Origin of the sequence: Verrucosispora sp. WMMA2121, from assembly GCF_027460185.1 — a bacterium.
Classification (GTDB): domain Bacteria; phylum Actinomycetota; class Actinomycetes; order Mycobacteriales; family Micromonosporaceae; genus Micromonospora; species Micromonospora palythoicola.
Window position 1 is genome coordinate 4,880,106 of record NZ_JAPZBH010000006.1, and the last position, 204,553, is coordinate 5,084,658.

Below are 204,553 nucleotides of genomic sequence, written 5' to 3' on the forward strand. Positions count from 1 at the left end.
CCGTGGCGGCGGCGCGCAGCTCACCGAGGGCCTGGGGGCGCGTGCCGCCCGGCACCGGCGTACGCGGTAGGCGGCCCAGCGTCGTGATCGACACGATCAGCAACACCGCCAGCGCCCCGAGGAGGATCCGGTACTCGGTCCGCTCGACCACGGCACCGGCCAGCAGGCCGAAGCCGAGCAGCAGCAGCACGTTCAGGATCTGGGTGGCGAACTGCATCCGGGCGACGAACCGGGGTCGGCGATCCGCGGACACCAGCGCCCGCATCCAGGGGTGCCACGCCACACCCCAGCTCACCGAGACCGCCACCTCGATGGCGAGCAGCACCGCCACGAACGCCACGAACACGGCCGTGGTCCCCCACCGGTCCAGCTCCGGCACCGCAGCCAGCAGCACCAGCAGGAGCAGCACGCCCGCGTACCCGAGTCGCATGGTGCGCCGGAAACCGAGACGCCGGGGCAGGCGCACCGCGAGCAGTTGCGCGGGCACGCTGAGCACCAGCAACCCCAGTGCCGTGCCGACCTGCGCCGGGGTGAGGCCGAGCGTCTGTACGCCGTACAACTGGACGAGGTCCGCGCTGAGCCGGCCGGTGGCGAAACAGAGCGGCACGATGACCATGTTCGCGACGATGGCGAGGCGTTCGACGCGCGGCCCAGCCGGCGGTGCGACGGCGGCCGGGGCGGGGGTGCCGCCGGTCAGTTCCGTCCGAGAACCGACGGCAGGTAGCTTCGCGTCAACCATGTGTGGAGTTCCAGATCCCGGGTGTTCGCGGCGCGGAAGATGTCGACGGCCTCGGGCGGCAGCAGCCGATGGTCGCCACGGTCGCCGCTGTTCAGATGGAACGTCGCCGGTCGTTTCCAGGACAACAGCTCGCCGAGCCGGGCCTGGCACTCGGCGAACCGCTCGACCGTGCCGACGAAGGCGAAGTGCTCCTCGACGGCCTTCATCGCCGAGGCCAGGTCGTCGTCGGTGGTCTCGACGTTCGTCGTACCGGACAGGAAGCGCACCTGGTCGTCGCGGAACTGCAGCGGCAGTCCGGCCACGCCGTCGGGCAACCCGGCCTGCAGGGCGGCCCAGAGATTACCGGTGTCACGCTTGCGGTACGCCCAGTACCAGTACGAGACGCACCGGTCGACCGGCTCGCGCAGCATGGTGACGTAGCGGACCGGTCGATCGATCCTGCGGTGGATACCGACCGGCAGGTTGAGTGCGATGGCGTCGTGACGGTGCTGGTTCTCGGCGATCTCCGAGACGATCCGCCGCACGTCCTCATCGGGGCTGTCGACGGTCTTGGCCCCCGGACCCCCGCTGCTTCTGCGGCCGGAGACGAGGTACTGCCGGAACCGGTCGGGGTAGTTGTTCAGCAACGCCTCGATGATGCTGTTGCCGGCGTTCTTGTTGATGTGGACGTAGCACAACAGCGGGTCGGACGTCACCGTCTACTCCACGAAGTCGTAGATGTACTCGCCGAATTCGGCGTGGTACCGGTCCTGGGTCTGCTGCCACGCGTTCGACAGGTTCGTCCGGTCGGCCGGTCCACGGGTGCCGAAGTAGGGAAAGTGGTGGAAGTAGTAACCGAAGATCCGGTCACAGTGGGCGAAGTACGCGTGCGTGTCGAGGATGTGGCCGTGCCAGAACTCGTCGATGTCGATGTGCGGCGGCAACAGCTCGCCCTCGTACCGACGACGCAGGTACAGCCAGTTCTTGTAGAGCCGTTCGTAGTAGTCCGCGCGTGCCGGGCTCCACTCGCTGCCCAGCACGTCGCGGCCCTGGGTGAGCCGGTGCTTGAGCGGCCCGAAGTCGATGGCGTCGATGTACCGCCGCACCTCGGCGAGGTCGGTGATCCGGTTGGCGGAGGTGTCGTGGGGAACCTCCCAGCGAAGGTCCGCGGCGGGTTTGACGACGATCTCGGTCATGTCGCAGCCAATCTCGATCTGTCCAGCGGATCGTGCGGTGGTGGTCCGGGCCGGCGATCGCCGGCCCGGACCACCGGTCCACGTCAGACGGCCTGGTCGCAGCACATCACGCGGGTCGACGGCTGACGGACGTCGGCGGCCTCGGCCGTGTCCTCGATCTCGGGGGTGGCCTGCTCGGTGATTTCGGTCTCCACGACCTCATTGATCTCCGACATTGCGCTCTCCCTTCCTGGTGCCCGCGCCGAGGTCACGAAACGCTCGGCACGAGCAGGTTTGGCATGACCCGCTGCGGGAGGGTCCCGTTGACAGAAATGTCACCCGCAGCGGTTGCCAGGAACGCTATTCCCGCGCAGTGGGGCCATCCAGGAGATTGACCGGCAGTTGACCGGCAGGTGCCGGCCGGCCCACCGCACGCCGCGCCGGGTCGGCCGGCGCGACCCGGAGCGGCGACTACGACGACCGGGACCGGGTGGTCCGCAGGCCCAGCCAGGCGGCGAGAGCCTCGATCTCGGCGTCGACCTCGGCGGTCATCGCCGGGGTGAAGGGGACGTCCTCGTGCAGGGCGTTGACGACGAGGACACCCGCCTTGCGGTCGGCGGTCGCGTCCAGCTTGCCGACGAGCCGGTCATGATGAAGTACCGGTAGGGCGAAGTAGCCCCAGCGGCGTTTCTCCCGGGGCTTGTACATCTCCAGGAGATACTCGTAGCCGAACAACTGCTCGGTGCGTACCCGGTCGTGGATCAGCCGGTCGAACGGCGACAGCAGCGCGGTGCGCCCCTCGAACGGCAACCCGAGGTACGCCGGGTCGACCCGCCAGGTCCCGGGTACCCCCTCGACCACGGCCTCCTCCCCGGCGGAGCCGACGAACGGCGACTCGCCCGGGGTCAACGTGCCACCGGACCGGGCGATGCCCAACGCGGCGAGCCGACGCTCGTCGCGCAGCCGGGCCGCCTCGCCCGGATCGAGGTCGGGCAGGTCGACCAGGTAGACCCGCTCGGGGAGATCCCAGTAGCGCTGCCGTCCCTTCCGGCCGGCGATCGCCACCTCGCCGTGTCGAGCCAGCAGTTCGAGCATCTTGGTGACGTTGCGGTTGTTGGTCCAGCCGCTCGACGGCCAGGGCACCACGCTGGTGTCGGGGATGTCCCGGGACAGCAACGGGCCCTTCGCCGCCAGCACCGCCAGGATGTCCCGGCGAAACGACGCGTTCTGTTCCAGCCAGGCCCGGGCGGACGGATGGGTCGCGGCGCGGGCCTCGGCGATCACAGCGGGCAGATCGCCCGGCGTCCGGATGTAGGCGACGGTCTCGACCAGGCGGCGCTCGACCTCGATCGCCCTGGTCAGCTGCGCGGGATCGTAGGTCGGACCGAGTCGGCTGAACAGCACGAGATCGGCGCTCGGCGCGATGGCCGCCGTGGGATCGAGTTGCAGGACCGTGAGCCGCTCGACGGCCTCCACCAGGTCACTCGGGCGCGGCACGGCGAGCAGCTGGGCCCGGACCGCGATCCGCCGGGCCTCGTCCCGCGTCAGTCGATGGGCGACCATGACGCGACCCTACCCGGCGGCCGGCTCTGCAAGATCCGCGCACTTTCGGGGATATCGCTGCCTCCGGCGCCTGCGACGCCGCACCATCAGGGAAGTTGCGGCGCAGTGCCGGTCGTCCGACCCGAAAGGCGTACCCGATGAGCGCAGATCACGTCGGCACGTACGTGCCGGCCGACCCGTGGCCGTTGCCCCGTGACGCCAGCGTCGCGGACCACCTCGTGCAGCGGCTCGCCTGCTGGGGCGTACGCCGCTACTTCGGCTTCCCCGGCGACGGCATCAACGGGATGACCTCCGCCCTGCAACGCACCGACGAGCAGGTGCAGTTCGTCCAGGTGCGGCACGAGGAGACCGCCGGGTTAGCCGCCTCGGCACACGTCAAGTACGGCGGCGGGCCGCTCGGCGCGGTGCTGGTCACCAGCGGTCCGGGCGCCATCCACGCCCTCAACGGGCTCTACGATGCGAAGCTGGACCACCAGCCGGTGATCGCCCTGGTCGGACACACCGCGCTCACCGCCGAGGGCGGCGGCTACTACCAGGAGGTGGACCTGCTCGCCCTCTACAAGGACGTGGCGGCGGCGTTCCTGGCCCAGCTCGACCACCCGTCCCAGGTACGCCACCTGGTGGACCGGGCATGCCGGACCGCGCTTGCCCGGCGTACCGTCACCGCCCTGGTGCTGCCGCTCGACGTGCAGGACCTGCCGGCGGTGCCCAACCCACCGCACGCGCACGGCTTCTACCACACCAGCAGCGTGCCGAGCAGCGGTCCGACGACGCCCCCGGAGGCCGACATCCGGCACGCCGCGCAGGTGCTGGGCAGCGGCGAGCGGGTGGCCATGCTGGTCGGCCAGGGTGCGCTCGGCGCCGAGAACGAGGTCCGCGAAATCGCCCACCGGCTCGGCGCGGGCGTGGCGACGGCGCTGCTCGGGTTCACCGCCGTGGACCACCGGGAACCGTGGGTGACCGGCGCTATCGGTCTGCTCGGCACCCGGCCCAGCTGGCAGTTGATGAACCAGTGCGACCGGCTGCTCATCGTCGGCAGCAACATGCCGTACTCGGAGTTCTACCCGCCGCCCGGCCAGGCGCGCGCGGTGCAGATCGACCACGACGGCACCCAGCTCGGGTTGCGTTACCCGACCGAGGTGAACCTGACCGGAGACGCCGCGCCGACCCTGCGGGCGCTGCTGGCCGCCCTCGGTCCCGGCCCCGGACCGACCCGTTGGCGGGAGACCGTCGCCGGCGCCACCGCCGCGTGGCGGCAGTCGCAGCGGGAACTGGCCGAGCAGGCCGCCGACCCGGTCAACCCGCAGTTGCTCTTCGCCACCCTCAGCGAACGCCTGCCCGACGACGTGATGCTCGCCGTGGACTGCGGCACCACCACCGCCTGGTACGCCCGGCACGTCAAGGTGCGTCCGGGGATGCTGGCCAGCCTGTCGGGCACCCTGCTGTCCATGGGCGGCGCCATGCCGTACGCCCTGGCGGCCAAGTTCGCCCACCCGGATCGTCCGCTGGTGGCCCTGATCGGTGACGGCGCGATGCAGATGAACGGGGTCAACGAGCTGATCACGGTGGCGAAGTACTGGCGGGGCTGGGCCGACCCACGGTTCGTGGTGCTGGTGCTCAACAACCGGGACCTGGCCTTCGTCAGCTGGGAGCAGCGCTCCGACGAGGGCACCCCGATGTTCCCGGACAGCCAGCAGCTGCCCGACATCGCGTACCACCGGTGGGGTGAGGTGCTGGGGCTGCGCGGCGAACTGGTCGACCACCCGGACCAGGTGACCGACGTGTGGGACCGGGCACTGCGCGCCGACCGCCCGACGGTGATCAACGCCCTGGTCGACCCCGCCGAGCTGATGATGCCGCCACACTTCACCGTCGACCAGGCCCGCAAGACCGCCGCCGCGGTGCTGCGCGGCGACACCGACTGGGCCGGCATCCTCCGCCGCGGCATCCCCAGCGTCGTCACCACCTACCGCCCCCGCCGCCCCTGACCCCCTCCCCTCCCACCCCCTGGGGTGGGTGGGGGGTCAGCCGCGGGTGCGGTTCTGGAACCAGCGGCGGAGGTCGGAGAGGGGGTCGTCGTCGGTGCGGCGGGGCTCGGTGGGCGGGTCGCGGTCGACCGGGCGGCGGGGATCGCCGACGAGTTCGCGGGTGGGCGGGGTGAAGGACTGCTCCGGCTGACCCTCGACGGCCGTGGCGATGATCCGGGCGACCGCGTCGATCACCCGGGCCTGTACGGCGGCGCCGACGTGGTCGGTCGGGTCGTCCGGGTTGGCGGCGATGCCGGCGACCGCGACCTGCGGGGTGTACCCGACGAAGCTCTCCGTGGCGGCCTGGTCGGAGCTGCCGGTCTTGCCGGCCACCGGGCGGCCGTCGAGAATCCGGTTCACCGCGGTGGCGGTGCCACCGTTGCACTGCCCGAAGGCGGACTGCTGACCCACCGGGCAGCGCGCGGCGTCGGTGGCGGCGCGGGCCACGTCGGCGTCGAGCACCTCGCGGCAGTCCGGGTCGCCGACGGGCAGCCGCTGACCGTCCGGCCCGGTCACCGACACCACCGGCAGCGGCGCGCAGTACGTCCCCTCCGCCGCCACCGTGGCGTACGCGTTGGCCAGGTCGAGTGGCGTGGTGGCGGCCACGCCGAGGGTGAACGCGCCCCAGTCGGCCGCGTCGTTCTCGGCGAAGTCGGCATCGGACTCGGCGCGGAAGGTGATGCCCAGGCGCTGGGCCATCTCGACCACCTTCTCCGGGCCGACCTGCTCGGCCAGCCAGACGAAGTAGGTGTTCACCGAGCGACCGAAGCCGTCCCACATCATCCGGTACCCGTCCATCCACTCCGGGTTGGCGTTGGCCGGGCACCAGCGGCCGTCGCAGCTGCCCTCCCCCTCGGCGGCGTACCGGGTGGGCAGCCGGCTGGGCGCGTCGAAGCCGGTGGACAGGGTCCGGCCGGACTCCAGCGCGGCGAGCATGGTGAACAGCTTGAAGGTGGAACCGGCCTGGTAGCCGGCGACACCGGCACCGCCGGAGATCAACGGGTTGACGGTGTTCGGGTAGTTGACCTGACCGTCGGGGTTGCCGTCGAGGCTGTAGTGCCGGTTGACCGCCATCGCCAGGACCCGACCGGTGCCCGGCTCGACGGCGGCGATCGGTACGGCGCGCGGGTTGTCGTACCCGTAGATGCCGGTGGCCTGGCGCTGCGCGGTGGCCTGGATCTGCGGATCCAGCGTCGTCACCACGGTGTAGCCACCGCGTCGTAGTGCCTGCTCCCGCTCCTGCACGGTGTCGCCGAACTCCGGCTGGGCGACCCACCAGCGGCGCAGGTAGTCGCAGAAGAAGCCCCACTCGTCGTCGCGCCCGCCGGCGGTGGCGGCGCAGCCGTTGGCCTGCTCGCTCGGGTCCAGCGTCAGCTTCTCGGCGCGGGCCTCGGCGGCCTGCTCGGCGGTGATCGCCCCGGTCTCGACCATCGAGTCCAGCACGTAACCTCGGCGTTCCAGCGCCGCGTCGGCGTCGCCGTCGATCGGGCTGTACGCCTCCGGCGACTGCACCAGGCCGGCGAGCAGCGCCGCCTCGGCGAGGGTCAGGTCGGCCGCCGCCTTGGAGAAGTAGCGCTGACTCGCGGCCGCCACCCCGTACGCCCCGGACCCGAAGTACGCGATGTTGAGGTAGCGGTTGAGGATCTCGTCCTTGCCGAGGCGCTGCTCCAACGCGTTGGCGTACCGGATCTCCTGGAGCTTGCGGCCGATCGTCGGTTCGGTGGCCGCGGCCCGCTCCGCCGCGGTGCGGTTCGGGTCGGTCTTGAGCACGTTGCGGACGTACTGCATGGTCAGCGTCGAGCCGCCCTGTCCGCTGCCCTCGGTGACGTTGCTGACCACCGCCCGCATCATGCCGCGCAGGTCGACCCCGCCGTGGTCGTAGAACCGCCGGTCCTCGGCGGCCACGATCGCCTGGCGCATCACCGGTGCGATCTCCGTGAGCGCCACGTCGGTGCGGTTGACGTCGTAGAACGTGGTGATCAACGTCTTGCCGTCGTTGGCGTAGAGGTAGGACCGCTGCGGGGTGGCCGGGGTCCGCAGCGCGTCGGGCAACGCGGCGTAGTTCCCGAGTGCCGCCTTCGCGGCGAAACCGAGCAGCAGGTTGCCCGGTAGCGCGGCGACCGCCAGGACCAGGCCGGCGAGTACGCCGGTCAGCACGACGGTGAACAGCCGCGACAGCGGCGTAGGGGTGGCCATGGTCACCAGGATTGCCGCGAAAGCCATCTTCCGGCCACAACAATCGGCCAATTGTCAGGCAATTCACCGCCATTTGCCAGCCGCTACTGCCGCACCGGAGCAGGATCGCCTCGTCATGGTCGACACCCGACAACCGGTACATCGGCCGCAGCCCGGACGACGGCCCTCAGTTGGGACGAGAACCATCGTGGGCATGGCGGGCGGCCCTCAGGCGGTTCCGAGTGGGCCCGCGCCACCGGGGCCCATCGGCGCGGCGGGACCGGCCGTGGCGACGCTGGCGCTGGTGGCGTCGCGGAGGATCTCCCGGGGCAGCAGGCGGCCAGAGCGGTAGCAGATGCCGATACCGGAGATCAGCACGAAGATCGCCCCGAACGTCTGCAACGAGCCGATCAACGCGCCACCGAGACCGAGCAGCGGGCTGGCGATCATCAGCATCACCCCGTCCCCGATGCTGAACATCCCCGATCGGGCCACCGCCCACCCGGTGAGCAGCCAGCCGGCGCTGTAGCAGGTGGCACCGACCAGCACCAGCGATCGGGCGGTGGTGCCGAAGACCGGAGTCTGCTCGGACAGTCCGGCGAAGGGCAGCATGAGCACCGTACCGGCGATGCTGACCAGCAGGCCGGCCACGGCGGCGTGCCGGCTGCGGGTGGCGGCGAGCAGCCCGGTCAGCCCGAGCAGGGCCAGCAGGCCCAGCCAGACGGCGGCCACCCAGCCGATCAGGTACAACGCCCGGCCGTCGGCCGGATACGGGTCGTTGCCCACCCCGCCGTCGCTGGCCATCGCCACCGCGCCGTAGAGGATCGCGTACGCCGGCAGCAGCCAGACCGCGGCCCGGGCCAGCCGCCGCAGCGACCAGGCCCAGCTCGCGTTGGTGGCCGCCCGGGGTGGCCCCGGTTCGTCGACGAAGGGCAGGACGCCGAACCCCCCGCCGGTACGTCGGGTGCCGATCGGTCCCTTCGGGTCGTGCGCCCCGGGCACCTCCGGCGTGGACCACAGCCGCCGTACCGGCTCCATGCGTCACCTCGCTCACCCGCGACTGGTGCCGGGGCACGCCGAGGCGCCCCGATGCCTGGTCACCACCCGCGCTAGGACCGATGGTGGCAGGCGCCGGGACACTTCATGAGGCTTTCTCGCATTTGCCGCCGAACCGGCCCGGACCGCCGAAGCGGTTCGGGCCGGCAGCGGATCGGGTCAGCCGCGCTCGCGCTGCTCCGATGAGTCGTTGAGCAGGCTCGTCGGCGAGACCGGCTCCGGCGCGGGCAACCCCTGCGGGCTGTTGCCGCCGGTGGCCTGCGCCTCGGCCACGCGTACCTCGTCGTGGATCTCCTGGGCCGCCGCGGCGGCGGCCTGCGCGGCCTCCGCCGCCTCCCGCTCGACCGCGCTGGCGTCGTCGGAGGCCTCCTTGCTCGGCGCGTCACCGACCATCTGGCCCAGACCGCCGAGTGCGCCGCCCATCCCCTCCAGGGCCTTGGTCAGCTCGGTCGGCACGATCCACACCTTGTTGGCCGTGCCGTTGGCGATCTGCGGCAGTGCCTGGAGGTACTGGTACGCGAGCACCTTCTGGCTCGGGTTGGCCTGGTGGATGGCGTCGAACACGGTCCGGATCGCCTTGGCCTGCCCCTCGGCCTGCAGGATCCGGGCCTGCCGGTCACCGTCGGCGCGCAGCACCGCCGCCTGCTTCTCACCCTCGGCGGACAGGATCTGCGACTGCTTGTGCCCCTCGGCGTTCAGGATCGCCGCCCGACGGTCCCGCTCGGCGCGCATCTGCTTCTCCATCGAGTCGCGGATGCTCGGCGGCGGCTCGATCGCCTTGATCTCCACCCGGGTCACCTTGATGCCCCAGCGGCCGGTGGTCTCGTCCAGCACGCCGGAGAGGTGCCGGTTGATCTCCTCCCGGCTGGTCAGCGCCCGTTCCAGGTCCAGCGAGCCGATGACGTTCCGCAGCGTGGTGACGGTCAACTGCTCGATCGCCTGGAGGAAGTTGGAGATCTCGTAGGTGGCCCGGACGGAGTCCACCACCTTGAAGTAGAGGACGGTGTCGATCGACACGACCAGGTTGTCCGAGGTGATCACCGGCTGCGGCGGGAAGCTGACCACCTGCTCACGCATGTCGACCTTGGTACGCACCGCGTCGATGAACGGCACGAGGATGTTCAGGCCAGGGTTCAGCGTGCGCTTGTAGCGGCCGAGCCGCTCGACGACGTCCTGCCGCTGCTGCGGCACGATCCGCACCGACTTGGCCAGGGTGACCACCGCGATCAGCGCCACTGCTATCAATAGGGCGGGAACTACGAACTCCATCCGTTCACCTTTCCGCTTCGGGTAGCTCGCCGGGAGTGGTGACGTCCCGCCAGACCAGGGCTACCGCTCCCTTGACCTGGATAACCTGCACCCGCTCGCCGGGTGCGAAAACCTGGGTGGCGTCGTAGGCGCGAGCGCTCCACACCTCGCCGTCGATCTTCACCATGCCCCGGTCGGCGTCCACCTGCTCGAGCACCAGGGCGGTGGAGCCCTCGATCGCCTCGACCCCGAAGGTGGTGTCGCCGCTGTCGGAGCTGGTCTGTTTGTGTCGTTGGATGACCGGCCGCGCGGCGAAGACGGTGAGCGCGGAGACCACCGCGAAGACCACCGCCTGCACGGCCACCGGTGCGCCGAGCGCGGCGGCACCGGCGGCGGCGAACGCGCCGACCGCGAACATGATCAGGAACAGGGTCGCGGTGAAGATCTCAGCGACCGCCAGCACCACACCCAGCACGATCCACAGCACGGCATCCACGTAACGATCGTGACATGTCCGTGCACGTGTCATCGAACTGTCATGATCTCAGAGCGACCCCCACCGACCTTGAGGGAGACTTCGTGCCACTGCGTCCCGAAACCGCCCGGCAGGTCGACGCTCTGGTGGCCGACGCTCAGTGCGCCGGTCGCGCCCCATCGCTGATCATCGGCGTGGTCCGCGACGGTGCGCTGGCCCACCTGGCCGCCGCCGGCACGCAGCCGCCGCCCGACGCCGATCTCCAGTACCGCATCGGCTCGATCACCAAGACGATGACCGCCGTACTGGTCATGCAGGAACGCGACGCCGGCCGGCTGGCACTTGACGACCCGCTGCGTCGGCACCTGCCCGAGGCCGCCGCGGCCGGGCAGGTCACCCTGCGGCAGTTGCTCGGCCATGCCGGCGGCCTGCAACGCGAACCCGACGGCCCGTGGTGGGAACGCAACGAGGGCGTCGACCTGACCACCCTGCTGACCGGGTTCACCGACGCGAAGCTCGCGTACCCGCCGTACCGGTTCTGGCACTACTCAAACCTGGCGTTCGGGCTGCTCGGCGGGGTGCTGGAGCGGACCACCGGGACGCCCTGGTCGCAGCTGGTGCGCCAGCGGATCCTGGAGCCGCTCGGACTGCGCCGCACCACCTACGCGGCCGCCGAACCGTTCGCCCGCGGCTACGTGCTGCACCCCTGGCACGACACGCTGCGGGATGAGCCGCGAACCGACAGCCGGGCGATGGCGCCGGCCGGTCAGCTCTGGTCCACCGTCACCGATCTCGCCCGCTGGGCGGCTTTCCTGGCCGACCCGGATCCGGCCGTCCTCAGTCCCGCCACCGTCGAGGAGATGTGCGCTCCGGTGATCCTCAGTGACCTGGACGCCTGGCGCGGCGGGTACGGCCTCGGCATCCAGCTCACCCGCGACGGCGACCGGGTACACGTCGGGCACGGCGGTTCGATGCCCGGCTACGTCGCCACGCTGGCCGTGCACCGCCCCAGCCGAACCGGCGTCGTCGGCTTCGCCAACTCGTACGGGTTCCGTACCGGCGGGATCGGGCCGCTCGGTCACCGGGTCCTCACCCACGTACTCGACGTCGAGCCCGGGCCGGCCCGGCCGTGGACGCCGGCCGACGCCCCGCCGCCGGCCGACCTGGCTGCGCTGACCGGCCGCTGGTGGTGGATGGGTACGGCGCTCGACGTCAGCTGGGACCGGGCGACCGGCGAACTGGTCGGCACGGTGCGCGGCGACCGGGTCAGCCGCTACGCCCCGGAGGGCCCGGACCGGTGGCGGGGCGTCAGCGGCGTCGAGAACGGCGAGGTGCTCGCGGTGCTGCGGGACGAGGCGGGCCGCCCGGTCGCCCTGGACATCGCCACCTTCGTCTTCACCCGGGATCCGGACCGCGAACCCTGACGGCCAGCCCGGTCGCCGAACCGGGAGGGCCGGTCACCCGAGCGGCTCGCCCGGTCGACGGCCGGCGACCGGTCCCGCCGGCGCCGTCACGGCGGGGTGGAGCGGACCACCACCGCCTCGGGCGCCGGTGGCGTCGGTGCCGGGGACACGGGGGTCGACGGCGTCGGCGCCGGTGGCGCGGGCCGGTGCCGGGACAACCGGCGCACCGCGGTGTTGAGCACCGCGATCAGCGGTACCGCGACGAGCGCGCCGACGATGCCCTCCAGCACCACTCCGGCGGTCACCGCCAGCACCACGGGCAACGGGTGCAGCGCCACCGCCCGGCCCATGATCCACGGTTGCAGGACGTTGCCCTCCACCTGCTGCACCACGACGACCGCACCGAGAATGATCAACGCGGTGACCCAGCCACCGTCGACCAGAGCCACCAGCACCGCGACCGCGCCGGACAACGTCGCGCCGACGATCGGGATGAACGCGCCGAGGAACACCAGCGCCGTCAGTGGAAAGGCGAACGGCACGTCGAACAGCACCAGCGCGATGCCGATGCCCACCGCGTCGATGAACGCCACGAGCACCGTGGCGCGTACGTAGGCGACCAGGGTCAGCCAGGAGGCACGCCCGGCGTCGTCGACCCGCCAGCGGGCCGCGACCGGGAACATCCCGACCAGGAAGCGCCAGATCCGGTCGCCGTCCCGCAGGAAGAAGAAGGTGGCGAAGAGCACCAGCAGCGCGCCGGTGAACACCTCGACCACAGTGCCGGCGGTCGAGATCGCGTTGCTGGTCAACGCCTGCGAATTCTCGTTGATCCAGTTCTGTCCGGACTCGATGTACCTGTCGAGCTGGGTGTCGGAGAGGTTCAGCGGTCCGTCGCGCAGCCAGTCCTGGATCTGCCCGATGCCGGCGGCGGCGCTGGAACTCAGCTCGGGCAGCCCGGCGATGAACTCGTTGACCACGAGCGTCAACGTGCCGATCACCGCGGCCAGCCCGCCGATGAGCACCACGGCCGTGGCGAGCGTACGCGGGAACCGGGCGCGCAGCAGCCAGCCGACGGCCGGCGCCAGCAGGGCGGCGAGCAGCAACGCCACGAGCAACGGCACGATGACGACGCGGACGGCGCCGAGGATGCGCAGCAGTCCCCAGCCGACGATCCCGATGACGATGAGCCGCCACGACCAGGCGGCGGCGATCCGCAGCCCTCTCGGCACGTCCGCGTCGTCCCGGCTCGCCGTGGAGACGGCACCGTCGTCGGTCGGCGGCACCGGTTCGGCGAGGAACCGGTCCCGCTCGGCGCGTCGGGCGTTCTCCCGCTCCCGAGCCGTACGCACCGACTCGCGTCCCGTCGCGTACGCCTGACGCAACCGCTGCCGCAGCTGCTCTGTCCGGCTCACGTGGACACCCCCGGGGGTGGTAGGGATCAGGCCGTTCACGGTAACGGTCGACGACCGTGCCGGTGGGGCCGGTTGGTCAGTCCGGTTCGGTCACGAAGTCGATCAGTCGCTCCATCGCGTTGATCAGCGGGGTCTCCACGTCGGCGAAGTTGTTCACCCTGGAAAGGATGTGTCGCCACATGTCGGCCGGTTCGGCGACGCCGAGCGCGGCGCAGACACCTTCCTTCCACGGCCGTCCCGGCGGCACCACCGGCCACGCCGCGATGCCCAGTGCGGCGGGTTTCACCGCCTGCCACACGTCGACGTAGGGGTGACCGGTGACCAGGACGTGCGGCGAGTTGACCCGGGCCACGATGCGGCTCTCCTTGGAGCCGGGTACGAGGTGGTCCACCAGCACGCCGAGCCGGCGGCCCGGGCCGGGGCCGAAGTCGCGTACCTCGGCGTCGAGGGCGTCGATGCCGGACAGCGGTTGCACCACCACACCCTCGATGCGCAGATCGTCGCCCCAGATCCGCTCGACGAGGGCGGCGTCGTGCAGGCCCTCGACCCAGATCCGACTGGCCCGGGCGACCCGGGCGCGCACCCCGTCCACCGCCACCGAGCCCGAGGCGGTGCGCCGCCGGGCCGCCGGCACCGCCGGCCGGGTGGGACGGCGCAGGGTGACCGGGCTGCCGTCGAGCAGGAACGCCGCCGGCAGCAGCGGGAAGTTGCGCCGCCTACCGTGCCGGTCCTCCAACACGACCGCACCGGCCTCGAAGCCGACGACCGCGCCGCAGAAGCCGGATTCGGCGTCCTCGACCACGAGGTCCGGTTCGGCGTCGACCTCCGGGGTCACCCTCCGCCGCCGCCAGTCCCCCGCCAACACGTCCTCGCCGTAGCGCCGCCCCATCCCGCCACGCTAGTCCCGCCGCCACCACCCCCCAACCCCGACACACCCCACCCCCGGCCGACGTACGCGATCATGCAGGTGTGGCACGTGACAAAAGCCGTGAAGAACAATCAATCGCGCGCCACAACTGCATGATCGGCGCGACGGGGAGGCGGCGGCGCGGCAGTCGAGACACGGACGGGCGTCACCACGTACTCTTTCGGCATGTCCACCCCCGCTGCGGGTGCGGCCATCCTGGCGCCGCGCCGGTCGAGCCGGTTCGTCGCCTGGGTGCGCGCGTGGCGCGCCGGGCTGGTGCCCTTCGACGAGGTCGCCGACGCGGTCGCCGGCACCGAGGAGCACCTGGTCGCCGACGCGCCCGGCACCTGGACCGACGTACCGCTGCGGGAAGCGCTGCCCACCCTGGCCAAGCTCTCGCCGGACGAGATCCGGCTGGTGCTGCCGGCGCCGGGTGACCCGCGTGGCCTGCCCGGCCCGGGTGACTTCGCCGGTGCCGCGCTGCTCGCCGGCGAGGCCGTGATCGCCGGCGCGCTTGGGCTGATCCCCGAGGTACGCGTACACACCTCCGGTTCCGGCGACACCTTCGAGACGGTGCTCTGGCGGGTGCACCCGCTGCCGGCGGACGCGCCCGCCGCCAGCCTCACCCTGCCCGGTGCCGCCGAGGCGGAGGCGGAGCTGGCCGCCGCACTGGCCGACACCACCGCCGCGCTCACCCGCCTCGACGTGGCGCAGTGGCGGCCGGAGCTGGCCGGCGCCCTGGAGGCGTTGCGCCGCCCCGACGGCACCACCGACCTGCCACCCGGGTTCGACCCGCGCTCGCGTCGGCTGTTCGCCCGCGCCGCGGTGCTCGACCGGGTGCTCGCCCTGGCCGGGCACGCGGCCCCCGGCGGCGCGGTCAACAACTACGAGGCCCAGCAGCGCGACGCCGCCCTGCGCCCGCTCACCGCCGCCTGCCGCCAGGCCCTCGTCGCCGCCTGCAACGCCCCCCTCCGCCCCTAACCCCACCCCCACCCCGGCCCCGGCCCCGGCCCCGGCCCCGGCCCCGGCCCCGGCCCCGGCCCCGGCCCCGGCCCCGGCAATCTTGCACTTTGGTCGCCGTATTGTGGCTTTCGTCAGCTTCTGCCCCGACCAAAAGTGCAAGATCGCGGAGAGCGCGGCGGGCGGGAGCCGTGAGAAGCGGGGCCGGTCAGGGGGTGTGAGCGGCGAGGAAGATGCGGACGGCCTCGTCGGCCCAGCGGTGCAGCTCCGTCTCGGGGAACGACTCGCGGACGGCGAACATCGCCTCGTTCAGCGGGATCGACAGGATCAGATAGTTCAGGTACTGCGCGGCGAGCAGCGGGTCCGACACCCGTAGCAGGCCCCGCTCGGCGAGGCGGGTGATGGCCCTGGCGAGGGTGGCGTGGCCGCGTTCCGGCGCGGCGTGGTGCCACGCGCGGGCCAGCTCCGGAAAACGACCCGCCTCCCCGATCAGCATCCGACGCAGCTGGAGCAGGTGCGGGGCGGTGACCGTGGTGATGTGTTCGCGGGCGAAGGCCCGCAGGTCACCCGGGAGGTCGTCAGTGTCGGCCAGGGCCTCGACGTAGGCCGAGCCGGGCCGCTCGGCCTCGGCGATCGCGCCGGTGAACACCGCCTCGAAAAGGCCGTGCTTGTCGGTGAAGTGGGCGTACACGGTCACCTTGGAGACACCGGCGCGGGCGGCGATCCGGTCCATCCCGGCGGCCAGGTAGCCGTGTTCGAGGAACTCGGTCAGGGCCGCGTCGAGGATCCCGCGCCGGTTGACATCCTTTCGCATCCCTGAACTGTACTGTACGGTTCAGTTCATGTCAGTGGTCACCTCACGGGACGGCACCCGCATCGGGTACCAACGCGACGGCGTCGGACCGGCGCTGATCCTCATCGACGCCGCCGGGCACTTCCGCGCCAACAGCCCGCTCGGCGAACTCGCCGACCTGCTCACGCCCCGCTTCACCGTCTACCGCTACGACCGGCGCGGGCGCGGGGACAGCGACGACACCCCGCCCTACGCCCCGGAGCGCGAGGTCGAGGACCTCGCCGCGCTGATCGCCGAGGCCGGCGAGCCGGCCGCGTTGTACGGGTACTCCTCGGGGTGCCTGCTCGCGTTGCACGCGGCCGCCGCCGACCTCGACGTGCGGCGGCTGGTCCTGTTGGAGCCGCCGCTGGACAGCGACGGTGACGAAGCCGGCCAACAGGCGTTCACCGCACAGCTGGGCCGGCTGACCGGCGCCGAGGCGGTGACGTTCTTCCTGACCGAGATCGGCGTGCCCGAGCCCATGATCAGCGGGATGCGCGACACGCCACACTGGAACGCCATGGTCTCGGTGGCGCACACCCTGGCCTACGACAGCCTGCTCAGTGCGGCCACCGGACCGGCGGTGCTCGCCCGCGTACGCGCTCCGACGCTCGTCCTGCACAGCGCCGGCAGCAGCGACGACCTGACCGGAATGGCCGCCACCACCGCCGGCCTGCTGCCCGCCGCCGAGCGGCGCGGCCTGCCCGGCGAGTGGCACGGCGTGCCGGCGGCGACCCTCGCCCCCGTGCTCACCGAGTTCCTGCTCCGCGACACGGCACCGCACTGATCGGGCGCGACCCCGACCAGGTGCCGGGTCAGACCTCGTCGATCAGGTCGGCGACCGAGTCGACGATGCGGGAGGGGCGGTACGGGTAGCGTTCCGCCTCCGCCCGGGAACTGATCCCGGTCAACACCAGGATGGTCTCCAGCCCGGCTTCCAGACCGCAGAGGATGTCGGTGTCCATCCGGTCACCGATCATCGCGGTGCTCTCCGAGTGCGCGTTTATCGTGTTCAGGGCCGACCGCATCATCATCGGATTGGGCTTGCCGACGAAGTACGGCTCGACACCGGTGGCCTTGGAGATCATCGCGGCCACCGAGCCGGCGGCCGGCAGGGCACCCTCCACCGACGGCCCGGTGGCGTCGGGGTTGGTGCAGATGAACCGGGCCCCGTCGTTGATCAGCCGGACCGCCTTGGTGATCGCCTCGAAGCTGTAGGTGCGGGTCTCCCCCAGCACCACGTAGTCGGGGGCGAAGTCGCTGAGCACGTAACCCACCGCGTGCAGGGCGGTGGTCAGCCCGGCCTCACCGATGACGTACGCGGTGCCGCCCGGCCGTTGGTCGGCCAGGAACTGGGCGGTGGCCAGGGCGGACGACCAGATCGCCGACTCCGGCACGTCCAGGCCCATCCGGGCCAACCGGGCCTGGAGGTCGCGCGGGGTGTAGATGGAGTTGTTCGTCAGCACCAGGAAGGGCTTGCCCGAGGTACGCAGCCGCTTGACGAACTCCGGCGCGCCCGGCACCGGCTGGCCCTCGTGCACCAGCACCCCGTCCATGTCGGTGAGCCAACTCTCGACGGGCTTACGGTCCTGCATGATCATCCCCAGGGGTGTCGTCGGGTGCGCCGCGGCGGTCAGGACGGACGGCGGGCCGGGACGCAGCAGACCGTGGGACAGGTGTCCCACATCGGCAGCTGGCCCAGTCGACGGCGCGACTGCGCCCCGTCCGGGTCGATGCGTTCCCGAACCAGCTCGCGCACCATGGTCACGTAGCGCGGGTCGGTGCCGGGGGTACCAGCGCGGACGAAGTCCACACCGAGCCGCTTGGCCGTGTCCAACGCCTCGGTGTCCAGGTCCCACACCACCTCGAGGTGGTCGGAGACGAAGCCGATCGGGCTGACCACCACGCCGGTCACGCCCTGCTCGGCGAGCGATTCCAGGTGGTCGTTGATGTCCGGCTCCAGCCACGGCACGTGGGGCGGACCGGACCGGCTCTGCCAGACCAGGTCGTACGGCAGGTCTGGGGCCGCCGCCGCATGCACCAGCCGGGCCGTCTCGGCGAGCTGGGCGGTGTACCGGCCGCCGTGCGGACCGGCGCTGTCGGCCGCCGAGACCGGCACCGAGTGCGCGGTGAACACGAGCCGGGTGCTGTCCCGCCGCGCCGGATCGAGCTGGGCCAACGCGGCGCGCACCGCGTCGGCGTGCGGCTCGACGAAGCCGGGGTGGTCCCAGAACTGGCGCAGCTTCTCGATCACCGGTGCGTCCGGCCCGACCGCCGCCCGCGCGGCGGTGATGTCCTCCTGGTACTGCCGGCACGAGGAGTACCCGCCGAATGCGCTGGTGACGAACGCCAACGCCCGGCGTACGCCGTCGTCGCGCATCTGGGCCACCGTGTCGGCGAGCATCGGGTCCCAGTTCCGGTTGCCCCAGTAGACCGGCAGGTCGAGCCCGTTGGCGGCGAAGTCGGCGCGGACCGCCGCCAACAGCTCCCGGCACTGCTGGTTGATCGGGGAGACTCCACCGAAGTGCTGGTAGTGCTCGGCGACCTCGGCCAGCCGCTCCGGCGGTACGCCCCGCCCCCGGGTCACGTTCCGCAGGAACGGCAGCACGTCGTCGGGCCCCTCCGGGCCACCGAAGGACACCAGCACCACCGCGTCGTACGCCATGGTCCCATTCTTGCCGGTGGCCTGCGGCGTCCCGGCAACGCCCCCGGGTCCCGGTCGTAAACAGACCGCGGGACGGTCGGCGTCAGGCGCCGACCGCGTGGTAGCCGCCGTCGACGTGCACGATCTCGCCGGTGGTCGCCGGGAACCAGTCCGACAGCAGGGCGAGACAGGCCCGGGCGGCCGGCTCCTGGTCGGTGAGATCCCAGCCCAGCGGGGCACGCCCGGCCCAGGCGTCCTCGAACTGCTCGAAGCCGGGGATGGACTTCGCGGCCATGGTGCGCAGCGGACCGGCGGCCACCAGGTTGCTGCGGATGCCCTGCTTGCCCAGGTGCAGCGCGAGGTAGCGGGAAGCCGACTCCAGCCCGGCCTTGGCCACGCCCATCCAGTCGTACACCGGCCACGCCTGGCTGGCGTCGAAGGTCAGGCCGACCACCGAGCCGCCCGGCGACATCAGCGGCAGCGCCGCGACCGCCAGGGACTTGTAGGAGTACGTCGAGACGTGCAGCGCCGTCGACACGTCCGCCCAGGAGGCGTCGAGGAACCCGCCACCGAGGCAGCTCTGCGGGGCGAACCCGATCGAGTGAACCAGCCCGTCGAGCCCGTCGACGTGCTCGCGGACCTTGTCGGCCAGCCCGGCGAGGTGCTCGGGGTCGGTCACATCCAGCTCGATCACGGGCGCCGGCTCGGGCAGCCGCTTGGCGATCCGCTCCACCAGCGACAGTCGGCCGTAGCCGGTGAGCACGACCTGGGCGCCGTTCTCCTGGGCGAGCTTGGCCACCGAGAAGGCGATCGAGGCGTCGGTGATGACGCCGGTGACGAGCAGCCGCTTACCGGCCAGCAGTCCGGACATTACGCTCTTTCCTCCGTACTCGGGATTCAGTGGCCCATGCCCAGGCCACCGTCGACCGGGACGACCGCGCCGGAGACGTACCCGGCGCTGTCCCCCGCCAGCCAGGTGACCACCGCCGCCACCTCGTCCGGAGTGGCCATCCGGCCCGCCGGGATCGACTTGAGGATCTCGGCCTTGCGCTGGTCGGTCAGCCCGGCGGTCATGTCGGTCTCGATGAAGCCCGGCGCGACCACGTTCGCGGTGATGTTGCGGCCGCCCAGCTCTCGGGTGATCGAGCGGGCCACCCCGACCAGGCCGGCCTTGCTGGCCGCGTAGTTGACCTGGCCGGCACCGCCGGAGAGGCCGACCACCGAGGACACGAAGATCATGCGCCCCCACCGGGCCCGCAGCATCTTCCCCGAGGCCCGCTTGGCGCAGCGGTACGCGCCGGTCAGGTTGGTGTCCAGCACCCGGGTGAACTGCTCCTCCGACATGCGCAGCAGCAGCGTGTCGTCGGTGATGCCGGCGTTGGCGACCAGCACCTCCACCGGCCCCAGCTCGGCCTCGACCGCCGCGAAGGCCGCGTCGACGGACTCACCGTCGGTGATGTCGCACCGCACGCCGAACAGCCCCTCCGGCGCCCCGCTGCCCCGGTGGGTGATCGCCACCCGGTCGCCCTGCTTGGCGAAAGCCTGGGCGATGGCCAGACCGATCCCCCGGTTGCCCCCGGTAACCAGCACAGTTCGCGACACGGTGCGTCCCCTCCCAAAGATCGCTGCGGCTTGGAGACTAGGCGTTACCGCACGGTAATCACTAACCCGCCGCACGTCGTACCCGGGTACCACCTGGCGGATCACCCCGTGGTCGCACGACGCGGCGCGCCAATCGAACTACCCTGCCGGGATATGGACCGCAGTACCGTCGGTGCCGCCGTGGCGGGGCTGCGCCGTACCGTGGCGGGGCCGGACTATCCGGCGAGGCGCCGACCGCTGGAGCGGTTGCGACACCGGCCACGCACCGTCGCCGTGCTGCGCACGCTCGGGCTGCTGGCGCTGCTCGGGCTGGTCCTGATCACCGCGCAGTTCCTGCTGGACACCCGGCGCCTGCCGGTCGCCACCGCGTGGGTCATCGCGCTGCTCACCGTCGCACCGCTGCCCCTGCTGCCCACCCGACCACTGCTGGCCTGGCGGATCATGTTCGTCGGGCAGTTGTTCGGCACCTTCAACCGACGCACGACGGACGACGCCGTGGTGCTCGGCCCCGCCACGTACGAGTTCTGGCCGTGGAGCCCGACGCAGCTCCTGGTCATCATCGTCGTGCTGGTCACCGTGGCCGCCCGGGTCGACCGGGCCGTGCTCGCCTGGACGGGACTGTTCAGCCTGATCCCGGTCTGGATGTTCGTGCCGCCGGGCAACCAGGTGGCCGTCACCCTGCTGTTCGTGGTGCTGCTCATCGTCGGCGACCTGCTGCGGCACAACCTGCTCACCCGGCGGGCCCTGGCCGAGCAGGCCGAGCTGAGCGAGTTGGAGAAGGCCCGGCGGGCGGTGCTGGAGGAACGCACCCGCATCGCCCGGGAGATGCACGACGTGGTCGCGCACCACATGTCGCTGATCGCCGTCCAGGCCGAGACCGCGCCGTACCGACTCGCCGTGCCCGAGCCCACCCGCGCCGAGTTCACCGCCATCGCCGAGGCCGCCCGCGCGGCGCTCACCGACATGCGGCGGCTGCTGCGCGTGCTGCGCAGCGAGACGGAGGACCCCCGGACCGCCCCGCAGCCGACGCTTGCCGAACTACCGGCGCTGGTGGCCGCCGCGCGGCGGGCCGGCATGACCGTGGAACTGGACACCGACGTCACGGTCGAGCCACCGGCCCCGGTCGGGCTGGCCGCGTACCGGATCGTGCAGGAGGGACTGGCCAACGCGGCCCGCCACGCGGCCGGCGCCGAGGTGCGTGTCACGGTCCGCGAACGCCCCGGCGCCCTGGCGGTACGCGTCCAGAACGCCGCCGGGGGAACCCCGGCCGGCCCCGACGCACGCGGCGGCGGGCAGGGACTGACCGGCATGCGGGAGCGGGTCCTCGCCCTCGGCGGCAGCTTCACCGCCTGTCCCACCGCCGACGACGGCTACGCGATCGACGCGCTACTGCCGGCCGACCCGCCACCATCCGACGAGCCGGAGGACGGAACATCATGATCCGGGTGCTGATCGCCGACGACCAGGCGATGGTCCGGCAGGGCTTCGGCGCCCTGCTGGCCGCCCAGCCGGACCTGCTGGTGGTCGGCGACGCCGCCGACGGCGCCCAGGCGGTCGCCCAGGCCCGCCGACTCGACCCGGACGTGGTGCTGATGGACGTGCGGATGCCGGTGCTCGACGGGCTCGCCGCGACCCGCAAACTGCTCGGCGACAGGCCGACCGACCGGCCCCGCGTGCTCATCCTCACCACCTTCGACCTGGACGACTACGTCTACGAGGCGCTGCGCGCCGGTGCCAGTGGCTTCCTGCTCAAGGACGCCCCCGCCGCCGACCTGATCCACGCGGTACGCGTCGTCGCCGGCGGTGACGCGCTGCTCGCCCCGACCGTCACCCGCCGCCTGATCGCCGAATTCGCGGCCCGGCCACACCGGCAGCGGCCCCGACCCACCGCCCTCGCCGCCCTCACCCCGCGCGAGACCGAGGTGCTGCGGCTGATCGCCCAGGGACGCTCCAACGGCGAGATCGCCGCGGAGCTGGTCGTCGCGGAGCAGACCGTCAAGACCCACGTCGGCCGGATCCTGGCCAAACTCCAGTTGCGCGACCGCGCCCAGGCCGTCGTGCTCGCCTACGAGACCGGTCTGGTCGCCGCCGGGGAGTAGCTCCACCGTGGTAGCCGCGAACGGCTCTCCGGGGTGACGACCGGCACCACACCGCCGACACATCCTGCACTCCACGACCGGGTGGAGGGAGCACGTGATGGTGGGCAGCAGGATGTTCCGGCTCGGCCTCGCGGCGATGCTGGCGGCCGGACTGGTACGGCCGGCCACGGTGCCGCCCGACCCCGCGCCGGCCGGCTTCGTCGAGGCGTACCCGGCGACCGCCGCCGCGCTGGGCGCCGCTGGCCCGCCGTACACCCACTGGGCCGCGCAGGGTCGGCAGTTCCTGGCCTTCGACCCGCGCGGTGACGGTCGGGCCGTCGAGGTCCTCGGTGACCTGGCCACCGCCGATCGGATCGCGGTGCTGGTGCCCGGCGTCGGAACCCGGCTGGCCGACTTCGATCGAGGGCTGGGCGGCGTTCCACGGCGCGCCCCGGCCCGGCAGGCCCGAGACCTGCGTGCCGCGTTGCAGACCGCCGATCCGCACGCCCGGGTGGCCGTGCTGGCCTGGCTCGGCTACGACGCGCCCGACGGTCTCGTCACGGCAGCCACCCCGGCCGCCGCCCGTCGCGGTGCCGACCAGCTAAGCCACCACCTGCGGACACTGGCCGGGCGGCTACCGGCCAGCCGGATCACCCTGGTGGGTCACAGCTACGGCGCGCTGGTCGTCGGGCTGGCCGCCATGGACGCCCCGCCGCAGGTCACCGACGTGGTCACCCTCGGCGGTGTGGGCGTCGGCGCGGAACACGCCGACCGTTTCGGGCCGATCCGCGTCTGGGCGGCCGAGGCACCGGACGACTGGATCCGGCGCCTGCCGCGGCTTCGCCTGCCCGAGTTGGGACACGGGATCCGGCCGGCCGACGCCGCCTTCGGTGCACGGCCGCTGCCGGCCGCCTCGACCGGCCACGACGGATACCTGCTGCCCGGCGGGCCGACCCTCGCGGCGGTCGCCGAGGTGGTGCTGGGTGGTGCGATCGGCACGGGCCAGGTCCGTCCGGACGTCACGGTCACCCCGGGAGCGGCCCGATGAGCGGCCCGCACACCGCCCACCGGCCGGTTCGGGATCCCCTCGTCGACGGGCTGCGCGCCTTCGCCGTCGCCGCGGTGGTGCTCGGGCACTGGCTGGTCACCGGCCTGGTGCTCGACGAGGCGGGCGCGTTGAACCTGGCCAGCCCGCTGACCGCGATGCCGGCCCTGGCCCCGGCCAGCTGGGTCTTGCAGACTCTCGGGCTGTTCTTCTTCGCCGCCGGTCACGCCTCCGCCCGTTCGGCGGGCCGGCATCCGGGACCCGGTTGGCTGGGACACCGGCTGCGGCGGCTGCTCCTGCCGGCGGTCGCCCTGCTCGGCACCGGGTCGGCCGTACTGCTGGCCGCCGCCGTCGCCGGCGTCGCCGACGACACCCTGTCGGTGGCGCTGACCCTGGCGATCAGTCCCCTGTGGTTCCTGGCACCCCTGCTGACCCTGGTGGTGCTCACCAGCCCGCTGCGCGCCGCCGTACGCCGCTGGGGCACGCCGCGCTGCGCGGTCACCGCGGCGGCCGTGGTGGCCGGCGCCGACCTGGCCGTACGGCTGCTGCCCGCCGGCGTCTGGCTGCCACCGGTGACGGTGCTGGTCGCCTGGGCCGTGCCGTACCTGCTGGGACTGGCCCACGCCGACGGCCGGCTGAGCCGACGGCGCGACGCCCGCTGGCTGGCCGCCACGGGGGCGGTCGGACTGGCCGCCGTACTCGCCCTCGGCTACCCGGTCAGCGCGGTCGGGATCCCCGGCGACGGCCGGTCCAATCTCGATCCGCCATCGCTGCTCGTGGTGGCGCTCGCGGTCACCCAGACAGGTCTCGCCCTGCTGTCCCGGCCGACACTGGTCCGACTGCTGTCCCGGCCGTTGCCTCGCCGGCTGACCAACGGGATCAACCGGCATGCGGTACGCGTCTACCTCTGGCACCAACCGGTGCTGGTCGCGGTGGTGGTGCTCGCCGCGCATGGCGGTACCGCGCTGCCGGGACTGCACACCGCGCCGGACGATCCGACCTGGCTGCTGGCCCGGATCGGTTGGCTGCCGGTGCTCACCGCCGTGCTGGTGCTGCTTGTCCGACGCCGGGAGCCCCGCCGGACGACGGCACCCGTCAACGCCGGCCGGGCCACCGGCGACCGCTGAACGGGCGCGCTCCGTCGGCCGGTCGACCGAGTGGGACGGGCGCGCACGCCGGGTGTACGATGATCGACGTTTGCGGGTCGCTCGGCGGCCCGCGTCGCCCCGGAACCGACCCCAGGAGGTGATCGCTGTGCGAGATAGCGATCCTCCCAGTCGTGGCCGGGCCGACCGCCAGCCACGCTGAGCCCCGCTCCGCCTGAGCTGGCCCGCTCCCCCGCGCACCCGTCCCACCGCCCGGCGATTCTGTCGGGGCGGCCGATCGGACGGGCGCCGCCGGAAAGCAGCCCGGTCACGACTTCGCGTGTGCGCGTCCCGATCCACCCCTCCCGCGGTCCGCCCTGCCCGGGCCGCCGAGCCGCCACGTCGGAGCTGTCATGAGCCGCTACGTCGCCCCGCTGGGCTTCACCCTCGCCGCCGTCTGGGTAGCCGTCCTCTTCTTCCTGGCCAGCGCCACCCACTAACCCACCCGCCCACCTCCGGTGGTGGTCAGATCATGCGGGAGGACCAGAGGAGGCTGAAGGCGCCGGCGCAGAGGGCCAGCAGCAGGGCGATGCCGGCGTACCACTGGGTGATCTCGCGGGGTTCGGTGCGGAAGCCGATCGAACTGCCCATGTCCTGGTAGACCTGCTTGAGTTCGTTGACCGTCGCGGCCTCGTAGAAGAAGCCCTCAGTGGTCTCCGCCAACTCGGCCAGGGCGAGCCGGTCCACCGGCACCCGCTGCAACTGACCACCGATGTCCACGTGTCCGGAGTCGGTGCCGAAGGCGATCGTGGAGACCGGCACGTTCGCCGCCTGCGCCGCGGCGGCCGCCTCCTCCACCGACCGTCCGGCCGTCCGGAAGCCGTCGGAGAGCAGCACGATCCGGGCCGGCGGGATGCCGGCCGCCCCGTCGGCCGGCACCGACCGGATCGCCTCCAGACAGGTGAAGACCGCCTCGCCGGTGGCCGTCGCCTCGGCCAGCACCAGGCCCTCGATGGCACTGGTCACCACCGGGCGGTCCTTGGTCGGCGGCACCAGCACGTTCGCCGACTTGGCGAACGAGACCAACCCCAGGTTGTACGTCTCCGGCAGCTCCGCCACGAACTGCATGGCCGCCTCCTGGGCCGCCTCCAGCCGGTTCGGCGGCACGTCGTCGGCCTGCATGGACAGTGACACGTCGATGGCCAGCATGATGGTGGCGCGTTCCAGCGGCTCCCGCGTGTCGACCGCGGGCCGGGCCAGCGCACCGGCCAGCACCAGCAGGGCCAGCAGGAACGCGGTGGCCGGCACGTGCCGGCGCCAGCCGAGACCCTTCGGCGCCACGGTACGCAGCAGGTCCACGTTGGTGAACCGCAGCGCGTAGTCGCGCCGGCGCAGCTGCCGCCAGACGTACAGCGCGGCGAGGGCGAGCACCGGCAGCACGGCCAGCAGCCACCACGGTTGCAGCAGTCGAATCATCGTGTCGTCCCCCGGGTGCGGGCGTGCCGCTGGGCGGCCACGAAGCGCACCATGTCCAGCAGCCAGTCTCGGTCGGTACGCAGTCGCAGGTGGGCGGCGCCGGCGGCGCGCAGGGCGGCGGAGATCTCCGCCCGCTGGGCAGCGGCGGCTGCCGCGTAACGATGCCGCAGGCTCGGGTCGGCGGTCTGCACCTCGTGCAGTTCGCCGGTCTCCGGGTCGACCACCGGGAGCACCCCGACGTCGGGCAGTTCCAGCTCCCGCGGATCGACCACCTCGATGGCGAGCAGATCCTGTCGTACCCGCAGCTTGCGCAGCGGGCGCGCCCACTGGGCCGGCGGGGCGAGGAAGTCGGAGATGACCACGGCGACACCGCGCCGCCGGGGTGGCCGGTTGAGCATGTCGATGAGCGCGCCGAGGTCACCGCGGCCGGGCCGGATCTCGGTGCCGGCGATGGCCCGCAGCATGCCCTGGGCCTCCTTGCGGCCGGACCGGGCCGGCAGCCGGACCAGTCGCCCCGGGCCGGCCGGGGGCGCCTGCCGCCGACCACGGCGGGGCACCGGCACGTCGCCGCCGCTGCCGACGACCGCACCGATCCGGTTGCCGCCCCGCACGGTCAGGTGCGTGATCGCCGCGGCCGCCGCGATCACGACGTCCCGCTTGAGCCACCGGCCGGTGCCGAAGTCCAGGCTCGCCGACAGGTCCACCGCCAGCCACGTCTCCAGCTCACGGTCGGCCACGGTACGCCGCACGTGCGGGGTGGTGGTCCGGGCGGTCACCGGCCAGTCCATCCGGCGCACGTCGTCGCCGGGACGGTACTCGCGCGACTCACCCGCCTCGCTGCCCGGCCCGGGCAGCAGGCCCGCGTAGTCACCCTGGAGAAGTCCGTCGAGTTTGCGGGTCACCAGCAGTTGCAGCCGGGACAGCACGGCACCGGAACGGTCGCTGGCCGCCATCCGGTCCGGCTCACCGGGTCGAGGGGTGGTGGAGGTCACGGCCGCTGCCCGGGCCACCCTGAGGTAGGTGCCACCGCCACCGCCCCGGCGGGCGGGGTGGCCTGCTGCCGGGGTGCCACCGACGGCAGCGGGATGGTCGACATCACCCGGTGCACCACGTGGTCGGCCGGTACGTCGTCGGCGAGCGCGTCGTAGCTGAGCACCAGCCGGTGCCGCAGGATGTCCGGTGCGATGTCCTGCACGTCCTGCGGCAGGGCGTAGTCCCGGCCGCGGAGCAGGGCCAGCGCCCGGGTCGCCCGGACCAGCCCGAGCGAGGCCCGCGGGCTGGCACCGTACTGGATCAGTTGCGCGACGTCGGGCATGCCGTGTTCCGCCGGCGTACGGGTGGCCAGCACCAGCCGGACCGCGTAGTCGACCAGGGCGTTGTGCACGAACACCTGGTCGGCCTTGTGCTGGAGGGCGACCAGATCGTCGGTGTCGAACACCGCGGTGGGCTCGGGCGGCGCGACGCCCATCCGGTAGACGATCTCCCGCTCCTCGGCGTCAGTCGGGTACCCCACGATGATCTTCATCAGGAAGCGGTCCCGCTGCGCCTCCGGCAGCGGGTACACCCCTTCCTGTTCGATCGGGTTCTGCGTCGCCATCACCAGGAACGGGTTCGGCACCCGGTGACTCTCGCCACCGATCGACACCTGCCGCTCGCTCATCACCTCCAGCAGCGCGGACTGCACCTTCGCCGGCGCCCGGTTGATCTCGTCGGCGAGCAGGAAGTTGACGAAGACCGGGCCCAGCTCGACGTCGAACTTCTCGCTGGACTGCCGGTAGATCCTGGTACCCATGATGTCGGCCGGCACCAGATCCGGGGTGAACTGCACCCGGGCGAACGATCCGCCGACCACCTTGGCGAGGGTCTCCACCGCGAGGGTCTTGGCCACCCCCGGTACGCCTTCCAGCAGGCAGTGGCCCCGGGCGAGCAGCGCGACGAACATCCGCTCGACCATCCGGTCCTGCCCGACGATCACGCGCTTGATCTCGAACAGCGCCCGCTCCAGCAGGGTGGCGTCCTGCGCCGGGGTGGTCGGCGGCGCGGGCGCCTGCGGTTGGGCCCCGTTCGGCGGCGGGGCGTCGGGCGTGGTCGGCTGGGCCACTGGTCCTCCACAGCGTGAGCGGTCGTCGCGGCGTGTGCGGTACCAAGCCTCGCATGCCCGACTGAGTGCCGACTGGGGGAGCGACCGATTTCCGCCACGCCGTTCCGGGACGGAAAAATCGCCGATCACCAGTGGACAAAAGCCGTCCCGGCGTGTGTACCATTCATCCGTCGCCGGGCGGCTTCCCCCGTGGCCGCCCGGCGCTCACTCTTCCCCGCCGTCCTAGACTGAGCGGGATGACCCACCCCGACAGCCCCGCCGAGGCGCTGCCCTGTTCGGCCCGTGGGTGTCGCACCCCGGCCCGATGGGCACTGCGCTGGAACAATCCCCGCCTGCACCGGCCCGAGCGGCGCAAGACCTGGCTCGCCTGTGACACGCACCGGCCCTCGCTCGGCGACTTCCTCGGCGCACGAGGCTTTCTGCGTGAGGTCGCCCCGATGGGGGAATCGCCTACGCTCGAAGGGTGAACGCGTACAACGGAAGGCTGGCCCCGTGAGCGATGACGCGCCTGAGGTTTCGCCGTCGGCCGCGCCGACCAGCCCCCTGGAACCGTGGCCGGACACCGTGCGGTGGCAGTCGATATCGACCGACCTGATCTGGGTCGAGCTGCTGCGCCTGGCAGCCGGTGTGGCCGTCGTGGCGGCGGTGCTCGGGGTCGGCTGGGCGCTCACCGGTTCCTGGCCGTTCGGGTTGGCGCTCGGTGCGGTCGTGCTGTTCGCTCTCTGGCGGGTGGTGACCATCGTGCGGGCGGTACGCGCCTGGGGCTACGCCGAACGTGAGGACGACCTGCTGGTCCGGCACGGTCTGCTGGTCCGCCGGCTGTCCATCGTCCCGTACTCGCGGATGCAGTTCGTCGACGTCAGCGCCGGCCCGCTGGAGCGGGCGTTCGACCTGGCGACCGTCCAGTTGCACACCGCGGCCGCGGCCAGCGACGCCCGGGTGCCGGGGCTGCGTCCGGCGGAGGCGTCCCGGCTGCGGGACCGCCTGACCGCGCTCGGCGAGGACCGGGCGGAAGGACTGTGAGCGGCTCGGCCGCTCCGGGTCCGGACCGGACCCCGACCGGCGCGGACGAGCGGGATCACGCCGGAGAGGCGATGGGCGGCGAACCCGCCGACGCCGTGCCGGCAGTTCCCGCCGAAACACCACCGCCCGACCAAGTCGTGCCGGCGGTGCCGGCTGAGGCACCGGCGCCGGGCGAGGGCCGGCCGCCGGGCTCGTACCAGGTGGCGGGGCCGTCATCACCGGTCGGCGCGTCGCAGCCGCCCGGCGGGTGGGTCGGTCCACGCCCGCCGGATCCGTCGGCGCGGCAGCGGCTGCATCCGCTGAGTCCCGTGCTGCACGGTGCCAAGTCACTGGCCGTGGTCATCGCCGGACTGTCCTGGTCGACCCTGTCGCGGGTGGGGATCGGCTGGTTCGCCACGATGGTGATCGTGCTCGCACTCGGCGCGAGCGTGCTGGCCGTGGTCAGCTGGTACAACACCGGCTACCAGGTGGTCGGCCGGGAGTTGCGCATCCACGAGGGGTTGCTCTGGCGCCGCAGCCGGGCCATTCCGTTGGAACGGCTCCAGGCCGTCGAGGTGGTCCGACCGTTGCTCGCCCAGCTCACCGGGCTGGCCGAGCTGCGGCTGGAGGTGGTCGGCGGCGGCAAGACCGAGGCGCCGCTGGCGTACCTCAGCCTCGCCGAGGCCGGGGCGCTGCGGCAGCGGCTGCTGACCCTGGCCGGCAACTCCTCCGGCACGGTGCCGGCGGCCCAGGCGCAGCCGGTGCCGGCCGGTGCCGAGCCGCCCGCGCAACCCGGGCGACCGTTGCACGCGGTGAGCAACCGGGACCTGCTGATCAGCCAGCTGCTGACCCCGCAGGCGTTCCTGCTGCCCTTCGGTGTGGCCTTCGTGGCGACGCAGTTCCTGTCCGAGGGGTCCTGGTCGTTCATCGCGGTGGCGAGCACGCTCACCGCGATGGCCGGTGTCCTGCTGCAACCGGTCCGCCGGGTGCTCGACGACTGGCGGTTCCAGTTGGCCCGCGACGGCGACCGGCTGCGCATCCGCAACGGCCTGCTGGAGACCAGGTCGCAGACCGTACCGTTGCACCGGGTGCAGACCGTGCGGGTGACCTGGCCACTGCTCTGGCGGATGAAGGGCTGGCTGCGGCTGCGGCTGGAGGTGGCCGGCTACGCGGCCGGCGAGGCCGACGAGCGCAACCGGCCGGACCGGCTGCTGCCCGTCGGTGACCAGCCGACGGGCGAGATGATCGTGGGCGAGGTGCTGCCCGGGGTGGCGCTGGCGGCGCTGCCGTTGCGGCCCCCACCGGCCCGGGCCCGCTGGGTGCACCCGTTGAGTCGCCAGGTGCTCGGTGCCGGTCTGACCGAGCAGGTCTTCGCGGTCCGCTCGGGCCTGCTCACCCGTCAACTGACGGTCGTGCCGTACGCCCGGTTGCAGAGCGTACGGGTGGTGCAGGGGCCGGTGCAGCGGCTGCTCGGGTTGGCCACCGTGCACGCCGACACCGCCGGTGGAGCCGGCGCGGCGGCGGTCGACCGGGACCTCGCCGACGCCTGGGCTTTGGCGGCGGAGCTCACCGCCCGGGGTCAGGTCGCCCGCCGCGCTGGCTGACCTGACCCGCCGACGGGGTCAGCGGCGGCTGGGCAGGGCGGACGGCGCCACGGGTACGGGTTCGGCGGTGGAGGTGTCGGGCGGGGTGCGGCGGGCCTTCCGGCGGGCCCACCAGCGTTCGGCCCAGCCGACCGCCAGGAAGGTCATGGCGACGTACGCCCAGCCGACCAGCACGTCGATCACGTAGTGCTCGCCGCTGTAGACCAGGGTGAAGGTCATCGCCAGCGGGTAGGCCAGCAACAGCGGCCACCAGCGACGCCGGACGTCACGCAGGAAGAACAGCACCACGAACAGGGCGAAGGCGGTGTGCAGCGACGGCATCGCGGCCACCGGGTTGGAGGCCAACTGTCCGGCGTTGAGCAGGTTGCCCGCCCCGTGCATGCCGAACGCCTTCCAGCCTCGGGTGGAGATCCGCGCGACCTCCTCGATCAGCCCGTTCTGGGCTGCCCACCACGGCGGGGCGGCCGGGTAGAGGAAGTAGGTGATCAGGCCGGTGGCGCAGAGGAAGAACCAGCGGCGCATGAACGCCGCCCACCGGCTGCGCTTGACCATCCACAGCACCGCGGCGGCGGCCAGCGCCGCCACGAAGTGCGAGAAGTACACCCAGCTGACCAGGACGTCCCACCAGCGCACCTCCGGCTGGTACAGGTGCTGCTGCAACCAGACGGTCGGCACCTGGCCGTCCATCGCCCAGCCGAACATCAGGCGGTCGGCCAGGATCAGTTCGTAGGCGTGCGGCACGGTGCCGTCGTGGTAGGCGAACCCACGGGAGAGGTTGTAGGCCACCAGCAGCAGGACCACCGGCACCCAGTCCCGGGCGAACTGCAGGTGGCTGCGCCACGGTCGGGTGGAGTACCAGGCGATGGTGCCGGCCCAGATCCAGAAGAACGCGTACACCGGGTCGGTGGGCAGGCCGATGACGAGCCAGCCCGCCACGAAGGCGACGGCCCAGACCGACATCGCGATCACACGGCGGCGTCCGCCGTCGCGGGCGGCGGGCGGCTCGGTCGAGGCTGGGGGCTGGGGATGGGTCTCGGCAGACATCGCGGACAAGGTTAGCGGCGACCTGCGCCGGACCGGACGCAGGAGCACCTGCGTGGCGCATCTGCCCGGCCGCGTGGCCCGGGCCCCGCCGACCACCTACGCTGTGTCCATGCGGGAGCTGACGGAGCAAACCCTGGCCCCGGGTCTGACCGGCCGGGTCGAGTTGACCGTCACCGAGGGCGACACCGCTCAGGCGGTCGGTTCCGGTGACGTCCCGGTGCTCGGCACGCCACGGGTGCTCGCCCTGGCCGAGGCGGCGACCGTGGCCGCGACCGCCCGTCACCTGCCGAGTGGCTCGACCACCGTGGGGACCCGGGTGGAGCTGGAGCACCTGGCCGCCACGCCGGTGGGCCGCACGGTCGTGGCGCAGGCCCGGCTGACCGAGGTCGACCGACGCCGGCTGGTGTTCGAGATCACCGTCACCGAGGGCGGGCGGACCGTCGCCGAGGGGCGGGTGGAGCGGGCCCTGGTCGACCGGCACCGGTTCCTGGAACGAGCCGGCGGGGCCGCATGACGACGACCGGCCGCTTCGTCGAGGTCGCCGACCGGGTGCTGGTGCTACGCGAGCCGGTGCTCGCGGTGAACGTCACGCTGGTGCTGGGCGACGGCGCGGCGCTGCTGGTCGACACCCTCTCCACCGCTGGGCAGGCGGCCGAACTGGCCGCCGCCGTACGGGCGGTCACCACCGACCCGCTGACGCTTGTCAACACCCACCATCACTTCGACCACTGCTTCGGCAACGCCACGATCGCCGGTGACCCGCCGCGCCCGGTGTGGGCGCACGAACTGGCCGCCGTGGCGATCCGCGACGAGGGGGACCGGCTGCGCCGGGAGGCGTACGCGGAGTTGCGCGCCGGGCATCCGGACCTCGCGGCCGAACTTGCCGACACCGCGCTGCTGGCCCCCACCCACACCGTGCGCACCGAGGCGGTCCTCGACGTCGGCGGCCGAGAGGTGGTGCTGCGCCACCCCGGACGTGGTCACACCGACGCCGACCTCGTCGTGCGGGTGCCCGACGCCGACCTGCTGATCGCGGGTGATCTTGTCGAGCAGGCCGGTCCACCGGCGTTCGAGGACTCGTACCCGTTGCAGTGGCCCGACGCGCTGGCCGAGCTGGCCCGGTCGATCTCACCGGCGACGGTGGTCGTGCCCGGGCACGGCGATCCGGTCGACGCGGAGTTCGTCCGGGCCCAGCACGCCCAGCTGGTGGAGCTGGCCTGGCTGATCCGGGCCGGGCACACCGGCGGCGCACCACCGGAGCGGGTCGCCGCCGACGCTCCGTTCCCGGCCCGCCACGCCCTGGCCGCCGCCCGGCGCGGGTACGCCGAACTCGACGGCACCGCCTGACCGGGACCGCTGTCGGCGACGGCGGGCCGGTTCGTCGTCAATCACCGAAACGCTGGCGCACCTCGGCGCGGGTGGGCATGGCGACCGCGCCACCGGGACGTTCGCAGACCAGACCGGCGACCCGCAGGGCGTACCCGACGCGCTCGTGCCAGCCGGACGGCTCGACCGGCTCGCCGCCGGTCAGCAGGTCGGCGACGAGGGCGGCCATCACCGAGTCACCTCCCCCGGTGGCGTCGACGGCGTCGACCTTCGGGGCGGGTACGCGTACCGGGTCGACATCGGCGGCGGCGACCACCGCGCCGGCGGCGCCGAGGGTGACCACCACCGTGGCCGCGCCCAGTTCGCGCAGGTAGACCGCCACCGACTCGACCGGCTCACCTGGATAGAGCAGTTCCGCGTCGGCCGCACTGAGCTTGACCAGGTGCGCTCCACCGGCGAACTCGGCGACCACCTCCCGTAGTCCGGCCAACGCCTGCGGGCCGGCCAGCAGCCGGGGACGGACGTTCGGATCGAACACCCGCAGCCCCGGGGCGGCCGCCCAGGCCCGGCGGGCGGCGGCCAGGGTCGCCGGCGCCAGCAGCACGATCGAGCCGCAGTAGAGCACGTCGGCGCCCTCGACCAGCGCGACGTCGAGTTCGTCGGGACCGAGCAGCGCGTACGAGGGCGGCTCGCCGTAGAAGCGGAAGTCCGGCTCCGCGCCGGAGAAGGTGGCCACGGCCAGCGTGGTCGGCACCGCGGCGGTCACCGCCCCGGCCAGCCCCACCTGTTCGGCGGTGAGGAAGTCACGGATCCGACCGGCGAGCACGTCGTCGCCGAGCGACCCGACGAACTGCACCGCGCCACCGAGCCGGGCGACACCGACCGCGACGTTCAGCGGTCCACCACCGATGGCCTGTCGGTAGACCGGCGCGCCGTCGCACTCGCTGTCCAGCAGGTCGACGAGCGCCTCGCCGAGCACGACCGCGTATCCCATCGTCAGGTCCTTCCGTCTGCCGTACGTGATGCCCAGGCTGGCACAGCGGATGTGTGCCGGGCGTGGAAGCCACCGTATTGGCGCGACCTGGGTGTCGCGCAGCGGGTCGGTTACACGCATCGAGGAGCGACTATTGCGCCGAGCGGTCCGGCATGGTGGGATGGTGGTGCCGGGTGGCGCGGGGGCTGCGCGTCCACCGGCGCCGGGCTTCATATCGCGCGAGGGCATTCACGCGTCGACACTCCGCTGGCGGCAGCGTGCCGGCTGGGCCATCCGTCCCCATCCGCACGGTCGCCACGTAGTCGCATTTCGCCCGCAGCGGGGCGGCACCATATCCGCCACCCGCTCGTTCGGCGGGGCGCACCCACGCAATGCGCTCCGCGAGTCAGGAGAACCCGTGCACCGTCCACGCTTGGCCGCGCTGCTAACCGCGGCCTTCACTCTTCTCGCGGGTGCGGTCGTCGTGACCGCCAGCCCCGAACCGGCCGCCGCGCACGGCGCGGCGATGACGCCGGGTGCCCGCACCTTCCTGTGCTGGCGCGACGGCCTCACCCAGACCGGTGAGATCAGGCCGAACAACCCGGCCTGCGCCGCCGCCGTCGCGCAGAGCGGGACGAACTCGCTCTACAACTGGTTCAGTGTGCTGCGTTCGGACGCCGGCGGTCGGACCACCGGCTTCATCCCGGACGGCCAGCTGTGCAGCGGCGGGGCCACCGGCTTCCGTGGCTTCGACCTGGCCCGCAACGACTGGCCGCTGACGCACCTGACGGCCGGCCGATCGATCGAGTTCAAGTACAGCAACTGGGCCCACCACCCGGGCACGTTCTACTTCTACGTGACCCGGGACAGCTGGAGCCCGACCCGGGCGCTGGCCTGGAGCGACCTGGAGGCCCAGCCGTTCCTGACGGTGACCAACCCGCCGCAGCGCGGTGCGGTCGGCACCAACGACGGCCACTACTACTTCACTGGGAACCTGCCGTCGAACAAGAGCGGCCGGCACATCATCTACTCCCGGTGGGTGCGCTCGGACAGCCAGGAGAACTTCTTCGGCTGCTCCGACGTGACCTTCGACGGTGGCAACGGTGAGGTGACCGGTATCGGTGGCAACAACCCGCCGCCGAACCCGACCACCCCGCCGCCGAACCCCACCACTCCGCCGCCGAACCCGACCACTCCGCCGCCGAACCCGACCACCCCGCCGCCGGGCCCCGGTGGCTGCACCGCCACGGTCAAGGTGACCAGCAGCTGGTCCGGTGGGTTCCAGGGTGAGGTCGAGATCCGCAACACCGGCACCTCCGCGCTGAGCGGTTGGACCGCCAACTGGAGCTGGCCCGGTGGTCAGCAGATCAGCCAGGTCTGGAACGCCACCCAGACCACGTCCGGATCGTCGGTGACGGCCCGTAACGTGTCGTACAACGGCACCGTGGCGGCCAACGGCAGTACGAGCTTCGGCTTCCTCGCCAGCGGCAGTGGCGCGACGCCAACGGCGACCTGCTCCAGCAGCTGACCGTCAGCAGCACGAAGGGGGCCCCGCGAGGGGCCCCCTTTCCGTTTGTCCGCCCGTCGGTCAGCGCACCATGGAGCCGACGACGGGCTTGGTGAGCAGGGCCGACTGGTTGCGTTGGATACCCGGGTCGAGGGTCTTCGCGACGAAGATCGCGTGCCAGATGCAGAAGATCAGCACCGTCCACACCTTGCGGGAGTGGTCGAACTCCTCCCGCTTGTGCTCCTCGAGCAGGCGTAACGCGTACGACAGGTCGAGCAGCTCACCGGCGCCGGAGGTGGACAGCACGTGCCGGGCCCACTCGTACATCTCGCCGCGCAGCCAGACCCGGGTCGGGGTGGGGAAGCCCAGCTTCTTGCGGTTGACGATGGCCGGCGGCACGACACCCTGCAACGCCTGACGCATGGCGTACTTGGTGGCGTCGGAACGCGGCGGCAACTTCAGCTCCACCGGGATCTTCGCCGCCACCTCGAACACCGCCCGGTCGAGGAAGGGCACCCGCACCTCCAGCGAGTGCGCCATGGAGATCCGGTCCGCCTTGACCAGGATGTCGCCGCGCAGCCAGGTGTAGAGGTCGACGTACTGCATCTTGGTCACGTCGTCCAGCTCGGTGCACTCGGCGTAGATCGGCGCGGTCACGTCCGTGTAGCGCACCGACGGGTCGTAGCGGCGCAGCAGGTGCTGCTTCTCCTCCTCGGTGAACATCCGGGCGTTGCCGTAGTAGCGCTGCTCGATCGGCGTGGTGCCGCGCTCCAGGAAGCTCTTGCCCTTGACCCCCTGCGGGATCGCCTTGGAGACCGCCCGCAGGCCCTTCTGCACCCCGTCGGGCAGCCCGTTGACGCCGCTCAACGACAGCGGCTCCCGGTAGATCGTGTAACCGCCGAAGAACTCGTCGGCGCCCTCGCCGGAGAGCACCACGGTGACGTGCTCGGCGGCCTTCTTGGCGACGAAGTAGAGCGGCACCAGCGCCGGGTCGGCGACCGGGTCGTCCAGATGCCAGACGATCTTCGGCAACGCCTCGATCATGTCCTGCGGCCCGATCTTGGTCGGGATGGTGGTCACGTCGAGGTGGCGGGCCGAGTCCTGGGCGACGTCGATCTCGGAGTAGCCCGGCACGTCGTAGCCGACGGTGAAGGTGAGGATGTTCGGGTTGAACTCCCGGGCCAGGGCGACCACCGCCGTGGAGTCGATCCCGCTGGACAGGAACGAACCGACCGGCACGTCGGAGCGCATGTGCATGCGTACGCTCTCGCGCAGCGTCTCGCGGATCTCGTGGTAGAGCTTCTGCTCGTCGGAGACCGGCGCCGGCCGGAACACCGGCCGGTACCAGCGCCGCACGTCGATCCGGCCGCCCGGGGTCCAGGTGAGGTACTCCCCCGAGCCGATCCGGCTGATCCCCCGGTGCAGGGTGCCGGGCTCGGGCACGTACTGCAGGGTGAGGTAGTGGCTGAGGTTGGCCGGGTCGACCCCGGCGTCCCCGGCGTACGCCGACTGGGCGAAGGGCAGCAGGGCCTTCTTCTCCGAGGCGAGGTAGAGCCCGTCGGCGGTCTCCAGGTAGTGCAGCGGTTTGATGCCGTAGTAGTCGCGGGCACCGAACGCGCGACGCTGCTGCCGGTCCCAGATGACGAAGGCGAACATGCCCCGCAACCGGGTGAGCACCTGCTCGCCCCAGTAGTGGTAGCCGGCGACGATGACCTCGCCGTCGCCGTTGGTGGCGAACCGGGCACCGAAGTCGCGGATCAACTCCTCGCGCAGCTCGATGTAGTTGTAGATCTCGCCGTTGAAGGTCAGCAGGTAACGCCCGTCGGCATAGGGCAGCGGCTCGTGACTCAGCGCGACGTCGATGATCGCCAACCGTTTGTGGGCGAACACCCCGTCCGCGTACCGGCCGGAGGCGTCGCCGACCACCTCGACCCCGGTCTCGTCCGGGCCGCGGTGGTGCAGGCATTCCAACGCCCCGGCGATGTTGTCGCGGTGGGCGGCGGCATCGCCGCGCGCACTGAAGAAAGCCAGGAGTCCGCACATGTCCGTCATCTTTCCACGCGCGTTTGTCGGCCGTCGCGGCACTGCCGGGCCCGCCGGGACGACCACCGGCGGGTCGGCCCGGGACCGGGTTCGCGGTACCGTCGGGACCAGCAACGAGGCGAAGGGAGCGGGGCATGACCGAGGAACGCACCGACGGCGAGCCGACCGACGGCACCGAGTCGCACGACCCGGACTTCCCACCGGCGTTCCTGTCGTTCATGCGGCAGGGCTGGCGGGACACCACCCTGCCGGTCGGTCCACGGCCGGAGGTGCCGAACTACGCCAAGCGTCGGGCCGCTCTCTCGGCGGCCTTCCCGGGCGAGACGCTCGTGATCCCCACCGGTGGCGAGAAGGTACGCGCCAACGACACCGAGTACCGGTTCCGGCCGGGCAGCGACTTCGCGTACCTCACCGGCGACCACGACCCGGACAGCGTGCTGGTGCTGCGGCCGACCGGCTCCGGCCACGACGCCACGCTGTACATGCGCCCCCGCTCGTCCCGGGAGAACGACGAGTTCTTCCGCAGCCGGCACGGCGAGCTGTGGGTGGGCCGGCGCCACACCCTGAGCGAGAAGTCGACCGAGCTGGGCCTGCCCACCGCCGACCTGACCGAGCTGGACGCGGCGCTGGCGGAGCTGTCCCCGGCGCGTACCCGGGTGCTGCGTGGCTTCGACACCCGGGTGGACGCCGCGGTGCGGCCCTGGGACGGCCCGCGCGAGGAGGGGCAACCGGCCCGCGACCGCGAGCTGGCCATCGCCATCTCGGAGCAGAAGCTGGTCAAGGACGAGTGGGAGATCGCCCAGCTCCAGGAGGCGGTCGACGCCACCGTACGCGGCTTCGAGGACGTGGCCCGGGCGCTGCCGGCCGACCGGGGTGTCTCCGAGCGGCTGCTGGAGGGCATCTTCGCGCTGCGGGCCCGGCACGACGGCAACGACGTCGGCTACGGCTCGATCGTCGGCGCCGGCGAGCACGCCACGATCCTGCACTGGGTGCACAACCACGGCACCACCCGTCCGGGCGAGCTGCTGCTGATGGACATGGGCGTGGAGGGCCGCCACCTCTACACCGCGGACGTGACCCGGGTGCTGCCGGTCAACGGACGGTTCAGCCCGTTGCAGCGCCAGGTCTACGACGTGGTGTACGCCTCGCAGCAGGCCGGGATCGATTTCATCAAGCCGGGCGTGACCTTCAAGGACGTCCACCTGACCTGCATGCGGGTGCTCGCCGAGGGGCTGGCCGACCTGGGGCTGCTGCCGGTCAGCGTGGACGAGGCGATGGACGAGAACTCCATGGTCTACCGCCGCTGGACGCTGCACGGCTTCGGGCACATGCTCGGCATCGACGTGCACGACTGCTCGAACGCCCGCAAGGAGATGTACCGCGACGGCACCCTGGGTGAGGGGTACGTGCTCACCGTCGAGCCGGGGCTGTACTTCCAGCCGGAGGACGAGCTGGTGCCGGCGGAGTTGCGTGGCATCGGCATCCGGATCGAGGACGACGTCCTGGTCACCACCTCGGGCGCGGTGAACCTGTCGGCCGGCCTGCCGCGCCGGGCCGACGAGGTGGAGACCTGGTTGGCCGAGCAGCGCGAAGCCGGGCCGCGACTGCCTGGCTGATCGGACGCCCGACTGATCGGGCGAGACGCGTAACCGCGTTGCCCAGGGCTCGTCCGAGCCGTGGCACCGGCTACCGAGGGCGGACCCCCGCCGGAGCGATGCTCCTGGTACGGGGTCCGCCCTCGTCTGTCCTGCGGATCGGGCGTTCGTCCTGGTCAACCGCTTTCAACCAGATCTTGCAAGATGGTCGGCTGATGCCCGATCAGGTGCCAATGCGGGGTTGTTTCGGATTCATCCCTCTCGCGAGGAACATTCTCATACGGTGGTCATCAGAGGCTGCAACCCATTTGTAGCTGCTCGCGCCTATTCGCTCGGTGCGGGCCAGTCTGGTAGCAGGAAAGGGCGGAAGGCTCTGATGTCTGATGACGTGACCACTTCCTACGGTGGGCCGCCCCCGGCGCCACCGCCGGCGGCACCGCCGGGACTTCGACGACGAAAATTGTGGCTGACAGCGGGTGTGGCCGGCCTGACCGGCGTCGTCGGTCTGGCCGCGCTGGGCGGGGTGGCCGCCCGGGACGACCGATCCGGCACGTCCGGTAGGTCGGACGCGCAGTCGAACGCCCGGCAGAACGTCAGCGACGCCGGGACGGCAGACGCGGCCGACAGCGGCGGCGAGCACGAGGCGACCGGTGAGCACACCGGCCGCAAGGGCGCTGGTCGCAAGGACGCCACCGGCGGCAAGGACCGGGCCCACGAGGTGCCCTGCGACACCGACAAGCTGATCCAGGCGATCGTGCACGCCAACCAGAACCACGGTGGCGTACTCACCCTGGCCCGGCACTGCACGTACGAACTGACCCGCAGCGACGACGGCAACGGGCTTCCGGTGATCACCAAGCCGATCACGTTGACGGGTGACGACAGCAAGATCGTCCGAGCCGCGAACGTCGAGCGGTTCCGCATCCTCAACGTCGGTCGAGGGGGGCACCTGACGCTGAAGGGCGTCACGGTCAAGGGCGGCCAGACCGCTCCGGGCATCACGCCCCCGGCGCCGCTCGCGGGACTCGAAGGTGGCACCGGGAAGCCCGCCAGGACCGGCCCGAAGGCCGCGGCCAAGCCCGGGGCGGACCGGGCGAAGGCCACGGCCGACGGAGCCAAAGCGGCCGGAGCCAAGGCCACCGGAGCCAAAGCGGCCGGAGCCAAGGCCACCGGAGCCAAGGCGGCCGAGGTCAAGGCGGCACCGACGGTGCGGCCCGCACCGGCGGCCAGGGCCACCATCGGAGTGGACGTCGCTCCGCCGAGCATCGCCGCCGACGGCGTCGACGGGGGCGGAATCCTGGTGCAGCGGGGCGGTACCGCCGACCTGGAGCACAGCCGGATCGTGCAGAACCAGGCGACCCGTAACGGAGGTGGCGTCGCCAACTACGGCACCACCACGATTCGCAGCAGCACCGTGGAACAGAACAGCGCCGGCAGCTTCGGCGGCGGCGTGTTCAACGCGGGCACGTTGCGGGTCGAGGAGTCGAAGATCGTCTACAACACCTCGGGCGCCGGGGGCGGCGGCATCGCCAACGGCTCCACACCCAACGGCTTCGCCGGCACGGGTGGCACGGTCTGGATCTGGAAGAGCACGATCAGCCACAACCGGACCGGGGTGCTCGGCGGCGGCGTCTTCGTCAACGGTGGTGACACGACCGCCGTCCAGAGCCAGCTCACGGACAACACCAGCAGCCTCGACGGCGGCGGTCTGGTCGCCCTCGGCGACAGCCGGGTGAGCCTGGAACACCTGCTGGTCGTCCGGAACTACGCCAGCGACGACGCCGGCGGCCTCGGGATCGCCGAGGACTCCACCGCCGTCGTCGACCACAGCGTCGTCAAGGAGAACGTGGCCGCCAACGGCGCCGCCGGCGGGCTGTTCAACGACGGTGCCTCGGTGACCCTGCGCGACTCCGAGCTGTGGGGCAACCAGGCGTCGGGTACGGCCGGCTTCGCGGGTGGCATCGCCAACCAGGACGGCGTGACCACGCTCATCCGGACCAGGGTCGCCGACAACGTGGCCACCAACCAACCCGGCGGCATCTACACCGACAACAACCGGGTGGAGATCGACCGCAAGTCCGCGGTCACCGGCAACCGACCGACCAACTGCCTCGGCAGCCCGGTCATCCCCGAACGCTGCTTCGGCTGAGCCATCGCCGAGGCGAGCGACGAGCAACCAGGACAGCACCACCACATAGCGGGGCTCCTCCGTGCCGCTCGGCGTCACGGAGGAGCCCCACCTTCGTCCCGCTTCCGGGTCATCCAGGGCCGTCCGAGCAGGTCAGAGCAGGTCCGGGGGGAAGCCGCCCGAGCGTGCCGATCAGCACGGCCCTGGGCCTCGCTGATCCCCGGCGTACCCAATGTGTGGTTATTTCGGATAAGTGCCTGAGGCGAGGAACATTCTCATACGTTGGTTCTGGGAGCTACAACCGATTTGTAGCAGGGGACGCTCGCCTGTGCGTGACGACCCTGTCTGGTACGACGAGAGGGCAGAGAGCTCCGATGTCCAACTATGTAGCTAAGAACAACGCCAGCGAGCCGGAGGCGACGCCCAAGCGGCGTCGCAAGCTCTGGCTCGCCAGTGGCGTCGCCGGGCTCACCGGCGTGGTCAGCATCGCCGCCGTCGGGGTCGCCACCGGCGCCGGTGCGGTTGGTACCGATGGTCTGCGCTGGTCCACCGCCCAGCAGGTCAGCAGGGACGGCGACCAGAACGCGGTAGCGCCCGAGGAGCACAAGGGCAAGAAGGAGGATCGTGCCGACAACGCCGCCGACGAGCGTGCCCGGCACGACCAGAAGCGGGACGGCGACAAGCGGGACCACGGCAAGGAGGTGCCCTGCGACAGCGACAAGCTGATCCAGGCCCTGGTCTACGCCAACGAGAACCACGGCGGTGTGCTCAACCTCGCCAAGGGGTGCACCTACAGCCTCACCCGTTCCGACGCGGGCGACGGGACCGGCCCGAACGGCCTTCCGGTGATCACGGAGAACGTGGTGCTCAAGGGCCACGACACCAAGATCGTCCGGGACGCCACGGCCGAGGAGTTCCGGATCCTCAACGTCGGACGCGGCGGAAACCTGACCGTCAAGGGCCTGACCATCAAGAACGGCCAGACCCGGGCACTGCCGGTCAACGGCGACACGCCGGAAGCGGTCTGGTCACGGTTCTCCAACTCGGTCGAGGCGACGAAGGCCGCCGAGGCGAAGCAGGAGTATCTGCCGTTGCTCCAGGCCAAGCCGAAGGGCATCGCGCTCAAGGCGAAGGCCGCGAGCGCGCCGTCGGTGCTCGTCGACCCGGAGTCGAACGACGGTGGTGGCGTGCTCGTGCAGCCCGGCGGCACCGCCTCCTTCGAGGAGACGCACATCGTCGCCAACCAGGCCGGCGGCGTCGGAGGTGGCCTGGCCAACTTCGGCAAGGCGAGCCTGTACCACACCACGGTCGCCGACAACACCGCCTTCCTCTACGGCGGTGGCATCTTCAACGCGGGCGTGCTGCGGGTGGCCGAGTCGACCGTGAAGAACAACGACGCGATCATCGGCGGTGGCGGCATCGCCAACGGCGCGGCGTTCATCTTCCGTGACGACATCGACGGCGGCACCGCCTGGATCGAGAAGACCGAGGTCGTCAGCAACGAGGTGCTCGGCTTCGGCGGTGGCGTGCTCGACATCGAGGGCAACACGACCATCCGGTACTCGAAGGTCACCGGGAACACCGCGGTCCTGGCCGGCGGCGGGGTCACCGCGGCCGGCGACGACAGCACCCTCGAACTGGCCCACGTGGAGGTCGCCAAGAACACCACGGTCGGTGTCGGTGGTGGGTTGGCCCTCGGCTTCGGTGCGATCGCCAACGTCGAGGAAAGCAAGATCGTCGAGAACAAGGCCGGTTTCTTCGGCGGTGGCGTGTTCAACGGCACCGGTGAGGCGACCTTCCGGCACAGCGAGATCAGCGGCAACCGGGCCGTCGGTCCGCTGGGCATCGGCGGCGGCATCTTCACCGTCTCCGGTGTGATCGACCTCGAGAAGACCAAGGTGGCGCACAACTTCGCCACTCTCACCGCTGGCGGGGTCTTCAGCTTCATCGGTGTGGTGAACGTGGACGACAAGTCGGCCATCACGGCCAACAAGCCGACCAACTGCGCCGGCACCGTCACCGCGATCCCGAACTGCTTCGGCTGATCAACGCGGTGCCGGCACCCGCCGGACCGAGGTGACCGGACTTCGGCCCCGCCGGGACGATCCAGCAGGATCGGACCGGCGGGGCCGAGGCGTGTCACCGGCAGGGGACTACCACTGGACGAAGACCGCCACGCTGCGCGCCGATACGGTGAACGTGCCGCTGGACCGGTCGAAGGCCGCGGTACGCAGCACCGGGTCGGCCGAGGAGCGCAGCACCGGGTGCAGCGTCACGTCCGCCCCGCGCAGCCCGGTCACCCGCTGGGTGGCGGCCTGCGGGGTGGCGTTGAAGACGACCGTCATGGACTTCCACTTCCCGCCGAGCCCACGGGCGTCGAGGGTCATGGTGAGCACCCCCGGGGTCTCGTCCGCACCGGACAGCGGGAAGGCGACCCGCTGCTGCACCTGCTTAGCGGTGGGCAGCCCGAAGACCGGCGACGAGGCCCGGATCCGCAGCAGCTCGGCGTAGCGGGCGTCGGTCAGCTCGACCGCCGCGCAGTCCGGCACCAACTTCGGGTCGGCCAGCAACGGCTTCGCGTACGGCCACTTGTCCCGGTTGTCCTCGGCCGGCGGCAACCCGATGCCGAAGCCGTTGCCGTCGGCGCAGTCCCACCGGATCTGGTTGAACCAGTCCCCCGAGTTGTACGAGTTGCGGTCCAGCGACTTCGACCGCAGCCGCTCCGTGCCGGTGGTGACGAAGCCGGTGCCCTGACCCATCACCACGGTGCTCAGCGCCAGCACCTGCATCCGGACCCGATCCGTCGCCGAGGTGGTCTGCGGCAGCTTGTACGCCAGCGCGTCGTACAGGATCTCGTTGTCGTGCGCGTCGACGTAGGTGACCGCCTCCCCGGGCGCGTCGGTGTAGCCGGCCGGCGAGCCGTTGTAGTCCACGTCGGCGCCGGTGACCGCCCGACCCGCCGAGTCGACGAACCGGTAGCCGCGCAGGTTGCCGGTCAGCCCCACCTTCACCAGGTCGTGCTGGAGCAGCAGCCGGGCCCGCTGCTCGGCGGTCGAGCCGTTGACCGGGTCGCCGTTGGGGTCGGTGAACAGCCCGGAGGCGAAGCCCTGCCGGCGTGGGTTGTCGTCGAACGGGCCGCCGCCGCGTACCGCGTCGCGCAGCCGGTCGTTGAAGGTGCCGATCCCGGTACCGGCCATGTTGGCCTGGGTGGCCTGCACGAATCGGGCGTCGTCGGCCACCTCGCCGAAGTTCCAACCCTCGCCGTAGAGCAGGATGTTCTTTCCGTCCACCCCGTCGCGGGCCACCGTCAGCTTGTCCAGTGCGGCGCGTACGGCCAGGATGTTCGCCTTCGGGTGGTGGCCCATCAGGTCGAAGCGGAACCCGTCGACCTTGTACGCCTTCGCCCAGGTGACCAGCGAGTCCACCACCAGCTTGCCCATCATGGCGTGCTCCGGTGCGGTGTTCGCGCAGCAGGTGGAGGTGGCCACCGTGCCGTCGTCGAGCAGCCGGTGGTAGTAGCCGGGCACGATCTGGTCCAGCACCGACTTCGGGTCGGTGCCGGCGGCCGAGGTGTGGTTGTAGACCACGTCCATGACCACCCGCAGGCCGGCGTCGTTGACCCCGGCCACCATCTGCCGGAACTCGGTGGTGCGCCGGGCGCCCTGCGGGTCGACCGCGTACCCGCCTTCGGGGACGGTGTAGTGCAGCGGGTCGTACCCCCAGTTGTAGCCGTCGGTCTCCCGCACCGCGGCGACGCACTCCTGCTGCCGCTCCGAGTCCGGTGGCAGGGCGGCCAGGTCACAGTCCGGCTGTCGCTGGTCGGCCCGGCGTTCGGGAATGGTGGCGAAGTCGAACGCCGGCAGCAGGTGCAGGTGGGTCACCCCGGCGTCGCTCATCGCCTTCAGGTGGCGCATGCCGGCGGTGGCCGGGTCGGTGAAGGCGAGGAAGGTGCCCCGCCGCTGCGGCGGCACGGTGTCGTCGGCGACGGAGAAGTCCCGCACCGACAGCTCGGAGATCTGCACCTTGGCCGGGGGCACCGCGGCCGGCTTGCGCAGCCGCGCCCAACCTGCCGGGGCAAGCGTCGGGTCGGTCAGGTCGACGATCTGGCTGTGCGTGGAGTCCGCCGCCAGCGCCACCGAGTACGGGTCGGTGACCGAGACGGTGACCAGCTGCTGGGTCGCCGGTTGCCACGCCTGCACCCGGTAGCGGTAGTACTTGCCGCTCCAGGACCGCTGCCCGCGTACCGACCAGACGCCGGTGCGGTCGTCGCGGCGCATCGCCACCGGCCGCGCGGTCGCCGTCGGCGAGTCGTACAGCTCCAGCGACACCGTCCGGGCCGTGGGTGCCCAGACCGACAGGGTCGGTACGCCACCGGCGAACGTGGCACCGAGTCGGGCGGCGGTGGCCGACGCGTACACGTCGTCGAGCGCACCCGGGATCTGCACGCCGGTGGCACCGAGCAGGGTGCCGTCGGCGGCCCGCTCGGTCACCAGCAACTGCCCGCGCAGCGCCGCCGGCACCTTGGCCAGGTCCCGCCGGTCCAGAGTGAAGGCCCGGTGGTCCCACAGGTGCGGGAAGGCCGCGCGCTGGGCCTCGGTGAGCCCGTTGGGCCGCGCGGTCAACGGTAGCGACCGGTACGTCCCGACCAGCTCGCCGTCCACCACGCTCACTCCGCCGGCCGGTGCGGTCACCAGGGCGTACGCCCGACCGTCGGTGGGGCCGGTGCGCCAGGCGACGGTGGACCGGTCGATCCAGTGCGCCCGCTGCCTGGTGATGTCGGTGTCCGTGCTGCCGCCGGTGGCCGTCGCCGGCAGTAGCCGGCCCGGTGTCGCGGCGAGCAACCAGACCTCGCGGCCGGCGTCGGCGAAGTCGAGCCGCTGGTCCTGCGGCAGATCCTTCTCGTCGCCGCGATGGACGATGTAGCTGAGCCCGGTCGCGCCCTCGGCCAGCGGCACCCGGAACTCCGCGCCGAAGGAGTCGACCCGGGTCGGCGGCATCGGCTTCGCCCAGTCGGTCGGGGTGGCGGCCCCGTCCCACAGGTGCAGGCCCCAGCCGTCGTAGTCGCCGTCGGGGCGGTGGTAGTGGATGACCGCCACGCCCTCCTCGACCGGCGGGGCGGGTTCGCCCGCGGCCTCCTCCCGGGTCTGGTACGTCGCCGGGTCGCCCTGCTTGACCCAGACCTCGCCGGTCCGCGTCACGTCGACGGTCCGGTCGTTGTCGACGTCCTTGTTGCCGTCGGCGTCGACCACCAGGAAACCGACGGTCTTCGCGCCGGGCTTGAGCTTCACCCAGGCGAACCGTCCGTACGCGTCGGTGCCCGCGAACGGCTGTCCCTGCGGCCATTCGGTGGCGTACTCCGGGTCGATGTCACCCCAGGCGTACAGTCCCCAGTCGGCGTAGTCGCCGTCGGGGCGCTGGTGGTGGACCACCAGCCAGTCCCGGGACGAGCCGGGCAGGTCCGGGGTGCCGACGGTGGTGGTGGAGCGGGCGGCGGCGGTGCGGCCCCGACCGTCGCGGACCACCGCCTTGTACTCGATCCTGGTGCCGGCGGCCAGCCCGGTCAGGTCGTGGTGCACGGTGTAGGGCGCGCGCTGGGCGGAGCCGAGCAGCGTCCACTTGCCGCCGGCCACCCGGGCGGCCATCGCGACGCGCGCCAGCGGGTCGCCGGTCACCTGGGCGGTCACCTCGGCCCGGGTGGCCGGTGCCCCGGCGGGAGCGGTGATGGTGATACCGGGCCTGGCGTCGGGCAGCGCGACCGGCGTGCCGGCCCGGTGCACCACCGCCGACAGGGGCGGCACGGTCAGGGTCAGCTTCCCGTCGCCCGCGGCCACCGGTCGGGCGGTGGCGCCGTGGATGCCGGTGAAGGTGGCACCGGCCGACCAGGTGTCCACGGTGACGGTCTGCGCGCTGGTGGCGTTGTTGACCGCGACCAGGTACTCGGTGCGGTCGTCCGGGTCGAACCGGGAGAAGGCGAAGACGCCGGGTCCGTCGGCCGCGTACCGGGTGACCTGCACGCCGTCGCGCAGGGCCGGGTGGGCCTGGCGCAACCGGCCCAGCTCGGCGATGGTGCGGTAGAGCGGGTGCGTCGGGTCGAACTGGTCGACCGCGTGGGTGCGGTCGGTGCCGAGCAGGTCGTCGTCGAGGTAGTCCGGGGTGCGCGAGGCGAACATCGGTTGCCGGGCGTCCTTGTCCCCGCCGGCGCCGGTGAAGCCCTGCTCGTCACCGGAGTAGATCACCGGCTGGCCCCGGGTGAGGAACATCAGCTCGTGGGCGAGCTGGTCCCGCCGGAGGTGGCTGGCCGGGTCGGTGGGACCGTTGGCGATGAACGAGCCGATCCGGCCCATGTCGTGGTTGCCGAGGAAGGTGGTGAGTCGCCCGGCGTGGGTGTCCCGGGCGGCGTAGAGGTCGTCGCGGGCGTACAGGTCGGCCAGCGTCCGGGCCGATCCGTCGTTCGCGGTGTAGCCGCGCGCGGCCTCCTGGAAGCCGAAGTCCAACGTGGCGGGCAGCCCGCCCTGTCGCACGTAGCTGGAGGCGATCTCCGGGTCCGCGCTGTACACCTCGCCGAACATGAAGAAGTCCCGCTTGCCGGCGCGGGCCGCCGCCTGCTGCACCCCCTGGCTGAACTGTGGCCAGAAGTCCATGTTGACGTGCTTGACCGTGTCCAGCCGGAAGCCGTCGACACCGGTGGCCCGCACCCAGTCAGCGTAGATCTTCGTCATGCCACGGACCACCTCGGGCCGCTCGGTCCACAGGTCGTCGAGGCCGAAGAAGTCGCCGTACTCGCTGTTCTCTCCGGCGAAGGTGGAGTCACCACGGTTGTGGTACATGGTGGGGTCGTTCAACCATGACGGGACCTTGACCTTCGCGTCGGCCCGGGTCTCGAAGGTCGGGGTGTACGGGAACGAGTCGCCGTCGACCTTCGGGAAGTCGCGGCTGCCGTCGGCGTAGTTGCGGTCCTCGAACGGTCGGCCCTGCGCGTCGCGGTAGGGTGCGGTCGCCTTGTCGACGTAGGTGTACGTGTCCTCCTCGTAGGCGATGACGTCGGCGGTGTGGTTGACGATGACGTCGAGGTAGACCTTGATGCCGCGCCGGTGCGCGAGCTGGACCAGCTTCTTCAGGTCCGCGGGGCTGCCGAAGTGCGGGTCGACCTGGGTGAAGTCGGTGATCCAGTAGCCGTGGTAGCCGGCCGACACGTCGTCGCCCTCGCCCTGCACCGGTCGGTTCTTGAAGACCGGGGCGAGCCAGATGGCGGTGGTGCCCAGCCCGTCGATGTAGTCGAGTCGCTCGGTGAGTCCCTTGAGGTCGCCGCCCTGGTAGAACCCCTTGTCCGTGGGGTCGTACCCGGTGCGCAGCCGGTCGCCGGCCAGGCCGCCGCGGTCGTTGCGCGGGTCGCCGTTGGCGAACCGGTCCGGCAGTACGAAGTAGAACTGCTCGGCCTTCGCCTGGTTGCGGCCGGCCGCGAGCAGGGCCGTGGCGGAGGGTTCCCGGTGCCAGGTGACGGCGCCGGTGGCGCTCGGTGCCCCGATGCCGGCGGACCGTCCGGTCGCGGCGGCGGGGGTCACCGCGACGGGCGTGCCGACCAGGGTGACGGTGAGCAGGAAGACGAGGGCGAGCAGGATTTTTCGCGGTGTCGGCGGGGGTTTCATCGACGGCCTTCCTCTGGTCGCTGATTGGCCCGCACGCTAGCCCTTGCCGAAAGATTCTGCAATACCTTGCAAACAGACCCGCAACAAAGCAGACACTTGCGCAAGACGGGAACGTGACCCGTGCGCGTGGGCTAACGACGGCTGCGGCAGGTGCGCCCGGAGACGCTGCAGCTCGCCGGACGGAAATCGGCCGACTCGATGTGGAAGCGCAGGTACACCGACGACCAGGCGTCCAGGTCCGGCCCGCTGCGGTAGGTCAACGTCCCGCCGGTACCGCTGAACGTCCCCTGCGGCACGCCTTCCAGCCAGGCGGTCACCACCCGCCCGCCCGGATAGTCCACCCGCGCCACCCAGCCCAGGTCGCGGGGAGAGGTGTTGCGGATCGACACCTCGGCGATGAAGCCGCCATGGAACGTGTGCAAGACCCGGTAGCGGGCGTCGATCGGCGCGGGCGGCGGTGCCGGTGACACCGTCGTACGGGAGGGTGCCACCGATGGCGGTGCGGAGGTCGTACGGGAGGCGCTGGGGGTCGGGCTCGGTGGATCGGTCCGGCGCGGGGACAGCCCCGGCACCGCGAGCGACGGTGGTGTCGACACCTCCCGACCTGACGAGGAGGCCCGTTCGGGTATCGGCGCGGCGGCGACCGGTGGCTGTCCCGGTGGCCCCGGCTGGAAGTCCGGCCCGGGACCCCGGTACGCGCCGACCGCGATGACGAGCAGCACCACCATGATGACGACCCCGACCGACACCAGGATCCACGGCGAGGAAGCCACGGCGGCGGAGCCGTGCGGCGGGAACTGACGGGGAGCGCGACGCGTACCGGACATGTCTCTCCTCAGCGGGCAGCCCGGCAAGCGTAACGATCTTCAGCCGCGCCGGAAAGTGCCCGACGAATCATGAACTGTCCTAACCCATCCCACAGCCGGAACCATTAACCGTGCACTGTGTCGGGTACTCCCCGCCCCCGGTACGGGTGAACCGCAGTTGCACCGACTGCTGGGCGCCGGCGGCGAGCTGACCGGTGCCGCTGAGCAGGTACCAGCCGCTGCCCCTGATGGTGACCGAGACCCCCGGGCCGCTGGAGGCGCGGACGCCGGTGACGCCGCCGGCGAAGCGCAACTCCACCTGCCAGTCGTCCGACCGGCTGGTGCCGTTGCGGACCATCAACTGCGCCTCGAAGTGGTCCGCGTCGCTGTCCTGCACCAGGTAGCTGGCGGTGACCGTCCCGCCCTCGTCGGCCGGCACCGCCGGCGCCGACGCACTCGGCGACCGGCTGGCGTCCGGCCGGGTGGCCGCTCCGGTACGCGACGGGGCGGTCGACGGCTCCGGCGACCCGGACCGGGTGGGTGAGCCGGTCGGGCCCGCCGAGGCCGTCGCCGGGGCCGAGGCGGACGGACCGGTCGAGGCGGTCGACGGTGCCGTGGCCGTCGACTCGCCGCCCGGCCCGGCTGTCGGCAGGCTCATCGGCGGGCCCGGCGACCAGGCCGACGGACGTTCGGGGCCACGGAACGCCAACAGCGCCACCACCAGCAGCACCGCCAGGACCGCGACGCCGACCAGCACCACCACCCAGGGCGCGGAGGCGATCATCCTGGACAGTGCGTTTCCACCGGGCGCGTCACCATCGCCGGTGGCGTCGCCGTGCCGGTCACCGGTGCCGTCGTCGTGCCGGTCACCGGTGCCGTCGTCGTGCCGGTCACCGGTGCCGGCACGGCTGTCGTCGCCGTACCCGTCACCGGTGGCATCGTCGTTGGCGTCATCACCGGACGGCCGCACTGACATTGAGGTCCCCACTCGTCGTCGCCGACGGGCCAGCCTAGTCACGCCGACCCGGGGCGCGGAACGGGCAGGCGCCGAAGCCGTCCGACCCGGCCGACGGACCGGACGCATCGACGTCGCGTACCTGGCCGGTCGGGGGGCGGCCACGGTCGTCCCGGCGGCTCAGCCCGTCCGCACGACGGTGCAGATGGCCAACCCCTGCTCGGTGCTGCGCAGCAGGTAGCGGTACCGTTCGCCGGGCACCTGCCGGCCCTGACTGTCCAGGAACTCCCACCGCACCGCCACCTCCACGAGCAGCGCGGAAATCTGCTGCACCTGCTCGATGTCGGCGTGCGCGGCGACCAGTTCGCGCTCGGTGTAGTCCGGCGCGGCACCCACGAAGGACAGCGCCACGGCGGCCGGGGAGTTGAACGAGAAGCTGTAGGTGTCGGCCACCACCAGCCCGGGCAGGGCGTAACAGCCGGCGATCGCCGGCACGTCACCGACGGTCAGCGCCACCCCGTACCGGTCGAAGAAGTCGGTGAGCAGGTCGAGATCGGTGGAAGCAGTCACGTCGCAAGCAATTGCCGCAGCGCGGCTCGCCGAAACCTCAACGCGGCGGGATCCGCACCTCGATCTCGCTGCCCAGCCGGGCACCACCGTGCAGGCCCAGGTCGTCCCCGCTCCAGAACCGGCCCGGGTCGTACCAGCTCGGTCGCCGCCCGACCGGCAGCAGACCCATCGCCTCGTAGGTGACCGCGACGACCTCGGCACAGTACGCGGTCTCCAGCGCCAGGTCCCGCGCCGCCGGGCCGCGCCGCCGCGTCGCCGGCAGCGGCAACCGCGGTGACGGCACCCGGCCCCGCAACCACCGCCAGGCCAACTGGGCGGTGGACGGAAACGGTGTGCCGTCCAGCCGGGCGATGGTCCGCAGCACCGACCGCTCCATCTCCGCGTCCGCCGGCGGCTCGAGCTGGCGCAGCCAGCCACGCTGGCCGTACCGGTTGCCCCAGACGCAGACCGCGTCGCGCAGGTCGTGCAGCTGCACACCACGTTGGTGGGTGCCGGTCCACAGGTCCGGCAGCGACCGGCCCAGCTCGGCATGCCACATCAGTGGCGGCATGTCGTCCAGCACCACCGCCATGCCGACGTGGTTGACCGGGCTGTTGGTGGTCAACTGGATGGCTCGGTCGGGCACGCTGCGGCCACGGAAGACCCACAGATCGCCGGTACGGGTCAGCTCCACCGCCTCGTCCAGGCTGATGCTCATAGGGGACTACCCTAAGCCGATGCGGCAACGGATGCGGTGGTGGAAGGTCCTCGGGTTGGCCGGACTGGCCGGTGTCGCGGCCTCCGGCGTGGTGATCGCCCGGGCGGAACGACGGCGGCGCGCGTACACCCCGGAGGAGATCCGGGCCCGGCTGCGCGACCGGCACGCGGAGGCCAGCTCGGCCGCCCCGGCCGACGAGGACGGCTGAGGCGTCCCTCAGTCCACGTCGACGTGGTTGCGGTCCCAGCGACCGCCGACCGGTTGGGTGTCCAGCCGCAGCGCTCCCTCGGTGTTGCCGGCGAGGTCGTTGTCCTCGACCCGGCAGGAGACACACGAGCCCTGATCGCTGATCCAGATGCCGTAACTCTGCGTCGGGTCGTCGCGGTTGTCCCAGATCCGGTTGCCGCGCAGCGTTGCGGACTCGAGGTGGGCGTTCACGGTGATACCGGCCCGTACCGGTGCCGCCGCCGGCAGTTCGTAGCGCGCACCGGGTGGCGGCACGTCCTCGTTCCAGGCGATCGCCGCGTCCGGTCGCAGGTCGGCCAGTTCCAGCTCCATCTCGGTGTTGCCGACCACGAGGGCCAGTCGAGACCCCACCCGGAGCAGCTTGCCGCGGTGCCCGTCGATCGACCACGCCGCCGCCCGGTCGGACACGGCACGCCGGCCGTACCGCACCGACTCCCCGGAGCCGGTGGCCGCCGGGGCGCACTGCCGCCCGTTGCTCCGGATCCGGTTGTTCGTCACCGTCGCGTCGACCATCGGCCGGTCCACCCGGATCCCGTCCAGACCGTTGTCCCAGAACTCGTTGTTGTCGATCACCACGTCCGAGGCCGGGCCCTCGTAGCCGTTGCCCAGGCTGTGCTGGTGGTATCCGTACCAGCCGTTGCCGCTGATCCGATTGCCCCGGATCGTGTACGACCCCGGGGTGTTGCCCATGCTGATCCCGTCGCGGACATTGCGGTCGATCACGCAGTCGGTGAGAATGCCACCCCGACCGGCGATGCCGGCCGTGCCGTTGGCGGAGATGTCGAAGCCGGCCTCCAGGTTCCCGGTGATCGTGCACGCCGAGACGATCAGGCCGTCGGCGCCCCAGTCCGAGATGCCGAACCGGTTGGCCTGGCTGTGACAGCCGATGATGCGGTAGCCGCGCGGCGGCGTCCAGTACGGCTTCTGCAGTTCGAGGAAGATCCCGTTGGTGCCGTTGCCCAGGGTGGTGCAGTTGCTGATGGTGCAACGCTCCACCGCACCCCAGCCGCCGATGCCGATGCCGATGCCCGCGCCGCCCATCTCCTCACCGGTGTCCAACCGTCCGCACCCGACCACCACCACGCCGTCGATCAGGCTGTCCTGCAGGAAGTCGCAACCGAGGCCGGTGGCGCCGGTGTGGTGGATGTAGAGATTGCGGAAGACACCCCGCACCACGTACTGCAGGCCGAGCCCCTTGGCCAGATAGCTGTACTCGGCCATGGCCACGCCGGAGCCGTCGATCTCGAAGTCGGCGAAGGTGCAGTCGGCGATGTGCCGGTCCCGGTCGGCACCGTGCTGCACGGTGGTCCAGAAGGCCAGTGGTGTCGGGTCTGCCCGGTTGCCTTCGTTGCTGAGCACGAACCGGGTGGCACCGGGCCCCGCACCGATCAGTGACACCCCGCTGCGCCAGATCGTGCCCGCGTCCCGGATCGAGTAGATCCCGGGCGGGCAGTAGATGACCCGCGCCCGGGAGTCGGCGGCATATCCCTCACCCAGGCGGTCGACCAGGGCAGACAGCGCCGGCTGGTCGTTGGTGACCCCGTCGCCCCGAAGTCCGAAATCAAGCGCGTCGCACCACAGCGGCGCACCGGCGACCGGTGACAGGCGCTCACGGATGGCGGTGGACCGATCCTGCTGCCGCACGGCCTCTCCCCTCGGTCGTGACCTGCTGCCCGGCCGCCGCTTCCCCCTTCCCCCGCCCGAGAAACGCCCCACCACCCCTGCCCTGCCCACCGCGAGCCTCGGCTCGCGCAGGCGGGGCCCGCCGACGGGGCGACAATCGACCCGATGTCCGGTATAGCATACTTTGCGGTGACCCGGCTCACGTCCCCGGCGGAATCGGGGGCCCGGTCCGGTGGTTGTACATGGCGTAACCACGAGCGCCCCCGAGCGCCACCCCCGGCGGGTCGGAATGACCCCCCACCGTCGGGCGTTACATCCCCCGGGCACCGCCAGGGCAGCCGGCCTCCCCGCGAGGTCCCGGAATGCACCCGGCCCACCCGGCGTTACATCCCCCGGGACACCGCCAGGGCAGCCGCCTCCCCCGCGAGGATCCCCCGGAATGGCCCCGGCCCACCCGGCGTTACACCCCGGCGGACATCACGTCCCCGGCATCCACGCCGAACCCAGCGCGTAGCAAGCGTTCTCCCCTTTCCGCGCGGCCCACCCGCATCCCCCCTCGCGGGCACCGCCGCGCGTACCCCCGACCGAAAGGTGCGAATCATGGCTACCACCATCCTGCGCAAGACCGCCCTGACCATCGCCGCCGCCGCCGCCACCGCCGGTGGCATCGCCGGCCCCGCCGTCGCCGCCCACGCCACCCCGGGTGTCCAGGCGAGCGCCGTGGTGGCCGACCGCAAGCCCGGTGGCGAGCGCGAACTGGGCGTCCGCTACGAGGCACAGCCCAACTTCTACTACTGCGGTCCCGCCGCCGCCCGGAACGCGCTGAGCGTGCAGGGCAAGAACATCGACGTGGACACCATGGCCAAGGAGATGCGCACCACCGAGGCCGGCACCAACTCGATCAACGACATCACTCCGGTGCTGAACAAGGAGACCGGCAAGGACGTCTACAAGTCGGTCGAAATCGCCGACCCCAAGGCTGACGACAAGCAGACCGACAAGCTGCGCGACGACATCGTCCGCACCGTCGACGACGGCCGTGCGGTGGTCGCCAACATCGCCGGCACCGCCACCGACACCGACGGCACCCCGCACAGCTTCGAGGGCGGCCACTACATCAGCGTCGTGGGCTACCGCGACGGCGGCGAGACGGTCACCATCGCCGACTCCGCCGACCCCGCCCAGGCCTCGTACCGGATGAGCATCGACGCCCTCGCCGACTGGATCGCCACCCGCGGCTACAGCGCCACCTCCTGACCACAACGCACCACCACGAAGGGCCGACCCCACCCGGGGCCGGCCCTTCGTCGTCTCTCCCCGAACCACCCCGGGGTCCGACAACATCGGGGATGTTGCTCCCTCGCCGTGGCGTGACACAGCAACATCCCCGATGTTGTCGCCTCCGGTTGCCCGGGGTGCCAGCCCGCGGCTCTCAGCCAGGCGGCGAGGGTGTCGAGGTCGGGCCGCAGCAGGCACCTCCCGTCCACCCAGTGACACCGGGTTGCACGAATAGCAAGACGGACGTACGGTTTTGTTGACGGCAGGAATCGGCGGTAAGTGTTGCCTAAGCACGGCAGCGCTCCGGCCGGTGCGAAAGACTGCTCAGGACTACTCACGGTCGCTGGTGTGAAGGAGTACGACGTGGCGAGCCTCGACACCTTCGGTGCGAAGACCCAGCTACGCGTCGGAGACGCGAGCTACGAGATTTTCAAGATCAGTAAGGTGGAGGGCCAGGAACGGCTCCCCTACAGCCTGAAGATCCTGCTGGAGAACCTGCTGCGGACCGAGGACGGCGCGAACATCACCGCCGAGCACATCCGTCAGCTCGGTGCGTGGGACCCGAGCGCGGACCCGAACGTCGAGATCCAGTTCACCCCGGCCCGGGTGCTGATGCAGGACTTCACCGGCGTACCGTGCGTGGTCGACCTGGCCACCATGCGTGAGGCCGTCCGCGAGCTGGGTGGTGACCCGACCAAGGTGAACCCGCTCGCCCCCGCCGAGCTGGTCATCGACCACTCGGTCATCGCCGACCTGTTCGGCCGCGAGGACGCCTTCGAGCGCAACGTCGAGCTGGAGTACGCGCGCAACAAGGAGCGCTACCAGTTCCTGCGCTGGGGCCAGAGCGCGTTCAACGAGTTCAAGGTGGTCCCGCCGGGCACCGGCATCGTGCACCAGGTCAACATCGAGTACCTGGCCCGCACCGTGATGGAGCGCGGTGGCCAGGCGTACCCGGACACGGTCGTCGGCACCGACTCGCACACCACCATGGTCAACGGCCTGGGTGTGCTGGGCTGGGGCGTCGGCGGCATCGAGGCCGAGGCCGCCATGCTCGGCCAGCCGGTCAGCATGCTGATCCCGCGGGTCGTCGGTTTCAAGCTCTCCGGCGAGATGCCGGCCGGCACCACCGCCACCGACCTGGTGCTGACCATCACCGAGATGCTGCGCAAGCACGGCGTGGTCGGCAAGTTCGTCGAGTTCTACGGCCCCGGCGTGGGCGCGGTGCCGCTGGCCAACCGGGCCACCATCGGCAACATGTCCCCGGAGTACGGCTCCACCGTCGCGATCTTCCCGATCGACGCCGAGACCGTCCGCTACCTGGAGTTGACCGGCCGTGACCCGCAGCAGGTCGCCCTGGTCGAGGCGTACGCCAAGGAGCAGGGCCTCTGGCACGACCCGGACCACGAGCCGGTCTACTCCGAGCAGTTGGAACTCGACCTGGGCACCATCGAGCCCTCGCTCGCCGGACCGAAGCGCCCGCAGGACCGGGTGCCGCTCGGCAACGCCAAGACCCTGTTCCGCTCGGCGCTCACCGACTACGTGTCCGCCGACGAGACCGGCGGCGACCCGGGCCGCAAGCCGGGCGTCCCGCAGCAGGAGCAGCCGTACGGCGTGACCGGCCACGCCGACGAGGCCAGCGCCGAGTCCTTTCCGGCCAGCGACTCCCCGGCCAACGGCATCGACGACCCGGCCGACGCGCCCCGCGACCTGGTGAACGCCGCTGTGGGTTCGGGCGGCCGGGCCAGCAACCCGATCCGGGTCACCGGCGCCGACGGCACCGAGTTCGAGCTGGACCACGGTGCCGTGGTGATCGCCGCGATCACCTCCTGCACCAACACCTCCAACCCGCAGGTGATGATCGGTGCGGCGCTGCTCGCCCGCAACGCCGTCGACAAGGGCCTGAACCGCAAGCCGTGGGTGAAGACCACCCTCGCGCCGGGCTCCAAGGTCGTCATGGACTACTACGAGCGGGCCGGTCTCACCCCGTACCTGGAGAAGCTCGGCTTCCACCTGGTCGGCTACGGCTGCACCACCTGCATCGGCAACTCCGGCCCGCTGCCGGAGGAGATCTCCGCCGGGGTGAACGAGGCCGACCTCGCCGTCGTCTCGGTGCTCTCCGGCAACCGCAACTTCGAGGGCCGGATCAACCCGGACGTGAAGATGAACTACCTGGCGTCCCCGCCGCTGGTGGTGGCGTACGCCCTGGCCGGCACGATGGACATCGACCTGGCCAACGAGCCGCTCGGTGAGGACAGCGAGGGCAACCCGGTCTTCCTGCGCGACATCTGGCCGAGCACCGCCGAGATCCAGGACGTGATCGCCTCCGCGATCGGTGCCACCGGTTTCAGCTCCGCGTACGCCGACGTCTTCGCCGGTGACGAGCGCTGGCAGTCCCTGCCGACCCCGACCGGGGACACCTTCGCCTGGGACGGCGACTCCACCTACGTCCGCAAGCCCCCGTACTTCGAGGGCATGCGGCAGCAACCGGAGCCGGTGACCGACATCGCCGGTGCCCGGGTGCTGGCCAAGCTCGGCGACTCGGTGACCACCGACCACATCTCGCCGGCCGGCTCCATCAAGGCCGACTCCCCGGCCGGGCAGTACCTCGCCGAGCACGGCGTGCCGCGCCACGAGTTCAACTCCTACGGTTCCCGCCGGGGCAACCACGAGGTGATGATCCGGGGCACCTTCGCCAACATCCGGCTGCGTAACCAGTTGGTTCCCGGGGTGGAGGGCGGCTTCACGGTCAACCACCTGACCGGGGAGCAGACCTCGATCTACGACGCCTCCATGGCGTACCAGGAGGCGGGGGTGCCGCTGGTCATCCTGGCCGGCAAGGAGTACGGATCCGGCTCGTCGCGGGACTGGGCGGCCAAGGGCACCATGCTGCTCGGGGTGCAGGCCGTCATCGCCGAGTCCTACGAGCGGATCCACCGCTCCAACCTGATCGGCATGGGCGTGCTGCCGTTGCAGTTCCCCGCCGGGGAGAACGCCGAGTCGCTGGGGCTGACCGGCACCGAGACGTTCTCCATCTCCGGGGTCACCGCCCTCAACGACGGCGACACCCCGCGCACGGTGAAGGTCACCACCGACGGCGGGGTGGAGTTCGACGCGGTGGTGCGGATCGACACCCCCGGTGAGGCGGACTACTACCGGCACGGCGGCATCCTGCAGTACGTGCTGCGCCGCATGATCGCCAGCTGACCGCGATGCCGTGAGGGCTCCCACCCCGACGGGGTGGGAGCCCTCGGTGCTGCGGGGTCCGTCAGTCGGTGCGACGGGCCGCCCGGATCTTCATGGCGTGCTCCACGAGCATGATGAGCACCTCCTTGACCGACTCCCGCTGCCGGGCGTCGCACAGCAGCACCGGCACCTCGGAGTCGAGGTTCAGCGCCGCCTGCACCTCGTCGAGCCGATACCGGCGGGCCCCCTCGAAGCAGTTGACCGCGACGAGGAACGGTGTTCCCCGACCCTCGAAGTAGTCGATGGAGGGGAAGCAGTCGGCCAGCCGACGAGTGTCGGCCAGTACCACCGCGCCGATCGCCCCGAGGGCCAACTCGTCCCAGACGAACCAGAACCGGTCCTGACCCGGGGTGCCGAACAGGTACAGCACCAGGTCGTCGCTGATGGTGATCCGACCGAAGTCCATCGCGACGGTGGTGGTCCGCTTCGTCTCGACGCCTTCCAGGTCGTCGATGCCCACACCGGATTCGGTCAGCACCTCCTCGGTCCGCAGCGGACGCGTCTCACTCACCGCACCGACCAGGGTGGTCTTACCCGCCCCGAACCCGCCGGCGATCAGAATCTTGATCGCGGTGGGCAGCGTGGCCGCGTCCGCCGGCCGGTCAGAGTGCCCGTGTTCCATTGACAACCGCCTCGAAGATGCTGGGTAGGGTTACTGCTCCCCGCCGGTCTGCTCGGCTGAGCGGGGCGGTGACGCGACGTACTTGCCGACCCGGGTGACCAGCATGGCCATCTCGTACGCGATCAGACCGACGTCGGCGTCCGCACTGGCCAGCACCGCCAGGCAGGCGTTGCGGCCGGCGGCTGTGACGAACAGGAACGACGACTGCATCTCGATGATCGTCTGCTGCACCTGTCCGCCACCGAACCGCTTGCCGGCGCCACGGGCCAGGCTCTGGATGCCGGCGGCCATCGCCGCCAGATGCTCGCCGTCGTCGCGGCTGAGCCCCTGCGAGGAGGCCATCAGCAGACCGTCGGCGGACAACGCGACCGCGTGCTCGGCCTGCTTGACCCGGCCTACCAGATCGTCCAGCAACCACGTCAGGTCGGCACTCGAAGCCGTCTTCTGCCCCACTTCGTCGTCCCTCTTCTCCTCCGGCTCATCACCGGCTCACTTGGGCCTGACCGTTCTCCCCGGGCTCACCGGGCAGCGCACCTCGGTCAGGTCTCCTGTTGATCGGCGTCGTCGGACTCATCGTCGGGTCCGGGCCGACCGCCAGCACCGAGCAGCCGGGCGGCGTCGGAGCGTCCCCGCCGGGTGCCGGTCTGGTACGAACTCATCATGCGCCGGACCTGCTCCGGCTCCCGGATCGTGTCGTCGCCCTCCGCCACCGCCTCGGGCTCGGCTCGCAACGCCGGTGCCAGGCTCGCCTGCCGTACCCGGACCGGCAGGCCCGACTCGGTGCGGGTCAGCCCGATCCCGCTGGCCGTGAGGTGGCCCGGCTCGGTTGGCTGACCGGCAGGGTCGGCACCGGCGCTCGGCCCGGGATTCGCCGACCGGCGCGGCTGCCAGGGCGAGCCGTGGACGGACGCGGTGGTGACCGGCAGTCCGGTCGGGACCGTCGGTCCGTTCAACGCCGCGGATTGGGCCGGCCCGCCCCGGGGTTCGGTCGACGGCCCGGATCCGTCGGCGCCGGTCGCCGACGCCTTCCCCGGCACGCTCGGCTCGCTCTCGTCCCCGATGATCAGGTCGCTCGGGATCAACACCACGGCGGTCGTCCCGCCGTACGCCGACTCCCTGAGCCGGACCCGCACGCCGTGCCGGGTGGCCAACCGGCTCACCACGTAGAGACCCAGCCGGGACGCGTCGCCGTGGGTCAGCTCACCACCGTCTCCGATCCGGTGGTTGGCGGCGGCGCGGTCCGCCTCGGTCATGCCCGGACCGCGGTCCTCGATCTCGACGGCGAAGCCGTTGGCGACCGGTTGACCACGGACCTCGACGCTTGTGTGCGGCGGTGAGAAGGTGACTCCGTTCTCGATCAGCTCGGCGAGCAGGTGGATGACCGCACCGACGGCCGGCCCGGCCAGCGAGACATCGGCGATCTCGCGCACCGTGACGCGGGGGTAGTCCTCGACCTCACCGACCGCGCCCCGGACCACGTCCACCATCGGGACGCCGCGGCGCCAGGCCCGGCCGGGGGTGGCGCCGCCGAGGGTGATCAGGTTCTCCGTGTGGCGCCGCGCCCGGGTGGCCAGGTGGTCGACGCGGAACAGGTCTTCCAGTTCCTCGGCGTCGTGCTCGCGCCGCTCCATCGCGTCGAGCAGGGTGAGCTGGTGGTGCACCAGGGCCTGGGTACGCCGGGCCAGGCCCAGGAACACCTCGCCTGCGGCCCGACGCAGCTCGGCCTGCTCGACGGCGGTGCGGACGGCGGTCTGCCGCACCACGTCCAGGGCCCGGCCGACCTGGCCGATCTCGTCGTCGCCGAGGCGCAGCGGCGGTGCCTCCTCGGCGATGTCCACCTGCTCACCGCGCCCGAGCCGCTCGGCAACGCGCGGCAACCGTTCGTCGGCGAACTGGAGCGCCGCGTCGCGCAGTCGGTGCCACCGCCGCGCCCGAGCCCGTGCCGTGGTGATCGAGACGACCACCGCGGCGATGACCACGAGCAGACCGAGGCCTGCGGCGAGGACCAGTCGGACGATGACGCCGATCGCGACCGGGGTGGCGTTGCTGACGACGTCGTCCCCACCGGCCAGCACCATGTCACCGATCTCGATCAGCGCCGCAGCCGTGACATTCGACCAGTCCGAGGTCGAGAACGGCGGTCGGGCGGTGCCGGTGCCGTTCATGATCCGGGTTTCCAGATCGGCCAGCCGCCGGAAGCTCGTCCCGGTGACCAGTTGTTCGTAGCGGCGCTGGTCGGCATCGGGCAGCCGGACGACCGCCTGCTCGGCGAGGAACTGCCGGGCACCGACGATCCGGGTGAACTCGGCCCGCTCGGCCGGGGTTATCCGGCCGGCGGCGAGCACGCCGGCCAGCAGAGCGTCCTCCTGGGACAGCAGTTCCCGAGCCTGGTTGAGCCGGATCAGTTGGGTGGTGTCGTCGGCGATCTGGTCGTCGTCGACATTGCCGAGTTCGTCGTACACCTCGTAGAACGACTCGATCAGCTCGGTGAACGCCGTCCCGGTGACGCCGCGGCCGATGTTGCGTCCGTCGACGGCGGCACGCGTGTCGGGTAACGCGGCCAGTTGCCGCTTCGACTCGGCGAGGCGGTCGTGCAGCGCGTCGCTGCCGAGCAGGCCGACCTGCCAGTGGTCGCTCGACTCGACGTACTCGGCGGCCAACTGGTCGGTGCGCGCGCGCAACCGGGTCAGCTCGTCCAACGTCGTCTCGTTCGGCCGTCCGAGGTAGACCAGCGAGGTGCGCCGTTCCAGTTGCAACTGCAGCAGCAGCGGCTCGGTGGGGTCGAAGACCCGCACGTCGAGTGCCCGCATACCGAGCAGGTCGACTCCATCGCGGACGGTGACCCAGGCAGTGAAGCCCCACAGCGCCACAAGCGCGGCCAGCAGGGCCACCACCTTGGTACGCAGACTCCTACTGCGGGAACCCATTACACCGTCCCTGGCCCTGAGCTAGTTGACCGGTCAGTCAGGAGTGAGGCACACAGCACACCGACCCCGGCGCAACCTAACAACGTCACCGGATCAACTCAAGCGCTCGTGATCATGCCGTGGTCGACCTGGTGCGGTGTCCCGGAACGCGCACCGGACCGCGCCGGGCAACCGGCACCGCCGCCCGTACGCTGAGCTGCGTCGCGCGGGCGCCGGGGCCCCTCGGCCCGCCCGTCGGGGACCGGGTGATCTACGTCATGTCCGTCCGACCCGACCCGGACCGCGCGGGCCGAGACGACTGGCCACCGCCCGTCGCGAGGACGGGCTCGCCGGCGCCAGCGAGCCCGTCCGTGGGATTCGCCGACGGGAATGCGGGCCCTGGTCGGCCCCGCTGTGCCAGGCTCAGGGACATGGACGACAAGACCATCCTGAGCCGGATCTCGGATCTGGTCGACGAGGAGCACCGGCTGCGCGCACAGGCGCAGGAACACGAGACGGGCACCGACGACGAGGCCCGCGCCCGGCTACGCGAGCTGGAGGAATCCCTCGACCAGTGCTGGGACCTGCTGCGCCGCCGCCGCGCCGCTCGGCAGGCCCACGGCGATCCGGAGGCCCAGGGCGCCCGCCCCGTGCCCGAGGTCGAACGGTATCTGCAGTGAGCGCCGCGTACCCGCACCTCGCCGCCCGGTCGGCGGCGCCCGCCACCCGGTCCGGCTCGGTCGGGCTCCGGTAACCGTGACGGGCTCCGGGCGGCGGTGACCGCCCGGAGCCCGCTGGTCAGGCCAGACCGGCCTCGCGGCACAGCACCTCGGTCAGCACCGTCGGGTCCACGAGATCCGCCGGCAGGCCCCGGGCGGCGAACCAGGTGGCGACGATGCGAACGTCGCGGGCGAGGAACTCCCGCCCCTGCGGGTTGGCCACGACGTCGACCACCTGCGGCAGGTCGATCAGCGCCAACCGTCCCGCGTGCACCAGCAGGTTGTACGGCGACAGGTCACCGTGCGCGTAGCCGGCCCGGGCCAGGACGACAAGCGCGTCGACCAACTGCCCCCACAGGTCACGCAGATCGGCCGGCGACGGGCGCAGTTCGGCCAGCCGGGGTGCGGCCGTTCCCTCCTCAGGGTCGCCGAGGAACTCCAGCATCAGCTCGGTGCCGCGCAGCTGTACCGGGTACGGCACGGTGACCGTGCCGTAGCGCTCACCGATCTCCCAGAGCCGGCTGAGGGCGGCGAACTCCGCCGCCGCCCACTGACCGGCGATCATCTGCCGGCCGAACGCGGTCCGGCCGGTCATCGCCCGCATCTCACGCGAGCGGCGCACCCGGCGCCCTTCGAGGTATCCCGCGTCCCGGTGAAACAGCCGGTGCCGAGGATCCCGGTAGCGTTTCGCCGCCAGCAGGCAGAAGCGGTCGGTGCCGGGAAGGCCCCGGCGCACCAGGTGGACGTCGGCCTCCTTGCCGGTCTTGAGCACACCGAGTTCGGTGTCCTTCGCGGCCAGCTCGGTGACCAGCCAGTGCGGGTGCGGTTGCGGACCGTGCACGGCGTCGTCCCAGGAGGACCACGTCTCGTCGGTCTCCGGGTCAGGCTCGTCGGGGTCGGTCGGAGCGGGGCCGGTCGGTCGGCCGCGCTTCAGGAAGTGCGGTTCGTCGTCGTCGAAGCGGCGGCGGCCGCGGGTCCGGCGCTCGGGCGCCGGGAAGTCGTGATCGCGCATGGTGCGGGTGATCCCTTGGTCGAGTTGTCAGGAGGCAGGAAGTGACCTGCGAAGACGGCCATGACCGACCTCCTTCCCTCGTCCGGGCGCACGCCCGGGTCGCACGCTGCGCGGACCATGCTCGTCGGCGGTACCCGCCTGGTCAACCGAATTAGTCAGGCACCCATGATCTCGGCGATGGCGGCGATCACGGTGTCCACCGTCGCGGTGGGCGCGAAGCGGGCGTCGGTCCAGGGCCGCCCCCGGTGCAGCCAGATGCTGGGCAGGCCGACGGCGGTGGCTCCGCCGATGTCCGCCTCCGGACCGTCCCCGACCACCCAGGCGCCGCGCAGCGGCATTCTGGCCCGCTGCGCGGCCAGCGCGAAGATGCGGGGGTTGGGCTTGCTGACCCCGGCCTCCTCGGAGATCACCCAGTCGGCGATGTACCGGTCCAACCCGGTGCGGCGGATCTTGGTGTCCTGCTGCCGAACCGCGCCGTTGGTCACCACCACCGGCATCCAGCCGGCGTCGTCGGCGATCCGCAGGGCACACGCCACCAGCGGATCCAGCCGGGTGAACTCGACGACTCCGTCGTGCAGTTCCTCCACCAGGTCGATGGAGGGGATCCGCAACCGGTAGCGGTCCCGGATCGCGTCCGCCACGTCCCAGCGGTCCGTCAACCCGTCGGCGTCGATGGACAGCAGCCACTCGATGTCGTGCGGTGGCGCTCCGATGCCGTCGAGGAAGCGCTGCGCCCAGGTGCGGAACGGCCCGGCCCGATCGAGCAGGGTGTTGTCCAGGTCCAGCAGGAGCAGCGGCACTCGGGCACCTTACGGGAATCGGGTGCCTCGCCGACAGGGCGGAAGGTTACGCGGTGGTGTCGGTCGGGAACCGTCGCCGTCCGCGGCCTGCCAGAGAACCAAGCCGTACGTACGGTTTGCGTCAGCAAGGGGGAGCTGACACGATCGACACGTGCCCAGAGTAAGCCAGGACCAGCTCGACGCCCGCCGACAGGAGATCCTCGCCGCCGCGCGGGCCTGCTTCGCCCGGCACGGCTACGAGGGCGCGACCGTGCGCCGGCTGGAGGAGGCCACCGGCCTCTCCCGCGGCGCCATCTTCCACCACTTCCGGGACAAGGACTCGCTCTTCCTGGCCGTCGCCGAGGACGACGCCGCCACGATGGTGGAGACCGTGGCCCGCAACGGACTGGTCCAGGTGATGCGGGACCTGCTCGCCCGGGCGGTCTCCCCGGACACCACCGGATGGCTGGGCAGCCAACTGGAGGTGTCGCGACGGCTGCGTACCGACCCCACCTTCGCCACCCGGTGGGCGCAGCGGTCGGCCGCCATCGCCGAGGCGACCCGGGACCGGCTGGCCCGTCAACGTGAGGCCGGCGTACTCCGCGAGGACATTCCCATCGACGTGCTGGCCCGTTTTCTCGAACTCGCCTACGACGGCTTGGTGCTCCACCTGGCCATGGGCCGACCCGCCGGTGACCTGGGCGCGGTGCTCGACCTGGTCGAGGAAGCGGTACGCCGGCGCTGACCTCGGCAGGTAACGAGAAGATAACTCGACCCTCCGGGCAGCCGGAGGCTGGCGTCGCCGCTCCACAATGAAGCCGCGTTCCCTCGCGTGACAGGAGCAGGCCATGACGGGTTTCGCAGTCGACTACGACACCTGGGGAGTTCCCAGTCCCACCTTCATCACGCTCTACCTGCTGGCCACGGTGATCGCCGTCGCCGCCGTGCTGATCCGTCGCCGAGCGCTGCTGGGCGGGCATGCCGCTCCGCCGGCCAACCAGCTGAGCCCACAGCAGGTCGCCTACCTCAACGGGGGCGACGACCTCGCCGTCTGGACCTCGCTGGGCACGCTGCGCACCCAGGGCGCGATCGGCGTCCACCCGGACCACCGGCTGACCGCCGACGGTCCGCTGCCACCCGCCGCCACCCAACTCGACCGGGCCATCCACTACGCCGCGACGCAGCGCACCCTGGCCCGGGACCTGCGGCGCACCGAGTGGGTCGAGCGGGCCCTCACCGAGCTGCGCGACGGGCTCGACCAACGCGGTCTGGCGATCGGCCCGGACCGGCGGGCGGCGTTGCGCCACGGTCCGCTGCTGCTGGTCGCGCTGCTGGCGCTCGGTGTCGCCCGGATCGTCGCCGGGCTCGCCAACCACCGTCCGGTCTGGTACCTGGTACTCACCGTCCTCGCGCTCGGCGCGCTGACCACCGTGCTGCTCGTCCGGGTGCCCCGCCGGACCCGAGCGGCCGAGACCGCGCTCCGGACGCTGCGCCAGCGCAACCGACACCTCGCGCCCGCCTCGAACCCGGCGTACGCCACCTACGGAGCGGCGGGGGCGGCCATGGCGGTGGCTCTCTACGGCACCGCGTCGCTCTGGGCCCTCGATCCGACGTTCGCCCAGCAGGCCGAGATCCAGCGCCAGGCCGTGGCCAGCGGTGCGAACTCCACCACAGCGTGCGGTGGCGGCAGCACCGCAGGAGTAGGCGACGGCGGTTGCGGTGGGGGTGGGGGCTGCGGTGGCGGCGGGTGCGGCGGATGAACCTTCCGCACGGCGTCGGCATCGGCTGGCGGCCGGAGATCTCCGGGTTCGTCGCCGAACTGCCCGGCCTGCGCTTCGTCGAGGTGGTCGCCGAATCGGTACCGGCCGCCGGACCGCCACCGGACGATCTTGTCGAACTGCGCGACCGGGGCGTCACGGTCGTACCGCACGGCGTGCGGCTCTCCCTCGGCGGCGCGGAACCGGTCGACCCGGCCCGGGTGGCCCACCTGGCGGCGGTCGCGCAGCAGCTGGCGGCTCCCCTGGTCAGCGAGCACATCGCCTTCGTCCGGGCCGGCGGGCTGGAGGCCGGTCACCTGCTGCCGCTGCCCCGCACCCACGAGGCGGTCGACGCGATCTGCGCCAACATCGTCCGCGCCCAGGCGGAGCTGCCGGTGCCGATCGCGCTGGAGCCGATCGCCGCCCTGTTCGACTGGCCGGACGACGAACTCGACGAGGCGGCGTTCCTCACCGAGATCCTGGACCGCACCTCGGCGCTGCTGCTGCTCGACGTCGCCAACGTGTACGCCAACGCCCGCAACCGGGGCACCGACCCGCTGGCACTACTGGACCGGCTGCCGCTGGAACGGGTGGCGTACCTGCACGTCGCGGGCGGCGCCGAGCACGGCGGCTTCTACCACGACACGCACACCGACCCGATCGGGCGGGAGGTGCTGGAGCTGCTCGGCGAACTGTGCGCCCGACACCGTCCGCCAGCAGCCCTGCTGGAACGCGACGGGCACTATCCTCCGGCGGCCGAGCTACGCACCGAACTCGACGCCGTGGCCACGACCTGCGGCTTCCCGGCGGTCACATGACACCGGCCGAGGTACCCGACGAGCCGACCGCCCGGGCGGTCGGATCACTGGCCTCGCGGCAGGCGGAACTGGTCGCGGCGCTGGTGGCCGGTGGTGCACCGCCGTCCGGCTTCGCACCCGGGCCGTTGGCCGCCGCCCGCGCCGCCCTGCTGCGCAAGCGGGCCGGCGAGGTCGCCCGGCACTGGCCACTGCTCGCCGCCGGGCTCGGCCCGGCCTGGCCGACGGTGTTCATCGAGTGGGCGGCCGGCCGACCCACCGGCGGTGGACTACGCGACGGCTGGGACCTGGCTCGCGCGCTGCACGCCCGCACCGCCCTGCCGGCGCTGGGTGCGGAGGAACTGGCCGTCCGGGAGGCGGAATTCCGGTACGACGGGCACCGGGCACCGCGCCGTCGCCGGTCCCCCGCCCTCGGGCGGGTCGGCAGCGCGTTCGCCGTCCAGGTCGCCGGTCGGGTACGCCTGCTGCGCCCGGCTCGCCCCTGAGAACCCGACCCACGACCCGGGACCACCCCTGTTTCCCGTCGGGCGGGCTGGGGCAGGATCGTCGGCATGGATCTCGGACTGACCGATCGGGTGTACGTGCTCACCGGCGCATCCCGTGGGCTCGGGTACGCCACCGCACAGTGCCTGGTGAACGACGGCGCCCGGGTGGTGCTCTGCGCCCGGCACGCCGAACCGGTGGAGGCCGCCGTGACCGGCCTCGGCGGGCCCGACCGGGCGGTCGGCGTCACCGCCGACCTGGCGGACCCGGCGACACCCGAACGCCTGCTGACCACCGCACAGGACCACTTCGGCCGCGTCGACGGTGCCCTGGTCTCCGTCGGTGGACCGCCCGCCGGCAGTGCCGCGTCGGTCGCCGACGAGCAGTGGCGGCAGTCCTTCGAGACCGTCTTCCTCGGCAGCGTCCGCATGGTACGGACGGTCGCCGCGGCACTGCCCGAGGGCGGCGCCATCGCGTTGGTGCTCTCCACCTCGGCACGCGGCCCGGTTCCCGGGCTGGGCATCTCCAACGGCCTGCGGCCCGGCCTGGCCGGCGTCGCCAAGGACATCGCCGACGAGTACGGCCCCCGCGGCGTACGGGTGGTCGGGCTGCTGCCGGGTCGACTGCTGACCGACCGCAACCGGGACCTCTTCGCCGCCACCGGCGACCCCGAACGGGCCCGGGCCGAGGCGGAGGCCGCCATCCCGCTGCGCCGCATCGGTGACCCGGCTGAGTTCGGTCGGGTCGCCGCCTTCGTGCTCTCCCCCGCGGCCAGCTACCTCACCGGCGTCACCGTGCCGGTCGACGGCGGCGCGCTGCGCGGCCTGTGACCGCCGGCCAGCCGCCCCGCCCCCACCGGCGGGCCGCCCACAGCAGGTCAGCGAACCCGCTGCGGCCGGTGCCCGCCGTCCACGGCAGGTCGACCAATCCGTCCCGGCCGGGGCCCGAGAAGCCACGGGTGTACCCGCGCCCGAGCCGGGAGGAACTGGCCGCAGCGGCCGACAGGACCATCCCGGACCTCATCGCCGTCGGGCTGGACGTGCTGTTCGTCGGGATCAACCCCGGGCTCTGGTCGGCGGCGACCGGGTGGCACTTCGCCCGCCCCGGCAACCGGTTCTGGCCGGCCCTGCACCGGGGCGGGTTCACCCCCCGCCTGCTGCACCCCAGCGAGCAGGACGACCTGCCGGCGCTCGGCCTCGGCATCACCAACATGGTGGCCCGGGCCAGCGCTCGCGCCGACGAGCTGACCGCCGCCGAACTTGTCGACGGCGCCCGGCAGCTCACCGACAAGGTGGCCCGGTACCGGCCGCGCTGGGTCGCGGTGGTCGGGGTGACGGCGTACCGGATCGGCTTCGCCCGGCCGAAGGCGGGCTTCGGGCCGCAACCGGAACAGCTGGCCGACGCCCGGCTCTGGGTGCTGCCCAACCCCAGCGGCCTGAACGCCCACTTCACCCCGCAGACCCTCGGTGCCGCCTTCGCCGAACTCCACGCCGCCACCCTCGGGTGAGCGGCGGACGGACCAGCGACCTCAGTTGGCGGCGGCGGGCGGCATGGCCTCGTCGGCGATGTACTCCCGGGTGGGAATGACCACCGGTTCCGGCCCGGTAGCGTCGGCGTACGGACTCGGCGAATCGGCCACCGCGAACTGGGTGCGGTACAACTCCGCGTAGAGGCCACCGACCGCGACCAGCTCGTCGTGGCGGCCCCGCTCCACGATGCGGCCGTCGTCGAGGACCAGGATCTGGTCGGCGTCCCGGACGGTGGACAGGCGGTGGGCGATCACCAGGGCGGTACGCCCGGTCAACGCCACCGACAGCGCCCGTTGCACCGCCGCCTCGCTCTCCGAGTCGAGGTGGGCGGTGGCCTCGTCGAGGATCACGATCGACGGTGCCTTGAGCAGCAGCCGGGCGATGGCGATGCGCTGCTTCTCGCCACCGGAGAAGCGGTATCCACGCTCGCCGACGGTGGTGTCGAGCCCGTCCGGCAGCGACCTGACCAGGTCGGCGACCTGCGCCCCGGCCAGCGCCGCCCACAGCTCGTCATCGGTGGCGTCCGGCTTCGCGTAGCGCAGATTTTCCGCGATGGTCTCGTGGAACAGGTGCGAATCCTGGGTGACCACGCCGATCTCGTCGCGCAGCGAGTCGAGCCGGGCATCGCGGACATCGACCCCGCCGACGAGCACCTGCCCGTCGGTGACGTCGTAGATGCGGGAGATCAGCATGGACAGCGTGGACTTGCCGGCACCGGAGGGCCCGACCAGCGCCACCATCTGCCCCGGCTCGACGCTGAACGACACGCCCTTGAGCACCGGTTCGTTGATCGTACGATCCAGCGCGGCGACCTCCTCCAACGACGCGAGCGAGATCTCCGCGGCGCTCGGGTAGCGGAACCGGACGTCCCGGAACTCGACCGTCCCGGCACCCTCGGGGATCCGCACCGCGTCGGGCCGTTCCTTGATGCCCGGCTGCAGGTCGAGCACCTCGAAGACCCGGTCGAACGAGACGAGCGCGCTCATCACGTCAACTCGGACGTTGCTCAGCGCGGTGAGCGGGCCGTAGAGGCGGGTGAGCAGCAACGCGAGGGTCACCACGGTGCCGGCGCTGACCTGGCCGCTGACCGCGAGCCAGCCGCCGAGGCCGTAGGTCAGGGCCTGCGCCAGCGAGGCCACCAGCAGCATGGCCACGAAGAAGGTCCGCGAGTACATCGCGGAGGTGATGCCGATGTCGCGGACCCGTTCGGCGCGGGCGGCGAAGCGGGCCGCCTCGGCGTCGGGCCGACCGAAGAGCTTCACCAGCAACGCGCCGGCCACCCCGAACCGCTCGGTCATCGTCGCGTTCATCTTGGCGTCGAGGTTGTACGACTCGCGGGTGATCTCGGCCAGCCGCCGGCCCACCCGGCGCGCCGGAATGATGAACACCGGCAGCAGGACCAGGGAGAGCGCCGTGATCTGCCAGGAGAGAGTCAGCATCACCACGGCGGTGAGGACCAGTTGGATCACGTTGCTGACCACGCCCGACAACGTCGAGGTGAACGCCCGCTGGGCCCCCATCACGTCGTTGTTGAGCCGGCTGACCAGCGCACCGGTCTGCGTCCGGGTGAAGAACTGCAGCGGCATCCGCTGCACGTGGTCGTAGACGCGGGTACGCAGGTCGAGGATGATGCCTTCACCGATGCGGGCCGAATACCACCGTTGGGCCAGCGACAGGAGAGCGTCGGCGACCGCGAGCGCGGCGATGAACAGGGCCAGCCGGATCACCAGCGCCCCGGCCTCGGCGCCACCCCGGGTGATCGCGTCGATCACGTCGCCGGCCAGCAGCGGGGTCGCCACCCCGATCACCGCGGCGACGATCACGGTGAGCAGGAAGACGACGATGTCGCGCCGGTAGGGGTGGGCGAAGGCGACGATCCGACGGGCGACACCGCGCTTGAGTCGGTGCGCGGAGATGTCGTCCTGGCTGCGCATCGAGCGGAGCATGCTCCAACCGCCCATGCCGCCAGCGGCCATGTGGTTGGACACGCTCACCTCCGGGTAAGGACGTCGTACGTCGTCGGGTCAATTCTCCCGACGCCTACGACAACCACGCGAGTAACCCGGATCTTCCCGAACGGTCCTTACTATTCGCCTCGTCCGGCAAGATCCCGCAGTCGGCGCGTCTGCGCCTCCCGCTCGGCGCGCTGCTGCTCGGCGTGGGTACGCCCGGCGGCGCCGGCGAGCAGGGCCTTGATCTCGACAACGGCGTCCCGGCTGGGGGCGAGCAGCCCGGCGGTCAGGTCGCGCACCGCCTCGTCCAACTCGGCGGTGGGAACCACGAGCGTGGCCAGTCCGATCCGGTCGGCCTCGACGGCGTCCATCCGCCGTCCGGTGGTGCAGATCTCCAGCGCGCGGGCGTAGCCGACCAGCTCGACCAGGCGCTTGGTGCCGGCCAGGTCGGGCACCAGACCCAAGGTCACCTCGGCCATGGCGAACGTCGCGTCCTCGGCCAGCACCCGCAGGTCGCAGGCGAGGGCGAGTTGGAAACCGGCACCGATGGCGTGCCCCTGGACGGCGGCGACCGAGATGACGTCCGGGCGGTGCAGCCAGGTGAACCCGCCCTGGTATTCCGCGATCCGGTCGGCGCACTCCTGCTCCGGCAGGGTGGTCAGCTCGGCGAAGGAACCCGGCCCGGAGGCACCGGCCACCGTCAGGTCGAGACCGGCGGAGAAGGACCGCCCCTCGCCGCGTACCACGACCACGCGCACGTCACCGGGAAGCTCCCGGGAGAATTCGCTCATCGCGCGCCACATCGTCGGCGTCTGGGCGTTGAGCACGTCGGGCCGGCACAGGGTGACCGTGGCAACCGGCCCGTCGCATTCCAGCCGGACCCCGGTCGCCTCGGCGGTCACCGGGCGGCCCGGGTCGCGGTGGTGGTGGCGGTGCTGCTGGACGACGCTGACGGGCGGGTCACGCCTTCTTGCGGCGCCGGGCGCCGCCGCGCTGCCGCAGCTGCACCCCGGACTCGGTGAGTACGCGGTGGATGAACCCGTACGATCGCCCGGTCGAGGCCGCGAGCGCCCGGATGCTCTCGCCTCCGGTGTACCGCTTGACGAGGTCCTTCGCGAGCGTCTGACGCTCGGCTCCGACGATCCGGCGACCCTTCTCAGTGCTGGTGGCTGTGCCAGTGGCTGCCATGCTGTGTCCTCACGTCCCAGACTGTGCGGTTCGGATACGGTCCCACCTATTAGACCGTCTCGAACGATCATGCGCCAGATATCAACTATTCGCCAACCGACACGCTATGCAGTGTCAGCTTCCCGATAGGTGATGCCGCCGCCGACTCAGGCCAGCTCGACCAGTTCCAGCAGGTCGTCGCTCCAGGCGTCCTCGTCGCCGTCCGGCAGCAGGATCGCCCGGTCCGGCTTGAGCGCGAGCACCGCGCCCGGGTCGTGCGTGACCAGCACGATCGCGCCCGGATAGCGGGCGATGGCGTCGAGCACCTGCTCCCGGCTCACCGGGTCCAGGTTGTTCGTCGGCTCGTCGAGCAGCAGCACGTTGGCACCGGAACAGACCAGGGTCGACAGCGCCAACCGGGTCTTCTCGCCACCGGAGAGCACCCCGGCGGGCTTGTCGACGTCCTCGCCGGAGAAGAGGAAGGCGCCCAGGATCTTCCGCAGCTCGGTGTCGGTCTGCTCGACCGCCGCCGCCCGCATGTTCTCCAGCACGGTCCGTTCCACGTCCAGCGTCTCGTGCTCCTGCGCGTAGTAGCCCAGTCGCAGACCGTGACCGGGGCGCACCTCGCCGGTGTCCGGCTCCAGCAGGCCGCCGAGCATCCGCAACAAAGTGGTCTTGCCGGCGCCGTTGAGCCCGAGGATGGCCACCCGGGAGCCCCGGTCCACCGCCACACTCACGTCGGTGAAGATCTCCAACGAGCCGTACGACTTGGACAGGCCGGTCGCGGTCAGCGGCGTCTTGCCGCACGGCGCCGGTGCGGGGAACCGCACCTTCGCCACCTTGTCGGCGACGCGTACCTCTTCCAGGCCGGACATCAGCCGTTCCGCGCGACGGGCCATGTTCTGCGCGGCGACCGTCTTGGTGGCCTTGGCCCGCATCTTGTCGGCCTGGGCCATCAGCGCGCCGGCCTTCTTCTCGGCGTTGGCGCGCTCCCGGCGACGACGGCGCTCGTCGGTCTCGCGCGCCTCCAGGTACGCCTTCCAGCCCAGGTTGTAGACGTCGACCACGCTGCGGGTGGCGTCGAGGAACCACACCTTGTTGACCACCGACTCCAGCAGGTCACCGTCGTGGGAGATCACGATCAGACCGCCCTTGTGGTTGGCGAGGAAACCCCGCAACCAGGTGATCGAGTCGGCGTCGAGGTGGTTGGTCGGCTCGTCCAGCAGCAGGATGCCGCCGCCGTTCTCGCCGGCGTCCCGGAACAGGATCCGGGCCAGCTCGATGCGGCGACGCTGACCGCCGGAAAGGGTGCCGATGGTCTGCGCCAGGGCCCGCTCGGGCAGCCCCAGGTTGGCGCAGATGCGGGCCGCCTCGGCCTCGGCCGCGTACCCGCCGAGCGCGGCGAACTGATCCTCCAGCGCGCCGTAGCGACGGACCAGGCGCTCGTCGGCGTCCTCGGCGAGCCGCGCCTCCAGCTCCTTCATCCCGGCCATCAGGGCGTCCAGGCCGCGAGCGGAGAGCACCCGGTCCCGGCCGGTGACGTCCAGATCACCGGTCCGCGGGTCCTGCGGCAGGTAGCCGACGGCGCTGCGCCGGTCGACCTGCCCGGCGTACGGCTGGCCCTCCCCGGCGAGCACCTTCAGCGTGGTGGTCTTGCCGGCGCCGTTGCGCCCGACCAGGCCGATCCGGTCACCGGGCTGCACCCGCAGCGTGGTGTCGGACAGCAGGATCCGGGCGCCGGCGCGCAGTTCCAGGCCGGTGGCAGTGATCATTTCCAGGTACTCGCTCTCGGGATCCGAAGGGCTGACTCAGGGCACACGAAAGCGCCGGCGGATCCACCAGACCCGTCGGCGCGGGGCGTTCAGCCTTCGCAGCGCAGCACGGCACCAAGTGTACCGGGCCCGCCGCGGTACCCCACGCGGATTACCGAGCAAGATCGTCGGGTACCGGATCGCCGACCGGACCCGGTTCCGGCTAACGAGCCACTCACTGATCGGGGTCACCATGGAGCTGAACGAGAACGCACGGATCGACACCAGTCAGGTGGAGGACCGGCGAGGCAGCGGCGGAGGCGGCGGCGGGATGGGCATCCCCATCCCGATCGGCGGCGGGCGCGGCGGCATCGTCGGCATCGTCATCGCCGTACTGGTGGCCCTCGTCGGTGGCGGCTTCGGCCTGAACGCCATGACCGGCGGCGCGGAGCAGGGCGACAACACCGCGCTGGAGCAGCGCTGCGCCGCCGAGAACGCGCTGGAGCAGCTCGACTGCCGCAACACCCTCTACGTCAACTCGATCCAGGCGTACTGGCGCACCGCCCTGCCGCAGTCCCTCGGCGAGCAGTACCGGCCGACCCGCACCGTCTTCTTCAGCCAGGCCGTCAACACCGCCTGCGGCCAGGCCGACTCCGGGGTCGGCCCGTTCTACTGCCCCGCCGACTCGCTCGTCTACATCGACCTCTCCTTCTACGAGGTGCTCGCCACCCAACTGGGCGCCGAGGGCGAGTTCGCCCAGCCGTACGTGCTGGCCCACGAGTACGGCCACCACGTGCAGAACCTGCTCGGCACCAACGAGCAGGTGCGCCGCCAGCAGCAGCGCGACCCCGGCAACGCCAACGACCTGTCGGTACGCCTGGAGTTGCAGGCCGACTGCTACGCCGGAGCCTGGGCGAAGAACGCCACCGGCACGGCCGACGAGAGCGGCCAGAAGATCTTCACCAGCATCACCGAGCGGGACATCGCCGAGGCGATCGACACCGCCGAGGCCATCGGCGACGACGCCATCTCCAAGCGCGCCGACCGGCCGGTCAACCCGGAGGAGTTCACCCACGGCTCGTCGGAGCAGCGCAAGCAGTGGTTCAACCGGGGCTACGACAGCGGCGACCCGGCCTCCTGCGACACCTTCAGCGGCGCGGTCTGACGCAGTGTGACGCGGCGGGCCCGGTCACCGGCGGCGGGGCCCGCGTCCGCGCCTAACGGCTGGTCCCGGGCCGTGGTTCGCGGACCAGAACCCGGACGGCGCGGGCTGCGGCGACCGCGGCGACAAGCACCGCGTACCGGGGTTCGGGGACGTCGAGCAGGCGGTCGGCGCGCAGCGCGGCCAGTGGGGCGAGCCGACGGTCGGCCAGCACCGTGTCCACCGCGCGCCGGTCGCCACCGACGACCAGCGCGTCGAGCCGGTCGACCGCCGGCAGCAGCAGGCGTACGGCAAGATCCGCCGCGTCGGCCAGGGCCGCCTTCGTCTGGTTGTCCCGGCGGCGGGCGAAACGCTGCTGCGACCAACCACCGGCGGCGGTACGTCCCTGCACGTAGCGGGTGTCCACCTTGTGCACGCTCAGCTGCACACCGTCGGCGACACCCATCGCCACCGCTCCTTTGCGGGCCAGCAACAGCGCGATCCGCCGTGGCGCGCCGACCTCCCGGACGAAGGTCTCCAGATCCGCGGCGACCGGCGTTCCCGGAGGGGTGTGCAGTTCGGCGGTGGCACCGTCCGGAGCGGACAGCAGCAGGCCGTACTCATGCGCGCTGACGGTGGGCGGGCCGTGCCGGTCGGCGAAGCCGGCGACCCAGCGGGCGATGCGGTCCGGATCGACCTCCACCCACCGGCCGCCCCCGGCGGCGGGTCGGCTGCTCATCACCCGACCGTACGGCACGGGCCGCCCGGGTCAGCCACCGAGGAGCATGCCGACGGCGAGCACGGTGATGATGGCGCTGGACAGCAGCGCGGTGACCAGCCGGCCGCGATCGCTGGTGAGCACCCGCCCGATCAGGGAGCCACCCCCGGCGATCAGCAGCTGCCAACTGGCCGAGGCGAGGAACACCCCGAGGGTGAAGACCACCGCGACGGCGGTGCCGGAGCCGCCCAGATCGGCCCGCCCGAGCACCAGGGCCGTGAAATAGACGATGGTGGCCGGGTTGAGCAGGGTCAGCGCGAGGATCCCGACGAACGCCCGGGTCGGCGTGTCCAACCCGCGCCGTACCGGTGCCGGACCTGCCTCGACGACCGCCGACCGGTCCGGGCCACCCGTCGACACGGCGGCCGGGGCGGGCTTCGGGGGACGGCGTCGGCCGGGTGCCCGCAGGGCGCGCCAGGCGCCATGGGCGGCGAGGGCGAGCAGCACCGTGGCGCCGATCAGGCGCAGCGGCCCGGCGACCGGCGCCAGCCAGCCCGCGACCACCGCGCCGCCGAGCGCCGCGACGCCGGCGTAGAGCCCGTCGGCGGTGGCCACCCCGAGTGCGGCGGCCGAACCGACCCGGAACGAGGTCCGGGCGGTGAGCCCGAGGATGAGCACGGCGATCGCCCCGACCGGGACGGCCACGCCGTAGCCGGCGACCAGACCGGCGAGAAACGCGCCGGTCACGATCGTCGACGTGGCGCGGGACGGCCCGGCGCGAGCCGCTGTCGACGCGCGGCGGTGGCCACGGCGACAGGACACGGCTTCATCGGGTACGCCTCACTCACCGCGCCATCCTGCGGCGACCGGCCGCTGCGACGCCACGGATTTTCGACAGGTCGGCACGCGCTCTCCCGTCAGACCGTGGCCGAACGGGAACGCCGGCGTCGGGTCGACCGACGACACCTTCCGGCGGTCGCTCAGGGCTCGCCACCGCGGCCCGGGGTGGACCCGCCACTCGCCCGGCACCGCTACCCCTGCCGAGGCTGTCGAGCTGAACCGTCGACGCCCTCAGACGTCCCCCGTCCGAGCCGGACGGCCACATGGGTGAGGCTGCGTCGCAGCATCCGCCCCGGTTCCTTGGTGTGCATCCGTCCGGCGGTGTGAATCTGGTTTGCGGGAGCGCGTTGACCGTCGGCGTCAAGCGGGGTCTAGAGTGATGCGTCTGCGCTCCCAGCTCGACAGCGCCGGGACCACCACCATCAACCTGGGTCGACTCACTGGCCGGTCCGCCGCGCGGCAACGACCACTCCGGGCGGTCCGACCCTGGTGGCACGGCGGCGGGCGGGTGAGTCACGTCGGGCGCGGCACCCGGTGGATGCCGCGCCCGAGGAGGAGATCCATGCCCCGCAGGAGCTGTCAGACGTTGAAGCCGAGGGAGCGGAGCTGGTCGCGGCCCTCGTCGGTGATCTTGTCCGGTCCCCACGGGGGCAGCCAGACCCAGTTGATCCGGATGTCGTCGACCAGGCCACCGCCGGGGCCGGTGGTCAGCGCCTGCCGGGCCTGGTCCTCGATGACGTCGGTGAGCGGACAGGCCGCCGAGGTCAACGTCATGTCCAGGGTGGCGACGTTCTGGTCGTCGACGTGTACGCCGTACACCAGGCCGAGGTCGACCACGTTGATGCCCAGCTCCGGGTCGACGACATCCTTCATCGCCTCCTCGATGTCGGCGACGGCGGCCTTGCCGCCGGCCGCCGGGGTCACCGCGCCGTCGGTCGCCACGGCGCCCGACTCCGGCGTGCTGTTGGTCTGCTCGGTCATGCCTTCACCTCCGTCGGGCTCGCGCCCACACCGGCGCGTGCCGCGGCGTCCTTGAACGCCATCCACGGCAACAGCGCGCACTTGACCCGGGCGGGATAGCGGGCGACGCCCTCGAACGCCACCCCGTCGCCGAGCACATTCTCGTCCGGCGTGACCTGACCACGGCCGGACATCAACGCCAGGAACGCCTCGTGCACCTCGAACGCCTCCGTCGCACCCCGGCCGGTCAGCAGCTCGTGCAGCACGCTCGCGGACGCCTGGCTGATCGAACAGCCCATCCCGTCGTACGACACGTCGTGCAGCGTCGCACCGTCGGTGGCCACCCGGACGGTGATCTCGTCGCCGCAGGTCGGGTTGACGTGGTGCGCCTCGCCGACCCGGTCGGCCGGGTCCGCGGCGTCGCGCAGCCCCCGACCGTGCGGGTGCTTGTAGTGGTCCAGGATGATCTCCTGGTAAAGAGTCTCAAGGTGCATCAGGCTGAACTCCCGTCGATTCGCCGGGCTCCTGCGTCGCCCGGCTCATCGGAACACCTTCCGCACCTGTTCCAGGCCCGCCACCAGCGCGTCGATCTCCTCGGTCGTGGTGTAGAGGTAGAACGAGGCCCGCGTGGTGGCCGGCACCCCGAACCGGGTGCAGACCGGGCGGGCGCAGTGATGCCCGACCCGCACCTGCACGCCGAGGGAGTCCAGCACCTGCCCCACGTCGTGCGGGTGCACGTCGCCGAGCGCGAACGAGATGGTGCCACCCCGGCCCACCGGCACCTCCGGGCCGAAGATCCGCAGGCCGGGCACGCTGCCCAGGGCGTCCAGCGCGTACGCGGTCAGCTGCTTCTCGTGCCACTGGATCGACCGCATGCCGATACCGGTGAGGTAATCCACCGCCGCGCCGAGCGCGACCGCCTCGGCGATCGGCGGGGTGCCGGCCTCGAACCGGGCCGGCGGTGCCGCGTAGGTGGAGCCACCCATCGTCACCGTCTCGATCATCGAACCGCCGCCGAACACCGGCGGCATCGCCGCCAGCAGCTCGGTGCGGCCCCAGAGCACGCCGATGCCGGTCGGGCCGCACATCTTGTGCCCGGTGAAGACGATGAAGTCGGCGTCCAGGTCGACCACGTCGATCGGCATGTGCGGCACCGACTGCGAGCAGTCCAGCAGCAGCAGCGCCCCCACCTCACGGACCCGGGCGGTGATCCGGGCGGTGGCGTTGACGGTGCCGAGGATGTTGGACATGTGCACCAGCGAGACGATCTTCGTCCGCTCGTTGACCAGGTCGGTCAGGCCCGACTCGTCCAACCGGCCGTTGTCGGTGACCGGGAACCAGCGCAGCGTTGCGCCGGTGCGCTCGGCCAGCAACTGCCACGGCACGATGTTCGAGTGGTGCTCCATCTCGGAGATGACGATCTCGTCGCCCGGCCCCAGCCGCAGCCGGGGGTCAGCGTCGGCCCGCACCGAGGCGTTGGAGAACGCGTACGCCACGATGTTGATCGCCTCGGTGGAGTTCTTGGTGAAGACCACCTCGTCGACGCTCGGCGCGTTGACGAACGCGGCGACCTTCGCCCGGGCCCCCTCGTACGCCTCGGTCGCCTCGGTGCCCAGCGTGTGCACCGACCGGGACACGTTGGCGTTGTGCCGGGCGTAGTGCTCGGCGAGGACGTCGAGCACCTGCCGGGGCTTGTGCGAGGTGTTGGCGCTGTCCAGGTAGACCAGCGGATGCCCGTTGACCTCCCGACCGAGGATCGGGAAGTCGGCGCGTACCGCCGCCACGTCGTAGCGCGGCACGTCGTCGTACTGCGGCATCCCCGGCGGGATCGCGATGGTGGTCATCGTGGTGACCGCCCCTTCCTTCGGGGTCAGACCCGCGCCGGACCGGCCCCGGCCGCGTACCGCTCGTAGCCGGACTCCTCGAGCTTGTCGGCCAGCTCCGGGCCGCCCTGCTCGACGATCCGGCCGGCGACGAAGACGTGCACGTAGTCGGGCTTGATGTAGCGCAGGATCCGGGTGTAGTGGGTGATCAGCAGCAGGCCGGTGTCGCCGGTGTCGCGCACCCGGTTCACGCCCTCGCTCACCACGCGCAGCGCGTCCACGTCGAGGCCGGAGTCGGTCTCGTCGAGAATGGCCATCTTCGGCTTGAGCAGCTCCAGCTGCACGATCTCGTGGCGCTTCTTCTCACCACCGGAGAAGCCCTCGTTGACGTTGCGCTGGGCGAAGGCCGGGTCCATGTGCAACCGCTCCATGGCACCGCGCAGCTCGCCGCCCCAGGTGCGCAGCTTCGGCGCCTCGCCGTCGATGGCGGTCTTGGCGGTACGCAGGAAGTTCGCCACCGACACGCCGGGCACCTCGACCGGGTACTGCATGGCGAGGAAGAGGCCGGCACGGGCCCGCTCGTCGACGGACATCTCCAGGACGTCCTCGCCGTCCAGGGTCACCGAGCCGCCGGTGATCTCGTACTTCGGGTGGCCGGCGACCGAGTACGCCAGGGTCGACTTGCCGGAGCCGTTCGGGCCCATGATCGCGTGGGTCTCCCCCGACCTCACGGTCAGGTCGACACCGTGCAGGATCGGCTTGAGCTCACCCTCGGGCAGCTTCACCGACACCTGCAGGTCGCGGATCTCCAGGGTGCTCATTATCGGGTCACTCCATTGCTCGGCTTCGGGCGGCCGTCGTCGCCCACGGGAAGGTAGATGTCACCGTCGCGGACTTCGACGGGGTAGACGGGTACGGGTTCGGTGGCGGGCAGCCCGGTGGGCTCGCCGGTACGCAGGTCGAAACGGGAGCCGTGCAGCCAGCACTCCAGCGTGCAGCCCTCGACCTCGCCCTCGGAGAGCGCGACGGCCGCGTGCGAGCACTCGTCGAACACGGCGTAGAACTGGTCGTCCTCGCCGTGCACGAGCGCGATCTGGATGCCGTCGACGTCCGCGCTGATCGCGGTGCCCTTCGGCACGTCCTCGACGGCGCAGATGCGGATCATCAGGCGCCCGCCTTGGTCAGCCGCGCCTCGATAGCGTCTCCCAGGCGCTCCCGCAGGGACTCCACCGGGATCTTGTGCAGCAGCTCGGCGAAGAAGCCGCGCACCACCAGCCGGCGGGCCTCGGCCTCCGGGATGCCCCGGGCCATCAGGTAGAACAACTGCTCGTCGTCGAAGCGGCCGGTGGCGCTGGCGTGGCCGGCGCCGGCGATCTCGCCGGTCTCGATCTCCAGGTTCGGCACCGAGTCGGCCCGGGCACCATCGGTGAGCAGCAGGTTCCGGTTGATCTCGTACGTGTCGGTGCCGGTCGCCTCGGCCCGGATCAGCACGTCGCCGACCCAGACGGTGCGGGCGCTCTCGCCCTGCAACGCGCCCCGGTAGCCGACGTAGCTGCGGCAGTCCGGCACGGTGTGGTCGACCAGTTGGCGGTGCTCCTGGTGCTGGCCGGAGTCGGCGAAGTAGACGCCGTACAGCTCGGCCTCGCCGCCCCGGTCGGTGTACTCCACGGTGGTGTACTGCCGGACCAGCTCGCCACCGAGGGTGACCTGGACGTGCAGCACCCGCGCGTCGCGCCCCAGCCGTACCTTCAGGTGCTGCGCCTGCACCGCGTCGTCGGCCCAGTCGGCCACGGTGACCAGCGTGAGCTTCGCCCCGTCGCCCACCGACACCTCGACGTTGTCGGCGAGGGTGGCCGAGCCGACGTGCTCCAGCACCAGGATCGCCTCGGCGAACCGGCCCACCTCGACCACCGTGTGCCCGAAGGCCAGGCCCTCGACGCCCTCGCCGACCGCCCGCAGGACGGTCGGGCCACTGATCACCGCGTCCTGCGCCACCCGCACCAGCAGCGCCTGCCCGGCCCCGCCGTAGGCCAGCGCGCTGACCCGGTCGAACGGGGTGAGCACGCTGCCGACCCGCGGGTCGTCGTGGCCGATCCGCTCCACGGACACGCCCTCGGGCAGGTCGGCGTACTCGTGCCGGACCGTGCCGGTGGCGGTCGGGTCGTCACCGACCAGCCCCCGCAGCCGCTTGAGCGGGGTGAAGCGCCACTCCTCCTCCAGGCCGGTCAGGGCCGGGAAGTCGGCGACATCGTACGAACGCAGCGCCTGCGACTTGGTGCTGGGCGGCGCGGAAGCCTGGGTAGTCATCTCGTCCTTGCTTGTGTCTACGACGACGGTGTCCGGTGCGGTGGTGCGGCCGGGGTCAGCCGACCGCGCCCTCCATCTGCAGCTCGATCAGGCGGTTGAGCTCCAAGGCGTACTCCATGGGCAGTTCCTTGGCGATCGGCTCGATGAAGCCGCGCACGATCATCGCCATCGCCTCGTCCTCGCTCAGGCCCCGGCTCATCAGGTAGAAGAGCTGGTCCTCGCTGACCTTGGAGACGGTCGCCTCGTGCCCCATCGACACGTCGTCCTCGCGGATGTCGACGTAGGGGTAGGTGTCGGAGCGGGAGATGGTGTCGACGAGCAGGGCGTCGCACTTGACCGTGCTGGCGCTGCTGTACGAGCCCTCCAGCACCTGCACCAGACCCCGGTACGAGGTCCGGCCGCCACCCCGGGCGATCGACTTCGACACGATGGTGCTGCTGGTGTGCGGTGCCGCGTGCACCATCTTGGCGCCGGCGTCCTGGTGCTGCCCCTCGCCGGCCATCGCCACCGAGAGCACCTCGCCCTTGGCGTGCTCACCGGTCATGTAGACCGCCGGGTACTTCATGGTGACCTTGGAACCGATGTTGCCGTCGATCCACTCCATGGTCGCGCCCTCGTGACACACGGCGCGCTTGGTGACCAGGTTGTAGACGTTGTTCGACCAGTTCTGGATGGTCGTGTAACGGCACCGGGCGTTCTTCTTGACGACGATCTCCACCACGGCGCTGTGCAGCGAGTCCGAGGAGTAGATGGGCGCGGTGCAGCCCTCGACGTAGTGCACGTACGCGCCCTCGTCGACGATGATCAGCGTCCGCTCGAACTGGCCCATGTTCTCGGTGTTGATCCGGAAGTACGCCTGCAGCGGGATCTCCACGTGCACGCCCTTCGGCACGTAGATGAACGAGCCGCCGGACCACACGGAGGTGTTCAGCGCGGCGAACTTGTTGTCGCCGACCGGGATCACCGTGCCGAAGTACTCCTTGAACAGGTCCTCGTGCTCCTTGAGGGCGGTGTCGGTGTCGAGGAAGACGACACCCTGCTCCTCCAGGTCCTCACGGATCTTGTGGTAGACCACCTCGGACTCGTACTGAGCGGCGACACCAGCGACGAGGCGCTGCTTCTCCGCCTCCGGAATGCCCAGCTTGTCGTAGGTGTTCTTGATGTCCTCGGGCAGGTCCTCCCAGCTGGCGGCCTGCTTCTCGGTGGAGCGCACGAAGTACTTGATGTTGTCGAAGTCGATCCCGGTGAGGTCGGCGCCCCAGGCCGGCATCGGCTTGCGCTCGAACAGCCGCAGGCCCTTCAGGCGCAGGTCGAGCATCCAGGCCGGCTCGTTCTTCTTGGCCGAGATGTCCCGCACCACCGCCTCGTTGAGGCCGCGCTGAGCCGAGGCCCCGGCGACGTCCGGGTCGGCCCAGCCGTACTCGTAGTTGCCCAGGGCGGCGAGCTGCTCCTCCTGGGTCAGGGGCTGGACGATCTGCTCGGTCATCTATCTGTCCTCACAGTGGTGACGGTCTTACCGGACTGGGCGTGCGGCGAACCCGGGATGTGCGTGGTGCACACCCCGTCGCCGTGCGCGATGGTGGCCAGGCGCTGCACGTGGGTACCGACCAGGCGGGAGATCACCGTGGTCTCGGCCTCGCACAGTTGGGGAAACTCGGCGGCCACGTGCGCCACCGGGCAGTGGTGCTGGCAGAGCTGGCCACCGGAGGCGATCGTGGAGGCACTGGCAGCGTATCCCTCGGCGGTCAGCGCCGCGGCGAGTGCCTCGGCACGGGCCATCGGATCGTCGCCCGCGTCGGCCAGGGCGGCCTGACAACGCGTCTCCAGGGCGGCCACCTGCTCGGCGGCGAAGCGCTCCACGGCCTGCGAGCCACCGGTGCGGGCGATCCAGCGCAGCGCGGCGGTGGCCATGTTGTCGTAGTGGTGGGTGCCACACCGGCTGCGGGCGGCGTCGGTGAGCAGGAACACCTTGGCCGGGCGGCCCCGCCCACGGTGACCGCGTACGGTCTGCTCGCGGGCCACCACGTCACCGTCGGCGAGCATCGCGTCCAGGTGCCGGCGGATCGCCGCCGGGCTGAGCCCGAGCGCGTCGCCCAACTGGGCGGCGGTGGCGGCGCGGCGCTCCAGCAGCAGCAGGGTGACCCGGTCCCGGGTCGACTGCTCACCGGTCGGCGCGGCCTGGGTGCTGGTCGTGGCAGGCGCGACGTGGGTGTCCGGCAGCGACCGGCCGGCGGCCGTACCGGCCGTCGACTGGTGCCCGGTGAGCCCCGCCGCCTTTTTCACAACGCCCACGTTACGTAATTCGATCAGAGCCCGCAAACGTGACCCCGGTGATCCGAACCACCGCACGGGCGGAGTCACCCGATCGGTGACAACTACGTTGCGTAGGATTCGCCTCGTGAAGCGACCCGACCGCTCCCTGGTCTCCAGCACCCTGCTGCGCCGCCTGGCGTTCGCCAACATCGTCGCGAACGCCGCGATCGTCGTCACCGGCGGGGCGGTGCGGTTGACCGCGTCCGGCCTGGGCTGTCCCACCTGGCCCCGGTGCACCGACGAGTCGTACACCACCACGGCCGAGATGGGCGTGCACGGGGTGATCGAGTTCGGCAACCGGCTGCTCACCTTCGTGCTGGTGCTGATCGCGGGCGCCACCCTGCTGGCCGCCCTGGCGCACCGTCCCCGGCGGCGCGGTGCGGTGCCGCTGGCGCTGGCCGTCGTGCTCGGCATCGTGGCGCAGGCGGTGATCGGCGGGATCACCGTGCGCACCCAGCTGCATCCCTCGATCGTGGGCATCCACTTCGTGGTGTCGATGCTGCTGCTGCTCGTCGCGTACGCCCTGTGGCGCCGGGTGAGCGAGCCGGACGGGCCCACGGTGCCGGTGGTGCCGCCGGCGCTGCGGTCCCTGACCTGGATCACCGTGGTGGCCAGCGCGGCGGTGATCGTCGTCGGGGTGGCGGTGACCGGCAGCGGCCCGCACGCCGGCGACGCCGACGCCGTCCGCAACGGCCTGGACCCGCAGACCATCTCCCAGGTCCACGCCGACCTGGTCTTCCTGCTCGTCGGCCTGACCGTGGGCCTGTGGCTGGCGTTGCGCGCGGTCGGCGCGCCGGCAGCCACCGTGCGGGCCGCGCTGACTCTGCTCCTGGTCGAGCTGGGTCAGGGGGTGATCGGCTTCGTGCAGTACTTCACCAACGTGCCGGCGCTGCTGGTCGGCCTGCACATGCTCGGCTCCTGCCTGGTCTGGCTCGCCACCCTCGCCGCGCTCTGGTCCACCCGCGAACGCCGCCCCGCCGACCATCCGACCCCGACCACCCCACCGACCGCACCCACCCCCTCCCACCCGGCCCCCTCCCACCCGGCCCCCACCCCCGCCTGACCTCGCGCCGATCATGAAGTTGTTGTCAGCCTCTCCGGCGTGGCGCGACAACAACTTCATGATCAACCCGTCGGGGCGGTGGGCCCTGGGGGCTGCCTGGTGGTGATGGGGGTGTCAGGGGGTGGGGTGGGGCAGGTGGTGGGCGATGGCGTCGGCGAGGCGGTCGGGGGCGCCGTCGGAGTGGGCGAGGAAGAGTGAGGGTTCGGTCAGTTCCAGTTCCACGAGGACCGGGGTGCCGTCGGGAGCGGGGATCAGGTCGACCCGGGCGTAGAGCAGTCGGTCGGACCCACCGGGCACCGCGGCGAGGGTCTGTGCCGCGACGGCTAGCTGGGCCGGCTGCGCCGTGCGGGCGGTGATCTCCTCGACCTTGTACAGCCCGTCGACACCCTCGTCCGGCCCGGTCAGCATCGGACCCTTGCGGATGGCGTGGCTGAAGGTCAGCCCGGTCGGGCCGGTCAGGAAGAGCAGCGCGGTCTCGCCGACGGTGTCGACCGCGGTCAGGTAGGGCTGGACCATGGCCACCCGACCGGCCGCACCGAGCCGTCGCACGTGGGCCACCGCGAGATCCCGGTGCCCCGGGTCGGCCAGGTCGTACCGGCCGGTGTCCTGACTGCCGGCGCTGACGGCCGGCTTGATGACGTACTCACCGCGATCGGCGGGCGGCTGCCACGGCTGGCCGGGCAGCACCCAGCCGGTGGGCACGGTGGGTACCCCGGCCGCCGACAACTCGTCGAGGTAGCGCTTGTCGGTGTTCCACCGCACCACGTCCGCCGGATTGACCAGCCGCGGTACGTCGGTCGCCCAGGCGACGAACTCGTCCCGGCGGGACATGTAGTCCCAGGGCGAGCGCAGCACGGCCAGGTCGTAGCCGGCCCAGTCGACGTCCGGACGGTCCCAGACGACGGGCTCGGCGACGATCCCGCGCGCGGCCAGCGGAGCCACCACGAGACGGTCGTCGTCGTCGAGGTCGGCCAGTTCGGTGCAGGTGACGAGAGCGACCCGGGGTTTCCCCCGGGTCGACTGGTGGTGATCGGTCAATTTATCTCAACGGGCCATGGTGCGTCGGGCCATCGAACGCCAGAGGTCGTTGCTCGGGCGCATCTGGTCCATCAGTTCCCGTTCCCAGGCGTTCTCCACGGCGACCCCGGCCTGCGCACAGGCCTCGCGGGCGGTCACCGTGTCCTCGGCGAACTGGTCGCCCCAGGCGCCGTCGGAGCCCACCAGGACGATGCGGGCACCGCGCTTGCCGACGTACTCGATGACCGCCTTCGCCCCGCCATGCTCGGCGGCGAACGACCGGATGCCCGCGATCAGGCCGTTGGGGGCCTGCCCGGAGGCGGTCTGACCGGCCGTCAGCGTCGTATCGGAACCATCTGCCATAACGTGAAGACTAAGCAGAGATGCACCCGGACGGGCGAGAACCATCAACCTTTTGTGATACCCATTACCCGCAGGTTTAAGGAAGACCAAAGGCGTTTCGCCCGTATTTATCAGCAGCAAATCGGGTGAATCGGAGCGACAGAACGTCCGCAAACGGACGGAGCCGATGAGCGGGACACTCGCCGCGGGCGACCGTCAGAGCAGAGCGTCGAGCGCCGCGGCGGCGAAGACGATGGTCAGGTACGACGTCGACCAGTGGAACAGCCGCATCGGCTTGACCGGCTCACCCCGCCGGGCCCGCCCGGCGAGCCGGTGCGCCTCGGCCAGGAAGATCGCGCCGACCACCAGCGTCGGGACGCCGTAGACCGCACTCAGCCCCAGCGCCCACACGGCCAGCGAGGTCAGCACGGTCAGCCAGGCGAACAGCACGATCTCGGCGTTCACCCGCCGCACCGAGGCGACCACCGGGAGCATCGGGATGCCGGCCCGCGCGTAGTCGTCCTTGTACTTCATCGCCAACGGATAGAAGTGCGGCATCTGCCAGAAGAAGACCACCCCGAACAGCGCCCACGCCACCGGCGACAGCGAGCCGGTCACCGCCGCCCAGCCGATCAGCACGGGCGCGGCACCGCAGGCCCCACCCCAGAAGGTGTTCGCCGTCGTCGTGCGCTTGAGCCACAGGGTGTAGACCACGTCGTAGTAGACGATCGCGGCCAGCGTGAGCCCGGCGGCGAGCAGATTGGTGAAGGCCGCCATCAACGCGACCGAGACCACCGCCAGCGCCAGGCCGAAGATCAGCGCGTTGCGGGGCGTCACCGTGTGCGCCGGCAGCGGCCGCCGCTTCGTCCGCCGCATCAACTGGTCGATGTCCCGGTCGATGTAGCAGTTGAGCACGCTGGCCGCGCCCGCCGCGAGCGAGCCGCCGACCAGCACCACCGCGACCAACCACAGCGACGGCAGCCCGCCGTGCGCGAGCATCATCGCCGGCACCGTGGTGACCAGCAGCAGCTCCACGATCCGCGGCTTGGTCAGCGTCACGTACGCCGCCACCACCGCCCGCAGGTCGCGGGGGCGGGCTGGGGTCTCCCCGGCCGTACGCACCGGCGGCTGCCCGGCAGGGTTGCTGACGGGGCGCTCGGTGATCATGCTCACGGATTGCCACCTTCCGGCGTCGGGAGGGGAGGTCACGGCGGCGGGACCGACTCGGGTCCACACACCGACCCACACACTACGCGTCGTCGTTTTGGCTGCCCGGGCGACCCGGCAACGGTGCCAGTCGTCACACCTGGGGCTGGCGGCCGGGCCGGCGGCGGGGGTGAACCGCGAGACACGCCCGAAACGTACAGACCAGCATGCTGAGATCCTCGGGCGCACGTTTAGCCGCGCTCGATAGGGTCACCACTGAGGGTTCCGCCCATCTCGCCGAGGAGCACAAACCACCGTGGCTGCCAACCGACCCGCGCACCCCGCACTTGACTGGTCCGATCTCGACCGCCGTGCCGTGGACACCGTCCGCGTCCTGGCCATGGACGCCGTGGAGAAATCCGGCAACGGCCACCCGGGCACCGCGATGAGCCTCGCCCCTGCGGCGTACCTGCTGTTCAACCGGGTGATGCGGCACAACCCGGCCGATCCGAACTGGCCCGGTCGGGACCGCTTCGTGCTCTCCGCCGGCCACTCCAGCCTGACGCTGTACATCCAGCTCTTCCTCGCCGGCTACCCGCTGAGCCTGGACGACCTCAAGTCGCTGCGGCAGTGGGGTTCGCTCACCCCGGGGCACCCCGAGCACGGGCACACCCCCGGCGTGGAGACGACCACCGGCCCGCTCGGGCAGGGCCTGGGCAACGCCGTCGGCATGGCGATGGCGGCACGGCGCGAGCGCGGCCTGTTCGACCCGGAGGCCGAGGCCGGTGACTCCGCCTTCGACCACCACATCTGGTGCATCGCCTCCGACGGCGACATCGAGGAGGGCATCAGCCACGAGGCCAGCGCCCTGGCCGGACATCAGCAGCTGGGCAACCTCTGCGTGATCTACGACGACAACGAGATCTCGATCGAGGACGACACCCGGATCGCGCTGAGCGAGGACGTCGCGGCCCGCTACGCCGCGTACGGCTGGCACGTGCAGACCGTCGACTGGCGGCGCGGCGACGCCGACAAGGGCGACTACCACGAGAACGTCGAGGAGTTGTACCAGGCGCTGCTGGCCGCCAAGGCGGAGACCGCCCGCCCCTCGTTCATCGCGCTGCGCACCATCATCGGCTGGCCGGCACCGAACAAGCAGAACACCGGCAAGATCCACGGCTCGGCGCTCGGCGCCGACGAGGTGGCCGCCACCAAGGAGATCCTCGGCTTCGACCCGGCCGGCTCGTTCGAGGTCACCGAGGAGGTGCTCGGCCACACCCGGTCGGCGCTGCGGCGCGGTGAGACCGCCCAGCAGGAGTGGACGACCACCTTCGACGCCTGGTCGAAGGCCAACCCGGAGCGCCGCGCCCTCTACGACCGGCTGGCCGGCCGGAAGCTGCCCGAGGGCTGGACCGACGCCCTGCCGGAGTTCCCCGCCGACGCCAAGGGTGTCGCCACCCGGGCCGCCTCCGGCAAGGTGCTGGCCGCGCTCGCGCCGGTGCTGCCCGAGCTGTGGGGCGGCTCCGCCGACCTGGCCGAGAGCAACAACACCACGATGAAGGGCGAGCCCTCCTTCGTACCCAGCCAGTACGCCACCAAGGAGTTCCCCGGCCACGAGTACGGCCGGACGCTGCACTTCGGCATCCGCGAGCACGCCATGGGCGCGATCCTCAACGGCATCGCCCTGCACGGCGGCACCCGCCCGTACGGCGGCACCTTCCTGGTGTTCAGCGACTACATGCGGCCCTCGGTCCGGTTGGCCGCGTTGATGAAGCTGCCGGTGGTCTACGTCTGGACGCACGACTCCATCGGTCTCGGCGAGGACGGCCCGACCCACCAGCCGGTGGAGCACCTGACCGCGCTGCGGGCCATCCCCGGCCTGGACGTAGTCCGCCCGGCCGACGCCAACGAGACCGCGTGGGCCTGGCGGCAGGCGCTGGAGCACACCGACCGTCCGACCGCGCTGGCGCTGAGCCGGCAGGCGCTGCCGACGTTCGACCGCACCCAGCTGGCCAGCGCCGAAGGGGTAGCCAAGGGTGGCTACGTGCTGGCCGAGGCGTCCAACGGCAAGCCCGAGGTGATCATCATCGGTACCGGGTCCGAGGTGCAGCTCTGCCTCACCGCCCGGGAGCGGCTGGAGGCCGACGGCACCCCCACCCGGGTCGTGTCGATGCCCTGCCAGGAGTGGTTCTTCGCCCAGGACGAGGCGTATCGGGAGTCGGTGCTGCCGCGCGGGGTAAAGGCCCGGGTGAGCGTGGAGGCGGGCATCGCGATGTCCTGGCGCGGCATCGTCGGTGACTGCGGCGAGAGCGTCAGCATCGAGCACTACGGCGCGAGCGCGCCGCACTCCGTGCTCTTCGAGCAGTTCGGCTTCACCCCGGACCGGATCGTGGCCGCCGCGCACGCGGCGCAGACCCGGGTCGGCGACATCACCGGTTTCACCACCGGCAACTGAGGGAGGCGTTGGCGCACATGACGACCGACAGGCTGGGCGAGCTGACCGCCGCGGGAGTGGCGGTCTGGCTCGACGATCTTTCCCGGGTACGTCTGAACTCCGGCGGGCTGGACCAGCTGCGCCGGGAAAAGCACGTGGTCGGGGTCACCACCAACCCGACGATCTTCGCGAAGGCGTTGAGCGACGCCGACACCTACGACTGGCAACTGCGGGACCTGGCCGCCCGGGGTGTCGACGTGGAAGAGGCCGTCCGCATGCTCACCACGTACGACGTGCGGTGGGCCTGCGACGTGATGCGCCCGGCGTACGACGCCAGCGGCGGGGTCGACGGCCGGGTCTCCATCGAGGTGGACCCGCGGCTGGCCCACGAGGCGGAGCGCACCGTGGCCGAGGCCAAGGCGCTGTGGTGGCTGGTCGACCGGCCGAACCTGTTCATCAAGATCCCGGCGACCCAGGACGGCCTGCCGGCGATCACCGCCACGCTGGCCGAGGGGATCAGCGTCAACGTGACGCTGATCTTCGGGCTGGACCGCTACTCCGAGGTGATGGAGGCCTTCCTCGCCGGCATGGAGCAGGCCAAGGCCAACGGCCACGACCTGTCCAAGATCGCCTCGGTGGCGTCGTTCTTCGTCTCCCGGGTCGACAGCGAGGTGGACAAGCGGCTGGAGAAGATCGGCTCGGACGACGCCAAGGCGCTGCGCGGCAAGGCCGCTGTGGCCAACGCCCGGCTGGCGTACGAGCGCTACAGCGAGGTCTTCGGCAGCGACCGCTGGCGGGCCCTGGCCGACGCCGGAGCGCACCCGCAGCGTCCGCTGTGGGCCTCCACCTCGACCAAGAACCCGGACTACCGGGACGTCATCTACGTCGAGGAGCTGATCGCGCCCGGCACGGTCAACACCATGCCGGAGTCGGTCATCCACGCGTACGCCGAGCACGGCGAGACCCACCCGGACACCGTCACCGGCGCGTACGACGACGCCCGGGAGGTCTTCGCCGCGCTGGAGTCGGTGGGCGTGGACCTGGCCGACGTGATCGCCACGTTGGAGCGCGAGGGCGTGGAGAAGTTCGAGACGAGCTGGCAGGAACTGCTCGACGGCGTCCGCAAGTCGCTGGCCGCCGCCGGTCAGGGCAGCAGCAGTCCCGGCGACGCCGCCCGGGGCAACGCCGACGCCGCCGTGCGTGCCGGCGGAAATGCGTGACGGTGCCGTCATCCGCAGTACCCACGCCGCCACCTGGACCGGGTGGCGGCGTGGGTCGGTGGTACCACGGGAGCGGTTCACAGGTGGGTAGCTTTCTTCAGACAACCGGTACGGTCGGCGTTGATCTACCGGTGCCCGGAAACCCGTACTCAGTGAGGAGTCGCCGGTGACCGGCGCCCCTGGCCGGTCGGCGACGTCCGCTGCCGCACCGACAGCCGGCCGAGCGGTCGGCGGAACCGGTCCGGCCGGCCGGCGCGGTGGGTCGCTACGGGCATGACGATGGACGACGTGGACGAGCGGAGCGAGGAGGCGGCGTGAACCCGCTGCGCGACCCGCAGGATCGGCGGCTGCCCCGGATCCCGGAGCCGTGCGCTCTGGTGATCTTCGGGGTGACCGGTGACCTGGCCCAGAAGAAACTGCTACCCGCGGTCTACGACCTGGCCAACCGGGGGCTGCTGCCGCCCGGCTTCGTGGTCGTCGGGTTCGCCCGCCGGGACTGGGGCGACGGCGACTTCGCCTCGCTGGCCCGCGAGGCGGCCAAGGCCCACTCCCGGACACCATGGCGGGAAGAGGTGTGGTCACGACTCGAACACAACATCAAGTTCGTCGGTGGGTCGTTCGACGACGACACCGCCTTCGACAACCTCGCGCGCTGCCTGGAAGGCCTGCGCGACAGCCACGGCATCCACGGCAACGCGGCCTTCTACTTCTCCATCCCACCGGCGGCGTTCCCGGTGGTGCTCAAGCAGCTGGCCCGCACCGGCATGGCCGACAACGAGAAGTGCGGCGGCTGGCGCCGGGTGGTGGTGGAGAAGCCGTTCGGCAACGACCTGCCCTCGGCCAAGGCGCTCAACGACCTGGTCGACGACGTCTTCACCCGGCAGGACGTCTTCCGCATCGACCACTACCTGGGCAAGGAGACGGTCCAGAACATCCTCGCGCTGCGCTTCGCCAACAGCCTCTTCGAGCCGCTGTGGAACTCGCAGTACGTCGACTCGGTGCAGATCACCATGGCCGAGGACGTCGGCATCGGCAGCCGGGCGGGTTTCTACGACTCGGTCGGCACCGCCCGCGACGTGCTGCAGAACCACCTGCTGCAACTGCTCGCCCTGGTGGCGATGGAGGAGCCGACCAGCTTCGACGCCGACGAGATCCGGGCCGAGAAGCTCAAGGTGCTCAAGGCCATCACGCTGCCTAAGGACGTCGACCAGGGCACGGTACGCGGTCAGTACCTGCCCGGCTGGGTGGGCGGGCAGCGGGCCAAGGGGTACCTGGAGGAGGACGGCGTGCCGTCGACGTCGACCACCGAGACGTACGTGGCGGTGCGGCTGGGCATCCAGAACCGCCGGTGGGCGGAGGTGCCGTTCTACATCCGGGCCGGCAAGCGGCTGCCCCGGCGGGTCACCGAGGTCGCGGTGATGTTCAAGCAGGCGCCGCACCTGCCGTTCAGCCCGGCCGACATGGAGATGCTCGGCAACAACCAGTTGGTGATCCGGGTGCAGCCGGACGAGGGCGTGGTGCTCAAGTTCGGCTCGAAGGTGCCCGGCACCACGATGGAGGTCCGCGACATCGCGATGGACTTCCAGTACGGCGAGGCGTTCACCGAGTCCAGCCCGGAGGCGTACGAGCGGCTGGTGCTGGACGTGCTGATCGGCGACCGGACGCTGTTCCCGGACGCCGCCGAGGTCGAGCAGAGCTGGGCCGTGGTGGACCCGCTGGAGCACGCCTGGGAGGGCACCAGGCCCGAGCCCTACCGGTCCGGCGAGTGGGGTCCCCGGGCCGCCGACGAGATGCTGGCTCGCGAGGGTCGGGCCTGGCGGCGGGCGTGAGCGGACGGACCATCGGGCTCGGCAGCGCCGCGCCGCGCGCCGCCGGTGAGCGGAGCGGGGCGGCGACGCGCGGCGCGCGGAGCGAACGAGGCAGGAGGCTGCGGTGATCGGACTGTGGGACACCACCGGCAACGAGGTGGTCAAGGCGCTCGCCGCGGAACGACGCAGCGCGGGCGGGGTGGCCAGCGGCATGGCGCTGACCCTGATCGTGGTGGTGGACGAGAAGCGGGTCCGCGAGGCGGAGGCGGCGGCCACCATCGCCGCGGCCGCGCACCCGTGCCGGCTGCTGGTGGTGGTCCGCTCCGACGTGGACCGCGACCGCAACCGGCTCGACGCCGAGATCGTGGTCGGCGGGCGGCTGGGCCCCTGCGAGGCCGTGGTGATGCGGATGTACGGCCGGCTGGCGCTGCACGCCGAGTCCGTGGTCATGCCGTTGCTGGTGCCGGACGTACCGGTGGTGACCTGGTGGCACGGTGAGCCGCCGGAGGAGATCGCCACCGACTTCCTCGGCGTGGTGGCCGACCGGCGGATCACCGACTCCGCGCAGGCCGCCGACCCGATCGCGGCGCTGCGGCAGCGGGCCCGCGACTACGTCTCCGGTGACACCGACCTCGCCTGGACCAGGATCACGCCGTGGCGCACCCTGGTGGCCGGCGCTTTCGACACCACGGACGCGCAGCTCACCGAGGCCGTGGTGGTCGCGCCGCCGACCGACCCGACCGCCGCGCTGATGCGGGGCTGGCTGCGCAGCCGGCTCGGCATCAAGCCACGCTGGGACCGGGCCCGCGAGTTTCCCCGGATGCGGGAGGTCCAGTTGCGCTGCGCCAACGGCGACGAGTTGACGCTGACCCGGGAGGACAGCGTGGCCACGTTCCGGCGTACCGGCCAGGAGGATCGGATCCTGCCGCTGGTGCGTCGGCCGCTCGGCGACGAGCTGGCCGAGGAGCTGCGCCGGCTCGGCTCCGACCAGGTGTACGCGGAGGCGTTGGGCGCCTTCGCCGGGCTGGCCAACCTGGACCGGCGGCCCAGCCAGCGGGTGCACGTCTGGAAGGACCCGGCCACCGCCCAGCGGGCCGAGGCCGGCGTCACCGCGCACGCCACCACGCACACCGGCTCCTGACTTCCCACCCCTCCGGCACGCACGACATCGACCGCCCCGCGGTCGCGGAAGGACACCATGAGTGAGGCGAGTGTCGCCGTCCACGCCGACGCCGACCTGCTGGCGCAGGCGGTCGCGGCCCGACTGGTGGTGCGGCTGCTCGACGCCCAGGCCGCTCGCGGCCAGGCGTCGGTGGTGCTCACCGGCGGTCGGATCGCCGCGGCGGTCTACCGGGCGGTGGGCGCGCTGCCCGCCCGGGACGCGGTCGACTGGTCCCGGGTCGACTTCTGGTGGGGCGACGAACGGTTCCTGCCCGCCGGTGACCCGGAGCGCAACGAGACCCAGGCCCGCGCGGCGCTGCTCGACACGCTGCCGGTGGACCCGGCCCGGGTGCACGCCATGCCGGCCTCGGACGGCGGCGCCGACCCGGAGGAGGCCGCCGCCCGGTACGCCGCCGAACTCGCCCGGGCGGCCCGACCCGGCACCGCCGTGCTGCCCCACTTCGACGTGCTGATGCTCGGCGTCGGCGAGGACGGACACGTCGCCTCGGTCTTCCCGGAACACCCGGTCCACTACGAGAGCCGACCGGTGAGCGCGGTGCGGGGCAGCCCGAAGCCCCCACCGGTGCGCATCACCCTCACCCTCCCGGCGATCAACACCGCCGAGGAGGTGTGGCTGGTGGCCGGTGGCGGCGACAAGGCCCACGCGGTCGGCATGGCGCTGGCCGGTGCCGGACCGGTGCAGGTGCCGGCGGCCGGTGTGCAGGGTGTGGGGCGTACCCTCTGGCTGCTCGACCGGGCTGCGGCGGCCGACCTGCCGGCCCGCTTCCGCAGCCTGCGCTGACGCGGCCGGCGGCGGGCCGGACGCTACGACCGGCCGCGGCGCTGACGCAGCGCGGCGAGCGCCTCGGCGAGGATCGCTTCGCCCTCGGCGTCGGTGCGCCGTTCCTTCACGTACGCCAGATGGGTCTTGTACGGCTCGGCCCGGGTCCGGCCGGGCGGATCCTGGGCGTCCTGGCCGGCGGGTAGCCCGCAGCGGGGGCAGTCCCAGACCGTCGGGGCCGCCACGTCGGCGACGATCCGGATGTCGGTGCGGTGCCCGTTGCGGCACCAGTAGCTGACCGACCGGCACGGGACCGGCTGGTGGCGTTCGGGGGGACGTGGGGGCGCGGACCCGACGCGGGCGCCCCGGATGACGTGGCCGTTCGGCACGGCGCTGACTCCTGTCGTCGGAGGGGACCGCCGTCGGGGGGTGGACGGCGGGCGACGCGGTGCAGCGGGTGAAACGGACTGCGCGCGGCCCGTCGAGTGACGGACCGCGCGCAGATTGTACGCCTCGGGGGTCGGGTCAGACGCCCGTGCCCACCTCGAGCCGGAGCCAGAGACCGAGCCCGATGATGCAGGCGAACCAGACGATGCCCACCAGCACGGTGTAGCGGTCCAGGTTCTTCTCGGCCACCGACGAGCCGGCCAGGCTGGAGCTGACCCCACCGCCGAACATGCTGGACATCCCACCGCCCTTGCCGCGGTGCAGCAGGATGAGCAGGGTGAGCAGGACGCTCGTGATGACCAGCAACACGATCAACGTGTAGGCGAACCAGATCGGCATGGCGGGGGTCAGTCCTCTCGTTACGATCCTCGCCCGGGCAGTTCGGGCACGGCGGCACCGACCGGCGGACGGGCGGAGTCAAGGATAGCGAGCGATCAGCCGGTGATGTGCTCCGGGAACCGGCAGATCTTCGCGAACTCCTCGGCGTCCAGGCTGGCACCGCCCACCAGGGCGCCGTCCACGTCCGGCTGCGCCATGATCGAGGCGACGTTCGACGACTTGACCGAGCCGCCGTACAGGATGCGTACCCCGTCGGCGGTGGCCTGGTCCACGGTCTCGGCCAGCCGGGCCCGCAGCGCGCCGCACACCTCCTGGGCGTCCTCCGGGGTGGCCGTCTTGCCGGTGCCGATCGCCCAGACCGGCTCGTACGCGACCACCACCCGGAGGACCTGCTCCGGGCTGAGCCCCTTCAGGGCGGCGTCGAGCTGGTCGGTGCAGTGCGCCACGTGGGTGCCCTGCTCCCGGACGTCCAGCCCCTCCCCCACGCAGAGGATCGGGGTGAGCCCGTGGGTCAGCGCCGCCTGCACCTTGGCGCCCACCAACGCGTCGTCCTCGCGGTGGTACTGCCGCCGCTCGGAGTGGCCGACCGCCACGTACGTGCAGCCGAGCTTGGCCAGCATCGCGCCGGAGACCTCCCCGGTGTACGCACCGGAGGCGTGCGGCGACAGGTCCTGCGCGCCGTAGCCGATGAGCAGCTTGTCACCCTCCACGACGGTCTGCACCGTGCGCAGGTCGGTGAACGGTGGCAGCACCACCGTCTCCACCTCGGTCAGCTGCTTGTCGGTGAGGCTGGCCGCCAGCTTCTGCACCAGCAGGTTCGCCTCGAGGTGGTTGAGGTTCATCTTCCAGTTGCCGGCCATCAGCGGCCGGCGGGGGGCGCTCGCCATCAGTTCTCCAGGGCCGCGATGCCGGGGAGGGTCTTGCCCTCCAGGTACTCCAGGGACGCGCCACCGCCGGTGGAGATGTGCCCGAAGGACTTCTCGTCCAGCCCCAGGGCCCGCACCGCGGCGGCCGAGTCACCACCACCGACCACGGTGAACGCGTCGGCGCCGGCGATCGCCTCGGCCACCCCACGAGTGCCGTGGGCGAAGGCGGGCATCTCGAACACGCCCATCGGGCCGTTCCAGAAGATCGTCCGGGCGCCCTTGAGCGCGGCGGCGAAGCCCGCGACCGTCTTCGGGCCCACGTCCAGCCCCACCCGCTTGCTGGGAATGCCGTCCGCCGGCACGGTGTCGTGCGCGGCGTCCGGGGCGAACGCGTCGGCGGCCACCACGTCGACCGGGAGCATGATCTTGCCCTCGGAGCGCTCCAGCAGGTTGCGGCAGGTCTCCACCATCTCGGCCTCCAGCAGGGAGGAGCCGACCTCGTGGCCCTGGGCCTTGAGGAAGGTGAAGCACATGCCACCGCCGATGAGCAGCCGGTCGACCGTCGGCAGCAGCGCCTCGATCACCGCGAGCTTGTCGGAGACCTTCGACCCGCCGAGCACCACCACGTACGGCCGCTCCGGGTCGCCGGTGAGCTGCGAGAGCACCTCCACCTCGCGCAGCACCAGCCGGCCGGCGTAGTGCGGCAGCCGGGCGGGCACGTCGTGGACGCTGGCGTGCTTGCGGTGCACCGCGCCGAACGCGTCGTCGACGTACATGTCGCCGAGGGCGGCGAGCTGGTCGGCGAAGGCGCCCCGCTCGGCGTCGTCCTTGCTGGTCTCCCCCTTGTTGAAGCGGAGGTTCTCCAGCAGCGCCACCTCACCGTCGGCGAGCGCCGCCACCGTCGCCCGGGCCGACTCGCCGACCGTGTCGGTGGCGAAGTGCACCGCCGTGCCGAGCAGCTCACCGAGCCGCCCGGCGACCGGGGCGAGGCTGAACTGCGGGTCCGGCGCACCCTTCGGCCGGCCCAGGTGGGAGCAGACGACGACCTTGGCACCGGCCTCGGTCAACGCGCCGAGGGTCGGCAGCACCGCCCGGATCCGGCCGTCGTCGGTGATCGCGCCGGTCTGCTTGTCGAGTGGGACGTTCAGGTCGGCGCGCACCAGCACGCGCCGACCCGAGACCCCCTCGGCGAGCAGGTCGTCGAGGTTACGGATGCTCACAGCGACGAACCAACCAGCTTCACCATGTCGACCAGGCGATTGGAGTAGCCCCACTCGTTGTCGTACCAGCCGACGACCTTCACCTGGTTGCCGATGACCTTGGTCAGCGGCGCGTCGAAGATGCACGACGCCGGGTCGGTGACGATGTCGGCGGAGACGATCGGGTCCTCGTTGTAGGTCAGGATGCCCCGCAGCGGGCCCTCGGCGGCGGCCTTCAGCGCGGCGTTGACCTCGTCCACCGAGGTCTCCCGACCGACGGTGACGGTGAGGTCGGTGGCGGAGCCGGTCGGGATCGGCACCCGCAGCGCGTACCCGTCGAGCTTGCCCTTGAGGTCCGGCAGCACCAGGCCGATGGCCTTCGCGGCACCGGTCGAGGTCGGCACGATGTTCAGCGCGGCGGCCCGGGCCCGGCGCAGGTCCTTGTGCGGCGCGTCCTGGAGGTTCTGGTCCTGGGTGTACGCGTGGATGGTGGTCATCAGACCCTGCTGGATGCCGAACGTGTCGTGCAGCACCTTCGCCATCGGCGCCAGGCAGTTGGTGGTGCAGGAGGCGTTCGAGATGATGTTGTGCTTCGCCGGGTCGTACTGGCCGTCGTTGACGCCCATCACGACCGTGACGTCCTCGTTCTTCGCCGGCGCGGAGATGATGACCTTCTTGGCCCCGCCGTCGATGTGCGCCTTGGCCTTGGTGGCGTCGGTGAAGAAGCCGGTCGACTCGATGACCACGTCCGCGCCGACGTCGCCCCACGGCAGCGCCGCCGGGTCCTTCTCGGCGTACGCCTTGATGGACTTGCCGCCGACGGTGATCTCGTCGGCGGTGGCCTTGACCTCCTGCGGGAGGCGACCCAGGATGCTGTCGTACTTGAGCAGGTGGGCGAGCGTCGCGTTGTCGGTCAGGTCGTTGACGGCCACGACCTCGACGTCAGCGCCGGACGCCAGCACTGCCCGGAAGAAGTTACGGCCGATGCGGCCGAAGCCGTTGATGCCAACCCGGATGGTCACAGGTCCCATCTCCTCGCGTTCTGGTCCGCCGGCGTGGAGACCCTCGGCCGGCGAAGTGGTGTGCGCCGACCGTTGGAGCCGGCCGTTGACGGTTCATCCCGGCCACCTCGCCGCGGTCCGAGGGACCTGACCGCCGTCGAGGCGGTGGGTACGGCGGGGAGCACCGGTGCCGGCCCCCTTGCCGTACGCAGCGACCATATCCGAGCGCGCTGAGCCACGCTGCGCCGGGTGGTCGCCCCACCGTCCTATCAGACCACGAGCATGTCGGGCGTGACGGCCGCTTCGGTATCCGGGATGCCGAGGTCGCGGGCCCGCTTGTCGGCCAACGCCAGCAACCTGCGGATCCGTCCGGCGATGGCGTCCTTGGTCAGCGGCGGGTCGGCCAGCGCGCCCAGTTCCTCCAGGGACGCCTGCCGGTGCTCCAGCCGCAGCCGGCCGGCCGAGGTCAGGTGCTCCGGCGCGTCGTCGGCGAGGATCTCCAACGCCCGGGTCACCCGGGCCGCGGCGGCCACCGCCGCCCGGGCCGACCGGCGCAGGTTGGCGTCGTCGAAGTTCGCCAACCGGTTGGCCGTCGCCCGCACCTCGCGCCGGACCCGGCGCTCCTCCCACGCCAGCACGCTGGAGTGCGCACCGATGCGGGTGAGCAGCGCGGCGATCGCGTCGCCGTCCTTGACCACCACCCGGTCGACGCCGCGCACCTCCCGGTTCTTGGCGGTGATGCCCAGCCGCCGGGCCGCGCCGACCAGGGCCAGCGCCGACTCCGGTCCCGGGCAGGTGATCTCCAGGGCGCTGGAGCGACCCGGTTCGGTCAACGAGCCGTGCGCCATGAACGCGCCCCGCCAGGCGGACACCGCGCAGCAGACACTGGCGGCGACGACGTGCGGCGGCAGCCCGCGTACCGGCCGGCCGCGCACATCGAGCAGCCCGGTCTGCCGGGCCAGGGCCTCGCCGTCCTTGACCACCCGGACGATGAAGTGGCTGCCCTTGCGCAGCCCGCCGGAGGCGAGCACATGGATCTCACTCGGATAGCCGTAGACCTCGGCGATCTCGCGCCGCAACCGCCGGGCCACCGCGCCGGTGTCGAGCTCGGCCTCCACCACCACCCGCCCGGACACGATGTGCAGCCCACCGGCGAACCGCAGCAGCGCCGCCATCTCCGCCCGCCGGCAGCAGGGCTTGGGCACGTCGACCCGACTCAGCTCGTCCTTGACCGCCGCCGTCATCGCCATTGTGCGTCCCCTCACGGACCGGTTCCGGCGTGTCGCCGGAGATTACGTACGTGTCTAACGATCGGCGCCCAGTACAGGCACCAGGGCGGCGCCCAGAGCAGCCGGATCATGACGGGGAGTGCCGTCGTCGACCGCGACGGGAGCGAGGACCAGCCGGGCTCCCAGGGATTCTGCCGCACCGTGGACCGGTTCGGGGTCACCGACCGCCTTGGCGTCGGCGAGCACGAAGTCGACCGTCAGCTCCGGCAGGTACCAGCGCAGCGCCGCCAGGTGGTCGGCGACCGAGAGACCGAGCGTCTCCTTCTCGGCGGCGAGGTTGAGGGTGACCAGTCGCCGAGCCGGGCTGGCCAGGATCGCGGCGGCCAGCTGCGGCACCAGCAGGTGCGGCAGCACGCTCGTGTACCAGCTGCCCGGCCCGAAGATCAGCCAGTCGGCGGCACCGATCGCGGCGACCGCCTCCGCGCACGCCGCCGGCGCCTGCGGGGTGAGCCGCAGCGACTCGACCCGCCCGGTGGTGACCGCGACCTGGTGCTGTCCGCGTACGGTGCACACCTCGTCGGGGCGTACGGGGTCGACGCCGCGTACCCGGGCCTCGATGTCGACCGGCTGGCGGGACATCGGCAGCACCCGGCCGACCGAGCCGAGCATCGCCCCGGCGTGTTCCAGCGCCGCCACCGGGTCGCCGAGCAGCTCCATCAGCCCGCAGAGCACCAGGTTGCCCACCGCGTGCCCGGCCAGCCCGTCGGTCCGGCCATCCGCCGCCAGCTCGGCGAAGCGGTGCTGGAACAGCCCCGCGCTGCGCCGGGTCGCGGGATGGTCGCCGGCCAGCGCCACCAGCGCCTGGCGCAGGTCACCCGGGGGCAGCCCACCCCGTTCGGCCCGCAGCCGGCCACTTGAGCCGCCGTCGTCGCCGACGGTCACCACCGCCGTGATGTCCAGATCCAGCTCCGGGGCGCACCGACGCAGTGCCCGCAGCGAGGCGGACAGGCCGTGCCCGCCGCCGAAGGCCACCACCCGGATCGTCATTCCCGCCCCAGGTCGCGGTGCTGGGCGTTGGCGGCCAGCCCGGCGCGACGCAGTCGAGCGGCCAACTCCTCGGCGATCGCCACGCTGCGGTGCTTGCCGCCGGTGCAGCCGACCGCCACGGTCAGGTACCGCTTGCCCTCGCGCTCGAAGCCGGCCGTGGTGGCGTTCACCAGGTCCGCGTACGCGTCGACGAAGGCGTCCGCGCCCTCCTGTCCCAACACGTACGCGCTGACCGCCTCCTCGCGCCCGGTGTGCTCGCGCAGTTCGGGCACCCAGTAGGGGTTGGGCAGGAACCGGGCGTCCATCACGAAGTCGGCGTCCGGCGGCAGGCCGTACTTGAAGCCGAAGGAGATCACCGTGAGCCGCAGCCGGCGGGCGTCCTCCCCGCCGAACAGCTCCTCGACCCGGCGACGCAACTGGTTCACGTTGAGGTGACTGGTGTCGATGATCACGTCGGCCTGGTCGCGGGCCTCCTCCAGCAGGCCCCGCTCGACGGCGATGCCGTCGGCGAGCCGGCCGTCGCCCTGCAACGGATGCGAGCGGCGCACGCTCTCGAACCGGCGGATCAGCACCTCGTCGTCCGCGTCGACGAAGACCACCCGGGGGGCGTAGCCCCGCTCCTTCAGCTCCCGGATCGCCTCGGCCAGATCCGTGGAGAAGGCCCGGGACCGCACGTCCAGCACCATCGCGGTACGCCGGGCCGCTCCGCCCGCCTTCACCGCCAGCTCGGCCATGTCCAGCAGCAGCGCCTGCGGCAGGTTGTCGACGACGTAGAAGCCCACGTTCTCCAGGGCCCGGGCCACGGTGCTGCGCCCCCCACCGGACAGCCCGGTGACCACGACCAGGGTGGTGTCCGTCTCGGCGGTCGCCCCGGTCTGCTCACCGGGTACGCCCGCACGGTGACCGGTCGTGTGCGCCTCGCCCACCCGTCAACCCCTCCATCGGTGCTGCCCCGGTCGATCCCGACCGGGCACGGTCAAGCAGCGACTCTAGCTCGCCCGTGTCGGGCTCCGTGGGAGGCACCGCCGCCGCGCTGATCCCACCACCGGCCGCTGTCGTCGGGCCGCCCGGTGCACGCCAGCGCTCCGGTTCCCGCCGCCGCCCATGTCTCGCTCCGCGCCCTTTGCTCTGCTTCAACCAGCGCAACAGTCCGCGGGCTGAACCGTTGCGCCCGGTGCAGCAGAGCACGGGAGAGGAGGCTGGTCGTGTCGGCTGACCGACGGCGCGCGACGCGTGGCGCGGCTATCCTCCGGCCATGGGCAGGCACGGGGCGCGGCTGCGCTGGGTGGTGGCGCTCGTGTCCGTCACGGTCGCCGTGCTGGCCACAGTGCACCGTTACGTCGACCGCGAACGGGAGTGGGCCGACGGCGGCGACACCCTGGCGGTGACCGTCCAGGCCAGCCTGCCAGAGCCGGACGGTGTGGCGGACGCGGTCGTCGCGTTCGGTTGGCCCGAGCCGGCGGACAACGTCATCGGCGACCGCGGCAGACAGTCGGTGGTGTTGCGGCTGCGCTGGTCGGGGCCGCCCCGAAAGGGCCACTACCAGGTCATCCTGCTCGACTCCCGGGTGGAACCCGCCCGGGTGGTGCAGCCCTACGCCGGCTGGGACGCCGACGGCGGCACCGGTTCCAACTGGGCCGGAGCGTACGACGTGCTGGCCGACCGCTACCCCTGGCTCGCCGACACCGCCACCCGGGAGGAGCCCGAGGGCACGTTCACCACTGCACCCAACGTCGGCGCGGTGGGTACCCGAGCGACGGCCGACGGCAGCCTGATCGCCGTCTTCCGGCTGGTGCCCGGCGCCCTGCCGCTGACCGACCCGTCGCGCCTGGCGGTGGCGTTCTGCTACGTCGATCCCGACGGCGACGTCCGCTGGGCCAAACGGGTCCCCGTCCCGCCCGCCCCGTGAACCCCGCCCAGCTTCGCACCGTGGCACCGTAGGTCGTCGACACGCCGAGCCGACCGCGCCGGAACTGCCACAGACCCGAGCGCCGAAGACAGCCGCTCGTAGAATCCTCGGATGGTCTCCCCCGCCGACGTGAGCATCACCGACCTGGCCAGCTCCGACGCCCCGACCGGGGAGAAGGTGACCGCGGCGCTGGATGTGCTGCGGCGGGTCTTCGGGTACGACTCGTTCCGGGGTTTCCAGCGCGAGGTCATCGACCACGTGGTGGCCGGCGGGGACGCGCTGGTGCTGATGCCGACCGGCGGCGGCAAGTCGCTGTGCTACCAGATCCCGGCCCTGGTGCGCGACGGCGTCGCCGTGGTGATCTCGCCGCTGATCGCGCTCATGCAGGACCAGGTCGACGCGCTGACGGCGGTCGGGGTGCGCGCCGGTTTCCTCAACTCCACCCTCGACCCGGACACCCGCCGGCTGGTCGAGGCGGAGTTCGTGGCTGGCGAGATCGACCTGCTCTACCTCGCGCCGGAGGCGCTGGCCAGCCGGGGCACGCTGAACCTGCTGGACCGGGGGCGGATCGGCCTGTTCGCCATCGACGAGGCGCACTGCGTGTCGCAGTGGGGCCACGACTTCCGGCCGGACTACCTGAACCTGTCGATGCTGCACGAACGCTGGCCGGGCGTACCCCGCATCGCGCTGACCGCCACGGCGACCAGCGCCACCCGGTCCGAGATCGCCACCCGGCTGAGCCTCACCGAGGCACGGCACTTCGTGGCCAGCTTCGACCGGCCCAACATCCAGTACCGGATCGTGCCGAAGCGGGAGCCGCGCAAGCAACTGCTGGCCCTGCTGCGCGACGAGCATCCCGGTGAGGCGGGCATCGTCTACTGCCTGTCCCGGGCCTCGGTGGAGAAGACCGCCGAGTTCCTGGTCGCCAACGGCATCGACGCGCTGCCGTACCACGCCGGCCTGGACGCCGGCACCCGCGCCGCCAACCAGCAGCGCTTCCTGCGCGCCGACGGCGTGGTGATGGTGGCGACGATCGCCTTCGGGATGGGCATCGACAAGCCCGATGTGCGGTTCGTCGCCCATCTCGACCTGCCGAAGTCGGTCGAGGGCTACTACCAGGAGACCGGCCGCGCCGGCCGCGACGGGTTGCCGTCGACCGCCTGGCTGGCGTACGGGCTGCAGGACGTGGTGCAGCAGCGGAAGATGATCGACACCTCCGAGGGCGACCTGGCGCACCGGCGCAACCTCGCCGCCCACCTCGACGCGATGCTGGCGCTCTGTGAGACGGTCCGCTGCCGCCGGGCGCAGCTGCTGGAGTACTTCGGCGAGCCGGCCACCGGCGGCTGCGGCAACTGCGACACCTGCCTGGAACCGCCCGAGTCCTGGGACGGCACGGTGGCCGCGCAGAAGCTGCTCTCCACCGTCTTTCGGCTGGACCGGGAGCGCAACCAGCGGTTCGGTGCCGGGCACTGCGTCGACATCCTGCTGGGCCGCACCACCGACAAGATCACCCAGCATCGGCACGACTCGCTCACCGTGTTCGGCATCGGTGGTGAGCTGAGCGAGGCGGAGTGGCGCGGCGTGGTCCGGCAACTGCTCGCCGAGGGGCTGCTCGCCGTCGAGGGGGACTACGGCACACTGGCGCTCACCGACGCCAGTGCCGAGGTGCTCGGCCGGCGGCGCACCGTGATGCTGCGTCGCGAGGCGGCGCGCCCGGCGAAGGCGGCCAAGCCGCGTGGTGCGGCCACCGTGGTCGCCGAGCTGCCGGCGGAGGCGGCCGGCACGTTCGAGCGGCTGCGGGCCTGGCGGGCGGCCACCGCCAAGGAGCAGGGCGTACCCGCGTACGTCATCTTCCACGACGCCACGCTGCGCCAGATCGCCGCCGAGGCGCCGTCGTCGCTGGCCGAGCTGTCCCGGATCAGCGGCGTCGGCGAGAACAAGCTGGCCAAGTACGGCGAGCAACTCCTCGGAGTGCTCGCCGACGCCGCCTGAGGTACCGCCCACCCTCGTCAAGATCCCCGCAACCTCTCAAGATCCGCGCAACTTCGGGGATGTTGCTGGCTCAGGCGCCGTGGAGACCGCAACATCCCCGAGCTTGTCTCATCCTGTTTGTGCTGGTGGTGGGGGCTTGACGTGGTGGTGTGAGGTGTTTGGTCGCAGGCCATGGGTTAGTTGATCTTTGTGGTGATCGTTTGTCTGGGTCAGCGGTTGATTTCGGTGTTGGTGAGGACGAGTAGGGCGCGGAGCAGGGTGGTGGCGTGGTGGTGCCAGCCGTGGCGTAGTCGGGTGAGGATGCGCCAGTTCTTGAGGTGGGCGTGGGCGTGTTCGTTGGCGACGCGTTCGCGGGCGAGCAGGGTGTTGGCGGTTTTCTCGGCGGGGGTGAGTTTGTGGTTGCGGCAGGCGCGGCGGCCGACGAGGACGGTGGGGTTGGTGGTGGGTTGGTCGTCGAGGCGGGTGTGGATGCGGTCGCAGATGATCGCGAGGTGATGGTGGCGCAGGCGGGCGGGCAGGTGCAGGCGTTTGGCGTGGGTGGCTTCGTGGAGTCGTGCGGGGGTGGCCGCGGAGAGCCAGAGGAGTCGGCCGTGTTGGTCGGTCAGGGTCATCACGCGTAGGTGGTGGACTTTGTGTTTCAGGCACCAGTGGCGTCGTTCTTTGGCCTTGTCGGCGGGTGCGTGCACGGGCACGCAGGTGCCGTCGAGCAGGAGTGGCTGTTCGTGGTAGGTGCGGGCGGCGGCCGCCAGGACACGGTCCAGACGTGGCGCCATCCGCGCCACGGTGGTGATGACTTGTCTGACCCAGCGGCGGACGCTGTGGTGGGACACCCCGTGGGCGGCGGCGAGGTCGGCGGGACGCTGGTCGTGGCGCAGTACCGCCAGGACGATCGTGGTGGTCTGCAGGTCGGATAGTTTGCGCCAGCGGGACTTCACCTGCCGCCGGTAGGTGCGTATCGCCTCGGTCACCAGCGCGACAGTGTCACTGGACACGGGCAGGCGGACTTGGTAGACCAATTCGTGGCCCTCGGTGGGCGGATTGATGTGTGTCACGACCAGCAACCCTCGCCGAGGGTTCCTTCATGTCCCGGGTCGCCACGCCGCAGACTTCCCGCGGAATCCGAGTCAGACGATCACCACAAAGATCATCCGGCCCCTGACCTGCAACCAAACACCTGCCATGCCCATGTCAAGACTCGCCCACCAGCACAAACAGGATGAGACAAGCTCCCCGAAGTTGTCAGCTGGCGGGAGGTTCGGGGGTGCGGAGGGCGGTGAGGATCGCTTCGGCGGTACGCCGGCCGACGCCGGGGACCTCGGTGATCTCCTCGACGGTGGCGGCCGAGAGACGTTTCAGCGAGCCGAAGTGACGCAGCAGCGCCTTGCGGCGTACCTCGCCCAGGCCGGGGACGTTGTCCAACGCCGAGGTGGTCATCCGCTTGGAGCGGCGCTGCCGGTGGAAGGTGATGGCGAAGCGGTGCGCCTCGTCGCGTACCCGTTGCAGCAGGTAGAGCCCTTCCGAGGCGCGCGGCAGGATGACCGGGAAGTCGTCGTCTGGCAGCCAGACCTCCTCCAACCGCTTGGCCAGCCCGCACAGCGCCACGTCGTCGATGCCCAGCTCGGCGAGGGCCTGCGCGGCGGCGGCGACCTGCGGCGCGCCGCCGTCGACCACCACCAGCTGCGGCGGGTACGCGAAACGCCGTGGCCGGCCGGTGGTCGGGTCGACAAGCACGCCGATGCGCGGCTCGTCGCCGCCGTCGGCCGCGTCCAGCTCAGCGGGGAGGGCGTCAGCTTCGACACCCGCCTCGCCGGTCTCGGCGCGCGCGTCGAGGTAGCGGGCGAAGCGGCGGCGCAGCACCTCGGACATCGCCGAGAGGTCGTCGGTGGCGCCACGGATGATAAACCGGCGGTACTCGCTCTTGCGGGGCAGCCCGTCCTCGAAGACGACCATGCTCGCCACCACGTCGGTGCCCTGGATCTGCGAGATGTCGAAACACTCGATGCGCAGCGGCGCCGTCCGCAGGCCGAGCGCCTCGGTGATCTCGTCGAGGGCCTTGCTGCGGGTGGTCAGGTCACCGGCCCGCTTGAGCTTGTGCCGGGCCAGGGCGTCCGTGGCGTTGCGTTCCACCGTCTCCATCAGGGCCCGCTTGTCACCGCGCTGCGGCACCCGCAGGGTCACCCGGCCGCCCCGGTGGGCGGAGAGCCAGTCGGCCAGGGCGTCGGCGTCGGCGGGCAGCTCGGGGACCAGCAGTTCCCGTGGCACGTCGGCCTCTCCGTGCTCGCCGCCGTAGACCTGCGTGCAGAAGTGGTGGACCAGGTCGCCGGTGGTCAGCTCCTCGGTCTTCTCCACCACCCAACCGCGCTGGCCGCGTACCCGGCCGCCCCGGACGTGGAAGACCTGGACCGCGGCTTCGAGCGGGTCGTCGGCGAAGGCCACCACGTCGGCGTCGGTGCCGTCACCGAGCACCACGGTCTGCTTCTCCATCGCCCGGCGCAGCGCGGCGACGTCGTCGCGCAGCCGGGCTGCCCGCTCGAACTCCAACTGCTCGCTGGCCTCGGTCATCTCGCGTTCCAGCTTGCGGACCATGGTGTCGGTGCGCCCGGCCATGAAGTCGCAGAAGTCGTCGACGATCTCGCGGTGCCGCTCGGCGGAGACGCTGCCGACGCAGGGGGCCGAGCACTTGCCGATGTAGCCCAGCAGGCAGGGCCGGCCGACCTGACCGGCCCGCTTGAACACCCCGGCGGAGCAGGTGCGGGCCGGGAAGACGCGCAGCAGCAGGTCGAGCGTCTCGCGGATGGCCCAGGCGTGTGAGTACGGCCCGAAGTAGCGCACCCCCTTGCGCTTGGCCCCGCGCATCACCTGGAGCCGTGGGTACTCCTCGTCGAGGGTCACCGCCAGGTAGGGGTAGGACTTGTCGTCGCGGTAGCGGACGTTGAACCTCGGGTCGTGCTGCTTGATCCAGAGGTATTCGAGCTGGAGCGCCTCGACCTCGGTGCCGACCGTGACCCAGTCCACCGCCTCGGCGGTGGTGACCATCTGCCGGGTGCGCTGGTGCAGCCCCCACAGGTCGGCGAAGTAGGAGTTGAGCCGGCTGCGCAGGTTCCTCGCCTTGCCCACGTAGATGACCCGGCCGGTGCCGTCGTAGAAGCGGTAGACCCCCGGTGCCTCGGGAATCGTGCCCGGCGCGGGACGGTAGGTCGACGGATCAGCCACACTCCGAGACTAGTCGCCACCCCCGACAGCCCGAATCATCCCCGGATGACCGTTACGGTGCGGACCGACGCGGCCTCGATCGATACCTTCCAATCTCGGGCACGGCGGCCTACCATCCAGTAACCGAATGTTCTTCATGTAATGATCCCGTCCGATGGCCCCCGTCCACAGAGGATCGCCATGACCGGTCACACCCCCGCCCGCCGGCTGCTCGCCGGTGCCACGACCGCCACCGCCGTCGCCGCCCTCCTCGTCGCGGCCCCGACCACCGCCACCGCGACCACCGTCCCGACCGAGCACGCGACGAACACCCGCACGTCGACCGCCGCGAGTGCCTTCGCCACCGACGACTACTGCCTCGGCGAATGCTCGGAGATCCTGCCGCCCGGCCAGAACGGCAACGCCACCCTCGTCGAGATCCTCGGCAACCAGGCCTTCGGCACCCTGCCCCGGCACTCCGCCGACCAGCTCGGCCGGTACGCCGACCTCGTGTACGGCTACGCCGGGCTGCGCGAGGACCAGATCGACACCTTCTTCCACGACGCCTCCTTCGGCGTCGCCCCCAGCCAGGTGGAACGCGACTACTCACCCCGCGCGGACGTGCGCATCCTGCGGGACCGGGCCACCGGTGTCCCGCACATCACCGGCACCACCCGCGCCGGCACCATGTTCGGCGCCGGCTACGCCGGGGCCGAGGACCGGCTGTTCACCATGGACCTGCTGCGGCACGTCGGCCGGGGCACCCTGACCCCGTTCGCGGGCGGGGCACCCGGCAACCGGGCGCTGGAGCAGAGCGTCTGGCGCACCTCCCCGTACACCGAGGCCGACCTGACCGCGCAGGTCGCCGCGCTGCGCGGTAAGGGTGAGCGCGGTGAGCAGCTCTACGCCGACGTGCAGGAGTACATCGCCGGGATCAACGCCTACATCCGTACCTGCATGGCCAACCGCAACTGCCCCGGGGAGTACGTGCTCACCGGACACCTCGACGCGATCACCAACACCGGTGGCCCGGAACCCTTCGTGATGACCGATCTGGTCGCCATCGCCGGGGTCGTCGGTGGCCTGTTCGGCGGCGGGGGCGGCACGGAGATGCAGTCCGCGCTGGTCCGCATCGCCGCCCGGGCCAAGTTCGGCCCGGTCGAGGGCGACCGGGTGTGGCAGGGCTTCCGGGGACAGAACGATCCGGAGACCGTGCTGACCCTGCACGACGGGCAGAGCTTCCCGTACGGCGACGCCTCCCCCGACGCGCCGAGCGTGGTGCTGCCGGACGCCGCTTCGGCCCGGGTCGAGCCGGTCGTCACCGACCCGACCGGCTCCGCCACCACCACCGGCGGCTCGAACAGCGCCTCGGAGCTGGCCGCCGCGCTGTCCGGGCTGACCATCGACCCGGCACACCGGGGCATGTCCAACGCGGCGGTGATCTCCGCCGAGCACTCCACCAGCGGGCACCCGGTGGCGGTCTTCGGGCCGCAGACCGGCTACTTCTCCCCCCAACTGCTGATGGTCCAGGAGTTGCAGGGGCCGGGCATCAGCGCCCGGGGCGCCGCCTTCGCCGGACTCAACCTCTACGTCCTGCTCGGCCGGGGCCAGGACTACGCCTGGAGCGCCACCTCCTCCGTGCACGACATCACCGACACCTACGCGGTGCCGCTCTGCGTACCCGGCGGTGGCACGCCGACGCTGGGCAGCAACCACTACCTGTTCCGTGGCCAGTGCCGGGCGATGGAGGAGCTGTCCCACGTCAACCGCTGGCGCCCCACCGTCGCCGACGGCACCGCCGCCGGGTCGTACAAGCTGGTCGCCTGGCGTACCAAGCTCGGCCTGGTGGCGTGGCGGGGCACCGTCGGCGGCGTGCCGCACGCCTTCACGAAGCTGCGCTCCACCTACGGGCGGGAGGCCGACTCCGCGATCGGCTTCCAGATGTACAACGATCCGACCCAGATGGGCTCGGCGGCGGCGTTCCGCACCTCGGCGAACAACGTCGAGTACGCGTTCAACTGGTTCTACGTCAACTCCACCGAGTCGGCGTACTTCAACTCCGGGCTCAACCCGCTGCGGGCCTCCGGCAGCAACCCGAGCCTGCCGATGAAGGCCGAGCGGGCGTACGAGTGGCAGGACTTCGACCCGGAGACCGGCACCGCCCGGTACGCGCCCGCGTCGGCCCACCCGCAGTCGACGAATCAGGACTACTACGTCAGCTGGAACAACAAGCAGGCCAAGGACTTCGGTGCCGCCGACGGCAACTTCAGCTTCGGCGCCGTGCACCGCGGTGACCTGCTGGACAAACCGGTGAAGGCGGCGCTGGCGGCGGGCCGCACCTTCGACCGGGCCTCGCTCACCGAGCTGGTGCAGCGGGCCGGGCTCACCGACCTGCGCGGCGCCGAGGTGCTCGGCGAGCTGCTCCGGGTGCTGGAGAGCCAACCCGTCACCGACGCCGCCCTGGCCACCGAGATCGCCCGGCTGAAGGCGTGGCGGCAGGCCGGCGCGCTACGCGTGGAGACGGCCAGTGGCAGCAGGGTCTACCAGCACGCCGAGGCGATCCGGACGCTCGACGCCTGGTGGCCGCTGCTGGTCCGGGGCATGTTCCGGGCCCCGCTCGGCGCGGAGCTGTACCAGTCCCTGGTCAACACCCTTCAGGTCAACGAGTCACCCTCCGGCCACCAACAGGGCGACGTGTCGAACCTGCCGTCGTCGGCGAACAGCGCCCAGACGCACAAGGGCTCGGCCTTCCAGTACGGATGGTGGGGTTGGGTCGACCGGGACCTGCGGGCCGTCCTGGGCGACCCGGTGGCCGGCGGGCCGGGGCGTACCTTCTGCGGCGACGGCGACCTCGCCGCCTGCCGGCAGGTCCTGCTCGACACCCTGCGCACGGCGGCGACCACACCGGCCACGCAGACCTATCCGGGAGACGACACCTGCGCCGCCGGCGACCAGTGGTGCGCCGACGCCATCGTCCAGTCGCCGCTGGGCGGCATCACGCACGCCACCATCGCCTGGCAGAACCGTCCCACCTACCAGCAGGTGGTGTCGTTCCCCGCCCGACGCGGCGACGACCTGACCAATCTGGCCGCCGGCCGCCCGGTCACCGCCTCCAGCAGCCAACTGTTCCATGGTGCCGGCCGTGCCGTGGACGGCGACCTGGGCACCCGGTGGGCCAGTTCGTGGTCGGACAACCAGTGGCTGCGGGTCGACCTCGGATCGGTCCGGCAGGTCGGTCGGGTAGCCCTGGCCTGGGAGGCCGCCTACGCCCGGTCGTACCGGGTGGAGGTCTCCACCGACGGCGCCACCTGGCGGCCGGCCTGGTCGACCACCACCGGCGACGGCGGGACCGACGTGGTCAGCTTCGCCCCGCAGCAGGCCCGGTACGTGCGGATGTACGGGCTGACCCGGGGCACGTCCTACGGCTTCTCACTGTGGGAGATGTCGGCATACGCCCAGTGAGGCCGACGGTCGTGGCCGGGACGACACCGTCCCGGCCGCGACCGCTTCGATTGGCTCAGGCCAGCGCGATCTGGTCGCCGTCGACCCTGATGTTCTTGGCCGCTAGCGGGGTGGTGGCCGGACCGGCCTTGACGGAGCCGTCCTCGATGGAGAACTTGCTGCCGTGGCAGGTGCAGTTGATGGTGCCGCCGTCGACGTTCGACACCGGGCAGCCCTGATGGGTGCAGACCGGGTCGAACCCCTTGAACTCCCCGGCGGTGGGTTGGGTGATCACCACGCCCTGGGCGGCGTAGACCGCACCGCCACCGACCGGGATGTCGGTCGTGCGGGCCAGTGACTGGGCACCCTCGCGGTCCCCGCCACCGGCGTCACCGGTGTTGGTGATCTGCGGCCCCGGGCTGGGTGCCGCGCCGCCGTCGTCCTCATCACCGCAGGCGGCCAACACCGCCGCCGCGCCGACCGCCCCCGCCCCAGCGAGCAGAGCTCGGCGGGTACGCACGTCAGGCCCGGCCGGCACCTGCTCCTCGCTCATGCCAGTGCTCCGTTGCGCTCGCTCATGCCTCGCCCCTCCGTCGGTGACTCCGGTGCATGATCTGTGGCTACTTTCCCCTACACGCACCACTCTGCCGGTCGGTTCACCCGATCGGCCACCCGGGCGCGCCAGGCCGTCAGGCGCCCGCCGACCGCGTGGTGAATCAGCGCGCGGCGGTGGTGGCCTTGCGGCCACCGCGAGCCCGGCCACCGTTGGCCTTCGCCGCCCGGGCGGTGGCCGCCACGGCACCCTTCGCCGCGCCGCCGAGCTTGAGGACGGTACGCAGGAACTGCCCGGTGTGGCTCTCGGCGACCTCGGCGACCTCCTCCGGGCTGCCGGTGGCGAGCACGGTGCCGCCCCGGTGGCCGCCCTCGGGACCCATGTCGATGAGCCAGTCCGCGCTCTTGATCACGTCCAGGTTGTGCTCGATCGTGATGACCGTGTTGCCCTTGTCGACCAGCCCCTCCAGCACCAGCAGCAGCTTGCGGATGTCCTCGAAGTGCAGGCCGGTGGTCGGCTCGTCGAGCACGTAGACCGTCCGCCCGGTCGAACGCTTCTGCAACTCCGAGGCGAGCTTGACCCGCTGCGCCTCGCCGCCGGAGAGGGTCGGCGCGGGCTGCCCCAGCCGTACGTAGCCCAACCCCACGTCGACGAGCGTCTTGAGGTGCCGGTGGATGGCCGGGATGGCGGAGAAGAACTCGGCCGCCTCCTCGATCGGCATCTCCAGCACGTCGGAGACGGTCTTGCCCTTGTAGTGCACCTCCAGGGTCTCCCGGTTGTACCGGGCGCCCTTGCAGACTTCGCACGGCACGTACACGTCGGGCAGGAAGTTCATCTCGATCTTGATGGTGCCGTCGCCGGAGCACGCCTCGCAGCGACCGCCCTTGACGTTGAAGGAGAACCGTCCGGGGCCGTACCCACGGACCTTGGCCTCGGTGGTCTCGGCGAACAACTTGCGCACGTGGTCCCAGACGCCGGTGTAGGTGGCCGGGTTGGATCGCGGGGTGCGGCCGATCGGCGACTGGTCGACACCGACGACCTTGTCGACGTGCTCCAGGCCGGAGACCCGGGTGTGCCGGCCCGGCACCAGCCGCGCGCCGTTGATCTGGTTGGCCAGCACCGCGTACAGGATGTCGTTGACCAGGGTCGACTTGCCCGAGCCGCTGACCCCGGTCACGGCGATCAACTGGCCGAGCGGGAAGCTCACCGTCAGGTTGCGCAGGTTGTGCTCGCGGGCCCCGTGCACCACCAGCTCCCGCCCGGGGGTCTGCGGGCGGCGGCCCTTGGGCGTCGGGATCTCCCGCCGGCCGGACAGGTACGCCCCGGTCAGTGAGTCGGAATTCTCCAGCAGCGCCGGCACCGAGCCGCTGTGCACGATCCGGCCGCCGTGCTCGCCCGCGCCGGGACCGATGTCCACGATCCAGTCGGCGGTGCGGATGGTGTCCTCGTCGTGCTCGACCACGATCAGCGTGTTGCCCAGGCCGCGCAGCCGCACCAGCGTCTCGATCAGCCGGTGATTGTCCCGCTGGTGCAGGCCGATCGACGGCTCGTCGAGCACGTACAGCACCCCGACCAGCCCGGAGCCGATCTGGGTGGCCAACCGGATGCGCTGCGCCTCACCGCCGGAGAGGGTGCCGGCCGGGCGGTCCAGGGAGAGGTAGTCCAGCCCGACGTCGAGCAGGAAGCGCAGCCGGGCGTTGATCTCCTTGAGCACCCGCTCGGCGATCAGCTTCTGCCGGTCGGTCAGCTCGATGCCGGCCAGCAGGTCGGCGCACTCGCCGACCGACAAGTTGCACACCTCGGCGATGCTGCGCCCGGCCAGGGTGACCGCGAGCACCTCGGGCTTGAGCCGGGCGCCACCGCAGGCCGCGCAGGGCACGTCACGCATGTAGCCCTCGTACTTCTCCCGCGACCACTCGCTCTCGGTGTCGGAGTGCCGGCGCTCGATCCACTGCACCACGCCCTCGAAGCCGGTGTAGTACGAGCGCTCCCGGCCGTACTTGTTGCGGTAGCGCACGTGGACCTGGTCGTCGGAGCCGTGCAGGATGGTCTTCTGCGCCCGCGACGGCAACGCCCGCCACGGGGTGTCGACGTCGAAGTGCTCGGCCTCGCCGAGCGCCTCCAGCAGGCGGAGGAAGTATTCCAGGTTGTGCCCGGTCGCCCAGGGCTGGATCGCACCCTCACGCAGGCTGCGCTCCGGGTCGGGAACGACCAGCTCCGGGTCGACCTCCTTCTTCGTGCCGAGGCCGGTGCACTCCGGGCAGGCGCCGTAGGGCGCGTTGAAGGAGAAGACCCGGGGCTCCAGGTCCTCGATCGCCAGGGGGTGGTCGTTGGGGCAGGCCAGGTGCTCGGAGTAGCGCCGCTCCCGGTCGGGGTCGTCCTCGGCCAGGTCGACGAAGTCGAGCAGCACCAGACCGCCGGAGAGGCCCAGCGCCGCCTCGACCGAGTCGGTCAGCCGCTGCTTGGCGCTGGGCTTGACACTGAGCCGGTCGATCACCACCTCGATGGTGTGCTTCTCCTGCTTCTTCAGCTTCGGCGGGTCGGTGAGCTGGTGCACCACCCCGTCGACCCGGGCCCGGGCGTACCCCTTGGCCTGGAGTTCGGCGAACAGGTCGACGTACTCGCCCTTGCGGCCCCGCACCACCGGCGCGAGCACCATGAAGCGGGTGCCCTCGGCCATCGCGAGGACCCGGTCGACGATCTGCTGCGGGCTCTGCCGGGAGATCCGTTCGCCGCAGACCGGGCAGTGCGGTTCGCCGACCCGGGCGAAGAGCAGCCGCAGGTAGTCGTAGACCTCGGTGATCGTGCCGACGGTGGAGCGGGGGTTGCGCGAGGTGGACTTCTGGTCGATGGAGACCGCCGGGCTCAGGCCCTCGATGAAGTCGACGTCCGGCTTGTCCATCTGGCCGAGGAACTGCCGGGCGTACGACGACAGCGACTCGACGTACCGGCGCTGCCCCTCGGCGAAGATCGTGTCGAAGGCCAGGCTCGACTTGCCCGACCCGGACAGCCCGGTGAACACGATGAGGGCGTCCCGGGGCAGGTCGAGGCTGACGTCACGCAGGTTGTGCTCGCGTGCGCCACGGATGATCAAACGGTCGGCCACGGTCCGTGTACTCCCGGGTGAGAACGTAGAGGAAGATCTGTCCGCTTTTGCGGTGAACCCAGCGGTTGTGTCGGCGCGGAGAGTGCGCCCCGGCAACTGTAGACCCGCCCTCCGACAACTTCCCCCACCGCGCGTCCCCTCCCCACCGACCTCCCCACCCCACCCCCACCCCACCTGCGCCGATCATCCAGTTCTGGCACCTGACAAGACGGGCAAAACGCCCGATACCGACAACCACAACTGCATGATCGCGCCCGGATGGGGTGGGGGGTGGGGGTGGTCAGTGGGGGTGGGGGGTACGGCGGGTGGTGCGCGACACGCGGGTGGGGCGGGTGGCACGGCGACGGGTCTCGTGGTTGATCTCCCGTTGCAGCCGGCGCCAGTTCTCGTAGCGGCGGGCGGTCAGCGCACCGTCGTCGAGTGCCGCGCGCACCGCGCAGCCGGGTTCGGCCTCGTGCCCGCAGTCGCCGTACCGGCAGTCGGCGGCCAGGTCGGCGATGTCGGCGAAGGCCCGGTCGAGCCCGGCCGCGCCGTCGAGCAGGCCGACGGCCCGCACCCCGGGCGTGTCCACCACGGCGCCCCCGCCCGGCAGCGGCACCAACGCCCGCCAGGTGGTGGTGTGCCGGCCCTTGCCGTCCACCCGACGGATCGCCTGGGTGGGCATCACCACCGCCGAGGCGAGCGCGTTGACCAGGCTCGACTTGCCGGCACCGGAGGGACCGAGCAGCCCGAGGGTGCGGCCCGCACCGACCTCGGCGCGCAGCGACGCCAACCCGGTGCCGCGCTCGGCACTGACCGGCAGCACCGGCACACCGGGCGCGAGGGCCGCGAGTTGCCGCGCCACCGCCGCCGGATCGGCCGCCAGGTCGGTCTTGGTCAGCACCATGAGCGGCCGGGCACCGGACTCGTGGACCAGCGAGAGCAGTCGCTCGATACGGGCGGCGTCCGGTGCCGGGTGCACCGGCTCCACCACGGCCACCGCGTCCAGGTTGGCGGCCAGCAGTTGACCACCGGCGTCCTTGCCGGCGGTGCGCCGGATCAACGCGGTACGGCGGGGCAGCACCGTCTGCACCGTCGTCCGCCCGTCGGGCCAGGCGCACAACAGCACCCAGTCGCCCACGCCGGGCAGTCGGGTGGCGTCGCCGACGGCGGCGGCCAGCAGGGCCCCGCCGGTCGAGGCGCGCACCGGCCCGTCCTCGGTGAGCACCGTGCAGACGCCCCGGTCGACGCGGGCCACCCGGCCGGGACGGTTGTCGGTACGGATGCGTCGTAGCTGTGCCGCCCGGTCGGTGTCCCAGCCCAGGGCGGTCAACGAGATGGTCATGGCTCCTCGTTCAGTGTCGGTGCGGGTGATACACGGGTGCGGTGACCGGCATGACCACCACCTCCTCCGCTCCGGCGCCGCGCACGAACCTGGTCGACCCCGGCCGGTGACCGGACCACGAGACAGCGGTGGAGCGTCCGGGCCGAGGGGGTCGCTGGCACAGACGGTAGGTCGGGCCGCGCCACGCCGGAAGTGAATTCCGCGGCGACGCGGTGGGCGCGGACCACTAGGGTCAGCACCGTGACACTGGATCCGCTGCTGCTGACCGGCGACGTGGACGCCGCCACGGCGCGTCTGCTGCGGACGGCGGCCACCTTCGACGCCGCCGACCTCGCGGCGCCGTCCCTGCTCGCGGGGTGGAGCCGAGGACATGTGCTCAGCCACGTCTGCCGCAATGCCGACGGCTTCGTCAACCTGCTCACCTCGGCGCGAACCGGCGAGCGGATCCCGATGTACGCCAGCGCCACGGCCCGGACCGCCGACATCGAGGCGGGTGCCGCGCGTGCGCCCGAGGAGCACCTGGACGACCTGCGGCGCAGCGCGGACCGGTTCGCCGAGGCCGTCGCCGCGATGCCGGCGCCGGCGTGGGGTGCCAGCGTGGAGACCCGGCACGGCTCGCGGCCGGCGGCCCTGCTCGTCTGGGGCCGGCTGCGGGAACTGGAGGTCCACCACGTCGACCTGGCCGCCGACTACCGGCACACGGACTGGTCGCCGGACTTCGGTCACCGACTGCTGCACGAAGTGACCAGCGGCTTCGCCGACCGCGGCGACGTACCGGCGATGGTCCTGCGCTTCGACGGCGGCGGCCACGAACTGGTGCTCGGCGATCGGGTGCAGGCACCGGTCGTCGCGGGTTCGGCCGCCGACCTCGCCGCGTGGCTGACCGGTCGCGACCCCGGCACGACCCTGACCGTCACCCCCGACGGACAGCTGCCCCGCCCACCCGAATGGATCTAGAAAGCCATGACCTACAGCGGAGAAGTCACCCCCGGCGGTCCGCCGGCGGTACGCGAACTCGACCGGCTGACCATCACCAAGGTGTCGGTCGGGCCGATGGACAACAACGCGTACCTGCTGCGCTGCGGCAGCAGCGGTGAGCAGGTGCTGATCGACGCCGCCAACGAGGCGCCCCGCCTGCTGGAGCTGGTCGGCGACGCGGGCCTCGCCGCGGTGGTGACCACCCACCAGCACATGGACCACTGGGTCGGTCTGGAGGAGGTGGTGGCCAAGACCGGCGCCCGTGCGCTGGTGCACGCCGACGACGCGGAAGGGCTGCCGATCGAGGCGCAGACCCTCACCGACGGCGACGTGGTGCCGGTCGGCGACTGTGCCCTGGAGGTCATCCACCTCCGGGGCCACACCCCGGGCTCGGTGGCGTTGCTCTACCGCGACCCCGCCGGCGTGCCGCACCTTTTCACCGGCGACAGTCTCTTCCCCGGTGGGGTCGGCAACACCGACCAGGATCCGCAGCGGTTCGCCGCGCTGATCGACGATGTCGAGCACAAGCTGTTCGACCGGCTGCCCGACGAGACCTGGTTCTACCCCGGGCACGGCCGGGACTCGACGCTCGGCGAGGAACGCCCCCACCTGGCCGAGTGGCGCGCCCGCGGCTGGTGACCGCCGCGCCGGTCAGGGCGCGATGCGCAGGCGTCGGATCTGGTTGTCGTCGTAGTCCTCGAAGCGGTACCGCAGGCCGGCGAAGGGACTGCCGGGAAAGTCACCGGTGATGGTGGCGGTGACCACCGTTCCCTCCGGCGTCTGCGCCACGTCGGTGATCTCGTACGACACCAGCGGCACCTGCTGCCGCCAGGCCCGGATCTCGGCGATGCCCGTGTAGGTCCTGTCCTCGTCCTCGACCACGGCGTCGGGGGCGAAGAGCGCGAAGTAGGCGTCGCTGTCCGCCTCGCCGGCGAGCGCGAAGTAGCGACGGATGAGTGGCGGTGCGGCGCTCATGGCGGAACTCCTCACGGAAGTGCGTCGTGCAGCTCTGCGGACCTGCACGATCCTGCCGCACGGGTGCGACGGCCACCCTCGGTTCGATCGGTTCCCAAACCGCCTGGCGCGTTCGCCGGCCCCGACCGGCCGGGTCAGCGGGTGACGGCGCGCAACCGTCGCCGGGTGCCGAGCAACACCAGGGCCGCCAGCAGCAGTCCGCCGGCCATGGTCACCAGCAGTGGACTCGCGCCGGCGGGCAGCAGCCCGGCCACTGTCCGCGACGCGGTACCCACCACCAGGTAGAGGCCGGTCCAGCCGGTGGCACCGAGCGCCGCGAACCCGAGAAACCGCCGGTACGACATGCGCAGCCCGCCCGCGGCCAGCGGCAGCAGCGCGTTGAACACCGGCAGGAAGGGCGCGATCAGCACCAGTCGGCCGCCGTCGCGGCGCAGGATGCCCTCCGCCGCCGCCCATCGCGTCTCGCCGACCCACCCGCCGAAGCGGCTGTGCCGCAGCCGGTCGCCCCACAGTCGGCCGACGAGGAAGCTCAGTGACCAGCCGGTGAGGCATCCGGTGACCACGGCGACGAAGGTCGCCAGCCCGGTGGTGGGGGTGCCGACCGCCACGGCGGCGAGCACCGCCACGTCACCGGGCACCAGGACCCCGAACAGCGGCACCGCGTCGAAGAGCATGACCACCCCGAGCACCGCCATCAGCGCCACCACGGGAAGCTCTCCGACCTGGGCCAACTGGTCCATCATGTCTCGTACGCTAGGGCCTGTCCGCCACCGCGGACATCGGGTTTCCTCCCCTATCTCGCGACGGCGCCCCTGAGGGTGAACCCCGATCCCGCCCGCCGGTCGGCGCCATCCGCGGCATCACCTGAGGCGCTTCGCCCGGCAAATCCGCTATTCACCGGTTACTGTCGGGAAGGTATTGGGCGATCACCGGCGGACAAGCCAGCGGTCGCCCGCATGGAACAGGGAGAGAGTACGCATGGCAACCGGCACCGTGAAGTGGTTCAACTCCGAAAAGGGCTTCGGCTTCATCGAGCAGGACGGCGGAGGGCCCGACGTCTTCGTGCACTACTCGGCCATCCAGTCCAGCGGCTACCGCGAGCTGGGTGAGGGTCAGAAGGTCGAGTTCGACGTGACCCAGGGGCAGAAGGGCCCGCAGGCGGACAACGTCCGTCCGCTCTGACTCGTACCGGTCCCGCGGGGCTGATCGCACGGCGGTGAGTGGCGGCCGGTACCGGCCGCCACTCGTCGGGGCGTCGCCTCAGGCCGCCAGCCGCCGACTCAACTCACTGACGACCTGTTCCGCCACGGTGGGCGGAATCGCGGCCGCGATCTCCTGCGGGGAGAGACCGGCCAGCACCCCGGTGACGATCGCCTGCTCGTCGGTGAAGTCCCGGTTCATCAGTGAGTTCACTGTGCTCTGCAGGGCGGTGAGCTGGGCACCGATGCTGCGCAGCGTCGGGTGGGAGACCTGGAAGTCGGGGTCCGTGTGGTCCTCGCCCATGGTTGTCCGGGTGTAGGTCTGTCCGATCGGGTTGCGTCCGTCCAGCACGGTGAGGTTGCGGTGGACGGTCCTGAGCCAGTTGTGCTCCTCGGGTGTCATCTCGTTCTCCCCCTCCTCGGGGTTCAGCAGTCCGATGGTGGTCAGGTAGCGGCGGAACAGGGGCCGCTGGTCGCGGTTCGCCTTGATCGAGTCCCGGAAGAAGCTGAAGTGGGTGTGCCACAGGTGGGACCGGTCGCCGGTGCTGCGTCGACCGAGCCGGTCCCAGCGCCGGACCACGTTGCCGTCCGGCGAATAGATGATCTCGCGGATGTCCCGGGTGTCCGGGGCGTTGGCGACGCATTGCGCCACGCACCAGGTGGAGAACGTGAACAGGTCGTGGGTACGGCCGCCGGAGTTGAGCCGGAACGTCCCCACGTCCAGCGCGGCGGCGTCGAGGGTCAGTCCGTTGCGGTCGCGGGGCGACTCCACCACCGAGTAGTCGTTGGTGACGACCCGGTCCGACCCGCAGTGGTAGCCCCCTCGGTGGTTGGCGTCACCGACGATGCCGACCTCGTTGGGTTCGAGGTCGGCGTCGCGGCTGCGGTTGGGGTCACGGTCGAGATGATCAAGCAGCAGACGACGAACGGCGAGAAGATTTGCCGGTGCCCGCGTCATGGATCCCCCTTCGTTTACTCGTCGGGGACCAGGCAGGACAGTGACACCGCGTACGCGGTGGAGAGGCTCACCGCCAGGCCGGGCCAATCGGGTGCACGGCGCCGGGCGTAGCACCACGATAGCTCGCTCTTTAGGTGAATGCCCAGCTCAGGGGTGCCTTGATTCAGCTCGGAGAAGCCTGGGAGGCAGAGTGGACGATCGGTAGGACCACTGCGGACGGATGATCCGGGTCGTGCAAGATCTCCCGGAATCCACGACGGAGTGTGACAGCCGCGCCGAGGGATTCGCCAGTGCCGGGGTTACGCGCGTAGCGGGGGTGAGCCCCGCCGGAGACCTGTAGCCGCAGCCGGTGCCCGGGGGCGAAGCGGTGGGCGGTCGGCCACATCTCGACCGGCACCACGACCGCGCCGGCGTCGTCGGCGGGAAACCGCTGCGGATCGAGCCGGACCAGCCCGTCGCAGATGTTCCACGACCGCCCCCGGGTGTCCACGTCGCACAGCCGCACGAAGACGTCCAGGTGCGTCAGCTCACTGCGCAGGTGGATCTCGGCGCGGACCGGCCCGATCACCTCGATTCCGGCGGCCAACGGCTCGCTGGTCCAGGTCAACACGTCGGGCCGGGCCTCGACCGGACGGTTGTCGAACGGTCCGGCCCGCTGGGCCACCAGCAGTGGGCCGCCGAGCGACGGCGTCGGGTCGGCCGGGTCGTACCAGAATCCGTCCGGCGGCGACGGCACCGGGTCCGCGGGGCTCAGGGCCGCCTGCGGATGCAGGTACCAGCGGACGGCGTCGGCGGGTGGTGGCCAGTCGGGCAGATCGCGCCAGCCGCCGCCCGCGCCACCGACGTGCAGCCGCACGGTCGCGTCGGCGGCCTCGCCGGCTCCCTCGTCGGACAGGTGGGTGTCGAGCCAGCGCAGACCCTCGCGCAGAGCGGCGACGAACAGTCCCGGGCTGCCGTGGGTCCACGGACCGACCACCAGGCGCGGTCGGGCACCGGTGGCCCGCAGCGCCGTGTAGTCGCGCAGTTGGGCCGGCAGGAAGATGTCGTGCCAGCCGCTGACCATCGCCACCGGCGCGCCGACCAGGTGCAGTCGGTCGTCGAAGACCCGGCTGCGCCAGTAGTCGGCCTGCGGGGTGTGGTGCCGCAGCCACTCCTGGAAGAACGGCACGGTGACGCCGGTGGCGACCCGGTCGGCCTCGATCAACGGAAGGTGGGCCAGGGCGGCGGTCAGTCTGGGCTGGCCGCGCTTGAGTTCCCACTGGCGGGCCAGCCACGGCACGGTCTGCGCCTGCAGCAGTTCCGCCCAGGTCAACACCGTGTCCAGGGCGAACGACTCCCCCGCGTAGGTGGAGTCGCGGGTGGTCGAGGCGGTGGCCACCGCGACCATGGCCCGCAGCTGCGGACCCGCGTCCGCCGCCAGCGCCCACTGCACGAATCCCTGGTAGCTGGCGCCGAACATGCCGAACGCGCCGGTCCACCACCGCTGCCGGCGCAGCCAGTCGAGCGTGTCCAGACCGTCGTCGCGTTCGTGCACGAACGGCTGGAACTCACCGCCCGAGCCGCCGGTGCCCCGACAGGACTGGATGACCACGTGGAATCCCTGCTCGGCGGCGAGTCGGCAGAGCAGCCGCATCGGACCGGCCCGACCGTACGGGGTACGGATCAGCACGGTGGGCGCGGCGGGCAAATCGGGGGCGTAGTGGTCGGTGCGCAGGATCACACCGTCGCGTACCCGCAAGGCGATGTCCCGGGTGACGGTGACCCGTCGGGTCCGCGCCGGTGGCAGTCGCAGGGCGGCGGCGGCGAGTCCGGCCGCCAGACGATCCAGCACGACTCACTCCGGCCGGCGTCGGTGCGGCTCGGTGCGGGCGGCACGGACCTCGTCCCGGTGCTCCCGCAGGGAGGCGCCCATCGCCGTCATGAACCGGTACACCACCTCCAGCTCGTCGTCGCCGAACCCGGCCATCACCCGGTCGGTGCGCTCGCCCAGCGGCCGGAAGAAGCCCATCGCCAGTTCGGCGCCGCGTTCGGCGTAGCGCAGCAGCACCTTGCGCCGGTCCTTGGGGTCCCGGTCCCGGCGCAGATGTCCGGCGCGTTCCAGCCGGTCGATCAGGGCGGTGACCGAGCCGGAGGAGAGGTCGAGGTGTTCGCCGAGCCGGCCCGGCGTGATCGGATCGCCGAGCAGCTCGGCGTCCATCACGGCGATCAGTGCCTGCAGGTCGGTGGCGTTGAGGCCGTGCTGGCCGGCGAAGGCGTGCCCGACGTGCTGCGCGTCCACGCCGTAGCGCCGCAGCTCAGCCGTGATCTCGGCGATCAGCACCTCCCGGCGCGTGTCGCGCCTGCGGTACATACCGTGAGCTGCCACGTCCCGCGCTTCCTCCCGAGATCCGGCTCGCAGCATAACCGAGCGGGAGCCACGTCTCGGCCGTCGAGATTCTCTACCGCCGCGCTGTTGCGGTATTTTTCTTGATGAGTGAAAATCTCGACTGTCTAGATACTTGCCGACTGGGGGGTCGTCCTGATGTCCGTGTTCACCCGCGTGGCGGGCGGTCGCCTGAACGCCTTGCTCACCATCCTCGCGGCGCTCGCCGTGGGCACGGCCGTCTTCTGGTTGCCCACCCCCGACAACCCGGCACCCGTCTCCGCCACCGGCCTGTCCGTCAGCTGGCAGTCCACCCAGGTCGAGCGGTTGCAGGAGGAACTGCCGGCCAGCGACGTCCAGCCGGCCATCGTGGTGGTCACCCGCGACGACGGCGCGCCGCTCACCGACAGCGACCGCGCCGCCCTCACCGCCGGCACCGGCGCCCTCGGCGGGCTCACCGCCGGCGGTCAGGTCGCCCCGCCGCAACTGTCTCCCGACGGCTCGGTCGCCCTGGTCGCCGTGCCGCTGAGCACCGAGGGCGGTCAGGATGCGGTGGCCGCGACCGTGGCCGAGGTCCGCGAGGCGCTGACCGCCCTGCCGGCGGAGTTGACCGTCGAGGTGACCGGCGCGCCGGCCTTCACCGCCGACCTCACCAAGGTCTTCGAGGGTGCCGACACCACCCTGCTCGCCGTCACCGCCGCGGTCGTCGCGCTGCTGCTGCTCGTCACCTACCGCAGTCCGCTGCTGTGGATGGTGCCGCTGGCCGTCGTGGCGGCCACCGAACAGGTGGCGCTGCGGGCCCTCGACACGGTCATCCCCGCCGTCGGCATCAACTACGCGGGCGGGGCCGTCAGCGGCATCGCCAGCGTCCTCGTCTTCGGCGCCGCCACCAACTACGCCCTGCTGCTGATCGCCCGTTACCGGGAGGAACTACGTCGGGAAGCGGACCGCTTCGCGGCCATGCGGGCCGCGCTGCGCCGCACCGCCGAACCGATCCTCGCCAGCGGTGGCACGGTCATGCTCGGAGTGCTCACCCTGCTGCTCAGCGAGCGGGAACTCAACCGGGCCCTCGCCGTCGCCTGCGCCACCGGCATCCTGCTGGCCATGGCGTCGGCTCTGCTCGTGCTACCGGCCGCGCTGGTGCTGCTCGGGCGGCGCCTGTTCTGGCCGTTCGTGCCGCGGGTCGGCGGCGAAGGCCGGGAGGGCCGGGTCTGGGGCCGGCTCGGCGCTGCCGTGATCCGTCGCCCGGTGCCGGTCGCGGCCCTGGCCACACTGCTGCTGGCCGCGCTCGCCCTGGGCGGCCTCGGCCTGCGTACCGGACTGTCGGAGACCGAGCAGTTCCGGGTTCAGCCCGAGGCGGTCGCCGGGGCGGAGACCCTGGCCCGCGCGTTCCCCGCCGGCACCACCCAACCGGTGGCGGTGATGACCCGACCCGACACCGTGCCGGCGGTCACCGCGGCCGCCGCCGAGGTGCCCGGGGTGGCCTCCGCCCGCCCCGGCACCGCCGGCCCCACCGTCGCACAGGTCGACGTGGTGCTCGAGGCCGAGCCCGGCACCACCGCCTCCGACCGGACGCTGGCGGCCCTGCGGGACGCGGTCGCCGCCGTACCCGATTCCGCGCCACCCGCCCCCGCGGGTGGCGACGCACCGACCGGCGCCATCGTCGGCGGCACCGTGGCCGGCACGTACGACGCGGCGGAGGCCGACGCCGAGGACCTGCGCGTCATCCTGCCGCTGATCCTGCTGCTGGTCGGCGCCGTGCTGGTGCTGCTGCTGCGCGGCCTGCTCGCCCCGGTGCTGCTCGTGGTCACCGTCGTCGCCTCGTACTTCGCCAGCCTCGGTGGTGCCTGGCTGCTCTTCGACCACGTGCTCGGCTTCCCCGCGCTGGACACCACCGTGCCGCTGCTCGCCTTCGTCTTCCTGGTGGCGCTCGGCGTGGACTACAACATCTTCCTGGTCACCCGCGCCCGCGAGGACGCCCGCACCGTCGGCACCCGCGAGGGCATGCTCTCCGCGCTGCGGGTCACCGGCGGTGTCATCACCAGCGCCGGCATCCTGCTGGCCGCCGTCTTCGCCGTCCTCGGCGTGCTCCCGCTGATCACCCTGACCCAGATCGGGATCATCGTCTGCCTCGGTGTGCTGCTGGACACCCTGCTGGTCCGCACGGTCGTCGTCCCGGCCCTGGCGTTCCTGCTCGGGGAACGCTTCTGGTGGCCCGGCCGGATCACCCCCGATCAGAACCCGAGGCAGACGCACTCCGACATCAGCGCCCGGACGTTGCGCACGTAGCTCGGGTTGGGGATGTGCAGCGGCTTACCCTCCGGGGCCACCGCCCCGTGCCCGTAGTTGTACGCGGCGATGACCGCGTTGAGCAGGCACGAGTCCAGCTCGGCGGTGCACAGGTCGGCGTCGAGCCGGTAGTCGGCGTCGAAGTACATGTCGCCGATGTACTTGGTCAGCCAGGCCAGGAAGGTGCCGCCGAGATAGGCGTTGTCCCGGTAGTCCCACACGTCGTAGCTCTGCCCGAAACGCTGGTTCATCCAGGACGCGGTGTCCGGCATCACCTGCATCAGGCCGATGCCCTTGTCGCAGGCCACGATGTTGGACTGCCAGCCGCTCTCCTGCCACGCCGTCGCTTTGATCAGATTCAGCGGAATGCGGATGTCCGGCGCCGACGTCGGCCAGTACGTCCGCCCGGCCGCCTCGGTCAGCGCCGCCTTCGCCTGCGCACGGCTGGCCTGATCACCCTTGTAACTCGGCTTGCAGTCGCTCGCGGGCGGCTTCGGCGGGTCCGGCGGAACCTGCTTCTCCGTCGGTGGCTTCGGCACCGTCCGGGGAGCGGTGGCCGTGGTGCGCTTCGGCTTCGGGCTCCGCTCCGCCGCCGAGGGCGACGCGCTGGCGGTGGGGGTGGCCTTCGGCGCGGCACCCATCGACTCCACCGCCGACGGGGTCGCCGACACCTCCTCCGGCACCGGCGAACCGCTGGTCTCCTCCGAGCCGTCCGGCAACTCACCCGGCAGGGCGACCGGGGCCGGCACCTCCGCGGCGGAACCGTCCACCCTGGCACATCCACCGCCGGTCAGCAGCATCATCGCGGCAACCGCCGCGACACCCCACCGTGCGACGCCGCGTCCCATGTCGATCTCCTCCGGCCGTGACGAACCCGCCGCACACTAACAGCTACCGCCCGTCGCGCGTGGCCCCACGACCGCCGCCCGGATCACGGCAGCGGCCCTCATCCGGCGGCGGAGCGACCGCCGGACACCGCGCGGTCCCGGGTGGCCCAGGCGACCATGAACACCGCCGTCCAGGCGGCACCGAGCAACACCGCCCCGACCGTGCCGCTGGCGGTGCTCAATCCCAGGTACAGCCGGGCACCGCCGATGGTGACGACCCCGGCCGCCGCGACGGTCCACGCGGCCACCGCGACCGGCCAGCGGGCGCCCCGCGACACCAGCCACGCCAGCGTGCACAGGCTCGCCGTCACCACCACGTTCTGCGTGGAGAACAGCACCACCCGCCCACCGGCGGCCAGGTCGGCCACGGCCGCGAGCACCACCAGCGGCACGAAGGCACCGACCGTGCCGACGACACTGAGCAGGTCCGCCCGCCAGGGCCGCTGCCGCCACGCCTGCACCAGGGCCACCAGCGCCACCATCACGATCAGCGACCAGCCCCGCAGCAGCGACACCGCCGCCTGGGTCGCCTCCACCGCGTCGGGCGTACGACGGGCCGCGAACCAGCCGGCGATCACCCCGTCGACCAGGGACAGGCCGCTGTGCCGGACCACCACCCGCAGCACCCACGCGATCACCAGCGCCACCACGAACAGCAGCAGCACCCCGGCCGCCAGGTTCGCCAGCAACGCCCACGCCGGCCCGAGACGCAGGCTCAGCAGGAAGAACAGCAACCCGTAGCGGGCCGACAGCCACCGCAGCGGCGGCAGCCGGGACGCCCGGGTCAGCAGCGCCCGCGCCGGATCGGGGTTGCGGCCCAGCCAGCGCCCCGCCAGCACCACCGCGACCAACGCGGCCACCAGCACCAGCACCGCTCCGGTGGCCCGGCCCAGCAGCCGGGAGACCGTCTCGTACGACTCCCCGGCCAGATGCCCGACCAACACCGAGGCACCCACCCAGGTGCTCACCCCGGCCAGGTTCCACGGCGCGAACCGGCGGTACGACATGCCGGACGCACCGGCCAGCCGGGGCACCAGCGTGCGGGCGAACGCCACCCAGCGCGCGGTCAGCACACCACGACCGCCCATCCGGTCGAACATCGCGTCGGCGCGGGCCCACCGTTGCGGCCCCACCCACGCACCCCACCTGCTGGCCCGCAGCCGAGGCCCGTAGCGCCGGCCGGCACGGAACGCCAGCGCGTCGCCCAACGCGGCGGCGACGATCATCACCAGCAGCGCCGGACCTAGCCGCAGCGTGCCGGTGTACGTGAGAAAGCCCACCAGCAGCAGAGTCGCCTCACCGGGGGCGACCAGCCCGATGATCAGTGCCGTCTCGGTGGCCACTATCAGCGCCGCCACGACGTAGATCAGCCACGGCGGCAGGCTCTGCACCGAACTGAGCAGATCGTGCACGGCGCCCCCGGATCACCTCGGCAGGACTGCCCTGCCAGTTTGACAGTGCGGCCCCGCGGGAGACGGACCACCCGGGGTGACCCCGACGCCACGCCGCTACCGCCGAGGCGGGAGGATGGAGCCCATGCAGCTTCGCACGGACCTCCGCAACGTCGCCATCATCGCCCACGTCGACCACGGCAAGACCACCCTGGTCGACGCCATGCTGCGGCAGGCCGGCGCCTACGGCGCCCGGGGCGAGGTGACCGAGCGGGTGATGGACTCGATGGACCTGGAACGGGAGAAGGGCATCACCATCCTGGCCAAGAACACCGGGGTGCGCTACCTGCCCGCCGACGGCTCCGACCCGGTAACCATCAACATCATCGACACCCCCGGTCACGCGGACTTCGGCGGCGAGGTCGAGCGTGGCCTGACCATGGTCGACGGGGTGGTGCTGCTGGTCGACGCCAGCGAAGGTCCGCTGCCGCAGACCCGGTTCGTGCTGCGCAAGGCGCTCAAGGCCCGGATGCCGATCATCCTCGTGATCAACAAGGTGGACCGCCCGGACGCCCGGATCAAGGAGGTCGTCGACGACACCTACGAACTCTTCCTCGACCTCGACGCCGACGAGGAGCAGATCGACTTCCCGATCGTCTACGCCTGCGCCCGCGACGGCATCGCCTCCCTGACCCAACCCGCCGACGGTTCGGTGCCGGACGACAGCCACAGCCTGGAGCCGCTGTTCCGCACCCTGCTGGACACCATCCCGCCGCCCGCGTACGACGAGAGCGCCCCGCTGCAGGCGCACGTCACCAACCTGGACGCATCCCCGTTCCTCGGCCGCCTCGCGCTGTGCCGGGTGCGGCAGGGCACCATCGCCAAGGGCCAGTCGGTGGCCTGGTGCCGCACCGACGGCAGCACCCAGCGGGTCCGCATCTCCGAGCTGTTGATGACCGAAGGGCTGGAGCGCAAGCCGGCCGAGAGCGCCGGCCCGGGCGACATCATCGCGGTCGCCGGCATCCCCGAGATCATGATCGGCGAGACCCTCGCCGACGCCGAGAATCCGGTCCCGCTGCCGCTGATCACCGTCGACGAGCCGGCGATCTCGATGACCATCGGCACCAACAACTCACCCCTGGTGGGCCGGGTCAAGGGCGCCAAGGTGACCGCCCGGATGGTGAAGGACCGCCTGGACAAGGAACTCGTCGGCAACGTGTCGCTGCGGGTACTGCCCACCGAGCGACCGGACGCCTGGGAGGTGCAGGGCCGGGGCGAGCTGGCGCTGGCGATCCTGGTGGAGCAGATGCGCCGCGAGTCGTTCGAGCTGACCGTCGGCAAGCCCCAGGTCGTCACCCGGGAGATCGACGGACGGACCTGCGAACCGGTGGAGCGGCTCACCATCGACGCGCCCGACGAGTACCTCGGCGCGATCACCCAGCTGCTGGCCACCCGCAAGGGCCGGATGGAGCAGCTGGTCAACCACGGCACCGGCTGGATCCGGATGGAGTGGTTGGTGCCGGCCCGCGGTCTGATCGGCTTCCGCACCGAGTTTCTCACCGAGACCCGGGGCACCGGCATCCTGCACCATGTCTTCGAGTCGTACGAGCCGTGGTTCGGTGAGCTGCGGACCCGCAACAACGGCTCGCTGGTCGCCGACCGCTCCGGCAGCGTCACCGCGTTCGCGATGACAAACCTCCAGGAGCGCGGCCAGCTCTTCGTGGAGCCCGGCACCGAGGTGTACGAAGGCATGATCGTCGGGGAGAACTCCCGTTCCGACGACATGGACGTCAACATCACCAAGGAGAAGAAGCTCACCAACATGCGCTCGTCGACCGCCGACGAGACCGAGAAGCTGATCCCGCCGCGCAAGCTGTCGCTGGAGCAGGCCCTGGAGTTCTGCCGCGAGGACGAGTGCGTCGAGGTCACCCCGGCCGCCGTGCGCATCCGCAAGGTCGTGCTCGACCAGACCCAGCGGGCCCGCACCGCCGCCCGCCGCAAGCACGCCGGCTGAGACGACCGATGGCCGCAGCCGATCTCCACGCGCGGCTGGACCGGGAACCCGGCACGATCTCGGTGTACGCGGGGCGGCTCGACGCCCCACCCACCTGGACCCGGGACGCCGAGGCCACCCACTACGCGGCGAGCACGATGAAATTGGCCGTGCTCGCCGCGCTGCACCGCGCCGCGGAGGCCAACCACCTCGACCCGGACGCCCCGGTCGAGGTCGTCAACCGGTTCACCTCCGCCCGGCCGGACGCCCCGCCGTACTCCTGCCGGCGCGCCTACGACAACGACGGTGTCGTGTGGGACCGCCTCGGCGGGCGGGCGTCGCTGCGCTGGCTCGCCGAACGGATGATCGTCCGGTCCAGCAACCTCGCCACCAACCTGGTCGTCGAACACGTCGGACTGGCCGCGGTGGCGGAGGTCTGGCGGCTGGCCGGCGCCCGGCGCAGCGTCACCGGGCGCGGCATCGAGGACTTCGCCGCCCGCGAGGCGCAGATCACCAACCTGGTCACCGCAGCCGACCTGGCCGCGCTGCTCGGCGCCGTCGCCACCGGCGCCACCCGCCCCGGTCCGATCGCCTCACCGGCCGGCTGCACCGCCATGCTGGATGTGCTCTGTGCCCAGCAGATCCGTCAGGACATCGCCGAAGGGCTGCCCGCCGGCGTCCGGATCGCCCACAAGAACGGCTGGGTACGCGGCGTACGGCACGGCGCGGCGGTGGTCTACCCCGCCGACGCCGAGGCCTACCTGCTCGTCGTCTGCACCACCGTCGGCGACGACCAGACCGACGCCCGGGCCGACGTCGACGCCAACCAGCTGGTGGCCGACATCTCCCGCGAGGTGTGGCAGGCCCGCCACGACCTCGGCACCCTCACTCCAGCAGGTTCGCCCGCAGCGCCGCCACCGTCTCCTCGGTGATCCCCAGACCGTCGCGCAGGTACGCCCCGAACGACCCGTGCACCTGCCGCACCTGTGCGTACGCGGCGTCGAGGTACTCCGGGCGGACCTCCAGCACCGGCCGGACCGCCGTCTCGTCGAGCCCCGGGTGACGCTGCCGCATCGCGTCGACAAGCACCTCGCGCAGGCTCTCCGTCAGCGGGTTGTGGGCCAGGTAGTCGGCGCGGATCGCGGCCTCGTCCACTCCCAGGGCGTGCAGCAGCACCACGGTCAGCCAACCGGTGCGGTCCTTGCCCGCCGAGCAGTGGTAGACCAACGGCAGGTTGCGCTCGTCGGCCACCAACCGCACCGCGGCGGCGAACCCCCGCCGAGCCGAGTCTCCGGTGACGAACCAGCGGTAGATGGCCGCCATCGCCGCCGGTGTCCCCTGCCGTGCCAGCTCCGCGTACTCGCTCAGGTCGTGGCCGAGCAGCACGGCCGAGACGTAGGTGAAGACCGGATGCGCCGGGTCGTGCACCGGCAGGTGCACCACGGTCGGCTCGCCGACCAGCCGGTCCGGCGGGGCCACCGACACCTCGGACTGGGCGCGAAGGTCCACCACGCAGGCCGGTTCGAGCTTCGCCAACACCGGCAGGTCCTCGTCGGTGAGCCGGCCCAACGCCGGCGTACGGATCAGCCGGCCGGGGCGTACCCGCCGGCCGGAAAAGCCGATCAGTCCACCCAGGTCCCGCGCGTTGGGCGCCCCGACGAGCGTCCAGTCCGACGCGCCCGCTCGCTGACTGGTCATGTCCCCCCCTTCACGTACAGGGTGCCGTATCCGATGATCGTCTCGGTGGGCGCCCGGTGCGGCACCGCGCCGGCGGCGGAGCTCAGCGACGGGCTGAGGCCAACTCGCGTCGCCGGTCCCGCGAGGACTTGACCAGGCTCGCCGCCGTGGCCACCGCCAGCGTGCCCAGGATGACCAGCAGCGACAGCCAGATCGGAATGTGCGGCGCCCACCCGACGTGCTCACCGTTGTTGATGAACGGCAAATTGTTGTCCGCGAGCGCCTCCAGGATCAACTTGACCCCGATGAAACCGAGCACCACCGCCAGGCCGTGGCTCAGGTAGATCAACCGGTCCAGCAGCCCGCCGAGCAGGAAGTAGAGCTGCCGCAGCCCCATCAGCGCGAAGACGTTGGCGGTGAACACCAGGTAGGGCTCCTGGGTGATCCCGAAGATCGCCGGAATCGAGTCGAGAGCGAAGATCAGGTCGGTGGTACCGATGGCGATCATGACGATGAGCATCGGGGTGAACAACCGCCGGCCGTTCTCCCGCACGGTGACCCGGGCGCCCTGGTACCCCCGTGAGATGGGCAGCGCCCGCCGGCTCCAGCGGATGAGGACGTTCTCGGTGAACTCCTCCTCGCTCGACTCACCCTGCCGGGCGAGGTTGATCGCGGTGTAGATCAGGAACGCGCCGAAGACGTAGAAGACCCAGGTGAACTGTGAGATCAACGCCGCGCCGGCGGCGATGAAACCGCCCCGCATGACGAGCGCGAGAACGATGCCGATGAGCAGCACCTTCTGCTGGTACTGCCGAGGTACCGCGAAGCGGGCCATGATGATCACGAAGACGAAGAGGTTGTCGACCGAGAGGCTGTACTCGGTCAGCCAGCCGGTGTAGAACTGCCCCGCCACGCTCGCGCCGCTGGTGAGCCAGAGACCGCCACCGAACAGCAGGGCCAACCCGACGTAGAAGGCGACCCAGAGACTCGACTCCCGGACGCTCGGCTCGTGTGGCCGGCGCCCGATGATGAGCAGGTCCACCACGAGGACCGTGGTCAGCGCCACGAGCGTAGCCGCCCACACCAGTCCGGACACGTTCACAGTCTCATTCCTCCGGCCGCCACCCAGCAACCGGCACACGGTACGCCCTCCGCGAGGTGCCGACCACCTCACCCCCGCTGGGCATCCTAGGAGGATGGGTTACTGGGGTGGCTGGTCCGGCGCGGGCGGCCAACGGATGGGAAGACCGCCCGGGGCCGGCCTGGACCCGGTAGCGATGTGGCAGGCTGCCGCAATGGTTCTCGAGGTTGCGCTCATCGACGTCATTCCCGGCCACGAGGAGGCGTTCGCCGCCGCCTACGCCCAGGGACATCCGTTGCTGGCCGGCACGCCCGGCTGCCGCTCGGTACGCATGACCCGGGGCCTGGAGTCCCCCACCCGCTTCGTGCTGCTTGTCGAGTGGGACACGGTCGACGCTCACGAGCGGAACTTCCGGGCCACGGAACGCTTCGTCGGGTGGCGGGAGTTGATCGGTCCGCACTTCGCCGCCCCGCCGCGGGTCGAGCACTTTGTCGACGTGCCCGCCTGACCGACACCCGAGCACCACGCACCGAGTCGAGAAAGTGTCACACCGTCCACCTATCGTGCGTCTCGCGTCGGCACCGACCCCGACGGCTTCGGGGGCGCCGGGTCCGGTGCCGACGCCTCTCCGTGCCTGATCTGCCGACGCGCCGCACGACCGGGGCGATGTGTCACCCGTCGAGCCGGCGGGCCAGGGCCCGCACCGTCTCCTCCTCCGGCAACGCCGTCTCCAGCAGGCAGTCGGTCATCCGTTCGTACCTGTCGACGTCCGTCGCGGTGGTCAGTCGCACATCCGTGGTCAGCGCCTCCAGCATCACGGTGCGCGGATCCGCCGGGTCCGGAAAGGAGTAACAGGAGAAGGGGGTGAGCGGCAGCGGGCGGCGGCCCGCGCCGACCCGCAGCAGCCGGATCGTCACGTGCGGCAGCGCGGCCAGTTCGAGCAGCTGCGCCAACTGCCCGCGCCACACCTCCACCGGGTCGTCGCCCGGCTCACAGGCCAGCTCGGTGAGCAGCGCCGTGTAGCGGGGCGGTTCGACGCGACGCAGCACCGCCTGTCGAGCGGCCCGGGCCCGCAGGTCGGCCTCCACGTCCACCGTCGGATCGATGAGCTGACCGGCGACGATGCGCAGTCGGGCGTACGCCGGGGTCTGCAGCAGGCCGGGCACGATCGCCGGCTGGTACTCCACGATGCCCGCCGCTCCGGCCTCGAGTTCGGCGTACGTGCGTTGCCGCTCCCCCATCTCCCCGAGCGACTTCCACCACCCCCGGCCGGTCGCCGCGTCCCGAGCGATGACGATCAGGGCGTCGCGCTGCCGCGACGGCACCTCGTAGACGTCGAGCAGATCGAGCACGTCGGCCAGGTCGGGGCGGCTCTGTCCCAGCTCGATGCGGGACAGCTTGGAGGTGGACGCCCAACCGAGCCGCTCACACACCTGTTCCAGGGTCAGCGCCTCCCGCCGGCGTAGCTGACGCAGCTCGGCGCCCAGTCGCGCACGTCGAATGACCGGACTCGTTGGCAACGGCATCCCCGCCTCCCACCGAGGGAGAGTACGCACGGCGATCACTTAGCGCAATAGGACGCTCGCATTCCGCTATTCCCCCACTGTAGGAAGTGGATTGTCGCGCCGGCGGCGGCTATCGCACGCCGGCGGCGTCCATGCCGCGCAGCTCCTTCTTGAGGTCGGCGACCTCGTCGCGGATCCGGGCGGCCAGCTCGAACTGCAGCTCCCGGGCGGCGGCCAGCATCTGGTCGTTGAGTTCCTGGATGAGCTGCGCCAGCTCGGCCCGGGCCATCCCCTCGCGGGCCGGGGTGGCCGCCCCGCCCCGGGCCCGGCTGCGGGTCTCCTTGACCGGCGCCTTACCCCGGGACAGCTGCCGCACCGCCCCGCCGACCCGCGTCGCCTCGGTGTCCTCCGCCTCACGGTAGATGTCGTCGAGGATGTCGTGGATCTTCTTGCGCAGCGGCTCCGGGCTGATGCCGTGCGCCTCGTTGTGCGCGATCTGCTTGGCCCGACGCCGGTTCGTCTCCTCGATCGCGTCCGCCATCGACGGGGTGACCTTGTCGGCGTACATGTGCACCTGGCCGGAGACGTTACGGGCCGCCCGGCCGATGGTCTGGATCAACGACCGTCCGCTGCGCAGGAAGCCCTCCTTGTCCGCGTCCAGGATCGCCACCAGCGACACCTCGGGCAGGTCGAGGCCCTCCCGCAGCAGGTTGATGCCGACCAGCACGTCGTAGTCGCCCCGGCGCAGCTCGCGCAGCAGCTCCACCCGGCGCAGCGTGTCGACCTCGGAGTGCAGGTAACGCACCCGGATGCCGTTCTCCAGGAGATAGTCGGACAGATCCTCGGCCATCTTCTTGGTCAGCGTGGTGACCAGCACCCGCTCGTCGCGCTCGGTACGCAATTTGATCTCGTGCATCAGGTCGTCGATCTGCCCCTTGGTGGGCTTGACCACCACCTCCGGGTCGACCAGCCCGGTCGGGCGGATCACCTGCTCCACGAACTCGCCCTGGGCGTGTTCCAGCTCCCACGGACCCGGGGTCGCCGACAGGAAGACCATCTGGCCGACCCGCTCCAGGAACTCGTCGAACCGCAGCGGTCGGTTGTCGGCGGCGCTGGGCAGCCGGAATCCGTGGTCGATGAGCATCCGCTTACGTGAGGCGTCGCCCTCGTACATGCCCCCGATCTGCGGAATCGTCACGTGCGACTCGTCGACCACGGTGAGGAAGTCGTCGGGGAAGTAGTCCAGCAGGCAGTGTGGCGGACTGCCGGGCAGCCGGCCGTCGATGTGCATCGAGTAGTTCTCGATGCCCGAGCAGAAGCCCACCTGCCGCATCATCTCGATGTCGTACGTGGTGCGCATCCGCAGCCGCTGCGCCTCCAGCAGCTTGCCCTGCCGTTCCAGCTCGGCCAGCCGCTCGCCCAGCTCCGTCTCGATGTCGCGGACCGCCCGCTCCATCCGCTCCGGACCCGCCGCGTAGTGCGTCGCCGGGAAGATCAGCAGATGGTCCACCTCGCGCACCACGTCACCGGTCAACGGGTTGAGGTAGTAGAGCTTCTCCACCTCGTCGCCGAAGAGCTCGATGCGCACGGCGAGTTCCTCGTACGCCGGAATGATCTCGAGCGTGTCGCCGCGGACCCGGAAGGTGCCGCGCTGGAAGGCCATGTCGTTGCGGGTGTACTGGATGTCGACCAGGCGACGCAGCAGCTGGTCCCGGTCGAGTTCCTGGCCGACGGCCACCCGTACCGCCCGGTCGAGGTACTCCTCCGGGGTGCCCAGCCCGTAGATCGCCGACACCGTCGCGACCACCACCACGTCACGCCGGGTGAGCAGCGACATCGTCGCCGAGTGCCGCAGCCGCTCGACCTCCTCGTTGATCGAGGAGTCCTTCTCGATGTACGTGTCGGTCTGCGGGATGTACGCCTCGGGCTGGTAGTAGTCGTAGTACGAGACGAAGTACTCCACGGCGTTGTCCGGCAGCAGCTCGCTGAACTCCTTCGCCAACTGCGCGCAGAGCGTCTTGTTGGGGGCCAGCACCAGCGTGGGACGCTGCAGCCGCTCGATCAGCCAGGCGGCCGTGGCGCTCTTGCCCGTGCCGGTCGCGCCGAGCAACACCGTGTGCCGGTCGCCGCGACGCACCCGCCGCTCCAGGTCGTCGATCGCCGCCGGCTGGTCACCGGCCGGCTGGAAATCACTGATGACCTGGAAACGGCCGTCGAGCCGGGGTATGTCGAGCGCCATGACCTCAACGGTACGCCGGGGCTCCGACAGTCAGACCCGGTCCGCCCGGCCACCCCACCGATCGGTCGGACGGGCGACGACGGGTGGACGTCGGCGCGGTGCGGACTTCCGTGACGCCTCGCGGATCCTCCCCGACCGCCCCGGCGACTACGTGCGGCATCTGATCGGCTTCGATATTCGCATTGTGTGGTTCTTCTCACCCCGCTACGCTTTTCCCGTAGGCCGCTCGCGGCGGCCGACCGGGCCGGTGGCGGGCCGCACAAGCCACGCCACCCCCGGCACCGAGGGTCGCAGCACCCGGCATGCCTGGCGTGCGCACCGGACGTGGTCGCGCGGATCGCGCTGACCGGCCGCCGCGAGCGCCCCTGCTCGTCACCCCCGCGTGGTCCGCACCGTTCATCCTCCCGTGGAGAGCAGCTCACAACCGCCGTCCGACAGCCGTCGCCGCGCACCCGACGAGCCGCGCACCGATCCGACCCGGGCCAGCGCCCCGGCCGGCGGCGGCAGCCCGGGCGGCACCGGTCATGCCGGGCCGACCGGTCACGCCCGTACGCACCCCCGCCGGCACCGCGCGGTCACCCGCCACCGGGCCGGTCTCGCGCCGCCCGCGATCCTCAACCTGGCCGGCACCGCACCGGCGCCACCACGGCCGGGCGTCCGCCGGGCCGTGGTCTCCGGCGGTCTGCTCGACCTGGCCGCCGGGAACCGGGCCGAGGAGGAGGATCTGGCCGGCGCGACCGCCGAGGCCGACGACCCGCGACGGGTAGCCAACCGCCGACGCCGCCTCACCCTCGCCGGGCTGGCCCTCACCGCGGTGCTCTCCGCCGTGATGCTGGTGGCCACGCTCGTCAACTGGGCGCCGGACGGCCCGCCACCACGGGACCTGACCCCGGCCGAACGGGAACGCCTGGCCACCATGCGGGTGACCAACTACCGCGAGTTACGGGCCGGGTTGCACGTCACCGCCGGCGCCGGCGCCACCCGCACCGACCTGCTCGGCTGGGTCGACTGGGCCCGGGGGCTGGCCTACCTCGACGTGGGGGGCCCGGGCGCGGGCGCGTCGCGTGGTCTCGCCCAGGCCACCCCCACCGTGCTGGTGATCAGACCCGACCCGACGGCCGTACCGACGCCGGCCATGCCGCCCCTGGTGCCACCGGCCGACGGTTGGCGGCTGCCCGCCGACCCGGATCTCGCTCCGCTGCTCGGGCTGATCTTCGCGCTCGCCGCCGACCGGCCCGATCCGGCGGACCGGTGGACCGGTCGCTGGGTGGGCCGGGAGCAGCTCAACGGTGAGCCGGTCGACGTGCTGGAGGTCGCCACGCCGGACGCCGTCGTACCGGCGAGCCGCACCCCCGGTGCCGACACGCCGGACACCGCCATCCCGACCCGCTACTGGCTGGACCGGGCCGGCCGGCTGCACCGGGTACTCACCGACGTCACCGGCATCGGACCGGTCACGGTGGCCCTGAACCGGGCCGACCGTCCGACGCTTCGACCCGTCGAGGCGCTCGGCGGTCGCCCCGGCCTGCCCCGCGCCCTGACCTCCGCCGAACGGGACCGCTGGCGTCGGATGCCGTCCCGCCTGCGCGCCGTCGGCGGGGCGACGGCCACCCTGACCATGCCCGTATCCGCCGCCACCAACCTGCGCGGCAGCGGCTGGCTGAGCTGGACGTCGGGCAGCGCCTACCTCGCGGTCACCGACCTCGACACGGACGCACGACGCACCCTGATCCGTCACCACGGCCGCCAGGTCACCCGCATCGACGGCAGCGGGTCGGCACGTGCGCCACTGCCGCCACCGGCCGCCGGCTGGCGGACGGGACCGCATCGCACGCAGGCCGTCGACCCGCTGGTGGCTGCCGCGCTGCGGGCCGCTCAGCACCCCGACCCGCGGGGCGGGACGGAACGGGTACGCGGCGACAGCATCGCCGGCACCAGCGTCGACGTGGTGCAGGTCGACACCGGCCGCGGACCGCTGCGCTACTGGGTCGACCGGTCCGGGATGCTGCGCCGGCTGGAACTGCCGACCCGCTCCGGTGCCTGGGCGCAGCTCGACCTGACCCCGGGCCGGGTTCCACGGCTGACGCCGCCACGAAAGCGCTGACCCGGCCGCCGGATGGGCAGCCACCTCGCCCCGGTGGACCGCGCCGCGCCCCTCAGGGGCGCCAACCGGTGCGGGCGGCCCACTCCTCCGCCCGGAGGTGCTCCTCGTCGAACCACGGGTCCTTCGCCGTGGCGTACGCGCCGCTGTCCGGCGCGGACGCCGCCAGTTCCCGCTTGAACACCAGGTACGCGGCCCGCCGATCGGGGTCGGCGCGCAGGTGATCGCGCATCAGCAGGGCGTAGCGCCAGCCCGGCGACCCGGTCACCCGCAGGTGCAGGTGCACCGGTCGGGCCGGGTCGGCGTTGCCGTGCAGGCGCTTCCCCCACCGGTCGCCACCGGCCGGTCGAGGGCTGTCCCACCAGTCGCCCGGCAACCGGGGGAAACCGGCGTCGGCCAGCCGCTCGGCCAACACACCGTCGGCGTCGGCGAGGGACGGCACGCTGAGCTGGATGTCGATGACATCCTTGGCGGCCAACCCGGTCATCGCGGTCGAGCCGATGTGGTCGATCCGCAGGTCGGCGGGGGCGATCGCGTGCCGGATGCGGTCCGCCAGCCGGGCGTACTGCCGGGGCCAACTCGGGTTCGGCTCGACAAGCGTCACCCGGCCCGCCCGCACCGCCCGCCGGTGACGGACGTTGTCCTCGAAGGGCACCAGCCGGTCACGCCAGAGCGCGTCGACCGCCGCGTGCAGGTCGTCGAGGCTGCCCTCGTTGGTCAGCAACACGTCCGCCACCGCCGCGCGGCGGGCGTCGTCGGCCTGGGCGGCGATCCGGCGCTGCGCCTCCGCCCGGCTCATCCCCCGATCACGGGCCAGCCGCGCCAACCGGATGTGCACCCCCGTCTGCACCACGACCACCAGGTGGTACGTGGGCGCCAACCCCACCTCGGCCAGCAACGGGACGTCGTTGACCACCACGGCGTCCGGCGGGGCGGCGGCGGTCAGCTCGACGGTGCGGGCCCGGACCCGACCGTGGACGATCGCCTCCAGCCGGCGCCGGGCCGACTCGTCGGCGAACACCAACTCACCCAGGGCAGCCCGATCCAGGGCCCCGTCGGCGTCCAGCACGCGATCGGAGAAGGCGGCGACGACCTCGGCGAGACCCTCGGTGCCGGGCGCGACCACCTCCCGGGCGAGCTGATCGGCGTCGATGAGCATCGCACCCCGCTCGACCAGCCGTCCGGCCACCGCGCTCTTGCCCGAACCGATCCCACCGGTCAACCCCACCCTCAGCACGGCACCAGTCAACCCGATCACCCCACCCCCGCCAACCCCACCCCACCCACCCCACTCGCGTTGATCATGAGGTTGACGGCAGTTGTCGATCTTCAAGGTGCCGTCAACCTCATGATCAACGGGGATGACGGCGGGCCCCGACCCGAACCCGGAGTACCGGGTCGGGGCGGGGCCCTCTGGTGTCAGTCGACAGCTTCGGGTCGCGGCGGGGGTCAGGCCCGCCGGGCCGAAGTTGTCAGCGGGTCACTTGCCGCCGGCGAGCTTCTCCCGCAGTGCGGCGAGCGCCTCGTCGGTGGCCAGCGTGCCCGCCGGCTCCTCGGCCTGCCGGCTCGGCGCCGCGCTGGTCGAGGTGGTGGTGCCGCCAGCCGCGGGGGCCGGCTGCGGGTTCGCAGCGGCCTCGGCCTCGGCGGCCCGAGAGGTCTGCACCTGCTTCTGGTGCGCCTCCCAGCGCTGCCGCGCCTCGGCGTACTGGTTCTCCCAGGTCTCGCGCTGCTTGTCGTACCCCTCGAGCCACTCGCCCGTCTCCGGGTCGAAGCCCTCCGGGTAGATGTAGTTGCCCTCGGTGTCGTAGGTCGCGGCCATGCCGTAGAGGGTCGGGTCGAAGTGCTCCTCGCCCTCGACGAAGCCCTCGTTGGCCTGCTTGAGCGACAACGAGATCCGGCGGCGCTCCAGGTCGATGTCGATGACCTTGACCATGACCTCGGAGCCGACCTGCACGACCTGCTCCGGGATCTCCACGTGCCGCTCGGCCAGCTCGGAGATGTGCACCAGGCCCTCGATGCCGTCGTCCACCCGGACGAAGGCACCGAACGGCACCAGCTTGGTGACCTTACCCGGCACGATCTGCTGGATGGCGTGGGTGCGGGCGAACTGACGCCACGGGTCCTCCTGGGTCGCCTTCAGCGACAGCGAGACCCGCTCGCGGTCCAGGTCGACGTCCAGGACCTCGACCTCGACCTCCTGGCCCACCTCGACGACCTCGGACGGGTGGTCGATGTGCTTCCAGGACAGCTCGGAGACGTGCACCAGGCCGTCCACGCCGCCCAGGTCGACGAAGGCGCCGAAGTTGACGATCGAGGAGACGACGCCCTTGCGGACCTGCCCCTTCTGGAGCTTGTTGAGGAACTCGGTGCGCACCTCGGACTGCGTCTGCTCCAGCCAGGCCCGGCGGGACAGCACCACGTTGTTGCGGTTCTTGTCCAGCTCGATGATCTTGGCTTCGAGCTCGCGGCCGACGTACGGCTGCAGGTCACGCACCCGCCGCATCTCGACCAGGGAGGCCGGCAGGAAGCCGCGCAGCCCGATGTCGAGGATGAGGCCACCCTTGACCACCTCGATGACGGAACCGCGGACGACGCCGTCCTCGTCCTTGATCTTCTCGATCGTGCCCCAGGCCCGCTCGTACTGCGCCCGCTTCTTGGAGAGGATCAGCCGACCCTCCTTGTCCTCCTTCTGAAGGACAAGGGCCTCGATGTGGTCACCCACCGAGACGACCTCTGCCGGGTCCACGTCGTGCTTGATCGACAACTCCCGAGAGGGGATGACACCCTCGGTCTTGTAGCCGATGTCGAGCAGGACCTCGTCCCGATCGACCTTGACGACGGTGCCTTCGACAATGTCGCCGTCGTTGAAGTACTTGATGGTCTCGTCGATCGCGGCGAGGAAAGCCTCCTCAGAGCCGAGATCGTCGACGGTGACCTTGGTGGCGCTCGAGGGGGCCTCGATGCTGCTCGTCATGTGGGCGGTTGCTCCGGTCGGATGGTGTGTCACAGCAGGCTGGTGTCGCGGTGACCTGTGCGCGCCAACGGATTTGTCGGCGGGCCCACCTGGAAATCGCTGAACGAGATCTTGATGTGACTCCGTCGACCGCGCACCTGCTCCCTGCCGAGGCACACGATCCGCGAGCGCATCGTCTACCCTACCTGCTGCATTACCACAGCGTGCAAGCCCTCCCGCCTACTCGTCGGCGCACCAGCCGCCAAAGCGGAGATTTCGACCAGACGCCCCACCGGCCCGCCGCCCGCCCTCCCCACGTGAGGGCCTAGCGTGGCCTGGTGAACGACGACGACCGGGTGACCCGCCGCCGGGTGGGTGACGCCGAGGCCCGCACCGCCAACCGACGCTGGTGGGACGCCGACGCCGACGCCTACCAGGCAGAACACGGCGACTTCCTGGGGGACGTGGACTTCGTCTGGTGCCCGGAGGGACTGCGCGAGGCGGACGCCCGACTGCTCGGCGACGTGTCCGGGCGACGGGTGCTGGAGGTGGGCTGCGGCGCGGCGTCCTGCTCCCGCTGGCTCGCCACCCAGGGCGCCCGGCCGGTCGCGGTGGACCTCTCCGCCGGCATGTTGCGGCACGCGACCCAGGCCAACACCCGCAGCGGGGTACGCGTACCGCTGGCGCAGGCCGACGCGCTCGCGTTGCCCTTCGCCGACCAGAGCTTCGACATCGCCTGCACGGCGTTCGGCGCGGTCCCGTTCGTCGAGGACTCGGCGGCGCTGATGGGTCAGGTGCACCGGGTGCTGCGTCCCGGTGGCCGGTGGGTCTTCTCGGTCACCCACCCGATGCGCTGGATCTTCCTGGACGACCCGGGAGAGGGCGGGTTGACCGCCGTGCACTCGTACTTCGACACCCGGCCGTACGTGGAGCTGGACGAACACGGCCGGGCCAGCTACGTCGAGCAGCACCGCACCCTCGGCGACCGGGTCCGCGAGCTGGTGGGTGCCGGGTTCCGGCTGCTGGACCTGGTGGAACCGGAGTGGCCGGAGGGACACGAGGGGATCTGGGGGCAGTGGAGCCCGCTGCGCGGCCGGCTCTTCCCCGGCACCGCCATCTTCGTCACCGAGAAACCGGCCGACTGAGCCGGCCGGCGGTGCGGTCCGGCGCCGTCGCGGACAGCGAGTGCGACGCCGCCGTCCCGGGGTGGCGTTACGCTCACGTCATGAGCGTGCGCCAGCGAGCGAATCATCGACGCGGTGCCGTGGTGCCTCATGCCGGCCCGCAGCCCGGCGGAGGGCCGGCATGAGCGCCGAGCCCATCCCGACATCACCTGGCCCATGGTGTCCGGATCCGATGCGGCAGCAGCGTGCGGACTACACGCTGGAGGACCTGCTCGCCCTGCCGGACGACGCCCCCCGCGTCGAACTCGTCGACGGAGTCATCCACGTGACACCCTCCCCCACCCTGGGCCATCAGGACATTTCCAGCCTGGTATGGCTGTGGCTCCGCGCTCACGCTCCCGACCACCTGCGCGCCGCCCAGGCGGTGGGCGTCGGACTCAGCCACAACACTTGCCGGCAACCGGACGTGCTGCTCTGCCGCGCCGGGCTGCCATCCGACCGGTCCCGGCTGCGGCCGGCGGACGTCGTGCTGGCCGTCGAGGTGGTCTCGCCGGGCACCCGCCGGGTCGACCGGTTCGCCAAGCCGGGCGAGTACGCCGACGCCGGCATCCCCTTCTACTGGCGCATCGAGCAGAACCCGGTGCACGTGTACGCGTACCGCCTCGGCGACCGGATCGGGCCGGGCGGGGAGCGGCAGTACGAACTCGTCGCCGACAGCGCCGAGCTGATCGAGCTGACCGAACCGTTCGAGATCAAACTTCCGGTCCGCGACCTCACCGGATAGCCGACCGCCGGACGAACCGGTCACCGGACGCCCGACGGCGGCCACCGCCAGGTTTCCCCCAGTTCACCCGCGCTCCCTAACGTCCGGGCGCATGAGACAGATCACCGCCACCCGCCTGGGACGGGCACTCGCCGGCGCCGGCGTCCTCACCCTCGCTCTCGCCCTGGGCGGCACCGCGTCCTTCGCCGGTGCGCCGACGACCGCCAGGCCGACGCTCACGGGTTTCGCGTCGCTGCCGGCCGCCACCTTCGTACCCGGCAGCGAGCCCTCCGGCAGCCTCGTCACCGGCAACACCAACGGCTACCCCACACCTTTCGCCGACCAGCCGATCCAGGGCTTCTCCGGTATCGCCGACAACGGCGACGGCACCTTCGACGTGCTGTCCGACAACGGCTACGGCAACCAGGCGAACTCGGCGGACTTCCTGCTGCGCATCCAGCGGCTCGCCCCGGTGTTCGCCACCGGCGACGTCGACGTGGTCGGCGGGATCAACCTCACCGACCCCGACGGGCACGTGCCGTGGCAGCTGACCCGCACCGACCGGGTGCTCACCGGCGCCGACTTCGACGTCGAGTCGATCGTCAAGGCGGCCGACGGCAGCTACTGGATCGGTGACGAGTTCGGACCGTACCTGCTGCACTTCGACCGGACCGGCCGGCTGCTGCGGGCGCCGATCCCGCTCGACGGTGTGGTCGCCCCGGAAACCGCCGCGCGCACCGGCGTCCCCGCCACCCTCGCCAGCAGCCGGGGCTTCGAGGGCCTGGCCGCCTCCCCCGACGGTCGCCACCTCTACGCGCTGCTGGAGGGCACCGTCGCCGGTGACGCTCCCGGCCAGCTGCGGCTCAACGAGTTCGACAGGTGGACCGGCCGCTACACCGGCAAGCGCCTCACCTACCGACTCGAAGCGCCGAACCTCGCCATCGGCGACGCGATCGCGATCGACCGGCACCGCTTCCTGATCATCGAGCGGGACGGCGGTCAGGGCCCCACCGCCGTGGTCAAGCGGCTCTACGTCGCCGACGCCCGCGACCGCGACCGGGACGGCCTGTTGGACAAGACCCTGCTCGTCGACCTGATGAACGTCGCCAACCCGAAGCGGCTGGGTGGCTTCGACACCACCTTCACGTTCCCCTTCCAGACCATCGAGAACGTGGTGATCCTGGACAAGCGGCGGGTGGCGGTACTCAACGACAACAACTTCCCGTTTTCCACCGGCCGCGCCCCCGGCGTCGCCGAGGACAACGAGTGGATCGTCATCACGCTGCCCCGCTCGCTCGACCCGGACCGACGCGTCCTCAGGTGACCAGCGCCGCCGCCCGGCCCGTCCGACCGCCCTCGGCGCGGTCGGGGCAGGGCGGCGGCGTTTTCCCCGAAGGTGCCCGGGTACCCGGGCGGCATGGCCGACGAGGAGTTCCGCACCGGCGACCACGTCTCCTGGGCCAGCCACAGCGGCCGGGCCCACGGTGTGGTCAAGGAGAAGCTGACCGAACGCACCCACGTACGCGGGCACGCCGTGAACGCGACACCGGAGCAGCCGCAGTACCGCATCCGCAACGACGACTCGGGCCGGGACGTGGCCCACCGCCCGGAGGTGTTGCGCCGTGAGCCGTCGTGACGACCCCGACCAGACCTACCGGGAGTTCACCGAGGCGGTAAACATGAAGCCCGGCGAACTGTCCACGTGGCTGGACACCGACGAGTCCAAGCATGTCGGCTGGCGGCGGAAGGGCAGCGGCGGCGGCGAGACGGTCGGCCACGAGTCCGGCCGAAAGATCATCGACCTGTTGCGCCGCAAGCGTGGCCAGCTGACCGAGGCCGACTACAAGCACATGCGCAAGGTCGTCGGGTACGTGCGGCGACACATGGCCCAGCGGCCCAGCGGCGACGTGCGCGACACCCGGTGGCGGTACTCGCTGATGAACTGGGGCCACGACCCGGTCAAGGCACCCCTGCCGCCGCCCGGCGGCCCCTCCCGCAAGGCCCTCGACCGGCACGGCGCCCCACCCAGGTCCCGCCGAGGCCCCGCCCGCTGACACCCGCACCCCGCACACCCCACCCACCACCACACCACCACCAGCACCAGCACCAGCACCAGCAGGCGACAACTTCGGCGAAGTCGCTGGGTCAGCCGACCCGCGAGGCAGCAACTTCGGCGAAGTTGCTGGGTCAGCCGACCCGCGAGGCAGCAACTTCGGCGAAGTTGCTGGGTCAGCCGGCTCCGCGAGGCAGGAGCTTCCCCGAAACTGCTGACATCAGCGCACGGTTCGCCCGCGGGACCGTGACCGGCACTCGTTCGGTGACCACGTCAGGGTTTCGGGGCAGCCCGACCCGCGCAGGGATCAAGCCTGACCGCCCGGAGCGGGTCGGGCTGCCCCGAAACCCCCTCCAGGCCAGGTTCGGACCGCCCGCCAAACCCCCCGCCAGGCCAAGGTCGGGCTGCCCCGAAACTCCTTCAGGCCTGCGCCGGCACCCCGCCAAGACCGGCTCAGTGGTCGGCGCTGTTCCAGTCGCGGCCGTCACCCACCGACACCTCCAGCGGCACCGACAGCGGGTACGCCCCACCCATCTCCCGTCGGACCAGTTCCTCGAGCGCCGCCCGTTCGCCGGGTGCCACCTCGAAGACCAGCTCGTCGTGCACCTGCAGCAGCATCCGGGAGCGCAGGCCGGCGTCCCGCAACGCGGTGTCGACGTGCAGCATGGCGACCTTGATGATGTCCGCCGCGGAGCCCTGGATCGGGGCGTTGAGCGCCATCCGCTCGGCCATCTCCCGCCGCTGCCGGTTGTCGCTGACCAGGTCCGGCAGGTAACGGCGGCGGCCGAGAATGGTGGAGGTGTAGCCGTCCTGCCGGGCCCGGGCGACCACCTCCTGGAGGTAGTCCCGCACCCCGCCGAACCCGGCGAAGTAGTTCTCCATCAACCCGCGCGCCTCCTCGGCGCTGATGCCGAGCTGCTGGGACAGGCCGAAGGCGCTGAGCCCGTACGCCAGGCCGTAGTTCATCGCCTTGATCTTGCGCCGCTGGTCCGGGGTGACCTCCGCCAGCGGCACGGTGAACACCGACGAGGCCGTCGCGGCGTGGAAGTCGGCGCCGGAGTTGAACGCCTGGATCAACGCGTCGTCGGCCGACAGGTGCGCCATGATCCGCATTTCGATCTGGCTGTAGTCGGCGGTCAGCAGGCACTCGAAGCCCGCACCGACCACGAAGGCGCGGCGGATCCGTCGCCCCTCCTCGGTGCGGATGGGGATGTTCTGCAGGTTGGGCTCGGTGGAGGAGAGCCGGCCGGTGGCGGCCACCGTCTGGTTGAAGGTGGTGTGGATGCGACCGTCGTCGGAGACCGACTTGAGCAGCCCGTCCACCGTCGACTTGAGCTTGGCCACGTCCCGGTGCCGCAGCAGGTGGGCCAGCACCGGATGTGGATTCTGCGCGTAGAGCCACTGCAACGCGTCGGCGTCGGTGGTGTAACCCGTCTTGATCCGTTTGGTCTTGGGCAGGTTCAGCCCACCGAAGAGGATCTCCTGCAACTGCTTGGGCGAACCGAGGTTGAACTCCCGCCCCACCGCCTCGTACGCGCCCTGCGCGGCGGCCTTCACCTCGGCGGCGAAGTGCGCCTCCAACTCCGTCAGGTAGTCGGTGTCCGCGGCGATGCCGGTGCGCTCCAGCTGCGCCAGCACCCGCATCAGCGGCAGCTCCACCCCGGCCATCAGCCGGGCCGACTGCTCCCCGTCGCGGGACAGCTCCGCGTCGATCGCATCGGCCAGGTCGAGGGTGGCCCGGGCGTGCAGCATGAGGTTCTGCTCGGCCGCACCGTCGCCGCCGAGCCCGTCGAGGGTCAGCTGGCCGGACTCCGGGGCGTCGACCCGCAGCTCCCGGTGCAGGTAGCGCAGCGCCAGGTCGGTCAGGTCGTAGGAGCGCTGGTCGGGGCGGGCCAGGTACGCGGCGATCTGGGTGTCGCGGGCGATGCCGGCCAGCGCCCAGCCGTGGGCGGCGAAGGCGAGCACGGCCGGTTTGCTGTCGTGCAGCACCTTGGGCCGGGTCTCGTCGGCCAGCCACGCCGCCAGCGCCGCCTCGTCGGCGGCTTCCAGCTGGCCCGGGTCGAACCAGGCCGCCGCACCGTCGGCGGTGGCCAGGGCCATCCCGGTGACGGTGGCGGTGTGCCGGCGGTTCGGCCCGGTGTCGAGCTTGACCGCGACACCGACCCCGGTGCCGGCCGGTGCGTGCGTCTCCAGCCAGCCCACCAGGGCGCCGGGCGCGGCCAGCACCTCACCGACCAGGTCGAAGCCGGATTCCGCCTCCGGCTCGACCGCCTCCAGGTACTGGTAGAGACGGTCGCGCAGGATGCGGAACTGGAGCGTGTCGAAGACCTGGTGCACCGCCTCCCGGTCCCACCCCTGCCAGCGGGCGTCCTCCGCACGCAGCGGCAGTTCCAGGTCGGCGACCAGACAGTTGATCTCGTAGTTGCGGATCACGTCGGCGAGCCGTTCGCGCAGGCTGTCCCCGGCCTTGCCCTTGATCTCGTCGGCCCGGGCGATGACGCCCTCCACCCCGCCGTACGTGTTGATCCACTTCGCGGCGGTCTTCGGGCCGACACCGGGAATGCCGGGCAGGTTGTCGCTGGTCTCGCCGACCAGGGCGGCCAGGTCGCGGTAGCGCTGCGGGGGCACACCGTACTTCGTCTCGACCGCCGCCGGGTCCATCCGCGCCAGGTCGGAGACGCCCTTGCGTGGGTAGAGCACGGTGATCTGCTCGTCAACGAGCTGGAAGGCGTCCCGGTCGCCGGTGCAGATCAGCACCGGCATGCCCTGGTCCCGGGCCTGGCAGGCCAGGGTGGCGATGACGTCGTCGGCCTCGTAGCCCTCCTTCTCCACCACCGGCACCCGCAGCGCCGCCAGGACCTCCTTCACCAGGCTGACCTGGCCCTTGAAGTCGGTCGGGGTCTCACTGCGGCCCGCCTTGTACTCCGCGTACTTCTTGGTGCGGAAGGACCGGCGGGACACGTCGAAGGCCACGACGATGTGGGTCGGTTGCTCGTCGCGCAACACGTTGATCAGCATCGAGGTGAAGCCGTAGACCGCGTTTGTCGGCTGCCCCGTCGTGGTGGAGAAGTTCTCCACCGGCAGGGCGAAGAACGCCCGGTATGCCAGGGAGTGTCCGTCGACGAGGAGCAGGCGCGGGGTCGTAGCTGTCACGGCTGCGACTCTAGTCCGTACCGCCGACAACAACCGCCCCGACGTGGCCGGCCGGCAGCCGGTGGCCTCCCGGCGAAACCGCAGCTCGCAGCCGAGCGGGAAGGGAACGGGAAGGTCCACCGGTAATGCTGGCGGGCGGACGTACGGCGACTTCGGTGACGGGACACCCCGACGGCGGGCGCCGGCGGGCGGCGCGACCGCCCAGCGGCCGGTGTCGTCCCACGCGAGGTGCCGTCCAGACCACACGCACGGCGAAGGGCCATTCGGGGGCGGGCGGGCCCGACACGGTCCGCCCGCAGCGCCCTCCGCCGACCGCTCGGCGCGGGGCCGACCCGACGCAGGTCGGCCCCGCCGGCGCCAACCGCCTCGCCCGGTGCCGGTCCGGCATGTCGGTGGTGTCCCGACAGCCGCCTTCGGGTCTGGTCCTACACTCGCGGCGAGTCCCGTTCGCCGCGCCGCAGAGGACGTCCGTGGAGCTGCACCTGCTCGGTCCCGTCGAGATCCGGCACCACGAGCGGCCCGTCGCCGTCGGCCGCCGGCTGCACCGTCTCCTGCTCGGGATACTCGCGTTACGCGCCAACACCCTCGTGTCGACAAGTGAGCTCGTCGACCTGCTGTGGTCCGCCCGCGCACCGCGCACCGCCCGCGCCATGGTGCACTCGCGGGTGTCCGAGCTGCGCACCGCCCTGACCGCCGCCGGCATCGGCGACGAGCAGCTGGCCATCCTGACCGACGGCGGCGGCTACCGGATGCTGCTCGATCCCACCACCGTCGACGTGCACCGGTTCCGGCTGCTGGTGGCCCGCGGCTGCACCGCCGACGGGACGCTCGACTGGCCGCAGCGACGCGACCTGCTGCGCGAGGCCGTCGCCCTGTGGCGCGGGCCGGCGTTCGGTGGGTGGCTGCCCCGCCAACCGCCACCACCCGAGGTCGAGTCGCTCGAGGATGCCCGGCTGACCGCCCTGGAGCAGCTCTTCGAGGCCGAGCTGAACACGGACGCCGACGCCGGCGTGCTCGTCGAACGGCTGGGCCCGCTCGCCACGCAGCACCCCAGCCGGGAACGCTTCACCCTGTCGCTCATGCGCGCCCTCGCCGCCAGCCACCGCCCCGGCGACGCGCTGCGGGCCTACGAGCAGCACCGGCGCTGGCTCGCCGCCGAACTGGGCGCCGACCCGAGCGACGAACTGCGGCAACTGCACCTCACCCTGCTCCGCGCCGTCGAACCGGACGGATCGCCGCCCGGCACCGCCACGTCCACCCCGACGCTGTCGCCGGGACCGGCCGAACTGCCCGCCGAACCGGGCGGCTTCGTCGGACGGCGGGCCGAGCTGACCCACCTCGACGCCGCCGTGCGCACGGGCAGCCGGATCGTCGCGCTCGTCGGTCCCGCCGGGGTCGGCAAGACCGCCCTCGCGCTGCGGTTCGCCCACGCCCGTCTGCACCAGCGGCCCGTCGCCCACCTGTACGCCGACCTGCGCGGCGCCGCCGAGCCGGTCGCCCCCGCCACGGTGCTGGAACGGTTCCTGCGGGCCCTCGGCGTGCCCGGCGACGCCATTCCCGCCGATCTCGACGAGCGGGCCGCCCGCTACCGCTCCGAACTGGCCGGCCAGCCGGCGCTGATCCTGCTGGACAACGCCGCCTCCTCGCACCAGGTCCGGCCGTTGCTGCCCGGTGCCGGTAGCAACCTCGTGCTGATCACCAGTCGGCGGCGCCTCGACGGTCTGGTCGCCACCCACGGCGCCACCCAGGTGGTGCTCGCCCCGCTCACCGAATCCGACGCACAGCACCTCCTCCGGCAGGGGCTCACCGCGTCGGCGGCGGACAAGTCGGCGGACGAGTCGGCGGACCTGCGCCGGATCGCCGAACTGTGCGACCGGCTGCCGCTGGCGCTGCGGATCGCCGCCGCTCGGCTGGGCGAGTTCGGCGACGGAACGGCGCTGGCCGGGAGGCTCGCCGCCGAGGGCGACCGGATCGGCCTGCTGACGGCGGAGGACGTCTCGGTACGAGCGGCCCTGCAGGTCTCCCTCACCGCGCTGGACGCTCCGAGCCGCACCATGTTCCACCTGCTCGGCGTGCACCCGGGGCAGCGTCCCGGCACCGAGGCGTGCGCGGCGCTGGCCGGGCTGCCACCGGCCGTGACCCGGGACCTGCTCGACCGGTTGGCCGCCGTCCACCTGGTGCGCTCCGTCGACGGCCGGCATCAGATGCACGACCTGGTCCGGTTGTTCGCCGCCGAACTGGCCGCCGCCGACCCGGCCGCGGCGTCGGCGGCACTGCGGCGGACGCTCACCTTCTACCGGGACACCGCCGCCGCGGCCGACCGGGTGCTGCGTCCGGCGGAACGGCCCAACTTCGACACCGCCGGGTCCCCGGTACGCTTCGCCGACGTGCCGGCGGCGCTGGCCTGGCTGGACGCGGAGGCGGACAACCTGGTGGCGGCCGTCGAGCGGGCCGAGGCGGACCATCCGCGGCTCGCCTGGCAGATCGCCGCGGCGATGTACGGCTGGCTGTTCCGCCGTCACCAACGCGACCGCTGGATCGACCTGTACTCACGTGCGGTCCGGGCCGCGCGGCAGGTCGGCGACGCCCGGGGCGAGGCCATGCTCAGCGGCCGGTTGGCGATCCCGCTCAGCCTGCTCGGCCGGCACGACGAGGCGGCCGGTCACGGCACCCGGGCGTACGAGCTGCGGGTCGCCGGGGGTGACCAGCTCGGCGCGGCGACGGCGCTGCTGAACCTCGCGGCGATCGAGAACAACGCCGGGCGTCCCGCCGAGGCGATCCGGCGGCTCACCCAGGCCGAGGAGCGCAGCCGCACGTTGCCCGACGCCGGTCATCTGCGTGCCCTGGTCGCCAGCAACCTGGGCGAGGCCCACCAGCTCGCCGGACGGCTCGGCGACGCGGTGGCGCACTACCGGACGGCGTTGGCGCTCGCCGAGACGCACTGCGGGGCCCGGGACACGGCGGAGATCCTGGTCGGGCTGGCACGGACCCACCGCCGCGCCGGGCAGCCGCTGGAGACCCTACGGCTGGGACAACGCGCCGTCGAGCAGGCCCGGCTGGCCGGGGACGTGCTGATCGAGGCCGAGGCACGCGAGGAACTGGGGCAGGCCCACCTGGCCCGCCGCGACCACGCTCGGGCACTCGCGGAGCTCAGCACCGCGCTGGAGACGTACCGGGCCAAGGGGCACCGCGGCACCGCCGAACTGACCAGCCAGCTGGCCGAGCTGACCCGGTCGACGCCCGAGTGACCGGGCCGGAACAGCACGGGGCCGGCCGGTGGTCACCACCGGCCGGCCCCGCGACGCGACTCAGGCCACGCCCAGGTACGCCTCCTTGACCGACGGGTCGTGCAGCAGATCCTGCCCGGTGCCCTCCTTGACGATCCGGCCGGTCTCCAGCACGTACCCCCGGTGGGCCCGGGAGAGCGCCTGCTGCGCGTTCTGCTCCACCAGCAGGATCGTGGTGCCCTGCTGGTTGATCTCCGTGATGATGTCGAAGATCTGCTGAATGATCATCGGAGCGAGGCCCATCGACGGCTCGTCCAGCAGCAGCAGCTTCGGCCGACTCATCAACGCCCGGCCCACCGCGAGCATCTGCTGCTCGCCGCCGGAGAGCGTGCCGCCGTGCTGGCGGCGGCGCTCGGCCAGCCGGGGGAACAGCGTGAACACCCGGTCCAGGTCGGCGGCGATCCCGGCGTGGTCCCGCCGGGTGTACGCCCCCATGTCCAGGTTGTCCAGCACCGTCATGCCCGGGAAGATGCCCCGCCCCTCGGGTGCCTGACAGATGCCCCGCCGGACCCGCAGGTCGGCCCGCAGGTTGGTGATGTCCTCACCGTTGAACCGGATCGAGCCCAGGGCCACCGGCCGGAGTCCGGAGATGGCCCGCATCGTGCTGGACTTTCCGGCACCGTTGGCGCCGATGAGCGCGACCACCTCGCCTTCATCGACGTGCAGGCTGATGCCGTGCAGCGCCTCGATCCGGCCGTAGCGCAGCGTCAGGTCGTTGATCTCAAGCAGCATCTGCGGGCTCCCCCAGGTAGGCCGCGATCACCTTCGGGTTGTCCCGCACCTCGGCGGGCGACCCCTCGGCGATCTTCTTGCCGAACTCCAGGACCACGATCCGGTCGGTGACCCCCATGACGAGCCGCATGTCGTGCTCGATGAGCAGGACCGTGAACCCGCGGTCCCGGATCTTGCGGATCAGGTCGAGCAGCTCCTCCTTCTCCGCCGGGTTGAACCCGGCGGCCGGCTCGTCCAGGCAGAGCAACTTCGGCTCGGTCGCCAGGGCTCGGGCGATCTCCAGCCGCCGCTGGTAGCCGTACGGGAGGTTGCGCGCCAGGTCGTTCGCCCGGTCGGCGATGCCCACGAACCGCAGCAGCTCCAGTGCCTTGCGCTCGCCGGCACGCTCCTCAAGGGTGTGCCGGGAGATGCCGAACACCCGCGCCGACGACCGGCGAACCTGCTGCCAGAACCGGACCAGCCCGTTGGTCGCGTCGACCACCGGCAACTCCTCCGGCTTGGGCTTGACGCGGTAGAGCCGGAACAGTGCCCCGATCACGCTCGTGTGGTGCCGAGAATCGGCGCCCACCAGCACGTTCTCCAGCGCGGTCATCTCCGGGAAGAGCCGGATGTTCTGGAACGTCCGGGCGATCCCCATCCGGTTGATCCGGTGCGGCTTGCGCCCGCTCACCTGCTCCCCGTCGAAGCGGACCTCGCCCGAGGTCGGCCGGTAGACACCCGTCATCGCGTTGAAACAGGTGGTCTTGCCGGCCCCGTTCGGACCGATCAACCCGATGATCTCACCCTTGTAGATCTGGAAACTCAGGTTGTCGAGCGCCACCACCCCACCGAACCGGAGGGTGACCTGGTCCACCTCGAGCAACACCTCGCGCGGGGTGGCGTCCTCGGGCGACGTCATCTGCTTAGGCAACATTGACGGCAGCCTCCTTCGCCCGGTCCTGCAACTCCCGCGTTCGCCGCCGGCTCGGCAGCAGACCCTGCGGGCGCAGCAGCATGATGAGCACCAGCGCCAGCCCGAAGGCCAACACCCGGTACTCCGAGAAGTCCCGGAACCGCTCCGGCAGATAGGCGAGCAGGAACGCACCGAGCGCCACGCCCGCCATGTTGCCGGACCCGCCGACCACCACCATCGCGACGAACAGGATGGAGAGCTGGACGTTGAAGGTCTCCGGCTGGATGAAGGTCGACCGGCTGGCGAAGAGCAGACCCGACAACCCGCCCAGGGCGGCGCCGATGGCGAACGCCCACAGCTTGAACTTGAACGGGTAGACACCCATGACCGCGGCGGCGTCCTCGTCCTCCCGGATGGCCAGCCACGACCGCCCGACCCGGCTGTGCTCCAGTCGGCGCACCAGCAGGACCATCAGCAGCACCACGGTGAGCGCCAACCAGTACCAGGGCTCGATCTTGAGCAGCCCGAAGACGGTGTTGTCGGCCGACGGCGGTCCCTCCGGACCCGGGATGCCCGCGACGCCCTGCGCCTGGCCGGCCCACCCCGAGTTCTTGGCCACGATCCGGATGATCTCGCCGAAGCCCAGCGTCACGATCGCCAGGTAGTCACCCCGCAACCGGAGCGTCGGCCAGCCCAGCAGCACGCCGGCGACCAGCGAGAAGGCCAGCGCGATCGGGATGCAGACCGCCCAGGCGACCGCCCACTCCTCGGACAGGCCGAACTGCCGCTGCATCGACTGCACCACCGGCGACTGGGTCGAACCGAACAGCGCGACGCTGTAGGCACCCACCGCGTAGAAGCCGACATAGCCGAGGTCGAGCAGACCGGCCAGGCCGATCACCACGTTGAGCCCGATCGCGACCAGCACGTACAGGGCGCACACGAAGAGCACCCCGGCCCAGTTCGAGCCGCCGGCGATGGAGTCGGTCCGGAACCAGTCGAGGCCGGGAATGATCAGGTTCGTCCCCGGGATGTCACCCAGGAACGGCAGGTAGTAGAGGAACGCGATCCCCGCGAGAACCCCCAGCCAACGCTGCCAGCGGGGCAACGCCCGCCAACGGTCGGCCATGCCGCCCAAAGCGTGTCGGCGCCGCTCGTTGAACTGTCGCAGTGCCTCTGTCATGCCCTCGCCTTTCCGAGAGACTCACCGAGCAGACCGGTCGGGCGGAAGATCAGCACCACCACGAGCACCACGAAGGCGGCCACGTCCTCCCAGGTCGACCGGGTCAACGTCGCGGCGTACACCTCGATCACACCGAGCAGCAGGCCACCGAGCAGGGCGCCCCGCAGATTGCCGATGCCACCGAGCACCGCGGCGGTGAACGCCTTGAGCCCGATCACGAAACCGATGTCGAACTTGGTGATCCCGTACCGCATGTTCCACAGCAGAGCGGCCGCGCCCGCCATCAGTCCACCCAGCACGAAGACCAGCATGATCACCCGGTCCTGGTGCACCCCCATCAGCGCCGCGGTGTCCGGATTCTGTGCCACCGCGCGCACCCCCCGGCCGTACCGGGTCCGGTTGATGAACTGGTCCAGCCCGTAGAGCATCACCAGGGCCGACACCACCATGATGATCTGCACGTTGGTGATGTTGGCGCCGGCCACCGACAGCACGGTCTCCTGCTTCAACAGCGCCGGGATGCCGATCACGAGCCGGTTCTCGCTGAAGCCGCGTCCCGAGAAGAACCCCGCCATCCACAGTGCGTAGATCTCCACCAGGACGAGCGAGACACCGATGGCGGTGATCAGGAAGATCAGCGGCGGCGCGTTCATCCGACGTAGTCGCCGGTACGCGACCCGCTCGACGGTCAACGCGGTGGCACCGGAGGCCGCCGCGCCGACGACCAGACCGATGAGCAGGTAGACGATCGCCATGCCGATCGAGGGCGTGCCGGTGATCCCGAGCAGCGACCAGGTACCGAGAATCGCGAACGTGCCGACCATGAAGATCTCGGAGTGCGCGAAGTTGATCAGGCGAAGCACACCGTAGACGAGGGTGTACCCCAGCGCGACGAGGGCGTAGATGGCCCCTTTGGACAACCCGTCCACCGTGTGCTGGGCCAGGTTGCCGAACAAGGCATCGAAATTCACGGGTTTCTCCCTTGGCACCGTCGCGCGGCCGGGGAAAAGACCCCGGCCGCGCAACGGTCATCCTGGCTCAGCTGAGCTTGATCTCCTGCTGGGCCGTGATCGCGCCATCCTTGATCTCGTAGGCCCAGATCACCACCCGGGACTTGTCCACGTCACCGGTCGGGTCGAACTTGAGGTACTTCGACACGCCCTCCTTGTCGTAGGCGTCCACCCACTCCAGCAGGTCCTTGCGCGTCGTCTTGCCCTCGGCCAGACCCTCGATCAGCACCTTCGCAGCGTCGAAGCCCTCGGCACCGTAGGAACCCGGAGGCGAGCCGTACTCCTTCTCGTAGTCGGCGGAGAAGGTGCCACCGGCCTTGTCCGGCGGCAGGCACGGGCAGGTCACGATCGCACCGTTGGCACCGGCACCGGCACCGGACGGGAAGGCCGGGTCGTACAGACCGTCGAAGCCGAGGAAGGTCGCCGTGATACCGGCCTCCCGCATCTGCTTCAGCAGCGGCGCGGCCTCGTTGGTGTAACCGCCGTAGGCGACCGCGTCCGGCGCGGCGGCCTTGATCTTCGAGATGGTGGCGGCGAAGTTGACCTGCTTCTCCTGCACCTGGTCGGTCCCGCCGGCCAGGTCACCGAGAGCCTTGGTCAGCTCGTTGGCGATACCGGCACCGTAGGTGGTGCCGTCGTTGATCACGAAGACCTTCTTGGCCTTCGCCACGTCCCGGAAGTACACGGCCGCGGCGGCACCCTGGGTCGCGTCGTTACCGACCACCCGGTGGAACGCCTTGTTGTCACCGGCGGTCAGCTCGATCGCCGTCGCCGACGGGCTCACCATGACCATGCCGGCGGCCTCGTAGACGTCCATCGTCGCCTTGGTCTCACCGGAGAACGCACCACCGATGACGCCCAGGAAGGACTCGTCACCGACGACCTGGTTCGCGACCGGCGTGGCCTGCGTGGGGTCACCCTGGGTGTCGAACTCCTGCAGGGTGACCTGGCAGTCCGCGTTCGCCTCGTTGTGCTGCTTCACGGCGAGCTTGGCGCCGTTGAGCGACGGGATCACCAGACCGGAGTTCGGGCCGCTGAAGGCACCGAAGATGGCGAGCTTGCCACCGCAGTTACCGTCGCCGCCAGCTTCGTTGCCCTCATCCGACGCCTGGCAGCCCGCCGCGGCAAACAGGGCTGCCGCCAGCCCGACGGCGCCCAGCGCCCGTACGTACTTACGCCTCACGGCTATTGACCTCCTCCAGATACAGGGGCCCGGCGCACCCGGGGCAGCGTCACCGGCCAGCTCGGCGGTCACCACCCAGGCGTGAATCCGCACACCTGCGTTACGGCTCGTGATGGCGGAGCGTACTGCGTCCGCAAACCGTCCCGGAAGACCCGCGAGCCACGCTTGCCAAACCGTTACGAACACAAGCGCCGATGCGACCGCCCCCGTAACAGCGCCGACCCACGCTCAGCCGGCCAACCCCGATAGCCCGAAGACCGCACCGGCCGCCCCGTCGTCCAGTACCAGCAGCAACCGGCCCGGCTCCCCGAACACCGCCACCGAGCTGACCGGCCCGGCCGGCACCTCCCTCGGCAGCGCCACCGGCCGCCACGAGGCACCCCGGTCCGCCGAACTCCACAGGGCATGACGTACACCGTCGTTGACCGCCGTCACCACCTGCCCGTCGAAGATCGACAACCCCCGCACGGCGGGCACGCCGGACGACGCCGCCGCACCGAACCCACCCGTCCGTGCCCAGCCGTCCGGCCCGGCCCGCCAGCCGCCGAACGCACGACCGCGCAGGCCGACGGCCACCGGCTCGCCATCGACCCGCACCACCCGCTGCAGCTCGTCGTACTCGTCGGTGCCCGGCACGGGCACCCGCTGCCAGCTCCGGCCGTCCGACGAACGCCACGCCAGCGGATCCCGGTCGATCCGGCCGGGGCCGATGATCCCGCCCACCGCCAACCAGCCGCCGTCCACCGGCGTCGCGTCGAACAACCAGGTGACCCCGTGCTCGTCGGTCGCCAGCCCCGGCGCACCCTCAAGGATCTCGAACTCCCCCGCCGCCTCGGAGAGCCAGACCGCCGCACCGCTGACCCGGTTTCCCACGATCATGAAACCCGACCCACCGGCGACCATCCGCGCCACGTTCACCGCCTGCGGGCCGCCGTAGAGCTCGAAACCGGCCCGAACCTCGACCAGCGCACCATCCGCACGCCGCACCCAACTGCTCACCCGCGGATTCGCGTGCGCGCCGCCGCTCTTCGCCCCGACCGCCGCGAACCGGCCATCGGTGCAGGCGACCGAGTACAGGACGTTCTGCCGGCCGTAGTAGGAGTCCGCCACGATCCGCACCGACTCCCAGGACACCCCGTCCGCGCTCGTCCAGGCCGCCGGCCGGGTCGCGTCACCGGGACCACCGACCGCACCGACGACATACCACCGCCCACCGCAGGCGGTCACGTCGCGGAGCATCAACCGGCCGGGTGCCCCCGGCGGAGCGGGCAACGTCAGCTCCCGCCAGTCGGGCCGCAGCGGTGGCGCCTCGTCAGGTCCGGGCGTACCGGACCGGCAGCCCATCACCAGCAGCAGGCAGAGCACGACGAGCGCAGCGGTACGCCGCACAGCGGGTGCGAAGGCGTGCGGCGGGACTGTGCCGTCGACCCGTCCTCCGCGCATGCCCGATGGTATCGGCGCCGCGGCCCGCCGGGAGTCCCCTGACCCCGGCCGAGATCAGACCGCCCGCTCGAACCTACTGGGCCGGCTCGGCCACCTCACCGCCGGCGGTCTCGGCGAGGATCCGCTCGGAGACCTCCTTCATGGTCATCCGGTGGTCCATCGCGGTGCGCTGGATCCACTTGAACGCCTGCGGCTCGCTCATGTTGTAGGTGGTCATCAGCGCGCCCTTGGCCCGCTCGACGGTCTTGCGGACCTCCAGCCGGTCGGTCAGCCCGGCCACCTCGGCCTCGAGCGCGGCGATCTCGGAGTAGCGGGACAGGGCGATCTCCACCGCCGGCACCAGGTCGCTCTTCTGGAAGGGCTTGACCAGGTACGCCATCGCACCGGCCGCCCGGGCCCGCTCCACCAGGTCACGCTGGCTGAACGCGGTCAGGATGATCACCGGAGCGATCCGCGCACCGGCGATCCGCTCGGCGGCCGCCAATCCATCCATGATCGGCATCTTGATGTCGAGAATCACCAGGTCGGGCTTGAGTTCCTCGGCCAACCGGATGGCGGCCTCGCCGTCACCGGCCTCGCCGACCACCTCGTAGCCCTCCTCGGCCAGCATCTCAGCCAGGTCCAGCCGGATCAGCGCCTCGTCCTCGGCGATCAGTACCCGCCTGCGCGCGGCATCCGTCTGCGTCTCGGCCACGAGCCACTCCCACCATCGTTTCCGGCACGGCTACCACCCATGCTCCCGCACGAGCGTAGTCGGGTACAGTAAGCCCCACCCGCCGGGATGGTGGAACGGCATACACGGAAGTCTCAAACACTTCTGCCCGAAAGGGCTTGCGGGTTCGAATCCCGCTCCCGGCACTCTTGTCATACACGCGTTCGATGATGGTGGCGTGCATCCTCCCGAGATGCGGAATCGTGTCCGCGCTCTACGTGCCCAAGGCCACACCATCCGCTCGGCGGCCCGCGCCCTCTCGCTCCCCTACACCACCGTCTGGCACTGGTGCGTCGACCGGCCGGATCCCGTCATGGTCGGAAGTTCGACCCGTTGCTTCCGCTGCCTCCCGGGTGAGGACGGTCCCTCCGATCCACGCGCCTACGCCTACCTCCTCGGCCTCTACCTGGGCGACGGCCACCTCGTCACCAGCGCCCGGGTCCCGGTCCTGCGCATCTACTGCGCCGACAGCTGGCCAAACTTGATCTCGCTCTGCGACAAGGCCATGCGCGCGGTGCTGGCAGCCTCCGTGCAACGCGTGCAGAAGCAGGGTTGCGTCGGCGTGCAGAGCTATGGCACGCACTGGCCCTGCCTGCTGCCCCAACACGGGCCCGGCAAGAAGCACGACCGGCGAATTGTTCTCACCGAATGGCAGGAGCGCATCGTCCGGGCGGTTCCCGGCGACTTTCTCCGGGGCCTGTTCCACTCCGACGGTTGCCGGATCGCCAACCGGGTCACCGTGCGCGCAAAGACGTACGTCTACCCGCGCTACATGTTCGTCAACGAGTCCACCGACATCATGCGGCTCTGCCAGTGGGGCCTGGACCTGCTCGGCGTCGCCTGGCGGATGAACCGGCCCAACAGCCTCTCGGTCGCCCGTCGGGAGGCGGTCGCCGCGCTGGACCGGCACGTCGGCCCGAAGTCGTGACCGGCCCGAGCACCACCGACCGTCGCACCCGGGTCAGATCGTGGCGAGCGCGTGCTCCAGGTCGGCGCGCAGGTCCTCCGGGTCTTCCAGGCCGACGGACAGGCGCAGCAGTCCGCCGTCGGGCTTGGCATCCGTCTCGACGGGGCGGTGGGTGAGCGACGCCGGGTGCTGGATGAGCGTGTCGACGCCGCCGAGGGAGACGGCGTGGGTGATGAGCAGGCAGGCGTCGGCGACCGCCGCGGCGGCGGGTTCGCCGCCGCGTACCTCGAAGGCGAGGAGGCTGCCCGGGCCGGACATCTGCCGGCCGACGAGCCCGGCCGGGTCGTCGGTGCCGGGGTGGTGGACCCGCGTGACCGCCGGGTGCGCGGCGAGCCAGAGGGCGAGTTTCTCCGCGCCGGCCTGCTGGGCGCGGACCCGCAGCGGCAGCGTCTGCAGGCCACGGTGCAGCAGGTACGCGCCGAGGGGGTGCAGGATCGCACCGGTGAGGGCGCGGATCTGACGCAGCCGGGTGGCCCACTCGGTGTCACAGGCGATCACTCCGGCGAGGACGTCGCCGTGGCCGCCGATGCTCTTGGTGGCGCTGTGCAGCACCAGTCGGGCGCCGTGCCGGGTGGGCTGTTGCAGCACCGGAGTGGCGACGGTGTTGTCGATCAGCAGGGGCACCGGGCCGGCGGCGTCGGCGAGGGCGGCGATGTCGATCAGGTCGAGGGTCGGGTTGGCCGGTGTTTCGGCGATCACCAGGGCGGTGTCGGGGCGGATGGTGTCGGCGACGGTGTCCGGGCGGGCCCAGGTGACCTCGGTGCCGAGCAGGCCGGTGGCGAGGACGTGGTCGGTGCCGCCGTAGAGGGGGCGCACGGCGACCAGGTGCCGTCGGCCGTCGCGGGTGGCGGCGAGCAGGGCGGCGGTGAGTGCGGCCATGCCGCTGGCGTACGCGACGGCTTCGGTGGTGCCTTCGAGTTCGGCGAGGGCGGTTTCGAAGCGGGCGACGGTCGGGTTCCACAGCCGTTGGTAGACGGCGCTGGTGTCGGCGGGGAGGGTGCCGCCGGTGGCGAGGGTCTCGTAGGCGTCGCCGCCGGCGTGCACCGAGGGCAGCGGGTTGGTGGTGGACAGGTCGATCGGCGGCACGTGGACGCCGAGGGCGGCGAGGTCGTCGCGGCCGGCGTGCACGGCTCGGGTGTCCACGGTCGTCATGTCGAGAGGATCGAACATCCCGCCCATCGGGGGCAATAGTTCCGAATATTATTCGCCATAATCGCTTCCGGATCCGGTGGCGTTCGGTGGAGGATGGCGGCATGCCCCCCGTATCGAACGATGTTCGGCCGTTCGCGGCGCTCGACGACACCGACCGCGCCATTCTGTCCGAGCTGGCCGGCGACGGCCGGTTGCCGAACAATGCCCTGGCCGAACGGGTGGGGGTGGCGCCGTCGACCTGCCTGGCGCGTACCCGGGCGTTGCGGGAGTGCGGGGCGATCCGGGGGTTCCACGCCGAGGTGCATCCGGCCGCGCTGGGGTTGCCGTTGCAGGCGCTGGTGTCGGTGCGGCTGACCGAGCACGCGCGGGCGGCGGTGGACGCGTTCCGGGCCCGCTCGGTGCGGCTGCCGGGGGTGGTGTCGGTGTTCCACGTGGCCGGCGCGGAGGATTACGTGCTGCACGTGCGGGCGGCCTCGGCGGAGGCGCTGCGCGACTTCGTGCTGGACCATCTGGCGGTGGATCCGGCGGTGCAGCACACCCAGACCAGCCTGATCTTCGAGCAGGCCCGCGGGTCGGGTTGATCACGTAGCCGACCGGTTCGGGAACAGATCCGGCGTAGGCCGGGTTGGGCAGCCGTGTGATCGACGTTCCGTTGTCTGTCCTGGACCTCGCCCCCGTCGCCGCCGGTGCCTCCGCCGGTGAGGCGTTGCGGCACACGACCGAGCTGGCGCGACGCGCCGACGAGTTGGGCTACCACCGGTTCTGGGTGGCCGAGCACCACAACATGCCGGCCATCGCCTCGTCGGCGCCGGCGGTGCTGATCGCGCACCTGGCCGCGCACACCACCGACATCCGGCTCGGCTCCGGTGGGGTGATGCTGCCCAACCACGCGCCGCTCGTGGTCGCCGAGCAGTTCGGCACCCTGGAGGCGCTGCATCCCGGCCGGATCGACCTGGGCATCGGCCGGGCGCCCGGCACCGACCAGGTGACCGCGTTGGCGCTGCGCCGGACCATGGAGGGCCTTTCGGCCGAGGGTTTTCCCCGGGAGCTGAACGATCTGATGGGCTACTTCGACGACACGGCGTCGGGGCGGATCACCGCGACTCCGGGGCGTGGGCAGCGGCCGGCGGTGTGGTTGTTGGGGTCCAGTGGGTTCAGCGCGCAGCTGGCCGGCGCGCTGGGCCTGCCGTTCTCCTTCGCGCACCACTTCAGCGCGCAGAACACGTTGCCCGCGTTGGCGCTGTACCGGCAGAGTTTCCGCCCGTCGCGGTGGCTGGAGCGGCCGTACGCGATGGTGGCGGTGAACGCGGTGTGCGCGGAGTCCGACGAGCGGGCCGAGTGGCTGGCCGGGCCGGCCGGGCTGTCGTTCCTGCGGTTGCGGTCGGGGCGACCGGAGCCCCTGGCGAGCCCGGACGAGGCGGCGGCGTACCCGTACACCGAGTTCGAGCGGGAGTTCCTGGCGCAGCGCCGGCAGGGTCAGGCGAGCGGTTCCCCGCAGACGGTCCGCCGGCAGTTGGGCGAGCTGCTGGAAAGCATCGGCGCGGACGAGCTGATGCTGACCACGATGGTGTACGACGTCGCCGACCGGGTGCGTTCGTTCGAGCTGATCGCGACCGAGGTTGCCGGCGGTCTGCGTCGCTGAGGCGGCGGCCGACGGTCGGCGGGCCCGGTGGCCGGGGCGGCGAGGTGGCCCAGGTCACAGCGTTCCCGGGGTTGTGAAACACGATCTTCACGGCAGCGTCACTCTCGCGACGCGGAGCCCGCCTAACGTTGTATCCGGTGGTGGTACGGCACTCCCCGGTCGGGACGGGTCGGGGGTGCCGCGGTGTGGGGCACCGGGCCGCAGTTGTGCGGATTCCGCGATTGCGGCCCGGTGCCTTCTCCCTTTCTTCTACCGCTTGTGCACCCCGGCGGTCAACGCAGGTAGATGTCGGGCGCGGGTGGCGTGCTCATGCCGTCGCCGAGGAAGAAGCTCGGGTGCGGGGGCTGGTTGTAGGCGGTGTTCTGCCAGGCGATGGCGACCCGGTACTGCAGGTCGTGCATCAGGGTGTGGAGCCGGAGGCTGGTCGGCGTCGGGGTGCTGTAGATGCGCAGGGCCCGACTGTCGGTGGTGCGCCACACCACCTCCTCCCGCCAGTCACCGAACAGGTCGGCCGAGAGCGCGGGAGTGGCCTTGGTGCCGTTGTTTGACGCGACGCCACTGCCGGTGAGCAGGCGGGTGTCGCCGCCGGTGCCGTACTTGTCGATGCGGGTGGCGTCGAGCAGTTCGCGGACCGGGTCGCCGTCCCACCAGACGAGGAAGTTCGTCGAGGACGGCTTGCGGCCGATGTTCTGGCCCCGGGTGTTGGCCAGGCCGCTCACCGCGGACGACCAGGATTCGGCACCGGGGCTGCCGGCCCAGATGTCGCCCGAGACGCCCCGGCCGTTGTCGCCGCCGGTGGGGGTGGACCAGAGGATCTGGCCGGTGCGGGCGTCGGCGAACCAGGAGCTGGGCTTGCTGCCGTCCTCGCTCACCTTGAAGTACTCCAGACCCGGGCGGGACGGGTCGAGGTCGCCGACGTGTCCGGCGTCGCCGTGGCCGTGGCCGGTGGACCACAGCAGCCGGCCGTTGTCGTCGATGGTGGCCGCACCGTAGACGATCTCCTGCCGGCCGTCGCCGTCGACGTCGGCGACGGAGAGGCTGTGGTTGCCCTGCCCGGCGGCGGCGCCGTTGCCGGCGGCGTTGGAGTCGAAGGTCCACCGTCTGGTGAGGGTGCCGTTGCGGAAGTCCCAGGCGGCGATGACCGCGCGGGTGTAGTAGCCACGGGCCATGATCAGCGACGGGCGTTGTCCGTCGAGGTAGGCGGTGCCGGCGAGGAACCGGTCGACCCGGTTGCCGTAGTTGTCGCCCCAGGAGGAGACGGTGCCGCGCGGCGGGTCGTAGTTGACGGTGGACAGGGCGGCACCGGTGCCGCCGTCGAACATGGTCAGGTACTCGGGGCCGGCGAGGACGTAGCCGGCGGAGTTGCGGTGGTCGGCGTTGGCGTTGCCGATCACCTGGCCGGTGCCGGAACGGGTGCCGTCGGCGGTCTTCATGGCCACCTCGGCACGGCCGTCACCGTCGTAGTCGTACACCTGGAACTGGGTGTAGTGGGCACCGGCCCGAATGTTGCGGCCCAGGTCGATGCGCCACAGCCGGTAGCCGGGCAGGGTGTACGCGTCGAGGTAGACGTTGCCGGTGTAGCCGGACTGCGAGTTGTCCTTGGCGTTGGACGGCTCCCACTTGACCACGAAGTCGTAGTCGCCGTCACCGTCGAGGTCGCCGACGCTGACGTCGTTCGCGGAGTAGGTGTACGCCTCGCCGCTGGGTGTGGTGCCGCCGGGCGGGACCTGCAACGGCACGTCGAGGTAGCCGGCGGGGAACTGCAGGGCGTGCACGGACTGGGTCTGTTCGACGCCGTCCACCAGGGCCCGCAAGATGTAGTTCGCTCCGGCCGGCGCGCCACTGTCCAGGTAGTTGGTCGCGCCGGTGATCGGGCTGGCGTTCACCCTGGTCGTGCCCCGGTAGAGGTTGAACGCGACGCCGCTGGTCTCGGTGCCCAGCAGCCGCCAGGAGACCAGGTTGGCCGACCCGGAGCGGACGCTGACCAGCCCCCGTTCCAGGTTCTCCGCCTGCATCGCCCCGGGCGGTGGGGTGGGCGGTGGGGTGGTCGGCGATGGAGTCGTCGTCGGCGCCACGGTGGGTGACGGGCGCGGCGGGCTGGGCGTTGGGGTGGTCGGCGTGGGGGTCGGTGCGGTGGCGCCGGTGCAGGTGGTGCCGTTCAGCGCGAAGCTGGTGGGGGCCGGGTTGCTGCCGGTCCACGAGCCGTTGAAACCGAAGTTGACGCTGCCGTCGGTGGCGATGGCGGCGTTGTAGTCGACGTTGCGGGCGCTGACCTGAGCGCCGGACTGGGTTGCGGTGGTGTTCCAGGCCTGGGTGACCTGTTGTCCGGCGGCCCAGGTCCAGGTCAGGGTCCAGCCGTCGACCGGGTCGCCGAGGTTGGTGACGGTGACGTCGGCGCCGAAGCCGCCGGTCCACTGGTTGGTGACGCGGTAGTCGACGCGGCATCCGGCGGCGGCGGCCGAGGCGGTCAGGGTGGTCAGCACGCCGGCGGCGGCGACCGCGGTGGCGGTGGCCGCGGCGAGCAGGGCCGCCCGGGGGGCGGTGCGAGGCATGGTTCCTCCGATGGAGGTCGGGACGCGCGACGTCCGGCGCTCCGTCGGCCGTGCCCGGGGCCGACGGGTGTTCGTCCACCGGCCGTGCCCGGGCCGGCGGCCGGGCCGCGCTAGCGGAAAGGGTCCATCTGATCGATGGTCATGAGTGCGTTCCCGCGCATCTGTGATGCTAGGGCAAGCGTTTTCTGCGCACAATCGATCCACCGCCTTGCTCTACCGCCGCTCCTTTTGATCCACTCGCCGGGTGGCTGCACACATGACGCCGGAGGAGTTCCGCCAGGCCGGGTACGCGGTGGTCGACTGGATCGCCGACTACTGGGCGACCCTGCCCCAGCGCCCGGTGACCTCCCAGGACCCGCCCGGCACGGTGGCCGCCGGGCTGCCGGCCGGACCACCGGTGCGGGGTGAGCCGGTCGAGGCGGTCCTCGCCGACCTGGACAAGCTGGTCGCACCCGGGCTCACCCACTGGCAGCACCCGGGCTTCTTCGGGTACTTCCCGGCCAACACCTCGGGCCCCAGCGTGCTCGGTGACCTGGTCAGTGCCGGGCTCGGCGTGCAGGGCATGCTCTGGGCCACCGGTCCGGCGTGCACCGAACTGGAGACGGTGCTGCTCGACTGGCTGGCCGACCTGCTGGACCTGCCGGCCCGGTTCCGCTCCGCCGGTCGCGGTGGCGGCGTCATCCAGGACTCCGCCTCCTCGGCCACCCTGGTGGCCACCCTGGTCGCGCTGCACCGGGCGGCCGGTGGCCGGTGGCGGCAGGCCGGCGTCGACCGTCGCTACCGGGTCTACGCCTCGACCGAGGCGCACTCGTCGGTGGAGAAGGCCGCCCGGATCGCGGGGCTGGGCGCCGACGGGGTACGCCTGATCGAGGTGGATCCGGCGACCCGGGCGATGTCGCCGGCGGCGCTGCGCGCCGCGATCGAGGCGGACCGGGCGGCCGGGGCGGTGCCCGCCCTGGTGGTGGCGACCGTCGGCACCACCTCCACCACGGCGGTGGACCCGCTGCCCGAGATCGGCCCGATCTGCGCCGAGCACGGTGTCTTCCTGCACGTCGACGCCGCGTACGCGGGCGCGGCGGCGGTCTGCCCGGAGTTGCGGTTCGGCCACGCGGGCCTGGAGTACGCCGACTCGTACTGTTTCGACCCGCACAAGTGGCTGCTCACCGGCTTCGACTGCGACGCGTTCTGGGTGGCCGACGCGGGCGAGCTGGTGGAGGCGTTGACCGTGCTGCCGGAGTACCTGCGCAACGCGGCCACCGAGTCCGGCGCGGTGATCGACTACCGGGACTGGCAGGTGCCGCTCGGTCGGCGGTTCCGGGCCTTGAAGCTGTGGTTCGTGCTGCGCTGGTACGGCGTCGAGGGTCTGCGCGAGCACATCCGTGGCGGCGTCGCGCTGGCCGCCGGGTTCGCCGACCGGGTCCGCGCCGACGAGCGGTTCGAACTGGTCGCCGACCATCCGTACGCGCTGGTCTGTTTCCGGCTGCGCGGCCCGGACGGGCCGAACGAACGGCTGCTGGCGGCGGTGAACGCCACCGGCCGGATCTACCTCACCCACACCCGCGTCGCCGGCCGACACACCCTACGCCTGGCCGTCGGCGCCCCCCAGACCACCCAGTCCCACGTAGACGAGGCCTGGCACCTCATCTCCCACACCGCGACAACCCTCTCCCCTCCCTTACCTCGTCGATCATGAGGTTGTTGTCCCCGCGCCCGGCGTGTCGGGACGACAACCTCATGGTCAACAGGGATCAGGGCCGGCGGTCGTGCCCGGCGCCGACCGGCTCGGCGGGGGCGGGGGTCTGTGCGGGGGTGTCGGTGGTGAGGGCCGCGGCGAGGGACCGCTCGCGGCGGGTCCGCCGCAGCACCCGGACCGCGAGCGTCAGGGCGGTGATCCATCCGGCGGCCAACACCAGGTAGACGATCACCGGCAGGGAACCGTCCACATCACCGGCGCGCATCAGGACCCGGGCGTTGGTCAGCACGATCACGCCACCGACGGCCGCGCCGAGCAGTTGGGCCGGCACGATGCGGACCAGCCAGGCCGCGACCGGCGCGGCGATCAGGCCACCGGCGAGCAGCGCGAGCACGATCGGCAGCAGGAAGCCCTCGGTGCCCAGACCGATCAGGAAGCCGAGGCTGGCGGCGGCGGCCACGACGAACTCGGAGGTGTCCACCGAGCCGATCACCTTGCGCGGCTCCAGCCGACCGCTGACCAGCAGCGCCGGGGTGGCCACCGGACCCCATCCACCACCGCCGGTGGCGTCGACGAAGCCGGCGACGAGGCCGAGCGGGCCGAGGAAACGCCCGCGTAGCCGTCCGGCGGCCGGGTTGCGGCGCAGCGGCCGGGAGAACCGGATGAGCAGGTACGCCCCGAGCGTGAACAGGATCGCGGCCATCCATGGTGCGGCCGACTCGGTGGACAGGGCGCTGAGGAAGGTGGCGCCGGCGAAGGCACCGAGCGCGCCGGGCACCGCGATGCGGCGCACCACCCGCCAGTCGACGTTGCCGAACCGCCAGTGCGCGGTGCCCGCGGCGAGCGTGGTGCCGATCTCGGCCAGGTGCACCGAGGCGGACGCCGCCGCCGGTGCGACGCCGACCAGCAGCAACAGCGTCGAGGAGGTCAGCCCGTACGCCATGCCGAGGGAACCGTCGACGAGTTGCGCGGCGAGCCCCACCAACGCGATGACGAGCAGCTTGCGCACGACGCCTCCCGGCTAAATTGGTATCTCCTATCGGCTTGGTCGACAATGCGGCATGCCGGGGCCTTCGGTCAACCCCGCGATCAGTCAGTGAGACGACAACGTCGCCCGACGCGTGGCGTCAGGGGTGCGCCGGTGCGTCCGGTCAGGTCCAGGCGGCGGGATCGGCGACCAGCTTGGTGACCGGCTCGGGCAGGGTGCCCCGCGCCACGTCGGCGACGGTGACCAGTTCGAGGATCTGCCGCTCGCTGGCCCGCAACGCGATCCAGACCTCCTGCAACGCCCGCGCCGCACCCTGGTAGCCGAGGTGCTCGGGGCGTTGACCCCGGATGTGGGCGAGCGGTCCGTCGATCACCCGGATCACCTCGGCGAGGCTGATCTCCTCGGCCGGCCGGGCCAGCCAGTAGCCGCCCTCCGGGCCGCGCTGGGCCTGCACCACGCCGGCCCGACGCAGTTGCAGCAGGATGCTCTCCAGGAACTTCGGCGGGATCTGCTGGGCCCGCGCGATCTGGTCGGCGGTGACCGGTCGCCCCCGGCCAGCCCCGGTCACCGAGGCCAGTTCGGCGACCGCTCGAAGGGCGTAGTCCACCCGGGCTGAGAGACGCATGTCGGACAGGTTAACGGTCGGGTATCCGGGCGCTGCCCGGCGGCCCGACACCGGACCTGACGCATCGCCCGGTCACGCCGGACGCCCACCGGTCGGCGGGACGGGTCGGCTAGCCGCCGACCCGGCGCAGCAGTCCCTCCTGGACGGCGCTGGCGATCTGGCTGCCGGCCACGGTGAACATGCGGCCGGTGGCCAGCCCGCGCGCCCCGGAGGCCGACGGGCTCCAGCAGTCGTAGAGGAACCATTCGTCGGCCCGGAACGGGCGGTGGAACCACAGGGCGTGGTCCAGGCTCGCCCCCACCACCCCGCCCGGTCCCCACACCTCGCCGTGCACCGAGAGCACCGAGTCGAGCAGGGTCAGGTCGGAGGCGTAGGTCAGGGCGCAGGCGTGCAGCAGCGGGTCGTCGGGCAGCTTGCCGTCGATGCGCATCCACACCCGCTGGTGCGGGTCGGCCGGCCGGTCGCCGGGACGTACCCAACCGGGCTCACCGACGTAACGCACGTCGATCGGTCGGGGAATCTGCCCCCAGATGCCCAGCCGCTCCGGGTACCGGGACAGCCGGTCGGTCATGGTCGGCACCGACTCGGGCCCGGGCACGTCCGGCGGCAGGGGGGCGTGGTGGTCCAGCCCCTCCTCCGGCCGCTGGAACGAGGCGGACATGAAGAAGATGGGCTTGCCGTGCTGGAGCGCGACCGAGCGGCGCACCGAGAAGGAGCGGCCGTCACGGATGTTCTCCACCTCGTACTCGATCGGCTCGACCGGGTCGCCGGCGCGTACGAAGTAGCCGTGCAGGGAGTGGACCACCCGTTCGGGATCGACGGTGCGGCCGGCGGCGACCAGGGCCTGGCCGGCGACCTGGCCGCCGTACACCCGCTGCGGGCCGACCGGCGGGCTCATCCCCCGGAACGACATCGCGCCGGTGGGCGCGAGGTCCAGGACCTCCAGCAGCTGGTCGACGGCGGCCTGGCCGACGAGCGAGCTGACGGTCACTGCAAAGCCCGCGCCGTGGCGGCGTCGACGAGCGAACCGAGCTGGTGCACCCGCAGGGTGTTCGTCGAGCCGGGGCTGCCGGGCGGGCTGCCGGCCACGATCACCACGTAGTCGCCGGGGTTGCCCCGGTTCAGCCCGAGCAGCGCCTGGTCGACCTGGCGGAACATGTCGTCGGTGTGCTGCACGAACGGCATCAGGAAGGTCTCCACCCCCCAGGAGAGGGCGAGCTGCGCCCGGACCTCGGGCACCGGGGTGAAGGCCAGCAGCGGCAGGTCGCAGTGCAGCCGGCTGAGCCGGCGCACGGTGTCACCGGTCTGGGAGAACGCGACAAGCGCCTTGGCGCCGATGGCCCGGGCGATCGAGGAGGCGGCCACGGTGAGCGCGCCGCCGTGCGTACGCGGGTCGTGCTGCAGGCGGGGCACCAGGATCGAGCCGGCCTCGGTGGTGGTGACGATCTTGGACATGGTGCTGACCGTGAGCACCGGGTACTTGCCGACGCTGGTCTCACCGGAGAGCATCACCGCGTCGGCCCCGTCGAGCACCGCGTTCGCCACGTCGGAGGCCTCGGCGCGGGTCGGCCGGGAATTCTCGATCATGGAGTCGAGCATCTGGGTGGCCACGATGACCGGCTTGGCGTTCTCCCGGCACAACTGCACCGCGCGCTTCTGCACCAACGGCACCTCGTCGAGCGGCAGTTCCACGCCGAGATCACCACGGGCCACCATCACCCCGTCGAAGGCCAGCACGATCGCTTCGAGGTGGTCGACCGCCTCCGGCTTCTCGACCTTGGCCAGCACCGGGCGGTGCACACCGACCTCGCTCATGATCGCGTGGCACAGCTTGATGTCGTCGGCGGAGCGGACGAACGACAGGGCGACCAGGTCCACCCCGAGGCCGAGCGCGAAGCGCAGGTCGGCGGCGTCCTTCTCCGACAGGGCGGGCACGCTGACCGCCACGTTCGGCAGCGAGACACCCTTGTTGTTGCTGACCGGACCACCCTCGGTGACCAGCACCCGGATGTCGTTGCCGGTGACGTCGGTGACCTCGACGGCCACCCGGCCGTCGTCGATCAGCAGCCGGTCACCGGGCTTCACCTCCTGCGGCAGCTTGCGGTAGGTGCAGGAGACCCGCTCCTTGCTGCCCACGACGTCGTCACCGGTGATCACCACGGAGTCGCCGGTGCGCCACTCGTGCGGACCCTCGGCGAACCGGCCGAGTCGGATCTTGGGCCCCTGGAGGTCGGCCAGGATCGCCACCGGCTGGCCCGCGGCCTCGGCCGCCTCCCGGACGAGCCGGTAGACCGACTCGTGGTCGGCGTGGCTACCGTGACTGAAGTTGAGCCTCGCCACGTTCATGCCAGCTTCGACGAGCCCGCGGATGCGCTCGGGCGACGAGGTGGCGGGGCCAAGAGTGCAGACGATCTTCGCGCGGCGTGTCACGCCCATCAGGCTAGTCTCTCCTCCGGGTCGGACCACCGGCCGACCCCTTGCGCAATGTGGAACAGTTGTCCAACGGCGCGCGGCCCAGTGGCGCGGCCGGCGAGCGTGGGCCGCTCCGGACGTCGACGGCGGGCAACGGCGACCGCGCGCCGGAATGGTACGCCCCTGGCGCCAGGCCGCGTGGGGGCGCTCCGGGTCGACAACTGTACGCGCACCGTCGACAACCCGCCGTGACCGCGGCTGGTGCGCCTCAGCTTTCCGTCTTGACCAGCGGAAACTCCAGCGAGCCGGCCGGGCAGAGGAAGGTCATCACGTCCACCCGGTAGAGGCCGGCCTGCACCGCCGGATCGGCTTCCATCACGCTGCGGACGTCGTCGACCGACCCGGTCCGGGCCAGACCGAACCCGAGCGGTGGGTCCGGATCCCGGGCCTGACCGTCCACCGCCCCGGCGACCAGGATGATCCCCCGCCGCTGCATCGCCTGCATGTGACTGGCGTGCTCGGCCTGCAACCGCTGGACCGTCTCGGGCGGCAACGCCCGCCCGGCGGCGCCGGGATACAGCACGATGCATTCGTAGGTGTCGAGCGCGAAGTCGACCTGGGGCTCCCCTGACATGGCTTCCCTTCCGCACGGCCCGCCGACGCCAGGCGGTGCACGCGGCGGTACCGTCCAGCCTCCCACGGACGGTCCGGCCGTACCGGCGCTCCGCCGATCCCGCGCCCCGGCGACCCGCGCCGGGCCGATCACCGGGTCCGCCCGCGCGCCGGGTGACCGGCGGGCGGGCGGTCGCTACCGTGTGCTCGTCGTCAGGGCGACGACGGTGGGAGGGTGCGGCGGTGCGGGATGATGAGCCGGCGGCGGAGCCGCTGCCGTACGCGGAGGTCACCGACGCCGGGTACGGCAGCCGGGTCGCGGAGACGTTCTCGGTGCGCCGGTACGGTCCGGCGGTGCTGCTCACCGGCGACTGCCCCCGGTGCCAGCACCCGATCAGCTGCCCGATCGTCGACGAGGTGTACCGGCGGGAGGCACCGCCGGCAGCGGTCGACCCCGGCTACCGGACGCTGCTGTGCAGTTGCGCCGCCGACCACCCGGCCCGCCCCGACGGGCTGGCCGGCTGCGGCGCGTACTGGACGGTGACCCTGGAGGTCGAGGCGTGATCCGACTGCGGCCCGGTCCCCCGGCGACCCGTACAGACCTGCGCCGGGCGCAGGAACTGGCTGCGTTGCTGCGCGGCGAACTGGACCGGGTCCGGGCCGCCGCGCTGGCCTGGCGCAACGGGCTGGGCGGCCTGCTCGTCGCGCTCGTCGGGTTCAGCCTGATCCGGGGTCGCTCCGACGTCGGCACCCTCGCACCGGGCTGGGGCGTCCTGGTCGGCATACTGCTGCTGGCCGCCATCGGGGCCGGGGTCGCCGGGGCGCTGGCGCTGCTGCGGGCCGCGCACGGGCCGCTGTCGGTGACGCCGGTCGCCGAACTGCTCCCGGCTCCGCTCGGCGAGCACCGCGAGGCCCTCGCCGCGGCCCGGGCCCTGCGCCTCGGGGTGCTGCTGGTACTGGCCTGCACCGCTCTGCTGGTCGCCGCCGTGGGCGTCACCTGGTACGCGCCCGGCCAGCCCTGACCCGAGCCGGCGTCCGGTCGCCGGCCGTGCGTCGTGGGCCGGAGCCGGGGCGTCCCGGTGAGATCGCGAGGGCGACCCGCGCCCGGTCAGGGGCCGACGTGGGCGTAGCCGGCCCAGAGCTCCGGCAGGTCGGGCAGGGCGGCACGCGCCTGCCGGACGGCGTGGTGCAGGGCGGACGCCGCCCGTTCCGGGTCGAGACCACCGGCCACCGCCAGCGCCGCGTAGAGGTCCTCGCACAGCTGCACGGTGAGCGTGTCGGAGATGGCCCAGAGCGCGCCGATGACGTGTCGGAAACCCGCCAACTGGAACGCGGTGCCCAGGGTCAGCGCCTCGTCCGGCAGGGCGGCGCCGCCGCGTACCGTGTCGCAGGCGGACAGGACCGCGAGCGCGGCCGTGGTGCCAGCCGGCCGCCACAGGTCCCGTACATGCAGCGGCCCACCCGCCAGCGCGAGCCGACCCCGGGCGGGTGCGGCCAGATCCTGGGTGCCGTGACAGCACAGGTGGACCACGGACGTTCCCGGCAGCGCGTCGAGCACCGCCGAGGGGGTGGCCGCCAGTCCGGTCAGCGACGTCACGTCGCTCAGGTGCCGGCGTACCACGGCCTGCTCCCCCGCCGCGCCCGGCAGATCCGTCAGCCCCGGCGTGCGGGGCATCCCGACGAACAGGGCCGAGGTGACCGGCGCGGACCTGGCCGCCGGCCCCTGCCGGGCCCGGACGAGCGAGCGCAGCGAGGCGGTGTACGACGAGACGACCCGGTCGAGGACCCCGGCTCCGCCGTCCAGCGGGGCAGCGGCGTGCAGCGGCAGCAGGGTGAGCACCCCGGTGGGACACCACCACAGGCGCGTCGGCGTGACGCCGGTGGCAGGTGGTGCGACGGCCGGGTCCAGCGCGTCCAGCACCGGGGCGGCGACCACCCGCCACAACCAGTCGAGGGTTTCCGGGATCCGGCGGCGGAACGCGGCCCGACGGCGCTGCGCCTCCGGACCCGGGTCGCCGACGGGCGCGGTGGCCTCGGCGAGCCCGGTCAGGAAGTACGCGGCCCGCACCTGCAGTTCGCCGAGGCTCAGCTCGGGCAGCGGCACCGTCGTCACCCGTCCCCCGCTGACCAGCAGCGCGTCGCACCGCCGGTCGGCGACGTTGACGAGCACCACCGGGCCGTCCTCGCCGGCCCGGGCCAGGTCGGCGAAGGGGGGTGGGCGGAGGAAACGGTCGAAGTCGGGCAGCTGCCGGATCTCCGCAAGCACCTCGCGCCGCTGGACGGCCAGCTCGTGCCGGCGTTCCGAGCCCGCCCCCATTTCGCCACCGGACGGCACGGCGCGGGCCGGGACCGCCAGCCCGGCGACCGGCGCGGGTCCGGTCAGGTCGCGGCGCGGGTCGAGGCGGTCGAGGGCGGTCTGGACGGCGGCCAGGCGCTCGGCCAGCCGGGGTGCCTCCGCGCGCAGCGCCGCCAGGTCGGCGCCGGCGTCGTGGGCCCGGGTGAGCAGCACCCCACGGCCGTACTCCAACAGCTCCACCGCGCGTTGCGGCCGGTCGAGTGCGATCGCCACCGCCGCGGCGTCGCCGGCCAGGCCCGGGAACTGCCCGAGCAGCCGGCCCTGGTCGTCGAGGTCCATGCCGTGCCAGGCCACCAGGTCGAGCAGTTCGATCGCCGTGGTGTAGCCCGCCAGGGCGGCCGGCAGGTCGCCCGCCTCGGCGGCGAGAGCGGCGTACCGCCGCGCGGCGACCGCCCGCAACAGCGACGGCGCCGCCTCGATCGCGGCGGCCTCGCGCAGCGCGGCGATCGCCTCCGCCAGCTCGACCGCCGGCAGGTCGCCGCCGACAGCCGAAACGACGGCGGTCGAGTCCGCGCGGTGCCCCGTGGCGGCCGGGCCGTCGGGAGCCGGGCCGTCGGGGGCCGGTTCCGCGGTGGCGTCGGCCGCAGCGGTCGCGTCGGCGGTGGCGTGGGCGATCTCCTCGACGGCGACGGCCAGGTTGCTCAGGCACATGGTCCGCTCCGGATGGTCCACGGGCAGGGCCGCCACCGCCGCCCGGTACGCCGTCAGCATCTCGCGGGCGTCGGGGGTGTTGCGCCTGGTCCGGAACCTGATCAGCAGCGCGTTGCCGAGGTTGGTCAGCAGCCGGTACTGGTCGCCGGCCGAGGTGGCGGCCGCGTCGGCGAGCGCCCGCAGCAGGGTGACCGCCTCGTCGAGCACGGCGGGATCCTCGGTGAGCTGGTGCCGCAGCAGGTGGCTGAGCGCGAGCGTGCGCACGATCCGGACGCGTTCCTCGGGCTCGGCCTCCCGTTGCGCCAGCTCCGCCGCCTCCCGTAGCAGCGTGACCGCCTGCTCGGCGTCGGCCAGCGCGGCGGCGCGGGCCTGCTCCGGCGTGGCACCGTCGGTCGGCAGCGCGGCGTTGACGACCAGTTCGGTGCGCCGGTTCAGCGCCGATCCGAGGTTGAACAGCCCCCACATCCGGTCCGGATTCCCGGGCGGAGCAGCGGCCACGGCCCGCCGCAGCACCACCATCGCCTCGGTGAGGATTGCCAGGTCCTGGGTCCGGCCGAAGAGTTCCTGCAACGCCAGGCCGAGATTCGACAGGTAGAGCGGCAGCTTCGCGGGATGCGCCGGGTTCGCCGCCGCCTCGCGCAGCTTCGTCACGGCGAGTTCCAGCAGCTCCGGCTCACCCGCCTGGTCGGCCAGCTCACGCAGCGTGTCGCCCAGGTTGTTCAGCAGGTCCGGCCGCGACGGATGCTCGACCGGCAGCAGCCGCTCCGCCTCGGTCAACACCTCGCGGGCCTGCCGGAGGGTCGCCAACCCGAACAGGTCGGCGTGCCATCGGCCCAGTGTGTACCCGAGGTCGCAGAGCGCGCGGGCCCGCTGCTCCGGGTCGGTCGTCCCGTCGGCCGCCGCCCGCAGCAGCCGCTCCGCCTCGCGCAGATCGTCGGCCCGGCGGTGCAGCGCGTAGCGCGTCTCCAACAGCTTGCCCTCGGCCTGCCACAGCCCGCCCACGTCCTGCCCGTCGAGCCGAGGTCCGGCCGCCGCCGCCCGGTACGCCTCGATCGCCGCGTCCAGGTCGGCCGGGGTCTTCCGCCGTTCGTGGCGCTCACCGACGAGCCCCGCCAGGGTGACTCGGGCCAGACCGCCCTGTTCCTCGCTGAGCCCCGAGGCCAGCGCGGCACGGTTGGCCTCGATCGCCGTGTCCAGGTCGCGGTCGGTGCCGCTGGCCACGAACCGTCTACTGGCCAGCGTCGCGTACGTGAACAGGACCAGCGGGTCGGCCCGGACGGACACCGCCTGCGCCAGCACGTCGACGGCCCGGTCGAGGTCGGCCGGCTCACCCCGGCGCTCCCAGCGTTCCCGCAGCTGCCCGGCGAGGTTCACCCGAGCCATCAGCCACACCGGCGCGTCGGCGGGGGCGGCCCGGGCCGCGTCGCCGAGCAGCTGGATCGACTCGTCCAGCGCCGCGACGTCCCCCGCCTGTTCGAACCGGTCACCGAGAACGTTGCCGAGGTTGAACAGCCGGGTCGGACGTTCCGGGTCACCGGCCGGGGTCGACTCCAGACTCTCCCGGTGCGCGTCGATCGCCGCCGGAAGCGACTGCTGCCGGCCCAGTCGCAGGTACTGCTCCCGGCGTACCCGTCCGAGCGCGGAAAGGTAGTGCAGGCGTTCGGGTGCGCCGGACGGTGTCCCGACCAGCGCCCGTTCCAGCAGCGCCTGCGCCTGGTCGGCCACCCGGTAGTCCCCGGAACGCTCGGCCCCGGCCATCAGCATGACCGCCTGGCCGAACAGCGCAGCGCCCAACTCGGCCTCGGGAGTGGAGCGCGCGGCCGGGACGCGAACACCGGGGGGCGGCGTACCGCTGTGCGCGCTGCCGGAGGGCCCGGAACCTGCCGTGCTCGCGGTACCGGCGTCCGACGCCCCGATCCCGGAGCCGGAACGAGGATCGGCCCGGGCCGACGCACCGGAACGGACGTCGCGGCCGGGACCGGCCGGTCCGCCGGCGGTGGCTACGTGCGCGCGGAGCATCGCCAGCAGCGACGGCGGTACCCGCTCCGGCGCCAGGCTGAGCAGCAGTTCGGTCAACCCGACCGCCTGGATGAGGTCCGGCCCGTCCGAGCCCGCCGGTAGGCACTGGTACCGGTACCAGTGCAGACAGGCCAGGAGGAACAGCGCCTCGGCCTCGCGTTCCGTCGTGCCCCGCCGGCTAACGCCGTTGAGCAGGTCGTAGAGCGGCTTGGCTTCCCGCAGCGCCTCGTGGTCCAGCACCCACCGCGGCTCCATGGTGGTGCCGTAGCTGTCCAGCCGCTCCCGCAGCCGCCGGACCGGATCGGACCTGAACGGTCGCCACATGCCAGCCCTCCCGTCGCAGGCACCGTCCCGCACAGCAGTATCAGCCACGGCGACCGCCCGCTGTCCCGAAGCCGACCGGGGTAATTTGAGGCTCCGACAGCCAGCGAACCGAAAGGTGGCCCCCATGGCGCTCGACACCGGCACCCGACCGGCGAAGGAGTCCGGCACCTACCGTATCGGCGGCGACATACCGGTCGACCGGCTCGGTTACGGCGCGATGCAGATCACCGGTCCCGGGGTCTGGGGTGACCCGAAGGATCCGGCCGAGGCGGTCCGGGTGCTGCGCCGCGCCTACGAGCTGGGGGTGACGTTCATCGACACCGCCGACTCGTACGGGCCGTTCGTCTCCGAGCTGCTGATCCGCGAGGCGCTGCACCCGTACGCCGACGACCTGCTGATCGCGACGAAGGCCGGGCTGACCCGCAGCGGCCCGGGTGACTGGCGGCCGGTGGGCCGACCGGAGTACCTGCGTCAGCAGTGTGAGCTGAGCCTGCGTCACCTCGGGCTGGAGTCCATCGGGCTCTACCAGCTGCACCGCATCGACCCGGCGGTGCCGCTGGCCGACCAGCTCGGTGAGCTGGCGCTGCTGCGGGAGGAGGGCAAGATCCGGCACATCGGGCTCTCCGAGGTGACCGTCGACCAGATCGAGGCGGCCCGCCGGATCACGCCGATCGTGTCCGTGCAGAACCTGTACAACCTGGCCAACCGCGACGCGGAGGACGTGCTCGACCACTGCGAAAAGCATGACCTCGCGTTCATTCCGTGGTTCCCGATCGCGACCGGCGACCTGGCCCGGCCGGGCGGCCCGCTGGACGCCGTGGCCGCCGAGCACGACGCGACGCCCGCGCAACTGGCCCTCGCCTGGCTGTTGCGCCGGTCGCCGGTCATGCTGCCGATTCCCGGAACGTCGTCGGTGGCGCACCTGGAGGAGAACGTGGCCGCCGCCCAGGTGCGGCTGACCGACGCCGAGTACGAAAGGCTCTCCGCCGCCACCGCCTGATCTTCCACGCGATACGTCACCCCCGCCGCACGCCCCGTCGCCCCCGCGCCATGCCATGCGCATCGCACCGTGCCGTGCGCGCCGTGCCGTGCCGTGCGCTCGCAACTTCGGGGAAACTGCTGCCTGCGCCCGCTCAGACCCGACAACTTCGGGGAAACTGCTGCCTGCGCGGCCCGCCTGGCATCGGGGGGGTCTGGGTCGGGCTTCGTCGACGGGCAGGTGGGTGTCGGTGGGTGCGGCCCGGCGGCTGCGTGCGGCCGCCGGGCCGGGTGGGTCACAGGGCCAGGCAGTTGGGGCTGATCGCGGCGTCGCGCAGGGCCTGCCGGACGACGGTGTAGGTGGTGCCGTCGAGCACCAGGCCGAGGTGACCGACCACGCGCAGCGGACACCGGGACTGGATCAGCACGTTCGTCGCCCCGTCGGCCAGCATCGCGTTGTCCACCGGTCGGACCAGTTCGTCCTGCCAGGTACGCACGGTGGTCCAGCGCACCGGTGCCGGCGTGTCGTCGCCCGCGTTGAGGGCGGTGAGAAACGACGACCCGATGGTCATCTGTTGGCAGGCGACCACGCCGGCACAGCTGCCCAGGCCGAGGAACGACACGATGTTCGCCACGTAGGTGCCGTACTGCGGGGTGCCCAGGCTGACATAGCGTTCGACGGCCTCGCCGCCGCCGAGATTCTTGATGTAGTAGCGGCTGACCAGGCCACCTTCGGAGTGTGCGACCAGGTCGACCTTGGCACCCGCGGCGGCGGCGCGGACCTGTCCCACGTATCCGCGCAGCCCGGCGGCGGACGCGGTGATGTCGCCGAGCCCGAGGTTGGGCAACTGGTAGATCCAGACCCGGTACCCGTCGGCGCGTAGCCGGGCGGCGAGTGGTTCGTAGACGGCCGCGATCCCGCTGAGCCCACCGACCACGATGACCGGATTGGCACCGGCCAGCGCCCGCAGGTTGTCGGCGGCCGCCGCACCGGTCGGCACGCCGTCGGCGGGTGCGGCTCCGATGGACGCGACGTCGGCGGGTGCGGCAGCGCCGGTGGACGCGACGTCGGCGGGTGCGGCAGCGCCGGTGGACGCGACGTCGGCGGGTGCGGCTCCGCCGGTGGACGCGCCGTCCCGGACGGACGATGCGCCGGTGCCGGCGGACCCGGTGACACCGTCGGGTGCGCCGGCCGGATCGGCTGCGGCGGGGGTGCCGGTGGTGGTGGCGACGCTGGTGGGCGCTGCGGTGGCGGGTGGAGCGGCGGTGGCGGCGGGAGCCGCGAGGACGGCGGCGACGGTGAGAGCCAGGACGGGGACAGCCTTTCGGAGCAGCATCGCTGCACCTCCCAAGGGGATCCCGGGGTTACCGGGTGGAGGCGGTGGGATGTCCGATCGACCGTGCACTGATGATGCGGGTCACAATCTAGAAACGTCAATGAAAAGTTACGCACGAGTAGCGAATATTCGTGTCGGGCGTCCGGGGGCGCACGGCGGCACTGTCCACGTACGACGAACGCCGCACGCACCGGGTGGGTGCGTGCGGCGTCGAGTTCGGCGCGGGTCAGCCGGCGGGCGTGCTCTCCGGCTGCGCCTCCGGCTCGGTGCGGGGCGAACCCTGCTTCACGTACGTCGGGTGCAACTGCACCGGCTGCCGCTCCTGCTGGCGACGCTGCCGCGCCCGGACCCGCAGGTTGAGGAACTCCACGAAGATCGAGAAGGCGATCGGGCCGTACACGTAGCCCTTCGGGATGTGCTGGTCGAAGCTCTCCGCGATGAGGCTCGCGCCGATGAGCAGCAGGAACGACAGGGCCAGCATCTTGACCGTCGGGTGCTGGTTGACGAACCTGCTGACCGCGCCGGCCGAGACCAGCATGATGATCATCGCGATGACCACGGCGGCGACCATGATGGCGAGTTCGTCGACCATGCCGACCGCGGTGATCACCGAGTCGAGCGAGAAGACCACGTCCAGCACCAGGATCTGCGCGATGACCGCGCCGAACGAGACCACCTTGCGGCCCTCGCGCTCGTGGTCGGAGCCTTCCAGATGCTCGTGGATCTCGTACGTCGCCTTGCCGACCAGGAATATCCCGCCGAGCAACAGGATCAGGTCACGCCCGGATATCTCCTGCCCCAGCACGGTGAACAGCGGCGCGGTCAGACCGATGATCCAGGACAACGACGCCAGCAACAGCAGGCGGGTGATCAGGGCGAGCGAGATTCCGATCGTCCGGGCCCGGGCCTGCTGGTGCTCGGGCAACCGACCGGACAGGATCGAGATGAACACGACGTTGTCGATGCCCAGCACGATCTCCAGCAGGAGCAGGGTCGCGAACGCGATCCACAGCTCGGGACTGGTCAGGAACTCCATGCCATCCTCGACTCTCCCGACCGGCCGCCGGGTCGGCACCCGGACCATCGGCTGATCTGCATCATGATGACCTACCGGGCCGCCAGCCGCTCCGCAACCCCGGCCGCCCCGCAGCACCCGGCCAGCACCGGACCAACCACACGACGTGCGGCATGTCGGCCTCTCTCGGAGACCGGCAGCGTAACGATGCCGCGACCGGCGCGTACTCGATCAGATGCGATCACGCGATCGTCGGACGCGCTCGATGGCGGCCCTGCCGAGGCGGTAACGCTCACCCTGGCCGGAGGTCTGCGCACGATTCTCATCGACGAAGAGCCGTTCGTGTCGCTGCGGCCGGAGGAGGCGGTCTTGGCGGCGATGCTCGACGGCTGGCGATTACCGCAAGTCGCCCGCAACCTCGCCCTCGCGACGGTCGAGGCCCGGCTGCGGATGATCCGCGCGTTCGCCGGCCACGTCCGACCTGGTGAATATCTGCCGAATTAGCTAGGTTGCCCTCACCTCATCCGATCCTCGCAGTGGGAGTGGCAGCCCGTGCGGCAACAGCACAAGACCTTCCAGGCGATCGAGGTCGGTGACGGCGGCGACGGGCGGTGGGCCGCCCACGCCCGGGGCCTGTGGCAGGACATGGAGGGCCTGCTGACCGAGGAGGGCCGGACTCCGCAGGGCGCGAATCGTGTTCGGGCGCTGTTCCGTGCGCACCTGCCGGAACTGGTCCCGGTTCTGGACCGCCTGGCCGGCCAACTCGACCGACCCGAGGCGGAAGTCTTCCTCACCCACGCGGCACTGCGACCGTTCTCCCCGGCGTGCACCCAGATCGGCCAGAACGGCACTCTGCTGCGCAACTATGACCTGCGACCCGATCGGTGCGAGGGGACCATCGTCTCCTCCTGCTTCCTGCGCCCCGTGCTCGGGATGCAGGACCTGCTGTGGGGCTTGCTGGACGGAATGAACGACGCCGGTCTCGCGGTCTCGATCACCTGGGGCGGACGTCCCGCCTACGGACGCGGCTTCGCCATTCTCATCCTGGTGCGCTACCTGCTGGAGACGTGCGACACCGTCGATGAGGCAGTCGACAGGCTGCGGTCCCTACCGGTCGCCGTCCCCCAGAACCTCACCCTTGTCGATCCCACCAAGGCGGTGACGGTGTTCGTGGGGCCGGATATGCCGCCGACGGTGGCGCCGGACGCCTGCGCCGCCAATCACCAGCACCTGCCGGTGACCGACGAGCAGGAACGCGCCATGCGCACGCAGGAGCGGCTACGAGCCATCCGCGCCGCGGGCGCGGACGTGGCAGCGATGCTGAAGCCACCGCTTTATCGATCCGCAGACGAGCAGGGGTCGAGAACGCTCTACACAGCCCACTACCAGCCCGTCGAGGGCCGTGTGACGTACTACTGGCCCGGCGAGTCCTGGCAACAGTCCTTCAGCGACTTCGTACCCGGATCCCGCACCGTGACCTTGGGCCGGGTCAGCTGAAGGCTCTCCGGCCGCACGCCACGACAGCGGCCCGGCCGGTCCCGGCCGGCCGAGTCCGGGGCCTACGCCACGAACGGATCGGTGGCATGCTGTGGCCGTGCCCGGCACCCCACCCCGCGACGAACGGCTGCGGGTCATGCCGTGGTGGCTGGTGCTCGTCGGGCTGCTGCTGGCCGCCCTGCTCGGCTGGTGGGTGCTGTCCTGGCTGCTCGGCGAGGCCGACCGCGCCACCGCGGCGGACACCCGGGCCACGCTGCGCATCGACGCCATCCGCACCGGGTTGACCGTGGTCGCCGGCACCGGTGGCGGGCTGGCACTGCTGCTCGCCGCCCGGCGACAGTGGATAAGCGAACGGGCGCAACGACACCAGGAGGTCGTCGCCGCCGCCGACCAGGCGCACCGCGACCGGGTGCAGGCGCACGCCGAGGCGGTCGCCGAGGCCGGGCAGCGGCACCAGGAGCAGCAGACCGAGGCCGCCGCGCACGACGCCGCCGAGCGCCGGCTGACCGAGCTGTACACCCGGGCCGTCGAACTGCTCGGCAACGACAACGCCGCGGTACGCCTCGGCGGCCTGCACGCCCTGGAACGACTCGGTCAGGACAACCCGGCGCAGCGTACGACGATCGTCGGGGTGCTCTGCGCGTACCTGCGGATGCCGTCGCCGGACGACGCGCGGGAGACGGAGGTACGCCGCAGCGCGCAGCGGGTGTTGACCCGGCACCTGCGCGCCGACGAAGACGCCTTCTGGCCCGGCGTGCGCCTGGACCTGACCGGTGCGCGACTCGACGACTTCGACGCCACCGGCTGCGCCCTCCACGACGCCGACCTGACCGACGCCACCTGCACCGGCACCACCCGGTTCACCGGGGCGACGTTGACCGGGCGGCTGGGCCTCGGCGCGGGCTTCGACACCCTCGTGCTCGACGGGGTGGGCGGCGACGCGACGATCGTCCTGGACGGCGCCCGGGTGACCGGCCGGCTCAGCGCCGACGGGGCCGGGTTCGGTGGCCCGCTGTCGGGTCAGCGGGCCACCCTCGGCGAGGCCTCCTGGCGGGGCAGCACGTTCCACCGGACCGCCACCTTCGACCACACCACCTTCACCGGCAGCGCCAGCTTCCGCGAGGCCGAGTTCCACGGTGGACTGTCCATGGAGCACAGCTCGTTCGGTGGCGACGCCGTGTTCAGCCGGGCCCGCTTCGCCGACCTGGTCCTGTTCCGCTGGACCGAGTTCGGGGGTGAAGCCTCGTTCGCCGACGCGCGCTTCGCCGGGGCGGCCAGCTTCGGCCGGGCGCGCTTCCACGGCCCGGTGACCTTCGAAGGTGCCACCCCGGCCCGCCGCCCCCTGTTCGACCAGGCCCGCGCCACCACGACGGCGACCCACACCTGGCCCGACGGTACGCACGTCGAGCCCCTCGACACCGACTGGCTCCTGCTCACCGACCCGTAGATCGGATACCCGAGACGAGGTCGGTCCGGTCTCAGGTCGCGCCCGCCGATCATGCAGGTGTGGCACCCGTAATCGACCGTTTCACACTGCTCTGTCAACGACCACACCTGCATGATCGACGTTGCGCTGAGCGGAGGGTCAGGGCCGGACGGTGAGGTGGGTGATGAAGGTCTGCCAGGCGGTAGGTGGGAAGGTCAGCACCGGGCCGGTGGGGTCCTTCGAGTCCCGGACGCCGACCACGCCGGGCAGGTTGTCGGCGACCTCCACACAGACACCGCCGTTTGTGGACGAGCGGGACGACGTGCGCCACCGCGCCCCGGTCAGGTGGTCCATGTCTTCGCCGCCTCCTTGAGTACGTCGAGGGTCTGCCCCAAAGGAAGGGCTTCGCCCCGAACCACGTCCCATGCCAGTGCAAGACGAGCAATCGAATCCGACTGCCCGGTGGTTTGCGACTCCAACTGATGATCTACGCAGGCGGCTCGTGATCCGTCGGGCAGGTCGGCCAGGATGAACGTCCCGGCTAGTCCTGAGTAGATACCAGCGGAGAGCGGCACGATGTGCAACTGGATATGCGGCTGCTCGGCGCAGTTCACCAGGTGCTCGACCTGTTCGGCCATCACGTCGGGGCCGCCGCACGCGCGCCGCAGCACCATCTCGTCCAGCACCACGAAGAGCTGCGGGGCCGGATCACGTGCGAGCACCACCTGCCGTTCGAGCCGCGCCGCGACCCGCTGGTCCAGATCGGCGAATGGCGTGCGGGCGGCCTGGAAGGTTGCGCGGGCGTATGCCTCGGTCTGGAGCAGCCCCGGCACGAAGGAGTGTTCGTACCACCGGAAAGCTGTCGCATCCCGCTCGATCTGGATCCACTCGCGCAGCCAGACCGGCGCGGCGTCGCCCTTGACCAACTCGTCCCAGAGGGTCGCGAAGTAGCCACCCGTGTCAAGCGCCTTGTCGACGGCGGTCAGGTACGGCAGCGTCGGCGGCTTGGTGCCGGTCTCGATCGCGCTCACCTGCGAATCCGAGCAAAAGACCCGCTCGCCGAGCTGAGCCTGGGTCAGCCCGGCCGCCGCCCGGCGTCGCCTCAGTTCGCGAAGCAGGTACTCCGACGGCGAGATTCCCACGGCTTCCAGTCCCTTCCACGACGCCCCACTCCGTTCCATGCCGGCTCGGGGCAGGTCGTCACGTTCCGCGATCAGGCGATAACCGTTCCGAGCGTAGGGGGCGTACGTCCAGGGTGGAAGGAGCACGACGCGCCTGGCGGCGACCCATCCCCCGGCCCCGGCAGGCGCGCCCGTGCCGGGGGTCGCCGCCGGGCGAGCATCCGCGGCGACCCCCGATCCCCCTGCCACCGACGAAGGAGGTGTGTCGTGTCCGCGACGAGGCACGCCAACGCCGTTCCGACAGCGCGCTGGCCGACCCGCCGAGCCGCCCGCCCCGCCGTCGCGCCGGGCGGCACCCGCGAGGACGGTACGCCCCGGGTCACACCTGGCGTCTACCTGCTGACCCGCGACGCATCCCCGCAGTTCGCCAGGCCGATCACGGTCCGGGTGATCCGCGAACGGACCGACCGGCTCACCTACGACGGGTGGGCGTGGATCGAGGTGTACCAGCTCGACTCTCAGGGCGAGGCGATCGACCGCCGCGAGTTGTACGTACGCCCCGACGGAATGCGCCCCGCGCCGCCGCTGCGACACCGCACACCGGCCCGGCGAGCTGCGACGAGGACCGCCGGATGAACACGCCCGCCCGTGAACACGTACCGTCCCGCCCGACGTGGCGCTGCCGTGCCTGCGGCATCGCCTGGCCCTGCTCTGCGGCGAAGCTGCGCCTGCTCGCCGAGTACCGGGGCAACATCCCCGGCCTGATGATCTACCTTGTGACGCTGCGCGAGGAGGCCATCGCCCAACTCGCCGAGCGCGACCCCGGCGCCCGCCTGCCGGACCTGCACCGCCGCTTCACCGACTGGGTGCCTGCCGCCTCCGGCAGAGGTCGTCCGTGACGTTCAGTCTGCCTGGGCTGACATGTCCCCCCGGGCCGCTACCCTGAAGCCAGGCAGACCCACGCCCGGAGGGGGGTGCCGAAGGTGGCAACGGCGCACGACGTCGCAGCAGCGGTGCTGGACGAACTCGGTCCGATGACGGCCATGAAGCTGGAGAAGCTCGTCTACTACTGCCAGGGATGGCACCTCGCGCGCGAGGGACATCCTCTTTTCCAGGAGCCGATCGAAGCCTGGCGGGAAGGCCCGGTGGTTCCGCTCCTCTACCGCCACCACCGACGACAGCGCGTGGTGTCCGACTGGCCGCACGGTGAGCATTCTCGCCTGACCCCGACCCAAGCCGACACAGTCCGCTGGGTTGCGGAAAGCTACGGTCGATTCTCCGCGACCGAGTTGTCGACCATGACGCACAACGAACTGCCCTGGCGCGTAGCCCGAGGCGCACTTCCCGAATCCGCCAGCTCGACGGAGAAGCTCGACATCGATCTCATGCGGACGTACTTCGCCCGGCAGGTGGCAAACGTCGAGACGGCCGTCGTCCTCGCCTCCGCGAACGCCGCCCTCGAAGGCGTCGAGTTCGACGAGGACTGGCAGGACAAGCTCCGCGATGTCGCCTCCGGCGTGACCGATGCCGACGAGCTGATTGCTCAGGAGATCTCCCGGATCCGCGGTGACCGAGACTGAGCCGTACTGCTGGCCGGGATCGGACTGCCTGAAGAACAATCTCGGCATCGCCGACGCGAAACAACTCGCCGAGATCGAGGCCAGGCTGGCTTCGATCCGGGAGGTCCAAGCGCTTCGGATGATCATCCCGGGGAACTACGGCCTGGAGCATCTCCAAGCTTTCCACCGGCACATCTTCTCTGATGTCTATCCCTGGGCAGGGCAGACCAGGACGGTGGACATCAGCAAGCCCGGCGCACGATTCTGCCACTGGCGTTACATCGACGACCAGGTAAGCGCCATCCTGAGCCGTCTTGACGAGGACGGATTCCTCCTCGGCCTGCACCGAGACGCGTTCATCGAAGCCTTGGCGCACTACTACGGCGAACTGAACGTCTGCCACCCTTTCCGCGAGGGTAACGGACGCACGATTCGCGCATTCCTTCGGCAACTGGCGGCGGCGGCCGGATACCTACTTGACTGGTCGGAGTTGAACGCGGAGGCGAACATCGCGGCGTGCCACCAGCACCTTGCCAGCACGGACCTCAGCGGGCTGATCGCGGTACTCCGTCCGGTCGTCCGGCGGCTGACCTGACGCAACTGCTGACCTACCCCGCACTACCAGCCCTCGCGTCGACTTAGACCAGCAGCTCGGCTCCCCGCCCGTCTCAGACCAGCAGAGGATGATCTTCAGGAAGCCGGGGTTGGCCCGGCGGCGGCCAGATCCACCGTATCGACGGGTGCTGTTAGCATCACCGGCGGACGCGTCCAGCACCCTTGAGGATCCGGCGAATCGATGTCCCCGAACGAGCAGGATCCGTACGTGCTTCTCGGCGTCAGCCGGGAAGCGTCAGCGGCTGAGATACGCCAGCGCTACCTGATCCTGGTGCAGGTCTGGCACCCGGACAAGCATCAGTCGAGCCCGGAGAACGTTCGCGAAGAAGCGACCCGGCAGATGCAGCAGATCAACCGGGCGTACAAAATGCTCACCGATGTTCGGGAACGCGAGACGCGCGAACGCCAGGCCGAGGAACAGCAACGCGCGGGGCGCCAGCGGGCGGGCGGTGGGCAGCGGGCCCACGACTGGGCAGCCCAGCAACGCGAGGCGCGCGAGCAGGAGGCCCGGAATCGGGCGGCGGACGCACGACGGGCCCGGGAGCACGCGGCACGTGAGGCCCGTGAGCAGGAAGCCCGCGAGCGCGAGATGCGCGAACGGGCGGAGGCCGAGCGGCTGGCGCGGATACGCGAGCGGGAGGCACGCGAGCATCAGCATCCCCGCGCCCGGTGGACGCATCCCCGGTACGAGCCGGCGTATCTACCGGAACCGCTGACCATCGAACCGATAACCATCTCGTTGTCGGATGGCGCCGAGGGTTACACGCTGGTGGCTCGATCCGAAATCCCGGAGTCGGTGGCCTTCTTTCCCGGCGCCGACGGCGAGCTGCTCCTGTTCCGCGCCAAGGAGACGCTGCACCGGTACCTGACCGAGACCAGCTCCCACGAACTGGCCGCAGTTCCCGGTTGGGACGAGTTCATGAACTCGATCCTCAAGGCCGGAATCAGCGTCGACGACGCTCGCACGTACGACTTCGGGCTGATTCTCTACAGCATCAGGCACCCGGTGACCGAGTGGGTTCCCCGGCTCTTCATCACCAACCGCGATCTCCTGGTGGACATCGCGGAGGCGTTCGGGATCGCCGAGGCGTTGGAGCTGTTGCACGTCGGCTCGGCGATCGACACGCTCGACGATCTGATGCGGGTCGCCGACCGACCACTCGCCGGATGGGGCGCACGGCGTCGGCTCGACGCCATGAATTCGGGGCCGGCGACCAGCGCGTGGCGCAGGGTGATCCGGACCGTCGAGAAACGCGTACGGTGGCTGCGCTGAGCGGCCAGCCTCGTCACTCCTGCGGGTCGCTGTCACCGGCCTGAATGGACCGGGCGGTCGACAGCAGCGACCCGCCGAACTCCGGGGTCGTCAGCACGTTGACCGCGACGCCGGGCTCGACGAGCCAGAACGCCTGGCCGCCGTCGTGCAGGCCGGGGCCGTCACCGTGCGGGAACTCGCTCAGCTGCCACTCGGCGGGGTCGCGCTCGTGATACCCGCAGAGGAAGTCCCGTAGCGCGGTCAGGTCGACCAGCCGCTCCCCGCGCAACACGTGGACCCGCAGATCCACGCGATGGCCGTCGGGCGTCTGACGCTCCCAGACCCGGCTGGCGAAGCGTACGTCGTCCCACTCGGTGGCGAAGTCCGACACCTCGTCACCGACGCCGGCGGGCACCTGCCCGATGTGGAAGCCGTCGAGCACCCCACCGTCGCGCGTCTCGCCGCTGCTCATCCCACCGCCTCGATCGGTTTCCGACTCAGTTGCCCAGCGCGCGTACCTTGGCGATCGTCTCCTGGACGTGCTGCCGGGCGGGCTCGTGCCCCTGGGCCGCCTGGGCGAGCGCCTGCCGGTACGAGTCGATCATGTTGATCAACGGCCCGGCGGCCACGCCCTGCAGGGCGCCGGCGACGAGCTGCCGGGCCTCGGCCGCGTCCTGCGCCGCCGCCGCTGTCTTCGCCTTCGCCTCGTCCAGCTTCTGGGCCGCCGCCGCCAGCCTGGCGATCATCTCCGCCGCGCTCACACGCCCTCCCCACGATCGCACCACACCGGCGTCGCCGCTCGCTCACCAGCGGCGACCACACAGGAGCCTACGAGATCCACTCGCCCGCCGCGACCACCCGACCTCGCGCGACGTCCAGCCGTGGGTGCACTTGTTGTCGTCGTGACGACAACAAGTGCACCCGCCGCACAGCAATCGCGTCTCGCCGAGCAAGGGGCAGGGGGCGCCCGAACCACACACCACCTCCTGCGCCGCCAGCCACCCGCACCGCCAGGAACGCCGTTGGCCGAGTCGGGACGGGCCGATCGGAGCCTCGACCGCGTCGGGTCAGCGCATGACGCGGAAGAGCAGCAGATAACCGCAGTAGGCGAGGGGGACCGCGAGGAAGCAGAGCAGGAACCCCAGGACCGGATAGCGCGGTGGGGTGGCGGCGCCGACGGCGGGCCGGCCCCAGCGGCCGAGCACCAGCCAGCCGCCGATCAGCGACACCGCGGGCAGGCCGGCGCACGTCCAGGCGTAGAGGGTGCTCGGACCGACCACGCCGACGCCTGAGGCGAGCACCATCACCAGCATGAGCACCACGGACACGCCCGCGAATCCGAGGTAGACGGCGACCGACCGGGCCATCGGGGACCAGCTCGGCAGCAGCGCCGGCTGTTGGGCGAGCAGTTCCGCCTGCTGTCCGTGCCGGTCGGCCTCGTCGGCCCAGCGCCGGGCCAGCTCCAGCTCCGTCGCCGGGTCGACCTCACCCGCGCGCGGGCTCGGCACCCCCGCCGCCGTCGCGCTCACCGCCACCGGCAGCGCCGGGTTCGTCTCCCCCACACCCATCGGGGAGTACGCCCCGACATCCGACCGCCCCGGGGCGGCGGCTGCGCCGCCGGCCGACCCCGTCCCCCACCCACCAGCCGGATATCCGGACGGACCCGCCGGCCGACCGGCGGCCCCGGGCACCGGCGTCGCGCTCCCGGGCGGGCCGGGCGGGGCCGGTGGCCCGGAGGTAGGCGCCGCGCTCGACGGCGGGCCGGGCGGCGGACCGCCGGGCAGTAATCCGCCCGGCGGAACACCGGTCGGCGCAACGGTGGACACCTGGCCAGGTGCCCTGCCCAGGGTGCGGCCGAGGTGGTCGAGGCGCTGCCCCTGGGCGGTCAGCCGTCGGTCGAGGTACTCCACGGCGGCACCGAGATCCCGCTGCCGTTCGGCCTCGGCGGCGGCGCCCTGCTCCCCGGCGCGGTGCTGCACGGCGAGGTGGCGGGCCAGCGCCGCGTACTCGTCGAAGGTGGACACGCCTCACTCCTGCCCGTCGGAGGGGTCACCGTCACGGACGAACGGCACGATCAACCGGACCCGCTGGTCGTGCCGGTCCACCAGCAGCGCCCGATCCGCGCGGGGAGCGTACGCGAGGTCGTGCACGCCGAGGTGCAGGCCCAGATCCGAGCCGGGCACGTTCAACGCGACCAGGCAGGCGACATCGTCGCGGTTCTGCGTGCCGCCGAGGTCGTCGGCGAGCCGGCGCAGGCCGCGCCACCAGCCGAGCAGGTGCACCCCGTGGCCGGGCCCCTGCCGCAACAGCGCCCGCAGGTCGTCGTGGCCGGAGCGGAACGTGGTGGGGTCGCTCTCGCCGAGCAGGCCGGCGGCGGCGTCCATCCCGAACACCACCAGGTAGGCGCGCTCCGGTCGGTCACCACTTCCGCCGGTGGCGAGGGCGCGGATCCGGTCGCGCAGGGCGGCGGCGTCGAGCCGCTCGACCCGGTGCCCGGCGGCGGCCAGCGTGGCGGCGGTGTCGTCGGCGGCCGGGTCGGCGGCGGCGACCAGCGGAGCGAGCACGAACGTCGCCTCGCCGGGGGCGTGCTGGCGGGCCAGGCTCAGGGTGGCTGCCCGCAGCACCTCGGCCCCGGCGGACGAGGTGCCGACCACGGCCAGGTGCCGGCCGGGGGCGGTGTCCATGATGAACAGGGCGGTGGTGCCGTCCACGTCGACCGTCCGACCGACCAGCGCCAGTGGACGCCGACCACCCGGGCGCAGCCCGGTGAAGGTGGCGTCGTCCTCGACTTGGGCGGTGGCGTAGCCACGGAACACCGACGGCGGGCGGGCACCCGCGGGGCGGGCCTGCCACAACTCGTGGCGCAGCCGGGTCAACTCGTCGGTCGCGGCGTGCGCGTCGGGAAAGCGGATCACGGTGTTCGCCCCGGGCGCACCGGCGGCGGTGTTGACCACGGCCGAGCCGACCGGCAGGGTCGCCGCGGCGTCGTTGAGGTGGTCGAGCACTCCCCCGCCGCCGGGCAGCGCCACCCGCAGGGCGAACTGCCCGAAGACCGCCTCGGCACGGCCGTAGAGCGCCTCGATCCCGGTCGTGCTCTGGCTGGCCAGCACCAGGTGTACGCCGTACGAGCGGCCCTTGCGGGCCAGTTCCTCCAGCAGGTCGACCGACTCGCGGGCCACCGGGTCGTTGCCGGCGAGCAGCACGTGGAACTCGTCGATCACGGCGACGATCCGGGGCACCGAGGTGTCGGCGGGCAGGTCGGCGAGCTTGGTGACGCCGTGCCGCTTGAGTGCGGTGGCCCGCCGGTGCAGTTCGCGGCGCAGCTCGCGCAGCACGGCCACGCCGTACTCCCGGTCGCTCTCGATGCCGACGGCGCGGGCGTGCGGCAGCCACGACGGGTCGCGTTCGGTGGGCACGAACTCGGTGAAGCTGACCCCCTCCTTGAAGTCCAGGAGGTAGAGCTGCAGCTCGGCCGGCGGGTAGCGGGCGGCCAGGCCGTACAGGACGTCGAGCAGGAAGACCGTCTTGCCGGCGCCGGTACGCCCGCCGACCAGCCAGTGCGGGGTGGCGTCGTCGAAGCCCATGGTGACCGGGTCACGTCCGGCCCGCCCGACCACGGTACGCAGGCCCGCCCGGGCGGAGGCGGTCCACCGCTGCCCGGGCAGCAGGTCGGCGAAGTCGACCGCCGCGCCGCGCCGGGCGGCCTCGCCCAGGTGGGTGGCGAGTGCGGCGACGGAGGCCGGCGGCGGGTCGCCGTCGAGGACCACCGGCGCGGCCAGCCCGCTGCCGTCGGCGCTGAACGGCGTGCCGGGCGGATCACCGACCCGGGCGTACCCGTCGGTCAGTCGCAGCGCGGTGGTGGCGCCCAGCGGTGGGGCGGACTCGCCCGGCCCGGCCGGCGGCCAGCCGGCGAGCAGCACACAGACGGCGGCGGCCGGGCCGGCGTGGGTGAGCGCGGCCAGCCGGGCGGCCTCGCGGGGCGAGGGGATGGACGCGGCGACCAGCAGCAGCAGGTCCTGGTCCGGGTGGTCGGCCTGCCGGGCGGTCCGGGCGTGCCGTTCGGCGGCGTCGAGCAGTGCGGTCACCTCCGCCTCGGTGGTGGCGGGCGGGTCGACGACTCCGGCGTCGAGCAGTGGTCGCAGTGGACCGAAGGTGGCGCCGAGGGCGGCGGTGTCCAGCGCGGCGACCCGCACGCCACCGGGCGCGGCGGTGGCCAGCAGCCGCAGCACCAGGGCCCGCAGCAGCCCGGCGACCGCCGGGTGCCGGCCGTCACCGTCGATCGCCAGGTGGTGCCCGGCGCCCAGGGGCAGCAGCACCGGGAACCCACCGCCGGCGGTGACCGCCTCCCCGACGCGCACCGGCACGGGTTGGCGGGCCAGTGGGGTGCCCGGGGTCGGGGTGGCCAGCGCGGCACCGACCCTCGCCAGCCGGGCCAGCAGGTCGGTGTCGAGCACCGGAGCGGGTGGTGTGGTGGCGTTCAGCGCGGTGCGGGCGGAGTCAAGATGCGCGCGGGCCGCCCGGTGGGCGGCGACCGCCTGCTCGTACGCCGACGCGAGCCTGCCCACACCCTGCCCCTCACCGCCGAGCGCCGCCTGGTCGCAGAAACCCTAACGGACGACGGCGACACCGGCACGTGTCCGATCCGGACGTGTCGGACGGCCGCGTCGTCCGGGCCCGGACGCACGGCGGCCGACGGTCCGAACCGGACCGTCGGCCGCACCGTGGTCAGCCGGTGACCGCGTTGAGCGCCGGCAGGTAGCCGTAGCGGTAGCCGTCGGCGTTCGGGTGGTACGCCTCGATGACCCCGGTGACGTCCCGGATCCACGGCTGGGCACCGCAGACGCCGTGACCGGCGAAGGTGGGTCGGGTGTCGGCGAAGGTGGCGCCGGCCGCGGCGGCCCGGTCGGCGGTCACGGTGGCGAGGACGTCGGCGGCCTCGTTGAGGATGGTGCGCTTGTAGGTGCTCATGGCCAGCAGACCGCAGTAGCGGGTCTCGAACAGCCGGGGGTAGCCGAGCACGATCAGTCGGGCGTTGGGGGCCCGTTGCCGGATGGCGGCGTAGGTGCTGTCCAGCCGGGCCGGCAGCGTGCCGGTGGCGAACGCCTTCGCGGCGTTCACCGCGTTGGTGCAGGTGGAGGTGCTGCCGAACCGGCAGTCGGTCATCACGTCGGCGAAGCCGGCGTCGTTGCCGCCGATGGTGATGGTGACCATGGTGGTGGTGGCGGACAGCGAGCCCAGTTGGTCGTCGAGCACGTCGGCGGTCTTCGCGCCGCCGCAGGCGGGGAAGCGGAAGCTGGCCACGTTGTTGGCGGCGGCCCACAGCGGGGCGTACGACTTCTGGCTGCGCAGGCAGGTGGACAGGTCGTACGGGCCGGCGCCGACCCCGGAGGAGTACGAGTCGCCGAGGGCGACGTAGTGGATCGGCGCGGCGGCCTGGGCGACGCCGGGGACGGCCAGCGCGCCGACGGCGGCGGTGAGGAGGGCGACCAGCGCGGTCAGGGCGCGGGCCAACGGACGGTGGGGCATGAGGGACCTCCACGGGGGTGGTGGTGGAGCCCGAGAACCGCGCGCGTGGCCAAGGGTTGTTACTGGTCGGTAATGCTATCGAAACATCTGGATAAAGTGAATAGCCGTTAAGGAGAGGCCGCGTCCGCGCGGTCCTCCCGCGTGGACGCGGCCTCGTTCAGCCCGTCGGGTGATGGTCAGTGCGCCGCCAGGGGTCGGCTGGCCGGGTGCACCGGGGCCGGCAGGGCGCCGACGCCGTCGAGATAGGTGTGGATCGCCGCCGCGGCGGCCCGCCCCTCGGCGATCGCCCAGACGATGAGCGACGCACCCCGGTGCATGTCACCGGCGACGAAGACGCCGTCGGCCTCGGTCTGCCAGTCCGCCCGGGAGTCGACCGCGCCTCGCGCGTTACGGGCCACCCCGAGCTGCGCCAGCAACGGCTGTTCCTCGGTGCCCTCGAAGCCGATCGCCAGCAGCACCAGGTCGGCGGGGAGTTCCCGCTCGGTGCCCGGCACCACCGTGACGATCCGCCGGCCGTCGCGCTTCTCCACGCTCACCTCGGCGATCCGCACCGCCCGCACCGCACCGGTGCCGTCGTCGACGAACTCCTGCACCGCCACCGCGAAGACCCGCTCGCCGCCCTCCTCGTGCGCCGGGTACTCGCGCAGGACCCACGGCCACGTCGGCCACGGGTCGCGACCCTCGTCCCGGGCGCGCGGCGGCTGCGGGTACAGGTCGAGCTGGTGCACGCCGGCGGCGCCCTGCCGGTGCGCCACGCCCAGGCAGTCCGCCGCGGTGTCGCCGCCGCCGATGATGACCACGTGCTTGCCGGCCGCGTCGATCGGCGTACCGTCCGCCAGGGTGGCCAGCGCCGGCCGGCCCTCGCCGGCCGCCGCGACCACCCGGTTGGCCGCCACCAAGTGCGCCATCGCCTGGTGCACGCCGCGCAGCTGCCGGCCCGCCGTGTCGGTGTCCCGGCCCTGCAACGCGCCGCAGGCCAGCAGCACCGCGTCGTGCCGGGCGCGCAGCTGCTCGGCGGTGACGTCGACGCCGACGTTCACCCCGGCCCGGAACTCGACCCCCTCGGCGCGCAGCTGCGCCAACCGGGCATCGATGTGCCGCTTCTCCAGCTTGAAGTCGGGGATGCCGTACCGCAGCAGGCCACCGATGGCGTCGTCGCGCTCGTACACGGTCACGGCGTGACCCGCGCGGGCCAGCTGCTGCGCGGCGGCGAGCCCCGCCGGCCCGGAGCCGACCACGGCGACCGACCGGCCGGAGGGCGCGGACGCCGGACGCGGAGTCAACCCCCCGGCCGCGGCGGCGTCGGCGATCTCCACCTCGACCTGCTTGATGGTGACCGGCTCGCCACCGGCGATGCCGAGCACACACGCGGCCTCGCAGGGCGCCGGGCAGAGCCGGCCGGTGAACTCGGGAAAGTTGTTCGTGGCGTGCAGCGACTCCACGGCGGCGTCCCAGTTGCCGGTGCGGACCAGGTCGTTCCAGTCCGGGATGCGGTTGCCCAACGGGCAGCCGTCGTGACAGAACGGGATGCCGCAGTCCATGCAGCGGGTGGCCTGCTCGCGGATCAGTCCCTCACCGGCCGGCGGGTAGACCTCCCGCCAGTCGCTGATCCGCACCGGCACCGGCCGGCGGGCCGGCACCCGCCGGCCGTAGCGCAGGAAACCGTTCGGGTCAGGCACGAGCCACCTCCTGGGCGACCGCCCGCGGGGCGGGGGCTACCGGCGCGGCGGAGGCGACGGCCGGCGGCGCCGGTGCCGCCAGCGCGCTCATCACCGCGTCGTCGACGTCCTGGCCGGCGGCTTCGGCGGCCCGCATGATCTCCATCACCCGGCGGTAGTCGCGGGGAACCACGGCGGTGAACTCCTCCACCGCCTCCGGCCAACGCTTGAGCAGCTGTTCGGCGATGGCCGAGTCGGTCTCGGCGAAGTGCCGCTGCACCAGCTCGTGCAGGCGGGTCCGTTCCGCCTCGCTCGGCGCGGACAGGTCGACCAGCTCGGTGTTGACCCGGCGGCGGTCGAGGTTCCAGACGAACGCCGTACCGCCGGACATGCCGGCGGCGAAGTTACGGCCGGTCGGACCGAGCACCACCACGGTGCCGCCGGTCATGTACTCGCAGCCGTGGTCGCCGACACCCTCGACGACGGTGACCGCGCCCGAGTTGCGGACCGCGAACCGCTCCCCCACCCGGCCCCGCAGGAACACCTCACCGGCGGTGGCGCCGTACAGGATGGTGTTGCCGGCGATGATCTGGTCCTCGGCCCGGCCGCCCGCCTCGGCGTCGGCGGACACGAACGGTGCCGCCGCGTCCGGCCGGACGACCAGCCGGCCACCGGAGAGTCCCTTGCCGACGTAGTCGTTGGCGTCGCCGTGCAGGCGCAGGGTCACCCCGCGCGGCAGGAACGCGCCGAAGGACTGCCCGGCGGTGCCGCGCAGGGTGAACTCGATGGTGTCGGCGGGCAGGCCGGCGCCACCGTGGCGGCGGGTGACCTCGCCGCCGAGCATCGCGCCGACGCTGCGGTGCTCGTTGCGGATCGCCACCTCGGCCCGCACCAACGGCACCGACCCGTCGGCACCGGCGGGACGCAGCGCCGGCTCGGCGAGCGCGATCAGCTCGTTGTCCAGCGCCAGCTCGAGGCCGTGGTCCTGAGCGCGTACGCCGCGCCGGGCCGCGCCCTCGGGCAGCTCCGGCAGGTGCAGCACCCGACCGAGGTCGAGCCCACCGGCCTTCCAGTGCTCCACCGCCGGCGCCACGTCGAGCAGCTCGGTACGCCCGATCGCCTCGTCGATGCTGCGCAGCCCCAGCTCGGCCAGGTAGCCGCGGATCTCCTCGGCGAGGAACAGGAAGAAGTTCTCCACGAACTCGGGCTTGCCGGTGTAGCGCTCGCGCAGCACCGGGTTCTGGGTGGCGATGCCGACCGGGCAGGTGTCCAGGTGGCAGACGCGCATCATGATGCAGCCGGAGACGATCAGCGGGGCGGTGGCGAAACCGAACTCCTCGGCGCCGAGCAGCGCCGCGACGATCACGTCCCGGCCGGTCTTGAGCTGCCCGTCGACCTGCACGGTGACCCGGTCACGCAGCTTGTTGAGCAGCAACGTCTGCTGCGCCTCGGCCAGGCCCAGTTCCCAGGGGGTGCCGGCGTGCTTGAGCGAATTCAACGGGGACGCGCCGGTGCCGCCGTCGTGGCCGGAGATCAGGATGACGTCGGCCTTGAGCTTGGCCACCCCGGCGGCGACGGTGCCGACACCGACCTCGCTGACCAGCTTGACGTGCACCCGGGCGGCCGGGTTGACGCACTTGAGGTCGTGCACCAGCTGGGCGAGGTCCTCGATGGAGTAGATGTCGTGGTGCGGCGGCGGTGAGATCAGGCCGACGCCGGGGGTGGCGTGCCGGGTACGGGCGATCCACGGCCAGACCTTGTTGCCGGGCAGCTGGCCGCCCTCGCCGGGCTTGGCTCCCTGCGCCATCTTGATCTGGAGGTCGTCGGCGTTGACCAGATACTCGCTGGTCACACCGAAGCGGCCGCTGGCGATCTGCTTGACGGCGGACCGGCGGGCGGGGTCGTGCAGTCGCTCGACGTCCTCCCCACCCTCGCCGGTGTTGGACTTGCCGCCGAGCCGGTTCATCGCGACGGCGAGGGTCTCGTGCGACTCGGCCGAGATCGACCCGTACGACATGGCGCCGGTGGCGAACCGCTTGACGATCTCGCTGGCCGGCTCCACCTCCTCGATCGGCACCGGCGGCAGCACACCGTCGCGCAGCCGGAACAGCCCACGCAACGAACCCGCCCGCGCGGCCAGCTCGTCCACCTTGGCGGTGTACTGACGGAAGACGTCGTACTGCCGGCTGCGGGTGGCGTGCTGGAGCAGGAAGACCGTCTCCGGGTTGAACAGGTGCAGTTCACCCTCGCGGCGCCACTGGTACTCGCCGCCCACCGGCAGCAGTTCGACCGACTCGGCGCCGGGCGCCGGCCAGGCCAGCGCGTGCCGGGCGGCCACCTCGGCGTGGATGCCGTCGAGGCCGACACCGCTGATCGTGCTCGGCGTACCCCGGAAATACCGCTCGACCAGTCGGGTGTCCAGCCCGACCGCCTCGAAGACCTGCGCGCCGCAGTAGGACGACACCGTCGAGATGCCCATCTTGGACATGATCTTCAGGACGCCCTTGCCGAGCGCCTTGACGTAGTTGCGGATCGCGGCCCGCGGCTCGACCCCGGCCAGCACGCCCGTGGAGATCATGTCCTCCACCGACTCGAAGGCCAGGTACGGGTTGACCGCCGCCGCACCGTAACCGATCAGCACGGCCGCGTGGTGCACCTCGCGGCAGTCGCCCGACTCGACGATCAGCGCCACCTGGGTCCGGGTCTGCTCCCGCACCAGGTGCTGGTGCACCGCCGCGGTGAGCAGCAGCGACGGGATCGGGGCCAGATCGGCGTTGGAGTCCCGGTCGGAGAGCACCAGGATCCGTACGCCGTCCTCGATCGCCTCGGAGACGTGCCGGCAGATCTCGGTCAGCCGGGCCCTGATCCCGGCGCCGCCGTCCCGGATGCGGTAGAGCCCGGAGACCCGTACCGCCTTGAACCCGGGCAGGTCACCGTCCTCGTCGATACAGAGGATCTTCGCCAGCTCATCGTTGTCGATCACCGGGTAGGGCAGCACGATCTGCCGGCAGCTCGCCGGGCCGGGATCGAGCAGGTTGCCCTCCGGGCCGATGGTGGTGGCCAGGCTGGTCACCAGCTCCTCCCGGATGGCGTCCAACGGAGGGTTGGTCACCTGGGCGAACAGCTGGTGGAAGTAGTCGTAGAGCAGCCGTGGCCGGGTCGACAACGGCGCGATCGGGGTGTCCGTGCCCATCGAGCCGATCGGCTCCACGCCGGTCCGCGCCATCGGCGCGAGCAGGATCTTCAGCTCCTCCTCGGTGTAGCCGAAGGTCTGCTGGCGGCGGCGGACCGAGTCGTGGGTGTAGACCACGTGCTCGCGCGCCGGCAGGTCGTCCATCTCGATGAGCCCGGCGTGCAGCCAGTCGGCGTACGGCTGGGCGGCAGCCAGCTCGGTCTTGATCTCGTCGTCGTGCACGATCCGCCCGGCGACGGTGTCGACCAGGAACATCCGGCCCGGCTGGAGCCGACCCTTGGCCACCACGGTGGCCGGGTCGAGGTCGAGTACGCCCGCCTCGCTGCCCAGCACCACCAGGCCGTCCGACGTCTGCCACCAGCGGCCCGGACGCAGACCGTTGCGGTCGAGCACCGCGCCGACGATCTCGCCGTCGGTGAAGGCGACCGAGGCCGGGCCGTCCCACGGCTCCATCAGGCTGGCGTGGAACCGGTAGAAGGCGCGCTTGTCGGCGCGCATGTCCGGGTCGTTCTCCCACGCCTCCGGGATCATCATCAGCACCGCGTGCGGCAGGCTGCGCCCGGCCAGGTGCAGCAGTTCGAGGACCTCGTCGAAGTTGGCCGAGTCGGAGGCGGCCGGGGTGCAGACCGGGAAGACCCGCCGGATGTTGCCCGGCAGGTCGGGCGTACGCAGCAACGCCTCGCGGGCCTGCATCCAGTTCCGGTTGCCCCGGATGGTGTTGATCTCGCCGTTGTGGGCGATGAGGCGGTACGGGTGCGCCAACGGCCAGGACGGGAAGGTGTTCGTGGAGAACCGGGAGTGCACCAGGGCGATGGCGCTGGCCACCCGCTCGTCGGTGAGGTCCGGGTAGAACGCGGGAAGCTGCTCGGGGGTGAGCATCCCCTTGTAGACCATGGTCCGGCCGGACAGCGACGGGAAGTAGGCCGGCACCCCCCGCTCGGCCGACTCTCGTTCGGCCTGCTTGCGGACGCAGAAGGCGACCCGCTCCAGCTCGACGCCGCGCAACGCCGCGCCGGCCGGACCGGCGGGAGTGTCGGTGAGCCGCTTCGCGGCGAGGAAGACCTGTCGGACGCGGGGCATCGCCGCCAGCGCCGTCTCACCGAGGTCGCTCGGGTCGACCGGGACGTCCCGCCAGCCGAGCACCTCGGCCCCCTCGACCAGGGCGTACTTCTCGACCACCTGCCGGGCACGGGCCTCGGCGGCGTCGTCGTCGGTCAGGAAGACCAGACCGGTGGCGTACTCGCCGGCCGGGGGCAGCGGAAACTCGACCACCGCGCGCAGGAACGCGTCCGGCACCTGGATCATGATGCCGGCGCCGTCACCGGTGTTCGGTTCGGCGCCCCGGGCGCCACGGTGGTCCAGCCGGCACAGCGCGCCGAGGCCGTTGGCGACCACCGTGTGCGAGCGTCGGCCGTGCAGATCCGCCACGAACGCCACGCCGCACGCGTCATGCTCGTACGCGGGGTCGTGCAGGCCGGCAGGGGACGCTACCTGGCCCTCTCGCGGCGCCGGCTGGGGGCGGTGTGGGTACGCAAGGGCCACCGGGCCTCCTGTCGTCGCTCAGGCTGGATCATGGTCGGGACGACGTCGGCCCTGGATCGGACTATTGAGTCTACGTTAGGGCCCGGCACACAAGGCCAGTGCAGATTGATCACACCGTCCAGACTCTGGGACATGTAGTCTCGCGCCGTGGATTCCGAGCGTACCGACCTCCTCGACCGGTTGGAACGGTTCTACGACGCGGTGCCCCGGGACGCGGCCCGTGTGGAAGATCACGGGAGTCTGGTGCTGTTCGTCCGGGAAGGCCCGGGATGGCCGTTCTACGCCCGGCCACGGCGCGACAGCACCGGGTCGCCGACCCTCGCCGACGTGGCCGCGGTACGGGCACGCCAGCGCGAACTCGGCCTGCCCGAGGCCCTGGAGTGGGTACACGACCTCAATCCGGAGTTGCTCGCGGTGGCCCGCTCGGCCGGCCTGTGCGTCCTCGAAGCGCCGCTGATGGTGCTCGACCCGACCACCCTGCCGGATCCGGCGGGGCTGGGCGAGCCGGTGCGGCTGCTCGACCCGGCGGATGCGGACTTCGAGTCGGCGGTGGCCGCCCGACGGGCCGTCGCGGCGGTCGGGTTCGCCGCGCCCGGCACCGCCCGCGGCGAGGCCGGACCGGCCGAGCGCGACGCCGCCATCATCGGATTGGACGCGGCGGCGGTCGACGAGGAACGGTCCCGCGTCGCCGACGGCAGCCGGCTGTCCGCGCTGGCCGGCACCGCGACGGAGGGCCCGCTGGCCAGCGGGATGGCCATGCGGGTCGGCGACGTCGCCGAGATCGCCGGCGTGGCCACCCTGCCCACCGCCCGCCGGCGAGGGCTCGGTGCGGCGGTCACCGCCACCCTGGCCCGCGCCCTGCTGGACTCCGGCACCGACCTGGTGTTCCTCTCCGCCGGCAGCGAGGAGATCGCCCGCGTCTACGTGCGCGTCGGCTTCCGCCGCATCGGCACCGCCTGCATCGCCTCCCCCACCCCCCTGCTCCCCTGACTCCACCCCCACCTTCCCCCCGTTGATCATGAGGTTGACGGCGCTGTCGATCTCCGCAAGTGCCGCTAACCTCATGATCAACGGGGCAAGGTGGGGTGGGGGTCAGGTGGGTGGGGGGCGCCATTGGGCGGCGATGGTGGCGGCGGTGCCGAGCAGGCGGGGGGTGATGGTGCCCAGGGCGGCGTCGCGGGCGCGCAGGGCCAGCCGGCCCCGGGTGCGCAGCACGGCGGACATCCGGCGGGTCTGCCGGACCACGGCCGCCGCGCGGGGCCGCCGCGCCCGGTCGTACGCCATCACCGCGTCGGGCAGGGTGGACTCGCGCAGCAGCGCGGCGAGCGTCGCGGCGTCCTCGAAGGCCAGGCAGGCACCCTGCCCGAGGTGCGGCGGCATGGCGTGCGCGGCGTCCCCGAGCAGCACCACCCCGCCCGGCCCGGCCGGGAAACCGAACGCCCGGGGCAGCGGACGCAGCTCCCGGATCTCCCGCTGCACCAGGTCGGCCGGTTCGGTCGCGGCCAGCAGCTCGTCGACCGGCGCGGGCCAACCGGCGTACCAGCGACGCAGCAGCGCCAGCTGGGTCTGCGGCGGCTCGGGTCGGGGCGCACCGGCCGCGGTGGCCATCCAGTAGATGCCGCCCCGGCTGGAGGCACCGGAGGAGCCGCGCTCGCCCAGCGAGGCCGAGACGAACCGGTAGCCGGCGCCGAGGATCTCACCGCCCACCGCGTCGGCCAGGCTCGGCGCGCGGTACCAGGGGATCACCGCCCGCCAGGCGGCGCAGCCGGAGCTGACCACCCCCGAGGCGGGGGCGAGCTGGCGACGGATCACGCTGTCCGTACCGTCGGCGGCGATGACCAGGTCCGCTTCGTACGTGTGCCGGCCGTCGCCGACGGCGGGCCGCTCACCAGCGGCCGCCCGCACCGTCCGCACCGTCACCCCGGTACGCAGCTCGACCCGCTCGCCGAGGCCCGCGATCAGCGCGTCGTGCAGGTCCTCCCGGTGCACCACCACCGGTAGGCGTTCGGCCGGCGTCGGTCGTGGTTGCACCAGCCAGTGCCCGTCCGGGCGGCGTACCCCGCCGTCGGACAGGACGGTGGCGATGGCGTCCAGACCGGCACCGAGCCCGAGGCTGCGCAGCGCCCGGACCCCGTTGGGCCAGAGCACCACGGCGGCCGGCTCCGGGCGGATCCGGTCGGCCCGCTCCAGGAGCGTGACCTGCCAGCCCGAGCGGGCGAGCGCACCGGAGACCGCCAGGCCACCCAGCCCGCCGCCGACCACCACCGCGGTCCGCATGGCGTCCCCCTGACCTCAGCTGTCGCGCTCGGCGGCGGACTCCGCCGCCGTGCCCTCGGCCGGTGCGCCCGACGCCGACGCGGCGTGCGCGTCGTCGGCCGACCCGTCACGCCCACCGGCCGACCCGGCACCCGCACCAGCCGGCTCGGCGGACCCGCCGGCCGACCCTTCGGGCTGCTCAGCCAACGGCCGGGGTGCCGTGGTCGCCTCGTCGTCCAACCGGCCCGGATCGGGCTGAGCGCCCGCGTCGGGTGGCGCCTCGCCGGTCCGGCGCCAGTGCGCGAACTGCTCCTCGTCGACCACGCGGTAACCCTCGGGCCTGGCCGGCTCGGTGGTGGCGCCCTTGGCCGACAGGTCCACCTGCGAGACGTCGGAGGTGGCGGACGGGGCGGTGGCGACACTCGGCAGACCCGCCGGGATCAGGTACTCCCGTGGCCCGCGTACCCGCAGGAAGTAGACGAGGGCGCCGAGGAACACCAGCGCCGCGGTCCAGACGTTGATCCGTACGCCGAGGATCGTGTTGGCCTCGTCGGTACGCATCATCTCGATCCAGAACCGGCCGGCGGTGTAGCCCATCACGTAGAGGGCGAAGGCGCGGCCACGGCCGAGCCGCAGCTTACGGTCGACGAGATACACCATCGCGGCGACGCCGACGTTCCACAGCAGCTCGTAGGCGAAGGTCGGGTGGTAGAGCCCCTCCTCCAGGATCGGCTGGCCGGCCTCGTCGCGCAGTGCCTGCCCGCCGTCCATCCGGTGGATCTCCAGCCCCCAGGGCAGGTCGGTCCGCCCGCCGTAGAGCTCGTTGTTGAACCAGTTGCCCAGCCGGCCGATCGCCTGGGCCAGCGGCAGACCCGGCGCCAGCGCGTCGGCGACCACCGTCAGCGGCATGCCCAGTTGCCGGGCCCCGATCCAGGCGCCGACCGCGCCACCGGCGACCGCGCCCCAGATACCCAGCCCACCCTCGTAAATCAAGAAGATCTTGAGCCAGTCCCCGCCGGTGCCGAAGTACGGGGCCGGTGAGGTGATCACGTGGTAGATCCGGGCGCCGATGATGCCCGCCGGCACCGCCCAGAGGGCGATGTCGAGCACCGCGCCCGGGGCCGCGCCGCGCTGGCGCAGCCGCCGCTCGGTGACCCAGCAGGCCACCGCGATGCCGGCGAGGATGCACAGCGCGTACGCCCGGATGGGGAACGGGCCGAGCTGCCACACGGCGTTGCTCGGACTCGGGATGGCGGCCAGGGACGTCGGCGAGGCGAGACTCACGGGTGCACACGCTACCGCTGCGCACCCCTGTGCCGTCACCCCGGTCTCCCGCGCCCCCACTCACCCCCACCCTCGCGATCTTGCACTTCCTGTCGCCGCAAAGACGACATTGAGTACATAACAGCGACAGAGAGTGCGAGATCGACGACGAGGGGTGGCATCGAGGGCTCAGCGGATGGGGTGGTGGACGCCTTCGGACAGTTCGGCGCTCAGGGTGCGCAGGGCGGTCAGCGCGGCCGCCTCGTCGGGGGCGTCGAGCAGGCAGCGGATGAGCGCGCTGCCGACGATGACCGCGTCGGCGTACCCGGCGACGGTGGCGGCCTGCGCTCCGGTGCCCACGCCCAGGCCGACGCCGACCGGCAGGTCGGTGACCTCCCGCACCCGGGACACCAGCACCGGCGCCGCCTGCGAGGTCTGCGACCGGGCACCGGTGACGCCCATGATCGCGGTGGCGTAGACGAAGCCCCGGCAGTGCGCCGCGGTCATCGCCAGCCGCTCGTCGGTCGACGACGGCGCGACCAGGAACGTGCGGTCCAGCCCGTGCGCGTCCGAGGCGGCCAGCCACTCGCCGGCCTCCTCCGGGATCAGGTCGGGCGTGATCAGCCCGGTGCCGCCGGCCGCGGCGAGGTCCCGGGCGAACGCGTCCACCCCGTACCGCTCGATCGGGTTCCAGTAGGTCATCGTCACCACCGGGGCGCCGGTGGCGGCCACCGCCTCGACGATGCGCAGCGTGTCCCGGGTGCGTACCCCGCCGGCCAGCGCGATGTCGCTGGCACGCTGGATCACCGGGCCGTCCATCACCGGGTCGGAGTACGGAATCTCCACCTCGATCACGTCGACACCCGCGGCGACCATCGCCTTCATCGCGGCGATGCTGCCCTCGACGGTGGGAAACCCGGCCGGCATGCAGCCGACCAGCAGGGCCCGGCCGTCCGCCCGGGCCTTGTCGAACGCCACCCCGATCCGGCTGGTCCGCTCGCTCATGGCCTCACTCCTTGTCGAGGATGCCGAAGTACTCACCGGCGGTGTGCACGTCCTTGTCACCCCGGCCGGAGAGATTGACCACGATGGTGGGCTGCCGACCCAGCTCGGCGGCGAGCTTCGGCGCGATGGCCAGGGTGCCGGCCAGGGCGTGCGCGCTCTCGATCGCGGGGATGATCCCCTCGGTGCGGCAGAGCAGCTCGAAGGCGGCCATCGCCTCGTCGTCGGTGACCGGTTGGTAGGTGGCCCGGCCGGTGTCGTGCAGCCAGGCGTGTTCCGGACCCACGCCCGGGTAGTCCAGACCCGCGGAGATCGAGTGCGACTCCTGCGTCTGCCCGTCGGCGTCCTGGAGCACGAAGGTCCGGGTGCCGTGCAGGACACCGGTGGAACCGCCGGTGATGCTTGCCGCGTGCCGGCCGGTGTCCACCCCGGCGCCGCCGGCCTCGAAGCCGTACAGCCGCACCTGCGGGTCGTCGGTGAAGGCGTGGAAGATGCCGAGCGCGTTGGAGCCACCACCGACGCAGGCGGTCACCGCGTCGGGTAGCCCACCGGTCAGGTCCAGGCACTGCGCCCGGGCCTCCTCGCCGATGCCCCGGACGAAGTCGCGGACCAGCGCCGGGAAGGGGTGCGGCCCGGCGGCGGTACCGATCAGGTAGTGGGTCTCGTCGACGTTGGCGACCCAGTCCCGCATCGCCTCGTTCATCGCGTCCTTGAGGGT

174 protein-coding genes and 1 tRNA gene (1 of these 175 running past the window's edge) are annotated in these 204,553 nt (G+C 71.9%); 68 read left to right on the forward strand and 107 right to left on the reverse strand.

Annotated features, from left to right (window positions below):
* The 5 genes from O7605_RS30730 to O7605_RS30750 all read right to left on the reverse strand — a co-directional run.
* Positions 1-739, reverse strand: the 5' portion of a protein-coding gene (locus O7605_RS30730; RefSeq protein ID WP_269742457.1) for an MFS transporter. Its footprint begins 626 nt before the window's first position; 739 of the gene's 1,365 nt are visible here — the first part of the coding sequence; it begins with the start codon at positions 737-739; the stop codon falls past the left edge of the window.
* Complete coding sequence (locus tag O7605_RS30735; protein WP_269742458.1) at positions 694-1,434, reverse strand: sulfotransferase family 2 domain-containing protein; 741 nt, start codon at positions 1,432-1,434, stop codon at positions 694-696. Before O7605_RS30735 ends, O7605_RS30730 begins: the two co-directional genes overlap by 46 nt.
* Before the next feature lie 3 nt (positions 1,435-1,437).
* Entirely contained in the window at positions 1,438-1,914 is a 477-nt protein-coding gene (locus tag O7605_RS30740) for a glycine-rich domain-containing protein (RefSeq protein WP_269742459.1), read from the reverse strand.
* An 83-nt stretch (positions 1,915-1,997) separates the two neighbouring features.
* On the reverse strand, positions 1,998-2,129 hold the full coding sequence (locus O7605_RS30745; protein WP_269742460.1) for a hypothetical protein: 132 nt from the start codon (positions 2,127-2,129) through the stop codon (positions 1,998-2,000).
* Between the two features lie 235 nt (positions 2,130-2,364).
* Positions 2,365-3,456, reverse strand: a complete 1,092-nt coding sequence (locus tag O7605_RS30750) for a DNA glycosylase AlkZ-like family protein (RefSeq protein WP_269742461.1) — start codon at positions 3,454-3,456, stop codon at positions 2,365-2,367.
* A gap of 137 nt (positions 3,457-3,593) precedes the next feature.
* On the opposite strand from O7605_RS30750, the gene O7605_RS30755 reads away from it, so the two are divergent.
* Positions 3,594-5,444: a thiamine pyrophosphate-requiring protein gene (locus O7605_RS30755; RefSeq protein WP_269742462.1), complete on the forward strand. Its 1,851-nt coding sequence runs from the start codon at positions 3,594-3,596 to the stop codon at positions 5,442-5,444.
* Positions 5,445-5,480: 36 nt separating this feature from the next.
* On the opposite strand, the gene O7605_RS30760 is transcribed toward O7605_RS30755, so the two are convergent.
* The 4 genes from O7605_RS30760 to O7605_RS30775 all read right to left on the reverse strand — a co-directional run bounded on the left by O7605_RS30760 (position 5,481) and on the right by O7605_RS30775 (position 10,458).
* Positions 5,481-7,679 (reverse strand): transglycosylase domain-containing protein, encoded by a 2,199-nt coding sequence (locus O7605_RS30760; RefSeq protein WP_269742791.1) that lies wholly within the window; start codon positions 7,677-7,679, stop codon positions 5,481-5,483.
* Between the two features lie 207 nt (positions 7,680-7,886).
* Positions 7,887-8,696, reverse strand: coding sequence for a hypothetical protein (locus tag O7605_RS30765; RefSeq protein WP_269742463.1), 810 nt, complete (start codon positions 8,694-8,696; stop codon positions 7,887-7,889).
* A 177-nt stretch (positions 8,697-8,873) separates the two neighbouring features.
* On the reverse strand, positions 8,874-9,983 hold the full coding sequence (locus tag O7605_RS30770; protein WP_269742464.1) for an SPFH domain-containing protein: 1,110 nt from the start codon (positions 9,981-9,983) through the stop codon (positions 8,874-8,876).
* Between the two features lie 4 nt (positions 9,984-9,987).
* Positions 9,988-10,458 carry an NfeD family protein gene (locus O7605_RS30775; protein ID WP_269742465.1) on the reverse strand — a complete coding sequence of 157 codons (471 nt, stop codon included), beginning with the start codon at positions 10,456-10,458 and terminating at the stop codon, positions 9,988-9,990.
* An 83-nt stretch (positions 10,459-10,541) separates the two neighbouring features.
* Between O7605_RS30775 and O7605_RS30780 the strand changes: the two genes are divergently transcribed.
* On the forward strand, positions 10,542-11,861 hold the full coding sequence (locus O7605_RS30780) for a serine hydrolase domain-containing protein (protein ID WP_269742466.1): 1,320 nt from the start codon (positions 10,542-10,544) through the stop codon (positions 11,859-11,861).
* An 86-nt stretch (positions 11,862-11,947) separates the two neighbouring features.
* On the opposite strand, the gene O7605_RS30785 is transcribed toward O7605_RS30780, so the two are convergent.
* Positions 11,948-13,252 (reverse strand): AI-2E family transporter, encoded by a 1,305-nt coding sequence (locus O7605_RS30785; RefSeq protein WP_269742467.1) that lies wholly within the window; start codon positions 13,250-13,252, stop codon positions 11,948-11,950.
* A gap of 76 nt (positions 13,253-13,328) precedes the next feature.
* Positions 13,329-14,141 (reverse strand): DUF3097 domain-containing protein, encoded by an 813-nt coding sequence (locus tag O7605_RS30790; protein ID WP_269742468.1) that lies wholly within the window; start codon positions 14,139-14,141, stop codon positions 13,329-13,331.
* A 204-nt stretch (positions 14,142-14,345) separates the two neighbouring features.
* Here O7605_RS30790 and O7605_RS30795 point away from each other — a divergent pair, with 204 nt between their 5' ends.
* Positions 14,346-15,140 (forward strand): hypothetical protein, encoded by a 795-nt coding sequence (locus tag O7605_RS30795; protein ID WP_269742469.1) that lies wholly within the window; start codon positions 14,346-14,348, stop codon positions 15,138-15,140.
* A 187-nt stretch (positions 15,141-15,327) separates the two neighbouring features.
* Here O7605_RS30795 and O7605_RS30800 read toward each other — a convergent pair whose 3' ends face one another.
* Complete coding sequence (locus tag O7605_RS30800; protein WP_269742470.1) at positions 15,328-15,933, reverse strand: TetR/AcrR family transcriptional regulator; 606 nt, start codon at positions 15,931-15,933, stop codon at positions 15,328-15,330.
* Between the two features lie 28 nt (positions 15,934-15,961).
* Between O7605_RS30800 and O7605_RS30805 the strand changes: the two genes are divergently transcribed.
* Positions 15,962-16,738 (forward strand): alpha/beta fold hydrolase, encoded by a 777-nt coding sequence (locus tag O7605_RS30805; protein ID WP_269742471.1) that lies wholly within the window; start codon positions 15,962-15,964, stop codon positions 16,736-16,738.
* Positions 16,739-16,766: 28 nt separating this feature from the next.
* On the opposite strand, the gene O7605_RS30810 is transcribed toward O7605_RS30805, so the two are convergent.
* The 4 genes from O7605_RS30810 to fabG all read right to left on the reverse strand — a co-directional run bounded on the left by O7605_RS30810 (position 16,767) and on the right by fabG (position 20,197).
* The gene (locus O7605_RS30810) at positions 16,767-17,636 is read right to left on the reverse strand and encodes an HAD-IIA family hydrolase (protein ID WP_269742472.1); all 870 of its coding nucleotides are present in this window, start codon (positions 17,634-17,636) and stop codon (positions 16,767-16,769) included.
* Positions 17,585-18,616, reverse strand: coding sequence for a ferrochelatase (locus O7605_RS30815; protein WP_269742473.1), 1,032 nt, complete (start codon positions 18,614-18,616; stop codon positions 17,585-17,587). Before O7605_RS30815 ends, O7605_RS30810 begins: the two co-directional genes overlap by 52 nt.
* A gap of 82 nt (positions 18,617-18,698) precedes the next feature.
* The gene (gene fabI / locus O7605_RS30820) at positions 18,699-19,466 is read right to left on the reverse strand and encodes an enoyl-ACP reductase FabI (protein ID WP_210827661.1); all 768 of its coding nucleotides are present in this window, start codon (positions 19,464-19,466) and stop codon (positions 18,699-18,701) included.
* 26 nt (positions 19,467-19,492) lie between these two features.
* A complete protein-coding gene (gene fabG / locus O7605_RS30825) occupies positions 19,493-20,197 on the reverse strand; it encodes a 3-oxoacyl-ACP reductase FabG (protein WP_164448237.1) in 705 nt (234 codons plus the stop codon).
* A 153-nt stretch (positions 20,198-20,350) separates the two neighbouring features.
* Between fabG and O7605_RS30830 the strand changes: the two genes are divergently transcribed.
* The 4 genes from O7605_RS30830 (at position 20,351) to O7605_RS30845 (ending at position 24,447) form a co-directional block, all read left to right on the forward strand.
* Positions 20,351-21,637 (forward strand): sensor histidine kinase, encoded by a 1,287-nt coding sequence (locus tag O7605_RS30830; RefSeq protein WP_269742474.1) that lies wholly within the window; start codon positions 20,351-20,353, stop codon positions 21,635-21,637.
* On the forward strand, positions 21,634-22,296 hold the full coding sequence (locus tag O7605_RS30835; RefSeq protein ID WP_269742475.1) for a response regulator: 663 nt from the start codon (positions 21,634-21,636) through the stop codon (positions 22,294-22,296). The genes O7605_RS30830 and O7605_RS30835 overlap by 4 nt, the downstream gene beginning before the upstream one ends.
* Before the next feature lie 97 nt (positions 22,297-22,393).
* Positions 22,394-23,323: an alpha/beta hydrolase gene (locus tag O7605_RS30840; RefSeq protein ID WP_269742476.1), complete on the forward strand. Its 930-nt coding sequence runs from the start codon at positions 22,394-22,396 to the stop codon at positions 23,321-23,323.
* The gene (locus O7605_RS30845) at positions 23,320-24,447 is read left to right on the forward strand and encodes an acyltransferase family protein (RefSeq protein WP_269742477.1); all 1,128 of its coding nucleotides are present in this window, start codon (positions 23,320-23,322) and stop codon (positions 24,445-24,447) included. The genes O7605_RS30840 and O7605_RS30845 overlap by 4 nt, the downstream gene beginning before the upstream one ends.
* Positions 24,448-24,930: 483 nt before the next feature.
* On the opposite strand, the gene O7605_RS30850 is transcribed toward O7605_RS30845, so the two are convergent.
* The 3 genes from O7605_RS30850 to O7605_RS30860 are packed head-to-tail and all read right to left on the reverse strand — an operon-like array spanning position 24,931 to position 27,982.
* Positions 24,931-25,881, reverse strand: a complete 951-nt coding sequence (locus tag O7605_RS30850; protein WP_269742478.1) for a VWA domain-containing protein — start codon at positions 25,879-25,881, stop codon at positions 24,931-24,933.
* A complete protein-coding gene (locus tag O7605_RS30855; RefSeq protein ID WP_269742479.1) occupies positions 25,878-26,891 on the reverse strand; it encodes a DUF58 domain-containing protein in 1,014 nt (337 codons plus the stop codon). The genes O7605_RS30850 and O7605_RS30855 overlap by 4 nt, the downstream gene beginning before the upstream one ends.
* The gene (locus tag O7605_RS30860; protein WP_269742480.1) at positions 26,870-27,982 is read right to left on the reverse strand and encodes an AAA family ATPase; all 1,113 of its coding nucleotides are present in this window, start codon (positions 27,980-27,982) and stop codon (positions 26,870-26,872) included. The genes O7605_RS30855 and O7605_RS30860 overlap by 22 nt, the downstream gene beginning before the upstream one ends.
* A gap of 236 nt (positions 27,983-28,218) precedes the next feature.
* Between O7605_RS30860 and O7605_RS30865 the strand changes: the two genes are divergently transcribed.
* The 3 genes from O7605_RS30865 (at position 28,219) to O7605_RS30875 (ending at position 30,588) form a co-directional block, all read left to right on the forward strand.
* Positions 28,219-28,449 (forward strand): hypothetical protein, encoded by a 231-nt coding sequence (locus tag O7605_RS30865; protein ID WP_269742481.1) that lies wholly within the window; start codon positions 28,219-28,221, stop codon positions 28,447-28,449.
* 25 nt (positions 28,450-28,474) lie between these two features.
* The gene (locus O7605_RS30870) at positions 28,475-29,005 is read left to right on the forward strand and encodes a PH domain-containing protein (protein WP_269742482.1); all 531 of its coding nucleotides are present in this window, start codon (positions 28,475-28,477) and stop codon (positions 29,003-29,005) included.
* 71 nt (positions 29,006-29,076) lie between these two features.
* Positions 29,077-30,588, forward strand: a complete 1,512-nt coding sequence (locus O7605_RS30875) for a PH domain-containing protein (RefSeq protein ID WP_269742483.1) — start codon at positions 29,077-29,079, stop codon at positions 30,586-30,588.
* 18 nt (positions 30,589-30,606) lie between these two features.
* Here O7605_RS30875 and O7605_RS30880 read toward each other — a convergent pair whose 3' ends face one another.
* The gene (locus O7605_RS30880; RefSeq protein WP_269742484.1) at positions 30,607-31,632 is read right to left on the reverse strand and encodes a phosphatase PAP2 family protein; all 1,026 of its coding nucleotides are present in this window, start codon (positions 31,630-31,632) and stop codon (positions 30,607-30,609) included.
* 109 nt (positions 31,633-31,741) lie between these two features.
* Between O7605_RS30880 and O7605_RS30885 the strand changes: the two genes are divergently transcribed.
* The gene (locus O7605_RS30885) at positions 31,742-32,146 is read left to right on the forward strand and encodes a thioesterase family protein (protein ID WP_269742485.1); all 405 of its coding nucleotides are present in this window, start codon (positions 31,742-31,744) and stop codon (positions 32,144-32,146) included.
* Positions 32,143-32,979, forward strand: coding sequence for an MBL fold metallo-hydrolase (locus O7605_RS30890; protein WP_269742486.1), 837 nt, complete (start codon positions 32,143-32,145; stop codon positions 32,977-32,979). The genes O7605_RS30885 and O7605_RS30890 overlap by 4 nt, the downstream gene beginning before the upstream one ends.
* A 37-nt stretch (positions 32,980-33,016) precedes the next feature.
* Here O7605_RS30890 and O7605_RS30895 read toward each other — a convergent pair whose 3' ends face one another.
* A complete protein-coding gene (locus O7605_RS30895) occupies positions 33,017-33,952 on the reverse strand; it encodes a PfkB family carbohydrate kinase (RefSeq protein ID WP_269742487.1) in 936 nt (311 codons plus the stop codon).
* A gap of 397 nt (positions 33,953-34,349) precedes the next feature.
* Between O7605_RS30895 and O7605_RS30900 the strand changes: the two genes are divergently transcribed.
* Positions 34,350-35,459, forward strand: a complete 1,110-nt coding sequence (locus O7605_RS30900) for a lytic polysaccharide monooxygenase auxiliary activity family 9 protein (protein WP_269742488.1) — start codon at positions 34,350-34,352, stop codon at positions 35,457-35,459.
* A 60-nt stretch (positions 35,460-35,519) separates the two neighbouring features.
* Here the strand turns inward: O7605_RS30900 and asnB are convergent, their stop codons facing one another.
* Positions 35,520-37,481: an asparagine synthase (glutamine-hydrolyzing) gene (gene asnB, locus O7605_RS30905; protein WP_269742489.1), complete on the reverse strand. Its 1,962-nt coding sequence runs from the start codon at positions 37,479-37,481 to the stop codon at positions 35,520-35,522.
* A gap of 134 nt (positions 37,482-37,615) precedes the next feature.
* Between asnB and O7605_RS30910 the strand changes: the two genes are divergently transcribed.
* The 3 genes from O7605_RS30910 (at position 37,616) to O7605_RS30920 (ending at position 43,249) form a co-directional block, all read left to right on the forward strand.
* Positions 37,616-39,097, forward strand: a complete 1,482-nt coding sequence (locus O7605_RS30910; protein WP_269742490.1) for an aminopeptidase P family protein — start codon at positions 37,616-37,618, stop codon at positions 39,095-39,097.
* A gap of 355 nt (positions 39,098-39,452) precedes the next feature.
* Entirely contained in the window at positions 39,453-41,225 is a 1,773-nt protein-coding gene (locus O7605_RS30915; protein WP_269742491.1) for a right-handed parallel beta-helix repeat-containing protein, read from the forward strand.
* 353 nt (positions 41,226-41,578) lie between these two features.
* Positions 41,579-43,249 (forward strand): hypothetical protein, encoded by a 1,671-nt coding sequence (locus O7605_RS30920; RefSeq protein ID WP_269742492.1) that lies wholly within the window; start codon positions 41,579-41,581, stop codon positions 43,247-43,249.
* Positions 43,250-43,357: 108 nt separating this feature from the next.
* Here the strand turns inward: O7605_RS30920 and pulA are convergent, their stop codons facing one another.
* The 5 genes from pulA to O7605_RS30945 all read right to left on the reverse strand — a co-directional run bounded on the left by pulA (position 43,358) and on the right by O7605_RS30945 (position 51,878).
* Positions 43,358-48,850 carry a pullulanase-type alpha-1,6-glucosidase gene (gene pulA / locus O7605_RS30925; protein WP_269742493.1) on the reverse strand — a complete coding sequence of 1,831 codons (5,493 nt, stop codon included), beginning with the start codon at positions 48,848-48,850 and terminating at the stop codon, positions 43,358-43,360.
* 131 nt (positions 48,851-48,981) lie between these two features.
* The gene (locus O7605_RS30930; RefSeq protein WP_269742494.1) at positions 48,982-49,677 is read right to left on the reverse strand and encodes a cellulose-binding protein; all 696 of its coding nucleotides are present in this window, start codon (positions 49,675-49,677) and stop codon (positions 48,982-48,984) included.
* A gap of 79 nt (positions 49,678-49,756) precedes the next feature.
* On the reverse strand, positions 49,757-50,632 hold the full coding sequence (locus O7605_RS30935) for a hypothetical protein (RefSeq protein ID WP_269742495.1): 876 nt from the start codon (positions 50,630-50,632) through the stop codon (positions 49,757-49,759).
* Positions 50,633-50,791: 159 nt separating this feature from the next.
* On the reverse strand, positions 50,792-51,181 hold the full coding sequence (locus tag O7605_RS30940; protein WP_164448257.1) for a hypothetical protein: 390 nt from the start codon (positions 51,179-51,181) through the stop codon (positions 50,792-50,794).
* A 37-nt stretch (positions 51,182-51,218) separates the two neighbouring features.
* The gene (locus tag O7605_RS30945) at positions 51,219-51,878 is read right to left on the reverse strand and encodes a hypothetical protein (protein ID WP_269742496.1); all 660 of its coding nucleotides are present in this window, start codon (positions 51,876-51,878) and stop codon (positions 51,219-51,221) included.
* 19 nt (positions 51,879-51,897) lie between these two features.
* Here O7605_RS30945 and O7605_RS30950 point away from each other — a divergent pair, with 19 nt between their 5' ends.
* Positions 51,898-52,086 carry a hypothetical protein gene (locus tag O7605_RS30950; protein ID WP_269742497.1) on the forward strand — a complete coding sequence of 63 codons (189 nt, stop codon included), beginning with the start codon at positions 51,898-51,900 and terminating at the stop codon, positions 52,084-52,086.
* A gap of 8 nt (positions 52,087-52,094) precedes the next feature.
* Here O7605_RS30950 and O7605_RS30955 read toward each other — a convergent pair whose 3' ends face one another.
* Positions 52,095-53,768 (reverse strand): right-handed parallel beta-helix repeat-containing protein, encoded by a 1,674-nt coding sequence (locus tag O7605_RS30955; protein WP_269742498.1) that lies wholly within the window; start codon positions 53,766-53,768, stop codon positions 52,095-52,097.
* 579 nt (positions 53,769-54,347) lie between these two features.
* Here O7605_RS30955 and O7605_RS30960 point away from each other — a divergent pair.
* Entirely contained in the window at positions 54,348-55,004 is a 657-nt protein-coding gene (locus O7605_RS30960) for a C39 family peptidase (protein ID WP_269742499.1), read from the forward strand.
* Between the two features lie 369 nt (positions 55,005-55,373).
* Entirely contained in the window at positions 55,374-58,229 is a 2,856-nt protein-coding gene (locus tag O7605_RS30965) for an aconitate hydratase (protein ID WP_269742500.1), read from the forward strand.
* 61 nt (positions 58,230-58,290) lie between these two features.
* Here O7605_RS30965 and O7605_RS30970 read toward each other — a convergent pair whose 3' ends face one another.
* From O7605_RS30970 to O7605_RS30980, 3 genes are all read right to left on the reverse strand, one after another.
* Complete coding sequence (locus O7605_RS30970; protein WP_269742501.1) at positions 58,291-58,890, reverse strand: GTP-binding protein; 600 nt, start codon at positions 58,888-58,890, stop codon at positions 58,291-58,293.
* Positions 58,891-58,920: 30 nt separating this feature from the next.
* Complete coding sequence (locus O7605_RS30975; RefSeq protein WP_269742502.1) at positions 58,921-59,343, reverse strand: roadblock/LC7 domain-containing protein; 423 nt, start codon at positions 59,341-59,343, stop codon at positions 58,921-58,923.
* An 86-nt stretch (positions 59,344-59,429) separates the two neighbouring features.
* Positions 59,430-61,817, reverse strand: a complete 2,388-nt coding sequence (locus O7605_RS30980; protein WP_269742503.1) for a sensor histidine kinase — start codon at positions 61,815-61,817, stop codon at positions 59,430-59,432.
* A gap of 410 nt (positions 61,818-62,227) precedes the next feature.
* Between O7605_RS30980 and O7605_RS30985 the strand changes: the two genes are divergently transcribed.
* Positions 62,228-62,476 carry a DUF2630 family protein gene (locus O7605_RS30985; RefSeq protein ID WP_269742504.1) on the forward strand — a complete coding sequence of 83 codons (249 nt, stop codon included), beginning with the start codon at positions 62,228-62,230 and terminating at the stop codon, positions 62,474-62,476.
* Between the two features lie 118 nt (positions 62,477-62,594).
* Here O7605_RS30985 and O7605_RS30990 read toward each other — a convergent pair whose 3' ends face one another.
* Together O7605_RS30990 and O7605_RS30995 are read right to left on the reverse strand one after the other, a co-directional pair.
* Complete coding sequence (locus O7605_RS30990; protein ID WP_269742505.1) at positions 62,595-63,527, reverse strand: serine protein kinase RIO; 933 nt, start codon at positions 63,525-63,527, stop codon at positions 62,595-62,597.
* 155 nt (positions 63,528-63,682) lie between these two features.
* Positions 63,683-64,327: an HAD family hydrolase gene (locus O7605_RS30995; protein WP_164448269.1), complete on the reverse strand. Its 645-nt coding sequence runs from the start codon at positions 64,325-64,327 to the stop codon at positions 63,683-63,685.
* 151 nt (positions 64,328-64,478) lie between these two features.
* Here O7605_RS30995 and O7605_RS31000 point away from each other — a divergent pair, with 151 nt between their 5' ends.
* From O7605_RS31000 to mug, 6 genes are all read left to right on the forward strand, one after another.
* Entirely contained in the window at positions 64,479-65,051 is a 573-nt protein-coding gene (locus O7605_RS31000) for a TetR/AcrR family transcriptional regulator (protein ID WP_093401424.1), read from the forward strand.
* A gap of 103 nt (positions 65,052-65,154) precedes the next feature.
* Positions 65,155-66,066: a TIGR04222 domain-containing membrane protein gene (locus tag O7605_RS31005; protein ID WP_269742506.1), complete on the forward strand. Its 912-nt coding sequence runs from the start codon at positions 65,155-65,157 to the stop codon at positions 66,064-66,066.
* On the forward strand, positions 66,063-66,881 hold the full coding sequence (locus O7605_RS31010) for a DUF692 domain-containing protein (RefSeq protein WP_269742507.1): 819 nt from the start codon (positions 66,063-66,065) through the stop codon (positions 66,879-66,881). Before O7605_RS31005 ends, O7605_RS31010 begins: the two co-directional genes overlap by 4 nt.
* Positions 66,878-67,363: a hypothetical protein gene (locus tag O7605_RS31015; RefSeq protein WP_269742508.1), complete on the forward strand. Its 486-nt coding sequence runs from the start codon at positions 66,878-66,880 to the stop codon at positions 67,361-67,363. Before O7605_RS31010 ends, O7605_RS31015 begins: the two co-directional genes overlap by 4 nt.
* A gap of 66 nt (positions 67,364-67,429) precedes the next feature.
* Entirely contained in the window at positions 67,430-68,191 is a 762-nt protein-coding gene (locus O7605_RS31020) for an SDR family oxidoreductase (protein WP_269742509.1), read from the forward strand.
* A 128-nt stretch (positions 68,192-68,319) separates the two neighbouring features.
* On the forward strand, positions 68,320-68,868 hold the full coding sequence (mug, locus tag O7605_RS31025) for a G/U mismatch-specific DNA glycosylase (RefSeq protein ID WP_269742510.1): 549 nt from the start codon (positions 68,320-68,322) through the stop codon (positions 68,866-68,868).
* Between the two features lie 21 nt (positions 68,869-68,889).
* Here mug and O7605_RS31030 read toward each other — a convergent pair whose 3' ends face one another.
* The 4 genes from O7605_RS31030 to O7605_RS31045 form a co-directional block, all read right to left on the reverse strand.
* Complete coding sequence (locus O7605_RS31030; protein ID WP_269742792.1) at positions 68,890-70,866, reverse strand: ABC transporter ATP-binding protein; 1,977 nt, start codon at positions 70,864-70,866, stop codon at positions 68,890-68,892.
* Between the two features lie 110 nt (positions 70,867-70,976).
* Positions 70,977-71,744 (reverse strand): enoyl-CoA hydratase/isomerase family protein, encoded by a 768-nt coding sequence (locus O7605_RS31035; RefSeq protein WP_269742511.1) that lies wholly within the window; start codon positions 71,742-71,744, stop codon positions 70,977-70,979.
* 58 nt (positions 71,745-71,802) lie between these two features.
* Positions 71,803-72,030 (reverse strand): helix-turn-helix domain-containing protein, encoded by a 228-nt coding sequence (locus O7605_RS31040; protein WP_007072022.1) that lies wholly within the window; start codon positions 72,028-72,030, stop codon positions 71,803-71,805.
* 146 nt (positions 72,031-72,176) lie between these two features.
* Entirely contained in the window at positions 72,177-73,781 is a 1,605-nt protein-coding gene (locus O7605_RS31045; RefSeq protein WP_269742512.1) for an ABC-F family ATP-binding cassette domain-containing protein, read from the reverse strand.
* A gap of 232 nt (positions 73,782-74,013) precedes the next feature.
* Here O7605_RS31045 and ypfJ point away from each other — a divergent pair, with 232 nt between their 5' ends.
* Complete coding sequence (ypfJ, locus tag O7605_RS31050) at positions 74,014-74,925, forward strand: KPN_02809 family neutral zinc metallopeptidase (protein ID WP_269742513.1); 912 nt, start codon at positions 74,014-74,016, stop codon at positions 74,923-74,925.
* Between the two features lie 52 nt (positions 74,926-74,977).
* On the opposite strand, the gene O7605_RS31055 is transcribed toward ypfJ, so the two are convergent.
* The 10 genes from O7605_RS31055 to O7605_RS31100 all read right to left on the reverse strand — a co-directional run bounded on the left by O7605_RS31055 (position 74,978) and on the right by O7605_RS31100 (position 83,832).
* Complete coding sequence (locus O7605_RS31055) at positions 74,978-75,640, reverse strand: acVLRF1 family peptidyl-tRNA hydrolase (RefSeq protein ID WP_269742514.1); 663 nt, start codon at positions 75,638-75,640, stop codon at positions 74,978-74,980.
* A 30-nt stretch (positions 75,641-75,670) separates the two neighbouring features.
* The gene (locus tag O7605_RS31060; RefSeq protein WP_269742515.1) at positions 75,671-76,366 is read right to left on the reverse strand and encodes a LysE/ArgO family amino acid transporter; all 696 of its coding nucleotides are present in this window, start codon (positions 76,364-76,366) and stop codon (positions 75,671-75,673) included.
* Between the two features lie 672 nt (positions 76,367-77,038).
* Entirely contained in the window at positions 77,039-77,440 is a 402-nt protein-coding gene (locus O7605_RS31065; protein WP_269742516.1) for a metal-sulfur cluster assembly factor, read from the reverse strand.
* Positions 77,437-77,913: a Fe-S cluster assembly sulfur transfer protein SufU gene (sufU, locus tag O7605_RS31070; protein ID WP_269742517.1), complete on the reverse strand. Its 477-nt coding sequence runs from the start codon at positions 77,911-77,913 to the stop codon at positions 77,437-77,439. Before sufU ends, O7605_RS31065 begins: the two co-directional genes overlap by 4 nt.
* A gap of 45 nt (positions 77,914-77,958) precedes the next feature.
* The gene (locus O7605_RS31075) at positions 77,959-79,263 is read right to left on the reverse strand and encodes a cysteine desulfurase (protein WP_269742518.1); all 1,305 of its coding nucleotides are present in this window, start codon (positions 79,261-79,263) and stop codon (positions 77,959-77,961) included.
* A 26-nt stretch (positions 79,264-79,289) separates the two neighbouring features.
* Positions 79,290-80,063 (reverse strand): Fe-S cluster assembly ATPase SufC, encoded by a 774-nt coding sequence (gene sufC / locus O7605_RS31080; protein ID WP_269742519.1) that lies wholly within the window; start codon positions 80,061-80,063, stop codon positions 79,290-79,292.
* A complete protein-coding gene (locus O7605_RS31085) occupies positions 80,063-80,407 on the reverse strand; it encodes a non-heme iron oxygenase ferredoxin subunit (RefSeq protein WP_210827531.1) in 345 nt (114 codons plus the stop codon). The genes sufC and O7605_RS31085 overlap by 1 nt, the downstream gene beginning before the upstream one ends.
* Positions 80,407-81,549 carry a Fe-S cluster assembly protein SufD gene (sufD, locus tag O7605_RS31090; protein ID WP_269742520.1) on the reverse strand — a complete coding sequence of 381 codons (1,143 nt, stop codon included), beginning with the start codon at positions 81,547-81,549 and terminating at the stop codon, positions 80,407-80,409. Before sufD ends, O7605_RS31085 begins: the two co-directional genes overlap by 1 nt.
* Before the next feature lie 55 nt (positions 81,550-81,604).
* Positions 81,605-83,035 carry a Fe-S cluster assembly protein SufB gene (gene sufB, locus O7605_RS31095; protein ID WP_093401439.1) on the reverse strand — a complete coding sequence of 477 codons (1,431 nt, stop codon included), beginning with the start codon at positions 83,033-83,035 and terminating at the stop codon, positions 81,605-81,607.
* Complete coding sequence (locus tag O7605_RS31100; RefSeq protein ID WP_443084016.1) at positions 83,032-83,832, reverse strand: helix-turn-helix transcriptional regulator; 801 nt, start codon at positions 83,830-83,832, stop codon at positions 83,032-83,034. The genes sufB and O7605_RS31100 overlap by 4 nt, the downstream gene beginning before the upstream one ends.
* A 115-nt stretch (positions 83,833-83,947) precedes the next feature.
* On the opposite strand from O7605_RS31100, the gene O7605_RS31105 reads away from it, so the two are divergent.
* Positions 83,948-84,925 (forward strand): COX15/CtaA family protein, encoded by a 978-nt coding sequence (locus O7605_RS31105; protein ID WP_269742521.1) that lies wholly within the window; start codon positions 83,948-83,950, stop codon positions 84,923-84,925.
* A gap of 114 nt (positions 84,926-85,039) precedes the next feature.
* On the opposite strand, the gene O7605_RS31110 is transcribed toward O7605_RS31105, so the two are convergent.
* From O7605_RS31110 to O7605_RS31120, 3 genes are all read right to left on the reverse strand, one after another.
* Complete coding sequence (locus tag O7605_RS31110) at positions 85,040-85,963, reverse strand: ATP-grasp domain-containing protein (protein ID WP_269742522.1); 924 nt, start codon at positions 85,961-85,963, stop codon at positions 85,040-85,042.
* A gap of 6 nt (positions 85,964-85,969) precedes the next feature.
* Positions 85,970-86,305: a hypothetical protein gene (locus O7605_RS31115; RefSeq protein ID WP_164448285.1), complete on the reverse strand. Its 336-nt coding sequence runs from the start codon at positions 86,303-86,305 to the stop codon at positions 85,970-85,972.
* A 195-nt stretch (positions 86,306-86,500) separates the two neighbouring features.
* Positions 86,501-87,457: a heme o synthase gene (locus O7605_RS31120; protein ID WP_269742523.1), complete on the reverse strand. Its 957-nt coding sequence runs from the start codon at positions 87,455-87,457 to the stop codon at positions 86,501-86,503.
* Positions 87,458-87,746: 289 nt separating this feature from the next.
* Here O7605_RS31120 and tkt point away from each other — a divergent pair, with 289 nt between their 5' ends.
* From tkt to pgl, 5 genes are all read left to right on the forward strand, one after another.
* Positions 87,747-89,885, forward strand: coding sequence for a transketolase (gene tkt, locus O7605_RS31125; protein ID WP_269742524.1), 2,139 nt, complete (start codon positions 87,747-87,749; stop codon positions 89,883-89,885).
* Between the two features lie 17 nt (positions 89,886-89,902).
* On the forward strand, positions 89,903-91,084 hold the full coding sequence (tal, locus tag O7605_RS31130; protein ID WP_269742525.1) for a transaldolase: 1,182 nt from the start codon (positions 89,903-89,905) through the stop codon (positions 91,082-91,084).
* Positions 91,085-91,398: 314 nt separating this feature from the next.
* Entirely contained in the window at positions 91,399-92,913 is a 1,515-nt protein-coding gene (gene zwf, locus O7605_RS31135; RefSeq protein ID WP_269742526.1) for a glucose-6-phosphate dehydrogenase, read from the forward strand.
* A 103-nt stretch (positions 92,914-93,016) separates the two neighbouring features.
* A complete protein-coding gene (locus O7605_RS31140; RefSeq protein ID WP_269742527.1) occupies positions 93,017-94,033 on the forward strand; it encodes a glucose-6-phosphate dehydrogenase assembly protein OpcA in 1,017 nt (338 codons plus the stop codon).
* 57 nt (positions 94,034-94,090) lie between these two features.
* Positions 94,091-94,855: a 6-phosphogluconolactonase gene (gene pgl, locus O7605_RS31145; protein WP_269742528.1), complete on the forward strand. Its 765-nt coding sequence runs from the start codon at positions 94,091-94,093 to the stop codon at positions 94,853-94,855.
* A 23-nt stretch (positions 94,856-94,878) separates the two neighbouring features.
* Here the strand turns inward: pgl and O7605_RS31150 are convergent, their stop codons facing one another.
* The 8 genes from O7605_RS31150 to rapZ all read right to left on the reverse strand — a co-directional run bounded on the left by O7605_RS31150 (position 94,879) and on the right by rapZ (position 101,807).
* Positions 94,879-95,223, reverse strand: coding sequence for an RNA polymerase-binding protein RbpA (locus O7605_RS31150; RefSeq protein ID WP_093401449.1), 345 nt, complete (start codon positions 95,221-95,223; stop codon positions 94,879-94,881).
* Positions 95,224-95,359: 136 nt separating this feature from the next.
* A complete protein-coding gene (secG, locus tag O7605_RS31155; protein ID WP_093401450.1) occupies positions 95,360-95,620 on the reverse strand; it encodes a preprotein translocase subunit SecG in 261 nt (86 codons plus the stop codon).
* Positions 95,621-95,715: 95 nt separating this feature from the next.
* Positions 95,716-96,507 (reverse strand): triose-phosphate isomerase, encoded by a 792-nt coding sequence (gene tpiA, locus O7605_RS31160; protein ID WP_269742529.1) that lies wholly within the window; start codon positions 96,505-96,507, stop codon positions 95,716-95,718.
* The gene (locus O7605_RS31165) at positions 96,507-97,706 is read right to left on the reverse strand and encodes a phosphoglycerate kinase (protein WP_269742530.1); all 1,200 of its coding nucleotides are present in this window, start codon (positions 97,704-97,706) and stop codon (positions 96,507-96,509) included. The genes tpiA and O7605_RS31165 overlap by 1 nt, the downstream gene beginning before the upstream one ends.
* A complete protein-coding gene (gap, locus tag O7605_RS31170; RefSeq protein WP_269742531.1) occupies positions 97,703-98,707 on the reverse strand; it encodes a type I glyceraldehyde-3-phosphate dehydrogenase in 1,005 nt (334 codons plus the stop codon). The genes O7605_RS31165 and gap overlap by 4 nt, the downstream gene beginning before the upstream one ends.
* A 248-nt stretch (positions 98,708-98,955) precedes the next feature.
* Entirely contained in the window at positions 98,956-99,936 is a 981-nt protein-coding gene (gene whiA, locus O7605_RS31175; RefSeq protein ID WP_093401454.1) for a DNA-binding protein WhiA, read from the reverse strand.
* Between the two features lie 54 nt (positions 99,937-99,990).
* Positions 99,991-100,962, reverse strand: coding sequence for a gluconeogenesis factor YvcK family protein (locus O7605_RS31180; RefSeq protein WP_269742532.1), 972 nt, complete (start codon positions 100,960-100,962; stop codon positions 99,991-99,993).
* Positions 100,959-101,807 carry an RNase adapter RapZ gene (rapZ, locus tag O7605_RS31185; RefSeq protein WP_210827651.1) on the reverse strand — a complete coding sequence of 283 codons (849 nt, stop codon included), beginning with the start codon at positions 101,805-101,807 and terminating at the stop codon, positions 100,959-100,961. The genes O7605_RS31180 and rapZ overlap by 4 nt, the downstream gene beginning before the upstream one ends.
* Before the next feature lie 410 nt (positions 101,808-102,217).
* Between rapZ and O7605_RS31190 the strand changes: the two genes are divergently transcribed.
* Complete coding sequence (locus O7605_RS31190; protein WP_269742533.1) at positions 102,218-102,871, forward strand: hypothetical protein; 654 nt, start codon at positions 102,218-102,220, stop codon at positions 102,869-102,871.
* Positions 102,872-102,982: 111 nt separating this feature from the next.
* On the forward strand, positions 102,983-104,863 hold the full coding sequence (gene recQ / locus O7605_RS31195) for a DNA helicase RecQ (protein WP_269742534.1): 1,881 nt from the start codon (positions 102,983-102,985) through the stop codon (positions 104,861-104,863).
* A 209-nt stretch (positions 104,864-105,072) separates the two neighbouring features.
* Here recQ and O7605_RS31200 read toward each other — a convergent pair whose 3' ends face one another.
* Together O7605_RS31200 and uvrC are read right to left on the reverse strand one after the other, a co-directional pair.
* Positions 105,073-105,915, reverse strand: coding sequence for a transposase family protein (locus O7605_RS31200; protein WP_269738927.1), 843 nt, complete (start codon positions 105,913-105,915; stop codon positions 105,073-105,075).
* Positions 105,916-106,102: 187 nt separating this feature from the next.
* Positions 106,103-108,076, reverse strand: a complete 1,974-nt coding sequence (gene uvrC / locus O7605_RS31205; protein ID WP_269742535.1) for an excinuclease ABC subunit UvrC — start codon at positions 108,074-108,076, stop codon at positions 106,103-106,105.
* A 180-nt stretch (positions 108,077-108,256) separates the two neighbouring features.
* Between uvrC and O7605_RS31210 the strand changes: the two genes are divergently transcribed.
* On the forward strand, positions 108,257-111,517 hold the full coding sequence (locus O7605_RS31210) for a penicillin acylase family protein (RefSeq protein ID WP_269742536.1): 3,261 nt from the start codon (positions 108,257-108,259) through the stop codon (positions 111,515-111,517).
* A 55-nt stretch (positions 111,518-111,572) separates the two neighbouring features.
* Here O7605_RS31210 and O7605_RS31215 read toward each other — a convergent pair whose 3' ends face one another.
* The 3 genes from O7605_RS31215 to rsgA form a co-directional block, all read right to left on the reverse strand.
* Positions 111,573-112,049: a Rieske (2Fe-2S) protein gene (locus O7605_RS31215; protein ID WP_269742537.1), complete on the reverse strand. Its 477-nt coding sequence runs from the start codon at positions 112,047-112,049 to the stop codon at positions 111,573-111,575.
* Between the two features lie 163 nt (positions 112,050-112,212).
* Positions 112,213-115,155 (reverse strand): excinuclease ABC subunit UvrA, encoded by a 2,943-nt coding sequence (uvrA, locus tag O7605_RS31220; protein ID WP_269742538.1) that lies wholly within the window; start codon positions 115,153-115,155, stop codon positions 112,213-112,215.
* Positions 115,156-115,435: 280 nt separating this feature from the next.
* Positions 115,436-116,479: a ribosome small subunit-dependent GTPase A gene (gene rsgA, locus O7605_RS31225; RefSeq protein WP_269742539.1), complete on the reverse strand. Its 1,044-nt coding sequence runs from the start codon at positions 116,477-116,479 to the stop codon at positions 115,436-115,438.
* Between the two features lie 240 nt (positions 116,480-116,719).
* Here rsgA and O7605_RS31230 point away from each other — a divergent pair, with 240 nt between their 5' ends.
* Both O7605_RS31230 and O7605_RS31235 read left to right on the forward strand, forming a co-directional pair.
* A complete protein-coding gene (locus tag O7605_RS31230; RefSeq protein ID WP_269742540.1) occupies positions 116,720-117,436 on the forward strand; it encodes a maleylpyruvate isomerase family mycothiol-dependent enzyme in 717 nt (238 codons plus the stop codon).
* A gap of 6 nt (positions 117,437-117,442) precedes the next feature.
* The gene (locus O7605_RS31235) at positions 117,443-118,096 is read left to right on the forward strand and encodes an MBL fold metallo-hydrolase (RefSeq protein ID WP_269742541.1); all 654 of its coding nucleotides are present in this window, start codon (positions 117,443-117,445) and stop codon (positions 118,094-118,096) included.
* A gap of 12 nt (positions 118,097-118,108) precedes the next feature.
* Here the strand turns inward: O7605_RS31235 and O7605_RS31240 are convergent, their stop codons facing one another.
* Entirely contained in the window at positions 118,109-118,432 is a 324-nt protein-coding gene (locus O7605_RS31240) for a nuclear transport factor 2 family protein (RefSeq protein WP_269742542.1), read from the reverse strand.
* A 134-nt stretch (positions 118,433-118,566) separates the two neighbouring features.
* Entirely contained in the window at positions 118,567-119,175 is a 609-nt protein-coding gene (locus O7605_RS31245; RefSeq protein WP_269742543.1) for a DedA family protein, read from the reverse strand.
* A 235-nt stretch (positions 119,176-119,410) separates the two neighbouring features.
* On the opposite strand from O7605_RS31245, the gene O7605_RS31250 reads away from it, so the two are divergent.
* Positions 119,411-119,614, forward strand: a complete 204-nt coding sequence (locus tag O7605_RS31250) for a cold-shock protein (RefSeq protein WP_164448301.1) — start codon at positions 119,411-119,413, stop codon at positions 119,612-119,614.
* A gap of 78 nt (positions 119,615-119,692) precedes the next feature.
* Here O7605_RS31250 and O7605_RS31255 read toward each other — a convergent pair whose 3' ends face one another.
* The 3 genes from O7605_RS31255 to O7605_RS31265 form a co-directional block, all read right to left on the reverse strand.
* A complete protein-coding gene (locus O7605_RS31255; protein WP_269742544.1) occupies positions 119,693-120,589 on the reverse strand; it encodes a hypothetical protein in 897 nt (298 codons plus the stop codon).
* Positions 120,590-120,752: 163 nt separating this feature from the next.
* Entirely contained in the window at positions 120,753-122,420 is a 1,668-nt protein-coding gene (locus O7605_RS31260) for a CocE/NonD family hydrolase (RefSeq protein WP_269742545.1), read from the reverse strand.
* A 3-nt stretch (positions 122,421-122,423) separates the two neighbouring features.
* Positions 122,424-122,939 (reverse strand): MarR family winged helix-turn-helix transcriptional regulator, encoded by a 516-nt coding sequence (locus tag O7605_RS31265; protein WP_269742794.1) that lies wholly within the window; start codon positions 122,937-122,939, stop codon positions 122,424-122,426.
* A gap of 171 nt (positions 122,940-123,110) precedes the next feature.
* Here O7605_RS31265 and O7605_RS31270 point away from each other — a divergent pair, with 171 nt between their 5' ends.
* The gene (locus tag O7605_RS31270) at positions 123,111-125,240 is read left to right on the forward strand and encodes an MMPL family transporter (RefSeq protein ID WP_269742546.1); all 2,130 of its coding nucleotides are present in this window, start codon (positions 123,111-123,113) and stop codon (positions 125,238-125,240) included.
* On the opposite strand, the gene O7605_RS31275 is transcribed toward O7605_RS31270, so the two are convergent.
* Complete coding sequence (locus O7605_RS31275) at positions 125,186-126,088, reverse strand: transglycosylase SLT domain-containing protein (protein ID WP_269742547.1); 903 nt, start codon at positions 126,086-126,088, stop codon at positions 125,186-125,188. The genes O7605_RS31270 and O7605_RS31275 overlap by 55 nt on opposite strands.
* A gap of 98 nt (positions 126,089-126,186) precedes the next feature.
* Complete coding sequence (locus tag O7605_RS31280; RefSeq protein WP_332317169.1) at positions 126,187-127,539, reverse strand: DedA family protein; 1,353 nt, start codon at positions 127,537-127,539, stop codon at positions 126,187-126,189.
* A 124-nt stretch (positions 127,540-127,663) separates the two neighbouring features.
* Between O7605_RS31280 and typA the strand changes: the two genes are divergently transcribed.
* A complete protein-coding gene (typA, locus tag O7605_RS31285; RefSeq protein WP_269742548.1) occupies positions 127,664-129,532 on the forward strand; it encodes a translational GTPase TypA in 1,869 nt (622 codons plus the stop codon).
* A gap of 8 nt (positions 129,533-129,540) precedes the next feature.
* On the forward strand, positions 129,541-130,443 hold the full coding sequence (locus O7605_RS31290) for a serine hydrolase (protein ID WP_269742549.1): 903 nt from the start codon (positions 129,541-129,543) through the stop codon (positions 130,441-130,443).
* On the opposite strand, the gene O7605_RS31295 is transcribed toward O7605_RS31290, so the two are convergent.
* Together O7605_RS31295 and O7605_RS31300 are read right to left on the reverse strand one after the other, a co-directional pair.
* Positions 130,397-131,209, reverse strand: a complete 813-nt coding sequence (locus O7605_RS31295; RefSeq protein ID WP_269742550.1) for a tyrosine-protein phosphatase — start codon at positions 131,207-131,209, stop codon at positions 130,397-130,399. The two genes, O7605_RS31290 and O7605_RS31295, sit on opposite strands and share 47 nt — an antisense overlap.
* A gap of 82 nt (positions 131,210-131,291) precedes the next feature.
* Entirely contained in the window at positions 131,292-132,290 is a 999-nt protein-coding gene (locus O7605_RS31300; RefSeq protein WP_269742551.1) for a TerC family protein, read from the reverse strand.
* Positions 132,291-132,483: 193 nt separating this feature from the next.
* On the opposite strand from O7605_RS31300, the gene O7605_RS31305 reads away from it, so the two are divergent.
* Positions 132,484-132,777 carry an antibiotic biosynthesis monooxygenase family protein gene (locus tag O7605_RS31305; protein ID WP_269742552.1) on the forward strand — a complete coding sequence of 98 codons (294 nt, stop codon included), beginning with the start codon at positions 132,484-132,486 and terminating at the stop codon, positions 132,775-132,777.
* Positions 132,778-132,940: 163 nt separating this feature from the next.
* Here the strand turns inward: O7605_RS31305 and O7605_RS31310 are convergent, their stop codons facing one another.
* Positions 132,941-133,795: a helix-turn-helix domain-containing protein gene (locus O7605_RS31310; RefSeq protein ID WP_269742553.1), complete on the reverse strand. Its 855-nt coding sequence runs from the start codon at positions 133,793-133,795 to the stop codon at positions 132,941-132,943.
* 109 nt (positions 133,796-133,904) lie between these two features.
* Positions 133,905-136,013, reverse strand: coding sequence for an excinuclease ABC subunit UvrB (gene uvrB, locus O7605_RS31315; RefSeq protein WP_269742554.1), 2,109 nt, complete (start codon positions 136,011-136,013; stop codon positions 133,905-133,907).
* Positions 136,014-136,419: 406 nt separating this feature from the next.
* On the opposite strand from uvrB, the gene O7605_RS31320 reads away from it, so the two are divergent.
* Positions 136,420-138,117, forward strand: coding sequence for a hypothetical protein (locus O7605_RS31320; protein WP_269742555.1), 1,698 nt, complete (start codon positions 136,420-136,422; stop codon positions 138,115-138,117).
* Between the two features lie 52 nt (positions 138,118-138,169).
* On the opposite strand, the gene coaE is transcribed toward O7605_RS31320, so the two are convergent.
* Together coaE and rpsA are read right to left on the reverse strand one after the other, a co-directional pair.
* On the reverse strand, positions 138,170-139,351 hold the full coding sequence (gene coaE, locus O7605_RS31325; protein WP_269742556.1) for a dephospho-CoA kinase: 1,182 nt from the start codon (positions 139,349-139,351) through the stop codon (positions 138,170-138,172).
* Positions 139,352-139,594: 243 nt separating this feature from the next.
* The gene (gene rpsA, locus O7605_RS31330; RefSeq protein WP_099844791.1) at positions 139,595-141,088 is read right to left on the reverse strand and encodes a 30S ribosomal protein S1; all 1,494 of its coding nucleotides are present in this window, start codon (positions 141,086-141,088) and stop codon (positions 139,595-139,597) included.
* A gap of 317 nt (positions 141,089-141,405) precedes the next feature.
* Here rpsA and O7605_RS31335 point away from each other — a divergent pair, with 317 nt between their 5' ends.
* The 5 genes from O7605_RS31335 to O7605_RS31355 all read left to right on the forward strand — a co-directional run bounded on the left by O7605_RS31335 (position 141,406) and on the right by O7605_RS31355 (position 145,008).
* The gene (locus O7605_RS31335; protein ID WP_269742557.1) at positions 141,406-142,212 is read left to right on the forward strand and encodes a class I SAM-dependent methyltransferase; all 807 of its coding nucleotides are present in this window, start codon (positions 141,406-141,408) and stop codon (positions 142,210-142,212) included.
* A gap of 211 nt (positions 142,213-142,423) precedes the next feature.
* On the forward strand, positions 142,424-142,975 hold the full coding sequence (locus O7605_RS31340) for a Uma2 family endonuclease (RefSeq protein ID WP_269742558.1): 552 nt from the start codon (positions 142,424-142,426) through the stop codon (positions 142,973-142,975).
* Between the two features lie 91 nt (positions 142,976-143,066).
* On the forward strand, positions 143,067-144,278 hold the full coding sequence (locus tag O7605_RS31345; protein WP_269742559.1) for an esterase-like activity of phytase family protein: 1,212 nt from the start codon (positions 143,067-143,069) through the stop codon (positions 144,276-144,278).
* 93 nt (positions 144,279-144,371) lie between these two features.
* Positions 144,372-144,590: a DUF2945 domain-containing protein gene (locus tag O7605_RS31350; RefSeq protein ID WP_204013918.1), complete on the forward strand. Its 219-nt coding sequence runs from the start codon at positions 144,372-144,374 to the stop codon at positions 144,588-144,590.
* A complete protein-coding gene (locus O7605_RS31355; protein ID WP_269742560.1) occupies positions 144,577-145,008 on the forward strand; it encodes a DUF3140 domain-containing protein in 432 nt (143 codons plus the stop codon). The genes O7605_RS31350 and O7605_RS31355 overlap by 14 nt, the downstream gene beginning before the upstream one ends.
* A 452-nt stretch (positions 145,009-145,460) precedes the next feature.
* On the opposite strand, the gene polA is transcribed toward O7605_RS31355, so the two are convergent.
* On the reverse strand, positions 145,461-148,160 hold the full coding sequence (polA, locus tag O7605_RS31360) for a DNA polymerase I (protein ID WP_269742561.1): 2,700 nt from the start codon (positions 148,158-148,160) through the stop codon (positions 145,461-145,463).
* A gap of 470 nt (positions 148,161-148,630) precedes the next feature.
* Between polA and O7605_RS31365 the strand changes: the two genes are divergently transcribed.
* The gene (locus O7605_RS31365; protein WP_269742562.1) at positions 148,631-151,408 is read left to right on the forward strand and encodes an AfsR/SARP family transcriptional regulator; all 2,778 of its coding nucleotides are present in this window, start codon (positions 148,631-148,633) and stop codon (positions 151,406-151,408) included.
* A 60-nt stretch (positions 151,409-151,468) separates the two neighbouring features.
* On the opposite strand, the gene O7605_RS31370 is transcribed toward O7605_RS31365, so the two are convergent.
* From O7605_RS31370 to O7605_RS31400, 7 genes are all read right to left on the reverse strand, one after another.
* Complete coding sequence (locus O7605_RS31370; protein ID WP_269742563.1) at positions 151,469-152,179, reverse strand: ABC transporter ATP-binding protein; 711 nt, start codon at positions 152,177-152,179, stop codon at positions 151,469-151,471.
* Positions 152,169-153,092, reverse strand: coding sequence for an ABC transporter ATP-binding protein (locus tag O7605_RS31375; protein ID WP_269742564.1), 924 nt, complete (start codon positions 153,090-153,092; stop codon positions 152,169-152,171). The genes O7605_RS31370 and O7605_RS31375 overlap by 11 nt, the downstream gene beginning before the upstream one ends.
* Positions 153,082-154,254: a branched-chain amino acid ABC transporter permease gene (locus tag O7605_RS31380; protein ID WP_269742565.1), complete on the reverse strand. Its 1,173-nt coding sequence runs from the start codon at positions 154,252-154,254 to the stop codon at positions 153,082-153,084. Before O7605_RS31380 ends, O7605_RS31375 begins: the two co-directional genes overlap by 11 nt.
* Complete coding sequence (locus O7605_RS31385; protein ID WP_269742566.1) at positions 154,251-155,225, reverse strand: branched-chain amino acid ABC transporter permease; 975 nt, start codon at positions 155,223-155,225, stop codon at positions 154,251-154,253. Before O7605_RS31385 ends, O7605_RS31380 begins: the two co-directional genes overlap by 4 nt.
* A 67-nt stretch (positions 155,226-155,292) precedes the next feature.
* Positions 155,293-156,447, reverse strand: a complete 1,155-nt coding sequence (locus O7605_RS31390) for a branched-chain amino acid ABC transporter substrate-binding protein (protein ID WP_269742567.1) — start codon at positions 156,445-156,447, stop codon at positions 155,293-155,295.
* A 228-nt stretch (positions 156,448-156,675) separates the two neighbouring features.
* Positions 156,676-157,890 (reverse strand): hypothetical protein, encoded by a 1,215-nt coding sequence (locus tag O7605_RS31395; protein ID WP_269742568.1) that lies wholly within the window; start codon positions 157,888-157,890, stop codon positions 156,676-156,678.
* Between the two features lie 73 nt (positions 157,891-157,963).
* Entirely contained in the window at positions 157,964-158,584 is a 621-nt protein-coding gene (locus O7605_RS31400; RefSeq protein WP_164448329.1) for an ANTAR domain-containing response regulator, read from the reverse strand.
* Positions 158,585-158,665: 81 nt separating this feature from the next.
* Between O7605_RS31400 and O7605_RS31405 the strand changes: the two genes are divergently transcribed.
* Positions 158,666-158,748: transfer RNA gene (locus tag O7605_RS31405), tRNA-Leu, on the forward strand.
* A gap of 47 nt (positions 158,749-158,795) precedes the next feature.
* Positions 158,796-159,530 carry a transcriptional regulator gene (locus O7605_RS31410; RefSeq protein WP_269742569.1) on the forward strand — a complete coding sequence of 245 codons (735 nt, stop codon included), beginning with the start codon at positions 158,796-158,798 and terminating at the stop codon, positions 159,528-159,530.
* 33 nt (positions 159,531-159,563) lie between these two features.
* Here O7605_RS31410 and O7605_RS31415 read toward each other — a convergent pair whose 3' ends face one another.
* A complete protein-coding gene (locus tag O7605_RS31415) occupies positions 159,564-160,739 on the reverse strand; it encodes a trans-sulfuration enzyme family protein (RefSeq protein ID WP_332317170.1) in 1,176 nt (391 codons plus the stop codon).
* Positions 160,740-160,822: 83 nt separating this feature from the next.
* On the opposite strand from O7605_RS31415, the gene O7605_RS31420 reads away from it, so the two are divergent.
* Positions 160,823-161,302: an Lrp/AsnC family transcriptional regulator gene (locus tag O7605_RS31420; RefSeq protein ID WP_164448331.1), complete on the forward strand. Its 480-nt coding sequence runs from the start codon at positions 160,823-160,825 to the stop codon at positions 161,300-161,302.
* Positions 161,303-161,358: 56 nt separating this feature from the next.
* A complete protein-coding gene (locus O7605_RS31425; protein ID WP_443083853.1) occupies positions 161,359-162,363 on the forward strand; it encodes an LLM class flavin-dependent oxidoreductase in 1,005 nt (334 codons plus the stop codon).
* A 272-nt stretch (positions 162,364-162,635) separates the two neighbouring features.
* Here O7605_RS31425 and O7605_RS31430 read toward each other — a convergent pair whose 3' ends face one another.
* Positions 162,636-164,915: a rhamnogalacturonan lyase family protein gene (locus tag O7605_RS31430; protein ID WP_269737409.1), complete on the reverse strand. Its 2,280-nt coding sequence runs from the start codon at positions 164,913-164,915 to the stop codon at positions 162,636-162,638.
* Positions 164,916-165,159: 244 nt separating this feature from the next.
* On the opposite strand from O7605_RS31430, the gene O7605_RS31435 reads away from it, so the two are divergent.
* Positions 165,160-166,608 carry a pyridoxal-dependent decarboxylase gene (locus O7605_RS31435; RefSeq protein ID WP_269737410.1) on the forward strand — a complete coding sequence of 483 codons (1,449 nt, stop codon included), beginning with the start codon at positions 165,160-165,162 and terminating at the stop codon, positions 166,606-166,608.
* 55 nt (positions 166,609-166,663) lie between these two features.
* On the opposite strand, the gene O7605_RS31440 is transcribed toward O7605_RS31435, so the two are convergent.
* From O7605_RS31440 to O7605_RS31460, 5 genes are all read right to left on the reverse strand, one after another.
* Positions 166,664-167,617, reverse strand: coding sequence for a sulfite exporter TauE/SafE family protein (locus O7605_RS31440; protein WP_269737411.1), 954 nt, complete (start codon positions 167,615-167,617; stop codon positions 166,664-166,666).
* A 142-nt stretch (positions 167,618-167,759) separates the two neighbouring features.
* On the reverse strand, positions 167,760-168,221 hold the full coding sequence (locus tag O7605_RS31445) for an RrF2 family transcriptional regulator (protein ID WP_164448334.1): 462 nt from the start codon (positions 168,219-168,221) through the stop codon (positions 167,760-167,762).
* Positions 168,222-168,330: 109 nt separating this feature from the next.
* Positions 168,331-169,212, reverse strand: a complete 882-nt coding sequence (locus tag O7605_RS31450; protein ID WP_269737412.1) for an acyl-CoA thioesterase — start codon at positions 169,210-169,212, stop codon at positions 168,331-168,333.
* Positions 169,209-170,657, reverse strand: a complete 1,449-nt coding sequence (gene pyk / locus O7605_RS31455; protein ID WP_269737413.1) for a pyruvate kinase — start codon at positions 170,655-170,657, stop codon at positions 169,209-169,211. The genes O7605_RS31450 and pyk overlap by 4 nt, the downstream gene beginning before the upstream one ends.
* Positions 170,658-170,901: 244 nt before the next feature.
* Positions 170,902-171,267 (reverse strand): YciI family protein, encoded by a 366-nt coding sequence (locus O7605_RS31460; RefSeq protein WP_269737414.1) that lies wholly within the window; start codon positions 171,265-171,267, stop codon positions 170,902-170,904.
* A 221-nt stretch (positions 171,268-171,488) separates the two neighbouring features.
* Between O7605_RS31460 and O7605_RS31465 the strand changes: the two genes are divergently transcribed.
* Both O7605_RS31465 and O7605_RS31470 read left to right on the forward strand, forming a co-directional pair.
* Complete coding sequence (locus O7605_RS31465) at positions 171,489-171,809, forward strand: hypothetical protein (protein WP_269737415.1); 321 nt, start codon at positions 171,489-171,491, stop codon at positions 171,807-171,809.
* On the forward strand, positions 171,806-172,267 hold the full coding sequence (locus O7605_RS31470; protein ID WP_269737416.1) for a hypothetical protein: 462 nt from the start codon (positions 171,806-171,808) through the stop codon (positions 172,265-172,267). The genes O7605_RS31465 and O7605_RS31470 overlap by 4 nt, the downstream gene beginning before the upstream one ends.
* An 86-nt stretch (positions 172,268-172,353) precedes the next feature.
* Here O7605_RS31470 and O7605_RS31475 read toward each other — a convergent pair whose 3' ends face one another.
* A complete protein-coding gene (locus O7605_RS31475; protein ID WP_269737417.1) occupies positions 172,354-176,595 on the reverse strand; it encodes a CHAT domain-containing protein in 4,242 nt (1,413 codons plus the stop codon).
* A gap of 124 nt (positions 176,596-176,719) precedes the next feature.
* Here O7605_RS31475 and O7605_RS31480 point away from each other — a divergent pair, with 124 nt between their 5' ends.
* A complete protein-coding gene (locus O7605_RS31480) occupies positions 176,720-177,595 on the forward strand; it encodes an aldo/keto reductase (RefSeq protein ID WP_269737418.1) in 876 nt (291 codons plus the stop codon).
* Positions 177,596-177,869: 274 nt separating this feature from the next.
* On the opposite strand, the gene O7605_RS31485 is transcribed toward O7605_RS31480, so the two are convergent.
* Together O7605_RS31485 and O7605_RS31490 are read right to left on the reverse strand one after the other, a co-directional pair.
* Positions 177,870-178,910, reverse strand: a complete 1,041-nt coding sequence (locus O7605_RS31485) for a lipase family alpha/beta hydrolase (RefSeq protein ID WP_269737419.1) — start codon at positions 178,908-178,910, stop codon at positions 177,870-177,872.
* Positions 178,911-179,136: 226 nt separating this feature from the next.
* On the reverse strand, positions 179,137-179,946 hold the full coding sequence (locus O7605_RS31490; protein WP_269737420.1) for a TerC family protein: 810 nt from the start codon (positions 179,944-179,946) through the stop codon (positions 179,137-179,139).
* A gap of 186 nt (positions 179,947-180,132) precedes the next feature.
* On the opposite strand from O7605_RS31490, the gene O7605_RS31495 reads away from it, so the two are divergent.
* The 3 genes from O7605_RS31495 (at position 180,133) to O7605_RS31505 (ending at position 182,869) form a co-directional block, all read left to right on the forward strand.
* The gene (locus O7605_RS31495) at positions 180,133-180,429 is read left to right on the forward strand and encodes a hypothetical protein (protein WP_269737421.1); all 297 of its coding nucleotides are present in this window, start codon (positions 180,133-180,135) and stop codon (positions 180,427-180,429) included.
* A gap of 48 nt (positions 180,430-180,477) precedes the next feature.
* A complete protein-coding gene (locus tag O7605_RS31500) occupies positions 180,478-181,422 on the forward strand; it encodes a C45 family autoproteolytic acyltransferase/hydolase (protein WP_269737422.1) in 945 nt (314 codons plus the stop codon).
* A 97-nt stretch (positions 181,423-181,519) separates the two neighbouring features.
* Positions 181,520-182,869 carry a pentapeptide repeat-containing protein gene (locus O7605_RS31505; RefSeq protein ID WP_269737423.1) on the forward strand — a complete coding sequence of 450 codons (1,350 nt, stop codon included), beginning with the start codon at positions 181,520-181,522 and terminating at the stop codon, positions 182,867-182,869.
* A 138-nt stretch (positions 182,870-183,007) separates the two neighbouring features.
* Here the strand turns inward: O7605_RS31505 and O7605_RS31510 are convergent, their stop codons facing one another.
* Together O7605_RS31510 and O7605_RS31515 are read right to left on the reverse strand one after the other, a co-directional pair.
* Positions 183,008-183,202 (reverse strand): DUF397 domain-containing protein, encoded by a 195-nt coding sequence (locus tag O7605_RS31510; protein WP_269737424.1) that lies wholly within the window; start codon positions 183,200-183,202, stop codon positions 183,008-183,010.
* Positions 183,190-184,029 (reverse strand): helix-turn-helix domain-containing protein, encoded by an 840-nt coding sequence (locus O7605_RS31515; protein ID WP_443083854.1) that lies wholly within the window; start codon positions 184,027-184,029, stop codon positions 183,190-183,192. Before O7605_RS31515 ends, O7605_RS31510 begins: the two co-directional genes overlap by 13 nt.
* Positions 184,030-184,236: 207 nt before the next feature.
* Between O7605_RS31515 and O7605_RS31520 the strand changes: the two genes are divergently transcribed.
* The 5 genes from O7605_RS31520 to O7605_RS31540 all read left to right on the forward strand — a co-directional run bounded on the left by O7605_RS31520 (position 184,237) and on the right by O7605_RS31540 (position 187,416).
* Positions 184,237-184,605 carry a hypothetical protein gene (locus O7605_RS31520; RefSeq protein ID WP_269737426.1) on the forward strand — a complete coding sequence of 123 codons (369 nt, stop codon included), beginning with the start codon at positions 184,237-184,239 and terminating at the stop codon, positions 184,603-184,605.
* Positions 184,602-184,868: a flavin reductase gene (locus O7605_RS31525; protein WP_269737427.1), complete on the forward strand. Its 267-nt coding sequence runs from the start codon at positions 184,602-184,604 to the stop codon at positions 184,866-184,868. The genes O7605_RS31520 and O7605_RS31525 overlap by 4 nt, the downstream gene beginning before the upstream one ends.
* 84 nt (positions 184,869-184,952) lie before the next feature.
* The gene (locus O7605_RS31530) at positions 184,953-185,549 is read left to right on the forward strand and encodes a Panacea domain-containing protein (protein WP_269737428.1); all 597 of its coding nucleotides are present in this window, start codon (positions 184,953-184,955) and stop codon (positions 185,547-185,549) included.
* Entirely contained in the window at positions 185,536-186,123 is a 588-nt protein-coding gene (locus tag O7605_RS31535) for a Fic/DOC family protein (RefSeq protein ID WP_269737429.1), read from the forward strand. The genes O7605_RS31530 and O7605_RS31535 overlap by 14 nt, the downstream gene beginning before the upstream one ends.
* A 201-nt stretch (positions 186,124-186,324) precedes the next feature.
* On the forward strand, positions 186,325-187,416 hold the full coding sequence (locus O7605_RS31540; protein WP_269737430.1) for a J domain-containing protein: 1,092 nt from the start codon (positions 186,325-186,327) through the stop codon (positions 187,414-187,416).
* A gap of 13 nt (positions 187,417-187,429) precedes the next feature.
* Here the strand turns inward: O7605_RS31540 and O7605_RS31545 are convergent, their stop codons facing one another.
* From O7605_RS31545 to gltB, 7 genes are all read right to left on the reverse strand, one after another.
* Positions 187,430-187,867, reverse strand: a complete 438-nt coding sequence (locus O7605_RS31545; protein WP_269737431.1) for a hypothetical protein — start codon at positions 187,865-187,867, stop codon at positions 187,430-187,432.
* A gap of 25 nt (positions 187,868-187,892) precedes the next feature.
* On the reverse strand, positions 187,893-188,156 hold the full coding sequence (locus O7605_RS31550) for a DUF6244 family protein (protein WP_204014823.1): 264 nt from the start codon (positions 188,154-188,156) through the stop codon (positions 187,893-187,895).
* A 306-nt stretch (positions 188,157-188,462) separates the two neighbouring features.
* Positions 188,463-189,419 carry a hypothetical protein gene (locus O7605_RS31555; RefSeq protein WP_269737432.1) on the reverse strand — a complete coding sequence of 319 codons (957 nt, stop codon included), beginning with the start codon at positions 189,417-189,419 and terminating at the stop codon, positions 188,463-188,465.
* A 3-nt stretch (positions 189,420-189,422) separates the two neighbouring features.
* Positions 189,423-191,960, reverse strand: coding sequence for an FtsK/SpoIIIE domain-containing protein (locus O7605_RS31560; protein WP_269737433.1), 2,538 nt, complete (start codon positions 191,958-191,960; stop codon positions 189,423-189,425).
* 160 nt (positions 191,961-192,120) lie between these two features.
* Positions 192,121-192,921 carry an SGNH/GDSL hydrolase family protein gene (locus O7605_RS31565; protein WP_269737434.1) on the reverse strand — a complete coding sequence of 267 codons (801 nt, stop codon included), beginning with the start codon at positions 192,919-192,921 and terminating at the stop codon, positions 192,121-192,123.
* A 176-nt stretch (positions 192,922-193,097) separates the two neighbouring features.
* On the reverse strand, positions 193,098-194,600 hold the full coding sequence (locus tag O7605_RS31570; protein ID WP_269737435.1) for a glutamate synthase subunit beta: 1,503 nt from the start codon (positions 194,598-194,600) through the stop codon (positions 193,098-193,100).
* Positions 194,593-199,314, reverse strand: coding sequence for a glutamate synthase large subunit (gene gltB, locus O7605_RS31575; RefSeq protein ID WP_269737436.1), 4,722 nt, complete (start codon positions 199,312-199,314; stop codon positions 194,593-194,595). Before gltB ends, O7605_RS31570 begins: the two co-directional genes overlap by 8 nt.
* A 147-nt stretch (positions 199,315-199,461) precedes the next feature.
* Here gltB and O7605_RS31580 point away from each other — a divergent pair, with 147 nt between their 5' ends.
* Positions 199,462-200,304: a GNAT family N-acetyltransferase gene (locus O7605_RS31580; RefSeq protein ID WP_269737437.1), complete on the forward strand. Its 843-nt coding sequence runs from the start codon at positions 199,462-199,464 to the stop codon at positions 200,302-200,304.
* A gap of 102 nt (positions 200,305-200,406) precedes the next feature.
* Here the strand turns inward: O7605_RS31580 and O7605_RS31585 are convergent, their stop codons facing one another.
* From O7605_RS31585 to O7605_RS31600, 4 genes are all read right to left on the reverse strand, one after another.
* A complete protein-coding gene (locus O7605_RS31585) occupies positions 200,407-201,591 on the reverse strand; it encodes an FAD-dependent oxidoreductase (protein WP_269737438.1) in 1,185 nt (394 codons plus the stop codon).
* Between the two features lie 15 nt (positions 201,592-201,606).
* Positions 201,607-202,854, reverse strand: coding sequence for a prolipoprotein diacylglyceryl transferase (lgt, locus tag O7605_RS31590; RefSeq protein ID WP_269737439.1), 1,248 nt, complete (start codon positions 202,852-202,854; stop codon positions 201,607-201,609).
* Between the two features lie 168 nt (positions 202,855-203,022).
* Positions 203,023-203,838, reverse strand: coding sequence for a tryptophan synthase subunit alpha (trpA, locus tag O7605_RS31595; protein WP_164449152.1), 816 nt, complete (start codon positions 203,836-203,838; stop codon positions 203,023-203,025).
* A 4-nt stretch (positions 203,839-203,842) separates the two neighbouring features.
* Positions 203,843-204,553 (reverse strand): pyridoxal-phosphate dependent enzyme (locus O7605_RS31600; protein ID WP_269742571.1); only part of this gene is annotated, 711 nt, incomplete at its 5' end.

What these genes read in the sequence shown, in the direction of transcription:
- O7605_RS30760 (WP_269742791.1), bottom strand. Translation starts at nt 7,679, where the DNA reads ATGGCCACCCCTACGCCGCTGTCGCGGCTGTTCACCGTCGTGCTGACC.
- O7605_RS30765 (WP_269742463.1), bottom strand. Translation starts at nt 8,696, where the DNA reads ATGGAGCCGGTACGGCGGCTGTGGTCCACGCCGGAGGTGCCCGGGGCG.
- tal (WP_269742525.1), top strand. Translation starts at nt 89,903, where the DNA reads ATGACGACCGACAGGCTGGGCGAGCTGACCGCCGCGGGAGTGGCGGTC.
- pyk (WP_269737413.1), bottom strand. Translation starts at nt 170,657, where the DNA reads ATGGGCGTGACACGCCGCGCGAAGATCGTCTGCACTCTTGGCCCCGCC.
- O7605_RS31245 (WP_269742543.1), bottom strand. Translation starts at nt 119,175, where the DNA reads ATGATGGACCAGTTGGCCCAGGTCGGAGAGCTTCCCGTGGTGGCGCTG.
- O7605_RS31495 (WP_269737421.1), top strand. Translation starts at nt 180,133, where the DNA reads ATGCCGCGACCGGCGCGTACTCGATCAGATGCGATCACGCGATCGTCG.
- O7605_RS31235 (WP_269742541.1), top strand. Translation starts at nt 117,443, where the DNA reads ATGACCTACAGCGGAGAAGTCACCCCCGGCGGTCCGCCGGCGGTACGC.
- O7605_RS31310 (WP_269742553.1), bottom strand. Translation starts at nt 133,795, where the DNA reads ATGCCGTTGCCAACGAGTCCGGTCATTCGACGTGCGCGACTGGGCGCC.
- O7605_RS31480 (WP_269737418.1), top strand. Translation starts at nt 176,720, where the DNA reads ATGGCGCTCGACACCGGCACCCGACCGGCGAAGGAGTCCGGCACCTAC.
- O7605_RS30750 (WP_269742461.1), bottom strand. Translation starts at nt 3,456, where the DNA reads ATGGTCGCCCATCGACTGACGCGGGACGAGGCCCGGCGGATCGCGGTC.
- trpA (WP_164449152.1), bottom strand. Translation starts at nt 203,838, where the DNA reads ATGAGCGAGCGGACCAGCCGGATCGGGGTGGCGTTCGACAAGGCCCGG.
- O7605_RS30980 (WP_269742503.1), bottom strand. Translation starts at nt 61,817, where the DNA reads ATGGGTTCCCGCAGTAGGAGTCTGCGTACCAAGGTGGTGGCCCTGCTG.
- O7605_RS31190 (WP_269742533.1), top strand. Translation starts at nt 102,218, where the DNA reads ATGGGCAGGCACGGGGCGCGGCTGCGCTGGGTGGTGGCGCTCGTGTCC.
- O7605_RS31255 (WP_269742544.1), bottom strand. Translation starts at nt 120,589, where the DNA reads ATGACGCGGGCACCGGCAAATCTTCTCGCCGTTCGTCGTCTGCTGCTT.
- O7605_RS31415 (WP_332317170.1), bottom strand. Translation starts at nt 160,739, where the DNA reads ATGTTCGATCCTCTCGACATGACGACCGTGGACACCCGAGCCGTGCAC.
- O7605_RS31290 (WP_269742549.1), top strand. Translation starts at nt 129,541, where the DNA reads ATGGCCGCAGCCGATCTCCACGCGCGGCTGGACCGGGAACCCGGCACG.
- O7605_RS31380 (WP_269742565.1), bottom strand. Translation starts at nt 154,254, where the DNA reads ATGACAGAGGCACTGCGACAGTTCAACGAGCGGCGCCGACACGCTTTG.
- O7605_RS31210 (WP_269742536.1), top strand. Translation starts at nt 108,257, where the DNA reads ATGACCGGTCACACCCCCGCCCGCCGGCTGCTCGCCGGTGCCACGACC.
- O7605_RS31010 (WP_269742507.1), top strand. Translation starts at nt 66,063, where the DNA reads ATGAACCTTCCGCACGGCGTCGGCATCGGCTGGCGGCCGGAGATCTCC.
- O7605_RS31040 (WP_007072022.1), bottom strand. Translation starts at nt 72,030, where the DNA reads ATGGCAGCCACTGGCACAGCCACCAGCACTGAGAAGGGTCGCCGGATC.
- sufD (WP_269742520.1), bottom strand. Translation starts at nt 81,549, where the DNA reads ATGACTACCCAGGCTTCCGCGCCGCCCAGCACCAAGTCGCAGGCGCTG.
- O7605_RS30790 (WP_269742468.1), bottom strand. Translation starts at nt 14,141, where the DNA reads ATGGGGCGGCGCTACGGCGAGGACGTGTTGGCGGGGGACTGGCGGCGG.
- O7605_RS31395 (WP_269742568.1), bottom strand. Translation starts at nt 157,890, where the DNA reads ATGCGCGGAGGACGGGTCGACGGCACAGTCCCGCCGCACGCCTTCGCA.
- O7605_RS30985 (WP_269742504.1), top strand. Translation starts at nt 62,228, where the DNA reads ATGGACGACAAGACCATCCTGAGCCGGATCTCGGATCTGGTCGACGAG.
- O7605_RS30945 (WP_269742496.1), bottom strand. Translation starts at nt 51,878, where the DNA reads ATGAGCATCAGCCTGGACGAGGCGGTGGAGCTGACCCGTACCGGCGAT.
- O7605_RS31215 (WP_269742537.1), bottom strand. Translation starts at nt 112,049, where the DNA reads ATGAGCGAGGAGCAGGTGCCGGCCGGGCCTGACGTGCGTACCCGCCGA.
- ypfJ (WP_269742513.1), top strand. Translation starts at nt 74,014, where the DNA reads ATGGAGCTGAACGAGAACGCACGGATCGACACCAGTCAGGTGGAGGAC.
- O7605_RS30850 (WP_269742478.1), bottom strand. Translation starts at nt 25,881, where the DNA reads ATGATTCGACTGCTGCAACCGTGGTGGCTGCTGGCCGTGCTGCCGGTG.
- O7605_RS30880 (WP_269742484.1), bottom strand. Translation starts at nt 31,632, where the DNA reads ATGTCTGCCGAGACCCATCCCCAGCCCCCAGCCTCGACCGAGCCGCCC.
- O7605_RS30990 (WP_269742505.1), bottom strand. Translation starts at nt 63,527, where the DNA reads ATGCGCGATCACGACTTCCCGGCGCCCGAGCGCCGGACCCGCGGCCGC.
- rpsA (WP_099844791.1), bottom strand. Translation starts at nt 141,088, where the DNA reads ATGACGAGCAGCATCGAGGCCCCCTCGAGCGCCACCAAGGTCACCGTC.
- O7605_RS31270 (WP_269742546.1), top strand. Translation starts at nt 123,111, where the DNA reads ATGTCCGTGTTCACCCGCGTGGCGGGCGGTCGCCTGAACGCCTTGCTC.
- O7605_RS30755 (WP_269742462.1), top strand. Translation starts at nt 3,594, where the DNA reads ATGAGCGCAGATCACGTCGGCACGTACGTGCCGGCCGACCCGTGGCCG.
- O7605_RS30800 (WP_269742470.1), bottom strand. Translation starts at nt 15,933, where the DNA reads ATGCGAAAGGATGTCAACCGGCGCGGGATCCTCGACGCGGCCCTGACC.
- O7605_RS31375 (WP_269742564.1), bottom strand. Translation starts at nt 153,092, where the DNA reads ATGTTGCCTAAGCAGATGACGTCGCCCGAGGACGCCACCCCGCGCGAG.
- fabI (WP_210827661.1), bottom strand. Translation starts at nt 19,466, where the DNA reads ATGTCCGGACTGCTGGCCGGTAAGCGGCTGCTCGTCACCGGCGTCATC.
- O7605_RS31240 (WP_269742542.1), bottom strand. Translation starts at nt 118,432, where the DNA reads ATGAGCGCCGCACCGCCACTCATCCGTCGCTACTTCGCGCTCGCCGGC.
- O7605_RS30795 (WP_269742469.1), top strand. Translation starts at nt 14,346, where the DNA reads ATGTCCACCCCCGCTGCGGGTGCGGCCATCCTGGCGCCGCGCCGGTCG.
- asnB (WP_269742489.1), bottom strand. Translation starts at nt 37,481, where the DNA reads ATGTGCGGACTCCTGGCTTTCTTCAGTGCGCGCGGCGATGCCGCCGCC.
- O7605_RS30920 (WP_269742492.1), top strand. Translation starts at nt 41,579, where the DNA reads ATGTCCAACTATGTAGCTAAGAACAACGCCAGCGAGCCGGAGGCGACG.
- O7605_RS31065 (WP_269742516.1), bottom strand. Translation starts at nt 77,440, where the DNA reads ATGACCGAGCAGACCAACAGCACGCCGGAGTCGGGCGCCGTGGCGACC.
- O7605_RS31545 (WP_269737431.1), bottom strand. Translation starts at nt 187,867, where the DNA reads ATGAGCAGCGGCGAGACGCGCGACGGTGGGGTGCTCGACGGCTTCCAC.
- O7605_RS30740 (WP_269742459.1), bottom strand. Translation starts at nt 1,914, where the DNA reads ATGACCGAGATCGTCGTCAAACCCGCCGCGGACCTTCGCTGGGAGGTT.
- O7605_RS30885 (WP_269742485.1), top strand. Translation starts at nt 31,742, where the DNA reads ATGCGGGAGCTGACGGAGCAAACCCTGGCCCCGGGTCTGACCGGCCGG.
- O7605_RS31340 (WP_269742558.1), top strand. Translation starts at nt 142,424, where the DNA reads ATGCGGCAGCAGCGTGCGGACTACACGCTGGAGGACCTGCTCGCCCTG.
- O7605_RS30890 (WP_269742486.1), top strand. Translation starts at nt 32,143, where the DNA reads ATGACGACGACCGGCCGCTTCGTCGAGGTCGCCGACCGGGTGCTGGTG.
- O7605_RS31265 (WP_269742794.1), bottom strand. Translation starts at nt 122,939, where the DNA reads ATGTACCGCAGGCGCGACACGCGCCGGGAGGTGCTGATCGCCGAGATC.
- O7605_RS31180 (WP_269742532.1), bottom strand. Translation starts at nt 100,962, where the DNA reads ATGACGATCCGGGTGGTGGCCTTCGGCGGCGGGCACGGCCTGTCCGCC.
- O7605_RS30960 (WP_269742499.1), top strand. Translation starts at nt 54,348, where the DNA reads ATGGCTACCACCATCCTGCGCAAGACCGCCCTGACCATCGCCGCCGCC.
- O7605_RS31565 (WP_269737434.1), bottom strand. Translation starts at nt 192,921, where the DNA reads ATGCCCCACCGTCCGTTGGCCCGCGCCCTGACCGCGCTGGTCGCCCTC.
- O7605_RS30930 (WP_269742494.1), bottom strand. Translation starts at nt 49,677, where the DNA reads ATGTCCGGTACGCGTCGCGCTCCCCGTCAGTTCCCGCCGCACGGCTCC.
- O7605_RS31585 (WP_269737438.1), bottom strand. Translation starts at nt 201,591, where the DNA reads ATGCGGACCGCGGTGGTGGTCGGCGGCGGGCTGGGTGGCCTGGCGGTC.
- O7605_RS30770 (WP_269742464.1), bottom strand. Translation starts at nt 9,983, where the DNA reads ATGGAGTTCGTAGTTCCCGCCCTATTGATAGCAGTGGCGCTGATCGCG.
- O7605_RS31345 (WP_269742559.1), top strand. Translation starts at nt 143,067, where the DNA reads ATGAGACAGATCACCGCCACCCGCCTGGGACGGGCACTCGCCGGCGCC.
- O7605_RS30915 (WP_269742491.1), top strand. Translation starts at nt 39,453, where the DNA reads ATGTCTGATGACGTGACCACTTCCTACGGTGGGCCGCCCCCGGCGCCA.
- O7605_RS31005 (WP_269742506.1), top strand. Translation starts at nt 65,155, where the DNA reads ATGACGGGTTTCGCAGTCGACTACGACACCTGGGGAGTTCCCAGTCCC.
- uvrB (WP_269742554.1), bottom strand. Translation starts at nt 136,013, where the DNA reads ATGGCGCTCGACATACCCCGGCTCGACGGCCGTTTCCAGGTCATCAGT.
- O7605_RS31305 (WP_269742552.1), top strand. Translation starts at nt 132,484, where the DNA reads ATGGTTCTCGAGGTTGCGCTCATCGACGTCATTCCCGGCCACGAGGAG.
- O7605_RS31020 (WP_269742509.1), top strand. Translation starts at nt 67,430, where the DNA reads ATGGATCTCGGACTGACCGATCGGGTGTACGTGCTCACCGGCGCATCC.
- sufC (WP_269742519.1), bottom strand. Translation starts at nt 80,063, where the DNA reads ATGAGCACCCTGGAGATCCGCGACCTGCAGGTGTCGGTGAAGCTGCCC.
- O7605_RS30745 (WP_269742460.1), bottom strand. Translation starts at nt 2,129, where the DNA reads ATGTCGGAGATCAATGAGGTCGTGGAGACCGAAATCACCGAGCAGGCC.
- O7605_RS30840 (WP_269742476.1), top strand. Translation starts at nt 22,394, where the DNA reads ATGGTGGGCAGCAGGATGTTCCGGCTCGGCCTCGCGGCGATGCTGGCG.
- O7605_RS30875 (WP_269742483.1), top strand. Translation starts at nt 29,077, where the DNA reads ATGGGCGGCGAACCCGCCGACGCCGTGCCGGCAGTTCCCGCCGAAACA.
- typA (WP_269742548.1), top strand. Translation starts at nt 127,664, where the DNA reads ATGCAGCTTCGCACGGACCTCCGCAACGTCGCCATCATCGCCCACGTC.
- secG (WP_093401450.1), bottom strand. Translation starts at nt 95,620, where the DNA reads ATGCCGATCTGGTTCGCCTACACGTTGATCGTGTTGCTGGTCATCACG.
- recQ (WP_269742534.1), top strand. Translation starts at nt 102,983, where the DNA reads ATGGTCTCCCCCGCCGACGTGAGCATCACCGACCTGGCCAGCTCCGAC.
- pulA (WP_269742493.1), bottom strand. Translation starts at nt 48,850, where the DNA reads ATGAAACCCCCGCCGACACCGCGAAAAATCCTGCTCGCCCTCGTCTTC.
- O7605_RS31475 (WP_269737417.1), bottom strand. Translation starts at nt 176,595, where the DNA reads ATGTGGCGACCGTTCAGGTCCGATCCGGTCCGGCGGCTGCGGGAGCGG.
- O7605_RS30835 (WP_269742475.1), top strand. Translation starts at nt 21,634, where the DNA reads ATGATCCGGGTGCTGATCGCCGACGACCAGGCGATGGTCCGGCAGGGC.
- O7605_RS30895 (WP_269742487.1), bottom strand. Translation starts at nt 33,952, where the DNA reads ATGGGATACGCGGTCGTGCTCGGCGAGGCGCTCGTCGACCTGCTGGAC.
- O7605_RS30910 (WP_269742490.1), top strand. Translation starts at nt 37,616, where the DNA reads ATGACCGAGGAACGCACCGACGGCGAGCCGACCGACGGCACCGAGTCG.
- O7605_RS30830 (WP_269742474.1), top strand. Translation starts at nt 20,351, where the DNA reads ATGGACCGCAGTACCGTCGGTGCCGCCGTGGCGGGGCTGCGCCGTACC.
- O7605_RS30970 (WP_269742501.1), bottom strand. Translation starts at nt 58,890, where the DNA reads ATGGAACACGGGCACTCTGACCGGCCGGCGGACGCGGCCACGCTGCCC.
- O7605_RS31515 (WP_443083854.1), bottom strand. Translation starts at nt 184,029, where the DNA reads ATGGAACGGAGTGGGGCGTCGTGGAAGGGACTGGAAGCCGTGGGAATC.
- sufU (WP_269742517.1), bottom strand. Translation starts at nt 77,913, where the DNA reads ATGCACCTTGAGACTCTTTACCAGGAGATCATCCTGGACCACTACAAG.
- O7605_RS31485 (WP_269737419.1), bottom strand. Translation starts at nt 178,910, where the DNA reads ATGCTGCTCCGAAAGGCTGTCCCCGTCCTGGCTCTCACCGTCGCCGCC.
- O7605_RS31490 (WP_269737420.1), bottom strand. Translation starts at nt 179,946, where the DNA reads ATGGAGTTCCTGACCAGTCCCGAGCTGTGGATCGCGTTCGCGACCCTG.
- O7605_RS30935 (WP_269742495.1), bottom strand. Translation starts at nt 50,632, where the DNA reads ATGTCAGTGCGGCCGTCCGGTGATGACGCCAACGACGATGCCACCGGT.
- O7605_RS31275 (WP_269742547.1), bottom strand. Translation starts at nt 126,088, where the DNA reads ATGGGACGCGGCGTCGCACGGTGGGGTGTCGCGGCGGTTGCCGCGATG.
- O7605_RS31075 (WP_269742518.1), bottom strand. Translation starts at nt 79,263, where the DNA reads ATGACCACCATCGCGATCCCGCCGGGGATGCCGCAGTACGACGACGTG.
- O7605_RS30865 (WP_269742481.1), top strand. Translation starts at nt 28,219, where the DNA reads ATGACCCACCCCGACAGCCCCGCCGAGGCGCTGCCCTGTTCGGCCCGT.
- O7605_RS30815 (WP_269742473.1), bottom strand. Translation starts at nt 18,616, where the DNA reads ATGGCGTACGACGCGGTGGTGCTGGTGTCCTTCGGTGGCCCGGAGGGG.
- O7605_RS31055 (WP_269742514.1), bottom strand. Translation starts at nt 75,640, where the DNA reads ATGAGCAGCCGACCCGCCGCCGGGGGCGGCCGGTGGGTGGAGGTCGAT.
- O7605_RS31430 (WP_269737409.1), bottom strand. Translation starts at nt 164,915, where the DNA reads ATGCCTCGCACCGCCCCCCGGGCGGCCCTGCTCGCCGCGGCCACCGCC.
- whiA (WP_093401454.1), bottom strand. Translation starts at nt 99,936, where the DNA reads ATGGCGATGACGGCGGCGGTCAAGGACGAGCTGAGTCGGGTCGACGTG.
- O7605_RS31030 (WP_269742792.1), bottom strand. Translation starts at nt 70,866, where the DNA reads ATGGCCGCTGGCGGCATGGGCGGTTGGAGCATGCTCCGCTCGATGCGC.
- pgl (WP_269742528.1), top strand. Translation starts at nt 94,091, where the DNA reads ATGAGTGAGGCGAGTGTCGCCGTCCACGCCGACGCCGACCTGCTGGCG.
- O7605_RS31295 (WP_269742550.1), bottom strand. Translation starts at nt 131,209, where the DNA reads ATGACCAGTCAGCGAGCGGGCGCGTCGGACTGGACGCTCGTCGGGGCG.
- O7605_RS30845 (WP_269742477.1), top strand. Translation starts at nt 23,320, where the DNA reads ATGAGCGGCCCGCACACCGCCCACCGGCCGGTTCGGGATCCCCTCGTC.
- O7605_RS31410 (WP_269742569.1), top strand. Translation starts at nt 158,796, where the DNA reads ATGCGGAATCGTGTCCGCGCTCTACGTGCCCAAGGCCACACCATCCGC.
- O7605_RS31510 (WP_269737424.1), bottom strand. Translation starts at nt 183,202, where the DNA reads ATGGACCACCTGACCGGGGCGCGGTGGCGCACGTCGTCCCGCTCGTCC.
- O7605_RS31350 (WP_204013918.1), top strand. Translation starts at nt 144,372, where the DNA reads ATGGCCGACGAGGAGTTCCGCACCGGCGACCACGTCTCCTGGGCCAGC.
- tpiA (WP_269742529.1), bottom strand. Translation starts at nt 96,507, where the DNA reads ATGGCGAGCGCCCCCCGCCGGCCGCTGATGGCCGGCAACTGGAAGATG.
- O7605_RS30805 (WP_269742471.1), top strand. Translation starts at nt 15,962, where the DNA reads ATGTCAGTGGTCACCTCACGGGACGGCACCCGCATCGGGTACCAACGC.
- O7605_RS31115 (WP_164448285.1), bottom strand. Translation starts at nt 86,305, where the DNA reads ATGGCAGATGGTTCCGATACGACGCTGACGGCCGGTCAGACCGCCTCC.
- O7605_RS31085 (WP_210827531.1), bottom strand. Translation starts at nt 80,407, where the DNA reads ATGATCCGCATCTGCGCCGTCGAGGACGTGCCGAAGGGCACCGCGATC.
- O7605_RS31370 (WP_269742563.1), bottom strand. Translation starts at nt 152,179, where the DNA reads ATGCTGCTTGAGATCAACGACCTGACGCTGCGCTACGGCCGGATCGAG.
- O7605_RS31445 (WP_164448334.1), bottom strand. Translation starts at nt 168,221, where the DNA reads ATGCGTCTCTCAGCCCGGGTGGACTACGCCCTTCGAGCGGTCGCCGAA.
- sufB (WP_093401439.1), bottom strand. Translation starts at nt 83,035, where the DNA reads ATGACCGAGCAGATCGTCCAGCCCCTGACCCAGGAGGAGCAGCTCGCC.
- O7605_RS31540 (WP_269737430.1), top strand. Translation starts at nt 186,325, where the DNA reads ATGTCCCCGAACGAGCAGGATCCGTACGTGCTTCTCGGCGTCAGCCGG.
- O7605_RS31525 (WP_269737427.1), top strand. Translation starts at nt 184,602, where the DNA reads ATGAACACGCCCGCCCGTGAACACGTACCGTCCCGCCCGACGTGGCGC.
- O7605_RS31420 (WP_164448331.1), top strand. Translation starts at nt 160,823, where the DNA reads ATGCCCCCCGTATCGAACGATGTTCGGCCGTTCGCGGCGCTCGACGAC.
- O7605_RS31015 (WP_269742508.1), top strand. Translation starts at nt 66,878, where the DNA reads ATGACACCGGCCGAGGTACCCGACGAGCCGACCGCCCGGGCGGTCGGA.
- O7605_RS31460 (WP_269737414.1), bottom strand. Translation starts at nt 171,267, where the DNA reads ATGTCAGGGGAGCCCCAGGTCGACTTCGCGCTCGACACCTACGAATGC.
- O7605_RS30950 (WP_269742497.1), top strand. Translation starts at nt 51,898, where the DNA reads ATGCGGCAACGGATGCGGTGGTGGAAGGTCCTCGGGTTGGCCGGACTG.
- O7605_RS31250 (WP_164448301.1), top strand. Translation starts at nt 119,411, where the DNA reads ATGGCAACCGGCACCGTGAAGTGGTTCAACTCCGAAAAGGGCTTCGGC.
- rsgA (WP_269742539.1), bottom strand. Translation starts at nt 116,479, where the DNA reads ATGACCATCTCGTTGACCGCCCTGGGCTGGGACACCGACCGGGCGGCA.
- O7605_RS31045 (WP_269742512.1), bottom strand. Translation starts at nt 73,781, where the DNA reads ATGATCACTGCCACCGGCCTGGAACTGCGCGCCGGCGCCCGGATCCTG.